This window comes from Enterobacter sp. JMULE2, from assembly GCF_013337145.1.
In the GTDB taxonomy this organism is placed as follows: domain Bacteria; phylum Pseudomonadota; class Gammaproteobacteria; order Enterobacterales; family Enterobacteriaceae; genus Enterobacter; species Enterobacter mori.
On record NZ_SGWD01000013.1, the window covers coordinates 115,343 to 344,960 of the forward strand.

At 55.9% G+C, this 229,618-nt stretch carries 213 protein-coding genes, 2 tRNA genes, 3 rRNA genes, 6 pseudogenes and 1 other annotated feature (2 of these 225 cut by a window edge); of the genes and pseudogenes, 130 read left to right on the plus strand and 94 right to left on the minus strand.

All coding sequences use genetic code 11. The features are described 5' to 3' along the window. A protein-coding gene (gene metB, locus EXW94_RS12775; RefSeq protein ID WP_089599282.1) for a cystathionine gamma-synthase crosses the window boundary here: on the minus strand, positions 1-243 show its beginning. 918 nt of this gene lie to the left of the window's left edge; 243 of the gene's 1,161 nt are visible here — the first part of the coding sequence; the start codon lies at positions 241-243; the stop codon falls past the left edge of the window. A 276-nt stretch (positions 244-519) separates the two neighbouring features. Here metB and metJ point away from each other — a divergent pair, with 276 nt between their 5' ends. After that, complete coding sequence (gene metJ / locus EXW94_RS12780) at positions 520-837, plus strand: met regulon transcriptional regulator MetJ (RefSeq protein ID WP_010436961.1); 318 nt, start codon at positions 520-522, stop codon at positions 835-837. Positions 838-879: 42 nt separating this feature from the next. Here metJ and EXW94_RS12785 read toward each other — a convergent pair whose 3' ends face one another. Together EXW94_RS12785 and rpmE are read right to left on the minus strand one after the other, a co-directional pair. Beyond that, on the minus strand, positions 880-1,560 hold the full coding sequence (locus EXW94_RS12785; RefSeq protein ID WP_126816753.1) for an oligogalacturonate-specific porin KdgM family protein: 681 nt from the start codon (positions 1,558-1,560) through the stop codon (positions 880-882). Positions 1,561-1,875: 315 nt separating this feature from the next. Continuing rightward, on the minus strand, positions 1,876-2,088 hold the full coding sequence (gene rpmE / locus EXW94_RS12790; RefSeq protein ID WP_003862040.1) for a 50S ribosomal protein L31: 213 nt from the start codon (positions 2,086-2,088) through the stop codon (positions 1,876-1,878). Positions 2,089-2,288: 200 nt separating this feature from the next. Here rpmE and priA point away from each other — a divergent pair, with 200 nt between their 5' ends. From priA to rraA, 7 genes are all read left to right on the plus strand, one after another. Then, positions 2,289-4,484 carry a primosomal protein N' gene (priA, locus tag EXW94_RS12795; protein WP_108417939.1) on the plus strand — a complete coding sequence of 732 codons (2,196 nt, stop codon included), beginning with the start codon at positions 2,289-2,291 and terminating at the stop codon, positions 4,482-4,484. A 119-nt stretch (positions 4,485-4,603) separates the two neighbouring features. Continuing rightward, positions 4,604-5,629, plus strand: a complete 1,026-nt coding sequence (cytR, locus tag EXW94_RS12800; RefSeq protein WP_108417940.1) for a DNA-binding transcriptional regulator CytR — start codon at positions 4,604-4,606, stop codon at positions 5,627-5,629. 93 nt (positions 5,630-5,722) lie between these two features. Continuing rightward, positions 5,723-6,712 carry a cell division protein FtsN gene (gene ftsN, locus EXW94_RS12805; RefSeq protein ID WP_089599285.1) on the plus strand — a complete coding sequence of 330 codons (990 nt, stop codon included), beginning with the start codon at positions 5,723-5,725 and terminating at the stop codon, positions 6,710-6,712. 94 nt (positions 6,713-6,806) lie between these two features. Beyond that, on the plus strand, positions 6,807-7,337 hold the full coding sequence (hslV, locus tag EXW94_RS12810; protein ID WP_008501802.1) for an ATP-dependent protease subunit HslV: 531 nt from the start codon (positions 6,807-6,809) through the stop codon (positions 7,335-7,337). A gap of 9 nt (positions 7,338-7,346) precedes the next feature. Beyond that, a complete protein-coding gene (gene hslU / locus EXW94_RS12815) occupies positions 7,347-8,681 on the plus strand; it encodes an HslU--HslV peptidase ATPase subunit (protein WP_010436948.1) in 1,335 nt (444 codons plus the stop codon). A 68-nt stretch (positions 8,682-8,749) separates the two neighbouring features. After that, on the plus strand, positions 8,750-9,670 hold the full coding sequence (gene menA, locus EXW94_RS12820; protein WP_108417941.1) for a 1,4-dihydroxy-2-naphthoate polyprenyltransferase: 921 nt from the start codon (positions 8,750-8,752) through the stop codon (positions 9,668-9,670). Positions 9,671-9,762: 92 nt separating this feature from the next. Continuing rightward, entirely contained in the window at positions 9,763-10,248 is a 486-nt protein-coding gene (gene rraA, locus EXW94_RS12825) for a ribonuclease E activity regulator RraA (RefSeq protein ID WP_010436943.1), read from the plus strand. A gap of 247 nt (positions 10,249-10,495) precedes the next feature. Here rraA and zapB read toward each other — a convergent pair whose 3' ends face one another. After that, a complete protein-coding gene (zapB, locus tag EXW94_RS12830; protein WP_174340266.1) occupies positions 10,496-10,735 on the minus strand; it encodes a septal ring assembly protein ZapB in 240 nt (79 codons plus the stop codon). Positions 10,736-11,134: 399 nt separating this feature from the next. Here zapB and EXW94_RS12835 point away from each other — a divergent pair, with 399 nt between their 5' ends. From EXW94_RS12835 to fpr, 4 genes are all read left to right on the plus strand, one after another. Further along, positions 11,135-11,980 carry an MIP/aquaporin family protein gene (locus tag EXW94_RS12835; RefSeq protein WP_010436934.1) on the plus strand — a complete coding sequence of 282 codons (846 nt, stop codon included), beginning with the start codon at positions 11,135-11,137 and terminating at the stop codon, positions 11,978-11,980. A 21-nt stretch (positions 11,981-12,001) separates the two neighbouring features. Then, positions 12,002-13,510 (plus strand): glycerol kinase GlpK, encoded by a 1,509-nt coding sequence (gene glpK, locus EXW94_RS12840; protein ID WP_063144383.1) that lies wholly within the window; start codon positions 12,002-12,004, stop codon positions 13,508-13,510. A 124-nt stretch (positions 13,511-13,634) separates the two neighbouring features. Then, complete coding sequence (gene glpX, locus EXW94_RS12845) at positions 13,635-14,645, plus strand: class II fructose-bisphosphatase (protein ID WP_174340267.1); 1,011 nt, start codon at positions 13,635-13,637, stop codon at positions 14,643-14,645. A gap of 96 nt (positions 14,646-14,741) precedes the next feature. After that, positions 14,742-15,488 carry a ferredoxin--NADP(+) reductase gene (fpr, locus tag EXW94_RS12850; RefSeq protein WP_089599290.1) on the plus strand — a complete coding sequence of 249 codons (747 nt, stop codon included), beginning with the start codon at positions 14,742-14,744 and terminating at the stop codon, positions 15,486-15,488. Here fpr and EXW94_RS12855 read toward each other — a convergent pair whose 3' ends face one another. Next, positions 15,489-15,908 carry a DUF805 domain-containing protein gene (locus EXW94_RS12855; protein ID WP_010436930.1) on the minus strand — a complete coding sequence of 140 codons (420 nt, stop codon included), beginning with the start codon at positions 15,906-15,908 and terminating at the stop codon, positions 15,489-15,491. It lies immediately after the preceding gene. 151 nt (positions 15,909-16,059) lie between these two features. On the opposite strand from EXW94_RS12855, the gene EXW94_RS12860 reads away from it, so the two are divergent. Then, positions 16,060-16,617 (plus strand): DUF1454 family protein, encoded by a 558-nt coding sequence (locus EXW94_RS12860; RefSeq protein WP_249218293.1) that lies wholly within the window; start codon positions 16,060-16,062, stop codon positions 16,615-16,617. A 111-nt stretch (positions 16,618-16,728) separates the two neighbouring features. Then, positions 16,729-17,496: a triose-phosphate isomerase gene (gene tpiA / locus EXW94_RS12865; protein ID WP_010436926.1), complete on the plus strand. Its 768-nt coding sequence runs from the start codon at positions 16,729-16,731 to the stop codon at positions 17,494-17,496. Between the two features lie 81 nt (positions 17,497-17,577). Here tpiA and EXW94_RS12870 read toward each other — a convergent pair whose 3' ends face one another. The 6 genes from EXW94_RS12870 to cpxP form a co-directional block, all read right to left on the minus strand. After that, the gene (locus tag EXW94_RS12870; protein ID WP_174340268.1) at positions 17,578-18,882 is read right to left on the minus strand and encodes an SLC13 family permease; all 1,305 of its coding nucleotides are present in this window, start codon (positions 18,880-18,882) and stop codon (positions 17,578-17,580) included. Between the two features lie 73 nt (positions 18,883-18,955). Then, positions 18,956-19,699: a CDP-diacylglycerol diphosphatase gene (locus EXW94_RS12875; protein WP_042718180.1), complete on the minus strand. Its 744-nt coding sequence runs from the start codon at positions 19,697-19,699 to the stop codon at positions 18,956-18,958. Between the two features lie 111 nt (positions 19,700-19,810). Further along, the gene (locus tag EXW94_RS12880; protein WP_042718182.1) at positions 19,811-20,800 is read right to left on the minus strand and encodes a sulfate ABC transporter substrate-binding protein; all 990 of its coding nucleotides are present in this window, start codon (positions 20,798-20,800) and stop codon (positions 19,811-19,813) included. A 213-nt stretch (positions 20,801-21,013) separates the two neighbouring features. Continuing rightward, a complete protein-coding gene (gene pfkA / locus EXW94_RS12885; protein ID WP_010436919.1) occupies positions 21,014-21,976 on the minus strand; it encodes a 6-phosphofructokinase in 963 nt (320 codons plus the stop codon). 174 nt (positions 21,977-22,150) lie between these two features. Next, a complete protein-coding gene (fieF, locus tag EXW94_RS12890) occupies positions 22,151-23,044 on the minus strand; it encodes a CDF family cation-efflux transporter FieF (protein WP_010436917.1) in 894 nt (297 codons plus the stop codon). Positions 23,045-23,197: 153 nt separating this feature from the next. After that, positions 23,198-23,704 (minus strand): cell-envelope stress modulator CpxP, encoded by a 507-nt coding sequence (gene cpxP, locus EXW94_RS12895; protein WP_010436915.1) that lies wholly within the window; start codon positions 23,702-23,704, stop codon positions 23,198-23,200. Positions 23,705-23,854: 150 nt separating this feature from the next. Here cpxP and cpxR point away from each other — a divergent pair, with 150 nt between their 5' ends. Beyond that, positions 23,855-24,553: an envelope stress response regulator transcription factor CpxR gene (gene cpxR / locus EXW94_RS12900; protein ID WP_003862004.1), complete on the plus strand. Its 699-nt coding sequence runs from the start codon at positions 23,855-23,857 to the stop codon at positions 24,551-24,553. Next, positions 24,550-25,923, plus strand: a complete 1,374-nt coding sequence (gene cpxA, locus EXW94_RS12905) for an envelope stress sensor histidine kinase CpxA (RefSeq protein ID WP_010436910.1) — start codon at positions 24,550-24,552, stop codon at positions 25,921-25,923. The genes cpxR and cpxA overlap by 4 nt, the downstream gene beginning before the upstream one ends. A gap of 115 nt (positions 25,924-26,038) precedes the next feature. Here cpxA and yiiM read toward each other — a convergent pair whose 3' ends face one another. Together yiiM and sodA are read right to left on the minus strand one after the other, a co-directional pair. Then, positions 26,039-26,713 carry a 6-hydroxyaminopurine reductase gene (gene yiiM / locus EXW94_RS12910; protein WP_174340269.1) on the minus strand — a complete coding sequence of 225 codons (675 nt, stop codon included), beginning with the start codon at positions 26,711-26,713 and terminating at the stop codon, positions 26,039-26,041. 71 nt (positions 26,714-26,784) lie between these two features. After that, on the minus strand, positions 26,785-27,405 hold the full coding sequence (gene sodA, locus EXW94_RS12915; RefSeq protein ID WP_010436906.1) for a superoxide dismutase [Mn]: 621 nt from the start codon (positions 27,403-27,405) through the stop codon (positions 26,785-26,787). 288 nt (positions 27,406-27,693) lie between these two features. Here sodA and rhaT point away from each other — a divergent pair, with 288 nt between their 5' ends. Continuing rightward, positions 27,694-28,728 (plus strand): L-rhamnose/proton symporter RhaT, encoded by a 1,035-nt coding sequence (gene rhaT / locus EXW94_RS12920; protein ID WP_174340270.1) that lies wholly within the window; start codon positions 27,694-27,696, stop codon positions 28,726-28,728. Here the strand turns inward: rhaT and rhaR are convergent, their stop codons facing one another. Together rhaR and rhaS (EXW94_RS12930) are read right to left on the minus strand one after the other, a co-directional pair. After that, positions 28,729-29,577 (minus strand): HTH-type transcriptional activator RhaR, encoded by an 849-nt coding sequence (rhaR, locus tag EXW94_RS12925; RefSeq protein ID WP_174340271.1) that lies wholly within the window; start codon positions 29,575-29,577, stop codon positions 28,729-28,731. A gap of 73 nt (positions 29,578-29,650) precedes the next feature. Beyond that, a complete protein-coding gene (rhaS, locus tag EXW94_RS12930; RefSeq protein WP_126816744.1) occupies positions 29,651-30,487 on the minus strand; it encodes an HTH-type transcriptional activator RhaS in 837 nt (278 codons plus the stop codon). Between the two features lie 301 nt (positions 30,488-30,788). Here rhaS (EXW94_RS12930) and rhaB point away from each other — a divergent pair, with 301 nt between their 5' ends. From rhaB to rhaM, 9 genes are all read left to right on the plus strand, one after another. Continuing rightward, positions 30,789-32,258: a rhamnulokinase gene (gene rhaB, locus EXW94_RS12935; RefSeq protein ID WP_174340272.1), complete on the plus strand. Its 1,470-nt coding sequence runs from the start codon at positions 30,789-30,791 to the stop codon at positions 32,256-32,258. Continuing rightward, complete coding sequence (rhaA, locus tag EXW94_RS12940) at positions 32,255-33,514, plus strand: L-rhamnose isomerase (protein WP_174340273.1); 1,260 nt, start codon at positions 32,255-32,257, stop codon at positions 33,512-33,514. Before rhaB ends, rhaA begins: the two co-directional genes overlap by 4 nt. A gap of 96 nt (positions 33,515-33,610) precedes the next feature. After that, positions 33,611-34,441 carry a rhamnulose-1-phosphate aldolase gene (rhaD, locus tag EXW94_RS12945; protein WP_131635659.1) on the plus strand — a complete coding sequence of 277 codons (831 nt, stop codon included), beginning with the start codon at positions 33,611-33,613 and terminating at the stop codon, positions 34,439-34,441. A gap of 82 nt (positions 34,442-34,523) precedes the next feature. Further along, positions 34,524-35,510, plus strand: a complete 987-nt coding sequence (rhaS, locus tag EXW94_RS12950; RefSeq protein WP_010436889.1) for a rhamnose ABC transporter substrate-binding protein — start codon at positions 34,524-34,526, stop codon at positions 35,508-35,510. 48 nt (positions 35,511-35,558) lie between these two features. After that, positions 35,559-37,061 (plus strand): sugar ABC transporter ATP-binding protein, encoded by a 1,503-nt coding sequence (locus tag EXW94_RS12955; RefSeq protein WP_174340274.1) that lies wholly within the window; start codon positions 35,559-35,561, stop codon positions 37,059-37,061. Continuing rightward, positions 37,061-38,065 (plus strand): ABC transporter permease, encoded by a 1,005-nt coding sequence (locus EXW94_RS12960; protein WP_042716417.1) that lies wholly within the window; start codon positions 37,061-37,063, stop codon positions 38,063-38,065. Before EXW94_RS12955 ends, EXW94_RS12960 begins: the two co-directional genes overlap by 1 nt. After that, a complete protein-coding gene (locus EXW94_RS12965) occupies positions 38,062-39,069 on the plus strand; it encodes an ABC transporter permease (protein WP_174340275.1) in 1,008 nt (335 codons plus the stop codon). The genes EXW94_RS12960 and EXW94_RS12965 overlap by 4 nt, the downstream gene beginning before the upstream one ends. A gap of 97 nt (positions 39,070-39,166) precedes the next feature. Next, entirely contained in the window at positions 39,167-40,315 is a 1,149-nt protein-coding gene (gene fucO / locus EXW94_RS12970; RefSeq protein WP_174340276.1) for a lactaldehyde reductase, read from the plus strand. After that, positions 40,312-40,626 carry an L-rhamnose mutarotase gene (rhaM, locus tag EXW94_RS12975; RefSeq protein ID WP_003861978.1) on the plus strand — a complete coding sequence of 105 codons (315 nt, stop codon included), beginning with the start codon at positions 40,312-40,314 and terminating at the stop codon, positions 40,624-40,626. The genes fucO and rhaM overlap by 4 nt, the downstream gene beginning before the upstream one ends. On the opposite strand, the gene EXW94_RS12980 is transcribed toward rhaM, so the two are convergent. The 4 genes from EXW94_RS12980 to EXW94_RS12995 all read right to left on the minus strand — a co-directional run bounded on the left by EXW94_RS12980 (position 40,614) and on the right by EXW94_RS12995 (position 45,724). Beyond that, the gene (locus EXW94_RS12980; protein WP_042716414.1) at positions 40,614-41,891 is read right to left on the minus strand and encodes an MFS transporter; all 1,278 of its coding nucleotides are present in this window, start codon (positions 41,889-41,891) and stop codon (positions 40,614-40,616) included. The genes rhaM and EXW94_RS12980 overlap by 13 nt on opposite strands. Before the next feature lie 44 nt (positions 41,892-41,935). Then, positions 41,936-44,059 carry an alpha-galactosidase gene (locus tag EXW94_RS12985; RefSeq protein ID WP_174340277.1) on the minus strand — a complete coding sequence of 708 codons (2,124 nt, stop codon included), beginning with the start codon at positions 44,057-44,059 and terminating at the stop codon, positions 41,936-41,938. 103 nt (positions 44,060-44,162) lie between these two features. Continuing rightward, positions 44,163-45,158: a LacI family DNA-binding transcriptional regulator gene (locus EXW94_RS12990; RefSeq protein WP_059311778.1), complete on the minus strand. Its 996-nt coding sequence runs from the start codon at positions 45,156-45,158 to the stop codon at positions 44,163-44,165. Positions 45,159-45,175: 17 nt separating this feature from the next. After that, the gene (locus tag EXW94_RS12995) at positions 45,176-45,724 is read right to left on the minus strand and encodes a helix-turn-helix domain-containing protein (RefSeq protein ID WP_010436871.1); all 549 of its coding nucleotides are present in this window, start codon (positions 45,722-45,724) and stop codon (positions 45,176-45,178) included. A gap of 104 nt (positions 45,725-45,828) precedes the next feature. Between EXW94_RS12995 and EXW94_RS13000 the strand changes: the two genes are divergently transcribed. Continuing rightward, entirely contained in the window at positions 45,829-46,488 is a 660-nt protein-coding gene (locus EXW94_RS13000; RefSeq protein ID WP_174340278.1) for an AzlC family ABC transporter permease, read from the plus strand. After that, entirely contained in the window at positions 46,488-46,811 is a 324-nt protein-coding gene (locus tag EXW94_RS13005) for an AzlD domain-containing protein (protein WP_174340279.1), read from the plus strand. The genes EXW94_RS13000 and EXW94_RS13005 overlap by 1 nt, the downstream gene beginning before the upstream one ends. A gap of 42 nt (positions 46,812-46,853) precedes the next feature. On the opposite strand, the gene EXW94_RS13010 is transcribed toward EXW94_RS13005, so the two are convergent. The 6 genes from EXW94_RS13010 to fdhD all read right to left on the minus strand — a co-directional run bounded on the left by EXW94_RS13010 (position 46,854) and on the right by fdhD (position 52,989). Further along, positions 46,854-47,453, minus strand: coding sequence for a hypothetical protein (locus tag EXW94_RS13010; protein ID WP_174340280.1), 600 nt, complete (start codon positions 47,451-47,453; stop codon positions 46,854-46,856). Next, positions 47,444-49,867 carry a fimbrial biogenesis usher protein gene (locus EXW94_RS13015; protein WP_174340281.1) on the minus strand — a complete coding sequence of 808 codons (2,424 nt, stop codon included), beginning with the start codon at positions 49,865-49,867 and terminating at the stop codon, positions 47,444-47,446. The genes EXW94_RS13010 and EXW94_RS13015 overlap by 10 nt, the downstream gene beginning before the upstream one ends. A gap of 27 nt (positions 49,868-49,894) precedes the next feature. Next, positions 49,895-50,581, minus strand: coding sequence for a fimbria/pilus chaperone family protein (locus EXW94_RS13020; protein WP_108417967.1), 687 nt, complete (start codon positions 50,579-50,581; stop codon positions 49,895-49,897). A gap of 78 nt (positions 50,582-50,659) precedes the next feature. Next, entirely contained in the window at positions 50,660-51,367 is a 708-nt protein-coding gene (locus EXW94_RS13025; protein ID WP_174340282.1) for a DUF1120 domain-containing protein, read from the minus strand. 458 nt (positions 51,368-51,825) lie between these two features. Beyond that, the gene (locus tag EXW94_RS13030) at positions 51,826-52,038 is read right to left on the minus strand and encodes a DUF1471 domain-containing protein (RefSeq protein WP_015569916.1); all 213 of its coding nucleotides are present in this window, start codon (positions 52,036-52,038) and stop codon (positions 51,826-51,828) included. Positions 52,039-52,152: 114 nt separating this feature from the next. Continuing rightward, positions 52,153-52,989, minus strand: a complete 837-nt coding sequence (gene fdhD, locus EXW94_RS13035) for a formate dehydrogenase accessory sulfurtransferase FdhD (protein WP_108417970.1) — start codon at positions 52,987-52,989, stop codon at positions 52,153-52,155. A 373-nt stretch (positions 52,990-53,362) separates the two neighbouring features. Between fdhD and fdnG the strand changes: the two genes are divergently transcribed. From fdnG to fdhE, 4 genes are read left to right on the plus strand one after another with little or no spacing between them, the layout of a single operon-like run. Next, positions 53,363-56,413 carry a formate dehydrogenase-N subunit alpha gene (gene fdnG / locus EXW94_RS13040; RefSeq protein ID WP_174340283.1) on the plus strand — a complete coding sequence of 1,017 codons (3,051 nt, stop codon included), beginning with the start codon at positions 53,363-53,365 and terminating at the stop codon, positions 56,411-56,413. A gap of 12 nt (positions 56,414-56,425) precedes the next feature. Continuing rightward, entirely contained in the window at positions 56,426-57,328 is a 903-nt protein-coding gene (fdxH, locus tag EXW94_RS13045; protein ID WP_010436855.1) for a formate dehydrogenase subunit beta, read from the plus strand. Further along, on the plus strand, positions 57,325-57,960 hold the full coding sequence (fdoI, locus tag EXW94_RS13050) for a formate dehydrogenase cytochrome b556 subunit (protein WP_008501832.1): 636 nt from the start codon (positions 57,325-57,327) through the stop codon (positions 57,958-57,960). The genes fdxH and fdoI overlap by 4 nt, the downstream gene beginning before the upstream one ends. Further along, positions 57,957-58,886 (plus strand): formate dehydrogenase accessory protein FdhE, encoded by a 930-nt coding sequence (gene fdhE, locus EXW94_RS13055; RefSeq protein ID WP_010436850.1) that lies wholly within the window; start codon positions 57,957-57,959, stop codon positions 58,884-58,886. The genes fdoI and fdhE overlap by 4 nt, the downstream gene beginning before the upstream one ends. A 39-nt stretch (positions 58,887-58,925) precedes the next feature. Here the strand turns inward: fdhE and EXW94_RS13060 are convergent, their stop codons facing one another. From EXW94_RS13060 to EXW94_RS13095, 8 genes are all read right to left on the minus strand, one after another. Next, on the minus strand, positions 58,926-59,297 hold the full coding sequence (locus EXW94_RS13060) for a type II toxin-antitoxin system VapC family toxin (protein WP_174340284.1): 372 nt from the start codon (positions 59,295-59,297) through the stop codon (positions 58,926-58,928). A 2-nt stretch (positions 59,298-59,299) separates the two neighbouring features. After that, a complete protein-coding gene (locus tag EXW94_RS13065) occupies positions 59,300-59,542 on the minus strand; it encodes a ribbon-helix-helix protein, CopG family (protein WP_109492491.1) in 243 nt (80 codons plus the stop codon). Between the two features lie 119 nt (positions 59,543-59,661). Beyond that, on the minus strand, positions 59,662-60,603 hold the full coding sequence (fabY, locus tag EXW94_RS13070; RefSeq protein WP_010436842.1) for a fatty acid biosynthesis protein FabY: 942 nt from the start codon (positions 60,601-60,603) through the stop codon (positions 59,662-59,664). Positions 60,604-60,647: 44 nt separating this feature from the next. Continuing rightward, a complete protein-coding gene (dtd, locus tag EXW94_RS13075) occupies positions 60,648-61,085 on the minus strand; it encodes a D-aminoacyl-tRNA deacylase (protein ID WP_174340285.1) in 438 nt (145 codons plus the stop codon). Further along, a complete protein-coding gene (locus tag EXW94_RS13080) occupies positions 61,082-61,963 on the minus strand; it encodes a virulence factor BrkB family protein (RefSeq protein ID WP_010436837.1) in 882 nt (293 codons plus the stop codon). The genes dtd and EXW94_RS13080 overlap by 4 nt, the downstream gene beginning before the upstream one ends. After that, on the minus strand, positions 61,957-62,556 hold the full coding sequence (yihX, locus tag EXW94_RS13085) for a glucose-1-phosphatase (protein ID WP_119938085.1): 600 nt from the start codon (positions 62,554-62,556) through the stop codon (positions 61,957-61,959). Before yihX ends, EXW94_RS13080 begins: the two co-directional genes overlap by 7 nt. A 119-nt stretch (positions 62,557-62,675) precedes the next feature. Continuing rightward, a complete protein-coding gene (locus EXW94_RS13090) occupies positions 62,676-63,476 on the minus strand; it encodes a DeoR/GlpR family DNA-binding transcription regulator (RefSeq protein ID WP_032639926.1) in 801 nt (266 codons plus the stop codon). A gap of 34 nt (positions 63,477-63,510) precedes the next feature. Beyond that, positions 63,511-64,407, minus strand: a complete 897-nt coding sequence (locus tag EXW94_RS13095; RefSeq protein ID WP_108417976.1) for a sugar kinase — start codon at positions 64,405-64,407, stop codon at positions 63,511-63,513. A gap of 155 nt (positions 64,408-64,562) precedes the next feature. Here EXW94_RS13095 and yihU point away from each other — a divergent pair, with 155 nt between their 5' ends. The 7 genes from yihU to ompL all read left to right on the plus strand — a co-directional run bounded on the left by yihU (position 64,563) and on the right by ompL (position 73,300). Beyond that, on the plus strand, positions 64,563-65,453 hold the full coding sequence (gene yihU / locus EXW94_RS13100; RefSeq protein ID WP_108417977.1) for a sulfolactaldehyde 3-reductase: 891 nt from the start codon (positions 64,563-64,565) through the stop codon (positions 65,451-65,453). 17 nt (positions 65,454-65,470) lie between these two features. Then, the gene (gene yihT / locus EXW94_RS13105) at positions 65,471-66,346 is read left to right on the plus strand and encodes a sulfofructosephosphate aldolase (protein ID WP_174340286.1); all 876 of its coding nucleotides are present in this window, start codon (positions 65,471-65,473) and stop codon (positions 66,344-66,346) included. Between the two features lie 14 nt (positions 66,347-66,360). Beyond that, the gene (gene yihS / locus EXW94_RS13110; RefSeq protein ID WP_126816726.1) at positions 66,361-67,602 is read left to right on the plus strand and encodes a sulfoquinovose isomerase; all 1,242 of its coding nucleotides are present in this window, start codon (positions 66,361-66,363) and stop codon (positions 67,600-67,602) included. Positions 67,603-67,618: 16 nt separating this feature from the next. Then, on the plus strand, positions 67,619-69,643 hold the full coding sequence (locus EXW94_RS13115) for an alpha-glucosidase (protein ID WP_174340287.1): 2,025 nt from the start codon (positions 67,619-67,621) through the stop codon (positions 69,641-69,643). 45 nt (positions 69,644-69,688) lie between these two features. Then, on the plus strand, positions 69,689-71,071 hold the full coding sequence (locus EXW94_RS13120) for an MFS transporter (protein WP_108417981.1): 1,383 nt from the start codon (positions 69,689-69,691) through the stop codon (positions 71,069-71,071). A gap of 43 nt (positions 71,072-71,114) precedes the next feature. Continuing rightward, entirely contained in the window at positions 71,115-72,539 is a 1,425-nt protein-coding gene (locus tag EXW94_RS13125) for an MFS transporter (RefSeq protein ID WP_174340288.1), read from the plus strand. A 74-nt stretch (positions 72,540-72,613) separates the two neighbouring features. Beyond that, positions 72,614-73,300, plus strand: coding sequence for a porin OmpL (ompL, locus tag EXW94_RS13130; RefSeq protein ID WP_023333894.1), 687 nt, complete (start codon positions 72,614-72,616; stop codon positions 73,298-73,300). A gap of 63 nt (positions 73,301-73,363) precedes the next feature. Here the strand turns inward: ompL and typA are convergent, their stop codons facing one another. After that, a complete protein-coding gene (gene typA / locus EXW94_RS13135) occupies positions 73,364-75,187 on the minus strand; it encodes a ribosome-dependent GTPase TypA (RefSeq protein ID WP_010436831.1) in 1,824 nt (607 codons plus the stop codon). 387 nt (positions 75,188-75,574) lie between these two features. Between typA and glnA the strand changes: the two genes are divergently transcribed. From glnA to glnG, 3 genes are all read left to right on the plus strand, one after another. Then, the gene (glnA, locus tag EXW94_RS13140) at positions 75,575-76,984 is read left to right on the plus strand and encodes a glutamate--ammonia ligase (protein WP_010436828.1); all 1,410 of its coding nucleotides are present in this window, start codon (positions 75,575-75,577) and stop codon (positions 76,982-76,984) included. 170 nt (positions 76,985-77,154) lie between these two features. Next, positions 77,155-78,204, plus strand: a complete 1,050-nt coding sequence (gene glnL / locus EXW94_RS13145) for a nitrogen regulation protein NR(II) (protein WP_010436825.1) — start codon at positions 77,155-77,157, stop codon at positions 78,202-78,204. An 11-nt stretch (positions 78,205-78,215) separates the two neighbouring features. After that, positions 78,216-79,628 (plus strand): nitrogen regulation protein NR(I), encoded by a 1,413-nt coding sequence (glnG, locus tag EXW94_RS13150; RefSeq protein WP_042716381.1) that lies wholly within the window; start codon positions 78,216-78,218, stop codon positions 79,626-79,628. Positions 79,629-79,721: 93 nt separating this feature from the next. Here the strand turns inward: glnG and hemN are convergent, their stop codons facing one another. Both hemN and yihI read right to left on the minus strand, forming a co-directional pair. Further along, positions 79,722-81,095 (minus strand): oxygen-independent coproporphyrinogen III oxidase, encoded by a 1,374-nt coding sequence (gene hemN, locus EXW94_RS13155; RefSeq protein ID WP_174340289.1) that lies wholly within the window; start codon positions 81,093-81,095, stop codon positions 79,722-79,724. 188 nt (positions 81,096-81,283) lie between these two features. Further along, a complete protein-coding gene (gene yihI, locus EXW94_RS13160; protein ID WP_089600439.1) occupies positions 81,284-81,799 on the minus strand; it encodes a Der GTPase-activating protein YihI in 516 nt (171 codons plus the stop codon). A 579-nt stretch (positions 81,800-82,378) separates the two neighbouring features. Between yihI and yihA the strand changes: the two genes are divergently transcribed. Further along, entirely contained in the window at positions 82,379-83,008 is a 630-nt protein-coding gene (yihA, locus tag EXW94_RS13165) for a ribosome biogenesis GTP-binding protein YihA/YsxC (RefSeq protein ID WP_010436812.1), read from the plus strand. Positions 83,009-83,320: 312 nt separating this feature from the next. On the opposite strand, the gene polA is transcribed toward yihA, so the two are convergent. Further along, entirely contained in the window at positions 83,321-86,113 is a 2,793-nt protein-coding gene (polA, locus tag EXW94_RS13170; protein WP_174340290.1) for a DNA polymerase I, read from the minus strand. Between the two features lie 439 nt (positions 86,114-86,552). Here polA and EXW94_RS13175 point away from each other — a divergent pair, with 439 nt between their 5' ends. After that, positions 86,553-87,461 carry an acyltransferase gene (locus EXW94_RS13175; RefSeq protein WP_174340291.1) on the plus strand — a complete coding sequence of 303 codons (909 nt, stop codon included), beginning with the start codon at positions 86,553-86,555 and terminating at the stop codon, positions 87,459-87,461. 23 nt (positions 87,462-87,484) lie between these two features. Here the strand turns inward: EXW94_RS13175 and dsbA are convergent, their stop codons facing one another. The 3 genes from dsbA to EXW94_RS13190 all read right to left on the minus strand — a co-directional run bounded on the left by dsbA (position 87,485) and on the right by EXW94_RS13190 (position 89,467). Then, complete coding sequence (gene dsbA / locus EXW94_RS13180) at positions 87,485-88,108, minus strand: thiol:disulfide interchange protein DsbA (RefSeq protein WP_010436806.1); 624 nt, start codon at positions 88,106-88,108, stop codon at positions 87,485-87,487. 27 nt (positions 88,109-88,135) lie between these two features. Beyond that, complete coding sequence (locus EXW94_RS13185) at positions 88,136-89,122, minus strand: serine/threonine protein kinase (protein ID WP_174340292.1); 987 nt, start codon at positions 89,120-89,122, stop codon at positions 88,136-88,138. Between the two features lie 75 nt (positions 89,123-89,197). Next, positions 89,198-89,467 carry a YihD family protein gene (locus EXW94_RS13190; protein ID WP_010436801.1) on the minus strand — a complete coding sequence of 90 codons (270 nt, stop codon included), beginning with the start codon at positions 89,465-89,467 and terminating at the stop codon, positions 89,198-89,200. A gap of 68 nt (positions 89,468-89,535) precedes the next feature. Here EXW94_RS13190 and mobA point away from each other — a divergent pair, with 68 nt between their 5' ends. Both mobA and mobB read left to right on the plus strand, forming a co-directional pair. Continuing rightward, entirely contained in the window at positions 89,536-90,120 is a 585-nt protein-coding gene (gene mobA / locus EXW94_RS13195) for a molybdenum cofactor guanylyltransferase MobA (RefSeq protein ID WP_174340293.1), read from the plus strand. Beyond that, positions 90,117-90,620: a molybdopterin-guanine dinucleotide biosynthesis protein MobB gene (gene mobB, locus EXW94_RS13200; RefSeq protein WP_174340294.1), complete on the plus strand. Its 504-nt coding sequence runs from the start codon at positions 90,117-90,119 to the stop codon at positions 90,618-90,620. Before mobA ends, mobB begins: the two co-directional genes overlap by 4 nt. A 99-nt stretch (positions 90,621-90,719) precedes the next feature. On the opposite strand, the gene rrf is transcribed toward mobB, so the two are convergent. From rrf to EXW94_RS13220, 4 genes are all read right to left on the minus strand, one after another. Then, positions 90,720-90,835, minus strand: a 5S ribosomal RNA gene (rrf, locus tag EXW94_RS13205). A gap of 73 nt (positions 90,836-90,908) precedes the next feature. Next, positions 90,909-93,813, minus strand: a 23S ribosomal RNA gene (locus tag EXW94_RS13210). A gap of 192 nt (positions 93,814-94,005) precedes the next feature. Continuing rightward, positions 94,006-94,081, minus strand: a tRNA-Glu gene (locus EXW94_RS13215). An 85-nt stretch (positions 94,082-94,166) separates the two neighbouring features. After that, positions 94,167-95,706, minus strand: a 16S ribosomal RNA gene (locus EXW94_RS13220). Together the 16S, 23S and 5S rRNA genes with 1 tRNA gene alongside form the textbook arrangement of a ribosomal RNA operon. A 454-nt stretch (positions 95,707-96,160) precedes the next feature. Between EXW94_RS13220 and EXW94_RS13225 the strand changes: the two genes are divergently transcribed. Both EXW94_RS13225 and mdtD read left to right on the plus strand, forming a co-directional pair. Continuing rightward, on the plus strand, positions 96,161-96,868 hold the full coding sequence (locus tag EXW94_RS13225) for a FadR/GntR family transcriptional regulator (protein WP_174340295.1): 708 nt from the start codon (positions 96,161-96,163) through the stop codon (positions 96,866-96,868). After that, positions 96,865-98,298: a multidrug transporter subunit MdtD gene (mdtD, locus tag EXW94_RS13230; RefSeq protein ID WP_174340296.1), complete on the plus strand. Its 1,434-nt coding sequence runs from the start codon at positions 96,865-96,867 to the stop codon at positions 98,296-98,298. The genes EXW94_RS13225 and mdtD overlap by 4 nt, the downstream gene beginning before the upstream one ends. Here mdtD and rbsR read toward each other — a convergent pair. The 7 genes from rbsR to kup all read right to left on the minus strand — a co-directional run bounded on the left by rbsR (position 98,264) and on the right by kup (position 106,182). Beyond that, on the minus strand, positions 98,264-99,256 hold the full coding sequence (gene rbsR, locus EXW94_RS13235) for a ribose operon transcriptional repressor RbsR (protein ID WP_108417221.1): 993 nt from the start codon (positions 99,254-99,256) through the stop codon (positions 98,264-98,266). The two genes, mdtD and rbsR, sit on opposite strands and share 35 nt — an antisense overlap. A 3-nt stretch (positions 99,257-99,259) precedes the next feature. Next, on the minus strand, positions 99,260-100,189 hold the full coding sequence (rbsK, locus tag EXW94_RS13240) for a ribokinase (protein WP_089598353.1): 930 nt from the start codon (positions 100,187-100,189) through the stop codon (positions 99,260-99,262). A 106-nt stretch (positions 100,190-100,295) separates the two neighbouring features. After that, on the minus strand, positions 100,296-101,186 hold the full coding sequence (rbsB, locus tag EXW94_RS13245) for a ribose ABC transporter substrate-binding protein RbsB (RefSeq protein WP_023333911.1): 891 nt from the start codon (positions 101,184-101,186) through the stop codon (positions 100,296-100,298). A gap of 27 nt (positions 101,187-101,213) precedes the next feature. Further along, positions 101,214-102,179 (minus strand): ribose ABC transporter permease, encoded by a 966-nt coding sequence (gene rbsC, locus EXW94_RS13250; protein ID WP_006808742.1) that lies wholly within the window; start codon positions 102,177-102,179, stop codon positions 101,214-101,216. A gap of 4 nt (positions 102,180-102,183) precedes the next feature. After that, positions 102,184-103,689, minus strand: coding sequence for a ribose ABC transporter ATP-binding protein RbsA (rbsA, locus tag EXW94_RS13255; protein WP_174340297.1), 1,506 nt, complete (start codon positions 103,687-103,689; stop codon positions 102,184-102,186). Between the two features lie 7 nt (positions 103,690-103,696). Then, positions 103,697-104,116, minus strand: a complete 420-nt coding sequence (rbsD, locus tag EXW94_RS13260; protein WP_003862392.1) for a D-ribose pyranase — start codon at positions 104,114-104,116, stop codon at positions 103,697-103,699. A 197-nt stretch (positions 104,117-104,313) separates the two neighbouring features. Then, complete coding sequence (gene kup, locus EXW94_RS13265) at positions 104,314-106,182, minus strand: low affinity potassium transporter Kup (protein WP_108417223.1); 1,869 nt, start codon at positions 106,180-106,182, stop codon at positions 104,314-104,316. 222 nt (positions 106,183-106,404) lie between these two features. Here kup and ravA point away from each other — a divergent pair, with 222 nt between their 5' ends. Next, positions 106,405-107,901 carry an ATPase RavA gene (gene ravA, locus EXW94_RS13270; protein WP_120159023.1) on the plus strand — a complete coding sequence of 499 codons (1,497 nt, stop codon included), beginning with the start codon at positions 106,405-106,407 and terminating at the stop codon, positions 107,899-107,901. Then, a complete protein-coding gene (viaA, locus tag EXW94_RS13275; RefSeq protein WP_042719057.1) occupies positions 107,895-109,346 on the plus strand; it encodes an ATPase RavA stimulator ViaA in 1,452 nt (483 codons plus the stop codon). The genes ravA and viaA overlap by 7 nt, the downstream gene beginning before the upstream one ends. Here viaA and asnA read toward each other — a convergent pair whose 3' ends face one another. Continuing rightward, a complete protein-coding gene (asnA, locus tag EXW94_RS13280) occupies positions 109,347-110,339 on the minus strand; it encodes an aspartate--ammonia ligase (RefSeq protein ID WP_089598342.1) in 993 nt (330 codons plus the stop codon). Positions 110,340-110,490: 151 nt separating this feature from the next. On the opposite strand from asnA, the gene asnC reads away from it, so the two are divergent. The 24 genes and pseudogenes from asnC to phoU all read left to right on the plus strand — a co-directional run bounded on the left by asnC (position 110,491) and on the right by phoU (position 135,681). Next, complete coding sequence (gene asnC / locus EXW94_RS13285; RefSeq protein WP_008500198.1) at positions 110,491-110,949, plus strand: transcriptional regulator AsnC; 459 nt, start codon at positions 110,491-110,493, stop codon at positions 110,947-110,949. Between the two features lie 90 nt (positions 110,950-111,039). Beyond that, on the plus strand, positions 111,040-111,489 hold the full coding sequence (gene mioC / locus EXW94_RS13290; protein WP_089598341.1) for an FMN-binding protein MioC: 450 nt from the start codon (positions 111,040-111,042) through the stop codon (positions 111,487-111,489). 374 nt (positions 111,490-111,863) lie between these two features. Beyond that, entirely contained in the window at positions 111,864-113,753 is a 1,890-nt protein-coding gene (gene mnmG / locus EXW94_RS13295; RefSeq protein ID WP_010426601.1) for a tRNA uridine-5-carboxymethylaminomethyl(34) synthesis enzyme MnmG, read from the plus strand. Between the two features lie 107 nt (positions 113,754-113,860). Continuing rightward, on the plus strand, positions 113,861-114,484 hold the full coding sequence (gene rsmG / locus EXW94_RS13300) for a 16S rRNA (guanine(527)-N(7))-methyltransferase RsmG (RefSeq protein WP_010426599.1): 624 nt from the start codon (positions 113,861-113,863) through the stop codon (positions 114,482-114,484). A 615-nt stretch (positions 114,485-115,099) separates the two neighbouring features. Beyond that, a complete protein-coding gene (gene atpI / locus EXW94_RS13305; RefSeq protein ID WP_008500194.1) occupies positions 115,100-115,480 on the plus strand; it encodes a F0F1 ATP synthase subunit I in 381 nt (126 codons plus the stop codon). Positions 115,481-115,488: 8 nt separating this feature from the next. Beyond that, the gene (gene atpB / locus EXW94_RS13310) at positions 115,489-116,304 is read left to right on the plus strand and encodes a F0F1 ATP synthase subunit A (RefSeq protein WP_100167517.1); all 816 of its coding nucleotides are present in this window, start codon (positions 115,489-115,491) and stop codon (positions 116,302-116,304) included. A 49-nt stretch (positions 116,305-116,353) separates the two neighbouring features. Beyond that, positions 116,354-116,593, plus strand: coding sequence for a F0F1 ATP synthase subunit C (gene atpE / locus EXW94_RS13315; RefSeq protein WP_000429386.1), 240 nt, complete (start codon positions 116,354-116,356; stop codon positions 116,591-116,593). Positions 116,594-116,641: 48 nt separating this feature from the next. Continuing rightward, the gene (atpF, locus tag EXW94_RS13320; protein WP_003862370.1) at positions 116,642-117,112 is read left to right on the plus strand and encodes a F0F1 ATP synthase subunit B; all 471 of its coding nucleotides are present in this window, start codon (positions 116,642-116,644) and stop codon (positions 117,110-117,112) included. Positions 117,113-117,126: 14 nt separating this feature from the next. Then, a complete protein-coding gene (gene atpH / locus EXW94_RS13325) occupies positions 117,127-117,660 on the plus strand; it encodes a F0F1 ATP synthase subunit delta (protein WP_010426590.1) in 534 nt (177 codons plus the stop codon). Positions 117,661-117,672: 12 nt separating this feature from the next. Continuing rightward, positions 117,673-119,214, plus strand: coding sequence for a F0F1 ATP synthase subunit alpha (gene atpA / locus EXW94_RS13330; RefSeq protein WP_010426588.1), 1,542 nt, complete (start codon positions 117,673-117,675; stop codon positions 119,212-119,214). Between the two features lie 51 nt (positions 119,215-119,265). Continuing rightward, the gene (gene atpG / locus EXW94_RS13335) at positions 119,266-120,129 is read left to right on the plus strand and encodes a F0F1 ATP synthase subunit gamma (RefSeq protein ID WP_010426586.1); all 864 of its coding nucleotides are present in this window, start codon (positions 119,266-119,268) and stop codon (positions 120,127-120,129) included. Positions 120,130-120,155: 26 nt separating this feature from the next. Then, positions 120,156-121,538 carry a F0F1 ATP synthase subunit beta gene (atpD, locus tag EXW94_RS13340; RefSeq protein ID WP_003862362.1) on the plus strand — a complete coding sequence of 461 codons (1,383 nt, stop codon included), beginning with the start codon at positions 120,156-120,158 and terminating at the stop codon, positions 121,536-121,538. Between the two features lie 20 nt (positions 121,539-121,558). Continuing rightward, positions 121,559-121,978, plus strand: a complete 420-nt coding sequence (locus EXW94_RS13345; protein WP_006177560.1) for a F0F1 ATP synthase subunit epsilon — start codon at positions 121,559-121,561, stop codon at positions 121,976-121,978. Between the two features lie 136 nt (positions 121,979-122,114). Then, positions 122,115-123,485, plus strand: a complete 1,371-nt coding sequence (gene glmU / locus EXW94_RS13350) for a bifunctional UDP-N-acetylglucosamine diphosphorylase/glucosamine-1-phosphate N-acetyltransferase GlmU (RefSeq protein WP_148400141.1) — start codon at positions 122,115-122,117, stop codon at positions 123,483-123,485. 239 nt (positions 123,486-123,724) lie between these two features. Continuing rightward, positions 123,725-125,554 (plus strand): glutamine--fructose-6-phosphate transaminase (isomerizing), encoded by a 1,830-nt coding sequence (gene glmS, locus EXW94_RS13355; RefSeq protein ID WP_100167515.1) that lies wholly within the window; start codon positions 123,725-123,727, stop codon positions 125,552-125,554. A 330-nt stretch (positions 125,555-125,884) separates the two neighbouring features. Further along, positions 125,885-126,458 (plus strand): annotated as a pseudogene (locus tag EXW94_RS13360) (chaperone-usher fimbrial major subunit). Positions 126,459-126,542: 84 nt separating this feature from the next. Continuing rightward, a complete protein-coding gene (locus EXW94_RS13365; RefSeq protein WP_108417227.1) occupies positions 126,543-127,229 on the plus strand; it encodes a fimbrial chaperone in 687 nt (228 codons plus the stop codon). A 24-nt stretch (positions 127,230-127,253) separates the two neighbouring features. Then, positions 127,254-129,773 carry a fimbria/pilus outer membrane usher protein gene (locus EXW94_RS13370; protein WP_174340298.1) on the plus strand — a complete coding sequence of 840 codons (2,520 nt, stop codon included), beginning with the start codon at positions 127,254-127,256 and terminating at the stop codon, positions 129,771-129,773. A gap of 72 nt (positions 129,774-129,845) precedes the next feature. After that, positions 129,846-130,844: a fimbrial protein gene (locus tag EXW94_RS13375; RefSeq protein ID WP_174340299.1), complete on the plus strand. Its 999-nt coding sequence runs from the start codon at positions 129,846-129,848 to the stop codon at positions 130,842-130,844. 246 nt (positions 130,845-131,090) lie between these two features. Next, positions 131,091-132,131 (plus strand): phosphate ABC transporter substrate-binding protein PstS, encoded by a 1,041-nt coding sequence (gene pstS / locus EXW94_RS13380; protein ID WP_010426579.1) that lies wholly within the window; start codon positions 131,091-131,093, stop codon positions 132,129-132,131. A 127-nt stretch (positions 132,132-132,258) separates the two neighbouring features. Next, positions 132,259-133,218: a phosphate ABC transporter permease PstC gene (pstC, locus tag EXW94_RS13385; protein WP_023309793.1), complete on the plus strand. Its 960-nt coding sequence runs from the start codon at positions 132,259-132,261 to the stop codon at positions 133,216-133,218. Then, the gene (pstA, locus tag EXW94_RS13390) at positions 133,218-134,108 is read left to right on the plus strand and encodes a phosphate ABC transporter permease PstA (RefSeq protein ID WP_010426576.1); all 891 of its coding nucleotides are present in this window, start codon (positions 133,218-133,220) and stop codon (positions 134,106-134,108) included. The genes pstC and pstA overlap by 1 nt, the downstream gene beginning before the upstream one ends. Before the next feature lie 47 nt (positions 134,109-134,155). After that, on the plus strand, positions 134,156-134,929 hold the full coding sequence (pstB, locus tag EXW94_RS13395; protein WP_010426574.1) for a phosphate ABC transporter ATP-binding protein PstB: 774 nt from the start codon (positions 134,156-134,158) through the stop codon (positions 134,927-134,929). A gap of 26 nt (positions 134,930-134,955) precedes the next feature. Then, positions 134,956-135,681, plus strand: a complete 726-nt coding sequence (phoU, locus tag EXW94_RS13400; RefSeq protein ID WP_008500182.1) for a phosphate signaling complex protein PhoU — start codon at positions 134,956-134,958, stop codon at positions 135,679-135,681. A gap of 85 nt (positions 135,682-135,766) precedes the next feature. Here phoU and yieH read toward each other — a convergent pair whose 3' ends face one another. Further along, on the minus strand, positions 135,767-136,432 hold the full coding sequence (gene yieH, locus EXW94_RS13405) for a 6-phosphogluconate phosphatase (RefSeq protein WP_174340300.1): 666 nt from the start codon (positions 136,430-136,432) through the stop codon (positions 135,767-135,769). A 165-nt stretch (positions 136,433-136,597) separates the two neighbouring features. On the opposite strand from yieH, the gene adeP reads away from it, so the two are divergent. Continuing rightward, the gene (adeP, locus tag EXW94_RS13410; protein ID WP_155019713.1) at positions 136,598-137,935 is read left to right on the plus strand and encodes an adenine permease AdeP; all 1,338 of its coding nucleotides are present in this window, start codon (positions 136,598-136,600) and stop codon (positions 137,933-137,935) included. Positions 137,936-138,026: 91 nt separating this feature from the next. On the opposite strand, the gene EXW94_RS13415 is transcribed toward adeP, so the two are convergent. From EXW94_RS13415 to rpmH, 9 genes are all read right to left on the minus strand, one after another. After that, positions 138,027-138,593: an NADPH-dependent FMN reductase gene (locus tag EXW94_RS13415; protein ID WP_014833835.1), complete on the minus strand. Its 567-nt coding sequence runs from the start codon at positions 138,591-138,593 to the stop codon at positions 138,027-138,029. A 36-nt stretch (positions 138,594-138,629) separates the two neighbouring features. Continuing rightward, positions 138,630-139,376 carry a 4'-phosphopantetheinyl transferase superfamily protein gene (locus EXW94_RS13420; protein WP_174340301.1) on the minus strand — a complete coding sequence of 249 codons (747 nt, stop codon included), beginning with the start codon at positions 139,374-139,376 and terminating at the stop codon, positions 138,630-138,632. A 122-nt stretch (positions 139,377-139,498) separates the two neighbouring features. Then, positions 139,499-140,470 (minus strand): HTH-type transcriptional regulator YidZ, encoded by a 972-nt coding sequence (gene yidZ / locus EXW94_RS13425; protein ID WP_174340302.1) that lies wholly within the window; start codon positions 140,468-140,470, stop codon positions 139,499-139,501. Continuing rightward, entirely contained in the window at positions 140,439-141,614 is a 1,176-nt protein-coding gene (locus EXW94_RS13430; RefSeq protein ID WP_174340303.1) for an MFS transporter, read from the minus strand. Before EXW94_RS13430 ends, yidZ begins: the two co-directional genes overlap by 32 nt. A gap of 111 nt (positions 141,615-141,725) precedes the next feature. Beyond that, complete coding sequence (gene mnmE / locus EXW94_RS13435; protein WP_032662070.1) at positions 141,726-143,090, minus strand: tRNA uridine-5-carboxymethylaminomethyl(34) synthesis GTPase MnmE; 1,365 nt, start codon at positions 143,088-143,090, stop codon at positions 141,726-141,728. Between the two features lie 72 nt (positions 143,091-143,162). Beyond that, entirely contained in the window at positions 143,163-144,803 is a 1,641-nt protein-coding gene (yidC, locus tag EXW94_RS13440) for a membrane protein insertase YidC (protein WP_089598331.1), read from the minus strand. 2 nt (positions 144,804-144,805) lie between these two features. After that, positions 144,806-145,063 carry a membrane protein insertion efficiency factor YidD gene (gene yidD, locus EXW94_RS13445; protein WP_001307474.1) on the minus strand — a complete coding sequence of 86 codons (258 nt, stop codon included), beginning with the start codon at positions 145,061-145,063 and terminating at the stop codon, positions 144,806-144,808. Further along, entirely contained in the window at positions 145,027-145,386 is a 360-nt protein-coding gene (gene rnpA / locus EXW94_RS13450) for a ribonuclease P protein component (protein ID WP_174340304.1), read from the minus strand. Before rnpA ends, yidD begins: the two co-directional genes overlap by 37 nt. A 16-nt stretch (positions 145,387-145,402) precedes the next feature. Beyond that, entirely contained in the window at positions 145,403-145,543 is a 141-nt protein-coding gene (gene rpmH, locus EXW94_RS13455) for a 50S ribosomal protein L34 (RefSeq protein ID WP_000831330.1), read from the minus strand. Between the two features lie 602 nt (positions 145,544-146,145). On the opposite strand from rpmH, the pseudogene dnaA reads away from it, so the two are divergent. The 4 genes and pseudogenes from dnaA (at position 146,146) to gyrB (ending at position 152,158) form a co-directional block, all read left to right on the plus strand. Then, positions 146,146-147,540 (plus strand): annotated as a pseudogene (dnaA, locus tag EXW94_RS13460) (chromosomal replication initiator protein DnaA). A gap of 4 nt (positions 147,541-147,544) precedes the next feature. Continuing rightward, the gene (dnaN, locus tag EXW94_RS13465) at positions 147,545-148,645 is read left to right on the plus strand and encodes a DNA polymerase III subunit beta (protein WP_010426557.1); all 1,101 of its coding nucleotides are present in this window, start codon (positions 147,545-147,547) and stop codon (positions 148,643-148,645) included. Further along, positions 148,645-149,718 (plus strand): DNA replication/repair protein RecF, encoded by a 1,074-nt coding sequence (recF, locus tag EXW94_RS13470; RefSeq protein WP_174340305.1) that lies wholly within the window; start codon positions 148,645-148,647, stop codon positions 149,716-149,718. Before dnaN ends, recF begins: the two co-directional genes overlap by 1 nt. 28 nt (positions 149,719-149,746) lie before the next feature. Next, positions 149,747-152,158 carry a DNA topoisomerase (ATP-hydrolyzing) subunit B gene (gene gyrB / locus EXW94_RS13475; RefSeq protein WP_089598329.1) on the plus strand — a complete coding sequence of 804 codons (2,412 nt, stop codon included), beginning with the start codon at positions 149,747-149,749 and terminating at the stop codon, positions 152,156-152,158. Positions 152,159-152,192: 34 nt separating this feature from the next. Here the strand turns inward: gyrB and EXW94_RS13480 are convergent, their stop codons facing one another. Further along, positions 152,193-153,125, minus strand: a complete 933-nt coding sequence (locus EXW94_RS13480; RefSeq protein ID WP_174340306.1) for a LysR family transcriptional regulator — start codon at positions 153,123-153,125, stop codon at positions 152,193-152,195. Positions 153,126-153,235: 110 nt separating this feature from the next. On the opposite strand from EXW94_RS13480, the gene EXW94_RS13485 reads away from it, so the two are divergent. From EXW94_RS13485 to EXW94_RS13520, 8 genes are all read left to right on the plus strand, one after another. Further along, a complete protein-coding gene (locus EXW94_RS13485; RefSeq protein WP_174340307.1) occupies positions 153,236-154,261 on the plus strand; it encodes an NAD(P)-dependent alcohol dehydrogenase in 1,026 nt (341 codons plus the stop codon). A 115-nt stretch (positions 154,262-154,376) separates the two neighbouring features. After that, the gene (gene yidA / locus EXW94_RS13490) at positions 154,377-155,189 is read left to right on the plus strand and encodes a sugar-phosphatase (RefSeq protein WP_172701413.1); all 813 of its coding nucleotides are present in this window, start codon (positions 154,377-154,379) and stop codon (positions 155,187-155,189) included. A gap of 226 nt (positions 155,190-155,415) precedes the next feature. Next, positions 155,416-156,105 (plus strand): D-galactonate utilization transcriptional regulator DgoR, encoded by a 690-nt coding sequence (dgoR, locus tag EXW94_RS13495; protein WP_003861109.1) that lies wholly within the window; start codon positions 155,416-155,418, stop codon positions 156,103-156,105. After that, positions 156,102-156,980, plus strand: coding sequence for a 2-dehydro-3-deoxygalactonokinase (locus tag EXW94_RS13500; protein WP_174340308.1), 879 nt, complete (start codon positions 156,102-156,104; stop codon positions 156,978-156,980). Before dgoR ends, EXW94_RS13500 begins: the two co-directional genes overlap by 4 nt. Continuing rightward, on the plus strand, positions 156,964-157,581 hold the full coding sequence (locus EXW94_RS13505) for a 2-dehydro-3-deoxy-6-phosphogalactonate aldolase (protein WP_042714333.1): 618 nt from the start codon (positions 156,964-156,966) through the stop codon (positions 157,579-157,581). The genes EXW94_RS13500 and EXW94_RS13505 overlap by 17 nt, the downstream gene beginning before the upstream one ends. After that, positions 157,578-158,726 (plus strand): galactonate dehydratase, encoded by a 1,149-nt coding sequence (gene dgoD, locus EXW94_RS13510; protein WP_174340309.1) that lies wholly within the window; start codon positions 157,578-157,580, stop codon positions 158,724-158,726. Before EXW94_RS13505 ends, dgoD begins: the two co-directional genes overlap by 4 nt. A gap of 114 nt (positions 158,727-158,840) precedes the next feature. After that, a complete protein-coding gene (locus EXW94_RS13515) occupies positions 158,841-160,178 on the plus strand; it encodes an MFS transporter (protein ID WP_108417245.1) in 1,338 nt (445 codons plus the stop codon). A 51-nt stretch (positions 160,179-160,229) separates the two neighbouring features. Beyond that, complete coding sequence (locus EXW94_RS13520; RefSeq protein ID WP_174340310.1) at positions 160,230-161,459, plus strand: DUF3748 domain-containing protein; 1,230 nt, start codon at positions 160,230-160,232, stop codon at positions 161,457-161,459. Here EXW94_RS13520 and EXW94_RS13525 read toward each other — a convergent pair. Beyond that, positions 161,456-161,788 (minus strand): YceK/YidQ family lipoprotein, encoded by a 333-nt coding sequence (locus EXW94_RS13525; protein WP_010426547.1) that lies wholly within the window; start codon positions 161,786-161,788, stop codon positions 161,456-161,458. The two genes, EXW94_RS13520 and EXW94_RS13525, sit on opposite strands and share 4 nt — an antisense overlap. Positions 161,789-162,036: 248 nt before the next feature. After that, positions 162,037-162,108, plus strand: a sequence feature (ROSE (Repression Of Heat Shock gene Expression) occurs in the 5'-region of heat shock genes and acts as an RNA thermometer to modulate expression.). Here EXW94_RS13525 and ibpA point away from each other — a divergent pair. The 3 genes from ibpA (at position 162,102) to EXW94_RS13540 (ending at position 164,954) form a co-directional block, all read left to right on the plus strand. Next, complete coding sequence (gene ibpA / locus EXW94_RS13530; RefSeq protein ID WP_010426546.1) at positions 162,102-162,512, plus strand: small heat shock chaperone IbpA; 411 nt, start codon at positions 162,102-162,104, stop codon at positions 162,510-162,512. (Overlaps the previous feature by 7 nt.) A 136-nt stretch (positions 162,513-162,648) precedes the next feature. Continuing rightward, a complete protein-coding gene (gene ibpB, locus EXW94_RS13535; RefSeq protein ID WP_010426545.1) occupies positions 162,649-163,077 on the plus strand; it encodes a small heat shock chaperone IbpB in 429 nt (142 codons plus the stop codon). Positions 163,078-163,292: 215 nt separating this feature from the next. Beyond that, positions 163,293-164,954: a putative transporter gene (locus tag EXW94_RS13540; protein WP_042714338.1), complete on the plus strand. Its 1,662-nt coding sequence runs from the start codon at positions 163,293-163,295 to the stop codon at positions 164,952-164,954. On the opposite strand, the gene EXW94_RS13545 is transcribed toward EXW94_RS13540, so the two are convergent. Next, positions 164,922-165,668, minus strand: a complete 747-nt coding sequence (locus tag EXW94_RS13545) for a GntR family transcriptional regulator (protein ID WP_024907387.1) — start codon at positions 165,666-165,668, stop codon at positions 164,922-164,924. The genes EXW94_RS13540 and EXW94_RS13545 overlap by 33 nt on opposite strands. A 221-nt stretch (positions 165,669-165,889) precedes the next feature. Here EXW94_RS13545 and EXW94_RS13550 point away from each other — a divergent pair. The 4 genes and pseudogenes from EXW94_RS13550 to EXW94_RS13565 all read left to right on the plus strand — a co-directional run bounded on the left by EXW94_RS13550 (position 165,890) and on the right by EXW94_RS13565 (position 169,609). Next, positions 165,890-167,513: pseudogene (locus EXW94_RS13550) on the plus strand (alpha-glucoside-specific PTS transporter subunit IIBC). After that, entirely contained in the window at positions 167,510-168,832 is a 1,323-nt protein-coding gene (locus EXW94_RS13555; RefSeq protein ID WP_148400153.1) for a 6-phospho-alpha-glucosidase, read from the plus strand. The pseudogene EXW94_RS13550 and the gene EXW94_RS13555 overlap by 4 nt, the downstream one beginning before the upstream one ends. A 92-nt stretch (positions 168,833-168,924) precedes the next feature. Then, complete coding sequence (locus EXW94_RS13560; protein WP_023309821.1) at positions 168,925-169,272, plus strand: YidH family protein; 348 nt, start codon at positions 168,925-168,927, stop codon at positions 169,270-169,272. Beyond that, the gene (locus tag EXW94_RS13565; protein WP_120159003.1) at positions 169,262-169,609 is read left to right on the plus strand and encodes a DUF202 domain-containing protein; all 348 of its coding nucleotides are present in this window, start codon (positions 169,262-169,264) and stop codon (positions 169,607-169,609) included. Before EXW94_RS13560 ends, EXW94_RS13565 begins: the two co-directional genes overlap by 11 nt. A 32-nt stretch (positions 169,610-169,641) precedes the next feature. Here EXW94_RS13565 and dsdA read toward each other — a convergent pair whose 3' ends face one another. The 3 genes and pseudogenes from dsdA to EXW94_RS13580 all read right to left on the minus strand — a co-directional run. Beyond that, on the minus strand, positions 169,642-170,928 hold the full coding sequence (dsdA, locus tag EXW94_RS13570) for a D-serine ammonia-lyase (protein ID WP_174340311.1): 1,287 nt from the start codon (positions 170,926-170,928) through the stop codon (positions 169,642-169,644). Between the two features lie 17 nt (positions 170,929-170,945). Continuing rightward, a pseudogene (locus tag EXW94_RS13575) lies at positions 170,946-171,173 on the minus strand (DsdX permease); the annotation flags it as partial. A gap of 56 nt (positions 171,174-171,229) precedes the next feature. Beyond that, a pseudogene (locus EXW94_RS13580) lies at positions 171,230-171,367 on the minus strand (Tn3 family transposase); the annotation flags it as partial. A gap of 174 nt (positions 171,368-171,541) precedes the next feature. Here EXW94_RS13580 and EXW94_RS13585 point away from each other — a divergent pair. The 5 genes and pseudogenes from EXW94_RS13585 to EXW94_RS13605 all read left to right on the plus strand — a co-directional run bounded on the left by EXW94_RS13585 (position 171,542) and on the right by EXW94_RS13605 (position 175,555). After that, positions 171,542-172,024 (plus strand): PAAR domain-containing protein, encoded by a 483-nt coding sequence (locus EXW94_RS13585; RefSeq protein WP_174340313.1) that lies wholly within the window; start codon positions 171,542-171,544, stop codon positions 172,022-172,024. Positions 172,025-172,135: 111 nt separating this feature from the next. Next, entirely contained in the window at positions 172,136-173,260 is a 1,125-nt protein-coding gene (locus EXW94_RS13590; protein ID WP_254797838.1) for a DUF3289 family protein, read from the plus strand. After that, complete coding sequence (locus tag EXW94_RS13595; protein WP_174340314.1) at positions 173,257-173,682, plus strand: DUF943 family protein; 426 nt, start codon at positions 173,257-173,259, stop codon at positions 173,680-173,682. The genes EXW94_RS13590 and EXW94_RS13595 overlap by 4 nt, the downstream gene beginning before the upstream one ends. A 346-nt stretch (positions 173,683-174,028) precedes the next feature. Then, a pseudogene (locus EXW94_RS13600) lies at positions 174,029-174,382 on the plus strand (LysR substrate-binding domain-containing protein); the annotation flags it as partial. Positions 174,383-174,466: 84 nt separating this feature from the next. After that, positions 174,467-175,555 (plus strand): glycoside hydrolase family 5 protein, encoded by a 1,089-nt coding sequence (locus EXW94_RS13605; protein ID WP_174340315.1) that lies wholly within the window; start codon positions 174,467-174,469, stop codon positions 175,553-175,555. Here the strand turns inward: EXW94_RS13605 and emrD are convergent. The 4 genes from emrD to tisB form a co-directional block, all read right to left on the minus strand. Further along, on the minus strand, positions 175,458-176,642 hold the full coding sequence (gene emrD / locus EXW94_RS13610; protein WP_174340316.1) for a multidrug efflux MFS transporter EmrD: 1,185 nt from the start codon (positions 176,640-176,642) through the stop codon (positions 175,458-175,460). The genes EXW94_RS13605 and emrD overlap by 98 nt on opposite strands. 175 nt (positions 176,643-176,817) lie before the next feature. Beyond that, the gene (locus tag EXW94_RS13615) at positions 176,818-177,651 is read right to left on the minus strand and encodes an EamA family transporter (protein WP_174340317.1); all 834 of its coding nucleotides are present in this window, start codon (positions 177,649-177,651) and stop codon (positions 176,818-176,820) included. Between the two features lie 62 nt (positions 177,652-177,713). Then, complete coding sequence (locus tag EXW94_RS13620) at positions 177,714-178,160, minus strand: GNAT family N-acetyltransferase (RefSeq protein ID WP_174340318.1); 447 nt, start codon at positions 178,158-178,160, stop codon at positions 177,714-177,716. Positions 178,161-178,224: 64 nt separating this feature from the next. Continuing rightward, the gene (gene tisB / locus EXW94_RS13625; protein WP_023309830.1) at positions 178,225-178,314 is read right to left on the minus strand and encodes a type I toxin-antitoxin system toxin TisB; all 90 of its coding nucleotides are present in this window, start codon (positions 178,312-178,314) and stop codon (positions 178,225-178,227) included. Positions 178,315-178,904: 590 nt separating this feature from the next. Here tisB and EXW94_RS13630 point away from each other — a divergent pair. The 9 genes from EXW94_RS13630 to EXW94_RS13670 all read left to right on the plus strand — a co-directional run bounded on the left by EXW94_RS13630 (position 178,905) and on the right by EXW94_RS13670 (position 187,843). Next, a complete protein-coding gene (locus EXW94_RS13630; RefSeq protein ID WP_152537873.1) occupies positions 178,905-179,324 on the plus strand; it encodes a type II toxin-antitoxin system HigA family antitoxin in 420 nt (139 codons plus the stop codon). 147 nt (positions 179,325-179,471) lie between these two features. After that, positions 179,472-179,570, plus strand: coding sequence for an ilvB operon leader peptide IvbL (gene ivbL / locus EXW94_RS13635; RefSeq protein WP_057979964.1), 99 nt, complete (start codon positions 179,472-179,474; stop codon positions 179,568-179,570). Between the two features lie 106 nt (positions 179,571-179,676). Then, positions 179,677-181,365, plus strand: a complete 1,689-nt coding sequence (gene ilvB, locus EXW94_RS13640) for an acetolactate synthase large subunit (RefSeq protein WP_174340319.1) — start codon at positions 179,677-179,679, stop codon at positions 181,363-181,365. Positions 181,366-181,368: 3 nt separating this feature from the next. Next, positions 181,369-181,656, plus strand: coding sequence for an acetolactate synthase small subunit (gene ilvN / locus EXW94_RS13645; RefSeq protein WP_174340320.1), 288 nt, complete (start codon positions 181,369-181,371; stop codon positions 181,654-181,656). Between the two features lie 82 nt (positions 181,657-181,738). Then, the gene (gene uhpA, locus EXW94_RS13650) at positions 181,739-182,332 is read left to right on the plus strand and encodes a transcriptional regulator UhpA (RefSeq protein ID WP_108417255.1); all 594 of its coding nucleotides are present in this window, start codon (positions 181,739-181,741) and stop codon (positions 182,330-182,332) included. Continuing rightward, the gene (uhpB, locus tag EXW94_RS13655; protein WP_174340321.1) at positions 182,329-183,834 is read left to right on the plus strand and encodes a signal transduction histidine-protein kinase/phosphatase UhpB; all 1,506 of its coding nucleotides are present in this window, start codon (positions 182,329-182,331) and stop codon (positions 183,832-183,834) included. Before uhpA ends, uhpB begins: the two co-directional genes overlap by 4 nt. Next, on the plus strand, positions 183,827-185,146 hold the full coding sequence (locus tag EXW94_RS13660; RefSeq protein WP_174340322.1) for an MFS transporter: 1,320 nt from the start codon (positions 183,827-183,829) through the stop codon (positions 185,144-185,146). The genes uhpB and EXW94_RS13660 overlap by 8 nt, the downstream gene beginning before the upstream one ends. A gap of 132 nt (positions 185,147-185,278) precedes the next feature. Further along, a complete protein-coding gene (gene uhpT, locus EXW94_RS13665; protein WP_174340323.1) occupies positions 185,279-186,676 on the plus strand; it encodes a hexose-6-phosphate:phosphate antiporter in 1,398 nt (465 codons plus the stop codon). A 162-nt stretch (positions 186,677-186,838) separates the two neighbouring features. After that, complete coding sequence (locus EXW94_RS13670; protein WP_174340324.1) at positions 186,839-187,843, plus strand: alpha/beta fold hydrolase; 1,005 nt, start codon at positions 186,839-186,841, stop codon at positions 187,841-187,843. Here EXW94_RS13670 and EXW94_RS13675 read toward each other — a convergent pair. Then, on the minus strand, positions 187,831-188,733 hold the full coding sequence (locus EXW94_RS13675) for a LysR family transcriptional regulator (RefSeq protein ID WP_120158993.1): 903 nt from the start codon (positions 188,731-188,733) through the stop codon (positions 187,831-187,833). The genes EXW94_RS13670 and EXW94_RS13675 overlap by 13 nt on opposite strands. A gap of 99 nt (positions 188,734-188,832) precedes the next feature. Here EXW94_RS13675 and EXW94_RS13680 point away from each other — a divergent pair, with 99 nt between their 5' ends. The 5 genes from EXW94_RS13680 to EXW94_RS13700 all read left to right on the plus strand — a co-directional run bounded on the left by EXW94_RS13680 (position 188,833) and on the right by EXW94_RS13700 (position 191,832). After that, a complete protein-coding gene (locus EXW94_RS13680) occupies positions 188,833-189,285 on the plus strand; it encodes a DUF1198 domain-containing protein (RefSeq protein ID WP_045343915.1) in 453 nt (150 codons plus the stop codon). A gap of 98 nt (positions 189,286-189,383) precedes the next feature. Next, positions 189,384-189,902, plus strand: a complete 519-nt coding sequence (locus EXW94_RS13685; RefSeq protein WP_120158992.1) for an SRPBCC domain-containing protein — start codon at positions 189,384-189,386, stop codon at positions 189,900-189,902. Between the two features lie 169 nt (positions 189,903-190,071). Beyond that, a complete protein-coding gene (nepI, locus tag EXW94_RS13690) occupies positions 190,072-191,262 on the plus strand; it encodes a purine ribonucleoside efflux pump NepI (RefSeq protein ID WP_174340325.1) in 1,191 nt (396 codons plus the stop codon). Between the two features lie 56 nt (positions 191,263-191,318). Beyond that, positions 191,319-191,591: a type II toxin-antitoxin system Phd/YefM family antitoxin gene (locus EXW94_RS13695; RefSeq protein ID WP_104949785.1), complete on the plus strand. Its 273-nt coding sequence runs from the start codon at positions 191,319-191,321 to the stop codon at positions 191,589-191,591. After that, positions 191,566-191,832 carry a Txe/YoeB family addiction module toxin gene (locus tag EXW94_RS13700; protein ID WP_174340326.1) on the plus strand — a complete coding sequence of 89 codons (267 nt, stop codon included), beginning with the start codon at positions 191,566-191,568 and terminating at the stop codon, positions 191,830-191,832. The genes EXW94_RS13695 and EXW94_RS13700 overlap by 26 nt, the downstream gene beginning before the upstream one ends. A 1-nt stretch (position 191,833) precedes the next feature. On the opposite strand, the gene EXW94_RS13705 is transcribed toward EXW94_RS13700, so the two are convergent. The 6 genes from EXW94_RS13705 to EXW94_RS13730 all read right to left on the minus strand — a co-directional run bounded on the left by EXW94_RS13705 (position 191,834) and on the right by EXW94_RS13730 (position 197,744). Beyond that, positions 191,834-192,739, minus strand: coding sequence for a DMT family transporter (locus EXW94_RS13705; RefSeq protein ID WP_029741863.1), 906 nt, complete (start codon positions 192,737-192,739; stop codon positions 191,834-191,836). A gap of 134 nt (positions 192,740-192,873) precedes the next feature. Beyond that, positions 192,874-194,253, minus strand: coding sequence for a carbohydrate porin (locus tag EXW94_RS13710; RefSeq protein ID WP_033144328.1), 1,380 nt, complete (start codon positions 194,251-194,253; stop codon positions 192,874-192,876). Positions 194,254-194,390: 137 nt separating this feature from the next. Then, positions 194,391-194,693: a PTS lactose/cellobiose transporter subunit IIA gene (locus EXW94_RS13715; RefSeq protein ID WP_029741865.1), complete on the minus strand. Its 303-nt coding sequence runs from the start codon at positions 194,691-194,693 to the stop codon at positions 194,391-194,393. A gap of 5 nt (positions 194,694-194,698) precedes the next feature. After that, positions 194,699-196,075 (minus strand): glycoside hydrolase family 1 protein, encoded by a 1,377-nt coding sequence (locus EXW94_RS13720; RefSeq protein WP_174340327.1) that lies wholly within the window; start codon positions 196,073-196,075, stop codon positions 194,699-194,701. Positions 196,076-196,092: 17 nt separating this feature from the next. After that, on the minus strand, positions 196,093-197,418 hold the full coding sequence (locus tag EXW94_RS13725; RefSeq protein WP_108417263.1) for a PTS sugar transporter subunit IIC: 1,326 nt from the start codon (positions 197,416-197,418) through the stop codon (positions 196,093-196,095). Between the two features lie 11 nt (positions 197,419-197,429). Beyond that, a complete protein-coding gene (locus tag EXW94_RS13730; protein WP_010426508.1) occupies positions 197,430-197,744 on the minus strand; it encodes a PTS sugar transporter subunit IIB in 315 nt (104 codons plus the stop codon). Positions 197,745-198,037: 293 nt separating this feature from the next. On the opposite strand from EXW94_RS13730, the gene EXW94_RS13735 reads away from it, so the two are divergent. Continuing rightward, the gene (locus EXW94_RS13735) at positions 198,038-198,988 is read left to right on the plus strand and encodes a LacI family DNA-binding transcriptional regulator (RefSeq protein WP_174340328.1); all 951 of its coding nucleotides are present in this window, start codon (positions 198,038-198,040) and stop codon (positions 198,986-198,988) included. Positions 198,989-199,036: 48 nt separating this feature from the next. Here the strand turns inward: EXW94_RS13735 and EXW94_RS13740 are convergent, their stop codons facing one another. The 5 genes from EXW94_RS13740 to EXW94_RS13760 form a co-directional block, all read right to left on the minus strand. Next, positions 199,037-199,333, minus strand: a complete 297-nt coding sequence (locus EXW94_RS13740; protein ID WP_010426504.1) for a YicS family protein — start codon at positions 199,331-199,333, stop codon at positions 199,037-199,039. A gap of 120 nt (positions 199,334-199,453) precedes the next feature. After that, complete coding sequence (locus EXW94_RS13745; protein WP_174340329.1) at positions 199,454-200,818, minus strand: efflux transporter outer membrane subunit; 1,365 nt, start codon at positions 200,816-200,818, stop codon at positions 199,454-199,456. Beyond that, positions 200,818-203,928: an efflux RND transporter permease subunit gene (locus EXW94_RS13750; RefSeq protein ID WP_174340330.1), complete on the minus strand. Its 3,111-nt coding sequence runs from the start codon at positions 203,926-203,928 to the stop codon at positions 200,818-200,820. Before EXW94_RS13750 ends, EXW94_RS13745 begins: the two co-directional genes overlap by 1 nt. Continuing rightward, on the minus strand, positions 203,928-205,049 hold the full coding sequence (locus EXW94_RS13755) for an efflux RND transporter periplasmic adaptor subunit (protein WP_029484915.1): 1,122 nt from the start codon (positions 205,047-205,049) through the stop codon (positions 203,928-203,930). The genes EXW94_RS13750 and EXW94_RS13755 overlap by 1 nt, the downstream gene beginning before the upstream one ends. Before the next feature lie 148 nt (positions 205,050-205,197). Continuing rightward, the gene (locus EXW94_RS13760; RefSeq protein ID WP_108417267.1) at positions 205,198-205,767 is read right to left on the minus strand and encodes a TetR/AcrR family transcriptional regulator; all 570 of its coding nucleotides are present in this window, start codon (positions 205,765-205,767) and stop codon (positions 205,198-205,200) included. Between the two features lie 186 nt (positions 205,768-205,953). Between EXW94_RS13760 and EXW94_RS13765 the strand changes: the two genes are divergently transcribed. Beyond that, on the plus strand, positions 205,954-206,373 hold the full coding sequence (locus tag EXW94_RS13765) for a GNAT family N-acetyltransferase (protein ID WP_108417268.1): 420 nt from the start codon (positions 205,954-205,956) through the stop codon (positions 206,371-206,373). Here the strand turns inward: EXW94_RS13765 and EXW94_RS13770 are convergent. Continuing rightward, the gene (locus EXW94_RS13770; RefSeq protein WP_108417269.1) at positions 206,370-207,017 is read right to left on the minus strand and encodes a TetR/AcrR family transcriptional regulator; all 648 of its coding nucleotides are present in this window, start codon (positions 207,015-207,017) and stop codon (positions 206,370-206,372) included. The genes EXW94_RS13765 and EXW94_RS13770 overlap by 4 nt on opposite strands. 93 nt (positions 207,018-207,110) lie before the next feature. Here EXW94_RS13770 and EXW94_RS13775 point away from each other — a divergent pair, with 93 nt between their 5' ends. The 8 genes from EXW94_RS13775 (at position 207,111) to EXW94_RS13810 (ending at position 213,233) form a co-directional block, all read left to right on the plus strand. After that, positions 207,111-208,595 carry an MDR family MFS transporter gene (locus EXW94_RS13775; RefSeq protein WP_174340331.1) on the plus strand — a complete coding sequence of 495 codons (1,485 nt, stop codon included), beginning with the start codon at positions 207,111-207,113 and terminating at the stop codon, positions 208,593-208,595. A gap of 117 nt (positions 208,596-208,712) precedes the next feature. Continuing rightward, positions 208,713-208,973, plus strand: a complete 261-nt coding sequence (locus tag EXW94_RS13780; RefSeq protein WP_174340332.1) for an antitoxin — start codon at positions 208,713-208,715, stop codon at positions 208,971-208,973. A 3-nt stretch (positions 208,974-208,976) separates the two neighbouring features. Next, positions 208,977-209,375: a type II toxin-antitoxin system VapC family toxin gene (locus EXW94_RS13785; protein WP_174340333.1), complete on the plus strand. Its 399-nt coding sequence runs from the start codon at positions 208,977-208,979 to the stop codon at positions 209,373-209,375. Positions 209,376-209,563: 188 nt separating this feature from the next. Beyond that, the gene (gene nlpA / locus EXW94_RS13790) at positions 209,564-210,364 is read left to right on the plus strand and encodes a lipoprotein NlpA (RefSeq protein ID WP_174340334.1); all 801 of its coding nucleotides are present in this window, start codon (positions 209,564-209,566) and stop codon (positions 210,362-210,364) included. Positions 210,365-210,459: 95 nt separating this feature from the next. Continuing rightward, positions 210,460-211,239 (plus strand): MBL fold metallo-hydrolase, encoded by a 780-nt coding sequence (locus EXW94_RS13795; protein WP_174340335.1) that lies wholly within the window; start codon positions 210,460-210,462, stop codon positions 211,237-211,239. 25 nt (positions 211,240-211,264) lie between these two features. Then, positions 211,265-212,218: a GlxA family transcriptional regulator gene (locus EXW94_RS13800; RefSeq protein ID WP_174340336.1), complete on the plus strand. Its 954-nt coding sequence runs from the start codon at positions 211,265-211,267 to the stop codon at positions 212,216-212,218. A gap of 111 nt (positions 212,219-212,329) precedes the next feature. Next, positions 212,330-212,578 carry a hypothetical protein gene (locus EXW94_RS13805; RefSeq protein WP_120158972.1) on the plus strand — a complete coding sequence of 83 codons (249 nt, stop codon included), beginning with the start codon at positions 212,330-212,332 and terminating at the stop codon, positions 212,576-212,578. Between the two features lie 199 nt (positions 212,579-212,777). Further along, a complete protein-coding gene (locus tag EXW94_RS13810) occupies positions 212,778-213,233 on the plus strand; it encodes a hypothetical protein (protein ID WP_120158971.1) in 456 nt (151 codons plus the stop codon). A gap of 38 nt (positions 213,234-213,271) precedes the next feature. Here EXW94_RS13810 and EXW94_RS13815 read toward each other — a convergent pair whose 3' ends face one another. The 4 genes from EXW94_RS13815 to EXW94_RS13830 form a co-directional block, all read right to left on the minus strand. Beyond that, on the minus strand, positions 213,272-214,360 hold the full coding sequence (locus EXW94_RS13815; protein ID WP_172701442.1) for an AAA family ATPase: 1,089 nt from the start codon (positions 214,358-214,360) through the stop codon (positions 213,272-213,274). 146 nt (positions 214,361-214,506) lie between these two features. Beyond that, entirely contained in the window at positions 214,507-215,466 is a 960-nt protein-coding gene (locus tag EXW94_RS13820) for a DUF523 and DUF1722 domain-containing protein (protein ID WP_174340337.1), read from the minus strand. 102 nt (positions 215,467-215,568) lie between these two features. Then, on the minus strand, positions 215,569-215,979 hold the full coding sequence (gene uraH, locus EXW94_RS13825) for a hydroxyisourate hydrolase (protein ID WP_174340338.1): 411 nt from the start codon (positions 215,977-215,979) through the stop codon (positions 215,569-215,571). Between the two features lie 99 nt (positions 215,980-216,078). Continuing rightward, positions 216,079-216,804 carry a MerR family transcriptional regulator gene (locus EXW94_RS13830; protein WP_126815731.1) on the minus strand — a complete coding sequence of 242 codons (726 nt, stop codon included), beginning with the start codon at positions 216,802-216,804 and terminating at the stop codon, positions 216,079-216,081. A gap of 117 nt (positions 216,805-216,921) precedes the next feature. Between EXW94_RS13830 and EXW94_RS13835 the strand changes: the two genes are divergently transcribed. The 3 genes from EXW94_RS13835 to EXW94_RS13845 all read left to right on the plus strand — a co-directional run bounded on the left by EXW94_RS13835 (position 216,922) and on the right by EXW94_RS13845 (position 219,092). Then, positions 216,922-217,446 (plus strand): lipocalin family protein, encoded by a 525-nt coding sequence (locus EXW94_RS13835; protein ID WP_044069391.1) that lies wholly within the window; start codon positions 216,922-216,924, stop codon positions 217,444-217,446. Positions 217,447-217,524: 78 nt separating this feature from the next. Next, a complete protein-coding gene (locus EXW94_RS13840) occupies positions 217,525-218,571 on the plus strand; it encodes a class I SAM-dependent methyltransferase (protein ID WP_174340339.1) in 1,047 nt (348 codons plus the stop codon). 65 nt (positions 218,572-218,636) lie between these two features. After that, positions 218,637-219,092 (plus strand): GNAT family N-acetyltransferase, encoded by a 456-nt coding sequence (locus EXW94_RS13845; protein WP_174340340.1) that lies wholly within the window; start codon positions 218,637-218,639, stop codon positions 219,090-219,092. Here the strand turns inward: EXW94_RS13845 and EXW94_RS13850 are convergent. After that, positions 219,082-220,110 (minus strand): virulence RhuM family protein, encoded by a 1,029-nt coding sequence (locus EXW94_RS13850; RefSeq protein WP_159077889.1) that lies wholly within the window; start codon positions 220,108-220,110, stop codon positions 219,082-219,084. The two genes, EXW94_RS13845 and EXW94_RS13850, sit on opposite strands and share 11 nt — an antisense overlap. Before the next feature lie 58 nt (positions 220,111-220,168). Then, entirely contained in the window at positions 220,169-220,510 is a 342-nt protein-coding gene (locus EXW94_RS13855) for a SymE family type I addiction module toxin (RefSeq protein ID WP_023334004.1), read from the minus strand. Between the two features lie 128 nt (positions 220,511-220,638). Between EXW94_RS13855 and EXW94_RS13860 the strand changes: the two genes are divergently transcribed. After that, positions 220,639-220,800, plus strand: coding sequence for a YlcI/YnfO family protein (locus EXW94_RS13860; RefSeq protein ID WP_065189817.1), 162 nt, complete (start codon positions 220,639-220,641; stop codon positions 220,798-220,800). A 246-nt stretch (positions 220,801-221,046) separates the two neighbouring features. Then, entirely contained in the window at positions 221,047-222,552 is a 1,506-nt protein-coding gene (locus EXW94_RS13865; RefSeq protein ID WP_023334005.1) for a reverse transcriptase domain-containing protein, read from the plus strand. Positions 222,553-222,557: 5 nt separating this feature from the next. On the opposite strand, the gene EXW94_RS13870 is transcribed toward EXW94_RS13865, so the two are convergent. Further along, positions 222,558-222,652, minus strand: a tRNA-Sec gene (locus EXW94_RS13870). A gap of 286 nt (positions 222,653-222,938) precedes the next feature. Between EXW94_RS13870 and EXW94_RS13875 the strand changes: the two genes are divergently transcribed. Next, the gene (locus tag EXW94_RS13875; RefSeq protein WP_174340341.1) at positions 222,939-224,330 is read left to right on the plus strand and encodes a glycoside-pentoside-hexuronide family transporter; all 1,392 of its coding nucleotides are present in this window, start codon (positions 222,939-222,941) and stop codon (positions 224,328-224,330) included. Positions 224,331-224,342: 12 nt separating this feature from the next. Next, a complete protein-coding gene (gene yicI, locus EXW94_RS13880; RefSeq protein WP_174340342.1) occupies positions 224,343-226,661 on the plus strand; it encodes an alpha-xylosidase in 2,319 nt (772 codons plus the stop codon). Between the two features lie 142 nt (positions 226,662-226,803). Here the strand turns inward: yicI and EXW94_RS13885 are convergent, their stop codons facing one another. Then, on the minus strand, positions 226,804-228,492 hold the full coding sequence (locus EXW94_RS13885; RefSeq protein WP_174340343.1) for an AsmA family protein: 1,689 nt from the start codon (positions 228,490-228,492) through the stop codon (positions 226,804-226,806). A gap of 119 nt (positions 228,493-228,611) precedes the next feature. Further along, positions 228,612-229,618, minus strand: the 3' portion of a protein-coding gene (locus tag EXW94_RS13890; RefSeq protein ID WP_042714436.1) for an NCS2 family protein. 385 nt of this gene lie beyond the right edge of the window; 1,007 of the gene's 1,392 nt are visible here — the last part of the coding sequence; its start codon lies off the right edge, out of view — the gene reads right to left on this strand; its stop codon occupies positions 228,612-228,614.

Sequence of the window (229,618 nt, forward strand, 5' to 3'; positions counted from 1 at the left end):
GTGGATTGCGGACATACCTGTATTGGTTAATACCGCACCTGCCCCCCCTTCCAGCTCTGCCAGGGCACGCTGGGTAACGTCACGCGTAGGGTTGCCACGACGGGAATAGTCATGCGCGCGGGGTTCATTAAATCCGGTGAAATTATAGGTACTGGAAAGATGAATCGGCGGGACAACGCAGCCGTACTGCTCGTCATCATTCAATCCGCTACGCACTGCGATGGTGGCCTGTTTACGCGTCATGGTGAGGGCTTCCTGGCTTAATAGGTGAAAAGTCAGGCACCAGAGTAAACATTGAAAGTATGGACGTCAATACATCTGGACATCTAAACTTCTTTGCGTATAGATTGAGCAATGCGCAAATAGCCGTTAAAATTATATGCTTTAGTGCACGCTGCAGCGGCAATATCCGTGCCACGGTATCGTCTCTACGGTAAACTAGGCAAGATTACGGTTCAAAACCGGCGGTTATCGGTTCTGCACCTTTAGATTAATGACTGAGAGGATTAAAGGTATCTCATGGCTGAATGGAGCGGCGAATATATCAGCCCATACGCTGAGCACGGTAAGAAGAGTGAGCAAGTAAAGAAAATTACGGTTTCCATTCCTCTGAAGGTGTTGAAGATCCTCACCGATGAACGCACGCGTCGTCAGGTGAACAACCTGCGCCACGCGACCAACAGCGAACTGCTGTGCGAAGCGTTCCTGCATGCGTTTACCGGCCAACCGTTGCCGAACGATGACGATTTGCGCAAAGAGCGCAGTGATGAGATCCCGGAAGAGGCGAAAATCATCATGCGTGAACTGGGCATTGACCCGGATACGTGGGAATACTAACTGCGGTGCGATCCCGCTGAGGTGACTCAGCGGGATGGTTTTTTAGAAGTTGTAGCCTAACCCCACGCGCAGACGCGTCTGGCGGTCGTCGCTGGTGGCGGTGTTATAGCCGGAAGAGACGTTGCCCACTTCCACAAACGGGATCCACGAGTCGATGTTATACGCCACGCGGAAGTTATATTCGTAATCTTCTTTTTTGTTGTTATACAGATCTTCGTTATCGGCGAACTTATAAATCCCGTTCAGTTCGAACATCCAGTTATCAATATTATAACCCAGCCACATTTCTGGGCGATAAACCATACGGTCATCTTTTCCGTCCGCGTTGCGGCGAGTGTATTCGGTACGATAGCGGAACGCTGTCCACCAGCTGTCATCAATATTATATTGCACCCGCAGATACGGCTTATAAATAGCCATATCATCGCCCATTTCAACGGCGACGCCCGGCTGCCAGATAAAACCCTGCCAGGTAAATTGATAGCTTGCCGTATATTCGTTGCTGTTACTTTCCATATTATTAAGCGCGTCGTTGGACTGCTTATTATCGGAGCGCGATACCGCCTCCACGGCCACGCCAAAGCCGGTGCCAAAGCGGTGCGACATGTACACGCGGTCGTAGTTACGCCCATCGTCGTAATACTCGTGACGATAATCAACATATCCCGCCTGTGCCGCACAGGACAATAATGGCAGGACGAATAACAGATGTTTAATTTTCAAAATCCTTCCCTCGAAGTAAACACGCTCTGAAAGCCATCGCAGTTAAAATGACAAATAAGAATGTATGACGAGCGAAGTGTAATTTTACGAAATGAGGGAAACCTTTTATTTTTTGACACACAAAGAAAAACAGTGGCAAAGAATTCAAGAAAACGAAGATACAGTTCACTATCCGTTAAAGAATACATCAGACAAATATATTAAAAACGGCTGCGCGTTATTAATTATTTAAGCGTTAAATATAATACAAGGATTTATTCAGGAGGGAAATTACAGGCACAAAAAAACCGCCCGGAGGCGGTTTCTTCTGGATGCTTATTTAGCGCCCGGGATGCTGAAACGCTTGTTGAAGCGGTCAACACGGCCACCGGTTGCAACATCACGCTGCTTACCAGTGTAGAACGGGTGGCATTTGCCGCACACGTCCAGGTTCAGATCGTGACCCACGGTGGAGCGGATCTGGATAGAGTTACCGCAAGAGCAGTTTGCAGTAATCATTTCGTATTTCGGGTGAATATCTTTTTTCATGGGAGAACCTCAGTTAAGGCCGCGTCGCTCTTCCAGCCCTAACGCCAGACACCACGCGATGTTGAATGTAATTTCTCTGGCGTAATATACACCAAAGGCGGCGAATCATACAGAATTTGACCAGCGTATGCAAACTGATCCGCACGCCGCTTTCACTAATGTGTATACTAACGCGCCACTTTTCAAGTCAGGAAGATTCGATGCCCGTCGCTCACGTTGCCCTGCCCGTTCCGCTTCCCCGCACCTTTGACTACCTGCTGCCCGACAGCATGAGCGCCAAAGCGGGCTGTCGCGTGACCGTGCCGTTTGGCAAACAGCAGCGCGTGGGGATCGTGGTTTCCGTGAGTGAAAAAAGCGAGCTGCCGCTTAATGAACTGAAATCGGTTGTTGAGGTACTGGACAGCGAGCCGGTTTACTCCACCAGCACCTGGCGACTGCTGCTGTGGGCGGCGGATTACTATCACCATCCGATTGGCGATGTCCTGTTCCACGCGCTGCCCATCATGCTGCGCCAGGGCAAAAGCGCCAGCCATGCGCCGATGTGGTACTGGTTTGCTACCGAGCAGGGTCAGGCCGTGGACATCAACAGCCTGAAGCGTTCGCAGAAACAGCAGCAGGCGCTGGCGGCACTGCGTCAGGGAAAAATCTGGCGGCATCAGGTCGACGAGCTTGAGGTCAGCGAAACCGCGCTCCAGGCATTAAGAAAGAAAGGGCTGAGCGAACTGGCAAGCGAAGCGCCCGCCCTTCACGACTGGCGCGACGGCTTTTCCGTCTCTGGCGATCGCCTGCGTCTGAACACCGAGCAGGCTACCGCCGTGGGGGCGATTCACAGCGCCTCGGACCATTTCTCTGCCTGGCTACTGGCGGGCGTGACGGGGTCCGGCAAGACCGAAGTTTATTTGAGCGTGCTGGAAAACGTGCTCGCACAGGGCAAACAGGCGCTGGTGATGGTGCCGGAAATCGGCCTGACGCCGCAGACCATCGCCCGCTTTCGCGAGCGCTTTAACGCGCCGGTTGAGGTGCTGCACTCAGGGCTTAACGACAGCGAGCGCCTCAGCGCCTGGCTGAAAGCCAAAAACGGCGAAGCGGCGATTGTGATCGGCACCCGCTCGTCGCTGTTTACACCGTTTAAAAATCTCGGCGTTATCGTAATAGATGAAGAGCACGACAGCTCCTATAAACAGCAGGAAGGCTGGCGCTATCACGCCCGTGACTTAGCGGTATACCGCGCGCACAGCGAGCAAATTCCCATTATTCTTGGCTCCGCCACGCCTGCGCTCGAAACACTGCACAACGTGCGCCAGCGTAAATACCATATGCTGCGCCTGACGCGTCGCGCGGGTAATGCCCGTCCGGCGATTCAGCACGTGCTGGATCTGAAAGGTCAGCAGGTTCAGGCCGGGCTCGCGCCTGCATTGATTACCCGAATGCGACAGCACTTGCAGGCGGGCAACCAGGTGATCCTTTTCCTTAATCGACGCGGCTTCGCGCCCGCCCTGCTGTGCCACGACTGCGGCTGGATTGCCGAGTGCCCGCGCTGCGACCACTACTACACCTTCCATCAGGCCCAGCGTCATTTACGCTGCCACCACTGCGACAGCCAGCGCCCGGTGCCGCGCCAGTGTCCGTCGTGTGGCTCAACGCATATTGTGCCGGTCGGTCTGGGCACGGAGCAGCTGGAACAGGCCCTTGGCCCCTTCTTCCCGGACGTGCCGATTTCGCGTATCGATCGGGACACCACCAGCCGCAAAGGCGCGCTGGAACAACAGCTGGCGGAAGTACATCGCGGTGGGGCACGCATATTGATTGGCACCCAGATGCTGGCAAAAGGGCATCACTTCCCGGACGTCACGCTGGTCGCCCTGCTGGACGTTGACGGCGCGCTGTTCTCGGCAGATTTCCGCTCCGCCGAGCGCTTCGCCCAGCTTTATACCCAGGTGGCGGGGCGTGCCGGACGCGCAGGAAAACAAGGCGAAGTGGTGCTGCAAACGCACCACCCTGAGCACCCGCTGCTGCAAACGTTGCTGCATAAAGGCTATGACGCCTTTGCCGAACAGGCGCTGGCCGAACGCCAGACCATGCAGCTGCCGCCGTGGACCAGCCACGTCATCATCCGCGCGGAAGACCATAACAACCAGCAGGCACCGCTTTTCCTGCAACAGCTGAGAAACCTCCTGCAGGCCAGCCCGCTGGTGGATAGTCAGCTGTGGATTTTGGGTCCGGTTCCAGCGCTGGCCCCGAAACGTGGCGGACGTTTCCGCTGGCAAATCTTACTTCAGCACCCGTCACGTATCCGCCTGCAGCATATCGTCAGCGGCACGCTGGCGCTGATCAACACCCTGCCGGAAGCGCGCAAAGTGAAGTGGGTTCTGGACGTCGATCCCATCGAAGGCTGAAGACGGATCGAAAAATTTAACGCGCCTCACACTTTTTATGAAAATTCTGTAACCGATTCCATTAACTATCTGTAAAAATGGTGATGTCCGCAGTTCGGTGTTCAGGCGAGGAGAAGACGTTGAAGTCCAGGAAAGAGGTCACTACGGCGACCATGAAAGACGTTGCCGAGAAAGCACAAGTCTCTACGGCAACCGTGTCCCGCGCATTAATGAACCCGGATAAAGTCTCCCAGGCGACCCGTAACAAGGTTGAACAGGCGGCGCTGGAAGTGGGCTATTTCCCGCAGGCGATGGGGCGCAACGTAAAGCGCAACGAATCGCGGACTATTCTGGTGATTGTGCCGGACATCTGCGACCCCTTCTTTAGCGAGATCATTCGCGGTATCGAAGTGACGGCGGCTGAACAAGGCTATCTGGTGCTGATTGGCGACTGTGCCCACCAGAATCAGCAGGAAAAAACCTTTATCGATCTCATTATCACCAAGCAGATTGACGGCATGTTGCTGCTTGGCTCCCGCCTGCCGTTTGATGCCAGCATTGAAGAACAACGCAATTTACCGCCGATGGTAATGGCCAACGAGTTCGCGCCAGAGCTGGAACTGCCGACGGTGCATATTGATAACCTGACGGCCTCGTTCAATGCGGTGAACTATCTTCAGGAGCTGGGGCATAAGCGTATTGGCTGTATTGCCGGGCCGGAAGAGATGCCGCTTTGCCACTACCGCCTGCAGGGCTATGTTCAGGCGCTGCGCCGTACCGGAGCCATCGTTGATCCGCACTATATTGCGCGCGGTGATTTTACCTTTGAAGCGGGCGGACAAGCGCTGGAGAAACTGCTGGCGCTGCCGCAGCCGCCAACGGCGGTGTTCTGCCACAGCGACGTGATGGCGCTGGGCGCGCTGTCACACGCCAAACGTCGTGGGTTACGCGTGCCAAAAGACCTGTCGATTATCGGCTTCGATAATATTTCGCTTTCAGAGTTTTGCGATCCGCCGCTCTCTACCGTTTCACAACCGCGCTATCAGATTGGCCGCGAAGCGATGCTGCTTTTGCTGGATCAGCTGCAGGGTCAAACGGTTAGCAGCGGCTCGCGGTTACTCGACTGCGAGCTGATTGTTCGCGGCTCTACCCAGGCATTGACTTAAAGTAAATGCCTTTCGGACACCCTTATCTGGTCAAAGCCCCGCCGCTTAAGTAACATGGCGGGCTGACGAACGAATAAATACAGCGAAACGATAGTGGCACAACGAGATTATGTACGTCGCGGCCAGCCGGCACCTTCGCGACGCAAAAAGAGTAGTTCAAAAAGCAAGCAGCGGAACCTGCCTGCCGTCTCGCCAGCAATGGTCGCTATTGCTGCGGCTGTACTGGTGGCCTTTATTGGCGGCCTGTACTTCATTACGCACCATAAAAAAGAAGAATCTGAAGCGCTTCAGGGCAACAAAGTGGCCGGTAATGGCCTTCCTCCGAAGCCTGAGGAGCGCTGGCGCTATATTAAAGAGCTGGAAAGCCGCCAGCCTGGCGTGCGTGCGCCTACCGAACCGTCTGCAGGTGGCGAAGTGAAAAATGCCGATCAGCTGACGAACGAACAGCGCCAGCTGCTGGCACAGATGCAGGCCGATATGCGCCAGCAGCCTACGCAGCTGAATGAAGTGCCGTGGAACGAACAAACGCCTGCGCAGCGTCAGCAAACGTTGCAGATGCAGCGTCAGCGCCAGGCACAAATTCAGCAGCAACAACAGCAGCAGTGGACGCAAACCCAGCCGGTACAACAGCCGAAGGCCCAGCCATACCAGCAGCCACAGCAGCAGACGCGTACGGTACAATCGCAGCCTGTTCAGCAACAGCCAAAAGCGCAGCCGCAAAAGCAGGCGGCGCAGCCGTATCAGGATCTGCTCCAGACGCCAGCGCATACCACGGCGCAGCAGCCGAAAACGCAGCAGGCCGCGCCGGTGACCAAAGAGACCGAAGCGCCGAAGCAAACGGCTGAGAAAAAAGACGAACGCCGCTGGATGGTGCAGTGCGGCTCGTTTAAAGGCGCCGAGCAGGCCGAAACCGTGCGTGCTCAGCTCGCGTTCGAAGGATTTGACTCACGCATTACCACCAACAACGGCTGGAACCGCGTGGTGATTGGCCCGGTCAAAGGCAAAGAAAATGCCGATGGCACTATCTCTCGTTTGAAAGTAGCCGGTCACACAAACTGCATTCGACTCGCCTCCGGGGGTTGAAACCCCCAAAATCCCCCCCATCTATCATTTAATTCAGCCCTGAGCACTGGCTCAGGGCTTCTGTTTCCCGAATCTGTAACCAGGGGGTCTGCTCGTGACAACAATAGTAAGTGTACGCCGTAACGGCCATGTGGTAATCGCCGGTGATGGCCAGGCCACGCTGGGTAATACCGTCATGAAAGGCAACGTGAAGAAAGTGCGTCGTCTCTACAACGACAAAGTGATCGCCGGTTTTGCAGGCGGCACGGCGGATGCCTTCACGCTGTTTGAACTGTTTGAACGCAAACTGGAAATGCACCAGGGTCATCTGGTGAAAGCCGCCGTTGAACTGGCGAAAGACTGGCGTACCGACCGCATGCTGCGCAAGCTCGAAGCGCTGCTGGCCGTGGCCGATGAAACCGCCTCGCTAATCATCACCGGTAACGGTGACGTGATTCAGCCGGAAAATGACCTGATTGCCATCGGCTCCGGCGGCCCGTACGCCCAGGCTGCAGCCCGCGCCCTGTTGGAAAACACCGACATGAACGCGCGCGATATCGCGGTGAAAGCGTTGGATATTGCAGGTGATATCTGCATTTATACCAACCACAACCACACCATCGAAGAATTGACCTCCAAAGCGTAAGGATCTCCCATGTCTGAAATGACCCCACGCGAAATTGTCAGCGAACTGAACAAACACATTATCGGCCAGGATAACGCCAAGCGTTCCGTGGCTATCGCCCTGCGTAACCGCTGGCGTCGTATGCAGCTTGATGAAGAGCTGCGCCACGAAGTGACCCCGAAAAACATTCTGATGATCGGGCCGACCGGCGTTGGTAAAACCGAAATCGCTCGTCGCCTGGCGAAACTCGCTAACGCGCCGTTCATCAAAGTGGAAGCCACTAAGTTCACCGAAGTGGGCTACGTGGGTAAAGAAGTCGACTCCATCATCCGCGATCTGACCGACTCGGCGATCAAGATGGTGCGCGTCCAGGCTATCGAGAAAAACCGCTACCGCGCGGAAGAGATGGCCGAAGAGCGCATTCTCGACGTGCTGATCCCACCAGCTAAAAACAACTGGGGCCAGGCAGAGCAGCAGGCGGAACCGTCCGCAGCGCGCCAGGCATTCCGCAAGAAACTGCGTGAAGGCCAGTTGGACGACAAAGAGATTGAGATCGATCTCGCTGCCGCGCCGATGGGTGTGGAAATCATGGCGCCTCCGGGCATGGAAGAGATGACCAGCCAGCTGCAGTCCATGTTCCAGAACCTGGGCGGCCAGAAGCAGAAAGCTCGTAAGCTGAAAATTAAAGACGCGATGAAGCTGCTGATTGAAGAGGAAGCGGCGAAGCTGGTGAACCCGGAAGAGCTGAAGCAGGACGCTATCGACGCGGTTGAGCAGCACGGCATCGTGTTTATCGACGAAATCGACAAAATTTGTAAGCGCGGCGGCAACAGCTCCGGCCCGGATGTGTCCCGCGAAGGCGTTCAGCGCGACCTGCTGCCGCTGGTTGAAGGCTGCACCGTCTCCACCAAGCACGGCATGGTGAAAACGGACCACATCCTGTTTATCGCTTCCGGTGCGTTCCAGGTTGCCAGCCCGTCGGATCTGATCCCGGAACTGCAGGGCCGTCTGCCCATCCGCGTTGAGCTGCAGGCGCTGACTACCGAAGATTTCGAACGTATCCTGACCGAGCCAAACGCCTCTGCCACCGTGCAGTACAAAGCGCTGATGGCAACCGAAGGTGTGAACCTCGAGTTCACCGAAGACGGTATCAAACGTATCGCCCAGGCCGCATGGCAGGTGAACGAAACCACCGAGAACATCGGTGCGCGTCGTCTGCACACCGTACTGGAACGCCTGGTGGAAGATATCTCTTATGATGCGAGCGACCTTAACGGTCAAACCATCACCATTGACGCAGAATATGTGAGTAAACATCTGGATGCGTTAGTGGCAGATGAAGATCTGAGCCGTTTTATCCTATAATCGCGGTTACTGCATTCTCATCACGTTTAATGGGGGCTAATGCCCCCATTTTTATTGGCTAAATACTTATGACTGACATCAGCCGTACTCAGGCGTGGCTCGAAAGTTTGCGCCCTAAAACGCTTCCTCTGGCCTTTGCCGCGATTATCGTCGGTACTGCGCTTGCCTGGTGGCAAGGTTATTTTGATCCGCTGGTCGCCGCGCTGGCATTGATTACCGCCGGCCTGCTGCAAATTCTCTCCAATCTCGCCAACGACTATGGCGATGCGGTGAAAGGCAGCGACAAGCCCGATCGCATCGGGCCGCTGCGCGGGATGCAGAAAGGGGTCATTACCCAGGCACAGATGAAACGCGCGCTGATTATCACCGTGGTGCTGATTTGCTTGTCCGGCCTGGCGCTGGTGACGGTCGCGTCTAAGACCACCAGCGATTTCATCGGTTTCCTGGTGCTGGGTTTGCTCGCGATTATCGCAGCCATTACCTACACCGTTGGCACGCGCCCTTACGGTTATATTGGGCTGGGTGATATCTCCGTGCTGGTGTTCTTCGGCTGGCTGAGCGTGATGGGGAGCTGGTATCTGCAGGCGCATACGGTCATCCCTGCCCTGTTCCTGCCCGCTACAGCCTGCGGCCTGCTGGCGACGGCGGTGCTCAACATCAACAACCTGCGCGATATCGACAGCGATCGCGAGAACGGCAAAAACACCCTGGCCGTGCGTCTGGGGCCGGTGAATGCGCGCCGCTATCATGCCTGTCTGCTCATTGGCGCGCTGGTTTGCCTGGCGCTGTTTAACCTGATTTCCTTGCAGAGCTTGTGGGGCTGGCTGTTTGTGCTTGCCGCGCCGTTGCTGGTTAAGCAGGCCCGCTTTGTGATGCGTGAGCTCAGCCCGTCCGCTATGCCGCCAATGCTGGAACGTACGGTAAAAGGCGCGCTGTTGACTAACCTGTTGTTCGTCATCGGGATTGTGCTAAGCCAGACGCTCAGTTAGCTGACAAATATCAATTAACAATTGATGATTTTGCCAACAACGCATTTCGCACGATATACTGAACACATTCGCAGCAACTGAGCGTTAAACCTATGAAATACGATACCTCCGAGCTTTGTGACATCTACCAGGAAGATGTCAACGTCGTTGAACCGCTGTTCTCCAACTTTGGTGGGCGGTCGTCGTTTGGCGGGCAAATCATCACGGTGAAATGTTTCGAGGATAACGGGTTGCTGTACGATCTGCTCGAACAGAATGGTCGTGGCCGCGTTCTGGTGGTCGACGGCGGCGGTTCCGTGCGCCGAGCATTGATTGATGCTGAACTGGCGGGAATTGCCGTCCAGAACGAGTGGGAAGGCATTGTAGTGTACGGTTCCGTGCGTCAGGTGGACGATCTCGAAGACCTGGATATCGGAATTCAGGCCATCGCGGCCATACCGGTAGGCGCAGCGGGCGACGGCATCGGCGAAAGCGACGTGCGCGTTAACTTCGGCGGCGTGACCTTCTTCTCCGGGGACCATCTTTACGCTGATAACACCGGTATTATCCTGTCCGAAGATCCACTGGATATCGAGTAGTAGAACAGTCAGCGTGAACCATAAAAAAACCGCCAACAGCAATGTGGCGGTTTTTTTGTCCCTCGGGATTCGCGGTCCGTTGGGAAGTCTTACAGACTAACACCAAGGAATTTCATCATACTCTCGTCTACACCTTGGGCAACCCCTCAAAACCTTTATAAAATCCTAATTGTGTTAGCGATAAATATAAAAAAAGCCGGGTGGCGGCTTCGCCTTACCCGGCCTACTGAGTTCATCCCAATGGGAATTAAACCTCTTCCATACGTCCCAGCAGCGCCTGCAGGCGATCCTGCCAGCCGTTCTGCTGTTCGCGCAGCTGGTTGTTTTCGCGCTCCAGTTCCTCGCGGCCGTGCTGAGCGTTCTGAACTTCCTGCGCCAGGTTGTTGTTCTTCTCTTTCAGCTCTTCAATTTCCATCTGCAGCAGGGTGATGGTGTCAATCGCCTGCTGTACTTTCGATTCCAGTTTCTCAAACACTTCTAAAGACATGATGCTACCTCTCCTGAATTGCAAGGCGACGCTTTAACGTAAACGCGCACGACATATACCGTCGATTGTATGGAGCGCGGCGCTCTGTGTCCAGCGACACACCGCGCAGATCGCGGTTTGCAACACTTTTAGGTCTGGTCCTGGTGCGTTCGCGTCATATACCCCTAAATTGTTAACTCATTCGTTAATGAAATGATTCAGCTCACATTCTGAGGCTGATGCAAAAATGTGCTTTATGGCGCGAAAACGCTCATTTTATTGACGCAGACCACACATTTTGATTTCGATATTTCTCGTTTTTGCTCGTTAACGATAAATTAACACTATGTCTACAGGACATCGTGGCTGTCACGGGCGGCCATGCTAACAATAAACATTCATCTCTTCAGGATTCCGATTATGAGTCAGACATCAACCTTAAAAGGCCAGTGCATTGCCGAGTTCCTTGGTACCGGGTTGTTGATATTCTTCGGAGTGGGCTGTGTCGCTGCACTGAAAGTGGCGGGTGCCAGTTTTGGTCAGTGGGAAATCAGTATCATCTGGGGTCTGGGCGTGGCGATGGCCATCTACCTGACTGCAGGGGTTTCCGGTGCACATCTTAACCCGGCGGTGACCATCGCGCTGTGGCTGTTCGCGTGCTTCGATGGACGCAAAGTTGTTCCTTTCATCATTTCTCAGTTTGCCGGCGCCTTTTGCGCAGCGGCGTTAGTTTACGGGCTTTATTACAATCTTTTCATCGACTTCGAACAGACGCATCATATGGTGCGCGGCAGTGTCGAAAGTCTGGATCTGGCTGGCATCTTCTCAACCTATCCGAACCCGCATATCAATTTTGTGCAGGCGTTCGCAGTTGAAATGGTGATTACCGCTATTCTGATGGGCGTCATTATGGCGCTGGGCGATGACGGCAACGGCATTCCGCGCGGCCCGCTGGCCCCGCTGCTGATTGGCCTGCTGATTGCGGTTATCGGCGCATCAATGGGTCCACTGACCGGCTTCGCGATGAACCCGGCGCGTGACCTGGGGCCAAAAACCTTCGCCTTCTTCGCTGGATGGGGCGACGTCGCCTTCACCGGTGGCAAAGACATTCCTTACTTCCTGGTTCCGCTGTTCGGGCCAATCGTAGGGGCGGCGCTGGGTGCATTCGGCTATCGAAAATTAATTGGTCGCCACTTACCGTGCGACACCTGTGTGGAAGAAGAGAAAGAAACAACGTCTACCGCACAACAAAAAGCTTCGCTGTAATCTGACTACGGGACACCTAACATGACCGAAAAAAAATATATTGTTGCGCTCGACCAGGGCACTACCAGCTCCCGCGCTGTCGTAATGGATCATGACGCGAACATCGTCAGCGTGTCACAGCGCGAATTCGAGCAAATTTATCCTCGTCCAGGCTGGGTAGAACACGACCCGATGGAGATTTGGGCGTCACAAAGCTCCACGCTGGTCGAAGTGCTGGCAAAAGCCGACATCAGCTCCGACGAAATTGCCGCCATCGGTATCACCAACCAGCGTGAAACCACCGTGGTCTGGGAGCGCGAAACCGGTAAGCCAATTTACAACGCCATCGTCTGGCAGTGCCGTCGTACCGCAGAAATTTGCGAAAAACTGAAGCGCGAGGGCATGGAAGATTACATCCGTAGCGCAACAGGCCTGGTGATTGACCCGTATTTCTCCGGCACCAAAGTGAAATGGATCCTCGACCACGTGGAAGGCTCACGCGAGCGTGCTAAACGCGGCGAGCTGCTGTTCGGTACCGTTGATACCTGGCTTATCTGGAAAATGACCCAGGGACGCGTTCACGTCACCGACTATACCAACGCCTCGCGTACCATGCTGTTCAACATCAACACCCTGGAGTGGGATGACAAGATGCTGGACGCGCTGGACATCCCGCGCGCGATGCTGCCTGAAGTGCGTAAGTCTTCAGAAGTGTACGGCCAGACCAACATCGGCGGTAAAGGCGGCACCCGTATTCCTATCGCCGGTATCGCCGGTGACCAGCAGGCGGCCCTGTTCGGCCAGCTGTGCGTCAAGGAAGGGATGGCGAAGAACACCTACGGCACCGGCTGCTTTATGCTGATGAACACCGGCGAGAAAGCGGTGAAATCAGAAAACGGCCTGCTGACCACCATCGCCTGCGGCCCGCGCGGCGAAGTGAACTATGCGCTGGAAGGTGCGGTGTTTATGGCTGGTGCGTCCATTCAGTGGCTGCGCGACGAGATGAAGCTGATCAGCGATGCGTTCGACTCCGAGTACTTCGCGACCAAAGTGAAAGACACCAACGGCGTGTACGTGGTGCCTGCGTTCACCGGTCTGGGCGCGCCGTACTGGGATCCGTATGCACGCGGCGCGATTTTCGGCCTGACGCGCGGTGTGAACTCTAACCACATTATTCGCGCCACCCTGGAATCCATCGCCTACCAGACGCGCGACGTGCTGGAAGCGATGCAGGCTGACTCCGGCATTCGTCTGCACGCCCTGCGCGTGGACGGCGGTGCGGTAGCGAATAACTTCCTGATGCAGTTCCAGTCCGACATTCTGGGCACCCGCGTTGAGCGCCCTGAAGTGCGCGAAGTGACGGCGCTGGGTGCGGCGTACCTTGCCGGTCTGGCGGTAGGCTTCTGGCAGAACCTGGACGAGCTGCAGGAAAAAGCGGTTATCGAACGCGAATTCCGCCCGGGCATCGAAACCACCGAGCGTAACTTCCGCTACAGCGGCTGGAAAAAAGCGGTAAAACGCGCTCTGGCGTGGGAAGAGCACGAAGAGTAATAATCCTTAATCCCCTCTCCCCTGGGGAGAGGGTTAGGGTGAGGGGCTCAGACCGCACCACCCCTCCCCCGTTCCCACTCTGTGATAAACTTCGTGCAATTCCTTTTGATTGCACGAGTACCTCATGAAACGTGAACTTGCTATCGAGTTTTCCCGCGTCACCGAAGCGGCCGCCCTTGCAGGCTATAAATGGCTGGGTCGTGGCGACAAAAATACCGCCGACGGCGCCGCCGTCCATGCCATGCGTATTGTACTTAACCAGGTCAACATCGACGGCACCATCGTGATCGGCGAAGGCGAGATCGACGAAGCGCCGATGCTCTATATCGGTGAAAAAGTCGGTACCGGCAAAGGCGATGCCGTGGATATCGCCGTCGACCCAATCGAAGGCACCCGTATGACGGCGATGGGCCAGGCCAACGCGCTGGCAGTGCTGGCCGTCGGCGATAAGGGCTGCTTCCTCAACGCGCCGGATATGTACATGGAAAAGCTGATTGTCGGTCCTGGCGCGAAGGGCGCAATCGACCTCAGCCTGCCGCTGGAAGAGAACCTGCGCAATATCGCCAAAGCCCTGGGCAAACCGCTCAGCGAGCTGACCGTGACGATTCTGGCGAAACCGCGCCACGACGCCACCATCGCGCAGATGCAAAAGCTCGGCGTGCGCGTGTTTGCTATCCCTGACGGTGATGTTGCCGCCTCGATCCTGACCTGCATGCCGGACAGCGAAGTAGACGTGCTGTACGGTATCGGCGGCGCGCCGGAAGGCGTGGTCTCTGCGGCGGTAATCCGCGCGCTGGACGGCGATATGCAGGCGCGTCTGCTGCCACGTCATGAGGTGAAAGACGACAGCGACGAGAACCGCCGTATCGGGGAAAACGAACTGGCACGCTGCGAAGCGATGGGAATAGAGGCCAATAAAGTGCTGGCTCTGGACGAGATGGCGCGCAGCGACAACGTTGTCTTCTCTGCGACCGGCATCACCAAAGGCGATCTGCTGGACGGCATCACCCGCAAGGGCAACATGGCGACCACCGAAACGCTGCTGATCCGCGGTAAATCGCGCACCATTCGCCGCATTCAGTCTATCCACTATCTCGACCGCAAAGACCCGGACGTGCAGACGCACATTCTGTAAAACCGTTTGATCGATTGAGCTTTCCGGCCCAAATGGGCTGGAAATCTCCCCGCTAAGTACGGAAGATAGAACAGAGAAACAGCACAGGAGAAGATCATGGCGGACTGGGTAACAGGTAAAGTCACAAAGGTACAGTTCTGGACCGATGCGCTATTTAGTCTCACCCTGCATGCTCCCGTCCACCCGTTCACAGCCGGGCAATTTGCGAAGCTGGGGCTGGATGTCGACGGCGAACGCGTGCAGCGCGCCTACTCTTACGTTAACGCGCCTGATAACCCGGACCTCGAGTTCTATCTGGTCACCGTCCCGGACGGCAAACTCAGCCCACGCCTCGCGGCGCTGAAGCCTGGCGATGATGTGCAGATTGTGGCAGAAGCGGCCGGTTTCTTCGTGCTCGACGAAATTCCAGACTGTGACACCCTGTGGATGCTGGCAACCGGCACCGCTATCGGCCCTTATCTCTCTATTTTGCAGTACGGCAAAGATCTGGAACGTTTCAAAAACATCGTGCTGGTTCACGCCGCGCGCTACGCCGCAGACCTGAGTTACCTGCCGCAAATGCAGGCGCTGGAACAGCAGTACGGCGGGAAGCTGAAAATTCAAACCGTGGTCAGCCGTGAAACGGCGTCAGGCTCACTGACCGGACGTGTTCCGGCGTTGATTGAGAGCGGTGCGCTGGAGGAGGCGGTTGGCTTGCCAATGAATATCGAAACCAGCCATGTGATGCTGTGCGGTAACCCGCAGATGGTTCGTGACACGCAGCAGCTTCTGAAGGATACCCGGCAGATGACGAAACACCTTCGTCGCCGACCGGGCCATATGACGGCTGAACACTACTGGTGATCAGCGGTACTTCACCTCAAGGGTGTCTTTACCGTATTTGTTTTCGCTCTGGGTGCCGATAAACGCGCCCAGATCGACAACCATCATCACGAAGATAATGCTCGGCACCATCCTGCCCACGACCCACGGCAGGATAGACGGCAGCACTGACCAGTTTCCTGCCACCAGCATCCACGCCAGAATAATCAGAAATGCCCATGCGCCGGAACGGCCGCGATCGTGCAGACGTTTCACCACCACGGCGGCCGTTGGCCACAGCAGGCAGACCAGCGCAAACGCCGCCGTTTGCGTGCTCAGCCATGCGTTATAGGCAACAAAAAACAGAAGCAGCATGGCGACAACCCACGTCACCATCCAAACCCAGAAATCACGGCGTCCAATACGCCCTTTGAATGAAAACAGCCACTGCTGTATGGTCATGTAAGGTTCCTTATTATCGTATAGCGCGCATTTTACCCTGGAGTTGTGACCTTTTGACAAGCCGACCAGATATCGTTTTAATCATGAGCACTTACGGCCAGGGGCAATATTGATGAAATTAACGGCACACTCTCTATTCCTGTGTTTAGCGATGCTGAGCGCAGGCAGCGCTCTGCATGCCGCTGAAACCACCGCTCCCACTACAGCGCCGTATCTCCTGGCGGGCGCGCCCTCCTTCGACCAATCCATCAGCCAGTTTCGTGAAGCCTTTAACCAGGCCAACCCAAAGCTGCCTCTGGACGAGTTTCGCGCCATTGATAGCGCCCGAGATACTCCAACCCTGACCCGTGCAGCGAGCAAAATTAACGAGAATTTATACGCATCGACAGCGCTGGAACGCGGCACGCTAAAAATTAAAAGCATGCAGATCACCTGGCTGCCAATCCAGGGGCCGGAACAGAAAGCGGCCAGGGCGAAAGCGCTGGAGTATATGAGCGCCATTTTGCATGCCTTCACCCCGGCGCTAACGAAAACGCAAAGCCAGCAAAAGCTGCAAAAATTGCTGACGGCAGGTAAAAACAAGCGTTACTACGCCGAGACGGAAGGCGCCATTCGCTATGTGGTGGCGGATAACGGTGAAAAAGGCCTGACCTTCGCTGTTGAACCGATTAAGCTGGCGCTATCAGACTCACTCGGAGGGGCGAATTAATGACAAAAAGCAAAGCCTTTCAGGGGAAAATCTCTATACTGATTCACAGACCATGCTGCCCATAAGGGCGGCCATATTCCTTAATTCGCTTATTTAGCGTGGAGAATTGAAATGCGACATCCTTTAGTGATGGGTAACTGGAAACTGAACGGCAGCCGCCACATGGTAAACGAGCTGGTTGCGAACCTGCGTAAAGAGCTGGCTGGCGTAACGGGCTGCGCGGTTGCTATCGCTCCGCCGGATATGTATCTGGACCTGGCTAAACACGCCGCTGACGGCAGCCACATCGTGCTGGGTGCGCAGAACGTTGACGTTAACCTGTCTGGCGCATTCACCGGTGAAACCTCTGCTGAAATGCTGAAAGATATCGGCGCGAAATACATCATCATCGGCCACTCTGAGCGTCGCACCTACCACAAAGAATCCGATGAGTTCATCGCGAAGAAATTCGCCGTGCTGAAAGAGCAGGGCCTGATCCCGGTTCTGTGCATCGGTGAAACCGAAGCGGAAAACGAAGCGGGCAAAACTGAAGAAGTGTGCGCACGCCAGATCGACGCCGTGCTGAAAACCCAGGGCGCAGCAGCGTTCGAAGGTGCGGTCATCGCTTATGAGCCAGTCTGGGCGATCGGTACCGGCAAATCTGCAACCCCTGCACAGGCTCAGGCGGTTCACAAATTCATCCGTGACCACATTGCTAAAGCCGACGCGAAAGTGGCTGAGCAAGTGATCATCCAGTACGGTGGTTCCGTAAACGCAGCCAACGCTGCTGAGCTGTTCACCCAGCCAGACATCGATGGCGCGCTGGTTGGCGGTGCATCCCTGAAAGCCGACGCTTTCGCGGTGATCGTTAAAGCAGCAGAAGCGGCTAAACAGGCGTAATTGCCTTTGTGGCGGGTGGCGCTTCGCTAACCCGCCCTACAGTTCTGTAGGCCCGGTAAGCGTCAGCGCCACCGGGCTTTTTTACAGCTGTCCCAGTAGGTTAAACCACAGATAATCCAGCGGCAGTAGCACAAGATACGTTGCAATGGCCAGCGCCAGACAGAGCACCATCCCCGCCCTTGCAGGCACCTTTCCTAAGCCCATCGCCACCACAATCGGCGACGCCTGATACGGCAGCAGCGGCGTGGAGTAGCCCAGCACCTGAATCATGATCACCGACAGCAGCGGGAAACCGGTCGCGTCCGAGAAGCTTTGCGCCAGCGTGGTATAGAGTGCAGGAACGCCGTTGGCGGTCATAATGAAGTTGAGCGCCGTGGTGATCCCGGTCAACGCGAGGAAACTGGTGAACGGCCTGTCTGCATCCAGCGGCATGATGCGAAGCAATGCCTCGCCCACAGCCGTTCCAATGCCGGTTTGCGTCACCACGATTGCCAGACCGAGAATACCCGCGACGTAAATACAGGTTCGCATATTCACCCCCGCAGAAAACTCCTCTCCGGTGATAAAACCGATGCGCGGCAGCATAACGATGACCGCTGCCGCCAGTCCTGTCCACGCAGGCCCCACGCCGTGCCAGCTCTCCGTGACCCACATCCCCAGCACCACCGCCAGCAGCCAGGCGAGACGCTTTTCGTCCCGCCCCATAGGCTCTGAGGGCGTCAGATCCTTCGGCGGTTTTGGGCTGCCGGGAAATAGCCAGCAGATCAGGCCAATCAGGATCAGGCCTTTGAGGATACCGAGCACCGGCGTGTGCAGCAGCAGATACGGGACATAGTTCAGGTGAATACCGTACGAGCCCTCCGCCGCACCGCTCATCACCAGATTGGGGACGTTAGCAGGCAGGATAGTGGCTGAAAGCTGGAATGTGCCGAACCCGACGGCCAGCGCCAGACCGAACCAGGCGCGGGAGCCGTCGGCGATACCGGCGCGTTTTGCCATCGCCGCGACAATCGGCATCAGCAGCGCAATACGTCCCATGTTCGACGGCATCACAAACGCCAGCGCATAGCTCAGCAGCACCACGCTTGCCACCATCAGCGGCCAGGAGTCGGTAAGCTTTGCGGAGAGCGCCCGGGCGGCCCTGTCCGCCAGGCCGGTTTTACGGATCGCCACGCCGAGGACAAAACCGCTAAATACCAGCCAGAAAGCCGACGAAGCAAAACCGCCAAAAATCACTTCCGGCGGGGCAATTTTGGCGACCATCGCCGCCGTGAAAAACAGCAGCGCGGTGAGAAATTCCGGCAGCAGCGACGTCGCCCACAGCACGATGGTGACGCCAACGATCAGCGAGGGCAGCAGCAGAGGATGCGTTAACCAGAGCGACATACCTGTCTCCTGTAGAATTTTTCAGCAAGTCTACGGCGACAGGCAGGACGAGTAAACGCCATTTATAGTGGGGTCACTTCAGGATATCGCATTGATGATCCTGAAGTTCCTCCGCCGACGCGCGGTTAAGCATCAGCAGATTACGCTCGGTCGCCAGCAAAACAAACGAACCGTCCGACTGCTGCGCCATCGCCAGCGCAAAGCGCCCCATATGGTCGCGCGCTTCCGGCAGCTCTTCTGCCAGCATCATAAACGGGCTGCGCTGGACCAGCTCATTCTCCGTCACCCGACGGGCAAGATATTCATGCCCTTCCAGCCCGCCCGGGAACGGTAGCCACTGGGTGCTAATTTGCCCCTGAGCGGCATTGAGCTTCTCGCGCACGTCCGGGCGCAGGCAGGAGATATGAATATGAAAATGGTTTTGCGTGCGGCCAGTTGGGGAGTTGATCGTCAGCGAAATGGCGCTGTCAGGCACCTCTGAGCCGCGCTTCAGCGTCATAAAGCTGCGGGACTGCCACGCCAGCCAGAAAAAGTTCGGCGTGTGAGGCTCGGTCAAAAGGGGACTTTCGGTGCCGTTGATGCGGTACGTGGGCATCAGCAGATACTGCAGCGGGCCGTTGCGGTCTTTAAACACCGCATAGCCTGCATCCGTTTTCACCTGCGCGCACGGCGCGGGGTTGCGGTGTTGGATCTGATTCGGCACACACTGGTCGAGAACGATATGCCGCAACGCGTTCGGATTACCCGCCTTCATCCAGTACGCGCCGCCAGCGGCCAGGGCGATGACAATCAGGATCAATACGATAATTTTTTTCACAACGCGTTCCCTGTTTTCGATAGAGGCGAAAGAGTAACGCAAAATGATGACCAAATAAAAAACCCGGCGGATTTCTCACACCGGGTCACCGTGTCGTTCGTTGTGTAGCGCTTAGCGTTTGCTGATCTGGTCGAAGGTTCCGCCGTTAGAGAAATGCTCTTTCTGCGCTTTGGTCCAGCCGCCGAAAACATCGTCAATGGTGAAGAGCTTCAGTTTCGGGAATTCGCTGTCGTATTTCTTCGCCACTGCCGGGTCACGCGGGCGATAGAAGTTCTTCGCCGCGATTTCTTGACCTTCCGGTGAGTAGAGATACTTCAGGTAGGCTTCCGCCACCGCTTTGGTGTCTTTCTTCTCAACGACTTTGTCGACCACGGAGACGGTCGGCTCGGCGAGGATAGATTCGCTTGGGGTGACGATCTCGAACTTGTCTTTACCCAGCTCGTTGGTCGCCAGCAGGGCTTCGTTTTCCCACGCAATCAGCACGTCGCCGATGCCGCGCTCAACGAAGGTGTTGGTTGCGCCGCGCGCGCCGGAATCCAGCACTTCGACGTTTTTAAACAGCGCTTTCACGAATTCCTGCGCTTTAGCCTGGTCACCGTTGTTGTGGTGCAGGGCGTAGCCCCAGGCCGCCAGGTAGTTCCAGCGCGCGCCGCCGGAGCTTTTCGGGTTCGGGGTAATCACGGAAACGCCCGGTTTGATCAGGTCGTTCCAGTCCTTAATTTGTTTCGGGTTGCCTTTACGCACCAGGAAAACGATGGTCGAGGTGTATGGCGCGGAGTTATCCGGCAGACGTTTGATCCAGTTTTTATCAATACGCCCACGTTCCGCGATTGCGTCCACGTCGTAGGCCAGCGCCAGGGTCACCACGTCGGCTTCAATGCCGTTAATCACAGACGTTGCCTGTTTGCCCGAACCGCCGTGAGACTGGCGAATCACCACGTTATCGCCGGTTTCCTGCTTGTAGTGCGCCGCGAAGGCTTTGTTGTATTGATCGTACAGCTCACGCGTCGGGTCGTACGACACGTTCAGTAACTGGATGTCCTTTGCCAGAACGCTGGTCGATGCCAGCAATAATGTTAAACCCACGCCCCATTTATTCATCGCCCAGCTCTCTTGTGTAGTGTTTTGATGAATGCAGCGTGCCAGAAAGCGAATCGATGATTAAAGAATAAAAAAAGATTGGCTATAACGTAGTGGAATAAAAAAGCGTGCACGCATAAAAAAGCCGGGTGGCGGCTACGCCTTACCCGGCCTACGAGTCGTGCTTTTGTAGGCCCGGTAAGCGCAGCGCCACCGGGCAACAGAGTCAATCAATCAATACAGTTTTTTCGCGCAGTCCAGCCAGTCACCCTTGAACGGACGCTTCATGTTTTCAATCGCGTCGATGATGTCATGGTGTACCAGCTGTTCGTTCTGAATACCGACGCAACGACCGCCATGCCCCTGCAGCAGCAGTTCGATAGCATACGCACCCATACGGGAGGCCAGAATACGGTCGTACGGGCCAGGGGAACCGCCACGCTGGATGTGACCCAGAACGGTCGCACGGGTTTCGCGTTTGGTTTCGGTTTCAATGTACTTCGCCAGCTCGTCAACGTCGCAGATGTGCTCGGTGATGGCGACGATGGCATGTTTTTTACCTTTCGCGATACCGGCTTTGATTTCGTTCACCAGATCTTCACGGCTGAATTCCACTTCCGGTACCACCACGAACTCACAACCACCGGCGATAGCGGCCGCCAGCGTCAGGTCGCCGCAGTAGCGGCCCATCACTTCAACGATGGAGATACGCTGGTGAGAAGAAGAGGTGTCACGCAGGCGGTCAATCGCTTCAACAACGGTACCCAGCGCAGTGAAGTAACCGATGGTGTAGTCAGTGCCTTTGATGTCGTTATCGATAGTGCCAGGCAGACCGATGCACGGGAAGCCCATTTCGGTCAGACGTTTTGCACCCATATAAGAGCCGTCACCACCGATAACAACCAGCGCGTCCAGGCCACGTTTCTTCATGTTTTCGATAGCCACTTCGCGAACGTGTTCATCACGGAATTCCGGGAAGCGTGCAGAACCGAGGAAAGTACCGCCACGGTTGATCATGTCAGACACGCTGTAGCGGTCCAGTTGAACCATGCGGTCTTCGTACAGACCCAGGTAACCGTCATAAACGCCAAACACTTCCAGACCTTCCGTCAGTGCTGCACGGACAACACCACGAATTGCCGCGTTCATGCCCGGCGCATCACCGCCGCTTGTCAACACACCGATTTTCTTAATCATGACTACCTCTGAACTTAGGAATGCAAAATTGAAATCTGTTGCCGGAAGAAACTGTTCGACCAACGAATACTGCAAATAGTATATCAATCGCTTCCAGCTGAATTGATTCAGGTCAGACCAAATGGCGGTAATTTATACACAAAATGCTGGCCTGGCTCACTTTTTTACAACGAATTACGAAAGCTCAACATGTCCGGGTACAACCGAGCAGGGATCCTGGTGAATGATGACGTCCGAACCAGGAAAACGCTGCAAAATCGCCTGCTCGACCTGCTCAGCTATAACGTGAGCCTGAACCAACGGCAGGTTGTCTTCCATTTCAATGTGGATCTGTATAAAGCGGGTCGGCCCTGACTGCCGCGTACGAAGATCGTGGGCACCGCTGACGCCGGGCCAGTGGGTCACGATGGCAAAAATTTCATCACGTTCTGCATCAGGCAGCGCACGGTCAAGAAGCGATTGCACCGCTTCATATCCCATCCGTAAGGCGCTATATAAGATATAGACCCCTATCCCTAACGCAAACAATGCATCGGCCCGATGCCAGCCATACCAGGCCAGACCGAGCGCAATAAGAATAGCCCCATTCATCATAACATCAGACTGATAATGAAGCATATCCGCCCGTACAGCCTGGCTTTGAGTTTTACGCACGACCCAGCGCTGGAACGTTACCAGAACAAGTGTGCTAATAAGTGCAATGACCGTGACGATCACGCCGACACCGGGATCGTTCATCGGTGAGGGTGAAATGAGATGCTGAATACCGGTCAAAAACAGGAACAGCGCGGAGCCAGAAATAAACATGCTTTGCGCCAGCGCCGCGAGCGATTCTGCTTTTCCGTGCCCAAATGTGTGCTCTTCATCCGCCGGTTGCAGCGAATAGCGCACCACCAGCAGGTTGGTCAGCGAGGCGGCAATATCCACTAAAGAATCCACCAGCGCCGCCAGAATACTGACCGAGCCGGTGTACCACCATGCGAAAATTTTGATAACCAGCAAACACGACGCCATTATCGTCGCGGCGATTGCGGCCCGGCTTACCAGCCGTCCATAGGATTGATTCATAAACACTCCTGTCATGCCATGGCGCTAGTATAACGGATGGTTGCGGAGTCAAAGGATGAATAAACGGTTAACAAAAGAGAATGACGGGCAAAAAAAACCCCCACATCATGTGGGGGAAGACAGGGATGGTGTCTATGGCAAGGAAAACAGGGTTTACTGGTTACTACGGGTACTGCTATTGCTACTGAAAAGCGTCGTTTCTGAGCTTCGCTGCATCCGTGCAACCTTACGCAACTGGTCCATCCGTTGCTGATGTTTATCGTTCAAAACCGCTTGCTGCTCGGGCGATAGCAGATGGAACATCTGGTTGCGGACCTTCGCCATCTCTACCTGGCGGGCAACCTGCTCCTGTGCCATTTTTTCTGCCTGAGCGCGTACAGCGCTTTCGTCAAAATTTTCTGCGGTGACAAGGCGATGCATTGTCTCCATTTCGCTAACATTAACAGGGGGCTGGTCGTGTCTTGCCCTCTGCATCAGATCTCGCATCTGTTGACGCTGATGTTCGGTTAAACTTATGCCGTCAAACATATGGCTTTGGCCGCTGTGCTGCGTTGCACCCTCTTGCGAGGAACTGTTATCGCCGATGATAGCTACAGCAGCCTGGCTAAACGCACTGAACGCCAGCGTTGAGGCCATGACGGCAGCGGTAACTTTGCGCATCACTTGCTCCCAAAATCTTTCGTGTCGCGATTCAACGAGAGACAGTCTACGATTCAGGCTGCAAACATGCGTCAGGGGGTGTAAAACAACGTAAAGTCATGGATTAGATAGCCTTGATGTCGTAATTTCTGCCTCGGAGGTATTTAAACAATGAATAAAATCCTGTTAGTTGATGATGACCGAGAGCTCACATCTCTTTTAAAGGAGTTGCTCGACATGGAAGGTTTCAACGTCCTGGTTGCCCACGATGGCGAGCAGGCGCTGAGTCTCCTTGACGACAGCATCGATTTACTTTTGCTCGACGTGATGATGCCGAAGAAAAACGGCATTGATACGTTGAAAGAGCTTCGCCAGACACACCAGACCCCCGTTATCATGCTGACCGCGCGTGGCAGCGAACTTGACCGCGTACTCGGCCTTGAGCTGGGCGCGGATGACTATTTACCGAAGCCGTTCAACGACCGTGAACTGGTGGCCCGTATTCGCGCGATCCTGCGTCGTTCCCACTGGAGCGAGCAGCAGCAGAATACCGACAACAGCTCACCAACGCTGGAAGTGGACTCCCTGAGCCTGAACCCGGGCCGTCAGGAAGCGAGCTTCGACGGTGAAACGCTGGAACTGACCGGCACCGAGTTCACCCTGCTTTACCTGCTGGCGCAGCATCTCGGCCAGGTGGTATCGCGTGAACATTTAAGTCAGGAAGTGCTGGGCAAACGCCTTACCCCGTTTGACCGCGCCATCGACATGCACATCTCTAACCTGCGCCGCAAGCTGCCGGAGCGTAAAGATGGTCACCCATGGTTTAAAACCCTGCGTGGTCGCGGTTATCTGATGGTTTCCGCTTCATGATAGGCAGCTTAACCGCCCGCATCTTCGCCATCTTCTGGCTGACGCTGGCACTGGTTTTAATGCTCGTTTTGATGTTGCCAAAACTCGACTCACGCCAGATGACGGAGCTTCTCGACAGCGAGCAACGTCAGGGCGTGATGATCGAGCAGCACGTGGAAGCTGAGCTGGCAAACGATCCGCCGAACGATTTAATGTGGTGGCGCAGATTATTTCGCGCTATCGACAAGTGGGCGCCGCCCGGACAACGCCTGCTGCTGGTCACCAGCGAAGGCCGCGTCATTGGGGCCGATCGCAATGAAATGCAGATTATCCGTAACTTCATTGGCCAGGCGGATAACGCCGATCACCCACAGAAGAAGAAATATGGTCGGGTAGAGATGGTTGGCCCTTTCTCGGTACGGGATGGGGAAGATAACTATCAGCTCTACCTGATTCGCCCTGCGAGCAACTCCCAGTCCGATTTCATCAACCTGCTGTTTGACCGCCCTCTGCTACTGCTGATTGTCACCATGCTGGTCAGCTCGCCGCTGCTGTTATGGCTGGCGTGGAGCCTGGCAAAACCGGCGCGTAAGCTGAAAAATGCGGCGGATGAAGTGGCTCAGGGTAACCTGCGACAACACCCTGAACTGGAAGCAGGGCCGCAGGAGTTCCTTGCCGCCGGAACCAGTTTTAACCAGATGGTGAGCGCGCTGGATCGCATGATGACCGCCCAGCAGCGTCTACTGTCGGATATCTCGCACGAGCTGCGCACCCCGCTCACGCGCTTACAGCTGGGTACCGCCCTGCTGCGACGCCGCAGCGGTGAGAGCAAAGAGCTGGAGCGTATTGAGACGGAAGCGCATCGTCTGGACAGCATGATCAACGATCTGCTGGTGATGTCGCGCAATCAGCAGAAAAACGCGCTGGTGAGCGAAACGGTCAAAGCCAATCACCTGTGGCACGAGGTGCTGGATAACGCGGCGTTTGAAGCGGAACAGATGGGTAAATCGTTCACCGTCAACTTCCCGCCGGGCCCGTGGCCGCTGTACGGTAACCCCAACACGCTGGAAAGCGCGCTGGAGAATATTGTGCGTAACGCCCTGCGCTATTCGCACACGAAGATTGAGGTGGCGTTCTCGGTGGATAAAGACGGGATCACCATCATCGTGGACGATGACGGCCCTGGCGTCAGCCCGGAAGATCGCGAACAGATTTTCCGTCCGTTCTACCGTACCGACGAAGCGCGCGACCGCGAATCAGGCGGCACGGGGCTGGGACTGGCGATTGTTGAAACCGCGATGCAGCAGCACCGTGGCTGGGTGAAAGCCGACGACAGCCCGTTGGGCGGGTTGCGGTTAACGCTGTGGCTACCGTTGTATAAGCGTTCGTAGTTCTCTGGCACCGTATTGTAGGCCCGGTAAGCGCAGCGCCACCGGGCAATAACAGCGCAGAGGCAAAAATGCCGGGTGGCGGCTTCGCCTTACCCGGCCTACATTCTTCCGTGGGCTATTTCCCCCACAATCTCCGAGAATTATCCTCGATCTTGCTGCTTAAACGCCGCTTCTGCATCGTTCTCGTCCAACTGGTCGATAACCCCGCTGCCGACAGCAGGCGGTGATACTGCTCGTCGTCAAACGGCATATGCCACGCAATAGCGCAGGCGTCATACACCGAAACATCGCTCAGCCGCGACGCCAGCTCCAGCGGCGCATCCGCAGAAACCTGCCCGGCCAGCACCACGCGGTACAGCCAGCCGGTTTTACCCGCATTTTGCAGCTGCTCGGACATATCGCTGATGCCGAAATGGTAGTTGAGCTTGAAGCACGGCGAGCGCGGCTGCGTCACCTGAATCAGGGCGTCGCCCCAGCGGTAAATATCACCGATAAAGACGTTTTTCTCGGTCAGCCCTTCGGTCGAGAGGTTCTCACCAAACGCGGGGGCAACAAACAGATCCGCCTGTTCGGGGAATTCGGCTTTCCAGTGATGATAGTGCTCGCGCGGATAGTGGCACAGCGCGCGCTCGGGCCCGCCGTGGATTTTCTTTTCGGCCTGCTCGTCACCCGCCAATCCGAGGTCGGTTAACGTCAGCTCGCCGTCGACCTGAATTTTAGCGATGGCGCTCGGGCGGCTGCCGTCATACTCCCTGACCTTGCCTGTAAACACATTCACCGGGTAATGCATTGCTGCCTCCATTACGCAGATACAAAAAAAGCGAGTCATAAGACTCGCTTCTCACAGGCGTCAATGCAACCTTATTTTTTAGCGGCGAAACGCGCTGCTGCTTCGTCCCAGTTCACCACGTCCCAGAAGGCTTTGATGTAGTCCGGGCGACGGTTCTGGAATTTCAGGTAGTAAGCGTGTTCCCACACGTCCAGGCCCACGATTGGGAAGCCGGATGCGCCAGAAATTGCTTCACCCATCAGCGGGGAGTCCTGGTTAGCGGTAGAAACAACCGCCAGCTTGTCGCCTTTCAGAACCAGCCACGCCCAGCCAGAGCCGAAACGGGTTGCGGCGGCTTTTTCGAATTCCGCTTTGAAGTTGTCTACGGAGCCGAAGTCGCGCTCGATAGCCGCTTTCAGGTCGCCCTGCAGGGTGGTACCGGTTTTCAGGCCTTTCCAGAACAGGCTGTGGTTAGCGTGACCGCCCGCATTGTTACGCAGTACGGTTTTCTTGTCCGCTGGCAGTTGGTCCAGCTTGGTGATCAGCTCTTCAGCAGACAGGTTTGCGAACTCAGGCAGGCTTTCCAGCGCGGCGTTCGCGTTGTTCACATAGGTCTGGTGGTGTTTAGTGTGATGGATTTCCATCGTCTGCTTGTCGAAATGCGGTTCCAGTGCGTCGTAGGCATACGGCAGGGATGGCAGTGTATAACTCATAATCCTCTCCATTATTGTCGGGCGGCACAGCTGTTAATGCCGCGTAAGCAGTTGGTTCATTATAGTTAATTAAATGATATTGAAAATGATTATCAATGCCGTACTTTTTATAAGGTTATTCAGTTTTCGATTAATGGCGGAAATGTGAGTCTGCTCACGCGGTTAACGTGCTGATTGCCATCCAGAACAAAAGTGCGGCAACCTTCTGAAGGTTCCCAAACCGCCTAATTTTTACACTCATCAAGTCGGCGGGAAGCCACCGACTATAAAAACGATGAGGATGTAAAAATGAATCATGCGATTACGATGGGTATCTTCTGGCATTTGATAGGCGCGGCCAGTGCTGCCTGTTTCTATGCCCCGTTTAAAAAAGTGAAAGGCTGGTCATGGGAAACCATGTGGTCCGTTGGCGGTACCGTGTCATGGCTGATTTTGCCGTGGACCATTAGCGCCATGCTGCTCCCGGATTTCTGGGGCTACTTCTCCTCCTTCAGCGCCTCTACCCTGCTGCCGGTGTTTCTGTTCGGCGCGATGTGGGGCATCGGCAACATCAACTACGGCCTCACCATGCGCTATCTTGGCATGTCGATGGGCATCGGCATCGCGATTGGCATTACGCTTATCGTCGGCACCCTGATGACGCCGATCCTCAACGGCAACTTCGACGTGCTGATTAACACCCAGGGCGGACGAATGACGCTGCTGGGCGTGCTGGTCGCGGTGATCGGCGTGGGTATCGTCACCCGCGCGGGCCAGCTGAAAGAGCGCAAGATGGGCATCAGGGCCGAAGACTTCAACCTGAAGAAAGGGCTGCTGCTGGCGGTGATGTGCGGCATCTTCTCGGCGGGCATGTCGTTCGCCATGAACGCCGCCAAACCGATGCACGAAGCGGCCGCGGCGCTGGGCGTTGACCCGCTGTACGCTGCCCTGCCAAGCTACGTGGTGATCATGGGCGGCGGCGCGCTGGTGAACCTCGGCTTCTGCTTCATTCGTCTGGCAAAAGTGAAGAACCTGTCGGTAAAAGCCGACTTCTCGCTGGCAAAACCGCTCATCATCACCAACGTGCTGCTCTCCGCTCTCGGCGGCCTGATGTGGTACCTGCAGTTCTTCTTCTACGCCTGGGGCCACGCCCGCATTCCGGCGCAGTACGACTACATGAGCTGGATGCTGCACATGAGCTTCTACGTGCTGTGCGGCGGGCTGGTTGGGCTGGTGCTGAAGGAGTGGAACAACGCCGGGCGTCGTCCGGTGGGCGTGCTGAGCCTGGGTTGCGTGGTGATTATCATTGCCGCCAACATCGTTGGCCTCGGCATGGCGAGCTGACTACGCCGCCTTTCGACTGCGATGACGCCACTGAACCGGCGTCATCCCCACCTCGCGGTTAAACACCACCGAAAAGTAGTTGCTGTCCTCAAAGCCGCAGCGCATCGCCACTTCACTCACCATCAGCTCCGTATGCTGCAGCAGATATTGGGCGTGGCAGATGCGCAGCTGGCGCAGGTAGTGGTTCACCGTCATCCCCGTCTGGGTGCGGAACTGCTGGCGCAGCGCGCGCTCGCTGCACTGCTCCTGCTCGCAGAATTTCTCCAGCACGAAGCTTTTGTTCAGGCTGCCCGCAAGCGTGGTGATGAGCTTATCCAGCAGCGCTTCCTGCGTCGTGGCGGAGGGGTTGTCGGTGGCGTAACGGTGGCGTTTCAGCGTCATCACCAGCTGGGCGAAAAGCAGCTCCGCCATCTGGTTGGCGACCGGGTCGCTCTTCTGGCTCTCCTGCTCCAGCTGAGAGATAACCTGCCGAACCTGGGTCATGCCGCCGCTGCTTAAGCGCCAGTGCGGTTCTCCTCGGGCATCAAGAAAACCGGGGATGTTGGCCGCCCAGTCGACGTTAAGCCTGAGCCTGTCCGGGCAGTAGATGACGTTTTGCAGCACCAGGTCGTTAACCGAGGCGTAGGAGTGTTTATCTTCGGCGCGGATGTAGAACAGATCCCCGCGCGTGATGCGGTAGGGTCGGTCGTTGAGGACGTGCAGGCCGTTGCCGCGCCACACCAGCACCAGCTCGCAAAACTCGTGGGTATGCTCGGCAAAGACGTTTTGCGGGTAGCGATCGGCCACCGCGACGGCCTGACTCGCGGAGGCAAAAAAATCATCTTTGCGAAGGATTAACTGAGCAGCCACACCACGACCTCTGTGCCGAAAAACCTGACATTATTAGCTTTATTGCGGCAATAAAACGGTGACTGCCCTCGCGTTACTGAAGCAATGCGTCTTTTCCCTGACGAATATCGCGCGGCGACCAGCTAAACTCCCGACGGAAAAGCGTCGAAAAGTGGTTACTGTCGCCGAAACCGCAGCGATAGGCGATATCCGTGACGCTTTCGTCAGTATGGCGTAAAAGATGACGCGCTTTGATTAACCGCAGGCGGTTAAGGTAGCGCTGGGGCGTCAGCCCGGTGTGCTGCTTCAGCTGGCGATGCAGGGTGCGCAGCGACAGCGAAAAATCATCCGCCAGCGTTTCCCAGCAGACATCTTCGGCGAAATGGTCTTCCAGCCAGGCCATCAGATGGTTCAGCCGGGCGTCGTTGTTTTCCAGCCCCTCCACCAGACTACTGCGGCGCAGCAGCACCAGCAGCTGCATAAACAGCAGCTCGCGGGTGGCAATGACGTGCGTCTCCGGCCCGTCCTCGCTCTGCTCCATCTGGCTCACCAGCTGACGCACCTGCTGCAACGTGGACTGATTCACCCGCCAGTGCGACGGATAGTGTCCGTCCTGCTCCTGCGGCAGCAGCTGATTCAGCCCGGAGAGAAACTGGAACGCGTCCGGGGAACGATAGAGCACGTTGGTCAGGCACAGGTTGTCGGTATGTTCATACAGGTGCCTGTCGTGGTCCCGCACGAAGCACACGGTGCCGCCGCTGATGGTGTACGGCTGGCCGTTAAACACGTGAATGCCCGTCCCGTGCTCAACAATCACAATCTCATGAAAATCATGATGATGCTCCGGGAACGCGGCCTGAGGGAGCCGCGGCTCAATCGCGACGGGCGACCCTCCTGCAGGGAAAAAATCCACGCTGTGTAGTACGGTCATAACGGCCCCCACCAATGAGAAATGTTCTCAAAATAGTAATTAAGGCCTTGCGCCCTCACCTTAAATTTTCGGCAGCAAACCTCGCAAAAGCTGTCCGTTTTTCAAGAAACCGGCGGAAAGATCGGGAAATGCGGTAAGCGTCACACTGCCTGAAAACCCCGCTATTACTGGAAACTGTGAACTCCCTCACGTTCATCTTTGCTTTCTTGCCAGCGCCGGATTTGGCCTGTCAGTGGCGAGAAGGTGCCTTTTTCTTCCCTTTCTTACACTCACCGCTAATGAATTAAGAAAGGATCCGACCATGACTTTTCGCCATTGTGTCGCTGTTGATTTAGGCGCTTCCAGCGGCCGCGTAATGCTCGCCACCTGGGACTGTAGCCAGCGCACACTTTCGCTTCGCGAAATGCACCGTTTCGCCAACTGCCTGAAAAAGCAGGACGGTGTTGAGACCTGGGATATCGATGCCCTGGAGGCGGAGATCCGCACCGGGCTGAACAACGTCTGCAACGACGGCATTCGTATCGACAGCATCGGTATTGATACCTGGGGCGTGGACTATGTGCTGCTGGACGGTAACGGCGAGCGCGTCGGCCTGCCCGTCTCCTACCGCGACAGCCGTACCGACGGCCTGATGGCGCACGCCATCGCCCAGCTTGGCAAGGACAACATCTACGGGCGCAGCGGCATTCAGTTTCTGCCGTTTAACACGCTGTACCAGCTGCGCGCTCTCGTCGAGCAGCAGCCGGAGCTGGTCACGAACGTGGCCCACGCGCTGCTGATCCCGGATTACCTGAGCTACCGCCTGACCGGCAATATGAACTGGGAATACACCAACGCCACCACCACCCAACTGGTGAACATCAACACCGATAACTGGGACGAAAACCTGCTGGCGTGGACGGGCGCATCGCCATCCTGGTTCGGCACGCCAACGCACCCCGGAAATGTGATCGGTCAGTGGATTTGCCCCCAGGGGAATGAAATCCCCGTCGTTGCCGTCGCCAGCCACGATACCGCCAGCGCGGTCATTGCCTCGCCGCTCGCCAGCAAAGACGCGGCATACCTTTCTTCCGGCACCTGGTCGCTGATGGGCTTTGAGAGCAAAACGCCGTACACCAGCGATGCTGCGATGGCGGCGAACATCACTAACGAAGGTGGTGCGGAAGGGCGCTATCGCGTGCTGAAAAATATCATGGGCCTGTGGCTGCTCCAGCGCGTGCTGAAAGAGCAAAACGTTACCGACCTGCCTGCGCTTATCGCGGAGACCGAAACGCTGAAGGCCTGCACCTTCCTGATCAACCCGAACGATAACCGCTTTATCAACCCGGCGCACATGAGCGCCGAAATCCAGACCGCCTGTTTCGCCGCCGGGCAGCCGGTGCCGTCCAGCCCGGCAGAGCTCGCGCGCTGCATTTTTGACAGCCTCGCCCTGCTGTATGCCGACATCCTCAGCGAGCTAGCCGATCTGCGCGGCAAGCCGTTCAGCCAGCTGCACATCGTGGGCGGCGGCTGTCAGAACCAGCTGCTGAACCAGCTTTGCGCGGATGCCTGCGGCATCACCGTGGTGGCGGGCCCTGTAGAGGCTTCCACGCTCGGCAATATCGGCATTCAGCTGATGACGCTGGACGAACTCTCCAACGTTGACGACTTCCGTTCGGTGGTGGCGGCGAACGCCAGCCTGACCACCTTCACCCCCAATCCCTGCCATGAGATTGCCCGCTACCGGGCGCAGTTTCAGCAAAAACGACTGACTAAGGAGCTTTGCGCATGACCACTCAATTAGAACAAGCCTGGGACCTGGCTAAACAGCGTTTCGCCGCCGTCGGCGTGGATGTCGAAGAGGCCCTGCGCCAGCTCGACCGTCTTCCCGTCTCTATGCACTGCTGGCAGGGCGATGACGTCGCCGGTTTCGAGAACCCGGGCGGTTCCCTGACGGGTGGTATTCAGGCCACGGGTAATTATCCGGGCAAAGCGCGTAACGCGACCGAGCTGCGCGCCGACCTGGAGCTGGCCCTGAGCCTGATCCCGGGGCCAAAGCGCCTGAACCTGCACGCGATTTACCTCGAATCCGACGAGCCGGTGGCGCGCAACGAAATCAAACCGGAACACTTTAGGAACTGGGTGGAGTGGGCAAAAGCCAATAAGCTGGGCCTGGATTTCAACCCGTCCTGCTTCTCGCATCCGCTGAGCGCGGACGGTTTTACCCTCGCCCACGCGGACGATGAAATCCGTCAGTTCTGGATCGAACACGTGAAGGCCAGCCGCCGCGTGTCTGCGTACTTTGGCGAGCAGCTCGGCACACCTTCGGTGATGAACATCTGGATCCCGGACGGCATGAAGGACATCACCGTCGACCGTCTGGCTCCGCGCCAGCGCCTGCTGGCCGCGCTGGATGAGGCCATCAGCGAGAAGCTGGACCCGGCGCACCACATCGACGCCGTGGAGAGCAAGCTGTTCGGCATTGGCGCCGAGAGCTACACCGTCGGCTCGAACGAGTTCTACATGGGGTACGCCACCAGCCGCCAGACCGCGCTGTGCCTGGATGCCGGTCACTTCCATCCGACCGAGGTGATCTCCGACAAAATCTCCGCTGCCATGCTCTACGTGCCGCGCCTGCTGCTGCACGTCAGCCGCCCGGTACGCTGGGACAGCGACCACGTGGTGCTGCTGGATGATGAAACCCAGGCGATTGCGAGCGAAATCATCCGCCACGACCTCTTTGACCGCGTCCACATCGGCCTCGACTTCTTCGATGCCTCCATCAACCGCATCGCAGCGTGGGTTATCGGCACCCGTAACATGAAGAAAGCCCTGCTGCGCGCGCTGCTGGAGCCTGTCGCCGCGCTGAAACAGCTGGAGGTTAACGGCGATTACACCGCGCGTCTGGCGCTGCTGGAAGAGCAGAAATCCCTGCCGTGGCAGGCGGTGTGGGAAATGTACTGCCAGCGTAACGACGCGCCTGCGGGCAGCCAGTGGCTGGACAACGTGCGGGCGTATGAGAAAGACGTTCTCGCCGCTCGTCAGTAAAAAACATTGCCCGGCGGCGCGTTGCTTGCCGGGCCTACAGGTAAGAGTAGGCCGGGTAAGCGTAGCGCCACCCGGCATTTTCAAAGGAAACACAGAATGCAGACCATCACCACTTCCTGGTTCGTCCAGGGCATGATCAAAGCCACCTCTGACGCCTGGCTGAAGGGTTGGGACGAGCGCAACGGCGGCAACCTGACGCTGCGCCTGGACGACGCGGATATCGAACCCTTCGCGGCCGATTTCCACCAAAAGCCGCGCTATATCGCGCTGAGCCAGCCGATGCCGCTGCTCGCCAACACACCGTTTATCGTCACCGGTTCCGGGAAGTTTTTCCGTAACGTCCAGCTCGACCCGCAGGCCAACCTCGGCGTGGTGAAGGTGGACAGCGACGGCGCGGGCTACCACATTCTGTGGGGGCTGACGGACGAAGCAGTGCCAACCTCTGAACTGCCGGCGCACTTCCTCTCCCACTGCGAGCGCATCAAGGCGACCAATGGCAAGGACCGCGTGATCATGCACTGCCACGCCACCAACCTGATCGCCCTGACCTACGTGCTGGAAAACAATTCTGATTTCTTCACCCGCAAACTGTGGGAAGGCAGCACCGAGTGTCTGGTGGTGTTCCCGGACGGCGTCGGCATTCTGCCGTGGATGGTGCCAGGTACCGACGAAATTGGTCAGGCAACCGCCGTGGATATGCAAAAACATTCACTGGTGCTGTGGCCGTTCCACGGCGTCTTCGGCAGCGGCCCTACGCTTGATGAAACCTTTGGCCTGATCGACACCGCCGAGAAATCCGCGGAGGTGCTGGTGAAGGTCTATTCCATGGGCGGCATGAAGCAGACCATCACCCGGGAAGAGCTGATCGCCCTGGGCAAACGCTTTGGCGTCACCCCGATGCAGTCCGCGTTAGATCTGTACCCATAACAACATCGCGCCCCGCTCACCGAGACGGGGCGAAAACCACCTGCAATCCCTACAACTAACTCAAGTCAGTGGAGTAAAAGCAATGAAAATAAAGACAAGCTTGATCCTCACCGTTGCCGCTCTGGCGTTGTCCGGTTCCGCTTTAGCAGAAGTGAAAATCGCCCTGGTGGCGAAGTCCTTAGGGAATGGATTCTTCGAAGCAGCGAACGTCGGCGCGCAGGAGGCGGCCAAAGAGTTAGGCGATGTAAAAGTGATTTATACCGGCCCGACCACCACCACGGCAGAAGCGCAGATCGAGGTGCTGAACGGACTGATCGCCCAGGGCGTGGATGCGATCGCGATTTCCGCGAACGATCCGGACGCCTTAGTCCCAGTACTGAAAAAAGCGATGCAGCGCGGCATCAAGGTGGTGTCGTGGGATTCTGGCGTAGCGAAAGCCGGGCGTCAGATCCACCTGAACCCGTCCAATAACGCCCTGATTGGTGAAACCAACGTCAAGCTCGCCGCCGACGCGCTGAAGGCGCTGAACGTCGAGAAAGGCGACGTTGCGGTGCTGAGCGCCACGCCAACATCAACAAACCAGAACACCTGGATTGCGGAGATGAAAAAGGTGCTGCCGAAGTACCCGTCCGTCAATCTGGTGACCGTGGCCTACGGCGACGATCTCTCTGATAAAAGCTACCGCGAGGCAGTCGGCCTTCTGAAAACCTACCCTGATTTGAAAGTGATCGTTTCACCGTCGTCCGTGGGCATTGTCGCTGCGGCGCAGGCGGTGAAAGACCAGGGCAAGATCGGCAAAGTGTACGTCACCGGGTTAGGCCTGCCGTCTGAAATGGCGGGCGCGGTGAAATCCGGGGCGAGCAAAAGCTTTGCCATCTGGAACCCGATTGACCTGGGCTATGCGGCAACCTATTTAGCAGACGATCTGGTGAAAGGCACCGCCACGAAGGGCGAGGCCAGCATGGGCAAGCTGGGCAAAGTGAAGCTGGATGCCGACGGTAACGGGGCGATGGCCGAGCCGTTCGTCTACGATGCCAGCAATATTGATAAGTTCTCAAAGATCTTTTGATCCTTTCCCCCTCTCCCGAGGGGAGAGGGAATACTACGGAGAACTATCATGACCCCATTACTACAGCTTTCTGGCATCACCAAGGTGTTCCCCGGCGTGCGTGCCCTTGAGAACGTGCAGCTTGCGCTCTGGCCCGGCAAAGTGACGGCGCTTATCGGCGAAAACGGCGCGGGCAAGTCGACGCTGGTTAAAGTGATGACCGGCATTTACCAGCCGGACGAGGGCGAAATCCTCTACAAGGCGATCCCCGTTCACCTCCCGACGCCGGACTCGGCGCATAAGATCGGCATTACCGCTATTCATCAGGAAACCGTCCTGTTCGATGAACTCTCGGTCACCGAAAATATCTTTGTCGGGCAGTACCTCTACAAAGGCTTTCTGAAAACGCTCGACTGGCCGGAGATGCACCGCCGGGCGCAGGCGATCCTCACCCGCCTTGAGGTGCAAATCGACCCGCGCGCGACGCTAAAAACCCTGAGCATCGCCCAGCGCCACATGGTCGCCATCGCCCGCGCGCTGTCGTTTGATGCGCAGGTGGTTATTCTTGATGAGCCTACAGCGGCGCTGTCACAGCACGAAATCCTCGAGTTTTACCAAATCGTTGAGCGCCTGAAGCAGGAGGGCAAGGCCATCCTGTTTATCTCCCACAAGTTCGACGAGATTTTTGAGCTTGCCGATCACTACACCATTTTGCGCGACGGCGTGTTCGTCGGAGAAGGCGCGATGAGTGGGATAACCGAGGAGCGGATGGTATCGATGATGGTCGGGCGCGCCATCACCCAGACCTTCCCGAAGGTGGCGTGCGAAAAAGGCGAGACGGTGCTGGAGGTAAAAAATCTCTGCCACCCGACCGAGTTCGCCAATATCTCCTTCTCCCTGCGTAAAGGGGAAATCCTCGGCTTCTACGGGCTGGTGGGCGCCGGGCGTACCGAGCTGATGCAGGCGCTTTCCGGCGTCACGCGGCCATCGTCAGGCGAAATTATTCTTAACGGTCAGGCCCGGCGCTTCCGCCAGCCTGCGGATGCGATCAAAGCCGGTATCGTCTGCGTGCCGGAAGAGCGGCAGAAGCAGGGCGCGATTATCGAACTGTCCATTGCCCAAAACATCAGCCTGCCGCAGCTTGGCAAGCTCAACCCGAACGGCGTGCTGCACGACGACCGCGAATGGCGGCTGGCGGATGAATACACCAAACGCCTGCAGGTGAAAGCCTTTAGCTGGAAACAGGCGGTGGATACCCTCTCCGGCGGCAACCAGCAAAAGGTGGTTATCGGTAAGTGGCTGGCAACGCATCCTGACGTGATCATCCTCGATGAGCCGACAAAAGGCATTGATATCGGCTCAAAGGCAGCCGTTCATCAATTTATGTCAGAGCTGGTCGGCCAGGGGCTGGCGGTGATTATGGTCTCCTCCGAACTGCCGGAAGTGATGGGCATGGCGGACCGCATCATCGTGATGCACGAAGGGCTGATGGTGGCCGAATACCGGGCGGGTGACGCGACGGCGGAAACCATCGTCAGCGCCGCCAGCGGTGCAAAACAGGAGGCGGCATAATGCTTAACTCGCTGTTAAAACACCGCGAAGCCCTGCTGGGCGCGGTGATTGTGCTGATGGTCATCGCCATCGGCAGCCGCGTGCCGTCGTTTATCACACCGGGTAACCTGGTTGAGATGTTTAACGACACTTCCATTCTGATCGTCCTCGCGCTCGGGCAGATGATGGTGCTGCTCACCAAAGGTATCGACCTGTCGATGGCGGCCAATCTGGCGCTGACCGGGATGATTGTCGCTCTGATTAACGTCCATTACCCGGACGTGCCGGTCTGGGCACTGCTGATCCTCGCCAGCGCGCTCGGGCTGCTGATGGGCGCGATTAACGGCCTGCTGGTGTGGAAGCTGGGCATTCCGGCGATTGTGGTAACGCTCGGCACCATGAGCATCTACCGCGGGATTATCTTTTTGCTCTCCGGCGGCGGCTGGGTGAACGCCAACCAGATGGGCGCGGACTTTCTCGGCCTGCCGCGCGCCTCCGTGCTGGGCCTGCCGGTCCTGAGCTGGTGCGCCGTCGCCGCGCTGCTGCTGGTGGGCTACTTCCTGCGCTACAGCCGTACAGGACGGGCGCTGTATACCGCGGGCGGCAACGCTACGGCGGCGTACTACACCGGGATCAACGCCGGGAAAATGCAGTTTGTCAGCTTCTGCCTCTCCGGGCTGTTGGCCGGGTTCTGCGGGTATCTGTGGATTTCCCGTTTCGCCGTGGCCTATGTCGACGTGGCGAATGGCTTTGAGCTGCAGGTCGTCGCCGCCTGCGTGATTGGCGGCATCAGCACCATGGGCGGGACCGGGCGCGTACTCGGCTGCCTGTTCGGCGCGCTGTTCCTCGGCGTGATAAACAACGCCCTGCCGGTGATCGGCGTCTCCCCGTTCTGGCAAATGGCAATTTCCGGCACGGTGATCGTCATTGCGGTGCTGCTGAACGAACGCAGCAACAGGCGTAAAGGACGGCTGATTCTGCGCGACGCGGCTCTGGCACGTCAGAAACTGGCGGTGAAATCATGAGCAAAATGATGGCCTCTGAAGAGATCAAAAACGTGCCTGCTGTGCCGGGCATTTTCCAGCGCCTGCTGTGCTGGGAAGGCTTCCTGCTGGCGGTGACGCTGGCGGTATTCGTGGTGAATGCACTGGCCTCGCCCTACTTCCTCAACGTCTGGAATCTCTCCGACGCGACGTTCAACTTCACCGAAAAAGCGATCATCGTGTTGCCGATGGCGATGCTGATTATCGCCCGGGAAATTGACCTGTCGGTGGCATCCACCATTGCGCTTAGCTCCACGATGATGGGCTTCTGCGCGGCGGCGGGCGTGGATACGCCGCTGCTGGTCTGCGTCGGACTGGGCGTGGGGCTGCTGTGCGGACTGTTCAACGGCATTCTGGTGACGCGCTTCAACCTGTCGTCCATCGTTATCACCATCGGCACCATGAGCCTGTACCGCGGGATCACCTACATCCTGCTCGGCGATAAGGCGCTGAACAGCTACCCGGAAAGCTTCGCCTGGTTCGGCCAGGGCTACGTCTGGGGCGCGCTATCGTTTGAGTTCGCGCTGTTTATCGTGCTGGCCGCGGTGTTTGCCTTTGTGCTGCACCGCACCAACTTTGGCCGCCGCACCTACGCCATCGGCAATAACCCGACCGGCGCGTGGTATTCCGGCATCAACGTTAAGCGCCACAACCTGATCCTGTTCGCACTGGTGGGGCTGATGTCCGGCCTGGCGTCAGTGCTGCTCACCTCGCGCCTGGGCAGCACCCGCCCGACGATTGCGATGGGCTGGGAGCTGGCGGTGGTGACGATGGCGGTGCTCGGCGGCGTCAATATTCTCGGCGGGTCCGGCAGCATGGTGGGCGTGATTATCGCCGCCTTCCTGATGGGACTGGTGACCTTTGGCCTGAGCCTGCTCAACGTGCCCGGCATCGTGATGTCGGTGATTATCGGCGCGATGCTGATCGTGGTGATTTCGCTGCCGATTATTACCCGCCGGGTAATGCAGCGAAGACGGATCTCATAGCCGGGTGGCACTGCGTTTACCCGGCCTACTTAACCGTAGGCCCGCGCAAGCGCAGCGCCGCCGGGCATAAAAATCACAGTAATTAAGGAGAATTATCATGAGCTTTATGTTGGCACTGCCAAAAATCAGCCTGCACGGCGCGGGCGCAATCGGCGATATGGTCAACCTGGTGGCGAGCAAGCAGTGGGGAAAGGCGCTGGTTGTCACCGACGGTCAGCTGGTAAAACTCGGCCTGCTCGACAGCCTGTTTAACGCGCTGGATGCCCATCAGATGTCGTATCACCTGTTCGATGAGGTCTTCCCGAACCCAACGGAAGCGCTGGTGCAGAAAGGCTATGCGGCATATCAGGACGCGGAGTGTGATTACGTGATTGCCTTCGGCGGCGGCAGCCCGATTGATACCGCCAAGGCGATCAAAATCCTCACCGCTAATCCCGGTCCGTCAACCGATTACTCCGGCGTCGGCAAAGTAAAAAACGCGGGCGTGCCGCTGGTGGCGATCAACACCACCGCAGGCACGGCGGCGGAGATGACCAGCAACGCGGTGATCATCGACTCCGCGCGGCAGGTGAAAGAGGTGATTATCGATCCGAACATCATTCCTGATATCGCCGTGGACGATGCCAGCGTGATGCTCGATATTCCCGCCTCCGTGACCGCCGCAACCGGCATGGATGCGTTGACTCATGCGATTGAAGCCTACGTGTCCGTCGGCGCGCACCCGCTCACTGATGCCAACGCGCTGGAAGCGATTCGCCTGATCAACCTGTGGCTGCCGAAAGCAGTCGAAGACGGTCATCACCTTGAAGCGCGTGAGCAGATGGCGTTTGGTCAGTATCTGGCAGGCATGGCGTTTAACAGTGCGGGCCTTGGCCTCGTTCACGCCCTGGCGCACCAGCCGGGCGCGACGCACAACCTGCCGCACGGCGTGTGCAACGCCATCCTGCTGCCGATCATCGAAAACTTTAACCGTCCGCACGCGGTCGCACGTTTTGCCCGCGTGGCGCAGGCGATGGGCGTCGATACGCAGGGGATGAGCGACGAAGCCGCCAGCATGTCGGCCATTCAGGCGATTCGCGACCTGAGCGCTCGCGTCGGCATTCCGTCCGGCTTCAGCAAGCTCGGCGTGACCAAAGCGGACATCGAAAGCTGGCTGGATAAAGCCCTCGCCGACCCGTGCGCGCCGTGTAACCCGCGCACCGCCAGCCGCGATGAGGTCCGCGAGCTGTACCTGGAGGCACTATGATCCGCAAAGCCTTTGTGATGCAGGTAAACCCGGACGCGCACGAGGAGTACGCGCGCCGCCACAACCCTATCTGGCCCGAGCTGGAAGCGGTGCTGAAAGCCCACGGCGCGCACCACTACGCCATCTATCTCGACAAAGCCCGCAACCTGCTGTTTGCCACCGTGGAGATTGAATCGGAGGAGCGCTGGAACGCGGTAGCGAATACCGACGTCTGCCAGCGCTGGTGGAAGCATATGGGTGACGTTATGCCGTCGAACCCGGATAACAGCCCGGTGAGTGCGGAGCTGGAAGAGGTGTTTTACCTGGACTGATGTGTTAACGCTGCTGCCCCCGAGGCGGCAGCAATCTCCCGCCTGCCACTCAGCGTAAACGCCGACACCACCGTTATCGCCAGCACGAAGCAGCCCAGCATCAGGTACGTCTCCTGGAAGCCGATCCGGTCATACATATTCCCGGCAAAGGCGGAGAGAAAAATCGCCGCCGACTGTTTGGCAAACTGGAAGCCAATCAGGTAAATGGTGGCCGAAAGCCGCGTATCAAACACGCCCGTAATGTACTTGAATGCGCCCACCAGCAGGAACGGGACCTCCAGCGCGTGCAGCATCTTGAGGGCAATCACCTCCACGGCGGTGGTAGCGAACGACGAGCCGATAATGCGCGTCGCCATAATCACCCCGGCGATCAGCAGCGTGTTTTTCGCGCCGATGCGGTTAATGATCCACGGCGAGCAGAACATGATGATGGCGTTGCAGATTTCCCCCGCCGTGGTGGCAAAGCCAAAGGCGCGGGTACCTTCCTGCGGCGTGGCGAAGAAGGTTTTAAAGAAGGTGGCAAACTGCTGGTCGAAAACGTCATACACGCAGGCCACGCCAATCACGTACAGAATGAACATCCACATTCTGCGCTGGCGGAACAGGTTGAACACGGTTTTGGCAGTGATCTGCGGCTGGTTTGCGCCCAGGGCGTTCATGACCTGCGCCGTCTGGTTGGGCTTCGGCTTCGCAACGACCAGCAGCAGCATCAGCAACAGCGCTGCTCCCGAGCCCATCCAGAAAACGTACGACGGATCGATGCCAAAAAGGATGCCGCCCGTTGAGGCGCATAGCCCCCAGCCGAGACAGCCGAACATGCGCGCCTTGCCGTATTCGAAGAAGCTGTTGCGGCTCACGCGCTCAATGTAGGCCTCAATTGCCCCCGATCCCGCCGAGAAGACAAAGCCGATATACAGCCCGCCGCTCAGCGCGCCCAGCCAGATATTGGTTTTCAGCAGCGGCGCGAAGACGTACAGGAAGAACGGCGCGAACAGGAACAGCAGCACCGCGATGATCCACAGCAGGTGTTTTTTCAGCCCAAGCTTGTCCGAAATCACCCCCAGCACCGGCTGGAAGGCGATGGCCGACAGCGAGATGCAGGAGAAGACAATCCCGGTATGGGTTTTATTCAGGCCGATGATGTCCGACAGCCAGATCGGCAGAAACGGAAAGCAGGTGGCCATGATGAAGAAGTAGAGAAAGAAGAACAGCCCGAAGATCCAGAAGTTAGGGTTGTCTTTGTGGGTACAGGTTGTTGTGTTCATTATTTTTATCCTCAACGGAGGGCCGGCTGCCCGGCCCTTCAACCTTACACGCGTTCCACACCAATCAAAATGGCGGTCTCCGGGTCCAGAATCGGCAGCGCAATACCCGCCTGCATCAGCCACTCGCCGCTCACCGTTTGCGGCGCTTCCATCCACGAAGGCAGCTTGCGCATGGTGTGTCCACCCTCGCCCGTAATCTGGATGTTCGGGTGATCGAGCAGCGTGATGCGGTACTGCGCGCTGGCGTCTAACCCCGGCATGCGCAGCGGCATCAACAGGGTGTAATCCGGCATCGCAAGCTGGCTGACCATAAACAGCCCCTGCGCTTTGTCTTTGCTCACAATACCCTGTGCCAGGGTGGTAGCGTCCGGCATATCCATACGCCACTGGGTACCATGGTGGATCACCTCGCGCCACTGCTTGTGCAGCGCGGCGTAGTGCCGATAGCCTTCGCGTTCATCTTCATCGACGGTAAGCGGATCCAGCTCCAGCCCCATATGGCCAAACAGGGCCGTCAGCCCGCGAAACTGGATGCTATGCTGGCGGAAGGTGGCGTGGCATTTATGATGACCGATATGCGCGCCCATCACCTCCGGCGGGAAGAAGTAGCTCATGCCGCGCTGGATGGTGTTCCGCTCCAGCGCGTCGTTGTTGTCGGACGCCCAGAAGCGGTGGCTGCGGGTCAGCACTTCGTAATCAATACGCCCGCCACCCGACGAGCAGGATTCAAACTCAATGTGCGGGAAGCGCTCACCCAGCACGTCCAGCAGGCGGTAAAACTGGCGGGTCTGCGCGTCGGCGGCGGCTTTACCCTTGTGTCCCGGCTGCACCAGCTCGCGGTTCATGTCCCATTTCACGTAGTCGACCGCGTGTTCGCCCAGCAGCCAGCTCATGCGCTCCACGAGGTAGTCAAAGGCTTCGGGTATGTTCAGGTTGAGCACCAGCTGATGACGCCCGGTCGCCCGGGCGTAGCCCGGCAGCGCCAACACCCAGTCAGGGTGCGCGCGGTACAGATCGGAATCCGGGTTGATCATCTCCGGCTCAACCCAGATGCCAAACTCCATGCCGAGCCGTTTGACGTGGTCAATCACCGGCGTCAGGCCGTTCGGGTATTTTTTTTCGTCCAGATACCAGTCGCCCAGCGCGGCATGATCGTCGTTGCGGCCTTTGAACCAGCCGTCGTCGATAATAAAGCGTTCCACCCCAAGCGCCGCGGCCTCGTCGGCCATGCGCATGATGTAGTCCGGGTCGTGGTTGAAGTAGATCCCTTCCCAGGTATTGAGGTGCACCGGGCGCGGTTTGTTTTCCGGGAAGCGGATAACGTTATCGCGCAGATAGCGATGGAACGACTGGCTCATGCCGTTCAGGCCCCGCGTGGAGTAGCTGGCATACAGGCGCGGCGTCCAGAGCGTGTCGCCCTCCTCAACCGCCATTTCCCCCGGCAGGTAGAGCGCTTCGGCCTGCAGGTAGCGACGACCATCGGTTTTCGCTTCCGCGCGCAGGCGATGGTTGCCGCTCCAGCCCAGATGCACGCCCCAGACGTCGCCCTGCATTTCGCTAAACGACGACGTACCGGCAATCAGCGCCGGGAAGTGCTCGTGGGAGGTTTTACCCCGGCGGTTTTCAATCAGGAAACTGTCGTGTTCAAGCCTGACGCGGTGCGGCTGAAATTCTCTGATCCAGCGTCCGTGGAAGGCCATCACCTCCTGCGCGCGCTCGGCCACCGGCAGCGTGACGGCGAAACGGTCCACCTGCCACGGCAGCGCTTTCAGATTGGTCAGGCCGTGACGCACCACCAGCACGCCGCTGGCGTCCAGCGCCAGCTCGCTGGTCAGGCGCAGACCCGCATGTTCATCTTCAGCGGTAATCGTCAGGGTGTTTAACGCCTGCTGCACCTGCGTAGTTTTGAACACCGGGGAGCCGTCCAGCCCCTGTCGATGCCCCTCAATGCCCGGCGAGCCAAACAGACCGTGCCCCAGCTCCGCCATCAGCGTGACCGGGGAGTCGACATCCAACCTGCCGTTCGCCACCGGGCGCGCAATGCTCAGCACATCGTGTGGCGAAAAGTGCTGAAGGTGCGGCCCCCAGTAGAGAATTTCGGCGAACGGGTGGGTTTTAACCACCACGTCTACCGTATTGCTTTCGAGTCGAAAAATGGAATCTTGCATCAGACATCTCCTGTCGTCGGGATGTCCTGAGTGTGATCCGAAACGTTTCGGATACAAACCAAAACGTTTCGGTTCTGTGATCGGGTTTGGAATTTTAGTGGGTTTAGGCCGTCTGGCCCGGAGAAAATTCAGGCTGCCAGAGCACCTGAAGCTGCTCGATATCGTCGCCGTTAATCAGCTGGCGCACCATATCGGCAATCTGTTTTCCGACGCCCTGACGGGTGGACTGAATGACTGACGCTACGTCGATATCGACAATGCTGTCCTGCGGCAGGCCGTCGTAGACCACCAGCGAGACGGCGTTATCGCCGGATAAGCGCCCCATCTGCGCCAGCGCCATCGCCGCGCCGTCGCCGTGGGTGTTGCAGTCGGTAATGATGGCCGTGGGCGGCTGCGGCAGAGCGAGAAGCTCTTTGGTGGTGGCATACCCCACGCGGCGCGACGGCGGCATGGCGCGCAGCCATTCGCTGGAAAGCCCGGCTTCTCGCAGGGCATCGAGAAAGCCCTGACGACGCTGGGTAATAAACGCCTGATTGTTGCTTTCACCGAGCAACGCGATGCGCTGATGGCCTTTCTCGATCAGCCAGCGGGTAGCCTGATGCGTACCGGCGTAGTTGTCGAAGTCAAACCACGCGTACGGCTGCGGGAGGTGGCTGCGCCCGAGCGCCAGGAATGGAAAACCGGCGGCCTGAAGCTGCTCAAGACGCGGATCGTGGTCCAGCGTGTGCGCTACGATCAGCGCATCCACGCGGCGGCTCTGCACCATGCGCATGTAGCTGTGCTTATCGGCCAAATCATCATCGGCAATCAGCAGTAAATCGATTTCATGTCGTGCCAGTTCGTGGCTAATTTCGCCGACCATGTCCATAAAAACGCTATTATTGAGCGGAACGGGATGCACGGGGAACACCAGCCCGACGGCGTCGATTTTGCCCATCTTGAGGCGGCGGGCGAAGGTGTTAGGTCGGTAGCCACGGCGCTGAGCCTCTGCTTCCACGCGGGCGCGCGTCTCGGCGGAGACGTCGTCATATCCGTTGAGTGCGCGGCTGACGGTGGTGACTGACAGCCCCAGTTCTTTGGCAATGGCTTTAAGCGACATGAGTTTCCGTATCTCTGTTAGTTCTGTTCCGCCACCAGCAGCGCGTGCGTATCCGGCTCCAGCGCCTTAAAGATATGCGGCAGATCGGCGGGATAACAGATGTAATCCCCCGGGCCGAGCTCTTCCGCTGCGTCGATCAGGCCGACCAGCGCGCGCCCCTGCGTCACAATAATATGTTCAACGGACCCCGGCGGATGCGGCTGGGATATACGGTCTGCGCCCGGCTGGGTGAGCAGCAGATAGATGTCGCGCCGCGCGCCCGGCGGACACGCCGCCAGCAAAATAGCTTCGTAGTTAGCCTGCCCGGCAACGACCTTCGTTCCCTCTCCACGGCGGATGACCTGTGTTGTCGTCTGCTGTGGTTCCAGCAGGCGGGCGAAAGGGATATCCAGCGCCACGCAAAGCGACCACAGCGTCTCCAGGCTCGGGTTACCGTTACCGGACTCCAGTTGGGAAAGCGTGGATTTGGCGATCCCGGCACGACGGGCAATTTCCGCCAGTGAAAGCCCGGTTCGCAGGCGTTCTCGCACCAGGCTTTTGGCGATCACGCTGATTGGCTGCGTCATAAAACGGCCCTTTTTGTTCTATAAATCGAACGAATCGTTCGTCTTGAAAAATGTCTCTGTTGCGTTCATTATAATGGATACACGTTCGATATGGCTAAAATTGTATGAAGCATCATCTCTCCTGCCTGAAAGGCGACACGATCAAAGCAATCATCCTGGTTTGCCTCGCGGTGGGCGTGGTCGGGATGTCCTACGGCTCGCTGGCGATGGCCTACGGTTTCCCGCTGTGGGTGCCGTTTGTGCTCTCCCTTACCGTGCTGGCGGGTGCATCGGAATTTATGTTTATCGGCATCGTGGCGAGCGGTGGGAACCCGCTGGCCGCAGCGGCAGCCGGATTACTGGTGAACGCCCGCCACGTGCCGTTTGGCGTGACGGTGCGGGAACTGGTGGGCAAGCGCGGCCTGAGCTATTTGGGCTGCCACATCATGAACGATGAAAGCGTAGTGTTCGGCCTGTCGCAGAAAACCCCAGAACAGCGTAAAGCGGCCTACTGGCTGTGCGGTTTGGGCGTGGCAATCATCTGGCCGCTGGGCGCGCTGCTGGGTGCCATGGTCGGCAAACTGTTGCCAGACCCGGAAACCATTGGGCTGGATGCGGTATTTCCCGCCATTTTGCTGGCATTAGTGGTGCCTGCGTTTAAAAACCGCACCACGCTAATCCGCGCCTGCAGCGGTGCCGTATTGTCGCTGGCCGCCGTGCCGTTTGCCCCGGTGGGCCTGCCGGTGCTGCTCTCTTTACTCGGCCTTGCCGCGAGGAAAAAATAATGGGAAACATGACGGTCTTTATTCTCGGCATCGCCGTTCTTTCTCTGGGAACGTATTTGATGCGCCTCGGCGGGGCAAAACTGGGCAACCGGCTGGCGCTTTCCGAGCGATCACAGGCCCTGCTTTCCGATGCGGCAACGGTGTTGCTGTTTTCGGTGGCGCTGGCGACCACGTTTTATGAAGGGGAACATTTCGCCGGGATGGCGCGGGTGCTGGGCGTGGCGTTTGCGGTGTTTCTGGCCTGGCGGAAGATGCCTTTAATTGTGGTGATCGTAGCGGCAGCGGTGGTAACGGCGCTGCTGCGTCTGGCGGGACTCCACTAAGAAGAATGCCCGACAGAACAGGTCTGTCGGGCATCATAGAGGTTATCGCGCAGGAAGCGTATCGAGGTTAAGAGTAAGCATCTCGTTAAAATCCGTGGTGTTGGTAACACCAAATGCTTCGTCAGAAAGATAGGTCGTAATCATCATGGTGGCGGTGAACTGCTCGCCCACCACTTCCGTGCCGTTAACCGCAGCCAGGGCTTTTTCAGGCTTCAGCGTAACCTGTGATGCGCCACCCTGAACGGCAACCGCACCAATATCGACCGCAGCCAGTTGCACCGGACTCCCGTCAACGCGCCCATCCCTGAATTCGATTTTCATTGCGCCGCTGTCCGTAAAGCGATACGCCATGTTCTGTCGGGCAGCACCGTCAACGGAAATGCGCATTTTGCGCGCATCGGGGCACAGGACGGAAACCTGAAACTCGCGCGTGACCGAGGCATAACCGTTATAGACCTTACCCACATGCTCAGTGGAGGCCTTCCGCATATCCTCCTTACGGTAGCGCCCGTAATCGACTTTCTTCACAGCCGACATCATGTCACAGTCTTCCTCAGCGGCCTTCACCATCCCCGGAAGGCCCGATGCGCCGCAGAGCAACACAAGCATCAGCGCGTATTGACGAACGTTGTTCAGAGACATTTCCCTGTCACCTCTTCATAGAATTTATTTGGTTCCGCCTCTGGCAGGGTATACGTCAGCTTGCAACGCCCTTCATCCGGCTTCGCATACAGCTGCTGGCTGGCGGAGATATCGTTCAGGAAGATCACGCCATCTTCGGGTGCGCTCGTCACATACTCCCCTGCGGCGTCTACAATCGAGACCCCTTCCGGCAGCGGCGTGCCGTCCGCACGTTGAATATTGAGCAGCACGCGGCGCTGGCTTAACGTCGCAAACTCCCACTTCGCCACGGCGCCGTGAGACGCTTTGATCGCCGTTCGGCCATTTCTCACGTCCAGATTGCCTGGCAGACTTTCCGTGTTGATCTCAATCGAGCTTTCACGGAACGGCGTCAGCGCAGGAATAATTGCCCGGCCCCATTTGTCCGTCCATACCGCGCCGCGCGTGGTGTCAATCTCGATACCGGCCACCGGTTTATCCAGTCTGGCAATGGCATAGGTATCGCTAACGCGGTAAGGCGAGAAGGTCACCCCGTCGCTGTGGGCGACAATGCCACCGCTTAACGATGCAGAGTAGTTGGTATTGTTGTCGTTATCTCCCCCTGCGGCCAACGCCAGGTTGGTGTAATGCAGATTACTGTTCAGCGAACTATCCCAGCTGGTGGTGTTTTCATCCTGGTCCTGAGTGACCCCAACCATGTACTGGTTCTCAGCGTTGAGCGAGCCCATCGCCCGCGTGCCGTAGGAGCTCTTACCTTCACTCTCGCGATACCAGGAGCTGGTCGTCACCCCGGACCGCCCCAGCGGGATCGACACGTTGACGTAAAACTGGTCGTTGTCGCTACTGTCATTTCGGCTGACATCCGACTCCCAGTTCACGCTCACGTTGAAGTATTTAAAGGTTTGCGACCACGACGAGATAAACCGGCGGCTGTCGTATTCGCTGTTCCAGCTCTCATTGCGGTAATAGCTTAGCGAGAAGCGGCCGAGCGTCGCGTTTGACCAGTTGATGCCGACGGTAGAGTCGTATTTGGTTTGCGACATATCGTCATCGTCACCGTAGAGTTCCGTCATCTCGCGATAATCCGGGGTGCCGTAGCTGCCGCCCAGCGAAAGTCCAATGCCCCATGGCAGGGCATATCCCAAATCCAGCGTCGTTTTGTTGCCGTCGGTTTGCGTCTGGTTGTCGATTGACGCCAGAAAACCCAGCGAGGCATACAGATTCTGCATGGGCACGGTATCCAGGTTGCCGGAGAAGCCGTAATAGTGGTTATCCGCCATGACCATACCGGCGAGGAAATTCATCCGCTTGTTGAGAGACCAGCCGTTGTTGGCTGAAACTACCCACGGGTTTTCGAACCGCGAATCCATATCTTCCACACGACCCGCAGCCAGCGTAAACCCTGGTGCACGCCCCACATGATTACTGCGGAACGTACTTGCCGAGACGGTGAACCGGTTTTCGCTGCCGTCAGTCTCAGTGACGGTTACGTTCAGGTCGGTATTAAGATTAGCCAGCGGCACATCATCTAAGTTAAACGGCCCGGCGGGAACCAACGTGGAGTAGATGAGCTGTCCGCCCTGGCGGATATCGACGCGCGCCTGCGGATTACGGGCAATACCGCTGACTTCGACACCTGTACCCGCCTGGGAAGCGAGTGCGGTATCCGGCATCATCTGGACCCCGTAAATACTCGGGATACTGAAGCGGCTGTTGGCGACGTTAATCTGGCCGCCCTGCACCATGACGCCGTAATCGGTAAAGGTACGTTGGGCATAGGTGTAGAGAGACTCAACCTCAAAACCCTGATCGCTGCCGTCGCTAATAAACTGCGTGCTGCGTACAATCCAGTCGCCGGCGTTAAAGCCCATTTCAAAGGTCGACTGGAAACGGTCGGCGTTGTCACCATCATATTGATTATGGGTGCCGAACATGGAGTAATTCAGCATGGCTGCACGTCCGCCGCTTACCTCTGCGAACTGGCGGCCATAATCAGGATCTACCGCTTCCGGCGGAACGACCACCGATATTTCTTCAATATCTGGTGATGTCTGAATCGTTGATCCTGACCAGTATTGATGAATCTTCGGGCAGGCCCCTCTTTTAATCTGTTTAATCAGACCCGCGTTTTCCAGAAAATCTTTATCAATACAGGGCGTTCCTTCTTCATCAAATTTCACCGGCATAATATTGCGCGGCTTACCGTTAATATTAACCGTCACATTATGGTAGCCAGGGGTAAAACGGGGAGCAAGGGAATAGTAATCCGCAATGGCCGGATCAAGCCCGTTATTTTTTAACGCATCACCATCAAATATGGCTCGCGCCAGCTCCATTGATTCATTTGCCGTAGAGGAGATTTCAGCCCGAATATTAAATGCCAACGCGCTAAGGCAAAACACGAGCATTCCCTTTTTACAGGAACCGTTTAACATAACTACTCCATGTACCGTTAAGTGATTTTATTGCTTAAGGTCGGCAATATAACTACTAGCCTTATAGCCATAGCGCGTCGCCGGATAGATTTCGATTTGTTTTTCGGATGCTGATATTTTGGCTGACGCGCTGGCCGTCATTTTTTCGCCAGGAAGAATATAAGTCTTATTCAATTTCGCGACCGTACCCGACGCCATTAATTTTACCTTTTGCTCCATGCGGACCACATAAGGCGTAGTGTTCTCCACCGTCACGTTGCCATTGTTAATCTGCCAGGTGAGGGCCTTCCAGGGCTCAATATTTACCGCCAGACCTGCCGGGTGAATAATGACGGGAAGATTCTGGCTAAACACCACTTTAACTTTGTTTTTTTCACGCTGCGGGATGGCGGTAAAAATAACGCGCTTGAAATGTTCCACCTTCAGTGGCTCAGCGCTGCTTTTCAGGACAAAGCGTACGCGCTGGGTTTTACCCGCCTCTACGCGCACAACCGGCTGCGTGGCAATCAGGCCAGGTTTTGGGTCATCCGGGAGATCTATAATTTTGGTGTACAGCAGCTGTGCTTCAGCATCGGTGTTTTTGACATCCATGCTGGCTCCCTGCTTGTCTTCATTGACAATAAGCAGCGAGGTATCCGGCACCATCCCGGCAGCCATACCGTTGAATGAGGCCAGCAGGCAGGCACAGATCAGCGTTCTCTTGAAAAGCAGCATAATATTAGTCCATTAATATCGATAAATGACACCCCACCGGAGTGAGGTGTCAGGTATTTCAAAATGCGTGAGGAGTGATTACAGGTAAACCAACTCAACGTTGGTTAAGCCGTCAAGCGTGGCTTCATCCGTGATATTTAAATCGTTAGTTTGGTTAATCATCGCGGCGACACCTACGTTAAAGTTAACGTTGGTTTGTGCGACAGGCGTGCCGCCCAAGGTGTCACTGAAGGAATATAATTCGCTTTTGTCTGTGCTAACTTTTAAATAGCGCTCTCCGCCTGTGGTTGCCCACGTTGTTCCGTTATCGCGCGATGCGGTAGGATACAGTTCATCGCCAGCGTCGTTCGTGACAGCGCCTTTCGTCATCTGAATCCCTAATGAATAGGCACCAATTTTCTTACCATTGTACATACCCAGCCCTGCGGTTTGGTACGCCTCTCTGCCAAATTCCGTATCAATAAAATTGGTCGGCAAAACTTGAGTTTGTCCTGAGTCTGCATGGGCATCATTAAACGTCACTGCAACACGGGTAGCCTCTTCGCAGGTAATGGAAATAGGAATAATTTTAACATCCGCCAATGGTGTAGCCGACGTGGAATTCAGTGAAGACACACTTATCGTGCCATAATCGGCAATACCACCACCGCTAATAAATGCAGGCGTACAGGAAGAGGGAACGATTTTACCGGTCACCTGAATATCAACACTTGAAGCGGCCATAGCAGAGGACGCCACGACAGCCAGCGCGGACGCCAGCATTCCTTTTTTGAACATCGCGTTCATTTAATTTCCTTATAAAAGTGAAATACAAAATATGCCAAATAATTAATATTTGGCCTGAGGGAGTGCTACAAAGCATTATTTTGGAAAATAGCATTACAGATAGCCCAGATCAATAGCCCCAAAATTTTTTAGGATTAGCGCCTGAGGAATTCCTTAAATCTCAAGATCAATAATAATTATTATATATGTAAACCTTCAAAATAAAGATTGCAGCCACCAAAATCATTCACTAAAGGAATATATGAAATCAACTGGCCAGACCATTCATTTGACTTATTTATAAGATTATTGTTTTTTAAACAAAAGTTACATCAGAAACAGGATTCTTACTTTTATTTATTTTGTTAATCAGGATTATCCAGGAGGAAATGACTGTTTTGGCAGGGAGGAGAAAGCAGAAGGGAGCAGAAGAACAACCTGTCCCTGCTCCGAAGAGCAAGGGACAGTGGCTACAAGACCTATTTATTCAGTTCAGCGGTCATGTGTACGCGGTTACCGGTGAATGCCTGGGTAATTTTGTACGATGATGCACCTGCTTCCTGAGCCTGTGCAGCAATTTTTGCTTCTGCACCGTCCAGCGTAGAGGCGGAAGCGGTTACTGTCTGCGCAGCGAAAGAACCGAAAGAAGCAGCCAGAGCGATTACAGCGACAAAAGTTTTGATGCTTTTCATGAGATAAACCCTTTCATTAAGTTGTTTAGGTAAGGCACCGTGCCTTGATGAGATAAATACTAGACCTCATCCCGATCAACTAAAAGCGGAAGGATTTGCTATTCTCTTTCAAAATTACTGATCAACAATTAGTCGCTGTGAGTGCGTGTAAATCGTCGCCCTTCCAGGCTTGCAGAACCCCACCAGCGTCAGGTTACAGCGTTCTGCCACTTCCACCGCCAGCGTCGTTGCCGCTGAGACCGCAAACAGAATTTCCACGCCGCACATGGCGGCTTTCTGCACCATCTCGTAGCTGGCGCGGCTGGAAACGAGCGCAGCCCCCTGCTGCCAGACGTCACTTTCACGCGCGCGGCGACCGAGCAACTTATCCAGCGCCACGTGGCGGCCCACGTCTTCGTGACCACCGATAATGTCGCCCGATGGCAGAACCCACGCCGCCGCGTGCGTACAGCCGCTCAGCTGACCGATGGGCTGTACATCGTTGAGGTGTTCCAGCGCTTTGTCGAGGTTGGCGAGGTTAAACGTCTGGGTAAACGGCAGTGGCGTAACGGGCTTGCCGATATCGTTGAGCTGTTCAACACCACACACGCCGCAGCCGGTGCGTCCGGCCAGCGCGCGTCGACGCTCTTTTAACCCCATAAAGCGGCGGCTGGAAAGCTCGATTTGCACTTCAAGGCCGTTACACGCCTTCACCACGTCCATGCCGTAGATCTCCTGCGGATGGTCGATGATGCCTTCCGAGAGCGAAAAACCGATGGCGAACAGCTCAAGATCTTTCGGCGAAGCCATCATCACCACGTGCGAGATACCGTTGTAAACGAGCGCAACGGGCACCTCTTCCGCCAGAAAATCGGGCGTGGCATGGGTAATGTGGGGCGGTCTGTGTACCGACAGTTCCACAACGCCCGCAGGCAGGGGTAACGAGTGGGTAGCACGGTTTTGTTTAGACACAACGGTATTCCTGAACAACCACGGAGGTGAGCCTGCTATTGCATCACAAACAACAGGGCTTACGCATAGTATGGATCAACTTTTCAGCATCAAGTTTACCTACTCACTTGTGAGAGGTACAACAAAACGCATGCTACACCCCTTTAACATGCAGGGTTAATAATGTGATTGGTATCACATTTTATAGTCAACAGGGTGATAATACGTTCACTTTGTTTTAACGCCATTGGAACAGGCGTACCGACATTGTGGTATTCTGGTGATATCCCTCGGAGAAATGAGGGATTAACGCAAATTTTTCTCCTTTGCGGTCAATTCTCAACCGCGAAGTTAAAACACCATATGTAAGCAATGTCGAAACAAGGAGTGACCCATGCAGGTCAGCAGAAGGCAGTTCTTTAAGATCTGCGCTGGCGGTATGGCAGGCACAACGGCAGCGGCACTGGGCTTCGCGCCCGGCGTAGCGCTGGCGGAAACGCGGCAGTATAAACTGCTGCGCACCCGTGAAACCCGTAACACCTGTACGTACTGCTCCGTCGGCTGTGGGCTGTTGATGTATAGCCTCGGCGACGGTGCAAAAAATGCCAAAGCGTCTATCTTCCACATCGAAGGCGACCCGGACCATCCGGTCAACCGTGGAGCGTTGTGCCCGAAAGGGGCTGGTCTGGTGGACTTTATCCACTCCGAAAGCCGCCTGAAATTCCCGGAATACCGCGCGCCAGGCTCAGACAAGTGGCAGCAAATCAGCTGGGAAGAGGCGTTCGACCGCATCGCAAAACATATTAAAGAAGACCGCGATGCCAACTTTGTTGAGAAGAACGCCGACGGCGTCACGGTCAACCGCTGGCTCTCCACCGGGATGCTGTGTGCCTCTGCTTCCAGCAACGAAACCGGTTATTTAACCCAGAAATTTACGCGCGCACTCGGTATGCTCGCGGTCGACAACCAGGCGCGTGTCTGACACGGACCAACGGTAGCAAGTCTTGCTCCAACATTTGGTCGCGGTGCGATGACCAACCACTGGGTCGACATCAAGAACGCCAACCTCATTGTGGTGATGGGCGGTAACGCCGCTGAAGCGCACCCTGTCGGGTTCCGCTGGGCGATGGAAGCCAAAATCCACAACGGTGCGAAACTGATTGTGATCGATCCCCGCTTTACGCGTACTGCGTCAGTGGCGGATTTCTACACCCCTATTCGTTCAGGTACTGACATCACTTTCCTGTCAGGCGTATTGCTGTACCTGATGACCAACGAAAAATATAACCGCGAATACACCGAAGCCTATACCAACGCCAGCCTGATCGTGCGTGAGGATTACCACTTCGAAGATGGCCTGTTCAGCGGTTATGACGCCGAGAAACGCAAATACGACAAAACCAGCTGGAACTACGAGCTGGACGAGAAAGGCTTTGCGAAGCGCGACACCACTCTGCAACACCCCCGCTGCGTGTGGAACCTGCTGAAAGAGCACGTTTCCCGCTACACGCCGGAGGTTGTCGAAAACATCTGCGGTACGCCGAAGGCGGACTTCCTGAAGGTGTGCGAGCTAATCGCCGAAACCAGCGCGAAAGACAAAACCGCGTCGTTCCTGTATGCACTTGGCTGGACGCAGCACTCCATCGGCGCGCAGAACATCCGTACCATGGCAATGGTTCAGCTGCTGCTCGGCAACATGGGGATGGCAGGCGGCGGCGTGAACGCCCTGCGCGGTCACTCCAACATTCAGGGTCTGACCGACCTCGGCCTGCTGTCTCAGAGCCTGCCGGGTTACATGAACCTGCCAAGCGAGAAACAGACCGACCTGCAAACCTACCTGACGGCCAGCACGCCTAAACCGCTGCTCGAAGGCCAGGTAAACTACTGGGGCAACTATCCGAAGTTCTTCGTCTCAATGATGAAAGCCTTCTTCGGCGACAAAGCGACGGCTGAAAACAGCTGGGGCTTTGACTGGCTGCCGAAGTGGGACAAAGGCTACGACGTTCTGCAGTATTTCGAGATGATGCACCAGGGCAAAGTGAACGGCTATCTGTGCCAGGGCTTTAACCCGGTTGCCTCGTTCCCGAACAAGAACAAGGTTGTTGAGTCCCTGTCGAAGCTGAAGTTCCTGGTGACGATTGACCCGCTCAATACCGAGACCTCGACCTTCTGGCAGAACCACGGTGAATCGAACGACGTCGATCCATCGAAGATTCAGACCGAAGTGTTCCGTCTGCCGTCGACCTGCTTCGCGGAAGAGAACGGTTCTATCGTCAACTCCGGACGCTGGCTGCAGTGGCACTGGAAAGGCGCGGACGCCCCGGGCATCGCCATGAACGACGGCGAGATCCTGGCCGGTATCTTCTTACGCCTGCGTAAGATGTATGCGGCAGAAGGCGGCGCAAACCCGGAACCAGTGCTGAACATGAGCTGGAATTACTCGACGCCGGAAAACCCTGCGCCAGAAGAAGTGGCGATGGAGAGCAACGGTAAGGCGCTGGCGGACGTTATCGACCCGGCCACCGGTGCGGTGCTGGCGAAGAAAGGCGATCAGCTCAGCACCTTCGCGCACCTGCGCGATGACGGTACGACCTCCAGCGGCTGCTGGATCTTTGCCGGTAGCTGGACGCCGAAAGGCAACCAGATGGCCAACCGCGATAACGCCGACCCGTCGGGCCTCGGCAATACGCTGGGCTGGGCATGGGCGTGGCCGCTCAACCGCCGCATCCTCTATAACCGCGCATCCGCTGACCCGCAGGGCAACCCGTGGGATCCGAAGCGTCAGCTTCTGAAGTGGGACGGCGCGAAGTGGGGCGGCGTGGATATTCCGGACTACAGCACTGCCGCACCAGGCAGCGACGTTGGGCCGTTTATCATGCAGCCAGAAGGGATGGGACGCCTGTTTGCTATCGATAAGATGGCGGAAGGTCCGTTCCCCGAACACTACGAGCCGTTTGAGACGCCGCTGGGCACCAACCCGCTGCACCCGAACGTGGTCTCTAACCCGGCAGCCCGTATCTTCAAGGGCGATTTTGAAGCGCTGGGTAAAAAGGACAAGTTCCCGTACGTGGGCACCACCTACCGTCTGACCGAGCACTTCCACTACTGGACCAAGCACGCGCTGCTTAACGCCATCGCGCAGCCGGAACAGTTTGTGGAGATCGGCGAGAAGCTGGCGGGCAAGCTCGGCATCGCCCATGGCGATACCGTGAAGGTCTCCTCTAACCGCGGCTATATCAAAGCCAAGGCGGTGGTGACCAAGCGTATCCGCACGCTGAACGTTCACGGTCAGCAGGTGGATACCATCGGCATCCCAATTCACTGGGGTTACGAGGGCGTGGCGAAGAAAGGGTTCATTGCGAACACCCTGACGCCGTTCGTCGGCGATGCGAACACGCAGACGCCGGAGTTTAAGGCCTTCCTCGTGAACGTGGAAAAGGTGTAACGGAGACGACTTATGGCTTATCAATCTCAAGACATTATCCGTCGTTCCGCGACAAACAGTTTCACGCCCGCGCCTCAGGCGCGGGACCATCAGCAGGAAGTGGCGAAGCTCATCGACGTGACCACCTGTATCGGCTGTAAAGCCTGTCAGGTGGCCTGTTCAGAGTGGAACGATCTGCGTGACGAAGTGGGTCACAACGTCGGGGTGTACGACAACCCGGCGGACCTGACCGCCAAGTCCTGGACGGTGATGCGTTTCTCGGAAGTGGAGCAGAACGACAAGCTGGAATGGCTTATCCGCAAAGACGGCTGTATGCACTGTGCGGATCCGGGCTGCCTGAAGGCGTGTCCGTCAGAAGGGGCTATTATTCAGTATGCCAACGGCATCGTCGACTTCCAGTCCGAACAGTGCATCGGCTGCGGCTACTGCATCGCGGGCTGTCCGTTCGACGTACCGCGCCTGAACCCGGAAGACAACCGCGTCTACAAATGCACGCTGTGCGTTGACCGCGTCACCGTGGGCCAGGAGCCCGCGTGCGTGAAGACCTGCCCAACCGGCGCTATCCACTTTGGCTCCAAAGAGGATATGAAAACGCTGGCGGCAGAGCGCGTGGGCGAGCTGAAAACCCGTGGTTACGACAACGCGGGCCTGTACGATCCGGCCGGAGTTGGCGGTACGCACGTGATGTACGTGCTGCACCACGCCGACAAGCCGAACCTGTATCACGGCCTGCCGGAGAACCCGGAAATCAGCGCCACCGTGAAGTTCTGGAAAGGCATCTGGAAACCGCTGGCAGCGGTAGGTTTTGCTGCCACCTTCGCAGCGAGCATCTTCCACTACGTCGGCGTTGGTCCGAACCGTGCGGAAGAGGAAGACGACAACCTGCATGAAGAGAAAGACGAGGTGCGCAAATGAGAAAACGTGACACCATCGTGCGCTACACCGCGCCGGAACGCATCAACCACTGGGTCACCGCCTTCTGCTTCATGCTGGCGGCGATAAGCGGGCTGGGGTTCTTCTTCCCATCCTTCAACTGGCTGATGCAGATCATGGGGACACCACAGCTGGCGCGTATACTGCACCCGTTTGTGGGCGTCATCATGTTCGCGTCGTTCATCATCATGTTTTTCCGCTACTGGCACCATAACCTAATCAATCGGGATGATATCTTTTGGGCGAAGAATATTCGTAAGATCGTCGTCAACGAGGAAGTAGGTGATACCGGGCGTTATAACTTCGGCCAGAAATGCGTATTCTGGGCGGCGATTATCTTCCTGGTCCTGTTGCTGGTGAGCGGCGTGATCATCTGGCGTCCGTACTTTGCGCCTGCTTTCTCAATCCCGGTGATCCGATTCGCGCTGATGCTGCATTCATTTGCCGCAGTGGCGTTAATTGTGGTTATCATGGTGCATATCTACGCCGCCCTTTGGGTGAAAGGCACCATTACCGCGATGGTGGAAGGATGGGTAACCAGTACGTGGGCGAAGAAACATCACCCGCGCTGGTACCGTGAAGTCCGCCAGAAACAGGAAAAGTCATCTGAATGAGTATTCGCATAATCCCGCAAGATGAGCTGGGGTCGAGCGAGAAACGCACGGCGGATTATATTCCGCCGTTGTTATTCCCCAGACTCAAGAACCTCTACAACCGCCGCGCAGAGCGTCTGCGCGAGCTGGCAGAGAACAACCCGCTGGGTGATTTTCTGCGCTTTGCCGCGCTGGTTGCCCACGCGCAGGAAGTGGTGCTGTACGACCACCCGCTGCAAATGGATCTGACCGCGCGCATCAAAGAAGCCAACGCGCAGGGCAAGCCGCCGCTGGACATTCACGTCCTGCCGCGCGACAAGCACTGGCAAAAGCTGCTGCATTCGCTGATTGCCGAGCTGAAGCCGGAGATGAGCGGTACCGCGCTGGCGGTTATCGAGAATCTGGAAAAAGCTTCTGACCTGGAGCTGGAAGAGATGGCGAGCGCGCTGTTCGCGTCCGACTTCTCTCTGGTGAGCAGCGATAAAGCGCCGTTCATCTGGGCCGCGCTGTCGCTCTACTGGGCGCAAATGGCAAGCCTGATCCCGGGCAAAGCCCGCGCTGAATACGGCGAAGCGCGTCAGTTCTGCCCGGTCTGCGGCTCCATGCCGGTCTCCAGCATGGTGCAAATCGGCACCACGCAGGGGCTGCGCTACCTGCACTGCAACCTGTGTGAAACCGAGTGGCACGTGGTGCGCATCAAGTGCAGTAACTGCGAGCAGACCCGCGATCTGAACTACTGGTCGCTGGAAAATGAAGAAGCGGCGGTGAAAGCGGAAAGCTGCGGCGACTGCGGAACCTACCTGAAGATTCTGTATCAGGAAAAAGACCCGAAAGTCGAAGCGGTGGCCGACGATCTCGCCTCGCTGATTCTGGACGCTAAGATGGAGCAGGAGGGCTTTGCCCGCAGCTCGATCAACCCGTTCCTGTTCCCGGGTGAAGGGGAGTAATCTCCTGTGAGAGTGCCGGGCGGCGCAAGCTTGCCCGGCCTACAGCTGGTAAGGTGAAACGACCCCGGTGATGCCCGAAAAGTCTTTCGTATTGCGTGAGATTAACGGGCAGCTTCTGCTCTGAGCGGTAGCCAGAATGATGGCATCGGGCAGCTTCATGCCGTGCTTCTCGCGGAGTAATACGCTTCTTTCAGCAATCTCCCGCGTGATATCAATAATTTCAAAAGCCCCCATCACAGCCGCCGTTTTTGCTTCATGTCCGTGCTTGCGCGCGCCCACCATGACTTCCATCCATGTGATCAGGCTAATGGCTCTATGCGACGCCGTGCGATCAATGGCATCCGCCGCCTCAACGCGATTATTAAAAAGATCGATGAGAATATTGGTATCAAACACTGCCATGTGCTCCATGATTACCACTCCTCACGCAGCTTGCGTTCATACTCAAGCCCATCTTCCTGCTGGTTTCCCCACAGGCCAAGCGCATCGCGGATAACCGATGAACTCTGCTGGTCGAGATATTGCTCAATGGCTTCCCGTAGCAATTCGGCGCGGGGCCGGTTACGCAGCTGCTTCAGGTTATCCAGTCGCTGAATCACGTCATCAGACAAATCGATCAGTATTCTGCCCATATCAAGGTCCGCCAAAAGAGTCATATATCACCTTAGTATATCATCTGCGGTTAATTTTCAGGCAAAATACTCCTTGTCAATTTAGGGTTAAAGGATATTTCGAAAATGGCGGCCGATTTTGCGAGCCGCTTTCCAGATGACCGTTACTCCTCCTCGTTCCCACCCTCTTCATACGCGCCGTAGGGCTTCGCCGGGAGGACGATATACGTTCCTTCAAACACCGCGCCCGCCGTTTCATCGCCAAACAGCTCAACCTGCATCTGTACGCGCGCTTTGCGGCCTCGCGCCAGACGGTCAAGATCGCCACCCAGTGCACCGAGATCGGCCACCGCGCTCGGCTTGCCGCTGATGGGGGCGCTGTAGCGAATATGTGCATCAGCAAGAATAATGGTGCCGCCCAGATGACGCTCGCGCAGCATTAGCCAGATGAGCCCCCAGCCGGTAAGGGTCGCCAGCGAGAAGAGACTACCTGCAAAAAGGGTGTGGTGCGGGTTTTGGTTGCCGATCTCCGGCATGGTGGTAATGAATTTCTGCCCTGTGTACTGCTGAATACGCACACCCATTTTTTCACTGAGCGGAATGTGCTCATACCACGCCTGCTGCAGCTGACCGCACCAGTCCGCACGATGCAGAATGTCATCCAGCGTGGCGATGGGTTTGATCATCAAAAAGTGGCGAATCGGCGTGGTCTGCGGGGCGGTAATTTCGCCCTGATTAACAAAACCGAGCTTGGCAAAGAACTCGACGGCGTCTTCACGGGCGCTACAGGTGACGCGCTTAACGCCTTCCTGACGGGCGACGGACTCCAGCGTCATCGCCATCAGGGTACCGAGCCCTTTATCCTGCACGGACGGGTGAACCGCCATAAAGCGAATAGAGGCTTCATTGTCGGCATTGATATACAGTCGCCCAACGGCGACGAGGTTACCCTCTTCATCCACCACCATTTGATGGTGCGCCATCGCATCCCAGGCGTCGCGTTCAGACCCTTTAGGTTGATGTAAGGGTTTGCGCAGCATTTCCCAGCGGAAATGGTAGTAGACCTCTAACTCTTCTTCCGTTTGCGGTACTCGAAGGTGATACATAGCTGTACTCTCTCTGGTTACCCGCGGCCACGCCGCCAGTTGGCTCATACCTGGAGCCAGAATGTGACGGGGCCATCGTTCACCAGCGATACCTGCATATCTGCAGCGAATCGTCCGGTTTGCGTATTCATTTCCTGCTGACGGCAGCGCTCAACAAAGTACTCGTAAAGGGCTTCTGCGCGTTCTGGCGCAGCACCTTTAGAAAAACCAGGCCGCATGCCACGTTCGGTATCTGCGGCCAACGTAAACTGGGAAACCACCAGCACGCTTCCACCCGCCTGCTGGACGTTGAGGTTCATCTTGCCTTCCACATCGCTAAAGATGCGGTAGCCCAGCACGCGCTCGCACAGGCGGTTGGCTTTTTGTTCGTCATCATCCTTTTCGACACCTAACAACACTAAAAGTCCTGGGCCGATTTCACCCGTCACCTCATCCTCCACGGTGACGCTGGCACGGGTTACGCGCTGTATCAATGCAATCATGGTTGGTCTGCTTCTTGTTGTTTTTCAGCTTCTGCTGCTTTTTTAAGTTCGCGGTATATTCCGAGAGTGACAGTTATTTCGGCACCAAGCAAGACGATACACCAGGTCCAATAGACCCAGACAAACAAAATGGGGATCACCGCCAGCACGCCGTAAATCAGCTGATAAGACGGGAACATGGTGATGTAAAGCGCGAAACCTTTCTTGCCCAGTTCGAAGAGCACGGCTGCGACCAGCGCCCCAACGATGGCATCACGGTTAGGTACGCGCGTCGTCGGTACCACGCTGTAAAGCAGCCAGAACGAGAGCCACGATAAAATGAGCGGGAAGATGCGCAGAACGTTATCAATCACGCTGTTTAAGTCACTCGCCCAGCGCAGAGAAAGAAGATAGGAACTGATCGCCAGGCTCGCCCCCGCCAGCAGCGGACCGAGGGTCAAAATCATCCAGTACACGGCAAAGGAGTAAACCTTAGGACGGATTTTTTTGCTTCGCCAGATGGTGTTGAGGGCACTGTCGATGGAATACATCAAAAGCAGCGCCGTGACGATAAGGCCGCAGGCGCCCACCGCCGTCATCTTGCTGGAGTTGGCGACAAACTGCTCAATATAGTTCTGTATGACATCGCCGGTGGCCGGAATGAAGTTTGCAAAAACAAAATGGCGAAGCTGCAGGCTGACATCTGCAAACATCGGAAACGCGGAAAACAGGGCAAAGATGACCGCCACCAGCGGCACTAATGAGAGCAACGATACATAGGCGAGATTCCCCGCCAGCGTCGTCATGTTGTCCTCATCAATGCGGTGCCAGAGCAGCTTCAGCCATGCCCGAAGCGGCCGGGTATGGTGCGTGGCTTTTTGATGAACGGTTTTTAGCATAACTGCTTCGCAAAATAGTTCGGTATCGTCTCTTTTCCGGTCACCAGAATTGACGTGATACCTAACTGGTTAGCTCCCTCTATATTATCGGCGTTGTCGTCGAAAAAGACCGCATCAGCCGCGGAGAATCCTTCTTCCTGCAGAACCGCCTGATAAATACGCGCTTCAGGCTTGCGCATGCCCATCTCCTGGGAGAGATAAATTTTATCTGCTGCCGCGTGGATCTCCGGGTATTCATCCGGCCAAAACGTGGTATGCAGGCGGTTGGTATTTGACAGCACCACCACGCGATGCCCCTGCTCGCGCAGTTTATGCATGATGTCGGTGACTTCCGGGCGGATCGCGACAAAGACTGCCTGCCAGCCATGAGAAAACTGCTCATAGCTTAACGGCAGATCCATTTCATGGCAGAAGCGCTCTGCGAATTCTTCATCGCTGATTTCACCGCGTTCGTGCTGGTGGAAGGTTTCTCCCATCTTAAAATTCTGCTTTAACGTCGCCAGCGGTACACGGCTAAAATCGCTCCATGCGCCCAGCACCCGATTAAAATCGATATCGACGATTACATTTCCTAAGTCAAAGATATAAAGCATGTTTATCTCCTTTCGCCGTGGAAAAGTAACTGTAGCGGGAAAGATAAGGTTTGGCTATGCGTGAGATTCAGCTTAAAGAAATGAATGGCCCGAACGTGAATGTCGGGCCAGGAGAAGCGTTAGCCTGCCTGCTGTTCGTCGGTTGAAATCACTTCAACAATTTCAACTTTGCTGGATTTGAGATGATTTTGCAGCGCCGAACCGGGCAGTTCGTCGGTGAAGAGCGCCGTCGCCTGCGCAACGTTGCCAATTTCCACCGCCGCAGACGCCTGATATTTCGTATGATCGGCCGCTAACAGAATGTGGCGAGAGTGGGCCATCATGGTTTTCACCACGCTGGCTTCATTGACGTCAAATTCCATCATCGCGCCGTCGTGCTCAATGGCCCCGACGCTGGTGACCAGGTAATCCGCACGGAATCCCGATACGAACGCCGTGGCCGCCGGGCCGATAATGCCGCCGTTATGCGGACGCAGCGTGCCACCCGGCACCATGACTTCAAAGCGCGGATTCTTATACAGAATATGCGCCACCCGCAGGCTGTTGGTGATGATGCGCAGATGATTATGGTTAAGCAACGCCCGGGCAACATGCTCCACGGTCGTCCCGATGGTGATAAAGATAGTTGAGCCATCGGGAATATAGTCCGCAATCGCCTCAGCAATGGCCCGCTTCTCTTCGGTGAGCGAGACCTCACGCTGCTCGAATGCCGTGTTCACCACGCTGGATGCCCTGCCCGCGCCGCCGTGATGACGCGTGATCAGCCCCTGCTCGCTGAGCTTGCGGATATCCCGGCGCACCGTTTGCGTGGAGACATCCAGCAGCTGTGCCAGTTCATCAATGTTCATATAGCCGCGATCGGCAATCAGCGTCAGCAGCTGATCGTGACGCGGGTTGCCGGTCAGTTCGGTAAGGCTCATGGGCTGTCCTCTGAAAACCATCACGCCCCGCATTTTATACAAAAAGTGACAAAAAAGAGCGGGTTTGATCACAGTCGGGTATACCCGCGCGCCCGCCGGGCTTTGTACATTTCAGTGCTGCGACGGCGCTGGCAAAACGCACGGCGTCGGCTGAGGACGTTTGCTGTCCCAGGCTGAACGCCAGCGCGCCATGGAAAACGTCGCCCGCCCCGGTGGTATCAATGACGTTGACCTCAAAGCCGGGCTGATGGCACAGCGTGTCATTTTCCAGCCAGAAGCAGCCGTCACGCCCCTGCGTGACGTAAACATGTCCGTTTGTGAGCGTTTGTGCTTTTTTCAGCGCGTCTTCGGTTTCCTCCCGCTGCGTTAAGCGCCGGAGTCCCGGTGCGGAGAAGGCCGCATGATCGCTTAAGGCAACCAGATCCGCGATGTCCTGCGGGGTGACATCCGCATCAAGAAGGGTCGGCACACCCTGCTGACGGGCAAGGGTAAACGCCTGCTTTGCGCCGTCATGCCAGCGCACGTCTGCTAACACGATATCCCATTGCGAGAAGTCGATTTCACGCAGCCAGTCTGCCGCGGCAGGGAGATCGGGGCTGGGATAGTTCGCAATCACGCGCTCCCCGCTGCCGTCAACCAGCACCGCAGACTGTGACGAACGCGCATCTTTAAACACGCGCGTGTAGCGGGTGTTCACCCCCAGGGACTCCAGCTCCGCCAGCAGCCTTCTACCGGTATCGTCGTCCCCCACCCGACCAATAAAATCCACTTCCGCGCCCAGCTTTGCCGCCGCCACGGCCGCCGTTGCCGCCGGACCGCCGCCCACTTCCGTATAGTCTTTTGCGACATATTTCCCACCTTCTTTAGGTAAATCATCGAGATACCAGATGCGATCCAGCACGGTTATGCCGACACAAACGATGCGAGTCATGGTGATTCCTTCTGCGATTTCTGATGCCTTCATTTTAATTTCACCAAATGTTTAAAAAGTGACCCGTGTCAATTTTTTGACTATAAATTACAAATACGATCAAAAACAGACACCACAAACGCGCAAAAATTGACACGATGTGACAGGAGAAAGGCATGTCAGCAATCGCATTTATCGGATTAGGGCAGATGGGCGCGCCCATGGCGAAGAATCTGTTGAAACAGGGCCACCAGCTTAACGTTTTTGATGTGAACCCGCAGGCGGTTCAGGCGCTGGTGGAAAACGGCGCACGGGCGGCGGCTACGCCCGCACAGGCAGCAACGGATGCCGAATTCGTGATTACCATGCTGCCAAACGGCGACCTGGTGCGCAGCGTGCTGTTCGGCGAGCACGGCGTGTGCGAAGGGTTATCCCGCGACGCGCTGGTCATTGATATGTCCACCATTCACCCGCTGCAAACCGACACGCTGATCCGCGACATGGCTGAGCAAGGCTTCAGCCTGATGGACGTGCCCGTCGGACGCACCTCTGACCATGCCATCGCCGGTACGCTGCTTCTGCTGGCGGGCGGTACGGCGCAGCAGGTTGAGCGCGCCACCCCCGTCTTAATGGCGATGGGCAATGAGCTGATTAACGCCGGCGGGCCAGGCATGGGTATTCGCGTGAAGCTTATCAATAACTACATGAGCATCGCCCTCAACGCCCTGTCGGCAGAGGCGGCCGTGCTGTGCGAAGCGCTCGGCCTCTCCTTTGACGTGGCGCTCAAGGTGATGAGCGGCACGCCGGCGGGCAAAGGCCACTTCACTACATCCTGGCCGAACAAGGTGCTGAAAGGGGATCTTTCACCCGCCTTCATGATCGACCTTGCGCATAAAGATCTGGGGATCGCCCTGGACGTGGCCAACCAACTCCACGTTCCGATGCCGCTGGGCGCGGCCTCCCGCGAAGTTTACAACCAGGCACGCGCCGCCGGTCGCGGGCGCGAAGACTGGACGGCCATTCTTGAACAGGTTCGCGCATCTGCCGGGCTGAAAAAATCACACTGATACGAAAGGACTGAGGAATGACGATGTACACCCTGAAAGATATCACCCGACCTTCCGGCGGTTTTGCGATGCTGGCCGTGGACCAGCGCGAAGCGATGCGCCTGATGTTTGCTGCGGCAGGCGCGCCGGTGCCGGTAACCGACCAGCACCTCACGGATTTTAAGGTTAACGCGGCGAAGATTCTGTCGCCGTACGCCTCTGCCATTCTCGTCGACCAGCAGTTCTGCTATCGCCAGATTGTCGAGCAGCAGGCCGTCGCCAAAAGCTGCGCGATGATTGTGGCGGCCGACGAGTTTATTCCGGGGAACGGGATCCCGGTCGACAGTGTGGTGATCGACAAAAATATTGACGCGCAGGCGGTGAAACGCGATGGCGGCAAGGCGCTGAAGCTGCTGGTACTGTGGCGCAGTGATGAAGATCCGCAGCAGCGTCTTGAGATGGTGAAGGCGTTCAACACGCTGTGCCACGACAACGGGCTGCTGAGCATTATCGAGCCGGTTGTGCGTCCACCGCGTCGCGGTGCCGCGTTTGACCGTGAACAGGCGATTATCGACGCGGCCAAAGAGCTGGGTGACAGCGGTGCCGACCTCTACAAAGTGGAGATGCCGCTGTTCGGTAAAGGCTCGCAGCAGGCGCTGCTGTCAGCCTCGCAAAAGCTGAACGAGAACATAGCTATGCCGTGGGTGATCCTCTCCTCCGGCGTGGACGATAAGCTATTCCCGCGCGCCGTCAGCGTCGCCATGCAGGCAGGGGCATCGGGCTTCTTAGCCGGTCGCGCCGTCTGGTCATCGGTGATTGGCCTGCCGGATACGGAGCTGATGCTCCGCGATATTTCCGTACCAAAACTGCAGCGTCTGGGCGAGATCGTCGACGAAATGATGGCTCGCCGTTAAGAAAGGACCCGAACATGAAATGGTTTAACACCCTGAGCCATAACCGCTGGCTCGAACAAGAGACCGACCGCATTCTCGATTTCGGTAAAAACGCCGCCGTACCAACCGGCTTTGGCTGGCTGGGCAATAACGGGCAGGTGCGCAGCGATATGGGCACCCATCTTTGGATCACCGCCCGCATGCTGCACGTGTACGCGGTGGCAGCGAACATGGGCCGTCCCGGCGCGTACGCCCTGGTTGAGCACGGTATCAATGCCCTGAACGGCCCGCTACGCGACAAACAGCACGGCGGCTGGTACGCCTGCGTTAACGATGAGGGCGTCATAGATGCCTCCAAGCAGGGCTATCAGCATTTCTTCGTGCTGCTGGGCGCGGCGAGCGCCGTCACCACCGGCCACCCCGAGGCGCGCAGGCTGCTGGACGACGCCATCGAGGTGATTGAGCGCTACTTCTGGAGCGAACAGGAGCAGATGTGCCTGGAGTCCTGGGACGAAGCCTTCAGCAAAACGGAAGATTACCGTGGTGGTAACGCCAACATGCACGCCGTGGAAGCTTTCCTCATCGTCTATGACGTGACCCACGATCGTAAGTGGCTCGACCGCGCCCTGCGTATCGCCTCGGTGATTATTCACGACGTGGCGCGCAAAGGGGAGTACCGCGTTAATGAGCATTTTGATACGAACTGGAACCCGATCCGCGATTACAACATCGATAACCCCGCCCACCGCTTCCGCGCCTACGGCGGTACGCCGGGGCACTGGATTGAGTGGGGCCGCCTGATGCTGCACCTGCGCGCCGCGCTGGAAGCCCGCTTTGAAACCCCGCCGGAGTGGCTGCTGGAAGATGCGAAAGGCCTGTTTCACGCCACCCTCCGTGACGCCTGGGCACCCGACGGGGCCGACGGCTTTGTCTACTCCGTGGGCTGGGACGGCAAGCCTATCGTGCGCGAACGCGTGCGCTGGCCAATCGTCGAGGCGATGGGCACGGCCTATGCCCTCTACACCGTCACCGGCGAGGCGCAGTACGAAGCCTGGTACCAGAAGTGGTGGGATTACTGCATCAAGTACCTGATGGATTACGAAAACGGTTCATGGTGGCAGGAGCTGGACACTAATAACGAAGTGACCACCAAAGTCTGGGACGGCAAGCAGGATATTTACCACCTGCTGCACTGCCTGGTGATCCCCCGCCTGCCGCTGGCACCGGGCTTAGCCCCTGCCGTAGCCGCCGGATTACTGGATAGCCTGGCCAAATAATAAAGACGGAGTTTTTATGCGTACCCTACACAATATTGACCTGAAAAATAACGAAAGTGGTTTCACCCTGCGCTGGCAGGACCGTCTGATTTTATCCCACACCGCGGATGCCCCTTGCCTGTGGATCGGCGCAGGCGAGGCGGATATCGAGATGTTTCGCGGCAACTTCAGCATCAAAGACAAGCTCAACGAAAAGATTGCCCTGACGGACGCGACCGTCACGCAGCAAAGCGTGGGCTGGGCGATCCGCTTTACCCGCGGCGATGCGGTGAGCGCAACGCTGCTGGTGGGCGTCGATGCGGAAGGCCGTCTTGAGCTGAAGCTTAAAAACGATGCTCTCGGCCATAACCGCATCTGGCTGCGGCTGGCGGCCCAGCCAGAAGATCATATCTACGGCTGCGGCGAGCAGTTCTCGTACTTCGATCTGCGCGGCAAGCCGTTCCCGCTGTGGACCAGCGAGCAGGGCGTGGGCCGCAATAAGCAAACCTACGTGACCTGGCAGGCCGACTGCAAAGAGAACGCGGGCGGCGACTACTACTGGACCTTCTTCCCGCAGCCCACCTTCGTGAGCACCCAGAAGTACTACTGCCACGTGGACAACAGCTGCTATATGAACTTCGACTTCAGCGCGCCGGACTTCCACGAGCTGGCGTTCTGGGAAGATAACGCCACATTGCGCTTCGAATGTGCGGAAACCTACGTCGATCTGCTGGAAAAAATGACCGGCCTGCTGGGGCGTCAGCCTGAACTGCCGGACTGGGTTTACGACGGCGTGACGCTGGGTATTCAGGGCGGCACCGACGTGTGTCAGCAAAAGCTCGACGTTATGCGCCAGGGCGGCGTGAAGGTGAACGGCATCTGGGCTCAGGACTGGTCCGGCATCCGCATGACCTCCTTCGGTAAGCGCGTAATGTGGAACTGGAAGTGGAACAGCGAGTTGTATCCGCAGCTTGACGAGCGGATTGCGCAGTGGAAAGAGGAAGGCGTGCAGTTCCTCTCCTATATCAACCCGTACGTCGCCAGCGATAAAGATCTCTGCGAAGAGGCATCGAAGCGCGGCTATCTGACCAAAGATGCCGACGGCAAGGATTACCACGTTGAGTTCGGCGAGTTCTACGCGGGCGTTATCGACCTGACCAACCCGGAAGCCTACAGCTGGTACAAAGAGGTGATTAAAAAGAACCTGATTGAACTGGGCTGCGGCGGCTGGATGGCCGATTTCGGGGAATATCTGCCGACCGATACCTTCCTGCACAACGGCGTGAGCGCGGAGATCATGCATAACGCCTGGCCTGCTCTGTGGGCGAAATGTAATTACGAGGCGCTGGAGGAGACCGGCAAACTCGGGGAAATCCTGTTCTTCATGCGCGCGGGCTACACCGGCAGCCAGAAGCACTCGGTGATGATGTGGGCCGGGGATCAGAACGTTGACTGGAGCCTGGACGATGGTCTGGCGTCCGTCGTACCGGCGGCGCTGTCGCTGGCGATGACCGGGCACGGGCTGCACCACAGCGACATTGGCGGCTATACGACCCTCTTCGAGATGAAGCGCAGCAAAGAGCTGCTGCTGCGCTGGTGCGACTTCAGCGCCTTTACGCCGATGATGCGTACCCACGAGGGCAATCGCCCTGGCGATAACTGGCAGTTCGACGGCGATGCGGAAACCATCGCGCACTTCGCGCGCATGACCACCGTCTTCACCACCCTGAAGCCGTACATCAAAGCTGCGGTTGCGCAGAACGCGAAAAGCGGCCTGCCGGTGATGCGCCCGCTGTTCCTGCACTACGAGGACGACGCGCGCGCCTACACGCTGAAATACCAGTATCTGTTTGGCCGTGACCTGCTGGTGGCACCGGTTCATGAAGAGGGCCGCCGCGACTGGTCTCTCTATCTGCCGCAGGACAGCTGGGTCAATGCGTGGACCGGGGAAACCTGCCTGGGCGGTGACGTCACCGTTGATGCTCCGCTCGGCAAGCCGCCGGTGTTCTATCGCCAGCACAGCGAATGGGCAGATCTGTTTAGCACCTTACGTCATATCTGATAAGGCTCGCCCGCAGGGAAATCTGCGGGCAGACGGAGAATAATAATGAGTCAACTTACTTCCGATCCGGCAACCCTACGACTGCCGTTTAAAGAAAAACTCGCCTACGGGATGGGCGACCTCGGCTCTAACATCCTGCTGGATATCGGCACGCTCTATTTGCTGAAGTTTTACACCGACGTGCTGGGGCTCCCGGGCACCTACGGCGGGATTATCTTCCTGATTGCGAAGTTCTTTACCGCTTTCACCGACATGGGCACCGGGATCATGCTCGACTCCCGGCGCAAGATTGGCCCGAAAGGGAAGTTCCGCCCGTTCGTACTGTATGCGGCCTTCCCGGTGACGCTGCTGGCGATTGCCAACTTCGTCGGCACGCCGTTTGAAATGACCGGTAAAACGGTGATGGCGACGGTGCTGTTTATGCTGTACGGCCTGTTCTTCAGCATGATGAACTGCTCCTACGGCGCGATGGTGCCCGCCATTACCAAAAACCCGGACGAGCGCGCGTCGCTGGCCGCCTGGCGTCAGGGCGGCGCCACGCTGGGCCTGCTGCTCTGTACCGTGGGCTTTGTGCCAGTGATGAACCTGATTGAAGGTAACGACCAGCTTGGGTATATCTTCGCTGCAACCCTCTTCTCGCTGTTCGGGCTGTTCTTCATGTGGTGGTGCTATAAGGGCGTGACGGAGCGTTACGTCGAGACACAGCCTGCAAACCCGGCGCAAAAACCGGGCCTGCTGCAGTCGTTTCGCGCCATCGCCGGGAACCGTCCGCTGTTTATCCTGTGCATCGCCAACCTGTGCACGCTGGGCGCCTTTAACGTCAAACTCGCCATTCAGGTCTACTACACGCAGTACGTGCTGAACGACCCGATCCTGCTGTCGTATATGGGCTTCTTCAGCATGGGCTGTATTTTTATCGGCGTCTTTATGATGCCCGGTGCGGTGCGGCGTTTTGGCAAGAAAAAGGTCTACATCAGCGGGCTGATGATTTGGGTGGCGGGCGATCTGCTCAACTACTTCTTCGGCGGCGGCTCGGTGAGCTTCGTGGCGTTCTCCTGCCTGGCGTTCTTTGGTTCCGCGTTCGTGAACAGCCTGAACTGGGCGCTGGTGTCCGATACCGTGGAATACGGCGAGTGGCGCACCGGCGTGCGCTCCGAGGGGACGGTCTATACCGGCTTTACCTTCTTCCGAAAGGTATCGCAGGCGCTGGCGGGCTTTTTCCCGGGGATCATGCTCACCCAGATCGGCTATGTACCCAACGTGGTGCAATCCGCCGGAACGGTTGAAGGGCTGCGGCAGCTGATATTTATCTATCCGAGCCTGCTGGCGGTCATCACCATCGTGGCGATGGGCTGCTTCTACAACCTCAACGAGAAGATGTATGTGCGCATCGTGGAAGAGATTGAACTGCGCAAACGTACGGCATAAATGACGTGAGAAAGCGCCCTGCGGGGCGCTCTGAGGATCGACCATGACACATAACAGTGATCCGTTAACCCTGAAGTTGAGCCTGCGAGAGAAGTGCGCCTACGGGATGGGCGATTTTGGCTCGAACCTGATGCTCTGTATCGGGACGTTGTATTTGCTGAAGTTTTATACTGACGAACTGGGCATGCCTGCGTTCTATGGCGGCATCATTTTCCTGGTGGCGAAGTTTTTTACCGCGTTGACCGACATGCTGACCGGCGTGCTGCTCGACTCCCGGCGCAACATCGGACCGAGGGGGAAGTTCCGGCCATTCATTCTTTACGCTTCCGTCCCGGTGGCGCTGGTCGCGACGGCGCAGTTTATGGCCAACGACTTTAGCCTGACGGTGAAAACGGCTCTCGCCACCGTGCTCTTCATGATGTTTGGCCTCTGTTATAGCCTGATGAACTGCGCCTACGGCGCGATGGTCCCGGCCATCACCAAAAACCCGAACGAGCGCGCTCAGCTTGCGGCGTGGCGTCAGGGTGGCGCAACGGTGGGACTGTTGCTCTGCACCGTCGGCTTTATGCCCATTCAGGCGCTGTTCGTCAGCCAGCCCTCACTCGGCTATCTGGCGGCCGCGCTGGTGTTCGTCACCGGCGGCCTGTTCTGCATGTGGTGGTGCTATAGCGGCGTGAAAGAGCGCTACGTGGAGCTCACGCCCGATCATCATAAGCCCGGCATGCTGAAATCGTTCTGCGCCATCTTTCGTAACCCGCCGCTGCTGGTGCTGTGTATCGCCAACCTGTGTACCCTCGCCGCATTTAACATCAAGCTGGCGATTCAGGTCTATTACACCCAGTACGTGCTGAACGATCTGCACCTGCTGTCGTGGATGGGCTTCTTCAGCATGGGCTGCATTCTGATTGGCGTGTTTCTGGTGCCGGGCGCGGTGAAGCGATTTGGCAAGAAGCCGGTCTATCTGGGCGGGCTGACGCTATGGGCAGTGGGCGACGTGCTGAACTTCTTCTGGGGAACCAGCTCCCTGCTGTTCGTACTGTTTTCCTGCATGGCCTTTTTCGGCACGGCGTTTGTGAACAGCCTCAACTGGGCGCTGGTGCCGGATACGGTTGATTATGGCGAGTGGAAAACCGGCATTCGTGCCGAAGGGTCGGTGTATACCGGCTACACCTTCTCGCGCAAAATCTCCGCCGCGCTCGCCGGTTTCCTGCCCGGGATTATGCTGACCCAGATTGGCTACATTCCCCATGCCGTGCAGAGCGCGGGCACGCTGCTGGGGTTGCGTCAGCTTATCTTTCTCTGGCCTTGCGGTCTGGCGATTATCGCCGCCATCACTATGGGACTTTTTTATAAACTCAACGAAGCACGCTTCGCTTCCATCATTGAGGAGATTGGAAAACGGAAAAAACAATCAGCGAATACCCCTGAGATAACCACCAACAATAAAGCGTCAGCAGTCACTTTATAACAATAAATCCGGCCACTATGTCCTTCCTGTTTATCAGGAGGGAGGCCTTTCTGTACCTGATACATGGACAAATTATGAAAAGAATCATTACTGTATTGATCGTGTCGTCTGTGTCCTGCCCGGTATTTGCCGGAGCCTATGTCGAAACGCGTGAAGCCTACAATACGGCCTCTGAGCTGCACGAGGTGATCCTGCGCGCGGGATATAACTTCGATATGGGCGCGGGGCTGATGTTCACCAACGCCTATAACGTGGGGAAATGGGATGAACTCAAGCACAGCTATAACGAAATAGAGGGGTGGTATCCGCTCTTCAAACCGACCGACAAACTCACCTTCCAGCCCGGCGGGTTGATTAACGACAGCAGCGCAGGGTCCGGTGGTGCGGTTTATTTAGATACCAACTACAAATTTACGGACGGGTTCAACCTGACGTTCCGCTATCGCTATAACCATAACAATTACGATACGCCGGACTATAACGGGCAGATGGATAAAAACGACACGCACGAGTTTGCCAACTACTGGAATTTCAAAGTGACGGATGCGTTTTTCTACACCTTTGAACCGCATTTTTTCCAGCGAGTGAATGATTACCACAGCAAAAATGGCAAAGACCATCACTGGGAGATTACCAATAAGTTCAGCTATAAAATCGACAGAAACTGGCTGCCGTATCTTGAACTGCAGTGGCTGGACCGATGGAATGATTACAACCGCGAGCAGTACCGGATTCGCCTGGGATTACGGTATTCGTTCTAATAAAAAAGCCGCTGATCGCTCAGCGGCTTTTTACATACAGGACAGCGTAAACGCTAACCTGTATTACTCTTCTTTCGCACCGCGCATTGCACGTTTACGATCGTTCTCGGTCAGGTGACGTTTACGGATACGAATTGACTGTGGAGTCACTTCTACCAGTTCGTCGTCATCGATGAATTCCAGAGCTTGCTCCAGGGTCATCTTGATCGGTGGAACCAGAACCGTTGCTTCGTCAGTACCTGACGCACGCATGTTGGTCAGTTTCTTACCGGTCAGACAGTTTACAGTCAGGTCGTTAGAACGACTGTGAATACCGATGATCTGGCCTTCGTAAACTTCTGCACCGTGACCCAGGAACAGCTTACCGCGGTCCTGCAGGCTGAACAGTGCGAACGCAACCGCTTTACCCTGACCGTTGGAGATCAGAACGCCGTTGTTACGCTGGCCGACTTCGCCCGGACGAACATCGTCATAGTGGCTGAAGGTGGAGTACAGCAGACCCGTACCAGACGTCATGGTCATGAACTCTGAACGGAAGCCGATCAGGCCACGGCTTGGGATCACGTAGTCGAGACGTACGCGGCCTTTGCCATCTGGATTCATGTTTTTCAGGTCGCCTTTACGCTCACCCAGAGCCTGCATCACAGAACCCTGATGCTGCTCTTCAACGTCCAGCGTGACGTTTTCGAACGGCTCTTGTTTACGGCCGTCGATTTCGCGGAAGATAACTTTCGGACGGGAAACCGCCATCTCGAAACCTTCACGACGCATGTTTTCGATCAGAACTGACAGGTGCAGCTCACCACGACCGGAAACGCGGAATGCATCAGCGTCTGGCGTTTCTTCAACGCGCAGCGCAACGTTGTGCACCAGCTCTTTGTTCAGGCGGTCAAGGATCTGACGAGAGGTAACGAACTTACCTTCTTTACCACAGAACGGAGAGGTGTTGACGTTGAAGAACATGGATACGGTTGGTTCATCAACGGACAGGGCTGGCAGCGCTTCGACTTTCTGCGGATCGCAGATGGTGTCGGAGATGTTCAGTTCACCCAGACCGGTGATGGCGATGATGTCGCCCGCTTCAGCGATGTCGCTCTCGATACGCTCAAGACCCAGGTGAGTCAGTACTTTACCCACTTTACCGTTACGGGTTTTGCCTTCGCTATCGATGATAGTGACCTGCTGGTTAGGCTTAACTTTACCGCGCTTGATACGACCAATGCCGATTACGCCAACGTAGTTGTTGTAGTCGAGCTGAGAGATCTGCATCTGCAGGGTGCCGTCGAGATCAACGTTTGGTGCAGGAACACGGTCAACAATCGCCTGGTACAGCGGGGTCATGTCCTCGGCCATGTCTTCGTGGTCCAGACCTGCAATACCGTTCAGCGCAGAAGCGTAAACGATAGGGAAGTCCAGCTGCTCGTCGGTCGCGTCGAGGTTAACGAACAGGTCGAAGACCTGATCAACAACCCAGTCAGGACGCGCGCCAGGACGGTCAACTTTGTTGATAACAACAATTGGCTTCAGACCATGAGCAAACGCTTTTTTGGTCACGAAGCGCGTCTGGGGCATTGGGCCATCCATTGCGTCAACGACCAGCAGAACGGAGTCTACCATGGACATTACACGTTCAACTTCACCACCGAAGTCGGCGTGCCCTGGGGTATCAACGATGTTGATACGGTAGTCATTCCATTTGATAGCGGTGTTTTTGGCGAGGATGGTAATCCCACGCTCTTTCTCCAAATCGTTGGAGTCCATCACGCGTTCTTGAGTTTCGGCACGAGCATCAAATGTACCGGACTGCTGCAGCAGCTTATCAACCAGGGTAGTTTTACCATGGTCGACGTGCGCGATGATGGCGATGTTACGCAATTTTTCGATCACAACTTTGCCTCAGGCATTTAGAAATAGCGCGTTATTGTACACGGATTAATCGCACTACAAAACAGGATCACAAACATCCCCCGCAAACAAGTATTGCAGAGATGCTTTGTGATCGCTTTCACGGAGCGGTAAAAGGGCACTTTAACGTAAATTGCACCAATATGGTGCTCAATGTTCACATTGAAGCACTATACTGGTGCAACAAATCCATTGTGGTGCAGCCCTTTTGCACTATGGTGCGCATGATAACGCCTTTTTGGGGTGTTTTAAAAGTTGGCACAGATTTCGCTTTATAAAAATACGGCAAAAAGATGGCATCACAGCCACCTTGATAGAAGTTGAAGACCTCGTTACCACGACGACAATGACCAATCTGGAGAGTTAAGTATGTCCGCTGAACACGTTTTGACGATGCTGAACGAACATGAAGTGAAGTTTGTTGATCTGCGCTTCACCGATACCAAAGGTAAAGAACAGCACGTCACAATCCCTGCTCATCAGGTGAACGCCGAATTCTTTGAAGAAGGCAAAATGTTTGACGGCTCCTCCATTGGTGGCTGGAAAGGCATTAACGAATCCGACATGGTTCTGATGCCAGACGCAACCACTGCGCTCATTGACCCGTTCTTCGAAGAGCCAACCCTTATCATCCGTTGCGATATCCTCGAGCCAGGCACGCTGCAGGGCTACGATCGTGACCCACGCTCCATCGCGAAACGCGCTGAAGAGTACCTGCGTTCTACCGGCATCGCGGACACCGTTCTGTTCGGGCCAGAGCCAGAGTTCTTCCTGTTTGACGACATCCGCTTCGGCGCGTCAATTTCAGGTTCCCACGTGGCTATCGATGACATCGAAGGCGCATGGAACTCTTCCACCAAATACGAAGGTGGTAACAAAGGTCACCGTCCTGGCGTGAAAGGCGGTTACTTCCCGGTTCCTCCGGTCGATTCTTCACAGGACATCCGTTCTACCATGTGTCTGATCATGGAAGAGATGGGCCTGGTTGTGGAAGCGCATCACCACGAAGTGGCGACCGCTGGCCAGAACGAAATCGCTACCCGCTTCAACACCATGACCAAAAAAGCGGATGAGATTCAGATCTACAAATACGTTGTGCACAACGTTGCGCACCGTTTCGGTAAAACCGCGACCTTCATGCCAAAACCAATGTTTGGCGACAACGGTTCCGGTATGCACTGCCACATGTCCCTGTCCAAGAACGGTACCAACCTGTTCTCTGGCGACAAATATGCCGGTCTGTCCGAGCAGGCGCTGCACTACATCGGTGGTGTTATCAAACATGCTAAAGCGATCAACGCCCTGGCGAACCCAACCACTAACTCCTACAAGCGTCTGGTCCCAGGCTACGAAGCACCGGTGATGCTGGCCTACTCTGCCCGTAACCGTTCTGCTTCTATCCGTATCCCGGTTGTTGCTTCTCCGAAAGCGCGTCGTATCGAAGTTCGCTTCCCGGACCCAGCGGCTAACCCATACCTGTGCTTCGCAGCACTGCTGATGGCCGGTCTGGACGGTATTAAGAACAAGATCCACCCTGGCGAAGCCATGGACAAAAACCTGTATGACCTGCCGCCAGAAGAAGCGAAAGAGATCCCACAGGTTGCAGGCTCTCTGGAAGAAGCACTGAACGCGCTGGACGCAGACCGTGAGTTCCTGACGGCTGGCGGCGTGTTCACCGATGAAGCTATCGACGCTTACATCGCGCTGCGTATCGAAGAGAACGACCGCGTGCGTATGACTCCGCATCCGGTTGAGTTCGAACTGTACTACAGCGTTTAATCGAGTTGTTTTACCCGGCGTGATAAACGTCGGGAGTAGTTGCCGTGGAAACTTTTAGCCCATCTCCGGATGGGCTTTTTTCTCCACCAACAACCTGATCTGACGCGCTTTTTACGCCGAAAAAGCTATACTGCACTAAATTAGTGCAACCAACTCCAGGAGACTGCTGAATGGCAACTGGCACGCTGCCCGATGCTGGGCAGATCCTCAATTCCTTAATTAACAGTATATTGCTGGTCGATGACGAGCTGGCGGTGCATTACGCCAACCCGGCGGCGCAGCAATTGCTCGCCCAGAGCTCACGCAAGCTGTTTGGCACCCCGCTTCCTGAACTGTTGAGCTATTTTTCGCTGAATATTGGCCTGATGCAGGAGAGTTTGCAGGCCGGACAGGGGTTCACCGATAACGAAGTGACACTGGTGATCGACGGGCGTTCACATATTCTCTCTCTTACCGCGCAACGTCTTCCCGAAGGACTGATCCTGCTGGAAATGGCGCCGATGGATAATCAGCGTCGGCTCAGCCAGGAGCAGCTTCAGCATGCGCAGCAAATTGCCGCTCGTGACCTGGTGCGTGGCCTGGCGCATGAGATAAAAAACCCGCTGGGTGGCTTACGCGGTGCAGCACAGCTGCTGACCAAGGCGCTGCCCGACCCCGCGCTGGCGGAGTACACCAACGTCATCATTGAGCAGGCCGACCGTCTGCGGAATCTGGTAGACCGTCTTCTTGGGCCGCAGCAGCCGGGCATGCACGTCTCTGAAAGCATTCATAAAGTGGCGGAGCGGGTGGTGAAGCTCGTCTCGATGGAACTGCCAGAGAACGTCACGCTGGTGCGCGATTACGACCCAAGCCTGCCGGAACTGGCGCATGACCCGGACCAGATTGAACAGGTTCTGCTGAATATTGTACGTAACGCGCTACAGGCGCTGGGACCGGAAGGGGGCGAGATTATTTTACGTACCCGCACCGCCTTCCAGCTCACGCTGCACGGCGTGCGCTATCGTCTGGCGGCACGCATCGACGTTGAAGATAACGGTCCGGGTATCCCGCCGCATCTGCAGGACACGCTGTTTTACCCGATGGTCAGCGGCCGCGAAGGCGGCACCGGGCTGGGGTTATCCATTGCCCGCAGTTTGATCGACCAACACTCTGGCAAAATTGAATTTACCAGTTGGCCGGGACATACCGAGTTTTCGGTTTTCCTGCCGATTAAAAAATAAAGGTGACGTTTATGCAACGAGGGATAGTCTGGGTAGTCGATGACGATAGCTCCATCCGTTGGGTGCTGGAACGCGCGCTCACTGGGGCGGGGTTAAGCTGCACGACGTTTGAGAGCGGCAGCGAGGTGCTCGACGCACTCACCACCAAAACGCCAGATGTTCTGCTTTCGGATATTCGCATGCCGGGAATGGACGGGCTGGCGCTTTTAAAGCAGATCAAACAACGCCACCCAATGCTTCCGGTCATCATAATGACGGCGCACTCCGACCTGGATGCCGCAGTGAGCGCCTACCAGCAAGGGGCGTTTGATTACCTGCCAAAGCCGTTTGATATCGACGAGGCGGTGGCGTTGGTTGAACGCGCCATCAGCCACTACCAGGAACAACAGCAGCCTCGTAATGCGCCCGATTTTGGCCCCACTACGGACATCATCGGTGAAGCGCCTGCGATGCAAGATGTGTTTCGCATCATCGGGCGTCTGTCGCGTTCGTCCATCAGCGTATTGATTAACGGCGAATCGGGTACCGGTAAAGAGCTGGTTGCCCATGCACTGCATCGCCATAGCCCGCGGGCTAAAGCGCCCTTCATCGCCCTGAATATGGCGGCCATTCCGAAGGATTTGATTGAGTCCGAGCTGTTCGGCCACGAAAAAGGGGCGTTTACCGGGGCGAATACTATTCGTCAGGGGCGCTTTGAGCAGGCTGACGGCGGGACGCTTTTCCTGGATGAAATCGGTGATATGCCGTTGGACGTTCAGACCCGCCTGCTGCGCGTGCTGGCCGACGGGCAGTTTTACCGCGTGGGCGGCTATGCGCCGGTGAAGGTGGACGTGCGCATTATCGCTGCGACGCACCAGAACCTGGAGCTGCGCGTGCAGGAGGGAAAATTCCGTGAGGATTTATTCCACCGCCTGAACGTTATCCGCGTTCACCTGCCGCCGCTGCGCGAGCGCCGGGAAGATATTCCCCGCCTGGCGCGTCATTTCCTGCAGGTGGCAGCCCGCGAGCTTGGCGTGGAGGCCAAGCAGCTTCACCCGGAAACCGATGCCGCCCTCACCCGACTTGCGTGGCCGGGCAACGTGCGCCAGCTGGAAAACACCTGTCGCTGGTTAACCGTGATGGCCGCCGGACAGGAAGTGCTGATTCAGGATTTACCCGCTGAGCTGTTTGAAGCCACTGCACCTGAAAGCAGCACCGGTCACGCGCTGCCGGACAGTTGGGCAACGCTGCTGGCGCAGTGGGCTGACCGCGCACTGCGTTCCGGTCATCAAAACCTGCTGTCTGAAGCTCAGCCTGAGATGGAGCGTACGCTGTTAACCACCGCGCTTCGTCACACGCAGGGCCATAAGCAGGAGGCTGCTCGCCTGTTGGGATGGGGACGTAATACCCTGACGCGCAAGCTTAAAGAGCTGGGAATGGAGTGATTTTGGCAGTGCCGGGTGGCGCTTCGCTTACCCGGCCTACGAAAGTGCGCATTGTAGGCCGGGTAAGGCGAAGCCGCCACCCGGCAAAACGGTCTAAATAACCCGCGAGAACTGCTGCAGGCGCGCTTTCTGACGCAGATAGGCGTCAAAGCACATGCAGATATTACGGATCAACAGACGCCCTTTCGGCGTGACCTCAATGGCACCCTCAGTAACATCCACCAGCCCATCTTTGGCCAGCGGGGCAATCAGCTTCAGATCTTCTGCAAAATAATCGCTGAAGGTCAGATTCCACTGTGCTTCCACGTCACTGAAATCGAGACGGAAATTGCAGATAAGCGCCTTAATCACATCGCGTCTGATGCAGTCGTCGCGGGTTAGCGCGATGCCGCGCCACAGCGCGTTGCCCGTTTCATCAACCTGCTGATAATACTGTTTTAACTCTTTCTGGTTCTGCGCGTAGCAGTCGCCAATCATGCTGATGGCCGAGACGCCCATCCCCAGCAAGTCGGTATCGCCCTGCGTCGTGTAGCCCTGGAAGTTGCGGTGCAGAACGCCTTCGCGCTGGGCAATCGCCAGCTCGTCATCCGGACGGGCAAAGTGATCCATCCCGATAAACTGATAACCGGTTTCGGTCAGCGAGGTGATAGTTTCCTGCAAAATATCCAGTTTCTGCTGAGCAGAAGGGAGATCGGCATCTTTGATTTTGCGCTGAGCAGCAAACAGCGTCGGCAGGTGCGCATAGTTAAAGACACTCAGACGGTCCGGGTTAAGTTCAGCCACGCGCTTCAGCGTGAAGGCGAAGCTCTCCGGCGTTTGCTTTGGCAGGCCGTAAATCAGGTCGATATTGGTCGACGTAAAGCCGATATCACGCGCGTGGTTGAGTAAGGCAAAGATAAATTCTTCGTCCTGCTCGCGGTTGACCAGACGCTGCACCTCTTTGTTGAAGTCCTGTACGCCCATGCTCAGGCGGTTGAAACCTTCGGCGCGTAAGTGATCCAGTACATCCAGCTCGATTTCGCGCGGATCGACCTCGATCGAGATTTCAGCGTCGTCGTTAAAATTAAAGTTGCCGCGCAGCAGCGCCATCAAACGGCTGATCTGCGCTTTATTCAGGTACGTTGGCGTGCCGCCGCCCCAGTGAATCTGGCTGACGTGACGACCGGCAAACAGCGGCGCGCGGTGCAGGATTTCCTGCTCAAGCGCATCAAGATACTGATCGGCTTTGTGCTGCTGGCGGGTAACGATTTTATTGCATCCGCAGAAGTAGCAGAGCTTGTGGCAAAACGGAATATGGACATAGAGCGACAGCGGACGCTCGGGATAGCGCGCGACGGCCTGCTGAAAATCCGCCTCGCCGAAAGCATCGGAGAACTCCAGCGCGGTGGGGTATGAAGTATAACGCGGCCCGGAATAGTTATATTTCTGGATTAGGGCCAAATCCCAGTCGATAGTTGGTGCTGACATGCTCACTCCTTCCGTTGGTGTCGCGTTCGTTTACGGCGGCCCGGTCTGGCCCCATTGCGAGCCATCATTCGGGTGCGCAGCCACTGATGTCGCCGCGACAACCGCCGTAGTTTAACGAATAACCACACCAGATAACATATAACCGGAAGGGTTATAAGCAGGACTATTGAGCCTGCCGGGTGCAAATGTTAGTTTCCACCCTTCAGAAGACGCATCATATCTTCCTGCTTCTCGTCTTCTTCTTCATCTTCGTCATCGTCGTATGACAGGCCCAGCTTCTGCATCAGCTCATCAATGCGGTCCAGTTTGGCATCAACCCATGACTGTTCTTCTGCGGTCAGGGTTTCACCTTCTTCAAGACGTTCCAGCAGCGCATCCAGGCGCTCATCGTTCTCCAGCAAATCCAGCTCAGCCTGCGGTGAAAGCATAGGTTTCTCGCTCTTTGGTTTGTGCTGCTTAGTGACCGGGGTGTCTGTCACGCCCAGTGGAATGGGAGTTTTACTGCCGATACGGGGATCTTTCTGCGCCTTACCTTTTGCAGAAGCACCCGTTGCACCGCTACCGCTTGCACGGCTACCCGCAGCATGGCCACGATGCTTTTTATCGCGTTTGCGATCGCGCGCTTCCTGGTTCAGTTCTTCGCGCGTTTTGCGGCGTGCTTTTGCTGGGCGTTTCGCGCCCGCTGCGGTGGTCGGTTTTTTCATGATGTTTTATCTTTAAGCCGTTTTATTCAGTATAGAATTGCGGCGAAATCTAGCAGAAAGCAAGCAAAGAAAAAAGGCGACAGAGCAATCTGTCGCCTTTTTTCCTGACTCACAACCCTTAGCGGGCCAGACATTCCATGTTTACCAACAACAAACCCTGTTTATCCCTTGGCAAATACCGTCCGTGATACGGTTCCGTTTCCTGTAAAAACGCCTCCAGGCGCCCGTCATCCTGACAATCCTGAGTCTTCGCCTCCTGGCGCTCCTGACCCTTATCCTTAAGTCGTAATCCTGTTGGCATCCTCGCCTTGACGCACACTTTACCTTTTTCCCTTAAACTAACAAGCAACGAAAGGGTACAAAAACGGATTTTCGGATTATTACTCACTATCAAGTCTATGATATTTAATAGTTTGCATTTTTAAACACCTGCGATTTCTCTTAAATGTCCCATAGCGTTTGTAGCCGATCTCTTACACATTAGAGGGTTTTCGCTTACAGGCCTGGTACGATGGGAAAAGCCTTTTGCCCGCATTCAGGTATAATCCCCCGCAGATTACGATTTTTGGAGACGACCACGTGACTACCTGGAACTACCAACAGACGCATTTTGTCACCAGTGCGCCTGATATTCGCCACCTGCCTTCCGATACGGGTATTGAAGTGGCATTCGCTGGCCGCTCCAATGCGGGAAAATCCAGCGCCCTGAATACGCTGACCAATCAGAAGAGCCTGGCGCGCACCTCAAAAACACCTGGCCGTACTCAGCTGATCAACCTGTTTGAAGTTGCAGAAGGCAAACGCCTGGTCGACTTACCGGGCTACGGCTATGCGCAAGTACCTGAAGAGATGAAGATCAAATGGCAGCGTGCGCTGGGTGAGTACCTGGAAAAACGCCAGTGCCTGAAAGGTCTGGTGGTGCTGATGGATATCCGCCATCCGCTGAAAGATCTCGATCAGCAGATGATCGACTGGGCTGTAGAGAGCGATATCGCCGTGCTGGTTCTGCTGACCAAAGCCGATAAGCTGGCTAGCGGTGCGCGAAAAGCACAGGTGAATATGGTTCGCGAAGCGGTGCTGGCATTTAACGGTGATGTGCAGGTTGAGCCATTCTCCTCGCTGAAAAAACAGGGCGTGGATAAACTGCGTCAGAAGCTCGACAGTTGGTTTAACGAGCTGGAACCCGCGACAGAAGCGGAAGAAGAGTAAATATGAGCGCGGCAATGTCCGCGCTTTTTTTTGCCTGACATTTTCTTTGCCGCAATAAAAAACGCCCCAGTCATTACTGACTGGGGCGGCTAAAATATTCAGCCAAATCCGATTACGTGAAGTAAAAGGTCTGAAAGATAGAACATCTTACCTCTGTACCCTACGTCGTTAACTCTACCCCTTTTTTATCTGTAGAAAAAGCACTTTTTGTAGTTTTTTTTCATTCTTTACATAGGGAATTCTAATGATTGTCACAAAACGCACGTCGTTATGTTGCTAACTTACATAAAACGCGCGTTATTCCATGAACCCTTAGTGAGCCTGATCCCAGTTTTCGCCACTCCCCACTTCCACCAGCAACGGAACGTCCAGCTTCATGCTGCTTTCCATCAGTTCGTGGATCTTCTGAGACACTTTTTCAAGATCGTCTTTGTGCACTTCGAACACCAGTTCATCGTGTACCTGCATGATCATTTTCACGCGCGGTTTATCTTTTTCCAGCCAGGCATCCACGGCGATCATCGCACGCTTGATGATGTCAGCAGCGGTTCCCTGCATTGGGGCGTTGATAGCCGCACGCTCTGCGCCTGCACGGCGCGCCGCGTTGCTGGATTTGATGTCCGGCAGATACAGACGACGACCATCCAGCGTTTCAACGTAGCCTTTCTCTTTCGCCTGCGCACGGGTGCGTTCCATATACTCCAGTACGCCCGGGTAGCGCTCGAAGTACAGATCCATATACTTCTGCGACTCTTTACGCGGAATGTTGAGCTGGCGTGACAGGCCAAAGGCGCTCATCCCGTAAATCAGACCGAAGTTAATCGCTTTCGCGCTGCGACGCTGTTCGTTTGTCACGCTCTCCAGCGGCAGGCCAAAGACTTCAGCGGCCGTAGCCCGGTGAATATCCTTCCCTTCGGCAAACGCGGTCAGCAAGCCCTTATCACGCGACAGGTGCGCCATAATGCGCAGCTCAATTTGTGAGTAGTCCGCAGAGACAATCAGATAATCGTCTGGCGCAATAAAGGCCTGACGAATACGACGACCTTCTTCATTGCGCACAGGAATGTTCTGCAGGTTGGGATCGGTCGACGAGAGACGCCCGGTTGCAGCAACCGCCTGATGATATGAGGTATGCACACGCCCCGTTTTCGGGTTAATCATCAACGGCAGCTTATCGGTATAGGTCGATTTCAGCTTCGCCAGACCGCGATACTCGAGGATAACTTTTGGCAGTGGATAATCCAGCGCCAGCTCTTCCAGCACCTCTTCAGAGGTTGATGGCGCGCCGCCAGGGGTTTTCTTCAGCGGCTTGATGCCCTGCTTTTCAAACAGAATGGTTTGCAGCTGCTTCGGTGAAGAGAGGTTAAACGGCTCTCCGGCAAGCTCATGGGCTTTTTGCTCAAGCTCGGTCAGACGCTGCGCCAGTTCACCCGAGTGGTTATGCAGCACCGTTGGATCGATTTTTACGCCGTTGCGTTCGATGCGGGACAGCACCGGCACCAGTGGCATTTCGATATGCTGGAATACGTTCATCGGGCCTTCCTGCTTTTGCAGCTTTGGCCACATCTTCAGGTGCAGCTGCAGCGTCACATCGGCGTCTTCCGCCGCGTAACGACCCGCCTCTTCCAGCGCAATCTGGTTAAAGGTGAGCTGATTTTTACCTTTTCCGGCAATCTCTTCAAACGTAATGGTTTTGTGCTTGAGCCAGCGGTCAGATAAGGAATCCATATCATGACGGCCTGCCACGCTGTCCAGAATGTAGGATTCCAGCATGGTGTCGAAGGCGATGCCGCGCAGCTCAATACCGTAGTTTTGCAGAATGCCGCGGTCATATTTCAGGTTCTGCCCAACTTTGAGCGCCTTGTCATCTTCGAGAATCGGCTTCAACAGCTCAAGGACGCGGTCGCGGGAGATCTGATCCGGCGCATCCAGGTAATCATGTGCAACAGGGACATAGGCCGCAACGCCCGGTTCGGTGGCAAATGACAGGCCCACCATGTTGGCCGAGATGCTATCGAGGCTGTCAGTTTCGGTGTCAAAGGCAAAGACCGGCGCTTTTTTCAGCTTCTCGATCCAGGCGACCAGCTGTGACTCTTCAAGAAGGGTTTCGTAGTTGTCGAAGGAGAGCGCGACGACCTCTTCCTCTGCCTGCTCTTCAGCATCCACAACAATCGTCTCTTTCGGCTTCACGGCAGGTTTCGCACCTTTTGCCTGCAGCCATTTACCGGCTTCCACGTCAGTGATCCAGCGCTTAAATTCGTATTTCTTAAACAGGCTCAGCAGATCGTCAGCGGAAGGCTGTTGCACTTCCAGCTGCTCACAGCCCAGTTCCAGCTCGACATCGGTTTTGATTGTGGCCAGCTTATAAGAGAGATAAGCCACCTCTTTGTTATCTTCCAGCTTCGCCGCCATGGTTTTCGCACCACGGAAGGTGAGCCCGGCGATTTTATCCGATTCCGCGTAGAGCGTATCCAGCCCACCCAGCCCCTGAAGCAGCGCCTGCGCGGTTTTTTCACCGACGCCCGGCACACCAGGGATGTTATCTGAGGAGTCGCCCATCAACGCGAGGAAATCAATAATCAGCTCAGGCGGCACGCCATACTTAGTGACCACCTCTTCAGGCCCCAGAATAGTGTTGGTCATGGTGTTAATCAGGGTGATACCTGGCGTCACAAGCTGCGCCATGTCTTTATCACCGGTGCTGATCAGTACAGGACGGCCCATTTTTTCGGCTTCACGCGCCAGCGTGCCGATAACGTCGTCGGCCTCAACGCCAGAAACGGCCAGCAACGGCAGCCCCATCGCTTTCACCATGGTGTGCAGCGGCTCGATCTGTGCTCGCAGATCGTCAGGCATCGGCGGACGATGGGATTTGTAATGCTCAAACAACTCGTCGCGGAAGGTTTTACCTTTTGCATCAAAGACCACTGCCGCATGGGTTGGCTGATACTGAAGGATCAGGCTACGCAGCATGTTCAGCACGCCGTACATTGCGCCGGTGGGTTCCCCTGCGCTATTGGTCAGAGGAGGAAACGCATGGTATGCCCGATACAGGTAAGAAGAGCCGTCGACGAGAATAAGAGGGTTTTCTGGGATCTGAACCATAATGTCCGTGCCTTTAATCAATTTATGGGTAAAGGATGCCACAGAAGGATGAAAACATCAGTTATTAGCGCCTGATACAGGAAAAGATTTTGCGATCGAGAGGATCGCTCGCAAAAATCAAACTGTGGATAAGTTTGTGCATACTTTCACTACATATGAATAACAGCCGTAAAAATCCTATCCCATTATATAATTTATTGTTTATTATCATCACATTAAGTTAGTACTCATTATCCATATCACGAATTGATGACAATTTAGTCTATGTGGATATAAGCCTCGTTTATTCCGTCATCGCAGACATATCTGCTGTAGCAGGTAAAAGCCGCTCCCCCGCTGTGTGAAAGCACCATTTTTTAGTCTGTTTTCTGATAAACTCAGCGCCCTGCGCCGCATATGCGGCGGCTTAATTTAAGCTAACCACCTGAAAATACTGATTATGTCGAGATTTCTCGCTGCAATAACACTACTGTTAAGCATCATTTTAACCATTCTGGTGACTATCGCCTGTTCAGTGCCGATCATTATTGCCGGAATGATTAAGCTGCTGCTGCCTGTGCACTCGGTGTGGCGAGCCGTTTCTGCGTTTTGTAATTTTATGATGTATTGCTGGTGCGAAGGGCTGGCGATTCTGCTGCGCCTTAACCCGCACCTGAAGTGGGATGTTCAGGGTCTGGAAAGACTCAACAAAAAGAACTGGTATCTGCTGATCTGCAATCATCACAGCTGGGCTGACATCGTGGTGTTATGTGTGCTGTTTCGCAAACATATCCCGATGAATAAATATTTCCTGAAACAACAACTGGCCTGGGTGCCTTTCATTGGCCTGGCCTGCTGGGCGCTGGATATGCCGTTTATGAAACGCTATTCACGCAGCTATTTACTTCGTCACCCGGAACGCCGCGGTAAAGATGTGGAAACCACACGCCGCTCCTGCGAAAAATTTCGTGCGCATCCAACGACGATTGTTAACTTTGTAGAAGGCTCTCGTTTTACCGAAGAGAAGCGCAGTCAGACTCGCTCCCCTTATCAGCACTTACTGCCGCCTAAAGCTGCGGGCATTGCGATGGCATTGAACGTGTTGGGCGAGCAGTTCGATAAATTATTGAACGTTACGCTTTGCTACCCGGAGAACGATAAGACGCCATTTTATGACATGCTCAGCGGCAAACTGACGCGTATTGTGGTTCACGTTGATCTGGTTCCTGTTGAGACGGAACTGCACGGTGATTACGTTAACGATAAGAATTTTAAACGTCGTTTCCAGCTTTGGCTTAATACGCTCTGGATAGAGAAAGACGAGCAGATAGACAACATTAAAGCTTCTTACAAAAACGCCGGTCATTGACCGGCGTTTTTACATCAACAATCTTACTTCTTCTCAACCAGATATTTCACGGTATCAGCATACTGTTGTACGAAGATATCCATGCTGCTGGTGTCCATGCCCTGCATGTTCAGCTGATATTTGCCGTTAACAAACATCGCTGGAACGCCCTGAAGCTGGAGGTCAGCAGCCGCTTTTTCCTGCTGGGCAACCAGTGATTTCACCACGAAACTGTTCCATGCGGCATCGTACTCTTCACCTTTCACACCGGCATCCACGAATACTTTACGGATATCCGCAGTGGTCTGAACGGTCTGGGTTTTCTGTACGGCTTCAAACATTGGGGCGGTGATCTTATCTTCCACGCCCAGTGCGATAGCTACCGCCCACGCCTGAGTCAGGTCTTTGCCCAGCGGGCCCAGGAACTCAACATGGTATTTCGTCATTTTGGTGCCTTCCGGCAGCTTTTTCTTCACGTTGTCAGAGACATGCAGCACCTGCTCGAACTGATAGCAGTGTGGGCAATAAAACGAGAAGAACTCCAGAACCTGTGGCTCTCCGGCAACTGGCTTGTCCAGCGTAATGTACTGCTTACCATCGGTAAACTGTGCAGCAGAAGCGCTAAATGCCAGAATCATACCTGCCAGCGCCAGCCAAATTTTTTTCATGATCAACTCTCTCCTGGGTGTGTCCAATTAATACATCGGCGTTAATTGCAGAGGGGGTTCTTGTAGAACCTTAACCTGCTCAGTAAATGCGGATATCTGGCTGCGCCAGTAATCCTCTCCGGTAAGCCACGGGAAATTTCGGGGAAATGCGGGATCATCCCAACGCCTGATTAACCATGCGAGATAATAAACAAAACGCATCGCACGTAAAGGCTCTATCAAGGCAATTTCGTCTGAATTAAAGGGGCTAAATTCTTCATACGCTTCAATAATGGTTTCAAGCTGCATTCTCTGCTCGGCTTTATCACCATTGAGCAGCATCCACAAATCCTGAACCGCTGGCCCCATGCGAGCATCATCGAGATCGACAAACAGTGGGCCATCGCGCCAGAGAACATTGCCAGCATGGCAGTCTCCATGCAAACGCAGCGTGGAGATGTCATCACGCCAACAGGCTTTCACCGCCTCAATAAGTTTGTCGGTCGCGCTAAGGAATTTATCCTTTAATCCACCAGGAATAAGTGTCGAGGTTTCGAATACCTGCCGTGGCTCGATAAGGTATTCCTGAATACCGATGGTCGGGCGGGCAATAAACGGCTTTTTGCGTCCCGTCTGATGAATGCGCCCCAGGTAGCGGGCAACCCATTCCATCTGGTCGATATTATCAGCTTCAAACTGACGCCCGCCCAGGCTTGGGAATACGGCGTAATAAAAACCTTCGTGGGTAAGCAGCGTTTGGTTGTTAAATTTCAAGGGCGCAGCAACGGGAACATCGTCATCCAGCAGATCGTGGGCAAACTGATGCTCTTCCTGAATTTGTTCTGCAGACCAACGTTTAGGACGATAGAACTTTACAACGAAGCGCTGGCGCTCCTCATCCTGAAACTGATAGACGCGATTTTCGTAGCTATTTAACGGGGTTAACCCAGAATCCACCCGAATACCCTGCTCGAACAGGGCGTCCATAATGGTATCCGGGTGTAATGTCTGGAAAGTAAAAGCCTGGTCGTTCATCCGATCATCCGGAAATTATACGAATGATTCAGGATATCATCTTGTGGCGATTTCGGTGGCTCCGCTTACAAGCTTTTACTCTTTAATTACCCCACGCGCACGCAGCAATGCGGTTTTAAAATCTTCCTCATAATCTTTCTGAATACCAGGAATAACAGCATCTTTGGCTGAATCACGCATTTTAAGGTGGTAGATCAGGATGTCGTCAGAAAGGTCTGTCAGCTCGCCGTCAAAACCTGACTCTTTCGCCAGTTTCTGTAAAAATTGCATCAGATTCAGCTCTGGCTCTTTTTGCCAGGCTGGCTGGAGGAGTTCAATAACTTCATTCAGACGTTTACATTTCATGGTGGTGCTCCTTTCATTTAGAGAGACACGTTAGCAGGGTCAATCCCACAATAAAAGAGGCGATATTAGTGAATGAATGCCAGAAAATCATCGGTGTCGTTCTGGCCGGTGGCAGAGCGACCCGAATGGGCGGAGAAGATAAGGGGCTACAGCTGCTGAATGGAAAGCCCTTATGGCAGCATGTCGCTGACAGGCTTGCAGATCAGGTGTCGACAATCACGCTCAGTGCTAATCGTCACATCGCTATTTACCAACGCAGCGGATTCCCCGTTTATCAGGATAACCTGGCAGATTATCCTGGGCCTCTTGCTGGGATGCTCTCGGTCATGCAGCAGGCTAAGGGGGGGTGGTTTCTCTTTTGCTCCTGCGATACACCCTTTATTCCGGCTTGCCTGGTAGAACGCATGGTACAACAGCGCGGTGACTCGCCCGTGGTTTGGGCACATGACGGTGAGCGCGATCATCCGACGATCGCCCTGATTCATATATCGTTAGTTTCTGACCTGCAGGCTTACCTGGCTGCTGGAGAAAGAAGGGTGATGGTGTTTATGCGGCAGGCAGGCGGACATCCGGTTGATTTTAGCGATGTGAAGCCAGCATTTGTGAACGTGAATACGACAGAAGATTTGCAGGCACTGCAGGAGAAGAAATGACACCTGTTTTAGCAATTTCCGCCTGGAGTGGTACCGGGAAAACCACGTTACTCAAAAAGCTGATACCTGCACTGTGCGCCAGAGGTATTCGTCCAGGTTTGATTAAGCACACGCATCATAATATGGATGTCGATACGCCCGGTAAAGACAGCTTTGAGCTGCGTAAAGCGGGTGCGGCACAAACGATGGTGGCAAGCACTCAGCGCTGGGCATTGATGACAGAAACCCCGGATGAGGCGCCGTTGGATCTCGCGTATCTGGTCAGCCGGATGGATCACTCCACGCTGGATCTGGTGCTGGTTGAGGGGTTTAAGCACGAGGCTGTGGCGAAGATCCTGCTATTCAGGAGCGATGCCGGGCATGATGTTAGTGAGTTAACGCTGGATGAGCATGTAATTGCGGTGGCCAGTGATGTTGTATTGCCGCTTGAGGTTCCGGTGCTGGATTTAAATGACGTGGATGGAATTGCGGAATTTATTGTGGCGTGGAGTGCGGTCTGACTTGCGGGGTGGCGGCTTTGCCTTACCCGGCCTACAACATTCGGTGCTCCAGAAACGCAAAAAGGCCATCCTTGCGGATGGCCTCTCTACTTATTTGATGCCTGGCAGTTCCCTACTCTCACATGGGGAGACCCCACACTACCATCGGCGCTACGGCGTTTCACTTCTGAGTTCGGCATGGGGTCAGGTGGGACCACCGCGCTAAAGCCGCCAGGCAAATTCTGTTAAATCTGTATCAAAGCTGAAAATATCGTGTCTGTCTCTTCGCCAAAACACCTTCGGCGTTGTAAGGTTAAGCCTCACGGTTCATTAGTATCGGTTAGCTCAACGCATCGCTGCGCTTACACACCCGACCTATCAACGTCGTAGTCTTCAACGTTCCTTCAGGACCCTTAAAGGGTCAGGGAGAACTCATCTCGGGGCAAGTTTCGTGCTTAGATGCTTTCAGCACTTATCTCTTCCGCATTTAGCTACCGGGCAATGCCATTGGCATGACAACCCGAACACCAGTGATGCGTCCACTCCGGTCCTCTCGTACTAGGAGCAGCCCCCCTCAATTCTCCAGCGCCCACGGCAGATAGGGACCGAACTGTCTCACGACGTTCTAAACCCAGCTCGCGTACCACTTTAAATGGCGAACAGCCATACCCTTGGGACCTACTTCAGCCCCAGGATGTGATGAGCCGACATCGAGGTGCCAAACACCGCCGTCGATATGAACTCTTGGGCGGTATCAGCCTGTTATCCCCGGAGTACCTTTTATCCGTTGAGCGATGGCCCTTCCATTCAGAACCACCGGATCACTATGACCTGCTTTCGCACCTGCTCGAGCCGTCACTCTCGCAGTCAAGCTAGCTTATGCCATTGCACTAACCTCCTGATGTCCGACCAGGATTAGCTAACCTTCGTGCTCCTCCGTTACTCTTTGGGAGGAGACCGCCCCAGTCAAACTACCCACCAGACACTGTCCGCAACCCGGATTACGGGTCTACGTTAGAACACCAGCCATTAAAGGGTGGTATTTCAAGGGCGGCTCCACGCAGACTGGCGTCCACGCTTCAAAGCCTCCCACCTATCCTACACATCAAGGACCAGTGTTCAGTGTCAAGCTATAGTAAAGGTTCACGGGGTCTTTCCGTCTTGCCGCGGGTACACTGCATCTTCACAGCGAGTTCAATTTCACTGAGTCTCGGGTGGAGACAGCCTGGCCATCATTACGCCATTCGTGCAGGTCGGAACTTACCCGACAAGGAATTTCGCTACCTTAGGACCGTTATAGTTACGGCCGCCGTTTACCGGGGCTTCGATCAAGAGCTTCGCGTTGCCGCTAACCCCATCAATTAACCTTCCGGCACCGGGCAGGCGTCACACCGTATACGTCCACTTTCGTGTTTGCACAGTGCTGTGTTTTTAATAAACAGTTGCAGCCAGCTGGTATCTTCGACTGATTTCAGCTCCACCCGCAGGGGCTTCACCTACATATCAGCGTGCCTTCTCCCGAAGTTACGGCACCATTTTGCCTAGTTCCTTCACCCGAGTTCTCTCAAGCGCCTTGGTATTCTCTACCTGACCACCTGTGTCGGTTTGGGGTACGATTTGATGTTACCTGATGCTTAGAGGCTTTTCCTGGAAGCAGGGCATTTGTTACTTCAGCACCGTAGTGCCTCGTCATCACACCTCAGCGTTAATAAGGTACCGGATTTACCTGGAACCTCCGCCTACATGCTTAAACCGGGACAACCGTCGCCCGGCTAACATAGCCTTCTCCGTCCCCCCTTCGCAGTAACACCAAGTACAGGAATATTAACCTGTTTCCCATCGACTACGCCTTTCGGCCTCGCCTTAGGGGTCGACTCACCCTGCCCCGATTAACGTTGGACAGGAACCCTTGGTCTTCCGGCGTGCGGGCTTTTCACCCGCATTATCGTTACTTATGTCAGCATTCGCACTTCTGATACCTCCAGCAACCCTCACAGGCCACCTTCAACGGCTTACAGAACGCTCCCCTACCCAACAACACATAGTGTCGCTGCCGCAGCTTCGGTGCATGGTTTAGCCCCGTTACATCTTCCGCGCAGGCCGACTCGACCAGTGAGCTATTACGCTTTCTTTAAATGATGGCTGCTTCTAAGCCAACATCCTGGCTGTCTGTGCCTTCCCACATCGTTTCCCACTTAACCATGACTTTGGGACCTTAGCTGGCGGTCTGGGTTGTTTCCCTCTTCACGACGGACGTTAGCACCCGCCGTGTGTCTCCCGTGATAACATTCTTCGGTATTCGTAGTTTGCATCGGGTTGGTAAGCCGGGATGGCCCCCTAGCCGAAACAGTGCTCTACCCCCGAAGATGAGTTCACGAGGCGCTACCTAAATAGCTTTCGGGGAGAACCAGCTATCTCCCGGTTTGATTGGCCTTTCACCCCCAGCCACAAGTCATCCGCTAATTTTTCAACATTAGTCGGTTCGGTCCTCCAGTTAGTGTTACCCAACCTTCAACCTGCCCATGGCTAGATCACCGGGTTTCGGGTCTATACCCTGCAACTTAACGCCCAGTTAAGACTCGGTTTCCCTTCGGCTCCCCTATACGGTTAACCTTGCTACAGAATATAAGTCGCTGACCCATTATACAAAAGGTACGCAGTCACCTAACAAGTAGGCTCCCACTGCTTGTACGTACACGGTTTCAGGTTCTTTTTCACTCCCCTCGCCGGGGTTCTTTTCGCCTTTCCCTCACGGTACTGGTTCACTATCGGTCAGTCAGGAGTATTTAGCCTTGGAGGATGGTCCCCCCATATTCAGACAGGATACCACGTGTCCCGCCCTACTCTTCGAGTTCACAGCAAGTGTGCTTTCGTGTACGGGACTATCACCCTGTACCGTGCGACTTTCCAGACGCTTCCACTAACACACAAGCTGATTCAGACTCTGGGCTGCTCCCCGTTCGCTCGCCGCTACTGGGGGAATCTCGGTTGATTTCTTTTCCTCGGGGTACTTAGATGTTTCAGTTCCCCCGGTTCGCCTCGTTAACCTATGTATTCAGTTAACGATAGTGTGTCGGAACACACTGGGTTTCCCCATTCGGACATCGCCGGGTCAAAGGTTCATATCACCTCGCCGGCGCTTTTCGCAGATTAGCACGTCCTTCATCGCCTCTGACTGCCAGGGCATCCACCGTGTACGCTTAGTCGCTTAACCTCACAACCCGAAGATGTTTCTTTCGATTCATCATCAAATTGCGAAAATTTGAGAGACTCGAACACACATAACATGTGTGTCGTTTCAATTTTCAGCTTGATCCAGATTTTTAAAGAGCAAATATCTCAAACGTCACCCGAAGATGAGTTTTGAGATATTAAGGCAGGTGACTTTCACTCACGAACCAGCAAGTGGCGTCCCCTAGGGGATTCGAACCCCTGTTACCGCCGTGAAAGGGCGGTGTCCTGGGCCTCTAGACGAAGGGGACACTGAAGTCTCAATCGCAAGACGCCTTGCTATTTACTTTTCATCAGACAATCTGTGTGGACACTACAAAGGCAGGTTCTTTAAGGTAAGGAGGTGATCCAACCGCAGGTTCCCCTACGGTTACCTTGTTACGACTTCACCCCAGTCATGAATCACAAAGTGGTAAGCGCCCTCCCGAAGGTTAAGCTACCTACTTCTTTTGCAACCCACTCCCATGGTGTGACGGGCGGTGTGTACAAGGCCCGGGAACGTATTCACCGTAGCATTCTGATCTACGATTACTAGCGATTCCGACTTCATGGAGTCGAGTTGCAGACTCCAATCCGGACTACGACGCACTTTATGAGGTCCGCTTGCTCTCGCGAGGTCGCTTCTCTTTGTATGCGCCATTGTAGCACGTGTGTAGCCCTACTCGTAAGGGCCATGATGACTTGACGTCATCCCCACCTTCCTCCAGTTTATCACTGGCAGTCTCCTTTGAGTTCCCGGCCTAACCGCTGGCAACAAAGGATAAGGGTTGCGCTCGTTGCGGGACTTAACCCAACATTTCACAACACGAGCTGACGACAGCCATGCAGCACCTGTCTCAGAGTTCCCGAAGGCACCAAAGCATCTCTGCTAAGTTCTCTGGATGTCAAGAGTAGGTAAGGTTCTTCGCGTTGCATCGAATTAAACCACATGCTCCACCGCTTGTGCGGGCCCCCGTCAATTCATTTGAGTTTTAACCTTGCGGCCGTACTCCCCAGGCGGTCGACTTAACGCGTTAGCTCCGGAAGCCACGCCTCAAGGGCACAACCTCCAAGTCGACATCGTTTACGGCGTGGACTACCAGGGTATCTAATCCTGTTTGCTCCCCACGCTTTCGCACCTGAGCGTCAGTCTTTGTCCAGGGGGCCGCCTTCGCCACCGGTATTCCTCCAGATCTCTACGCATTTCACCGCTACACCTGGAATTCTACCCCCCTCTACAAGACTCTAGCCTGCCAGTTTCGAATGCAGTTCCCAGGTTGAGCCCGGGGATTTCACATCCGACTTGACAGACCGCCTGCGTGCGCTTTACGCCCAGTAATTCCGATTAACGCTTGCACCCTCCGTATTACCGCGGCTGCTGGCACGGAGTTAGCCGGTGCTTCTTCTGCGGGTAACGTCAATTGCTGAGGTTATTAACCTCAACACCTTCCTCCCCGCTGAAAGTACTTTACAACCCGAAGGCCTTCTTCATACACGCGGCATGGCTGCATCAGGCTTGCGCCCATTGTGCAATATTCCCCACTGCTGCCTCCCGTAGGAGTCTGGACCGTGTCTCAGTTCCAGTGTGGCTGGTCATCCTCTCAGACCAGCTAGGGATCGTCGCCTAGGTGAGCCGTTACCCCACCTACTAGCTAATCCCATCTGGGCACATCTGATGGCAAGAGGCCCGAAGGTCCCCCTCTTTGGTCTTGCGACATTATGCGGTATTAGCTACCGTTTCCAGTAGTTATCCCCCTCCATCAGGCAGTTCCCCAGACATTACTCACCCGTCCGCCGCTCGTCACCCAGGAGCAAGCTCCCTGTGTTACCGCTCGACTTGCATGTGTTAGGCCTGCCGCCAGCGTTCAATCTGAGCCATGATCAAACTCTTCAATTTAAGTTTGATGCTCGTGAATTAAACTTCGTAATGAATTACGTATGTTCACTCAGAGACTTGGTATTCATTTATTGTCCGGAGACATTAAGAATCCATGTCACTTTGAGCGCCCACACAGATTGTCTGATAAATTGTTAAAGAGCAGTGCCGCTTCGCTTTTCGCAGCGGCGCGGGGTGTGCATATTACGCTTTCCCGCTTCAGAGTCAAGCATTTATTTTCGCTTTTCTCTGCTGACCCGGCGGCGTGTGTGCCGTTGTTCCGTGTCAGTGGAGGCGCATTATAGGGAGTTATTCTGAGGTGACAAGAGGAAATTTAAAAAAAGTTTCTGTCCGTGTTTTTTTTCACCAATACCGGTGAAATCAAGCTACAAATTGTTCTATTTGATGTATCTGCAACCACAATCACACCCGAGGTGGCATACTTATCAGCATGAATCATTAAGGAATAAAAGCGATGCCCTTAAGCGCACAACAGCTGGCAGCCCAAAAAAACCTGTCATATGTACTGGCAGAGAAGCTGGCTCAGCTGATTTTAGCGGGTAAATATGCCCCGGGTAGCATCCTGCCGGGCGAAATTGAACTGGGAGAACAATTTGGGGTTAGCCGCACAGCCGTTCGCGAAGCTGTGAAAACGTTAACGGCAAAAGGCATGGTGCTTCCGCGTCCGCGCATTGGCACGCGAGTGATGCCTCAGGCAAACTGGAACTTCCTCGATCAGGAACTACTCTCCTGGTGGATGACTGAAGATAATTTCCATCAGGTCGTCGATCATTTTCTGGTAATGCGCAGCAGCCTCGAACCTCAGGCGTGTCTGCTCGCCGCCACGCTCGGAACTGCCGAACAAAAAGCCCAGCTTAATACCTTAATGGCAGAGATGGCCTACCTGAAAAAACACTTTAACCGCGAACGCTGGGTTGAAGTTGACATGGCCTGGCATGAACATATTTATACGATGAGCGCCAACCCGTTCCTGACCTCCTTTGCTTCATTATTCCATTCGGTGTACCACACTTACTTTACCTCTATTACCCATGATGAAGTGGTGAAGCTGGAGCTGCACCAGGCAATTGTAGACGCCATTCAGGAGAGCGACGGGCAGCGGGCCCTGAGCGCGTGTCAGACATTGCTGGCCGCGCCCACCCACCAGCAGGTGACTAAATGACAAAGAAAAAAGCGCGCAGCATGGCCGGATTGCCGTGGATTGCAGCCATGGCGTTTTTTATGCAGGCACTGGATGCCACTATCCTTAACACCGCACTTCCCGCGATAGCCCAAAGCCTCAACCGTTCCCCACTGGCGATGCAGTCCGCTATCATCAGTTACACCCTGACGGTCGCGATGCTGATCCCCGTGAGCGGGTGGCTGGCTGACCGTTTCGGCACCCGTAAGATATTCATGCTGGCCGTAACGCTTTTCACGCTCGGCTCTCTGGCCTGCGCGCTCTCAACCTCCCTCACGGAGCTGGTTATCTTCCGCGTGCTTCAGGGGATCGGCGGCGCGATGATGATGCCCGTCGCGCGTCTGGCGTTATTGCGAGCCTATCCGCGCAGCGAATTACTCCCGGTGCTGAATTTCGTCACTATGCCAGGTCTTGTTGGCCCGATACTGGGTCCGGTACTCGGCGGGGTGTTTGTCACCTGGGCAAGCTGGCACTGGATCTTCCTGATTAATATTCCGATTGGTGTGGCGGGCCTGTTTTATGCCCGCAAGTATATGCCGGACTTCACCACGCCAAGACGCAGCTTCGACATGGGCGGCTTTTTCCTGTTTGGCCTGAGCCTGGTGCTGTTCTCCAGCGGGATGGAGTTGTTTGGCGAGAAGATCGTCGCGACGTGGATGGCACTCTCCGTTATCCTCGGCGGTATTCTGTTATTCCTTCTTTATATACGTCACGCGCGCCGTCACCCGGCACCGTTAATCTCCCTGGGGCTCTTTAACACCCGAACGTTTTCCGTAGGGATAGCAGGCAACATTGCATCACGTCTGGGGACGGGTTGCGTACCGTTCCTGATGCCATTGATGCTGCAGGTCGGTTTCGGCTACCCGGCCCTGATTGCTGGTTGCATGATGGCCCCCACGGCGATGGGTTCGATCCTGGCAAAATCAACCGTCACGCAGGTGCTGCGCTGGTTTGGCTATCGTAAGACGCTGGTTGGGGTGACGGTGTTTATCGGGCTGATGATTGCGCAGTTCTCATTACAGTCCGCCGCGTTGCCGGTCTGGATGCTGATCCTGCCGCTGTTTGTGCTGGGCATGGCGATGTCGACGCAGTTCACGTCGATGAACACCATCACCCTCGCCGACCTGACTGACGAGAACGCCAGCAGCGGCAACAGCGTGCTGGCCGTCACACAGCAATTATCGATAAGTCTGGGCGTTGCCGTGAGTGCGGCGGTGCTGCGGTTTTATGAAGGCTTCGACAGCGCGAATACCGTTGAGCAGTTCCACTATACCTTTATTACCATGGGCGCACTCACCGTGGTGTCGGCGCTGGTCTTTATGCTGTTAAAACCGAAAGACGGCCGAAACCTGATTAAAGAACGCCACAAAGAGAAAGCTAAACCGAACCGCGTTCCATCAGAACAGGAGTAAGCTGCAGACGTTGCTGCTGCAGCGAGGGCTGCGCCATACGGTGGATCAACACGTCGATGGCCAGCTCGCCCAGTTCATCTTTTGGCTGATGGATCGTGGTCAGCGGCGGCGTCATGTAGCTGGCCAGTTCGATATCGTCGTAGCCAATCACCGCCATATCGTCCGGCACGCGTAGCCCCGCCTGATACAACGCCTGGTAGGCACCAAACGCCATCGCGTCGTTACCAATAAACACCGCCTGCGGGCGCGGCTTTTGCGCCAGCAGTTTCTGCATCGCCTCGAAACCGCCGTTGAACTCAAAGTCGCCGGTGATCCGATAGCCATCAGGAATGGCAAGCCCCGCCCGTTCCATGGCAGAGAGATACCCTTCCAGACGCAAACGCGCCGGAGTTTTATCTAGCGGCCCCGTAATACAGGCAATGCGAGTATGGCCTTTATCAATCAGGTGCTGAGTCGCCATATCGCCGCCCAGCAGGGAGTTATCCTGAATCAGATCGCTGGTGCCGTCGAACGGTGCCCAGTCCATCATCACCGTTGGGATAGAAGGATAACGCTGGATAATCTCTTTCGAGGGCTGGTGCGTTTCGGTACAGAGCAGCAGTAGCCCGTCGACGCGTTTTTGCATCAGCGTTTCCAGGTTGCGGTTCATGCGCTGCTCATCGCCTTCGGTATTGCACAGCACCAGGCTGTAGCCACGCTCGAAGCAGCTGCGCTCCACGCCGCGCACAAGTTCAGAATAAAAAGGGTTGGTACTGGCGGTGATCAGCATACCGATGGTGCGCGTCTGGTTAAGCTTGAGGCTGCGCGCCAGCGCCGACGGCGCATAGTTGAGTTCTTTTATCGCCGCGTCGACTTTTTCCCGGATCGCCTCGCTGACGAAGCGATCGTTATTGATGACGTGAGAGACCGTCGAGGTAGAAACTCCCGCCATGCGGGCGACATCTTTCATTGTGGCCAAGCGTTACCCCTGCTGACTTAAGAATTCATCGATCTCTTTACGCCACGGAACGGAAGGCTGGGCACCCTTACGCGTCACCGCAATCGCGGCGGCAGCATGTGCGAAGCGGATGGCCTCATCCATTGCTCTTCCTTCCAGCAGCGCCGTCACCAGCGCACCGTTAAAGGTATCTCCCGCCGCAATGGTATCGATGGCTTTAACCTTAAAGCCCGGCACGCGGCGGCCTTCGCCATTGGCACTTACCCACACCCCGCGGCTACCAAGGGTGATAATCACGGTGCCGATGCCTTTATCATGCAGTGCACCCGCGGCTCGCGCAGCATCGTCATCATTTTCTACGCGGATGCCCGTCAGCTTTTCCGCTTCGGTTTCGTTCGGCGTAATGATGTCCACCAGCGCCAGCAGCTCGTCTGATAATACACGGGCTGGAGCCGGGTTAAGTACGACAGTGGTATGATTTTCATGTGCAATTTTGGCGGCAGCCAACACGCTTTCAACCGGTGACTCCAGTTGCATCAGCAGGGCGTCGGCTCCGCTAATGATTGCACGTTGCGCTTCTACACGCTCCGTTGTCAGCGCAGCGTTAGCGCCAGCATGAATACCGATGACATTCTCACCTTCCGCGTTGACGAAAATCAGCGCCACGCCAGTAGATTCCCCTTCGACTACGCTCACTGGCGAAACATCAATGTTGTCGCTCGCCAGCTGTTTGCGTACGCGCTCACCGGTATCGTCATCGCCGGTACAGGCGATAAACGCGATATTCGCCCCGCTGCGTCCGGCGGCGACGGCCTGGTTTGCGCCTTTACCGCCGAAGGCCACCTGGTACTGGTTACCCGTGACGGTTTCACCCGGTGTCGGGAAGGTTTCAAGGTTAAGAATGTGATCGGCATTGATACTGCCAAGGACGACGAGGTTGCCTGCGGTTTTCATGGTTGGGTTGTCCATCTGAGAGCGCCACCGGTGTTACCCGGTGGCGTATGCCACACTTTTCTTTATTGGTGTCCCTCAGGCAGCCAGCGACTGCCTGATTCGCCTTTTACTGCTTGATGACCAGCTTCAGGTCAACCGGGTATTTGGCCTGAACTTTTTCGCCCTTCAGCACTTTGTCGGCAGTTTCAACGCCAGTCGCGCCAATCTGCTCAGGCAGCTGAGCGATGGTCGCAGCCAGTTTGCCATCATTTACTGCTTTTTCACCATCCGGCGTGCCGTCAAATCCGACAACCATCACATCAGATTTACCTGCGGTCTGCAGGGCACGCAGCGCGCCCAACGCCATTTCGTCGTTCTGCGCGAATACAGCCTGCACGTCAGGATGCGCAGTCAGCAGGTTCTGCATAACGTTCAGACCTTTAGTACGGTCGAAGTCTGCCGGCTGGCTCGCCAGCACGTTGAATTTGTGTGCCGCCACAGCCTGCTGGAAGCCTTCACCACGCTCACGGGCTGCGGACGTACCGGCAATGCCCTGCAGTTCGATAACTTTCGCGCCTTCGCCGGCTTTCTTCGCGATGTAATCACCGGCGATTTTGCCGCCCAGCACGTTATCAGACGCAATGTGGCTGACCACCTCACCTTTAGACGCCTGACGGTCCAGAGTGATCACCGGAATTTTCGCCTGGTTTGCCATCTTCACGGCGTTACCTACGGCATCAGAATCGGTTGGGTTGATCAGCAGAATTTTGGTGCCACGAACGGTTAAGTCCTGAACGTTGGCCAGCTCTTTCGCTGGGTTGTTCTGAGAATCCAGCACCACCAGGTTGTAGCCCAGTTTGTCCGCTTCTTTCTGCGCGCCGTCCTTCAGGGAGACGAAGAACGGGTTGTTCAGGGTAGAGACAACCAGCGCGATGGTATCTTTCGCCATGGCGTTAGCACTTACGGTTGCGCTCAGCGCGACAGCAGAAACCAGGGTAGCCAGTTTTTTCATGTTCATATCTAAGATGTCCTGTAGTGTCGTCAGTTACTGTTTTTTGTTGTCTACCAGTACCGCCAGCAAAATCACCACTGCCTTAACGATCATCTGGTAATAGGAGGAAACACCTAACAAATTCAAACCATTATTCAGGAAACCAAGAATCAGTGCGCCGATCAATGTCCCAACAATGCGACCTTTACCGCCCGCAAGACTCGTACCGCCCAGAACCACTGCCGCAATGGCATCCAGCTCATACCCCGTACCCGCCGTCGGCTGCGCAGAAGAAAGGCGCGCCACTTCGATGATGCCCGCCAGTGACGCCAGCAGACCGCACAGGGAGTAAACGATAATTTTAACTTTATTCACGCTGATACCGGACAGGCGCGTTGCCGCTTCGTTACCGCCCAGCGCATAGATATAACGGCCCAGACGGGTGTGATGCAGCATGTACCACGCCGCCAGGAAGACGATAGCCATGATCCAGACCGGGGTAGGAACACCCAGCGGGCGACCGATACCGAACCAGCCGAACAGATCCGCATTATCGGTAAAGCCGGTATTCACCGGGCTGCCGTTGGTGTACACCATGGTCACACCGCGCAGCAGCAGCATCATTACCAGCGTGGCGATGAACGCCTGAACGCGGCCCTTTGCCACAATCACGCCGGTTACGGCACCAATCGCCGCGCCTGCCGCCAGGGCAGCGGCCACGGCCACCAGCGCGTTGACCTCTATCCCGACAATTGAAGCGGCGATCGCACCGGTGAGCGCCAGCAGGGAACCGACGGACAGATCGATACCCGAGGTCAAAATCACCAGCGTCATGCCGACCGCCATAATGGCGTTCACCGACGTCTGCTGCAGAATATTGAACAGGTTATTAACGGTGAAGAAATTCGGGCTCATGGTCGACACAATCGCGATCAGCACCAGCAGGGCAATCAGCGATTTTTGTTCCATCAGCCATGCCTTCGTGAAATAGCGGCGACCAGAAACAGCCTGGGTAGTCATCTTCTTACTCCTGATTCACGCGATTAAGCTTGCCCACAGCGGCAGCCATCAGAACTTCCTGGGTGGCCTGCTCGCGAGTGAATTCACCGCCGAGATGCCCTTCATGCATGACGATTATGCGATCGCTCATGCCTAATACTTCTGGCATCTCGGAAGAGACCAGAATGATGCTCAGACCGTCGGCCTTAAACTGGTTAATCAGCTGATAGATCTCTTTCTTCGCGCCCACGTCCACGCCGCGGGTCGGCTCGTCGAGGATCAACACTTTCGGGCGCGTCATCAGCCCGCGCGCAATCGCCACTTTTTGCTGATTCCCGCCGGATAAGAGGCCAATCGCCTGCTCCATCGATGGGGTTTTGACGTTAAAGAGGCGGATAAAATCACTCACCGCCTGCTGCTCATCTTTATGCTTCAGGCTCCCCCCGCTACGGCTGAAATAGCGCAGCGCGGTCAGGGACATGTTCTCTTTTACCGACATCCCCAGCACCAGGCCGTCGCGTTTGCGGTCTTCGGAGATATAGACGATGCCGTTCGCCAGACCATCCTGCGGAGAGCGGGTGACCACTTCATGACCGTCGAGGGTGACATACCCGCTGGTACGCGGCAGTGCGCCGTACAACACTTTCATCAGCTCGGTACGTCCGGCCCCCATCAGGCCCGCCACGCCCAGGATCTCGCCCTGGCGCAGGGTAAAGGTCACGTCGTTCACGCCCGGACCACAGAGGTTATCCACCTTCAGGCGGATCTCACCCGGCGCTTTATCCAGATGCGGATACTGATCTTCCAGCTTACGTCCCACCATCATTTCGATAAGCGAATCTTCGGTCAGCGTCGCCACTTCGCGCTCGGCAATAAACTGCCCGTCGCGGAAGACGGTGACGTCATCGCAGATGTCGAAGATCTCTTTCATACGGTGAGAGATATAGACAATCCCGTGCCCCTGCGACTTCAGCTCGCGGATCACGCGGAACAGGGATTCAGTTTCGGTATCGGTCAGGGCGTCGGTCGGTTCATCCATAATGATGACCTTCGACTCAAAGCTCAGTACCTTCGCGATTTCCACCATCTGCTGATCGCCAATCGAGAGATCGCCCACCAGACGGTCGCTCTTAAAGCGCAGGTTCAGCTTCGCCAGCAGCTTGTCCGCTTCGGCATACATGGTTTTCCAGTCGATTTTGCCGAACCGGTTAACAAACTCGCGGCCGAGAAAGATGTTTTCCGCAATGGTGAGCTGAGGGATGAGGTTCAGCTCCTGGTGAATAATGCCGATGCCCGCTTCCTGAGAGGATTTCGGGCCATTGAAGGTGGTCTCTTTCCCCAGCCAGACGAGTGAACCGGCATCGCGTTGATAGATACCTGTCAGCACTTTCATCATGGTGGATTTGCCGGCACCGTTCTCGCCCACCAGCGCCATGACGCGCCCGGCGTAGACGTTCAGCGCCGCACCGGAGAGGGCTTTTACGCCCGGGAACGACTTATCGATCCCTTTGAGTTGCAGTAATGCGTCCATGACGGCCTCAGAAGGTGACGCCAGCACAGAGAATGATATTCGCATACGGGGAACACTCCCCGCTGCGAATCACCGCCTGACTGTCTGCGGTTTGTTGTTTGAACTGCTCGTGCGTTGTGTAACGAATTTCTATGGTGTTTCCCTGGTGTTGTTGCAGTTGCTCAATGTGGCTGAGCAACGTTTCGTGGAGTTGCGGATTATGTTGTTTGATTTCCGCCGCGAGAATGGCTGCCTCAACCTGCATCTCCGCCGTCACGACTTCCAGTACCTGCATAAACGAAGGAACACCCTGCGTTAACGCCATATCGATACGGGTTGTGCTGCGCGGAACCGGTAAGCCTGCATCGCAAACCACCAGCGTATCGGTATGCCCAAGACGGGAAATAACCGATGAGATTTCTGAGTTGAGAACCGTGCCTTTCTTCATTTTCTTGCTCCACTAGCGAAACGTTTCGCTAAAAGTAGTGTAGACGCAAGAGTGTTCAGAAAACCATCATGACGTAACAGATTTGTGATCGACGTCGAAACGTTTCGCTAAGTGAAATATAGAGACATTTATTGTGGGTTGGCGAGGGGTTTGGTAGGCCGGGTAAGCGAAGCGCCACCCGGCATTTTCAGGAGGGATTAGATCTCGACCTGCGTTCCCAGCTCAATCACGCGGTTAGGCGGGATCTCAAACTGGTCAGGCGCGCGCAGGGCGTTACGCTGCAGGATGAGGTACAGCTTGCCGCGCAGGCGCAGATACCACGGGCGCTTGCCGATGATTAGCGACTCGTGCGACATAAAGAACGACGTCTCCATCATCCGGCAGCTCAGCCCTTCCAGACCGCAGCGGTGGAACACCTCTTCCACGTTCGGCGTTTCGCGCCAGCCGTAGCTTGCCACAACGCGCCAGAAAGTCGGCGACAGCTGCTCAATCTGCACGCGGCGCACGTTGTGGACATACGGCGCATCTTCGGTGCGCAGCGTCAGCAGGATCACCCGCTCGTGCAGCACTTTGTTGTGCTTGAGGTTATGCATCAGCGCGAACGGAATCACGTTCAATGCTCGAGACATATATACCGCGGTACCCGGCACGCGGACCGGCGGGGATTTCTCCAGAGAAGCGATCATCGCCTCCAGAGAATTCCCGTGCTCATGCATGCGGCGCAGCAGGCGGAAACGCTCGCTTTTCCAGGTGGTCATGACAATGAACATCACCAGACCCAGCGTCAGCGGCAGCCAGCCACCGGACACTATCTTGTCGAGGTTCGCAGAGAACAGCGGCACGTCGATGCACAGGAAGCCCACAAGAATCATCGCCACGAGGAATTTATTCCAGTGCCAGTTACGGTACGCCACCGTGGTGGAGAGAATCGAGGTCAGCACCATCGTACCGGTCACGGCAATACCGTACGCCGCCGCCAGGTTACTGGAGTGCTCGAAGCTAACGATGACGATCACCACCGCAAAATAGAGCAGCCAGTTAATGAAAGGAATGTAGATCTGGCCGGACTCCATCTCCGAGGTATGGATGATGCGCATCGGTGAGAGATAACCCAGACGCACGGCCTGGCGCGTAAGAGAAAACACGCCAGAAATCACCGCCTGAGAGGCAATGACGGTCGCCAGCGTCGCCAGGATCAGCATCGGCACCAGCGCCCAGTCCGGCGCCAGCAGGAAGAACGGGTTCTTAATCGCCTCTGGGTTTGTAAGCAGCAGCGCGCCCTGGCCGAAGTAGTTCAGCACCAGCGACGGCAGCACCACAATAAACCATGCCACGCGGATAGGCAGTTTCCCGAAGTGCCCCATGTCAGCATACAGCGCTTCCACACCGGTAATGGAGAGCACGACGGCACCCAGCGCCACGAAGGAAACCACTTTATATTCGAGGAAGAAATGCACCGCCCAGTAAGGGTTCAGCGCATGCAGCACTTCCGGGTTCGCGATAATGCTGCGCAATCCAAGCGCAGCCAGGACCAGGAACCAGGCCAGCATAATCGGCGCAAACAGTTTCCCCACCAGCCCGGTACCGTGCTTTTGGATCACAAACAGCAGCGTCAGAACGATAATGGCCAGCGGAACCACCCATGTCTCGAGCTGTGGCGCGATAATTTCAAGCCCCTCTATCGCCGAGAGCACCGAAATAGCGGGCGTTATCACCACTTCCCCGTAGAAGAAACTGCCGCCAATCAGCCCGATGATCACGAGCACCGACGTCATTCTGGCAGAGGTATTGCGTCCGGCAAGGGACATCAGCGTCAGGATACCGCCTTCGCCTGCGTTATCTGCACGCATGACGAAAGAGAGATATTTAACGGAAACGACCAGAATCAGCAGCCAGAAGATGAGTGACAGGAAACCAAAAACGGCATCGCGTTCAACACCAAACCCAAACTGGCCGGACAAACATTCACGTAGCGTATACAGCGGGCTGGTGCCGATATCACCATAGACAACCCCGATCGCCGCAAGCGTAATTGCGGGTAATGATTGCTTATTATCAGTGCTCATAGACTAGTCTTTTCGTTTAAATAACAAATGTGTGCCTAGTCCCTTGGCCCACAAAAAGCGCACAGTATGCACGATTCACTGCAAAATCGTACCCCTAAATGCAACCGCGTTAATGTAGCGCAAAGTAAATTGCGCCGCACTTCAGTCTATTACCAGCCCTGACCGAAACGTCTATACTCGCTTCAATTGGCCGCCACGACGGCGAAAGGATGCAAAACTATTATGGCTCACTCACATTTATTAGCAGAAAGAATTTCCCGCCTTAGCAGCGCGCTGGAGAAAGGCCTTTACGAGCGTAGCCACGCCATTCGCCTCTGTCTACTGGCGGCATTGAGCGGTGAAAGCGTGTTTTTGCTGGGTCCACCGGGCATTGCCAAAAGCCTGATTGCCCGCAGGCTCAAATTTGCTTTTCAGAACGCCCGCGCCTTCGAATATCTCATGACGCGCTTTTCCACCCCCGAAGAAGTGTTTGGCCCGCTTTCCATTCAGGCGCTGAAAGATGAAGGGCGCTATGAGCGTTTGACGGCGGGGTATCTGCCAGAGGCTGAAATTGTCTTTCTTGATGAGATCTGGAAAGCCGGCCCGGCGATTCTGAATACCCTGCTGACGGCGATTAACGAACGTCGGTTCCGCAACGGTGCCAGCGAAGAGAAAATCCCGATGCGCCTGCTGGTGGCGGCCTCCAATGAACTGCCTGAAGCCGACAGCAGCCTGGAAGCGCTGTATGACCGCATGTTGATCCGCCTGTGGCTGGACAAAGTGCAGGATAAATCAAATTTCCGCTCCCTGCTGATAAGCCAGCAGGATGAGAACGAGAATCCGGTGTCTGCTTCGCTGCAGGTCACCGATGAGGAGTATCACCAGTGGCAACAGGACATCGGCAAAATCACCCTGCCCGACGCGGTCTTTGAGCTGATCTTCATGCTGCGCCAACAGCTTGATTTGCTGCCTGCTGCACCTTACGTCTCTGACCGTCGCTGGAAAAAAGCGATCCGTCTGTTGCAGGCCAGCGCCTTGTTCAGCGGTCGTGATGCCGTTGCGCCAATCGATCTCATCCTGCTAAAAGACTGCCTGTGGCACGATGCCGAAGGGATGAATTTGATGCAGCAGCAGCTTGAAATATTGATGACCGGACACGCCTGGGGGCAGCAGGCGATGCTCAACCAGCTGGGGGCGATTGCCCAACGGCGCATCCAGCTTCAGCAGCAGCAAAGTGATAAAACCGCGCTGAAAGTGAATCGCCTTGGTGGCATGTTCGCCCGCAAACCGCACTATGAGCTTCCTGCCGATCTGACTGGTACGACGCTCACGCTGCTGCTCCAGCAGCCGCTCAAACTGCACGATATGCAGGTGGTCCACATTACGATTGAGCGCGAAACGCTGGCGCAGTGGCTCGATAAGGGCGGTGAGATCCGCGGCAAGCTCAACGGTATTGGTTTTGCCCAGCCGCTGACGATGGAAGTGGATAGCAGCCAGCATCTGGTGATCCGCGATGTCAGCCTGCAAGGATCGCGTCTGGCGCTGCCGGGCACTGCTTCGGATAGCGTGCCGGAAGAGATCACGCAGCAGCTGGAAGCGCTGGATACGGAATGGCACCAGCAGCACACGCGCTTCAGCGAGCAGCAAAAATGCCTCTTTATTCATAGCGACTGGTTAGGTCGTATCGAAGCCAGCCTGCAGGACGTCAGCGCGCAGATCAAACAGGCGCGTCAATGCTAACGCTGGACACGCTTAACGTGATGCTGGCAGTCAGCGAGGAAGGGTTGATTGAAGAGGTGGTCATTACCCTTCTGGCCTCTCCGCAGCTGGCGGCTTTCTTTGAAAAATTCCCCAGGCTCAAAAAGGCGATGACCGACGATCTCCCACGCTGGCGCGATAACCTTCGCCAGCGGTTTAAGGAGACGGAAGTTCCGCCTGAATTGACGGAGGAGGTCGCCAGCTATCAGCAGTGCCAACGGCTGTCGACACCGCAGTTTATCGTCCAGCTACCGCAAACCCTTACGCTGCTTGATAAAGTCCACTCTCCGTTTGCCAGCCAGGCGCGGGCGCTGGTTACGGATAACGCCACCTTTACCCCCGCGCTGCATACCCTGTTTTTACAGCGCTGGCGGCTGAGCCTGGTGGTTCAGGCCACAACGCTGAACCAGCAGCTGCTGGATGAAGAGCGTGAACAGCTGCTCAGCGAAGTTCAGGAGCGTATGACGCTGAGCGGCCAGCTTGAAGAGGTGCTGGTAGAAAATGAAAACGCTGCCGGACGCCTCTGGGACATGAGCGCCGGGCAGCTGAAGCGCGGGGACTACCAGCTGATCGTGAAGTACGGCGACTTTCTCACGCAGCAGCCCGAGCTGATGAAGCTTGCGGAGCAGCTTGGCCGCTCGCGGGAGGCAAAATCGGTCCCAAAGAAAGACGCGCCGATGGAAACCTTCCGCACGTTGGTCCGCGAACCGGCCACCGTGCCGGAGCAGGTGGATGGATTGCAGCAAAGCGACGACATCTTACGCCTGCTGCCGACCGAGCTAAGCACGCTGGGGATGACCGAGCTGGAATATGAGTTCTATCGTCGGCTGGTGGAAAAGCAGCTCCTCACCTATCGACTGCATGGGGAATCCTGGCGCGAGAAGGTAAGCCAGCGTCCAGTGGTTCATCAGGACTTTGATGAGCAGCCCCGCGGGCCTTTTATTGTCTGCGTGGATACGTCCGGCTCGATGGGCGGCTTTAACGAGCAGTGCGCGAAGGCGTTCTGCCTGGCGCTGATGCGCGTCGCGCTCGCCGATCGGCGCCGCTGCTTCATCATGCTGTTCTCCAGCGAGGTGGTGGGCTATGAATTGACGAACCAGCAGGGGATCGAACAGGCGATCCGCTTTTTGAGCCAGCGTTTTCGCGGCGGTACCGATCTGGCCAGCTGTTTTCGCAGCATTGTGGAGCGTATGCAGGGTGGTGACTGGTACGACGCCGACGCGGTGGTGATTTCCGATTTCATCGCCCAGCGGCTGCCTGATGACGTGGTGAATAAAGTGAAGGAGTTACAGAGGGTGCACCAGCACCGGTTCCATGCCGTCGCGATGTCCGCGCATGGAAAACCCGGCATCATGCGCATCTTCGATCATATCTGGCGCTTTGATACCGGGCTGCGTAGCCGTCTGCTCAGACGCTGGCGGCGTTAATTAAAGAAGAGAACCGACGCTTTCACGTACCTGCTGCGGCCATACGCCACACTGCACCTGACCGATATGTGGCAGTTGAAGCAGCAGCATGGTCAGACGGGACTGTCCGATACCGCCGCCGATGGTCTGCGGCATTTCACCGCGCAGCAGCGCCTGGTGCCACTCTAATTTGAGGCGATCTTCATCACCAGTAACCGCCAGCTGACGCTTCAGTGCCTCCGCATCCACGCGGATCCCCATAGAAGAGAGCTCAAAGGCATCTTCCAGAACCGGGTTCCAGACCAGAATATCACCGTTCAGACCGGCAAATTCAGATTCACCTGCAGTGCTCCAGTCGTCGTAGTCCGGCGCACGGACGTCGTGACGTTTGCCGTCAGACAATTTTCCGCCGATCCCGATCAGGAACACGGCACCTAACTCTTTAGCAATCGCACGTTCACGACCTTTGGCATCCAGACCCGGGAAGCGGCTCAGCAGTTCCTGACTGTGAACAAAGTGGATCGTTTCCGGCAGGAACGGCGCCAGACCAAACTCTTTGCTCACTGCCGCTTCGGTGGCTTTGATTCCGGCGTAGATCGCTTCAACGGTAGATTTCAGCGTGCCGACGTGGCGCTCGCCGTCACCCATCACGCGCTCCCAGTCCCACTGGTCAACGTAGACGGAGTGAATTGGGGTGAGGCGATCTTCGTCGGGACGAAGGGCTTTCATGTGCGTGTAAAGCCCTTCGCCCGCGCTGAAGTCGTGTTGCCCCAGAGTTTGACGCTTCCATTTCGCCAGGGAATGAACCACTTCGAACTGGGCGTCTGGCAGTGTTTTCACTTTCACCTGTACCGCTTTTTCGCATCCAGACAAGTTATCCTGCGTCCCGTCACCCACGCGGCTGAGAATTGGCGCCTGAACTTCAATCAGGCCAAGCTTCTCTTCCAGCTGGCGGGAAAAATGGGATTTAACGAAACTGATCTGGCGTTGTTTTGCAATGTAAGCGGTTTTCATTATTTATACTCCTGCGTCCTGTTGGTACTGATTAAGCAACAGAATCGGCACTTAATTCAATAACCCATCAACAAAAAGCCGACTTCACTTTTGATTCGTTAAAGTAAGACGCTAGAATAGAGTGATTCATTAATCTTCATAAGAAAAAGCTATGGAAAATTATCAGATCGACAATCTGGACCGCGGCATCCTCGAGGCCTTAATGGCCAATGCACGCACCGCCTACGCCGAACTGGCGAAACAATTTGGCGTCAGCCCTGGGACGATTCACGTTCGTGTAGAGAAGATGAAACAGGCGGGGATCATTACCGGCGCGCGCATTGACGTCAGCCCAAAGCAGCTGGGTTATGACGTCTGCTGCTTTATCGGCATCATTCTTAAAAGCGCAAAAGACTATCCTTCCGCGCTGGCGAAGCTGAACGCGCTGGATGAAGTCACCGAGGCGTACTACACCACCGGACATTACAGCATCTTTATAAAGGTAATGTGCCGATCCATCGATGCCCTCCAGCAGGTACTTATCAACAAGATCCAAACAATCGATGAAATTCAGTCCACCGAGACGCTGATCTCCCTGCAAAACCCGATCATGCGTACCATCCGCCCCTGATCGGGCAAACTCATACCCACATTTTCCACAGGTAGATCCCAGCTCGCTCACAGCGTACAATGATCGCCTCTTTATCTGAGCGAGCGATCAATGGCGGACATTACCCTTATCAGTGGCAGCACCCTTGGCGGTGCGGAATACGTGGCGGAACATCTGGCTGAAAAGCTGGAAGATGCAGGCTTTTCGACAGAAACCTTGCACGGGCCGTTACTTGAAGATCTCCCGGCTGACGGGGTCTGGCTGCTGATTACCTCCACGCACGGCGCGGGCGATCTCCCGGATAATCTGCAACCTTTATATGACGAACTGCTGGAACAACAGCCTGACCTGTCAAACGTCCGTTTTGGCGCGGTGGGGATCGGCAGTCGTGAATATGACACCTTCTGCGGTGCCATAGAGAAAGTTGAAGCCGCTGTCACCGCGTGTGGAGCAAAACAGCTGGGTGAAACGCTCAAGATCAACATCCTCGATCACGACATTCCGGAAGATCCGGCCGAGATCTGGCTAGCAGATTGGAAAAATTTACTCAAAAACGATTAAAGATCGCGCGAACAGATGTGGATAACTCTGGTTAAAAGCTCGTATTAACCCGTAGTTATCCAAAGAACAACTCTGGGGATGTTTTTGGCCTGTGTATAAAGTCGCGATCTGATCCCAGCTTATACGTTTCAGGATCACCGATCATTCACAGCAAACGATCCTTCCTAACCTGATGATCTTATTTGCCGGATCGGACTTATCCACAGCAGACCGCGATCCTAATAAGAGATCACAATAGAACAGATCTCTAAATAAAAAGATCTTCTTTTTAATAGCCCAGGATCCCAATGCTTTCTCGAAAGACTAAAGTTGAGTAGAATCCACGGCCCGGGCTTCAATCCATTTTCATACCGCTTTACGCGAGGCAGACCACCATGTTTTATCAGGATCCTTTTGACGTCATCATCATTGGCGGGGGTCATGCAGGCACTGAGGCCGCAATGGCCGCAGCGCGAATGGGTCAGCAGACCCTGCTTTTGACACACAATATCGACACGCTGGGACAAATGTCCTGTAATCCGGCGATTGGCGGCATTGGGAAAGGACACCTGGTAAAAGAAGTGGATGCACTTGGCGGCCTGATGGCGAAAGCGATCGATCATGCAGGCATCCAGTTTAGGATACTAAACGCGAGTAAAGGGCCTGCTGTTCGTGCGACCCGTGCACAGGCAGACCGCGTGCTTTACCGCCAGGCTGTGCGCACTGCGCTGGAGAACCAGCCGAACCTGATGATCTTCCAGCAGGCTGTTGAAGATCTTATCGTCGAGAACGATCGCGTCGTGGGTGCCGTGACCCAGATGGGTCTCAAGTTCCGCGCAAAAGCGGTTGTGCTGACCGTCGGGACATTCCTGGACGGAAAAATTCATATCGGCCTGGATAACTACAGCGGTGGCCGTGCTGGCGATCCGCCGTCTATCCCGCTGTCACGTCGTCTGCGCGAACTGCCGCTGCGCGTCAGCCGCCTGAAAACCGGTACACCGCCGCGTATTGACGCGCGGACCATTGATTTCAGCGTGCTGGCGCAACAGCACGGTGATAATCCGATGCCGGTGTTCTCGTTCATGGGCAATGCGGCTCAGCATCCGCAGCAGGTACCGTGCTACATCACGCACACCAACGAGAAAACCCATGACGTGATCCGCAATAACCTCGATCGTAGCCCAATGTATGCTGGCGTGATCGAAGGGATCGGCCCGCGCTACTGCCCGTCGATCGAAGACAAGGTGATGCGCTTTGCCGATCGTAACCAGCACCAGATCTTCCTGGAGCCGGAAGGGCTGACCTCAAATGAAATTTACCCGAACGGCATCTCCACCAGCCTGCCGTTCGATGTACAGATGCAAATTGTTCGCTCAATGCAGGGCATGGAGAACGCAAAAATTGTTCGCCCTGGCTACGCTATTGAGTACGATTTCTTCGATCCGCGTGACCTGAAGCCAACCCTGGAAAGCAAATTCATCCAGGGTCTGTTCTTCGCGGGCCAGATTAACGGCACGACCGGCTACGAAGAAGCCGCAGCGCAGGGTCTGCTTGCTGGTCTGAACGCCGCCCGCTTCTCTGCCGAGAAAGAGGGCTGGGCACCGGGGCGCTCCCAGGCTTATCTGGGCGTGCTGGTTGACGATCTCTGCACGCTGGGTACCAAAGAACCGTACCGTATGTTTACCTCTCGCGCGGAATATCGCCTGATGCTGCGCGAAGACAACGCCGACCTCCGTCTGACCGAAATGGGCCGCGAGCTGGGTCTGGTGGATGACGAACGCTGGGCGCGTTTTAACGAGAAGCTGGAACGCATTGAGCAGGAACGTCAGCGTCTGAAAACCACCTGGGTGAATCCACAGGCGGAAACTGCTGCCGAAGTGAATGCTCACTTAACAGCGCCGCTGTCACGTGAAGCCAGCGGCGAAGATCTGCTGCGTCGCCCTGAAGTGACCTACGAGAACCTGGTCAAACTGACCGCATTCGCGCCGGGTCTGGAAGACGCTGAAGCGGCCGAGCAGGTCGAAATCCAGGTGAAATACGAAGGTTATATCGCGCGTCAGCAGGATGAGATCGAAAAACAGCAGCGCAACGAAAATACGCTGCTGCCGGAAATGCTGGACTACCGCCAGGTAACGGGCCTTTCCAACGAAGTGATCGCTAAGCTGAACGATCACAAACCTGTGTCGATCGGCCAGGCTTCCCGTATCTCCGGCGTCACACCTGCCGCGATTTCGATTCTGCTGGTGTGGCTGAAAAAGCAAGGCATGCTGCGCCGCAGCGCATAGTTGACATTGTTTTTGGCGGGTGTCGCTTCGCTGACCCGCCCTACTTATTCGTAGGCCCGGTAAGCGGCAGCGCCACCGGGCGAAAAATCTCTAAACAGGTACTCACCGTGCTCAATAAACTCTCTCGTCTGCTGGATGAAGCAGGTATTTCGCTCACCGATCACCAGAAAAACCAGCTGGTGGCCTATGTCGATATGCTGAACAAATGGAACAAAGCGTACAACCTGACGTCAGTGCGCGATCCCAACGAGATGCTGATACGCCATATTCTCGATAGCATCGTGGTGGCGCCGTATCTGAAGGGGGAGCGCTTTATCGACGTGGGTACGGGACCTGGTTTACCGGGCGTTCCGCTGTCGATTGTTCGTCCTGAGAGCCATTTCACACTGCTGGACAGCCTCGGAAAACGTATTCGCTTCTTGCGCCAGGTTCAGCACGAGCTGAAGCTTGAAAACATCACTCCCGTCCAGAGCAGGGTAGAAGCGTTCCCGGCAGAGCCACCGTTTGATGGGGTGATTAGCCGTGCATTTGCCTCGCTCAACGATATGGTGAGCTGGTGCAAGCATCTGCCTGCGAAGGAAGGGCGTTTTTATGCCCTGAAAGGACTCGTCCCTGAGGACGAAATTGAGCAGCTCCCGGAAGGTTTTGCCGTGGAATCAATTGAAAAATTACAGGTCCCACACCTTGAAGGTGAGCGTCATCTGGTGATTCTTAAGCCAAACAATTTTTAAAAATTAAATAAAAAATGGGGAATTTGTGCTGTTCTTGTTGTGTTAAAAAGCAGCGCATTTCCGGGGATTATTCTGAGCTAAATTTAACCTTGTTGTTACCATGGATTTTCTTGTAGTTAACGTTGTGGTTATTGTTCACCGTTAAGATAATCAACTGCGAAAATATCAGCCTGCTAAAAGTGAAAAGTGGCAACAAGAAAACAATGTTAAATTTTTATTAAGAATGTCAATAAAAGGTTTTGTTGTATACAGGGTTGTTTTGAAAATAGTTGCGATATTTTGTCTTTAATTTCATAAGGATGAAATAATCAGATTTACGTCTTTGATAAATACAACCTTATCGTAAATGTGCATTTTGTGATCTCGTGCACGCTTTCTCGCCAACGTTTTCGCGCTGTTTGCAGTTTTGCCTGAAGGTCAACGCGGACGTCAAAAGTTGAAAAACAGCGGCGTGGAAAAATATTTAAACATTTATTCACCTTTTCGCTACTTAATGTTTGAAATCACGGGTGCGCACCGTATAATTTGACCGCTTTTTGATGCTTGACTCTGAGCCTTAAAGGACGTTTTATACGACACGCGGCATACCTCGAAGGGAGCAGGAGTAAAAACGTGATGTCTGTGTCGCTCTTGAGTAGAAACGTTGCTCGTAAGCTTCTGTTCATTCAGTTTCTGGCTGTGATAGCAAGTGGACTGCTGTTTAGCCTCAAAGACCCCTTCTGGGGCATCTCCGCCGTGTGTGGGGGTTTGGCGGTGGTTCTGCCAAACGTGTTGTTTATGATTTTTGCCTGGCGTCATCAGGCGCATACACCCGCCAAAGGCCGCGTGGCCTGGTCCTTTGCCCTCGGCGAAGTGTGTAAGGTGTTGCTGACCTTTGCTCTACTGGTGATGGCGCTGGCGGTTTTGAAAGTGGTATTCATGCCGCTGATAGCAACGTGGGTTTTGGTGCTGGTGGTACAAGTTCTGGCTCCAGCTGTAATCAATAACAAAGGGTAAAAGGCATCATGGCTTCAGAAAATATGACGCCGCAGGATTACATAGGTCACCATCTGAATAACCTTCAGCTGGACCTGCGTACATTCTCGCTGGTGGATCCACATAACCCCCCGGCCACCTTCTGGACGATCAACATCGACTCCATGTTCTTCTCGGTGGTTTTGGGTCTTCTGTTCCTGGCCATGTTCCGCGGTGTTGCTAAACGAGCGACCAGCGGTGTACCAGGGAAATTCCAGACCTTCGTCGAAATGATCATCGGCTTCGTCCATGGCAGCGTGAAAGACATGTACCATGGCAAGAGCAAGCTGATTGCTCCGCTGGCCCTGACCGTGTTCGTTTGGGTCTTCCTGATGAACCTGATGGACCTGCTGCCAATTGACCTGCTGCCGTTCATCGGCGAGCACATCTTCGGCCTGCCTGCGCTGCGTGTTGTACCGTCTGCGGACGTGAACATCACCCTGTCGATGGCTCTGGGCGTGTTTATCCTGATTCTTTTCTACAGCATCAAAATGAAAGGCGTAAGCGGCTTTGTGAAAGAGCTTACCTTGCAGCCGTTCAACCACTGGGCGTTTATTCCGGTCAACCTGATCCTGGAAGGCGTTAGCCTGCTGTCCAAACCTGTTTCACTGGGTCTGCGACTGTTCGGCAACATGTATGCGGGTGAGCTGATTTTCATTCTGATCGCGGGTCTTCTGCCGTGGTGGTCACAGTGGATTCTGAATGTGCCATGGGCCATTTTCCACATCCTGATCATTACGCTGCAAGCCTTTATCTTCATGGTTCTGACGATCGTCTATCTGTCGATGGCGTCTGAAGAGCACTGATTTTTTACCAACACTACTACGTTTTAATTGAAACAAACTGGAGACTGTCATGGAAAACCTGAATATGGATCTGCTGTACATGGCTGCCGCTGTGATGATGGGTCTGGCGGCTATCGGTGCTGCGATCGGTATCGGCATCCTCGGGGGCAAATTCCTGGAAGGCGCAGCGCGTCAACCTGATCTGATTCCTCTGCTGCGTACTCAGTTCTTTATCGTTATGGGTCTGGTGGATGCAATCCCAATGATCGCTGTAGGTCTGGGTCTGTACGTGATGTTTGCTGTCGCGTAGTAGTAGTTTTAAAACCCCAAGCCACAGAAATTAAAGAGGTATTGTGCTGTGAACATGAACGCAACAATCCTCGGCCAGGCCATCGCGTTTATTCTCTTTGTCTGGTTCTGCATGAAGTATGTATGGCCGCCTTTAATGGCTGCCATCGAAAAACGTCAGAAAGAAATTGCTGACGGTCTGGCTTCCGCAGAACGCGCTAAGAAAGATTTGGACCTTGCACAGGCCAACGCGACAGACCAGCTGAAAAAAGCGAAAGCTGAAGCTCAGGTAATCATTGAACAGGCTAACAAACGCCGTTCTCAGATCCTGGACGAAGCCAAAGCTGAAGCAGAACAGGAACGTACTAAGATCGTGACACAGGCTCAGGCTGAAATTGAAGCTGAGCGTAAACGTGCTCGTGAAGAACTGCGTAAGCAGGTTGCGATTCTGGCTGTTGCTGGCGCCGAGAAGATCATCGAACGTTCCGTGGATGAAGCTGCTAACAGCGACATCGTGGACAAACTTGTCGCTGAACTGTAAGGAGGGAGGGGCTGATGTCTGAATTTGTTACGGTAGCTCGCCCCTACGCCAAAGCAGCTTTTGACTTTGCTGTCGAACACCAAAATGTCGATCGCTGGCAGGATATGCTGGCGTTTGCCGCTGAGGTGACGAAAAACGAACAAATGGCCGAGTTGCTGTCTGGTGCATTAGCGCCTGATACCCTCGCCGCGTCGTTTATCGCCGTGTGCGGAGAGCAACTGGATGCCAATGGCCAGAACCTGATTAAGGTTATGGCTGAAAATGGTCGTCTCCGTGTGCTCCCGGATGTTCTCGAGCAGTTTGAGCACTTACGTGCGCTGAGTGAAGCGACTGCCGAAGTCGAAGTGACTTCTGCGACTGAACTCAGTACCGAACAGCTTGCGAAAATCACCGCCGCGATGGAAAAACGTCTGTCACGCAAAGTTAAGCTGAATTGCAAAATCGATAAGTCTGTAATGGCAGGCGTAATCATCCGCTCGGGTGATATGGTCATTGATGGCAGCGTACGCGGCCGTCTTGAACGCCTTGCAGACGTCTTGCAGTCTTAAGGGGACTGGAGCATGCAACTGAATTCCACCGAAATCAGCGAACTGATCAAGCAGCGCATTGCTCAGTTCAATGTTGTGAGTGAAGCTCATAACGAAGGTACTATTGTTTCTGTAAGTGACGGTGTTATCCGCATCCACGGCCTGGCCGATTGTATGCAGGGTGAGATGATTTCCCTGCCGGGTAACCGTTACGCTATCGCACTGAACCTGGAGCGCGACTCCGTAGGTGCAGTTGTGATGGGTCCATACGCTGACCTCGCCGAAGGCATGAAGGTTAAGTGTACTGGCCGTATTCTGGAAGTGCCGGTTGGCCGTGGCCTGCTGGGTCGCGTAGTTAACACCCTGGGTGCGCCAATCGACGGTAAAGGTCCGGTTGAGCACGATGGCTTCTCCCCAATCGAAGTTATCGCACCGGGCGTTATCGATCGTCAGTCCGTTGATCAGCCAGTGCAGACTGGTTATAAGTCCGTTGATGCCATGATCCCAATCGGTCGTGGTCAGCGTGAACTGATCATCGGTGACCGTCAGACCGGTAAAACCGCGATGGCAATCGACGCCATCATCAACCAGCGTGACTCCGGCATCAAATGTGTGTACGTGGCTATCGGCCAGAAAGCGTCCACCATTTCCAACGTGGTTCGTAAACTGGAAGAGCACGGCGCGCTGGCTAACACCATCGTTGTTGTGGCGACCGCTTCTGAATCTGCTGCACTGCAATACCTGGCGCCATACGCCGGTTGCGCAATGGGCGAATACTTCCGTGACCGCGGTGAAGATGCGCTGATCGTATACGATGACCTGTCTAAACAGGCTGTTGCTTATCGTCAGGTTTCCCTGCTGCTCCGTCGTCCACCTGGACGTGAAGCATTCCCGGGCGACGTATTCTACCTCCACTCTCGTCTGCTGGAGCGTGCTTCCCGCGTTAACGCGGAATACGTCGAGAACTTCACCAAAGGTGAAGTGAAGGGTCAAACGGGCTCTCTGACGGCTCTGCCGATCATTGAAACCCAGGCGGGTGACGTTTCTGCGTTCGTTCCGACCAACGTAATCTCCATTACCGATGGTCAGATCTTCCTGGAAACCAACCTGTTTAACTCCGGTATTCGTCCGGCGGTTAACCCGGGTATCTCCGTATCCCGTGTTGGTGGTGCTGCTCAGACCAAGATCATCAAGAAACTGTCCGGTGGTATCCGTACCGCTCTGGCACAGTATCGTGAACTGGCTGCGTTCTCTCAGTTCGCATCCGATCTGGACGAAGCAACCCGTAAACAGCTGAGCCACGGTCAGAAAGTGACCGAGCTGCTGAAGCAGAAACAGTACGCGCCAATGTCTGTTGCTCAGCAGGGCCTGGTGCTGTTCGCGGCTGAACGCGGTTACCTCGAAGATGTGGAACTGGCGAAAATCGGTAGCTTCGAAGCCGCACTGCTGGCTTACGTCGACCGTGATCACGCTCCGCTGATGCAAGAGATCAACCAGACCGGTGGCTATAACGACGAAATCGAAGGCAAGCTGAAAGCTATCCTCGATTCCTTCAAAGCAACCCAGTCCTGGTAATCGTCCGGCGGCTTGTCTCACGACAAGCCGCCTGGCATTGAGGAGAAGCTCATGGCCGGCGCAAAAGAGATACGTAGTAAGATCGCAAGCGTCCAGAACACGCAAAAGATCACTAAAGCGATGGAGATGGTCGCCGCTTCCAAAATGCGTAAATCGCAGGATCGCATGGCGGCCAGCCGTCCTTATGCAGATACCATGCGCAAAGTGATTGGTCACCTTGCGAACGGTAATCTGGAATATAAGCACCCTTACCTGGAAGAACGCGACGTTAAGCGCGTGGGCTACCTGGTGGTGTCGACCGACCGTGGTCTGTGCGGCGGCTTGAACATTAACCTGTTCAAAAAACTGCTGGCGGATATGAAAGCATGGTCCGAGAAAGGCGTTCAGTGCGATATCGCAATGATCGGCTCTAAGGGCGTTTCTTTCTTTAACTCCGTGGGTGGCAACATTGTCGCTCAGGTGACCGGTATGGGTGATAACCCGTCCCTGTCCGAACTGATCGGTCCGGTTAAAGTGATGTTGCAGGCCTACGATGAAGGTCGTCTGGACAGACTGTATGTTGTCAGCAACAAATTTATTAACACGATGTCTCAGGTTCCAACGCTCACTCAAATGTTGCCTTTACCGGCATCAGAAGATGACGAGTTGAAGCAAAAAGCCTGGGATTACCTGTATGAACCTGATCCGAAACCGCTGCTGGATACCCTGCTGCGTCGTTACGTTGAATCACAGGTTTATCAGGGTGTTGTAGAAAACCTGGCCAGCGAGCAGGCCGCACGTATGGTGGCGATGAAAGCCGCGACCGACAATGGCGGCAGCCTGATTAAAGAGCTGCAGTTGGTATACAACAAAGCTCGTCAGGCCAGCATTACTCAGGAACTCACCGAGATCGTCGGTGGTGCATCCGCGGTATAACCAGGTTAATTCGTAGAGGATTCAAGATGGCTACTGGAAAAATTGTCCAGGTAATCGGCGCCGTGGTTGACGTCGAGTTCCCTCAGGATGCCGTACCGCGCGTGTACGATGCTCTTGAGGTACAGAATGGTAACGAGAGCCTGGTGCTGGAAGTTCAGCAGCAGCTCGGTGGTGGTATCGTGCGTACCATCGCAATGGGTTCTTCCGACGGTCTGCGTCGTGGTCTGGAAGTCAAAGACCTTGAGCACCCGATCGAAGTCCCGGTAGGTAAAGCAACACTGGGTCGTATCATGAACGTATTGGGTCAACCAATCGACATGAAAGGCGACATCGGTGAAGAAGAGCGTTGGGCTATCCACCGCGCAGCACCTTCCTACGAAGAGCTGTCAAGCTCTCAGGAACTGCTGGAAACCGGTATCAAAGTTATCGACCTGATGTGTCCGTTCGCGAAGGGCGGTAAAGTCGGTCTGTTCGGTGGTGCGGGTGTAGGTAAAACTGTAAACATGATGGAGCTGATCCGTAACATCGCGATCGAGCACTCCGGTTACTCTGTGTTTGCGGGCGTGGGTGAGCGTACTCGTGAGGGTAACGACTTTTACCACGAAATGACCGACTCCAACGTTCTGGACAAAGTTTCCCTGGTTTACGGCCAGATGAACGAGCCACCAGGAAACCGTCTGCGCGTTGCGCTGACCGGTCTGACTATGGCTGAGAAGTTCCGTGACGAAGGCCGTGACGTTCTGCTGTTCGTTGATAACATCTACCGTTACACCCTGGCCGGTACTGAAGTATCTGCACTGCTGGGTCGTATGCCTTCAGCGGTAGGTTATCAGCCAACGCTGGCGGAAGAGATGGGTGTTCTTCAGGAACGTATCACCTCTACCAAAACCGGTTCTATCACCTCCGTTCAGGCGGTATACGTACCTGCGGATGACTTGACTGACCCATCTCCAGCAACCACCTTTGCGCACTTAGATGCAACCGTGGTACTGAGCCGTCAGATCGCGTCTCTGGGTATCTACCCAGCCGTTGACCCGCTGGACTCCACCAGCCGTCAGCTGGATCCACTGGTTGTTGGTCAGGAACACTACGACACCGCGCGTGGCGTACAGTCCCTGCTGCAGCGTTACCAGGAACTGAAAGACATCATCGCCATCCTGGGTATGGATGAACTGTCTGAAGAAGACAAACTGGTGGTAGCACGTGCTCGTAAGATCCAGCGCTTCCTGTCCCAGCCGTTCTTCGTTGCGGAAGTATTCACCGGTTCTCCGGGTAAATACGTTTCCCTGAAAGACACCATCCGTGGCTTTAAAGGCATCATGGAAGGCGAATACGATCACCTGCCAGAGCAGGCGTTCTACATGGTTGGTTCCATCGAAGAAGCCGTGGAAAAAGCCAAAAAACTTTAACGCCTTAATCGGAGGGTGATATGGCAATGACTTACCACCTGGACGTCGTCAGCGCAGAGCAACAAATGTTCTCTGGTCTGGTCGAGAAAATCCAGGTAACGGGTAGTGAAGGTGAACTGGGTATTTTCCCGGGTCACGCACCGCTGCTCACCGCCATTAAGCCTGGTATGATCCGCATCGTTAAACAGTTCGGTCATGAAGAGTTTATCTATCTGTCCGGCGGCATTCTTGAAGTGCAGCCTGGCAGTGTGACCGTTCTGGCCGATACCGCTATTCGTGGCCAGGATCTCGACGAAGCGCGAGCCCTGGAATCGAAGCGTAAGGCTGAAGAGCACATTAGCAGCTCTCATGGTGACGTGGATTACGCTCAGGCGTCTGCGGAGCTGGCCAAAGCGATCGCGAAACTGCGCGTTATCGAGTTGACCAAAAAAGCGATGTAACACCGGCTTGAAAAGCTCAAAAGCCAGTCTGGATACCAGGCTGGCTTTTTTTTTGCCTTAATTCATGATGAAAAAGATGTAGAATTTTAAGCATCAAACGTTTTTACTTCTCACTCAAACTACCGTCAGGATGCGTATGTCAAACAGTGCGATGAGCGTGGTGATCCTTGCCGCTGGCAAAGGTACCCGCATGTATTCCGATCTGCCTAAAGTGCTTCACACGTTGGCAGGAAAGCCAATGGTGCAGCATGTCATTGATGCAGCAAATGAATTGGGCGCTCGTCAGGTAAACCTGGTCTACGGCCACGGTGGCGATTTACTGAAAAAGACGCTGTGTGACGACAAGCTCAACTGGGTGCTTCAGGCTGAACAGCTGGGAACTGGCCATGCGATGCAGCAGGCGGCCCCGTTCTTTGCCGATGACGAAGACATTCTGATGCTGTACGGCGATGTCCCGCTGATCTCCGTTGAAACCCTGACCCGCCTGCGTGAAGCTAAACCCCAGGGCGGTATTGGCCTTCTCACCGTCGTACTGGACGACCCGAGCGGCTATGGCCGCATCACCCGCGAAAACGGCAAGGTGACCGGCATCGTAGAACACAAAGATGCCAGCGAAGAACAGCGCCAGATCCCGGAAATTAACACCGGTATCCTGATTGCCAACGGCGCGGATATGAAACGCTGGCTGTCTCAGCTCAACAACAATAATGCGCAGGGTGAATACTACATCACCGATATCATTGCGATGGCGTATCACGAAGGGCGTGAAATTGCTGCCGTTCATCCGGCGCGTATCAGCGAAACGGACGGCGTGAACAACCGTCTCCAGCTTTCCCGTCTTGAGCGTATTTATCAGTCCGAGCAGGCCGAAAAGCTGCTTCTTGCGGGTGTGATGCTTCGCGATCCGGCACGTTTCGATCTGCGCGGTACCCTGTCGCACGGGCGTGACGTTGAGATTGATACTAACGTTATCGTTGAAGGCAACGTCACGCTGGGCAACCGCGTCAAAATTGGCACCGGCTGCGTGATTAAAAACAGCGTTATCGGTGACGACTGCGAAATTAGCCCGTATAGCGTAGTGGAAGATGCCCGTCTGGATGTGGCTTGTACTATCGGCCCGTTTGCACGCCTGCGCCCTGGTGCTGAGCTGCTGGAAGGCTCACATGTTGGCAACTTCGTGGAAATGAAAAAAGCGCGTCTGGGTAAAGGCTCGAAAGCCGGTCATCTGACCTATCTGGGCGATGCGGAAATTGGCGACAACGTGAACATCGGCGCGGGAACCATTACCTGCAACTATGACGGTGCCAACAAGTTTAAAACCATCATCGGTGATGACGTGTTCGTTGGCTCCGATACGCAGCTGGTGGCGCCTGTTACCGTGGGTAACGGCGTGACCATTGCCGCCGGAACGACCGTTACGCGCGATGTGGCCGCGAACGAGCTGGTGTTAAGCCGCGTTCCGCAGGTCAACAAGCAGGGCTGGAAACGCCCGGTGAAGAAGAAGTAACAAATTTACCCCCTCACCCTAACCCTCTCCCCACAGGGGAGAGGGGATCGTTCGGTGCGGTGTTTTTCTCCCTCGCCCCTTTGGGGAGAGGGCCGGGGTGAGGGGATAATATAATCCTCCCCCCACAAGCAGTACCCATAAAAATAACCCCACTCTCTACAAGGCTCGGGGCGCCCGGAAAGGGTAAATACAGGTCAGCGACAACGCAGGCATCATGCCTAAATTCGGAATCTAAAACTATGTGTGGAATTGTTGGCGCAGTTGCGCAGCGTGATATTGCTGAAATCCTTCTCGAAGGTTTACGTCGTCTGGAATACCGTGGCTACGACTCTGCCGGTTTGGCTGTTGTTGATGCAGAAGGTCATATGACCCGTCTGCGCCGTCTCGGTAAAGTGCAGATGCTGGCCCAGGCCGCGGAAGAACACCCGCTGCACGGTGGTACCGGTATTGCGCATACCCGCTGGGCGACGCACGGCGAACCGTCTGAAGGTAACGCGCACCCGCATGTGTCTGAACACATCGTGGTCGTGCACAACGGCATTATCGAAAACCACGAACCGCTGCGCGAAGAACTGAAAGCGCGCGGCTACACCTTCGTCTCTGAAACTGACACCGAAGTGATTGCTCACCTGGTGCACTGGGAGCTGGAGCAGGGCGGCACGCTGCGTGAAGCGGTACTGCGTGCCATTCCTCAGCTGCGCGGTGCCTACGGTACGGTGATCATGGATTCCCGCGACCCGTCTACGCTGCTGGCTGCGCGTTCCGGTAGTCCGATGGTTATCGGTCTGGGCATGGGTGAAAACTTCATCGCTTCTGACCAGCTGGCGCTCCTGCCGGTTACCCGTCGCTTTATCTTCCTGGAAGAGGGGGATATCGCGGAAGTGACCCGTCGCAGCGTGACCGTATTCGATACCAAAGGCGAGCAGGTAAAACGCCAGGAGATCGAATCTAACCTGCAGTACGACGCGGGCGACAAAGGCGCGTACCGTCACTACATGCAGAAAGAGATTTACGAGCAGCCAAACGCCATCAAAAACACCCTGACCGGGCGCATTAGCCACGGTGAGGTTGACCTGAGCGAGCTGGGCGCAAACGCCAACGAACTGCTCGGTAAAGTTGAGCATATTCAGATCGTGGCCTGCGGCACCTCCTACAACTCCGGTATGGTCTCTCGCTACTGGTTTGAATCCCTGGCGGGCGTGCCGTGCGACGTGGAAATCGCGTCTGAATTCCGCTATCGCAAATCCGCGGTGCGCCGTAACAGCCTGATGATCACCCTTTCACAGTCCGGCGAAACGGCAGACACGCTGGCAGCGCTGCGTCTGTCTAAAGAGCTCGGTTACCTGGGTTCGCTGGCCATCTGTAACGTCCCAGGCTCATCGCTGGTGCGTGAGTCCGATCTGGCGCTGATGACCAAAGCGGGTACCGAAATCGGCGTGGCCTCCACCAAAGCCTTTACCACTCAGCTGACCGTTCTGCTGATGCTGGTGGCGAAACTGGCGCGTCTGAAAGGCGAAGATGCTTCCGTTGAGCACGACATCGTTCACGGCCTACAGGCGCTGCCGAGCCGTATTGAGCAGATGCTGTCTCAGGACAAACGCATTGAAGCGCTGGCTGAAGACTTCTCTGACAAACATCACGCCCTGTTCCTGGGTCGTGGCGATCAGTATCCGATTGCGCTGGAAGGCGCGCTGAAGCTGAAAGAGATCTCTTACATCCACGCTGAAGCCTATGCGGCAGGCGAGCTGAAACACGGCCCGCTGGCGCTGATCGATGCAGATATGCCGGTCATCGTTGTGGCACCTAACAACGAACTGCTGGAAAAACTGAAATCCAACATCGAAGAAGTGCGCGCCCGCGGCGGTGTCCTGTACGTCTTCGCTGATAAAGATGCCGGTTTCGCCAGCAGTGACAACATGCACATCATCGAGATGCCGCACGTTGAAGAGGTGATTGCACCGATCTTCTACACCGTTCCGCTGCAGCTTCTGGCCTATCACGTGGCGCTGATCAAAGGCACCGACGTTGACCAGCCGCGTAACCTGGCGAAATCCGTCACCGTAGAATAATCATTCGACACATAATGGAAAAAGCCTCGCATGAAAATGTGAGGCTTTTTTATTACGACCTAAATTTATTCCTAAAAAGTATTAACTGTTATTTGTGTCTGTTTCTGAATATGTCTCTTGGACTAATATAAGGAATGTTAACCCCTTTCAACTCTTTAATTAATCAGCATTTATTTTATCAAGTTATTTTATTTATCTTTTCATTTAATTTTTTCTTACCTGCCACCGATTTTGTTTGTGAATCTTAATAAAATATAATCTCATTCAGGCGGAGATTCTTTCGCTGATATTTTTTTATGAATGAATTAATCATGATTTAACGGAGTGGTAATGAAACGTAATTGGATTACAGGTTCTTTTGTTCTGTGCTCACTGTTTATGGCAAACCAGGCGCTCGCGTCTGATGGCGTGGTGCATTTTACCGGTGAGGTTATCGACAGCACCTGTGAAGTCACCACGGATACTATTGGCCAGACCGTCGCCCTGGGTAAGGTGAACCGATCGGCTTTTGGCTCGATAGTAGGCTCCACTGCGGCCCCCAACCGAATTTAGCATTAAGCTGGAAAAATGTCCGGCCACGTACACTCAGGCGGCAGCGCGTTTTGACGGCACCGAAGCCTCTGACGGCAATGGCGATTTAGCCATTGGCACCCCGATAACTGCATCGACTCCAGGCGACTATACCGGTGAGGGAACAGAGACCGCGGCGACGGGCGTGGCAATTCGTATCTATAACCGCGCTGATAATTCACAGGTTAAGCTGTACAAAGATTCCTCTTATACAACCATTGATTCAGGAAATGCTGAGCTGAAATTTATCGCGCGTTATATCGCGACTTCTGCCGATGTTACGCCAGGCACAGCTAACGCTGATTCACAGTTCACCATCGAATACATGAAGTAATCGATTTTCGCCCGGGCCTGCTGACGTTAAAAGCGAGAGTACTGGCGAATTTTCCTTTAGCAGGCTCATTTCACGGATGAAATTATGTTGTGCAACTTTATTAAGTCGCTGTTCGTTGTTATTTGTCTTTTGAATATGTCTCTATCCTACGCTGGGGTTATTATCGGCGGCACCCGCGTGATTTTTAATAGCGATCGCGCTGATGAAACGTTTTCTATCTTCAATAAAGAGACAAACGTCCCCTACCTGATCCAGGTTTGGGTTGAGCCATTTGATAAAAAAGAGACTACCCCACCTCCCTTCACGGCTATTCCACCGGTTTCACGTCTGGAGCCGCAGCAGGAAAAAATCCTGCGCATTATTAAAACCAAGGGAGCGCTTCCCGAAGATCGGGAATCGGTTTTCTGGCTGAATATCAAAAATATTCCGCCATCCGGGAGCAGTGCGGATAGCAACACGATGGAAATTGCCATTAAAACCCGAATCAAACTGTTCTGGCGCCCGGTGGCGCTCAATATGACGCCCGAAAAAGCGTATATGAAGGTGAAATGGCAGCGCGTAGGAAACCATCTGCAAATAGAAAATCCTGCTCCAATTCATATCAACGTGATGGACGTGTTCGTCGACGGCAAAGAAATTCCGCTCAATATGCTTAAACCCTTCGAGAAGCTAGCGCTGCCTTTACCCGCAGGCGCAGCTGGTAAAGCGCTTCGTTGGCGTTTTATCAATGATTACGGTGCGATTAGCGAGCCTCTGAATCTCTCCCTTTAAGTGCAAAACAAGGAATGATGCGAGATGGCCGGTTCACCTGTTCACGTTCTCTTTGCCTCCGGGGCGCTGCTCCTGCTGGCTTGCCAGCTACAGGCGAAAGAAGCCTTCTTTAACCCCGCCTTGCTGGAGATTGACCATCCGGCGGGTATTGATATTCATCAGTTCGATCGTGCAAACACGCTACCACCCGGCACGTACAAAGTGGATATCCTTATTAACGGGAAAAAACGTGAGCGCCGCGAGGTCACATTTATAGCGGATAAGCAGGAAGGGGAGATCCAGCCCTGCTTCACCCACCTGTCCAGCCAGCTAAAAGCGTTCGGTGTAAAAGCGGATGCCATCAAAGCGCTTACAAACATTGATGACGATGCCTGCGTCGCGCCGGGGCCGCTTGTTGAAGGTTCCGTATGGCAGTTCGATACGGACAAACTGACGCTCAATATTGTGATACCGCAGATTTGGCTGGACAACTATGCCATGGGCTATATCAGCCCCGAACGCTGGGACCAGGGGATCAATGCGCTTTCGGTTAATTATGACTTTTCAGGCTCCCATACCGTACGCTCTGATTACGACGACACGGCGGATAGCTATTACCTCAACCTGCAAAATGGTCTGAATCTCGGCGCCTGGCGGGTACGTAACTACAGTACGTTGAGCGCTGAAGGCGGCAATGCTGAATATCACTCCGTCAGCTCGTGGCTACAGCGTGATATTCCCGGGCTGCGCAGCCAGTTCATGGTGGGCGATACCTGGTCGGCAAGCGATGTTTTTGATGGTGCCAGACTGCGCGGGGTGCGGCTTTACACCGATGATGACATGCTGCCCGCCAGCATGAACGGCTTCGCACCTGTGGTGCGCGGCGTAGCGAAAAGCAACGCCATGGTGACGATTAAGCAAAACGGTTACGTCATCTATCAGTCTGCCGTACCGCAAGGAGCGTTTGCCCTTACCGATCTCAATACCACCAGCTCGGGTGGGGATTTGGACATGACCATCAAAGAAGAGGACGGCAGCGAGCAACATTTTATCCAGCCTTATGCTTCGCTGGCCATTCTGAAACGTGAAGGTCAAACCGACTTCGACGTCAGCATTGGCGAAATGCGGGAAGACAATCGCTTTACCCCAAACGTTATGCAGGCGCAAATCATGCGCGGGCTGCCAGCCGGCATCACGCTTTATGGCGGCGTGCAATTGGCGGACGAGTACCGCGCGGCGGCGCTGGGTGTGGGTAAAGATCTGGGCGCGTTTGGCGCGCTTTCTATGGACGTGACGCAGGCGAAAGCCCGGTTTGATGACGGCGATGAATCCCAGGGGCAATCCTATCGTTTCTTATACTCCAAGCGTATTGATGCCACCGACACGAATTTCAGGCTGGTGGGCTACCGCTATTCTACTCAGGGTTTTTATACCCTCAACGAGTGGTCATCGCGTCAGGGGGATGAAAGTAATTTTTGGGAAACGGGCAACCGCCGTAGCCGTCTGGAGGGAACATGGACTCAGTCTTTTGGACGCGGCTGGGGGAACGTTTATCTGACGCTGAGCCGTCAACAGTACTGGCAAACGGAGGCGGTAGAACGCTTGATCCAGACTGGCTACAGCAACAATCTCGGCATGGTTTCCTGGAACGTGTCGTGGAGCTACACCGATAGCGCGACGCACCACGACAGTGCCAGCGAAGATGAGGATAACAACGGGGGCGAAAACATCTTTATGTTTTCTCTTTCGGTTCCGCTGTCCGGCTGGGTGAAAAACAGTTACCTCAACTATGCCATGACGCAAAACGACAGCGCGCAGGCATCCCATCAGGTGGGGTTAAGTGGAACGCTGCTGGAGCGGGATAATCTCTCGTATAACCTGCAACAATCCTGGACAGGCGATAGCGCAGCGGATGCCAGCAACCTTGCGATGACCTATAACGGCACTTACGGCACGCTGGACGGCAGCTACGCCTACAGTGCAAATGCCGAACACCTTAATTTCGGCGCGCGCGGGGGCGTTATTGTGCACGGTGAAGGCGTCACGTTCTCGCAGCAGCTTGGAGAGACGGTTGCGCTGATCAAAACGCCCGGTGCGTCGGGGCTAGCCGTTGAAAACACCTCTGGCGTGGCCACCGACTGGCGCGGTTATGCGGTGAAAACCCAGCTTAATCCTTATGACGAAAACCGGGTGGCCATCGACAACGACTATTTCTCCCGAGCCAACGTGGAGCTTGAAAACAGCGTGATCGATCTTGTGCCGACCCGCGGTGCGATTGTCAAAGCAGAGTTTCTGACCCACCTGGGTTATCGGGTGCTATTCAACGTCATACTGGCAAACGGCAAGCCTGCACCGTTTGGTGCCGTCGCGAACGGCGAAAGTAAAGGTGAGCTGCTGACGGGCATCGTGGGAGAAAACGGGCAGCTTTACCTGTCTGGCGTTCCGGAAGAGGGATCTTTTGCGCTGCGGTGGGGGGCGGGTAACGTCGTGGAATGCCGGGCACCGTTCCATATTTCTCCCCAGACCGGAGCGTCGCTGGTCCAACAAACCGTCGTATGTAACTAAAAAGGATTTTAGATGAAGAGCTTATTTATCGCTGGCCTGCTGATACTTGCCAGCCCGACGGCGTTCGCTGAGATGGCAGGAACCTGCACGACCATTTCAGGCACACATGTGCTTAACCTGAATTTTCCGCAAACGAGTATTAGCGCGAAAGATAACGTTCCGGGAAAAACGATGGTGGATATCGCCGAAGCGACGGCCAGCGACAGCTATCAGGTCAACTGTTCCTGCGATTCAAAGCACCGGCTTAATAAGGGATTTTCGGCAATCTACTACACAGCGGATCCAACTGGCGGTCTCGTATTTGATAAAAAGATTGGTGAGGTCTCTTATTACAATCTTAATGAATATCTCGATGTCGGCGTAAAGATCTTCATCAAAAACGTGGGTTACACTGCAATTCCTTTTGAGCACGTTTCGAACCGCAGTACAGCCTCTCACACCTGTGGCTCGTCAAACGATATTACGCTTGATACCGGAACGTCTTCGATGCTCTCGTTTTATATTCGAAAATCGATCACCGGATTGGTCACAATTCCTCTGACCGATGTCGCCCTCGTCTACGGCGGAATATCTAATGATTTGCCCAGGGGAGAGGCGATCGCAAAAGTCAGGATCAAAGGCTCAATCATTGCGTCCCAGCAGTGTGAAATTAACGACGGGCAGGTGATTAATATCGATTTTGGTCAGATCCCCGCCTCTGAATTTTCCGCCACGCCCGGCACATCGATAACCAGTAAAAAAATTGAGAAAACCGTTACGGTGAGTTGTTCCGGCCTGGACCGCTCGCAAAAGGTGAACGCTGATTTTAACGCTACGGCAGCCAGCGCCGACAACATGATGGTTTCTACGTCAAACAACAACGTGGGGATCAAAATCTACGATACAAACGGCGACCCGGTGATGGTGAACGGCGGCGCGCTCAAAACGGAGATGGGTTCTACAAGCATTATTGGCGGAAAAAGTAACGGTACTATTACGTTCTCTGCCGCCCCGGCCAGCGCTACCGGAGCCAGACCGACGCCCGGCACGTTTAACGCAGATGCCACCATAACCCTGGAATTTTCAAACTGAACTCATGACGGCTGTTGATGACAGCCGTTGTCATATTTCGCCGGATAGACCACACTTACTGCAACTAATGTGACAAAAATATTACCGCCTATTGAATAAAAGAATAAATTATTCAAAGGGTTATGGTAATGATTTGCACTGTCATAAAAATGTCATAATTCGTACATTTATCTGTCACCTGTTTGTCCTATTTTGCTCATCGTAGCCACTTAAACAATGATTTACGAAATCCTTGCAGGAGACATTATGAAAGTTATGCGTACCACTGTCGCAACTGTTGTCGCCGCGACCTTATCGATGAGCGCTTTCTCTGCATTCGCAGCAGCAAGCCTGACTGGCGCTGGTGCAACCTTCCCTGCGCCGGTGTATGCCAAATGGGCAGATACCTACCAGAAAGAAACCGGTAACAAGGTTAACTATCAGGGTATCGGCTCCTCCGGTGGCGTAAAACAAATTACCGCTAATACCGTAGATTTCGGTGCGTCAGATGCCCCTCTGTCTGATGAAAAACTGAATCAGGAAGGCCTGTTCCAGTTCCCGACAGTGATCGGCGGCGTTGTGCTGGCCGTTAACATCCCTGGCCTGAAGTCAGGCGAGCTGGTGCTGGACGGCAAAACCCTGGGTGACATCTACCTGGGTAAAATCAAAAAATGGGATGACGAAGCCATCACCAAACTGAACCCGGGCGTTAAGCTGCCTTCGCAGAATATCGCTGTGGTTCGTCGTGCTGACGGTTCCGGTACCTCCTTCGTCTTCACCAGCTATCTGGCGAAAGTGAACGAAGAGTGGAAATCTAAAGTCGGCTCCGGCTCTACCGTTAACTGGCCTACCGGTCTGGGCGGTAAAGGTAACGACGGTATTGCCGCGTTCGTACAGCGTCTGCCAGGCTCCATCGGTTACGTAGAATACGCTTACGCCAAGCAGAACAACCTGGCTTACACCAAACTGGTTTCAGCTGACGGTAAACCGGTTAGCCCGACCGAAGAGAACTTTGCTAACGCTGCAAAAGGCGCTGACTGGAGCAAATCCTTCGCGCAGGACCTGACTAACCAGAAAGGCGACGACGCGTGGCCAATCACCTCTACGACGTTCATTCTGATTCACAAAGATCAGAAGAAACCCGAGCAGGGTACTGAAGTGCTGAAGTTCTTCGACTGGGCATACAAAAATGGCGGCAAACAGGCTAACGACCTGGATTACGCCAGCCTGCCAGACAGCGTGGTTGAGCAGATTCGTGCTGCATGGAAAACCAACGTGAAAGACAGCAGCGGTAAAGCGCTGTACTAACAGGATATATTTAACGAAGATGGCGGGTGGCGCTGCGCTTACCCGCCCTACGGTTTATCCTGTAGGCCCGGTAAGCGCCAGCGCTACCGGGCATATTCGTAAGACGTCTCATAAAGAAGAGTGATTTATGGCTGCAACCAAGCCTGCATTTAACCCTCCGGGTAAAAAAGGTGACATGATTTTCAGCGCGCTGGTCAAACTGGCTGCGCTGATTGTGCTATTGCTGCTGGGCGGCATTATCGTGTCTCTGATTTTCTCCTCCTGGCCGAGCATCCAGAAATTTGGTTTCTCCTTCCTGTGGACCAAAGAGTGGGACGCGCCGAACGATATCTACGGAGCCCTGGTGCCCATTTACGGCACGCTGGTGACCTCGTTCATCGCCCTGCTGATTGCGGTTCCGGTGAGCTTTGGTATTGCCCTGTTCCTGACGGAGCTGGCGCCAGGCTGGCTGCGACGCCCGCTCGGTATTGCTATCGAACTGCTGGCGGCCATTCCAAGTATCGTTTACGGCATGTGGGGTCTGTTCATCTTTGCTCCGCTGTTCGCAACGTACTTCCAGGAGCCGGTCGGTAACGTGCTTTCCGCCATTCCGTTTGTGGGGGCCCTGTTCTCAGGCCCGGCATTCGGTATCGGTATTCTGGCTGCGGGTGTGATCCTCGCCATCATGATTATTCCTTACATTGCGGCGGTTATGCGCGATGTCTTCGAACAGACCCCGGTGATGATGAAAGAGTCAGCCTACGGTATCGGCTGCACTACCTGGGAAGTTATCTGGCGCATTGTTCTTCCGTTCACCAAAAATGGGGTGATCGGGGGCGTGATGCTGGGCTTAGGTCGTGCGCTGGGTGAAACCATGGCGGTCACCTTTATCATCGGTAACACCTACCAGCTCGACAGCGCGTCGCTCTACATGCCGGGCAACAGTATTACCTCTGCACTGGCAAACGAATTTGCGGAAGCGGAATCCGGCCTGCACGTTGCGGCACTGATGGAGCTGGGGCTGATTCTGTTTGTTATCACCTTCATTGTTCTGGCGATTTCCAAGCTGATGATTATGCGTCTCGCTAAAAATGAGGGAGCACGCTAATGGCAACTCTCGAAATGCAAGCTACCGCTGAACTGGCGGAATCCCGCCGCAAAATGCAGGCCAAACGCCGCATAAAAAACCGGATTGCGTTAACGCTCTCTATGGCGACGATGGCATTCGGCCTGTTCTGGCTGGTCTGGATCCTGTTCTCGACGATCGTTCGTGGAATTGACGGTATGTCGCTGGCGCTGTTCACCGAGATGACGCCTCCGCCAAACACGGCGGGTGGTGGTCTGGCGAACGCCCTGGCGGGTAGCGGCCTGCTGATCCTGTGGGCGACGGTCTTCGGTACGCCGCTGGGCATTATGGCGGGCATCTACCTGGCAGAATATGGGCGTAAATCCTGGCTGGCGGAAGTGATTCGCTTCATCAACGACATTTTGCTGTCCGCGCCGTCTATCGTGGTGGGTCTGTTCGTCTACACCGTCGTGGTGGCACAGATGGAACACTTCTCCGGCTGGGCGGGTGTGATTGCGCTGGCGCTGCTGCAGGTGCCTATCGTCATTCGTACCACCGAGAACATGCTGAAACTGGTGCCGGACAGCCTGCGTGAAGCGGCTTACGCGCTGGGTACGCCGAAATGGAAGATGATCTCCGCGATTACGCTGAAAGCGTCTATCTCCGGGATCATGACCGGTATCCTGCTGGCGATTGCGCGTATTGCAGGTGAAACGGCGCCACTGCTGTTTACATCCCTCTCCAACCAGTTCTGGAGTACGGACATGATGCAGCCGATCGCCAACCTGCCGGTGACGATCTTTAAATTTGCGATGAGCCCATTCGCGGAGTGGCAGCAGCTGGCCTGGGCCGGGGTGCTGATCATTACCCTTTGCGTACTGTTGCTGAACATTCTGGCGCGCGTCATTTTCGCGAAGAAGAAACACGGTTAAATTTTTACGGCGCGGCAGCTCGCGGCGCCGAATGAGGAAATGAGTCAATGAGTATGGTTGATACTGCCCCGGGTAAGATTCAGGTTCGTGATTTGAACTTCTACTACGGCAAATTCCATGCCCTGAAGAACATCAACCTGGATATCGCGAAGAACCAGGTCACGGCATTTATCGGTCCCTCCGGCTGTGGAAAATCCACGCTGCTGCGAACCTTTAACAAAATGTATTCGCTCTATCCGGAGCAGCGCGCCGAAGGTGAAATCATCCTGGACGGTGAAAACATTCTGACCCAGGCCCAGGATATCGCCCTGCTGCGTGCCAAAGTAGGTATGGTGTTCCAGAAACCCACGCCGTTCCCGATGTCGATTTATGACAACATCGCCTTTGGCGTGCGCCTGTTTGAAAAGCTCTCCCGCGCCGATATGGACGAGCGCGTACAGTGGGCGTTGACCAAGGCCGCATTATGGAACGAAACCAAAGATAAATTGCACCAGAGCGGTTACTCTCTCTCCGGTGGTCAGCAGCAGCGTCTGTGCATTGCGCGCGGTATCGCCATTCGCCCGGAAGTGTTGCTGCTTGATGAGCCGTGTTCAGCGCTGGACCCGATCTCAACCGGCCGTATTGAAGAGCTCATCACCGAGCTGAAGCAGGATTACACCGTGGTTATCGTGACCCACAACATGCAACAGGCTGCGCGTTGTTCCGATCATACGGCGTTTATGTATCTGGGCGAGTTGATTGAGTTCAGCGATACGGATGCGCTGTTCACCAGGCCCGCGAAGAAACAAACCGAAGATTATATTACTGGCCGCTACGGTTGATTTGCCTTAGTGCATGTGGAGAAACCATGGACAACCTCAATCTTAATAAACACATTTCCGGCCAGTTCAACGCAGAGCTGGAAAGCATTCGCACCCAGGTGATGACCATGGGCGGCATGGTCGAGCAGCAGCTTTCTGATGCAATTACGGCGATGCACAACCAGGACAGCGAGCTGGCGAAGCGCGTCATTGAAGGCGACAAAAACGTCAACATGATGGAAGTGGCTATCGACGAAGCTTGCGTGCGCATTATCGCGAAACGCCAGCCGACGGCGAGCGATCTGCGTCTGGTGATGGCGATCATCAAGACCATCGCCGAGCTGGAGCGTATTGGTGACGTTGCGGATAAAATCTGCCGTACCGCGCTGGAGAAGTTCTCTCAGCAGCACCAGCCACTGCTTGTGAGCCTGGAGTCGCTGGGCCGCCACACCGTGCAGATGCTGCACGACGTGCTGGATGCCTTTGCGCGTATGGATCTGGACGAAGCGGTGCGTATTTACCGTGAAGACAAGAAAGTCGACCAGGAGTATGAAGGCATCGTGCGTCAGCTGATGACCTACATGATGGAAGATTCACGTACCATCCCAAGCGTACTGACTGCCCTGTTCTGCGCGCGCTCCATCGAGCGTATCGGGGACCGCTGCCAGAACATTTGCGAATACATCTTCTACTTCGTGAAAGGTCAGGACTTCCGTCACGTGGGCGGCGATGAGCTGGACAAGCTGCTGGCGGGTAAAGATCCGAAAGAGTGATGTTTGTGGCGGGTGGCGCTATCGCTTACCCGCCCTACGAGCCTTGTAGGCCGGATAAGCGTTAGCGCCATCCGGCTTTGTTTTTTCAGCGAGTAATATCCCACCCGCGCGCCTTCCACAGTTCCGGCAGCTGCGCCAGATCGGTAAAGGTTGTCACGTTTGGATGCTCGATCGGCTTGTTGTGCGGATCGGCGCAGAAGTAAAACACCTCCATGCCCGCATCAATTCCCGACTGTGCACCCGCAGACGAATCATCCACCAGAATGCAGTTCTCGACGTTGACGTTCATCGCTTTTGCTGCATGGAACATCAGCGCCGGATCGGGCTTCCACCGCTGGATATCGTAGCCGCTGAACAGTTTTTCCGGGAAATGGTGCAACATCTCAAGCTTGCCCAGCGAGTGCTGCATTTTGCTGACCGGGCCGTTAGAGACCACGCAGATTGGCACCGTCATCGCATCCAGCAACGCGTTAGCCCCGGCGATAACTTCCAGCTCGGAGTCGAACAGGCGTGCGACCTCGGCGCGGTACACCGGTTCCAGATCGGCTTTCGCCAGATCCACACCGTGTTCCTGGTTAATGATGTCGATGATCTCGTACAGCTTCACGCCCTTAAAGCGTTTGAACACCTCTTCGAGATCGAGCGTAATGCCAAATTCCTGGAACATGGTCACATATGCGCGGGAACAAATGACCTCACTGTCGACCAGCGTTCCGTCGCAGTCGAAAAATACCGCTTCAATTCCGGACATGCCTTTCCCTTTTAACAAGTTTAACGTTTACGTACGGCAGTTTAACGAGACGCAATCGTTGCCGTATAAGCAAAATCAATGAAAAAAGTATCTCATAACCGCCACTATTGTCGCATTTTGGTATAGGATAGCGACGAATTTTCCCTCCTTGTTCGGAAATTGATGATGAGTCAACAACACACAACCCAGACATCTGGTCAGGGTCTGCTTGAGCGCGTGTTCAAACTGCGCGAGCACGGCACAACGGCACGCACCGAAGTGATCGCCGGTTTCACCACCTTCCTGACGATGGTGTATATCGTTTTTGTTAACCCGCAAATTCTGGGCGTTGCTGGCATGGATACCAGCGCCGTCTTCGTGACCACCTGTCTGATTGCTGCCCTTGGCAGCATCCTGATGGGTGTGTTCGCTAACCTGCCGGTTGCGCTGGCACCGGCAATGGGTCTGAATGCGTTCTTCGCGTTCGTGGTCGTTCAGGCGATGGGCCTGCCGTGGCAGGTTGGCATGGGCGCTATCTTCTGGGGCGCCGTCGGCCTGCTGCTGCTGACCATTTTCCGCGTGCGCTACTGGATGATTGCCAATATCCCGGTGAGCCTGCGCGTGGGTATCACCAGCGGTATCGGCCTGTTCATCGGCATGATGGGTCTGAAAAACGCCGGTGTGATCGTGGCGAACCCGGAAACGCTGGTGAGCATCGGCAACCTGACCTCTCACAGCGTGCTGCTGGGCGTGCTGGGCTTCTTTATCATCGCGATCCTGGCTTCCCGCAATATTCACGCGGCGGTGCTGGTGTCCATCGTGGTCACCACGCTGCTGGGCTGGATGCTGGGCGATGTCCAGTATCACGGGATCGTCTCCGCGCCACCGAGCGTCTCTACCGTTATTGGTCACGTTGACCTGGCGGGCTCCCTGAACCTCGGTCTGGCGGGCGTGATTTTCTCCTTCATGCTGGTTAACCTGTTTGACTCCTCCGGCACGCTGATCGGCGTGACCGACAAAGCGGGTCTGGCGGATGAGAAAGGCAAATTCCCGCGCATGAAGCAGGCGCTGTTTGTGGATAGCGTCTCCTCCGTGGCGGGTTCTTTCATCGGGACATCCTCTGTGACCGCTTACATTGAGTCCTCTTCCGGCGTGTCCGTGGGCGGCCGTACGGGTTTGACGGCGGTGGTGGTCGGCATTCTGTTCCTGCTGGTGATCTTCCTTTCTCCGCTGGCGGGGATGGTTCCACCGTATGCGGCTGCAGGCGCGCTGATCTACGTTGGCGTGCTGATGACATCGAGCCTGGCGCGCGTGAAATGGGAAGATTTAACCGAAGCGGTACCGGCGTTTATCACCGCCGTGATGATGCCGTTCAGCTTCTCGATCACTGAAGGTATCGCGCTGGGCTTTATCTCTTACTGCGTGATGAAGGTCGGTACGGGTCGCTTCCGCGAACTGAGTCCGTGTGTGATCGTTGTGGCGCTGCTGTTTGTGCTGAAGATTGTGTTTATCGACGCGCACTAAGGTGCGGTTTGTGGTGTCAGGTGGCGCTTCGCTTACCTGACCTACTGACGAGTGTAGGCCCGGTAAGCGCTAGCGCCACCGGGCTTTTTTATCAGGCTTTAACCCGCTTAATATAATCCCCAAACGCCGTCAGCTGACCAGAAAGATGGTCACGCGTGCTCTGATCCACCACTTCACCCGTCTGCGGGTCGACCTTATTCTGAATCACACCGCCCATAAACTCCGGCTTGTTCATCACCATCGCATCCAGGAACACCAGGATCTGGCGCAGGTGATACTGGCAGCGCGCGCCGCCAATCGCGCCCATCGAGCTGGTCTGGATCAGCACCGGTTTGCCTGACAGCGGCTGTTCAGGTAAACGGGACAGCCAGTCAATGGCATTCTTCAGGCCACCCGGCACCGAGTAGTTATACTCTGGCGTCACGATGACCACCCCGTCAGCCTGGCGAATTTGCTCCGCCAGCGCCTCAACGCTCTGCGGGAATCCCTCTTCCTGCTGAACGTCAGCATCATAAAGCGGAATATCGCCAATGGACGGCAGGGCGCTAATTTCCATCCCCGCAGGTGCCAGCTGTGGCAGGGTGCGGGCGACCATCCCGTTAAATGAACCTTTGCGCAGGCTTCCCAGTAACGTAACAACTTTCAACGTATCAGACATGATTACTCCTGTTTCATCATGATGACCCTGAATGGATCAGCTAAGAGTGATTGCTTTTTCTGCCGGTAAACTGGTTAAACGCATCAGGCGCGCGGCGGGCTCATTGGCGCGCTCGGGCACATCAGGAAGGCTACGCCATCCCTGTTGACTGTCAAATTCCCAGATTTTCATACGTTCGATGGCCGGGGTGACGGCAATGGACCAGATCAACACGTCCTCGGCATCGCTGAGCGCTTCAACCAGCGTGGCTCTCGTGGCACGCAGGCGTCCCGATCCTGGCAGGAGTTGCAACAGGCTGGCATCGTCAGACGCACACCCACAGAGCTTACGAATGCTCTGACGCAGGGTGATGAGTTGGGCTCTGGCTTCAACAGGATCGTTTTGATTGCGTACCCAAAGTTTTTCATTACTGGAGAGCGGGTAGTCGTTATGCGCATTAGCACCGTGGAAGCTGCGCGTCGCGCGCTGAAGTTCCATATCCAGTCCACAGTCACCCTCGGTAGTGAGCGCGACACCAATAATGTTGCCAGTATAGGCGATGGAAAACCGGGGGAGTTCCGGGTCAGCGAAGACCGGACGGCCTTCTGGCTGGATAATAATGTCCGGCAGCTCGCTGGTGCCGTAGAGCATGAACATAAGCTCTGCGAGAAGAGCTCTGGAGGCTAAAAACCGCGTCCTGCGGTGCTCCGGGAGCGTGAGCGCTTCAGTGTGACAGGCTGAAGAAATTCTGGCCGATACGAGATGTCCGTCTGTAAGTATCCCTCTTGCAAAGTGCGTTGCCATTTTTCGCTCCCTGATAATGGTCGTAATCGGTTAAACGGTTACATGATTATCGCTTAACTTGACTCCTGTTTTAATCAGTAAATGGGAGTAAGAGAAGCCTTAGGACCGAACTTTACATTTTCTTAGGCAAAAACAGGAGCTGGAGCGGCGTACAGCGCTTTGATTGTCTCACGCAACCAAAGGATTTTGGGGTTATGGCTGTTCCGTTTATGCCAGATCATGGTGAAAGGCACGGTCAGCTTTTCAGCCTGCGCTTCGTCAATGGGAATAGGAAGCGCGATCAGTTTTCGCTGGTGGAGCTGATTGTAGTGATGGCAGTAGTAAGGTGCGGTGGCAATATAATTATGGTCGGGCTGTGCGGCCATAAACATCGACTGCTCGAAGCCGGGCAGGCTCATGGCGATATTACGCTCGCGCCCCATCTCTCTTAGCACCTCGTCGAGCGCCCAGGTGTCGCTGCGTTCCCAGAAAATGCTGATATGCGGGTAGCGCAGAAAGGTCTCCAGGTTCCACTCCTCCTGTAGCGCCGGATGATCCTCACGCAGATACACGCACGGACGGTCGCTAAACAGGATCTCGTAGTCGATAAACCACGGTAACAGCTTCAGCAATTCACGCGATCGCGGGTGCGTTTCGCGCCCGGTGAATCCCAGATCCACCTCTCCACGCGTAATGGCATCCAGCGAATCGTAATCCCAGTGGCGCATCTTCACCGTAGCCTGCGGATAGCGCTGGTTCACCTGCTCCAGCAGGGCGTTAAAGCGGATCAGCATCAACGGCGTTTCGGCAGCTAGCACGAACGTCAGCCCGCCCGGGGAGTCATGGTGAAATTTATCGAGGATCTGATTGCCAATCTGCATCCAGTCGGCCAGATCCTGCTCCAGGCTTACCGTCAGCGGAGTGGGCAGCAGCCCTAACGGCGTTTTCACAAACAGTGGGTCTTCGAACCAGTCGCGCAGCTTGGCCAGTGATTTACTCACCGCCGACGGTGTCACGTTCATCCGCTTTGCGGCTTTGGTGACGCTGCGCTCCTGCAGCAAAAGCTGTAGGCAAAGCAGGAGATTAAGATCGAGACTGCTGATGGGCTTCTTCATAATGCGCCGCGGGCTGGATGACCATAAGTAAGGTAATGCAGACAATGCTACAGCCAATCAGAATCCCGATCAGCATATTCAGCGCGTTAAGACCAAGAACGGCTGCCAGCCAAATCCACAGCGATGAACCGCAGACCTGCGCAATGCCCAATACCGAACTTGCCACACCCGCGCGCAGCGAGAACGGCCCGAGCGCCTGGCTCATCGCCACGCCAAAGCCGACGGAAAAACCGGCGCAGATGAGCGTGATGCCCACCAGCATCACCGCGTGCGAACTCGCGGTCGCCAGAATCACGCCTGCGGCAAGGAACAATGCCTGTGAGGCCAGCATTAGTGTGCGCTGGCGAAAAATGTTCAGCGCAAACGGGGTAGAAAATGAGACAGCCATACTGACCATCGCGGTCAGTGCCATCACCGTTGAATACTGACCGCGATCGAAGCCCATGGTTTCCATCAGCAAGACAGGGGAAACGTTTACATAGGTCAGGATCACCGCCACGCTTAACGTGGTCACGGCCAGTCGGCTGAGGAAAAAGCGGTTGAGCAGCTTTTCAACTGGGTGAAGGGTTGCGGTGTGGCCCGTATTCTGCGAGCCGGGATGGGTCTCTTTCAGTACGGTGATAGACAGAATAAAGACCAGCGCACCCATCGCCGCCATGGTCCAGAACAGGCTCTGCCACGGGAATTTCAGCATGATCAGGTAGCCCACTACGGGTGCCAGCACCGGGATGATGCAGGTAATACCGTTCAGCATCGACAGCACTTTGGCACGGCGCTGGGCGCTTAAGGTGTCGCGCAAAATAGCAAAAGCGACGACGTAACAGCCACCGGCGCCAATGCCCTGAATGAAGCGGCCCGACAGGAACACGGTGCTGTTTTGCGCCTGTGAGCAGAGAATGGACGCCAGGGCAAAAATGATGGCACCCGTTATCGCGACAGGCTGACGGCCTGCTTTATCCGCAATCTTCCCGGCAAACACCATCGACGACGCCATCCCCGCGAGGTAGGCTGAAAACGCGATGTGCAGCTGCGCTTCGCTGGCACCCAGATCGCGGGCGATGTGGGGGAGTCCCACCAGATACATATCAATGCCCGACGGATAAAGCAGAACCAACGCGAAACTACAAAACAGAAAACGAGCCATAAACCCCCCATAGATGCAGGCATGCAGCATAGGGGGTGAAAAGAGATAAGGCGAGTTGCCATTTGGACAATGGTGATTTCCCTGGAGGAAATCACCATTACTGAGCGGGGATTACTTACCGATACAGAAGCTTGAGAAGATCCTTCCCAGCAGATCGTCCGACGTAAACTCCCCGGTGATCTCGCTCAGATTCTGCTGCGCCAGACGCAGCTCTTCCGCCAGCAGTTCGCCCGCCCACGCGCCGATCAGCTGCGCTTTACCCTGAACAAGGTGGTTCGCCGCCTCTTCCAGCGCCTGCAGGTGACGGCGACGCGCCAGGAAGCCGCCTTCCATGCTGGTGTCAAAGCCCATGCTCTGCTTGAGATGGTTACGCAGGTCGTCAACGCCTTCACCGGTACGCGCCGACAGGCGAATCAGTGAGTGACCGTTCACATCGCTGATGCCCAGCGTTTCGCCGGTGACATCCGCTTTGTTACGCACCACGGTGATCGGCAGCTTGGCCGGAAGACGGGCGATAAAGTCTGGCCAGATGTCAGCCGGGTCGACGGCGTCGGTCGTGGTGCCGTCCACCATAAACAGCACGCGGTCGGCCTGCTCGATCTCCTGCCAGGCGCGTTCGATACCGATGCGTTCGACCTCGTCGCTGGCATCGCGCAGACCGGCGGTGTCGATGATATGCAGCGGCATCCCGTCGATGTGGATATGCTCGCGCAGCACGTCGCGAGTGGTTCCGGCAATGTCGGTGACGATTGCCGCTTCACGGCCCGCCAGGGCGTTCAGCAGGCTTGATTTCCCGGCGTTAGGGCGACCGGCAATCACTACCTTCATCCCTTCACGCAGCAGGCTGCCCTGACGTGCTTCGGCACGCACGGCGTCGAGATCGTTCATCACCTGGTTGAGCTGGGCTTCGATTTTACCGTCAGAGAGGAAGTCGATCTCCTCATCCGGGAAGTCGATAGCCGCTTCGACGTAGATGCGCAGGTGAGTAAGTGCTTCCACAAGGTGATTTACGCGCGCGGAGAATGCCCCCTGCAGCGAGTTCAGGGCGGAGCGGGCCGCCTGTTCGGAACTGGCGTCGATCAGGTCTGCAATCGCTTCTGCCTGCGCCAGGTCGAGCTTGTCGTTGAGGAAAGCACGCTCGGAGAACTCGCCCGGCTTCGCAATGCGCAGGCCAGGCAGGGTCAGAATACGTTTTAACAGCAGGTCGAGGATAACCGGGCCGCCGTGGCCCTGCAGCTCCAGCACGTCTTCGCCGGTAAAGGAGTTCGGGCCGGGGAACCACAGCGCAATGCCCTGGTCCAGCGGCGTGCCGTCGGTATCTTTAAACGGCAGGTAATCAGCGTAGCGCGGCTTTGGCAGTTTACCCAGCACCGCTTCGGCCACCTCGCGCGCCTTCAGGCCGGAGATGCGCAGAATGCCTACACCACCGCGTCCCGGTGGGGTTGCCTGGGCGACGATAGTGTCGTTATGGCTCATGGTTGGTCTCGTTCAATACAAATAAAAAAGGCGGTCAATCGACCGCCCTTATTTTAGCGTTAACTTACCGAATCAGGACTTTTTCTTTTCGCGGCTATGCAGGCCACGTTTTTCCAGACCACGGTAAATCAGCTGCTGCTGGATGATTGTCACCAGGTTGCTGACGATATAGTACAGCACCAGACCTGACGGGAACCACAGGAAGAACACGGTGAAGATGACCGGCATAAAGGTCATGATCTTCTGCTGCATCGGGTCGGTCACGGTGGTCGGCGACATCTTCTGGATGAAGAACATCGTCACGCCCATCAGGATCGGCAGGATGTAGTACGGGTCCTGTGCAGACAGGTCATGGATCCACAGTGCAAACGGCGCGTGGCGCAGCTCAACGGAGCCCATCAGCATGTAGTACAGCGCAAGGAAGATTGGCATCTGAATCAGCAGCGGGAAGCAACCACCCAGTGGGTTTACTTTCTCTGCTTTATACAGGGCCATCATCTCCTGACTCTGACGCTGTTTGTCATCGCCCAGACGCTCACGCATAGCCTGAATCTTCGGCTGCAGCATACGCATCTTCGCCATGGAGGTGTACTGCGCTTTAGTCAGCGGGTACATGATGCCACGAACGATGAAGGTGATAACGATGATGGAGAAGCCCCAGTTACCCAGGAAGCTGTGGATGAACTTCAGCAGCTTAAACAGCGGCTGAGAGATGAACCACAACCAGCCGTAATCGACGGTCAGATCCAGGTGCGGCGCAACAGCAGCCATTTTGTCCTGGATTTCCGGGCCGACCCACAGGGTGCTTGCCAGCTTACCGGTTTGACCCGGCTGAACCAGAACCGGCTGAGACTTGTAGCCGATGGCGGCAATACCGTTGCCCAGGTTCGCGGTGTAGAAGTTATTCGTACCGTCGTTATTCGGGATCCACGCGGTCGCGAAATACTGCTGCAGCATGGCCACCCAACCGCCTTTGGAGCTGACGTTCAGGTTTTCGTTATCGGCAATGGTGTCGAATTTGTATTTCTCGTACTTCGCATCAGGCGTGGAGTACGCCGCGCCGCGGAAGGTATGCAGCGCAAAGTTGCTGCTTCCGGTGTCACGGTGGGACGGCAGATTGATGGACTGCTTCAGCTGACCAAAGGTCGAGATTTCCAGCGGTTTCTCACCGGCGTTCTGTACGCTGTAACCCACGTTCACCGCATATTCACCGCGTTTCAGGGTGAAGGTTTTGGTGAAGGTGTTGCCCGCGGCGTCGGTATAGGTCATCGGGATAGCGAGTTCGTTCTGACCATCGGCCAGCACAAAGGTATCACTCTCGACGGTATACAGCGGACGCGCGCCGTTAGCCGGGTTATCCGGGCCATCACGACCGGTCAGGCCGCTCTGAGCCTGATACAGGAACTCAGGTGTGGTTTCCAGTAACTGGAACGGTTCGGTAGACTTCAGCTCTTTCGGGTAGGTCAACAGCAGCGCCTGCTCAACATCACCACCACGGGTGTTGATAGTCAGCTCAAGCACATCGGTCTTAACCGTAATCTGTTTCCCCTGGCCACTGGCCGGTACGCCCTGGTCGGCGGCACTCCCCTGGCTGCTCGTCGTCTGCGTGGTCTGCTGCTGGGGTTGAGGATTTTTATCCTGTTCCCATGCTTGCCAGATCATGAAAGAGACGAACAACAAAGCGATGATAAGAAGATTGCGTTGCGAATCCATCGTTAGTGTTCTCTGGTATCAAAGGGTCCTGGAGGGACGGGGTCGTCTCCACCTGGGTGTAAAGGGTGGCATTTTAATACGCGTTTCACCGTCAACCAACTGCCTTTTATCACTCCAAACCTGCGCAATGCCTCAATTCCGTAGCTTGAGCATGTTGGCGTGAAACGGCAATGTGGCCCGAGTAGCGGACTAATCAGGCGCTGATAGACCCGAATGAGGGCTATCAGGACCCGTGAGCCAGGCGACAGTGGCGGCGCCATAATTTTTCCAACGCTTCCGAGAGAGCATGGTTATCGAGGTCGGCAACCCCCCTTTTCGCCACCACCACGAAATCCATAGAAGGCAGTTCGTGTTGACGTAAACGGAAGCTTTCACGCGTCAGACGTTTAATCCGATTGCGTTCATGCGCACGCTTAACATTTTTCTTGGCGACTGTGAGACCGATGCGGGGATGCCCCAGCGAATTTTGGCGGCCGAGGATGGTGATTTGCGGCGTGCCAGCCCGTTGTGGCTGCTGGAAGACGAAAGTGAAATGAGTGGGAGTTAACAAACGTAACTCCCTGGGAAATGCTAGCTTAACCACTCAGGGGTTAGCTTTATTACTTGGAAACGGTCAGACGAGCGCGGCCTTTAGCACGACGACGTGCCAGAACCTGACGACCATTTTTAGTAGCCATACGAGCACGGAAGCCGTGAGAACGGTTGCGCTTCAGTACAGACGGTTGAAAAGTGCGTTTCATGGCGATTTCTACCTAAACTTGAATAAATTCACTGACTTTTGCGTATACCCGAACGAGTTTCGAACGACTAACGCCTCAGCGTGGGTGATTAAAGAGGCCGGATTGTAATAATTGTACACTCCGGAGTCAATTCCTCTTTCCTTATTTCCCGCGTATTTCCGCACGTTTTCGCGTGGAAAATGAGCAACGGACGACGCAGGAAGATGAGCATCACGCGCCGGGTCGAGGATTATACGGGCTCCCGAACAAAGCGCAAGGATCGTCCCGGATCTTCGTTAGATCATTTAAGCAATAAATTGTCTGTGCTCATTAATTTTTCCAATATGCGGGCTAAATCGTGGGGCACTCGCGTCAGGATCGTTTACACTTACCCGGTTTCGGATCTTCCTGTGGATAAATCGGGAAGAATCTGTGAGAAACAGAAGATCTCTGGCTCAGTTTAGGCTATGATCCGCGGTCCCGATCGGGATCCCAGGATCCTGGTCAGGATTAAATTGCAGATAGCAATTCGCACATCCCCCTTTTGCACAGGGTCATGTCGATGTGCGCCAACAATCATGAATATTCAATAGTTTTCTTTTATTGTTCGAGTGGAGTCCGCCGTGTCACTTTCGCTTTGGCAGCAGTGTCTTGCCCGATTGCAGGATGAGTTACCAGCCACAGAATTCAGTATGTGGATCCGCCCGTTGCAGGCGGAACTGAGCGATAACACGCTGGCTTTGTATGCGCCAAACCGTTTTGTGCTCGATTGGGTAAGGGACAAGTACCTTAATAATATCAATGGACTGCTGAACGATTTCTGCGGGTCAGATGCCCCACAGCTGCGCTTTGAAGTGGGCACAAAGCCGGTCACCCAAACCGTACGTGAAACCGTGAACGTAGCCGCGCCAGCTCAGGCCGCTCCTGCTCCGGCCCCTCGCGTCGCACCTGCTCGTCAGGGCTGGGATAACGTCCCTGCGCCCGCTGAGCCAACCTATCGCTCTAACGTTAACGTTAAGCACACCTTCGATAACTTCGTTGAAGGTAAGTCGAACCAGCTGGCGCGCGCGGCGGCCCCGTCAGGTTGCTGATAACCCCGGTGGTGCTTATAACCCGCTGTTCCTTTATGGCGGCACGGGTCTGGGTAAAACGCACCTGCTGCATGCAGTGGGTAACGGCATTATGGCGCGCAAGCCTAATGCGAAAGTGGTGTATATGCACTCCGAGCGCTTCGTTCAGGACATGGTAAAAGCCCTGCAAAACAATGCGATCGAAGAGTTTAAACGCTACTATCGTTCCGTTGACGCCCTGCTGATCGATGACATCCAGTTCTTTGCCAATAAAGAACGATCGCAGGAAGAATTTTTCCATACCTTCAACGCCCTGCTGGAAGGCAATCAGCAGATCATTTTGACCTCGGATCGTTATCCAAAAGAGATCAACGGCGTTGAAGATCGTCTGAAATCCCGCTTCGGCTGGGGCCTGACCGTGGCGATCGAGCCACCGGAGCTGGAAACCCGCGTCGCGATCCTGATGAAGAAAGCCGATGAAAACGACATTCGCCTGCCGGGTGAAGTGGCGTTCTTTATTGCCAAGCGTCTGCGCTCCAACGTGCGTGAGCTGGAAGGCGCGCTGAACCGTGTGATTGCCAACGCCAACTTCACCGGTCGTGCGATCACCATCGATTTTGTGCGTGAAGCGCTGCGCGATTTGCTGGCATTGCAGGAAAAACTGGTCACTATCGACAATATTCAAAAGACGGTGGCTGAGTACTACAAGATCAAAGTGGCAGATTTACTGTCTAAACGTCGTTCCCGCTCGGTGGCGCGTCCGCGTCAGATGGCGATGGCGCTGGCAAAGGAGTTAACCAACCACAGTCTGCCGGAAATCGGCGATGCGTTTGGTGGCCGTGACCATACGACCGTGCTGCACGCTTGTCGTAAGATTGAGCAGTTACGCGAAGAAAGCCACGACATAAAGAAGATTTTTCCAATTTAATCAGAACATTATCATCGTGACGCTATGAAATTTACCGTTGAACGTGAACATTTATTAAAACCGCTGCAACAGGTGAGTGGCCCATTAGGTGGCCGCCCAACGCTGCCTATTCTCGGAAACCTGCTGCTTCAGGTCGCGGACGGTACGCTGTCGCTGACCGGCACGGATCTGGAAATGGAAATGATCGCGCGCGTTACGCTGACTCAGCCGCACGACGCGGGCGCGACCACGGTTCCGGCACGTAAATTCTTTGATATCTGCCGTGGGCTGCCGGAAGGCGCTGAAATCGCCGTGCAGCTGGAAGGCGACCGTATGCTGGTGCGTTCTGGCCGCAGCCGTTTCTCGCTCTCCACGCTGCCTGCTGCAGACTTCCCGAATCTGGACGACTGGCAGAGCGAAGTTGAATTCACCCTGCCACAGGCGACGATGAAGCGTCTGATTGAAGCCACGCAGTTCTCCATGGCGCATCAGGACGTTCGTTACTACTTAAACGGCATGCTGTTCGAAACCGAAGGTGAAGAGCTGCGTACCGTAGCCACCGACGGCCACCGTCTGGCGGTCTGTTCTATGCCGATTGGCGATTCACTGCCAAACCATTCGGTGATCGTGCCGCGTAAAGGGGTGATTGAGCTGATGCGTATGCTCGACGGTGGCGACACGCCGCTGCGCGTGCAGATCGGCAGCAACAACATCCGCGCACACGTGGGTGATTTTGTCTTCACGTCTAAGCTGGTTGACGGTCGTTTCCCGGATTATCGCCGCGTATTGCCGAAGAACCCGGACAAAACGCTGGAAGCAGGCTGCGACAGCCTCAAGCAGGCTTTTGCTCGTGCGGCCATTCTCTCTAACGAGAAATTCCGCGGCGTGCGCCTGTACGTGAGCGAAAACCAGATCAAAATCACCGCTAACAACCCGGAGCAGGAAGAGGCAGAAGAAATTCTGGACGTCACCTACGCCGGAACCGAGATGGAAATCGGCTTTAACGTCAGCTACGTGCTGGATGTGCTCAATGCGCTGAAGTGCGAAAACGTGCGCATCCTGCTGACCGACTCCGTTTCAAGCGTACAGATTGAAGATGCGGCCAGCCAAAGCGCGGCTTATGTTGTCATGCCAATGAGACTGTAATGTCGCTCACCCGTCTGTTGATCCGCGACTTTCGCAATATCGAAAGCGCGGATCTCGCTTTATCCCCTGGCTTTAACTTCCTGGTTGGCGCAAACGGCAGCGGCAAAACCAGCGTGCTGGAAGCCATCTATACGCTCGGCCACGGTCGGGCGTTTCGCAGTTTGCAGATTGGTCGCGTCATTCGCCATGAGCAGGAATCCTTTGTTCTGCACGGGCGTTTGCAGGGCGCAGAGCGGGAAACCGCCATCGGCCTGACCAAAGACAAGCAGGGCGACAGCAAGGTGCGCATCGACGGCACCGACGGCCATAAAGTGGCGGAGCTGGCGCTGCTGATGCCAATGCAGCTGATCACGCCGGAGGGGTTTACTTTACTCAACGGCGGCCCCAAATACAGAAGAGCGTTCCTCGACTGGGGATGCTTTCACAACGAAGCCGGTTTCTTTAACGCCTGGAGCAACCTGAAGCGCCTGCTCAAGCAGCGTAACGCTGCGCTGCGCCAGGTGACACGTTACGCCCAGCTGCGTCCGTGGGATATGGAACTCATTCCCCTTGCGGAACAAATCAGCAACTGGCGTGCCGAATACAGCGCAGGTATCGCCGAAGACATGGCCGATACCTGCAAACAGTTTTTACCCGAATTCACTCTCACCTTCTCCTTCCAGCGCGGCTGGGAGAAAGAGACGGATTATGCCGAGGTGTTAGAGAGAAACTTCGAGCGCGATCGCATGTTGACCTACACCGCGCACGGCCCGCACAAGGCGGATTTCCGCATTCGTGCCGACGGTGCGCCGGTGGAAGATACGCTGTCGCGCGGGCAGCTCAAGCTCCTGATGTGCGCGCTGCGCCTGGCACAGGGAGAGTTTCTCACCCGCGAAAGCGGAAGGCGCTGCCTGTACCTGATAGATGATTTTGCCTCGGAACTCGACGACGCGCGGCGCGGGCTGCTTGCCAGCCGCTTAAAAGCCACGCAGTCGCAGGTTTTCGTCAGCGCCATTAGTGCTGAACACGTTATAGACATGTCGGACGAAAATTCGAAGATGTTTACCGTGGAAAAGGGTAAAATAACGGATTAACCCAAGTTGAAATGAGCGAGAAACGTTGATGTCGAATTCTTATGACTCCTCCAGTATCAAAGTCCTGAAAGGGCTGGATGCGGTGCGTAAGCGCCCGGGTATGTATATCGGCGACACGGATGACGGCACCGGTCTGCACCACATGGTATTCGAGGTGGTAGATAACGCTATCGACGAAGCGCTCGCGGGTCACTGTAAAGACATCGTGGTCACCATCCATGCGGACAACTCCGTCTCCGTCACTGATGATGGTCGTGGCATCCCAACCGGTATTCACCCGGAAGAGGGTGTATCTGCTGCGGAAGTGATCATGACCGTCCTGCACGCAGGCGGTAAATTCGACGATAACTCCTATAAAGTTTCCGGCGGCCTGCACGGCGTAGGCGTCTCCGTGGTTAACGCCCTGTCGCAGAAGCTGGAGCTGGTTATTCAGCGCGAAGGCAAAATTCACCGTCAGCTGTATACTCACGGCGTGCCGCAGGCCCCGCTGGCCGTCACCGGCGATACCGACAAAACCGGTACCCTGGTACGTTTCTGGCCGAGCCATGAAACCTTCACCAACGTCACCGAATTCGAGTACGACATCCTGGCGAAACGCCTGCGCGAACTGTCGTTCCTGAACTCCGGCGTGTCTATTCGCCTGAAAGATAAGCGTGACGGCAAAGAAGACCACTTCCATTACGAAGGTGGTATCAAAGCGTTTGTTGAGTATCTGAATAAGAACAAAACGCCAATTCACCCGAATATCTTCTATTTCTCTACCGAAAAAGACGGTATCGGCGTGGAAGTGGCGCTGCAGTGGAACGACGGTTTCCAGGAAAACATCTACTGCTTCACCAACAACATTCCACAGCGTGACGGCGGTACGCACCTTGCGGGCTTCCGTGCGGCGATGACCCGTACCCTGAACGCCTACATGGACAAAGAAGGCTACAGCAAGAAAGCGAAAGTCAGCGCCACCGGTGACGACGCCCGTGAAGGCCTGATTGCCGTGGTCTCCGTGAAGGTGCCGGATCCGAAGTTCTCCTCACAGACCAAAGACAAGCTTGTCTCTTCTGAGGTGAAATCGGCGGTTGAACAGCAGATGAACGAACTGCTGAGCGAATACCTGCTGGAAAACCCGTCCGACGCGAAAATCGTGGTGGGCAAAATTATCGATGCGGCACGTGCCCGTGAAGCGGCGCGTAAAGCCCGTGAAATGACCCGTCGTAAAGGCGCGCTGGACTTAGCAGGCCTGCCGGGCAAACTGGCTGACTGCCAGGAACGTGACCCGGCGCTGTCTGAACTCTACCTTGTGGAAGGGGACTCCGCGGGCGGTTCTGCGAAGCAGGGCCGTAACCGTAAGAACCAGGCGATCCTGCCGCTGAAGGGTAAAATCCTCAACGTTGAGAAAGCCCGTTTCGACAAGATGCTCTCTTCTCAGGAAGTGGCGACCCTCATCACCGCGCTGGGCTGCGGCATCGGCCGTGACGAGTACAACCCGGACAAACTGCGCTACCACAGCATCATCATCATGACCGATGCGGACGTCGACGGCTCGCACATCCGTACGCTGCTGTTGACCTTCTTCTATCGTCAGATGCCTGAGATCGTTGAGCGTGGCCACGTCTACATTGCACAGCCGCCGCTGTACAAAGTGAAGAAAGGCAAGCAGGAACAGTACATTAAAGACGACGAAGCGATGGATCAGTACCAAATCGCGATCGCGCTTGATGGTGCGACCCTGCACGCGAACTCTCACGCCCCTGCACTGGCCGGTGAGCCGCTGGAGCGTCTGGTGTCCGAGTTCAACGCCACGCAGAAAATGATCACGCGTATGGAACGCCGTTATCCGAAAACGCTGCTGAAGGAGCTGGTTTATCAGCCAACTCTGACCGAAGCCGATCTGAGCGACGAGCAGACCGTGACCCGCTGGGTGAACGCTCTGGTGACCGATCTGAACGAGAAAGAGCAGCACGGCAGCATGTGGAAATGCGATATCCAGCAGAACGCCGATAAGCAGTTCGAGCCTATTATTCGCGTGCGTACCCACGGCGTTGATACCGACTACCCGCTGGAACACGAGTTTGTGACCGGTCCGGAATACCGCCGTATCTGCTCGCTCGGCGAGACGCTGCGCGGGCTGATCGAAGACGATGCGTTCATCGAACGTGGCGAACGTCGTCAGCCGGTAGCCAGCTTCGAGCAGGCGCTGGACTGGCTGGTGAAAGAGTCCCGTCGTGGCCTCGCGATCCAGCGCTATAAAGGTCTGGGCGAAATGAACCCGGACCAGCTGTGGGAAACCACCATGGATCCGGAAAGCCGCCGCATGCTGCGCGTCACCGTTAAGGACGCGATTGCTGCGGACCAGCTGTTCACGACCCTGATGGGCGATGCGGTTGAGCCACGTCGTGCCTTCATCGAAGAGAACGCCCTGAAAGCGGCAAATATCGATATTTAACCGTCGTTATACCGCACGAAAACTGGCCGCGCTTTTAGCGCGGCTTTTTTGTGGGCGCAGGCATATCCAGCGACATCACGGACGGTAAACGGCTCGCCAGCGTATCTATCGCCATTCTTACCCTCAGCGGCAGATGCGGCGTCTGCTGCCACACCGCATGAACGTTGAAATGCACATCCGGCGCCTGCTTCAGGAGCGGGACGAGCTTACCCTGATGAATATCTTTGACGACCATCCAGCAGGGCAACCATGCAATGCCGTGTCCGGCCAGCGCAGCGTCGCAGATCGCCTGCAAATCATCCATATTGAGCGACGATCGGGGCGTAAAGGTGTGCGATGTTCCTTCGCTATCCATCAGCTGCCAGGACAACACTCTGCCTGCGCGCAGATAGTTAATGGCCGTATGCAGGGGTAAATCATTAACGCTTTGTGGCTGGCCTTTCTTCAGCAGATACTCCGGCGCGGCGCACAGCACCATGCGGTGTTCCCCCAGCTTTCTGGCGACCAGCACGCTGCTGTCCTGAAGCGTGCCGTTCCGCACCGCCATATCAAACCCTTCCTCCACAAGATCCACCACGCGGTCGCTGAATGACATTTCAAGCTCAAGCCCGGGGTGTTCCTGCGCCAGCGCGATCAGCAGCGGGGCGACGCACTGGCGACCAAACAGCACCGGCATGGCAACGCGCAGGCGACCGCTGACCTGCTGTTTCCCGGTTTCAAGCAGCGATTCCGCACCCCGAATCTCCTCCAGCGCGCGCAGGCAGCGTTCATAAAAAAGGGCGCCGTTATCGGTAAGACTCTGGCTGCGGGTGGTGCGTTGAAACAGGCGTACACCAAGCCGCTCCTCGAGGCGAGCGATGCTTTTTCCTACCGCCGAGCGTGACAAATGCAGACGAATGGCGGCCTGCGAGAAACTTCCCGCCTCAACGGTGGCCAAAACAGGAATATCCTTCAGCGTATCGGTCATGGATTGTATCTATTCTGGCGTCAATAAAGAGAAAACTTATCGCCACTGGCGACACTTGGTCAACGGTAGACTATCAGGACTAAAGCTCATCTGATGGCAGGAGAAATAAAATGACAGAGACAATGCAACGCTGGTCCATGGATGCCCTCGGGCGCGAGAACCTCAAGCTGACTCAGGCACCCGTTCCACAGCCCGGCCCGGGTGAGATCCGCGTGCGGGTGAATGCCGTTGCGCTTAACTATCGCGATAAAATGGTTGTTGAAGGCACAATGCCGATCCCGCTTTCCTTCCCGTTTACCCCGGCGTCTGACATGGCGGGCGTGGTGGACAGCATTGGTGACGGCGTTGCGCGCTTCAAACCCGGCGCGCGGGTCATCTCAACCTTCTTCCCTGAGTGGATCAACGGTAAGCCGCAGGCGGACGCGCGCAATCTGCCCTATAAAACGTCCGGCGGATACTTCCAGGGCATGCTGGCCGAGTATGTGATTGTGAAGGAAGACGCGCTGGTGGCCTCTCCGGAGACCCTGGATGACGCCGAGGCCAGCACGCTGCCCTGCGCAGGGCTTACCGCCTGGTTTGCGCTGGTGGAACGCGGCCAGCTGCGCGCCGGGCAATCGGTGCTGGTGCAGGGCACGGGCGGCGTGGCGCTCTTTGCTTTGCAAATCGCAAAAGCGCACGGCGCAGAGGTGTTTGTCACCTCGGGAAGCGATGAAAAACTGGCGCAGGCCAAAAAACTGGGGGCTAATCAGGGCATCAACCGTCTGAAGGGTGACTGGGCTGAAAATACGCTGGCGCTCACGCAGGATCGCGGTATCGACCATATTATCGAAACCGTAGGGGGAGAGAACCTGAAGCATTCCCTGCGCGCCGTTGCCGTTCACGGGCGTATCTCCGTGATTGGCGTGCTGGCCGGGACGGAGATTACGCTCTCAGCTGGCGAACTGCTGCTGAAATCCCCCGTCATTCAGGGGATTGGCGTGGGCCACCGCCGGGCGCTGGAAGATTTCGTCCGCGCCGTGGACGTGACCGGACTGAAACCTGTGATCGAACATCGCTACCGTTTTAACGAGCTTGAACAGGCGTTTGAACACCTGGATCGCGGCGCGTTTGGCAAAATCGTCCTTACCCGCGAGTAAGTCAGCGCTCCCCGGGATTTGCGTAAAAGGGGTATTTCTGTTGCGCAATGTAGCTCTATTTTTGTGGGCTTAATCGCGTTAGCATGAGGCAGCACTCATTTATCCCGGGGATCTCATGGCTATCAAACTCATTGCAATCGACATGGACGGCACGCTGCTGCTGCCAGACCACACCATCTCTCCAGCCGTTAAAAACGCGATCGCCGCCGCCCGCGCGAAGGGCGTGAATGTGGTCCTGACCACGGGCCGTCCGTATGCGGGCGTACACAGCTACCTGAAAGAGCTGCACATGAATCAGCCGGGCGACTACTGCATCACCTACAACGGTGCGCTGGTGCAGAAAGCCGCAGACGGCAGCACGGTGGCGCAAACCGCGCTGAACTATGATGACTACCTGTTCCTGGAAAAACTGTCCCGTGAAGTGGGGTCGCACTTCCACGCGCTCGATCGCAACACGCTGTACACCGCTAACCGCGACATCAGCTACTACACGGTGCATGAATCCTTTGTCGCGACGATCCCGCTGGTGTTCTGTGAAGCCGAGAAGATGGACCCAGCGACCCAGTTCCTGAAAGTGATGATGATCGACGAGCCTGAAATCCTGGATAAAGCCATCGCACGCATTCCGGCGGAGGTAAAAGAGAAGTACACCGTGCTCAAAAGCGCGCCATACTTCCTCGAAATCCTCGATAAACGCGTCAATAAAGGCACTGGCGTAAAATCGCTTGCTGATGCGCTGGGTATCAAACCGGAAGAGATCATGGCGCTGGGTGACCAGGAAAACGACATCGCGATGATTGAGTTCGCGGGCATGGGCGTGGCGATGGATAACGCCATTCCATCCGTGAAAGAAGTGGCCAACTTCGTAACCAAATCCAACCTGGAAGACGGCGTTGCCCACGCGATCGAGAAATTTGTGCTGCAGTAACGCTTATTTTTAATTATCAGCCTCGGTTATCAACCGGGGCTTTTTTTTGCGCTGAATTTATTGAATTGTTCTTTTTGTGATCTTGATTGTAGTACAACATTAAGTGATTGTACTACATTACCACCACAGCAAAGACGAACTCCCTCACGTTTGTACTGCAAAAGTGAGGTGAAATTCAGCGGTCGCGGTAAAGTAGTGATGGACATACAGAGCACAAGGACTCTCCATGACTCTCAATAAAACCGATCGCATCGTCATCACGCTGGGCACCCAGATTGTGGGGGGCAAATACGTTCCCGGTTCACCGCTGCCAGCAGAGGCCGAACTGTGCGAAGAGTTTGAAACCTCGCGCAACATCATCCGGGAAGTATTCCGCTCGCTGATGGCGAAGCGGTTGATTGAAATGAAGCGCTATCGCGGTGCGTTTGTTGCCCCGCGCAACCAGTGGAACTACCTCGATACCGACGTTCTGCAGTGGGTGCTGGAAAACGACTACGACCCAAGGCTTATCGGTGCGATGAGCGAGGTACGAAACCTGGTGGAACCGGCCATCGCCCGCTGGGCGGCGGAGCGCGCAACGTCCGGCGATTTGGCGCAGATTGAGTCGGCCCTGAACGACATGATCGCCAATAACCAGAACCGGGAAGCGTTTAACGAGGCGGATATTCGCTACCACGAAGCGGTGCTGCAGTCGGTGCATAACCCGGTATTACAGCAGCTTAGCGTGGCGATCAGCTCGCTACAGCGAGCAGTATTTGAACGTACCTGGATGGGCGATGAGGCCAACATGCCGAAAACGCTCCAGGAACATAAAGCGCTGTTCGATGCGATACGGCATCAGGATGGCGATGCGGCAGAGCAGGCGGCACTTACCATGATCGCCAGCTCGACACGAAGGTTGAAGGAAATCACATGACATCTCGCTACATCGCAATTGACTGGGGATCGACCAATCTGCGCGCCTGGCTTTATCAGGGCGAGCAGTGCCTGGAGAGCAGGCAATCAGAAGCAGGCGTGACGCGCCTGAACGGTAAATCCCCCGAGGCGGTGTTAGCAGAGGTCACACAAAACTGGCGCGATAGCGCCACGCCGGTGGTCATGGCGGGTATGGTCGGCAGTAACGTAGGCTGGAAAGTCGCGCCTTATCTGCCGGTTCCCGCCCACTTCTCCGCTATTGGCGAGCAGTTAACGTCCGTTGGCGACAATATCTGGATTATTCCCGGCTTGTGCGTCTCTCGCGACGATAACCACAACGTGATGCGCGGCGAAGAGACGCAGCTGCTTGGCGCGCGCACGCTTTCTCCTTCTTCTGTCTACATCATGCCTGGAACGCACTGCAAGTGGGTCCAGGCTGATGCTGAGCAAATCCACGATTTTCGCACCGTGATGACCGGCGAGCTGCACCATTTGCTGCTCAACCACTCGCTGGTGGGAGCCGGTTTGCCGGAACAGGAAGCCTCGTCACAGGCGTTTGCTGCCGGGCTTGACCGTGGGATCGCTTCTCCTGATGTTTTGCCGCAGCTTTTTGAGGTTCGCGCCTCGCACGTGCTGGGAAATCTCCCGCGCGAGCAGGTCAGCGAATTTCTCTCCGGCCTGCTGATTGGCGCAGAAGTCGCCAGCATGCGTGATTTCATCGCGCACGAGCAGGCCGTCACCCTTGTCGCCGGCGCATCGCTGACGTCGCGCTACGAGCAGGCGTTCCGCGCCGTTGGGTGTGATGTTGCAACGGTATCCGGCGACACGGCATTTCAGGCAGGAATAAGGAGCATCGCTCATGCAGTGGCAAACTGATCTTCCCCTTATCGCGATTTTGCGCGGCATCACGCCCGATGAGGCGTTAGCCCACGTCGGTGCGGTTATCGACGCCGGATTCGACGCGGTTGAAATCCCGCTCAACTCGCCGGAGTGGGAAAAAAGCATTCCGGCCGTGGTGGAGGCGTTCGGTGAGAAGGCGCTGATTGGCGCAGGCACCGTGCTGCACCCGGAGCAGGTGGATGAACTGGCGAAAATGGGCTGCAAGCTTATCGTCACGCCCAACATTCAGCCTGAGGTGATCCGCCGCGCGGTGGGTTACGGCATGACCGTCTGCCCGGGATGCGCCACCGCCACGGAAGCCTTTACTGCCCTCGATGCGGGCGCGCAGTCGCTCAAAATTTTCCCGTCGTCGGCCTTTGGCCCTGACTACATCAAAGCCCTGAAAGCGGTCTTACCCGCCAGCGTGCCGGTCTTTGCCGTGGGCGGCGTAACGCCAGAAAACCTGGGCCAGTGGATGAGCGCGGGCTGTGTGGGCGCGGGGCTGGGCAGCGATCTGTATCGCGCCGGGCAGTCCGTGGAACGTACCGCACAGCAGGCAGCAGCATTTGTGAAAGCGTATCGAGAGGCAGTGAAATGAAAATAACCAAACTCACCACGTACCGTTTACCCCCGCGCTGGATGTTCCTGAAAATCGAAACCGATGAAGGCGTTGTAGGTTGGGGCGAACCGGTAATTGAAGGACGCGCGCGCACCGTTGAAGCGGCGGTTCACGAGCTGGGTGAATACCTGATTGGTCAGGATCCGGCGCGCATCAACGACCTGTGGCAGGTGATGTACCGCGCGGGCTTCTACCGCGGGGGACCGATTCTGATGAGCGCCATCGCCGGTATCGACCAGGCGCTGTGGGATATCAAAGGCAAAGTGCTGGACGCGCCGGTCTGGCAGCTGATGGGCGGCCTGGTGCGGGACAAAATTAAAGCCTACAGCTGGGTCGGCGGCGACCGTCCTGCGGAAGTGATCGACGGCATCACGCAGCTGCGCAACATTGGCTTTGATACCTTCAAGCTCAACGGCTGCGAAGAGATGGGCATTATCGACAACTCGCGTGCGGTGGATCGCGCGGTGAATACCGTGGCGCAAATCCGTGAAGCCTTCGGCAACGAGATCGAGTTTGGTCTGGACTTCCACGGCCGCGTCAGCGCGCCGATGGCCAAAGTGCTGATTAAAGAGCTGGAGCCGTATCGCCCGCTGTTTATCGAAGAGCCGGTTCTGGCAGAGCAGGCGGAATACTATCCGAAACTGGCTGAACAGACGCACATTCCCATCGCGGCGGGGGAACGCATGTTCTCGCGCTTCGAGTTCAAGCGCGTGCTCGAAGCGGGCGGCATTGCGATCCTGCAGCCGGACCTCTCCCACGCGGGCGGCATCACCGAATGCTACAAAATTGCCGGGATGGCCGAAGCCTACGATGTGGCGCTGGCGCCGCACTGTCCGCTCGGGCCGATCGCGCTGGCAGCCTGTCTGCATGTGGACTTTGTCTCCCGCAACGCCGTGTTCCAGGAACAGAGCATGGGGATTCACTATAACAAGGGCGCGGAGCTGCTCGATTTTGTGAAAAACAAAGAAGACTTCAGCATGGAAGGCGGTTTCTTTAAACCGTTAACGAAGCCGGGCCTTGGCGTAGAAATTGACGAAGCCAAAGTCATTGAGCTCAGTAAAAACGCGCCAGACTGGCGTAACCCGCTGTGGCGTCATGAAGATGGTTCCGTAGCCGAATGGTAAAGCCGGATGGCGCTACGCTTATCCGGCCTACTCTCCCGTAGGCCCGGTAAGCGCAGCGCCACCGGGCAATAAAAACGTACATACAAAAATATAACCCTCTGTAAATTACAGGGCATGGTGAGCGGCTTCGCTATGCCCAAAATCTGGAGACAGATTGCGATGGATATTCCAGTTACTGCTGCAAAAACCGGGCGTCGCCGCTACCTGACGCTAATCATGATCTTTATTACCGTGGTCATTTGCTATGTCGACCGCGCCAACCTTGCCGTGGCATCGGCCCATATTCAGGAAGAGTTTGGCATCACCAAAGCGGAAATGGGCTACGTCTTCTCGGCGTTTGCCTGGCTGTATACGCTCTGCCAGATCCCCGGCGGCTGGTTCCTTGACCGCGTGGGTTCACGTCTGACCTACTTTATCGCCATTTTCGGCTGGTCCGTGGCGACCCTGTTCCAGGGCTTTGCGACCGGGCTGATGTCGCTGATTGGCCTGCGCGCGATCACTGGGGTTTTCGAAGCGCCCGCGTTTCCCACCAATAACCGCATGGTGACCAGCTGGTTCCCGGAACATGAACGCGCCTCCGCCGTCGGCTTTTACACCTCCGGGCAGTTTGTCGGCCTGGCGTTCCTGACGCCGCTGCTGATCTGGATCCAGGAGCTGCTGAGCTGGCACTGGGTGTTCATCGTCACCGGTGGGATTGGCATTATCTGGTCGCTGATCTGGTTCAAGGTTTACCAGCCGCCGCGTCTGACCAAAAGCATCACCAAAGCCGAGCTGGACTACATCCGCGACGGCGGTGGCCTGGTGGATGGCGATGCGCCGGTGAAAAAAGAGGCGCGCCAGCCGCTGACCAAAGCGGACTGGAAGCTGGTCTTCCACCGTAAGCTGGTAGGCGTTTATCTGGGCCAGTTCGCGGTGACCTCCACGCTGTGGTTCTTCCTGACCTGGTTCCCGAACTATCTGACCCAGGAGAAGGGCATCACGGCACTGAAAGCGGGCTTTATGACCACCGTGCCGTTCCTCGCGGCGTTTTTCGGCGTGCTGCTCTCCGGCTGGCTGGCCGATAAGCTGGTGAAAAAAGGCTACTCGCTGGGCGTGGCGCGTAAAACGCCGATTATCTGCGGGCTGCTGATCTCAACCTGCATCATGGGTGCCAACTACACCAACGATCCGGTGTGGATTATGACCCTGATGGCGGTGGCGTTCTTCGGTAACGGTTTCGCCTCTATCACCTGGTCGCTGGTGTCGTCCCTCGCGCCGATGCGGCTGATTGGCCTGACCGGCGGCGTGTTCAACTTTGTCGGCGGGCTGGGCGGGATCACCGTACCGCTGGTCATCGGCTATCTGGCGCAAGACTACGGCTTCGGCCCGGCGCTGGTCTATATCTCTGCCGTGGCGCTGATCGGGGCACTCTCCTACATCCTGCTGGTGGGCGATGTGAAACGAGTAGGCTAATCCCTGCGGATGTTTTACCCTGATGCACTCACCGTGCATCAGGGTATCCTCATGAAACAAATCACCTTCGCTCCCCGTAACCATCAGCTCACCAATATTAATACCTGGACGCCGGACAGCCAGTGGCTGGTCTACGACGTACGCCCGTCTGGTGCGTCATTTACCGGCGAAACCATTGAGCGGGTCAATGTCGCTACGGGTGAGGTGGAGGTGATCTATCGCGCCACTGACGGCGCGCATGTTGGCGTGGTGACCGTTCATCCCGCACAGGAAAAATACGTCTTTATCCACGGCCCGAAAAAACCGGATGCAGACTGGCACTATGATTTTCATCATCGTCAGGGAGTCATTGCCTGTAACGGTCAGGTGAGCAATCTTGACGCGATGGATATCACTGCGCCCTACACCGCAGGCGCGCTGCGCGGCGGCAGCCATGTGCACGTCTTTAGCCCGAACGGGCAGCTCGTCAGCTTCACCTATAACGACCACGTGCTGCACGAGCGCGATCCGAAGCTCGATTTACGCAACGTCGGCGTGGCCGCGCCTTTCGGCCCGGTGAACCCGCAGGGGAATCATCCGCGTGAGTATCCGGGAACCTTCTGGAGCGTGCTGGTCAGCCGCACCACGCCCAACCCACAGCCGGGCAGCGATGAAATCAACCGCGCCTATGAAGAGGGCTGGGTAGGCAACGACAGGCTGGCGTTTATCGGCGACACGCTGTCTGAAAAGGGCGTAAAAGTACCCGAGTTGTTTATTGTCGCGTTACCGCAGGACGAGCAGGGCTGGAAACGAGCGGGTGATGCGCCTCTGCAGGGAACGCCAGAGACGCTGCCAGCGCCACCTGCCGGGGTGATGCAGCGTCGATTGACCTTCACTCACCAGAACCGTTATCCGGGGCTGGTGAACGTGCCGCGCCACTGGGTTCGCAGTAATCCGCAGGGAACGCAGATCGCGTTTCTGATGCGGGATGATAACGGCACTGTGCAGCTGTGGTTGATCTCTCCTGAGGGCGGCGAGCCGCGCCAGTTAACCCATACGGAGAGCGGGATCCAGTCTGCGTTTAACTGGCACCCTTCCGGGAACATGCTGGGATGTGTGCTTGAAAACCGGATCGCCTGCTGCGACGCGCAGACCGGAGAGGTGACGTTTTTGACGTCCGATCGCGGTAATCCACCGTCTGCGGATGCGGTCGTGTTCTCGCCTGACGGGCTTTCTATCGCCTGGATGGAAGAGACGGACGGTTTCCGCCAGCTGTGGCTAACGGAAACCGCTGAGGACTAACGCGGGGGCATTGCAGCGGGCGGGATGACGGCGTTGGTCGCCAGATTTTCCTGCTCGCTTTTCTCAACGCGTGAGCGCACGGAACTGTCCGTGCGGAACATGTCCCACGGAAGCAGCAGCGTATCGGCGACTGCCGTGAAAGGCATATCCAGGATAACCAGAGATTTGGTTCCCCAGTTTGTGTCGTCATCGGAAATCATGGCCGCACTGGCGCGCGTCCCCGGATATGTTCCTTCTTTACCGCCGGTGTGAGACATCACGCTCGAGCACCCGCAAAGTAATACCACCCCGCTGAACGCTGTCAGCTTTATCAGAACATTTTTCATCATCACTCAGTCATCGTTAATAACACTGCATCGACCTGCAACTCAGGGTTATAGCGAGCCTTACCCTAAATGAATAGCCCGAAAACCCCGCACTGTGGCAGCCATCGCAATTTAACTCTTTGTGCTGTTGTCCCAGTCTAAGCGACAACCCGCAAAGTGCAAAAAAATCTCACATCAATACGCTTGAAAAGCCCGTATCCAGACCCATTTTAAGAATGTGGCCCGATAACGAACTCGCCTGATGGGTGTTCGGGGGCACAAAGGCCTGTCCATGGTGGAAGGCTACATTTTCTCGCTGATTTCAGGAGTTTTATTTATGCGTAACTTCGATCTTTCTCCGCTATACCGTTCTGCAATTGGTTTTGACCGCCTGTTTAACCATTTAGAAAATAACCAAAGCCAGAGCAACGGCTACCCTCCATACAATGTTGAGCTGGTTGACGAAAACCACTACCGCATCGCTATTGCCGTCGCCGGTTTTGCAGAAAACGAACTGGAGATCACCGCGCAGGACAACCTGCTGGTGGTGAAAGGTTCCCATGCGGCCGAGCAGAAAGAACGTACCTACCTTTATCAGGGCATCGCCGAGCGCAACTTTGAACGCAAGTTCCAGTTAGCCGAGAACATTCACGTTAAAGGCGCGAACCTGGTTAACGGCCTGCTGTTTATCGAACTGGAACGTGTGATTCCGGAAGAGAAAAAACCGCGCCGTATCGAAATTAACTAATTACGCGGGTCGCGTGAGCGGCCCACCCTGAATTGCTTGCCGTAACGGGAGCATATGCGAATCCGCAAGGGTTTGCAGGAACAACTGCGCACAAAATTAAACTGTGCCGAACTCGCTTCTCAGAAGGAGATTTAGTATGCGTAACTACGATTTATCCCCCCTGCTGCGTCAGTGGATTGGTTTTGACAAACTGGCTAACGCCCTGCAAAGCACCACCGAGCAACAGACGTTTCCGCCGTACAATATCGAAAAAAGCGACGATAACCACTATCGCATCACCCTTGCGCTGGCCGGTTTCCGCCAGGACGATCTGGATATTCAGCTTGAAGGCACGCGTCTGACCGTTAAGGGGACGCCGGAAAAACAAGAGACCGAGACCAAATGGCTGCATCAGGGGCTGGTTAATCAGCCGTTTAGCCTGAGCTTTACCCTGGCAGACCATATGGAAGTGTCCGGCGCGACGTTTACCAACGGGCTGCTGCATATCGACCTGCTCCGCAACGTGCCGGAAGCCATCGCGCCGCAGCGTATCGCCATTAGCGAGCGTCCGGCGTTGAATAGTTAATAGACTTTTTTGCCGGGTGGCGGCTATGCCTTACCCGGCCTACAAATCCTGCCGCTCCTGTAGGTCGGGTAAGGCGCAGCCGCCACCCGACAATACTCACAGACTGCACGAAGCCCTGCCACGGCAGGGCTTTTTTGTGCGCCATCGCCCATACAATCCCATCCGGCTCTGAGAGAATCCTTAACATAACTAAGGTTATGCACAGGAAGTGGATCATGAGTGATATCGCGTTAACCGTCAGCGTGTTGGCCCTGGTTGCTGTTGTTGGCCTGTGGATAGGGAATATTAAAATCCGTGGCGTCGGGTTTGGGATTGGCGGGGTGCTGTTTGGCGGCATTTTTGTCGGGCACTTTGCCGACCAGCTCGGGCTGGTCCTCAGCGCCGAAATGCTCCACTTTACTCAAGAGTTCGGCCTGATCCTCTTCGTTTATACCATCGGTATTCAGGTCGGGCCGGGCTTTTTTGCTTCACTTCGGGTCTCCGGATTGCGACTCAATCTGTTTGCCCTCGGCATTGTGGTGATGGGCGGGCTGGTCACCGCAATTCTGCACAAAATCTTCGATATCCCGCTGCCCGTGGTGTTGGGCATTTTCTCCGGGGCGGTCACCAACACGCCAGCGCTCGGCGCGGGCCAGCAAATCCTGCGCGATTTGGGTATCGAACCCGGCATCGTCGACCAGATGGGGATGAGCTACGCCATGGCCTATCCGTTTGGGATTTGCGGCATTCTGCTTTCCATGTGGCTGGTACGCGTCCTGTTTCGCGTCAACGTTGAAAAAGAGGCGATGGATCATGAAACCACGCTCACCAACGGTCATATGCCGATCAAAACCATCAATATTCGCGTCGATAACCCCAACCTGAACAATATGGCGATTCAGGACGTGCCGATCCTCAACAGCGCTAACATCATCTGCTCCCGCCTTAAGCGTGACGATATGCTGATGGTGCCCGCGCCCGGCACCGTCATTCAGCAGGGCGATCTGCTGCACCTGGTCGGTCAGCCCGGCGATTTAAACAACGCCCGTCTGGTGATTGGGCAGGAAGTGGATACCTCGCTCTCAACCCGCGGCACCGATATGCGCGTCGAGCGCGTTGTCGTGACCAATGAAAAGGTGTTGGGCAAGAAAATACGCGATCTGCAGGTGAAAGAGCGCTATGACGTGGTGATCTCCCGCCTTAACCGTGCGGGTGTCGAACTGGTTGCCAGCCAGGACGCCAGCCTGCAGTTCGGGGATATCCTCAACCTGGTCGGTCGCCCGTCGTCCATCGACGCCGTGGCGGATATGGTGGGTAACGCCCAGCAAAAACTGCAGCAGGTGCAGATGCTACCGGTGTTTATCGGTATCGGGCTCGGCGTGCTGCTTGGCTCTATTCCTGTGTACGTGCCGGGCTTCCCGGTGGCGCTCAAGCTGGGTCTGGCGGGCGGGCCGCTGATTATGGCGCTGATCCTCGGGCGTATCGGCTGTATCGGGAAGCTCTACTGGTTTATGCCGCCGAGCGCCAACCTGGCGCTGCGCGAACTGGGCATCGTGCTGTTCCTGGCGGTTGTCGGACTGAAATCCGGCGGAGATTTTGTCGATACCCTGGTCAAGGGTGAAGGGATGAGCTGGGTCGGCTACGGCATATTCATCACGGCGATCCCGCTGCTGACGGTGGGCATACTGGCGCGGATGTTCGCCAAAATGAACTACCTGACGCTGTGCGGCATGCTGGCGGGCTCCATGACCGATCCGCCCGCGCTGGCCTTTGCTAACAACCTGCACGCCACCAGCGGTGCGGCCGCGCTCTCCTATGCCACCGTCTATCCGCTGGTGATGTTCCTGCGCATCATCACCCCGCAGCTACTGGCGGTGCTGTTCTGGGGGATGGGCTAGCAGGTCGTCCGGGTGGATGCGCCGCAGATGGTAGTCCACCTGGTAATCACTGGTATTACGGAACATCACGGAATAATTGAGGAACTCGCCGCTGTCGCTGTAGGAGAGTGAGGTAATGCGCAGCAGTGGCGTCTGTTCCGGCAGGTTCATATAACCGGCCAGCGTTTTATCTGCCAGCACCGGCGTCAGGCTCTCATAGTTGCCGCTGATGGTGATCCCACACTCCTTCTCGATGTAATCAAACTTAGACCCCTCAAGATGCGCCAGCGAGAGGTTGCGGAAAAGCTTCACCGGCATAAAGCTGTCCTCCAGCATCAGCGGCTTCCCGTCCACGTAGCGCACCCGCCGGGAAAAATAGATCCGCTCATCCACCTGAATCCGCAGTTGGCTGGCGATGGCGGGCGGGGCGGGCATCACTTCGAACTGCAGCACCTTACTCTGCACCTCTTTTCCCTGCTGACGCAGCACCTCCACCAGCCCGGTCAGGTTGGTGGTTTCGTGGTGGACGTCTTTGCGCGACACAAAGGTTCCGCTGCCGTGCCGCCGCTCAACCAACCCCCAACTCACCAGCAGATCCAGCGCCTTGCGGATGGTCATTCGCGCCACGCCAAACTCCTGCGCCAGCGCTTTTTCGCCGGGCAGCGGACTGCCGATGTTGTAGTCCGATGAATTCAGCCGCAGCCGCAATCTGTCGGCGATAGATTTGTAGATCACCAGTAGACCTCTCTGCCCATATTAACGCGTGGATTGTGTCCTGACATGTCCATATTTACCGCAAAAAGTAGACCTGATTGGTCAAAATAAAACCATGAATGCGATCACGAATCGCAGCGGCACCCCATGTTCGCGCATCAGTAAGTTCTTATGCTCACCTCAGGCCAGCAAAAAACCATAAAGGCCTCTACCCCTACAGGTTGTTTCATGAGGATTTAAAAATGCTCAGTCAAATACAACGTTTTGGCGGTGCCATGTTTACCCCGGTGTTGCTGTTTCCGTTCGCCGGGATCGTGGTGGGAATCGCCATCATGCTTCGCAACCCGCTGTTTGTCGGCGAAGCCTTAACCGCCCCCGATCATCTTTTTGCGCAGATCGTTCACATCATTGAAGAGGGCGGCTGGGCGGTGTTTCGCAATATGCCGCTGATTTTTGCCGTCGGCCTGCCGATTGGCCTGGCGAAGCAGGCGCAGGGCCGCGCCTGTCTGGCGGTGCTGATTAGCTTTCTGACCTGGAACTACTTCATTAACGCGATGGGAATGACCTGGGGCCACTTCTTTGGCGTCGACTTCTCCGCCGAACCGACGGCGGGTAGCGGGTTGGCGATGATTGCCGGGATCAAAACGCTCGATACCAGCATCATCGGCGCCATTGTGATTTCAGGCATCGTCACCGCCATCCACAACCGCTACTTCGACAAGCCGCTGCCGGTCTTTCTGGGGATTTTCCAGGGTAGCTCCTTCGTCGTTATCCTCGCGTTCTTCGTCATGATCCCCTGCGCCTGGCTGACGCTGCTGGGCTGGCCGAAAGTGCAGATGGGCATCGAGTCCCTGCAGGCGTTCCTGCGCTCTGCCGGTGCGCTGGGCGTGTGGGTGTATACCTTCCTGGAACGCATTCTGATCCCAACCGGATTGCACCACTTCGTCTACGGTCCGTTTATCTTCGGCCCGGCGGCGGTAGAAGGCGGCATTCAGGTCTACTGGGCGCAGCACCTTCAGGAATTCAGCCAAAGCACCCTGCCGCTGAAAATCCTCTTCCCGGAAGGCGGGTTCGCGCTGCACGGCAACTCAAAAGTGTTTGGCTCGGTGGGGATTGCATTCGCTATCTGGTACACCGCGTCGCCGGAAAACCGCGTCAAGGTGGCGGGGCCTGCTGGTCCCGGCTACGCTCACCGCCGTGCTGGTGGGCATCACTGAACCCCTCGAATTCACCTTCCTGTTTATTTCGCCGCTGCTGTTTGCCGTGCACGCCGTGCTGGCAGCCACCATGGCAACGGTGATGTACGCCTTCGGCGTGGTCGGGAACATGGGCGGCGGCCTGCTGGACCAGTTCCTGCCGCAAAACTGGATCCCGATGTTCCATAACCACGCCTCGACGGTATTCACCCAGATCGGCATCGGCATCTGCTTCACCGGGATCTACTTCGTGGTCTTCAAAACGCTGATCGAACGTCTCAACCTGAAAACGCCGGGCCGGGAAGAGAGCGAAATCAAACTCTACAGCAAGGCCGACTATAAGGCGGCGCGCGGGCAAACCACCGCCCCGGCAGCGGCCAGCCAGCAGGTCGGGCAGGCTGCCGGGTTCCTTCAGGCGCTCGGCGGCGCGGCCAACATCGAAAGCATTAACAACTGCGCCACCCGCTTGCGTATCGCCCTGGTCGATATGGCGAAAACCCAAAGCGATGACGTCTTCAAAGCCCTCGGCGCCCACGGTGTGGTGCGACGCGGCAACGGCATTCAGGTGATTGTCGGCCTGCACGTTCCTCAGGTGCGCGACCAGCTGGAATCGCTGATGAAAACTCCTTTAACAAATGAACAAACCACCCTGACAGAGGCTATATCATGAAAAAATTCTCAGTTGTCATTGCAGGCGGCGGCAGCACCTTTACGCCTGGTATCGTCCTGATGCTGTTAGCCAACCGTGACCGTTTCCCGCTGCGCGCCCTGAAATTTTATGACAACGACGGCGCACGTCAGGAAACCATCGCCGAAGCGTGCAAAATCATCCTCAGGGAGCAGGCGCCGGAGATTGAGTTCAGCTACACCACCGATCCTAAAGCGGCGTTTAGCGATGTGGATTTCGTGATGGCGCATATCCGCGTGGGCAAATACCCGATGCGTGAAAAAGATGAAAAAATTCCGCTGCGCCACGGCGTGCTGGGCCAGGAAACCTGCGGACCTGGCGGGATTTCCTACGGCATGCGCTCTATCGGCGGCGTGCTGGAGCTGGTGGACTATATGGAGCAGTACTCCCCGAACGCGTGGATGCTGAACTACTCCAACCCGGCGGCGATTGTCGCGGAAGCCACGCGCCGCCTGCGTCCGAACGCTAAAATCCTCAACATTTGCGATATGCCGATCGGCATTGAAGGGCGTATGGCGCAGATTGTCGGCCTGAAGGACCGCAAAGAGATGCGCGTGCGCTACTATGGCCTGAACCACTTTGGCTGGTGGACGTCGATTGAAGATCTCAACGGCAACGATCTTATGCCGAAACTGCGCGAATACGTGGCGAAAAACGGCTATGTTCCGCCTTCGGAAGATGCGCATACCGAAGCGAGCTGGAACGATACCTTTGCCAAAGCAAAAGACGTGCAGGCGCTGGATCCGGAGACCATGCCGAACACCTACCTGAAGTACTACCTGTTCCCGGACTACGTGGTCGCGCATTCCAACCCGGAACGCACCCGCGCCAATGAGGTCATGGATCACCGTGAGAAGCACGTGTTCAGTTCCTGCCGGGCGATTATCGAGGCGGGAAAATCCTCCGCCGGCGAGCTGGAAATCGACGAACACGCGTCGTACATCGTCGATCTGGCAACCGCGATTGCCTTTAACACCCAGGAGCGGATGCTGCTGATTGTGCCAAACAACGGGGCCATCCATAACTTCGATGCCGACGCGATGGTGGAGATCCCGTGCCTGGTAGGCCATAACGGACCGGAACCGCTCACGGTGGGCGATATTCCACACTTTCAGAAAGGGCTGATGAGCCAGCAGGTGGCGGTGGAAAAACTGGTGGTGGATGCCTGGGAGCAGCGCTCGTACCAGAAACTCTGGCAGGCGATCACCCTGTCGAAAACCGTGCCGAGCGCGTCCGTCGCGAAAGCGATTCTGGATGATCTGATCGAGGCCAACAAAGCGTACTGGCCAGAGCTGCATTAATCGTCCTGACCGGCATCGCCCGATGCCGGTCTCCTTGTCCTTGTCGATTTACGCTATGCTGAAGCCTGCCCGTAGCACGACAAGGAACCTTCATGAAAATTTCCCGCCTCGGTGAAGCGCCGGACTACCGCTTCTCTCTGGCTAATGAACGCACTTTTTTAGCGTGGATCCGCACCGCGCTGGGCTTTCTTGCCGCAGGGGTGGGCCTCGATCAGCTCGCGCCGGATTTCGCCACGCCGCTGATCCGTGAAGTGCTGGCGCTGCTGCTGTGCCTGTTCGCGGGCGTGCTGGCGATTTATGGCTACCTGCGCTGGCTGCGCAATGAGAAGGCGATGCGTCTGAAGCAGGATCTGCCCTATACGCGCGGGCTGTTGATTATCAGCACGATTCTGCTGACGGTGGCGGGCGTGGTAATGGTGCTGGTGTTCTATGGCGGATAGCCGCAAAGCGCGACGCGAAGCGGACCCCGGCCTGCAGCCAGAGCGGACGTCGCTCGCGTGGCTGCGAACGCTGCTGGGGTATGGCGCGCTGATTGCCCTGGCGATTAAGCACAACTGGCACCGGACGGGGGTGCCATTCTGGATCTCAGTGGTTGTGCTGGCGCTGGTGGCTATCATTTTATGGCGCTATACCCGCAGCCGTAACCTGATGGACGTGGCGCAGAATGACTTTGTACAGCCGAAGGCGGTGCGGGATAAGTTCCTCATCGCCCTGGCCGTGCTATCGCTGTCACTGCTGTTTGCGGTAACCCACATTCAACAAATTTTGCAGCTGTAAGCCGGGTAAGGCGCAGCCGCCACCCGGCATAATTACTTCCCTTTAGCCAGATACTTCGCCATCTCGTCTTCCGGCACCATCCCGCCGCCGGTCGCCCACACCAGGTGGGTAACGTTGGTATGCGAATGAACGCGCACCGGCCCGGCCATGCCTGCCAGCGCCGACGGTTCCAGACGGATCCCTTCCTCCTGCGCCAGCCAGCCGAGCATGTCGTACATGCTCTGGTCGGAAAGCGTATAGAACCCGTCGAGCAGGCGCTCCATCGCGCGGCCCACGAAGCCGGAGGCGCGTCCTACCGCCAGACCGTCCGCCGCCGTCACGTTATCAATGCCCAGATCCTGCACGGCAATCTCATCGTGCAGGCCGGTGTAGACGCCCAGCAGCATGCACGGTGAGTGCGTTGGCTCCGCGAAGAAACAGTGAACGTTATCGCCAAAGGCCAGCTTCAGGCCAAACGCCACGCCGCCAGGGCCGCCGCCGACGCCGCACGGCAGGTAGACGTACAGCGGATGCTCCGCATCCACTACCCGGCCCTGTTCGGCAAACTGCGCCTTCAGGCGCTCGCCTGCAACGGCGTAGCCCAGGAATAAGGTGCGCGAGTTTTCATCATCGATGAAAAAGCAGTTGGGATCGCTTTCTGCCGCTTTTCGTCCCTGCTCTACCGCCACGCCGTAATCCTGCTCATATTCCACGACGATGACGCCGTGGCTGCGCAGTTTGGCTTTCTTCCACTCGCGGGCGTCGGCAGACATATGCACCGTCACCTTAAAGCCGATGCGGGCGCTCATAATCCCGATGGACATCCCGAGGTTGCCGGTTGAGCCCACCGCGATGCTGTACTGGCTAAAGAACGCCTTAAAGCGGGGTTCCAGCAGAATGCTGTAGTCGTCTTCAATACTCAGCAACCCGGCGTCCAGCGCCAGTTTTTCCGCATGGGTCAGCACCTCATAGATGCCACCGCGCGCTTTAATCGAGCCGGAAATCGGCAGATGGCTGTCTTTTTTCAGCAGCAGGGTGCCGGGAATGGCCTTGCCGGACGCTTTCTCCAGCCGCTTTTGCATCGCCGGAATGGCGACCAGTTCGGATTCGATAATCCCGCCCGTTGCCGCCGTTTCCGGGAAGGCTTTCGCCAGATACGGCGCGAAGCGGTTGAGGCGCGCGTGCGCGTCGTCCACGTCGGCTTTGGTCAGCCCGACATAGGGCAACCCTTCTGCAAGCGTCGTGGTGCGCGGGTTAAGCCAGGTGGTTTCTTTCAGGGCAACCAGATCCTCAACCAGAGGAAACTGTGCGGTTAAAGTAGTGATAGTTGCGTTTTCCATAGTACGTCTCTTCGCGCTCAGATAATGAAAGAAAGCAGGAATGTGCCGCCAAGTGCAAGCACCGAGGCGATAAAGGTCGCCGTCGTATAGTATTTGAAGGTCTCATTCAGGGTCGCGCCGCAGTATTGCTTCACCAGCCAGAAGAGGGAATCGGTGACGATCGTGCAGCCAATAGCGCCGGAACCGATGGCAATGGTGATGATCTCCGGGCTGACGTTCGGGTAGAGCGGAAGCATCGGCGCGAGGAACGGGTGAAACTTCAGTTTTACGATGGTTAAAACAATCAACTCTATGCTTCCTACATATAAAGCGTGTTCCACAATACCACTGCGTTATTGACCAAGCCCAGCGCACCCAGTTGATCTTTCTGCCCTTCACGATAGCGCTTTCTGATCTCAGCGCGTTGCTCGTAACAGATCGCCCGCGCCACAGCATGGCGGAACGGGGCCACGGCGATAGCTCGGCCGCTCGGCATTGTCCGTTCCACGATGTATAAAATTCTTGAGAAAGGGAAGTCCGCTTAGAACACCAGAAAGTCGCCATTTAATTTTGGTTAAAAGCTACCGTCTGGTTACTATAAGCACATAAACCATAGTAAAAAGAGGGATTTTATATGTCACAACAATACACCAATGAACTGACCCCGGAATTAGCCGCCTCAATGGCGCGTCCGCCATTTTCAGCTGAGAAGAAGGCTGCGATGTCTGAGGGGGCCCATCAGGCTGTTGAAGAGCAGGAGGTATTCATGCGTGAACATCCGGTGGTGGCGATTTACCGGATCGCGGTTGACGGGGCGCTGACCCGGCGAGGCGGGGTGGTTCGGGCTGTGTGGAATGGAGCTGAAATCGAGCTTGATGGCGGGCAGAAAGTTAATATTGCGCTGGTTGGTGATGAGGTGGTTTACCCGGACGGGACCACTGCCCGGATTGTTACCGGCAGTGGTTCGAAATTTCGGAAAGGTGAGCAGAGTATTGCACTGGTCGGCAGCAGGCTGAGTAACGGCGATGTGATTATCAGTACACCACAGGCGAGATGTATGCTGAATGAGTTGAAAGGGCTGCCGGTGGATGACGATTTTTTACCGGCAGAGGGCTGAATTATGTCCATCATGAGAGGGTGTAGCGTTCACGGCAAGAATGTCGGATTACACGGAGATAAAACCACCTCTGGGGCACAATGTATCGCGGCCCGGCCCGGTATGTCGGTCATGGGGTTGCTAAAACTCTATATTGGCGACAAGACCACCCCCTGCCCGAAATGTGGGAAAGTGGGGATCATTGTGGATGGCGATCACCGGTGCTCAAACAGTGTCGCTGTTGCGGTGGACGGCGCGGAGATCCGTTGCGGGTGCCCGCAGGGGACCAATTTTCTGATTGCACCGGGTACGATCCCGCAGCTGTCAGCGGCAAGCGCCAGGATGGCACCAGTTGCAGCCCCGGAGCCGGAACAGCACGCACAGGCGGCGAAAAAGCCCCGCCCTGAACCTCTTCCGTTGCCGGCGCGGATTTACCAGACAGTGCGGCAGATGGATGATTACCGGGCTAAAGACATGCGCTATGGCGATCTGGATACGCTGGCACTGCGTAATCAGTTTTATATCGACGTGGACAATGTGTCCGCGAAGGTGAACCCCAGAACGCTGAAACTGCAGCCGACAGCGAGCACCGCCACCCAGTATTCCCCTTATGCGATGCAGAGCCTTGAGCAGCAGATGCCGTCTATCAGCAAGGGCGAGGCGACTCGGCTGATGTTTGATGAGTTTCGTGAGCTGGCGAGGCTGTACTCCTTCCACGGTCCGTACAAGAGCATCATCACCGAGATGATTACGCATATGCAGGAGAACTACGGCACGCCGTACAGCAGCCCGTTGTTGGATCAGGCACTGAAAGAGCAGATCCTGAATGACCATTCAGATAAAAGCTCGTTGTTGAAAATAAAAAAAGCCATGAAGTCTGCCATTGATTATGAATATGGATTTATCCCTTTATCTAAGGAGAACGTTTTTTATAGAGAAATCAGTGAGGCAATACTTCCTAAGTTTGATCGTAAGATAGATAACACCAATGGGCTGGTTATCACTGTCCATGATACCTGGTCGACACATATCACGCTGGTATCACTGCAGGTGAGCGGTAACAGTTACAGGGCAATGGTTCATTACCGGGTTCAGGATCACTTTGGCCTTGATGACGATGATGTTCTTAACCCTGTGTACCGTGAGTTCCGAATTTTCCGTCTGTGGTTCGCACTCCAGCGCTGGGATCAATACGGGTATAAGCCATTTATCACTGAGATGAATGCCACCGTGGAGATAACGGGAGATGTGGAGTGAATAAGCGACAGATCGGCGGTGCGATTGTAGTGGCTGTCTGCGGCTATGTACTGTGGCAGTTTCTTACGCCGGTTGAAATATCTGCTGTTCATGGGGAGAACGTGTGCAGCAAAATGTATGACTGCCATGGAGATATTTTGCTGGTCAAACATTTTCCATATCTGAAAAGCCGTCAGATCGCTTGGTGGGAAGCTAATAAGACCATGATTCAGGGAAAGTACGGTATTCCGCATAAAAATGATGATGGTTATTACAATGTAACCATTATGGACTTTGGCGATGGGTATCGGATCGACCACGGTACAGATCAAGACTCTGACCTGCTTTGTTTTTATGAAATGTCTGTAGATGCGCGGTGTATTGAGAAAAAACCTCTTATGTCGGTAGGAAGTGCTCCCAATGCTGCACTGTATTACGATTAGGTATTAAACAATCAAAAGGATCTTCTTGAGATCCTTTTTTCGCGCGTAATCTCTTGTCCTGTAAACGAAAAAACCACATGGGGGAGGTGATTCGATCGAAGGTTAAGTCAGTTGGGGAATTGCTTAACCGGGTGACTGGGTATACGAGACCGCAGATACCAAAATACTGTTCTTTCAATGTAGTCGCACCCTGGTACCTACTTAAAGACCCCTTAATATGTGGATCATTTTTGACAATCTTATTACCAAAAGCTCTTAACGTGAGTTTTCGACTCACTCAAAGATACACAACTAAAATAATTATAAACAATGAATTATCTTCTTAGTGCACGTTTCGTTCTATTGGCCCTCAAACCCCATCCACTGCGCATTACTCCACGACCGTCAGGCCTGGAGCAATGATTCCGGTACGGATGAGTGGCTGAGCTGGGCACAGCACTTTGCGGTGAATATGCCGCCATCGTCGGGCATTGGCTTTGATCGTTCCGATTTAGCGATTATTGCGGCCATCAATCACGTCGGCGTCGCGATGGGCAGAAAACGGCTGGTGCAGAAACGGCTCGAACGGGGCGAGCTTATCGCCCCGTTTGGTGAAAAGACCCTCAAGTGTCATCAGCATTACTATATCTCGACGCTTTCTGGCCGGCAGTGGCCGAAAATAGATGCCTTTATCGGCTGGCTGAGAGAGCTGGCAGGTTGACGAATTATTACGCTTTCGCTCTACACCAAATGTGAAAAAGCGTGCTAAATACAGGTAATGCTTTCGATTTATCCAGGGTAAACCGTGTTAAAGCCTTTTATTGCCACTGCGTTGTTGATCTCTTCCGGCTGGGCGATTGCCGCTGAGCCGCCGCTGACGGCTGCCCATTATGCGCAGCAGCTTGGCGTCGGGATGGATGTGGACTGGGCGCGTACCGAGCGCGGCATACGCGAATTCGACCCGCTGGTGGTACGGGATTTTCGTGCAAAAGGCATTACCCACGTGCGCATCCGCGTGGCCGATGAGCCGACGGAAGCGCGGCTGATCCACCTGCGCAAGCTGGTAGAAGCCTGCGAGCAGTATGGCGTGATCCCGATAGTCGCTTATCAGGCTGATGAATATAAAAACGACCCGAAAGCCGATAACGAGAAAGAGACGATCAACTGGTGGATTGCCGTGGCGCACTATTTCGGTCAGAGCTACCCGCTGCTGGGTTTTGATCTCATTTATGAGCCCGCCGACAAGCTTAATCACAACCTCACGTCGCTAAACCGCGTCTATGAAAAAACCATTAAAGCGATCCACGACATTGATCCGCAGCGCATGATCTTTATTGCGCCACGCCTGCGTGCCGCGCCGGAGGATTTATCCAGCCTGAAGCTGCCTGCGCACAGTCAAAACTACCTGCTGGCGGAGTGGCATATTTTCCCGTGGGGGCCGCTGAAAAATAGCGGTAAATACCCGTGGACGTCCGGCACGGCGGCGGAGAAAGCGGCTATCAATAACCGCATCAATACCGCGCTGCGCTGGCAGCAAAAAACCGGGCACGTTAGCTGGGTCGGGGGCTGGGGCGTGGGGGAGTCAAACCACCTCACGCCAACCGCTTCGCAGCTGGCCTTCGCCACCTTTATGGCCTGCGAGCTGCAAAAGGCGAAAATCCCGTATGCGTTGAACGCGGACTTCCAGTTTTACGACGGGGAAGAGGGCGCCTGGCGGCCTGCGCCAGAGCCGTTACTACAGGCGATGATTGCGCCCGTCTGTGAAAAGCCCGGCGAGAAGCCGGGCCATCGTGCGGTTAAACCGGCTGCTCGTGATGCGGGACACGCGACGCCAGCGGCAGCCAGCACAGTAAAATCAGCAGCCCCATCAGCGTCATCAACAAACCCAAACTAGCCTGCCCGGTCTGCGGCATCATGGCGGAGAGCCAGGCCAGCGCGCCGGAACCGATGTTCTGCAAACCGCCCACCAGCGCACCTGCCGTGCCAGCAAGGAACGGGAACGGCTCCATCGCGCCGCTGGTCGCCAGCGGGAACAGCATGCCCGCGCCAAAGAAGAACAGCGCCGCCGGGATGAGTAGCGTCCAGACCGTCATCACGCCAAACAGCCCCGGGATCCACATCATCAGACCCGCCAGCAGGCAGCTGATCACCGACTGCCACATCAGGGTGGAGAAGCGTTTGTTCGGACGTCCGGCAAACCACGCGCCGAAGAACGCCGCCGGGATCGGCAGAATAAACAGAATACTTACGACCATGCTGCTCAGACCCAGCCCCGCGCCCAGCAGCACGCCGGAGCAGGCTTCGAACACCGCGATACCCGCCAGGCCGCCGATCAGCATCAGCAGGTAGCAGGTGAACGCGCCGTTACCGAACAGCGTTTTGTAGCTGGTGATGAGCTTCGTGCGCGGCGCGTCCTGCGGGCGCGTTTCCGGCATCCAGCGCGCCATGCTGAAGGTGACAATGATGCACAGCACCAGCAGGAAGGCGTAGCAGGCGCGCCAGGACCACATCGTGTCCAGCAGGCCGCCAATCAGCGGGGCGAGAAGCGGGCTGACCAGAATACCCATGTTCAACAGGCTGTTGGCATGACGGAGCTGGGTGCCCTGATACATATCGCGCGGTAAGGTTCGCGCCATCACCCCGCCGACACCGGTTCCGACACCCTGTAAGGCGCTGGCGGCAATCAATACGGTCAGGTTATGGGTCATCATCGCAATCACGGTTGCCACCATGAAAATGCTCATACCCACCAGGATCACCGGACGACGCCCGATGCGGTCGGACAGCGGGCCGTAAAAGAGTTGCGAAACGCCATAGGTCAGCAGGTACGCTGCCATCACGCTCTGCACTGCGCCCTCGCGGACGTTAAGTTCCTTTGCCATGTCGGCAATCGCCGGAATGTAGATGGTTTGCGCCATCTGACCGACGGCCACCAGTAACACCAGCATCAACAATAAGTTAACGTTCCTTTGTTTTTTCATGTCGCTGAATACTTTTGCCAAAAGAGAAAAATGAAGAATAAGTGACTACGCATTCCCATAAATGCGCGAGGAATCTACCACAGTGAGATGACAATTTAAGCATTGTCGTGGTGAATGAAAAAACCGGGAAAGGCAGGATTTGTAAACAAGAACGGCAACTAATGTTGCCAGTGATTTACGCCAGGCGCAGCAGAATGGCGCCGCCGGCAATACCCAGTGCCGCCGCGATGCGCAGACCCGCAACCTTCTCTTTTAAAAGGACAAACGCGATCAGTGCCCCAAAGAGTATGGAGGTTTCACGCAGCGCCGCGACCACCGCTAGCGGGGCCTGCGTCATTGCCCAAAGCGCCAGACCGTAAGATCCCATGGTGCCAACGCCGCCGAGTAATCCCTTTTTCCAGTGCAGGCGCAGGTAGCTGGACGCCTCGCGCCGACGCGCGACCATCGCCCAGCTTAGCAGGCAGAATCCGTTCATAAAGAAGGTCCACAGCGTATAGCCCAGCGCGGTGTCCGATAGCCGCACGCCCGTGCCGTCCACCAGCGTGTAGCCTGCAATAAAACAGGCGTTCAGCAGCGCCAGCCAGATCCCTTTGCGTGACTGCATGCGGCCATGCATCGCCATAATGAGAATTGAAAGGCAGATCACGCCAATGCCGGACCAGGCGAGCCAGGAGAGACGATCGCCGAGCGCCAGCACGCTGATCAACGCCACCAGCAGCGGGGCGGTGCCGCGCATCAGCGGATAGGTCTGGCTCATGTCAGAGACCTGGTAGGTCTTCGCGACCAGCACGGTGTACACAACCTGTAAGGCACAGGAGACAATCAAAAACGGCCAGCTGGCAGCAGATGGCTGTGGAGAAAACGGCAGTAAGACCAGAGCGATGACCGTGGCGGAGCCGCTGACGCTTATTGCGGAATAGAGTTTGTCCGTTCCGGCCTTAACGATGGCGTTCCAGCTGGCATGCAGCAGCGCGGCGAAGAGTAAAATGCAGAAAACGGTGATGGTCATGGCGTGTCGGGTGGTGAGTTGTCACTTAACTGTAACATTCGCAATCCGATGCCGCCAGCCGCTCAAATTGCGCAAAACAGACGGTGCGTCACCCGCGGTTCGTCAGACACCAGCGTAAAACCCGCCTGACGATAGAAACCGTACGCGGCGTCCGGCGCATGGGTATTGAGGAAATCAAACCAGATACTGGCATCGGCCATCACCACGGTCAAAAGTTGTTTGCCAATGCCCAACCCGCGGCACTTCTCGCTGACGTAGAGATGGCGAATACGTCCGGCGCGCGGCTGCTGGCTGAACGGATCGCGGTTAAGACCGCACACGCCGACCAGCTTGCCGTTAAGAAACGCACCCAGCAGCTTTTCACCCGGCGCGTTAAAGCGGTTCTCACCGCGCTGCCAGTTCTCTTCTAGTCTGCGCAGCATGTTGAAATTCAATGCGATACTTTCCGCCTTCAGGGCAATATACCCCGGCTCATCCGGTGTGACAGGCTCAATTAACAGACGCGACATAGCATTCCCTCGTTATTAAAGAGGGGCGGTTGCCCGCCCCTCTCAGGTGCGACTTGAACCTGAATTACCGAAGGAATTTCAGGACAGCATCAAGCAGTTGCAGTACTGCAACAATGAGTTTGAGGATAAGTATCACCATATCCACTACGCTCATACGCGTCTCCTTTTGGTTAAAAGGAGCACGATGCTGGCGTACCTTTCCGCCGCCTGTTGCCAGCACCTGGATTGACGTAACACAGTGTGCTCACTTCAGGGGGTTAAGGCACTGACGGCACCACCCGTTTCAGCCAGGACTTCGTTGCGCCGGTAGAACTGCGGCCCCCTCGCTCACTGCGAACACCCTCAGTATAGATAAATACTGTATGCATGAACAGTATTTTATGGACAAAATTTGGAAGGCGATCCATACTCAAAAACGTCAAAATCCGTGCCGGAATTGCGCGTTCGTCTTCGATCGCGTATACTTTTTGCGTTGACGTAACACAGTGTGTTCTGCGGCGACCAACCGCAAAACCCTGATAAAAACCTCGCTTAGGCGGGGTTTTTTGTTTTCTGGTCTGCCCACAAGTAATGCTGGTTGACTTATTGGCAATGGATGTCATCATTGCCATAATGGCAACGGACGCGGCAGGCATGCAGTATGCATTTAATCTCTATGAAAGCTATTTTGGATGCGGTAACCCAGTTTCCCCAGCATAAGGAATATGACCGTTTTACGGAGAAACATCGCACTAAGGGGAAGAAATGATGATCGTCGCTGATGCAATGAAAGCTACGCATGCCCTTGTTGCGGCCGTTCCTTTACTGGGTGAACAGCCGAGCGAGAAAGATTATAAGGATGCGCTAGAGCTGGTTGAGTATCTTCTTATGAACGAGCCCGATAGCCCCTTGCTGGATATTGTGTGTGCCAGGATTAGCCGTTACGAAGCCAGTCGGCCGGAGATAGTCGCATTACGCAAGGAGATGGAGTCCGTTCCCGTCGGTATTGCGGTTTTAAGAACCTTGATGGATCAGTACAACCTGACGATATCGGATTTTCAAGATGAAATTGGCAGTAAATCGATGGTTTCACGGGTTCTGAATGGCCAGAGACAGCTTACTCTGAACCATATTAAAAAGCTGGCGGCCAGATTTGGGGTATCACCTGCTCTGTTTATTGAGTGAGTAAAAACCGACTTTTTGAGTGTCATCACTCAACAAACGAAACGTGATCCCTGACGCATTTTTGCGCAGATGAAAATATTTCCATTGTCACATCCGAAAACCTGTGTTTGTATAAATTCAATCAATGATTCCAAACACAGGTCCCCAATGACTTCATCCATCTTCACTTCGACCCTACTAAAAACTGCGCAACCAGCCGCAGTGGTCGTCGTGCGTGTGGTGGTGGTCGTCGGCAATGCGCCGTAGGGACTGGATCAACACACGAATCCAAAACCCCGCCGGCGCAAACCGGGCGGGGTTTTTCGTTTAAGAGCCTCCCCGGAAAGTCGGCCCAGAAGAAAAGGACTGGAGCATGGCAATTTCGGGCACAACATCCACGAAGACGCGTTTCACCGGCGCGCAGCTGATCGTTCATTTGCTGGAACGACAGGGCATCACTACCGTTGCGGGTATCCCGGGCGGCACGGTGCTGCCGCTGTACGATGCGTTGAGCCAAAGCACGCAGATCCGGCACGTGCTGGCGCGCCACGAGCAGGGGGCAGGCTTTATCGCTCAGGGCATGGCGCGTACCCAGGGCAAACCGGCGGTCTGCATGGCCTGCAGCGGCCCGGGCGCAACCAACCTGGTCACCGCCATTGCCGACGCGCGTCTCGACTCCATTCCGCTGATCTGCATTACCGGCCAGGTACCGTCCTCGATGATCGGTACCGATGCGTTCCAGGAAGTGGATACCTACGGCATCTCTATCCCCATCACCAAACATAACTATTTAGTTCGCGATATCAGCGAGCTGCCTCAGGTTATCAGCGATGCGTTCCGCATTGCGCAGTCTGGCCGCCCGGGCCCGGTGTGGATAGACATTCCTAAGGATGTCCAGACCGCAGAGATCGAGATCGACGTTCTGCCGGAGCCGGGCGACCGTGCTCCTGCGCCGGAATTCAGCGCTGAGAGCGTGCGCGATGCCGCCGCCATGATTAACGCCGCCAAGCGTCCGGTGCTCTATCTGGGCGGCGGGGCTATCAACGCCGCGGATGAAATCCGCCAGTTTGCAGAGAAAGCCAACCTGCCGACCACCATGACCCTGATGGCGCTGGGCATGCTGCCTAAAGCGCACCCGCTCTCTCTCGGCATGCTGGGCATGCACGGCGCGCGCAGCACCAACTACATCCTGCAAGAGGCTGATTTGCTGATTGTTATGGGCGCCCGTTTTGATGACCGGGCGATTGGCAAAACCGAGCAGTTCTGCCCGAACGCCAAAATCATTCACGTGGATATCGACCGCGCCGAATTGGGTAAAATCAAGCAGCCGCACGTGGCGATTCAGGGCGACGTGGCCGAAGTGCTGGCGCAGCTGATCCCGCAGACGGACGCAACCGACCGCGCCGACTGGCGTCAGCTGGTGGCCGATCTCCAGCGCGAGTTCCCGGGCGCCATCCCAACCGAAGGCGACCCGCTGAGCCACTATGGTCTTATCAACGCCGTGGCCGCCTGCGTGGACGACAGCGCGATTATCACCACCGACGTGGGCCAGCACCAGATGTGGACCGCTCAGGCCTACCCGCTGAACCGTCCGCGCCAGTGGCTGACCTCCGGCGGTCTGGGCACCATGGGCTTTGGCCTGCCCGCAGCCGTGGGCGCGGCGCTCGCCAATCCGGACCGCAAGGTCATCTGCTTCTCCGGCGACGGCAGCCTGATGATGAACATTCAGGAGATGGCGACCGCGGCCGAAAACCAGTTAGACGTGAAAATCATCTTGATGAACAACGAGGCGCTGGGGCTGGTGCACCAGCAGCAGAGCCTGTTCTACAAGCAGGGCGTGTTTGCGGCGACCTATCCGGGGATGATTAACTTTATGCAGATTGCCGCCGGTTTTGGTCTGCATACCTGCGATCTGAACGCCGAAGAGGATGTCCACGCGGCGCTGCAGGCGGCGATTTCTCGCCCCGGCCCGGCGCTGATCCACGTGCGTATCGACCCTGAACAAAAAGTGTATCCGATGGTGCCGCCGGGAGCGGCAAATACTGAGATGGTGGGAGAATAAGCCATGCAGAAACAACATGATAACGTCATTCTGGAACTCACCGTCCGCAACCACCCTGGCGTCATGACGCACGTTTGTGGGCTGTTTGCCCGTCGGGCGTTTAACGTGGAAGGCATTCTTTGTCTGCCGATTCAGGGCAGCGAGTACAGCCGCATCTGGCTACTGGTCAATGACGATCAGCGTCTGGAGCAGATGATGGCGCAGATCGACAAGCTGGAAGATGTCACCAAAGTGGCGCGCAATCAGTCCGATCCCACCATGTTTAACAAAATTGCGGTGTTTTTCGAGTAAATCGCTTAAGGTAAGCGCCTTTCGCTCTTGTAGGCCGGATAAGCGCAGCGCTATCCGGCATTTTCAGACCGCAGGAACACACATGACCACCATCGCTCTTATCGACGACCACCTTATCGTCCGCTCCGGCTTTGCCCAGCTTCTGAACCTCGAACCGGATTTTCAGGTCGTGGCCGAGTTTGGCTCCGGTCGCGAGGCGCTGGCGGGCCTGCCGGGGCGCGGGGTGCAGGTCTGTATCTGCGACATCTCGATGCCGGATCTCTCCGGGCTGGAGTTGCTAAGCCAGCTGCCGAAAGGAATGTCGACGATTATGCTGTCAGTCCACGACAGCCCGGCGCTGGTCGAGCAGGCGCTCAACGCGGGCGCGCGCGGCTTCCTCTCTAAACGCTGTAGCCCGGACGAGCTGATCGCCGCCGTCCGCACTGTTTCCACCGGCGGCTGCTATTTAACGCCGGATATCGCCATCAAGCTGGCGGCCGGAAGGCAGGACCCGCTCACCAAACGCGAGCGCCAGGTTGCGGAAAAACTCGCGCAGGGAATGTCGGTAAAAGAGATTGCCGCCGAGCTGGAACTGTCCCCGAAAACCGTGCACGTTCACCGCGCCAACCTGATGGAAAAACTCAACGTCAGCAACGACGTCGAGCTGGCGCGCCGCATGTTCGACAGCTGGCAATGAGTTCCGCTTTTTCACGGCTGATCGCCGTTGTCGCCAGCTTTTTTATCTTCTCCGCCGCCTGGTTCTGCCTGTGGAGCATCAGCCTGCACCTGGTGGAACGCCCCGAGCTGGCGGTGCTGTTGTTTCCCTTCGGCCTGCGTCTGGGCTTAATGCTCCAGTGCCCGCGCGCCTACTGGCCGGTTTTGCTCGGCGCAGAGTGGCTGATGCTGGTCTGGCTGGCGCAGGAAGTGGCCCTGGCGCACTTGCCCTTATTGATGACCGGAAGCCTGCTTACGCTTCTCCCGGTTGCCCTCATTTCCCGCTATCGCCACCAGCGCGATTGGCGCACGCTGCTGCGGCAGGGGGCGGCGCTGATTGCCGCCGCGCTGCTGCAGTCGCTTCCGTGGGTCGGCGAGAAGGAGATGCTCAACGCCCTGCTGCTGACCCTCACAGGCGGTTTGACGCTGGCCCCGACCTGCCTCGTGATCTGGCACTACCTCACCAGCACCGTCTGGCAGCCGCTCGGCCCGGCGCTGGTTTCCCAACCGGTGAACTGGCGCGCCCGGCACCTCATCTGGTATCTGCTGCTGTTTGTGGTGAGCCTGTGGCTACAGCTTGGCCTGCCCGCAGAGCTTTCACGCTTCACGCCGTTTTGTCTGGCGCTGCCGATTATCGCTCTGGCCTGGCACTACGGCTGGCAGGGGGCGCTGATCGCCACGCTGATGAACGCCATCGCGCTGATCGCCAGCCAGACCTGGCACGATCATCCTGTGGATTTACTGCTGTCCCTGCTGGCCCAGAGCCTGACCGGGCTCCTTCTCGGCGCGGGCATTCAGCGCCTGCGCGAGCTGAACCAGTCCCTGCAAACCGAGCTGGCGCGCAACCGGCGTCTGGCGGAGCGCCTGCTGGAGACCGAAGAGAGCGTGCGGCAGGAGGTCGCCCGTGAGCTGCACGACGATATCGGCCAGACCATCACCGCCATCCGCACCCAGGCAGGCATCGTCCAGCGTCTGGCGGCGGAAAACGCCGGCGTGAAGCAGGGCGGGGCGCATATCGAACAGCTTTCGCTGGGGGTCTATGACTCCGTTCGCCGCCTGCTGGGACGGCTGCGTCCGCGCCAGCTTGATGACCTGTCGCTGGAGCAGGCAGTGCGTTCCCTGATGCGCGAGATGGAGCTGGAAAGCCGCGGGATTGTCAGCCATCTCGACTGGCGCATCAACGAAGCCACCCTGAGCGAAGGCCAGCGCGTGACGCTGTTCCGCGTCTGTCAGGAGGGGCTGAACAATATCGTCAAACACGCCAGTGCCAGCGCGGTCACCATCCAGGGCTGGCAGCAGGATGACAGCCTCAAGCTGGTGATTGAAGACGACGGCTGCGGCCTGCCGCCGGGCTCCGGCCAGCAGGGCTTTGGCCTGGCGGGCATGCGCGAGCGCGTGAAGGCGTTGGGCGGCACGCTGACAATCTCCTGCACCCACGGGACGCGCGTCAGCGTCAGCCTGCCGTTACGGAGCCACCATGTTTAAAACCCCTGCCAGCGCCGCGCCGATTGGCGACAAAGCGGAAATCGACGCCCGCTACCGCTACTGGCGTCGCCATATCCTGATTACCATCTGGCTCGGCTACGCGCTGTTCTACTTCACCCGCAAAAGCTTCAACGCCGCCGCGCCGGAAATCCTCGCCAGCGGCGTGATGACGCGCACCGATATCGGCCTGCTGGCGACGCTGTTTTACATCACCTACGGCCTGTCGAAGTTCGTCTCCGGCATCGTCAGCGACCGCTCCAACGCGCGCTATTTTATGGGGGTCGGGCTGATCGCCACCGGTGTGGTGAACATCCTGTTTGGCTTCTCGACGTCGCTTTGGGCCTTTGCCCTGCTGTGGGCACTGAACGCCTTTTTCCAGGGCTGGGGCGCGCCGGTCTGCGCCCGCCTGCTCACCGCCTGGTACTCGCGCAACGAGCGCGGCGGCTGGTGGGCAATCTGGAACACCGCGCATAACGTCGGCGGGGCGCTGATCCCGATGGTCGTGGGAGCTGCAGCGCTGCACTACGGCTGGCGCGCGGGGATGATGATTGCCGGTGGCCTCGCGATTGTCGCCGGGCTGTTCCTCTGCTGGCGCCTGCGCGACAGGCCGCAAACCGTCGGCCTGCCGCCGGTGGGCGACTGGCGGCACGACGAGATGGAGATTGCCCAGCAGCAGGAAGGCGCGGGGCTGACCCGCAGGGAGATCCTCACTAAGTACGTGCTGAAGAACCCGTACATCTGGCTGCTGTCGCTCTGCTACGTGCTGGTCTACGTGGTGCGCGCGGCGATCAACGACTGGGGCAACCTGTACATGTCCGAGACGCTGGGCGTGGACCTGGTGACCGCCAACTCGGCGGTGACGATGTTTGAGCTGGGCGGGTTTATCGGCGCGCTGGTGGCGGGTTGGGGGTCGGATAAGTTGTTCAACGGCAACCGTGGCCCAATGAACCTGATTTTCGCCGCCGGGATTTTGCTTTCCGTCGGCTCGCTGTGGCTGATGCCGTTCGCCAGCTACGTGATGCAGGCGGCGTGCTTCTTCACCATCGGCTTCTTCGTGTTTGGCCCGCAGATGCTGATCGGCATGGCGGCGGCGGAGTGTTCCCACAAAGAGGCGGCTGGCGCGGCGACGGGCTTTGTCGGGCTGTTTGCCTACCTTGGCGCGTCGCTCTCCGGCTGGCCGCTGGCGCGGGTGATCGACGTCTGGCACTGGAGCGGGTTCTTCGCGGTGATCGCCATCGCGGCGGGGATTTCCGCCCTGCTGCTGCTGCCGTTTTTGAACGCGCAGGCCCCACGCGAGGTGAACGAAGCGTGATGCGTCTCACCTTTTCACCCCGAATAGCGCAAAACTAGGAAATTTTCTCGGTTTCACCTGGACGCTGTCTCAGGCATCTCCCCCGGCTGGTTTTTACAATGCTGCAAAAATCAGCTCAGGAGTAACTCAGTCATGCTGGCCTTCTTAAATCAGGTGCGCAAGCCGACCCTGGATCTGCCGCTCGACGTGCGGCGCAAGATGTGGTTCAAACCGTTCATGCAGTCCTATCTGGTGGTCTTCATCGGCTACCTGACCATGTACCTGATCCGCAAAAACTTTAACATCGCGCAGAACGACATGATCTCCACCTACGGGCTGAGCATGACGCAGCTGGGGATGATTGGCCTGGGCTTCTCCATCACCTACGGCGTGGGGAAAACGCTGGTTTCCTACTACGCGGACGGCAAAAACACCAAGCAGTTCCTGCCGTTTATGCTGATCCTCTCCGCCATCTGTATGCTCGGCTTCAGCGCCAGCATGGGCGCGGGTTCCGTCAGCCTGTTCATGATGATCGCCTTCTACGCCCTGAGCGGTTTCTTCCAGAGCACCGGCGGGTCGTGCAGTTACTCCACCATCACCAAATGGACCCCGCGCCGCAAGCGTGGTTCCTACCTCGGCATGTGGAACATCTCCCACAACCTCGGCGGTGCCGGTGCGGCAGGCGTGGCGCTGTTCGGCGCGAACTACCTGTTCGACGGCCACGTGATCGGCATGTTTATCTTCCCGTCGATTATCGCCCTGATTGTTGGCTTTATCGGCCTGCGCTACGGCAGCGACTCCCCGGAATCCTATGGCCTCGGCAAAGCCGAAGAGCTGTTCGGGGAGGAGATCAGCGAAGAGGACAAAGAGACCGAAGAAAACGAGATGTCCAAATGGCAGATCTTTGTTGAGTACGTGCTGAAAAACAAAGTGATCTGGCTGCTGTGCTTCTCAAACATCTTCCTCTACGTGGTGCGTATCGGCATCGACCAGTGGTCGACCGTGTATGCCTTCCAGGAGCTGAAGCTTTCTAAAGAAGTGGCGATTCAGGGCTTCACCCTGTTCGAAGTGGGCGCGCTGGTCGGCACGCTGCTGTGGGGCTGGCTCTCTGACCTCGCCAACGGTCGTCGCGCGCTGGTGGCCTGCGTCGCGCTGGCGCTGATTATCGCCACCCTCGGCATCTACCAGCACGCCAGCAACCAGTACGTTTATCTGGCGTCACTGTTCGCGCTCGGCTTCCTGGTGTTTGGTCCGCAATTACTGATCGGCGTGGCGGCAGTGGGCTTCGTCCCGAAAAAAGCGATCGGCGCCGCCGATGGGATTAAAGGCACCTTCGCCTACCTGATCGGCGACAGCTTCGCCAAGCTCGGCTTAGGTATGATCGCCGACGGCACACCGATTTTCGGCCTCACCGGCTGGGCGGGCACCTTCGCGGCGCTGGATGCGGCAGCGATTGGCTGTATCGTCCTGATGGCGATGGTCGCGGTGCTGGAAGAACGTAAAATTCGCCGCGAGAATCGTGCGCAGAAGCAGAAATTGAAAGCAGCCTGAGTGTGCAGGTGACTTCTTTGCCCGGCTGACCGCCGGGCTTTTTTATTTCCCTCACGCTTACCTTTACCCCGCTTTACACACCCGCTCCTCCGTATGCTCTACAGTGTTTTTTGCTGCCGCCTTTCGTGCAGCCTTAGCCCCTTTTGCTAACGGAGAGCTTGCATGTTGACCCGACGATTGTCCTGCCTCGCGCTGCTGATGGCGCTGGCCTCCCCCGCGATGGCCGCGGATGCCCCCACCTACGGCGAGAAGCTGGAAGGTTTTGACTACGGCTGGCCGGTAAAACACTTTACCTTTACCTCGCAAAATCAATCTCTGGATATGGCTTACCTGGACGTGAAGCCGGAAAAGCCCAACGGCCGCACCGTGGTGTTGATGCACGGCAAAAACTTCTGCGCCGGCACGTGGGACGCCACGATCCGCGCGCTTTCGGCGAGCGGATATCGGGTGATAGCCCCTGACCAGATTGGCTTCTGCAAATCCACCAAGCCGGAGCGGTATCAGTACACCTTCCAGCAGCTGGCGGATAACACCCACGCGCTGCTCAAATCGCGCGGCGTCGATCGCGTGACGGTCATCGGCCACTCGACCGGCGGCATGCTGGCGACCCGCTACGCGCTGATGTGGCCGCAGCAGGTTGAACAGCTGGTGATGGTCAATCCGATTGGTCTGGAGGACTGGAAAGCGCGCGGCGTGCCGCACATTACGGTTGACCAGTGGTACCAGCGCGAGCTGAACGTCAGCGCCGACGGCATTCGACAGTACGAGAAAAATACCTACTACGCCGGGGAGTGGAAGCCGGAATACGAGCGCTGGGTGACTATGCTCGCCGGGCTTAACAACGGGCCGGGTAAGACGCGCGTGGCCTGGAACTCGGCGCTGCTCTACGACATGATTTACACCCAGCCGGTTATCTATGAATTTAGTGAGTTAAAGATGCCGGTATTATTGATGATCGGTACGAAGGACAACACTGCCATCGGGAAAGACCTCGCCCCGCCGGAAATCCGCAAGACGCTGGGAAACTATGCGGTATTGGGGAAAGAGACGGCAAAACGTATTCCACACGCGACGCTGGTGGAATTTAGCGACATGGGCCACGCGCCGCAGATGCAGGATCCTGCCCGCTTCCACGAGGCGCTGCTGAAGGGGCTTCAGGCTCGCTGACTGGTCTCCAGCAACAGCCCGCGCAGCCACGCCTGCGCGGGATTGCGGTGCGTTCTGCCGTGCCAGGCCATGCTTTTGGTAAAGCCAGGCACGGGAACTGGCGTCTCGCAGACAAACATCCCCGCCTGGTTTTCCGCTATGCGTGATGGCACAACGGCAATCATATCGCTGAGGGCCAGCATGTCCGGCAGGACTAAAAAGTTACTCACCGATAATCCTACGTGCCGCGTTCGGCCAGTCTTCTCCAGCGCGCCATCCGTTACGCCGCGAAAACCGTCGCCCTCGTAAGAGACCAGCATATGCTCCAGGGCGCAAAACCGGTCTAGCGTCATGGGCTTTCCGGCATCCGGGTGGTCGGCGCGCATCATGCAAACGTACCGTTCATCATAAAGTGCCCGGCTGTGAAGCTCATCTGGCGTGGTATGCGGGGTGATCAGCGCCACGTCAACGCTGCCCCGTTCAAGCTGGCTGACCAGGCGACCCGATTCCACGGGCACCACGCGCACGCGAATGCCAGGCGCCTGCACCTTAAGGGCGGCGATAAACGGCACCACCACCGCGCGCAGGGCGTAATCGGTCGCGGCGAGGGTGAAGGTGAGCGTTGCGGTGATCGGGTCAAAAGCCACGGGCTGCAGCAGCACGTCGATATCAGCGAGAATGCGCTTCACCGGAGCGGCTAACGCTTCGGCGCGCGTGGTTGGCACCATCCCATGCGGGGCGCGGATGAAGAGCGGATCGTCGAAGTAATCCCGCAGGCGATTGAGCATGCCGCTTACGGCGGGCTGAGTCAGGGCAAGACGCGCCGCCGCGCGGGTGACGCTGCGTTCGTCCAGCAGGGTATCCAGCGTTTTCAGCAGGTTAAGATCCAGCGTGCGCAGATCCGCTTTCATGACGTTTTTCCACCTCTTTTCCGTTTACTATTATGGCGCTGCCCGCTGTCGACGCGCTGCGTTTCCCGCTATGATGAGCGGCTAGTCTAAGGAGAACGCATGGTCTGGATAATGCTGGCAACGCTTGCCGTGGTGTTTGTGGTGGGATTTCGTGTCCTGACCTCAGACTCCCGCCGCGCCATCAAACGTTTAAGCGAGCGGCTGGGGATCACCCCAATGCCGGTCGAGTCGATGATTGACCAGTTCGGTAAAACGCCGGGCAATGAGTTTATCCGCTATCTTGAACGCCCCGACGAGGCGCATCTGCAAAATGCCGCCCAGGTGCTGCTGATCTGGCAGGTCTGCATCGTCGACGCCAGCGAAGAGAATCTGCATACCTGGCACCGCATGCTGCGTAAAGCCCGTCTGGCCGCGCCGATCACCGATGCGCAAATTCGTCTGGCGCTTGGCTTTATGCGCGAGATAGAGCCGGACCCGCAGGAGCTTAACGCCTTTCAACTGCGTTATAACCAGCTCTTCTTGCCGGAAGAGGGCGTGTTTTACCTGCACTGATATCACGAACCGTGATGAAGAGTATAAAGTATCGTCATTAGATTTATACCACTCACGGGCGCACCATCACCTCATCCACTAAAACGATGAGGTAAACCATGAAACAATCCGCCATTATCTGGCCGAATGACTACCTGCCAGGCACCACCGATAACTTTGCATCTAACGAAATCATCGTCGCCGGGCTGAGTGCGAAAGAGATTTGGGCGCAGCTCACTGACACCACCCTGTGGCCGGGCTATTACAGCAACGCCGAGGATATCCGTTTCCATGACGGCAGCGGCCCTGAACTGAGCGCTAACGCCCGCTTCCGCTTCACCACCTTTGGCTTTCCGGTTGAGGCCGAGGTGACGGAGTATGTGCCTCCCGTTGACGGTGAAGCGGCACGTATTGCGTGGCACGGCTGGGTGGAAGGGGACGCAAATTCGCGTCTCGACGTGATCCACGGCTGGCTGTTTGAAGACTTACCGGGCAACCGCGTACGCATTCTGACTCAGGAGTCGCAGAAAGGCGTTCCGGCGCAGGAATTAGCGTGCACCGTGCCGAACCCGATGATTAACGGGCACCAGGAATGGATCGTCGGGCTGGCAAATGCTGCCCTTAAGGCTCGCGGGTAATTTTGCCCGGTGGCGCTGTGTATGACCGGGCCTACAAGCCCCGTAGGCCGGTGCAAGCTCAGCGCCGCCCGGCAAAAAAAGCTGCAAAGTTGTCAAATCGTTAAATTCGTCACACTTTTGATGATAAACTGCGCGACTTTTCCGCACGTTTTTATCTTCAGGTGACGCCATGACAGAACATATCCAGCCCACGACCAGACCGCAGACCAAAGAGGTTTCTCGCCCCAACTGGTCGGCCGTTTTCGCCGTGGCGTTCTGCGTCGCCTGCCTGATTACCGTTGAGTTTCTGCCGGTGAGCCTGCTGACGCCAATGGCGCAGGACCTGGGCATTTCCGAAGGCGTGGCGGGGCAGTCCGTTACCGTCACCGCCTTCGTGGCGATGTTCGCCAGCCTGTTTATTACCCAGGTGATTGGCACTATCGACCGCCGCAAGGTGGTCATCCTGTTCAGCGTGCTGCTGACGCTCTCCTGCCTGCTGGTCTCCTTTGCTGAAAGCTTCACCCTGCTGCTGCTCGGTCGCGCCTGTCTTGGTCTGGGGCTAGGCGGCTTCTGGGCGATGTCCGCTTCGCTGACCATGCGACTGGTGCCCGCGCGCACGGTGCCAAAAGCGCTTTCCGTTATCTTCGGTGCGGTCTCCATCGCACTAGTGATTGCTGCGCCGCTCGGCAGCTTCCTCGGCGGGATTATCGGCTGGCGTAACGTCTTTAACGCCGCGGCGGTGATGGGCCTGCTCTGCATCATTTGGGTGTGGAAAGCGCTGCCGTCCCTGCCGGGTGAAGCGGCGCATCATAAGCAGAACATGTTCGCGCTGCTGAAGCGCCCCGGCGTGATGGCGGGGATGACTGCTATCTTCATGGCCTTTGCCGGGCAGTTTGCCTTCTTTACCTATATCCGCCCGGTGTTTATGACCATGGCGGGCTTTGACGTGGACGGCCTGACTCTGGTGCTGCTGAGCTTCGGTATCGCGAGTTTTGTCGGCACGTCGCTGTCGTCCCAGTTCCTGAAACGCTCCCTGAAGGTGGCGCTGGCGGGTGCGCCGCTGGTGCTGGCGCTGAGCGCGGCGGTGCTGGTGCTGTGGGGCAGCGATAAGTGGGTGGCCTCTGCGATTGCGATTATCTGGGGCTTTGCCTTTGCGCTGGTGCCGGTGGGCTGGTCGACGTGGATCACCCGCTCGCTGGCCGATCAGGCGGAAAAGGCCGGGTCGATTCAGGTGGCGGTGATCCAGCTGGCGAACACCTGCGGCGCGGCCATTGGCGGCGTAGCGCTCGACCATCTGGGGCTGACGTCACCGCTGGTGATTTCCGGAACCCTGATGCTGCTGACGGCGCTGCTGGTGGCGGGGAAGGTTAAGGCACGTTGATTGATTAGTAGTCACTTCATCGATATACTTGTACCGTAACTTGTACAGGAGGAAGTATGCAGGTTGTGACTTTTACCGAAGCACGAAGCCGACTCAAAGATGTGTTAGACGACGTGAATGACAACGTGGAGACAACCATCATCAGCCGCCGCAACGGGGGTGATGCGGTGGTGATGTCTCTTCAGCACTACAACTCAATGATGGAAACCATCCATCTGATGAGTTCGCCTGCTAACGCCAGTCGACTGATGGAGTCAATCGCACAGGCAAACACCGGAAAAACCATCCAGAGGGATCTGATAGATGACCAGGCTACTGATTTGGACTAATAACGGCTGGGATGATTACCTGTGGTGGCAGGAGCAGGATAAGAGAACGCTTCGCAGAATCAATAAATTGATTGAAGATGCGAAGCGTCAACCCTTCGATGGCCTGGGTAAGCCGGAACCGCTTAAAGGTAATCTTTCCGGGTACTGGTCCCGCCGAATCAATGATACCGATCGTCTGGTTTACGGGGTGTCGGATAGCGCTCTCACTATTTTAATGTGCCGCTATCACTATTATTCGTAGATCACGCCGATGTCTGAACCCGTCTTCTCGAATCCATCGAAATCAGCACCACCGACGACACAATCAGCAGCGTCCCCAGCCAGTCCGGCAGGGTGAACGCCACGCCCAGCAAAATCACCGACAGCAGCGCGCTGCTCAAGGGTTCGGCGCAGCTCAGAATGCTCGCCTTCGGCCCGCCGATCATCTGCGCACCTTTCAGGTACAGGCTAAACGTCAGCGCGGTGCCGATCACCACCAGGTAGAAAAACGCCAGCAGCAGGCTGCCGTCAATCACGAACGTGGTCCCGCGCCCGGCGTAGAACGGCGTCAGCATTAACCCGGCAATCAACATGCTCCAGCCGACTATCGGCAGCGTGCCGTAGCGGGCGATCAGCGTCGACGGGTAAGTGGTATAAAACGCGGCGGCAAACGCCGAGGCGATGCCGAAGAACAGTGCGGCAGGCGAGATGGAGAGCGACGTCGGATCGCCGTGGGTGACCAGCAGGAAGGTGCCGACAAGGGACGTCATGATGGCCGACAGCACAAACACGCCGGGACGCTTTTTCCGCGCCAGGGCAAACCACGCCACGATGATGGTCGGGGACAGAAACTGCAGCACGGTGGCGGTCGCAGCGTTGGATTTTTCAATCGTCAGCAGAAAGGTGAGCTGCACGGTGAGCGCGCCGACGAGCGAGAAAATAAGCAGGCTGAGGGCGTCTTTGCGATGCTTGATGACCGAGAAAATTTTGTCGCCGTGAACGAAGGAGAGCGTCAGCAGGATCACGCCGGTAAACAGCAGGCGAACCATGGTCAGGTAAGGCGAAGAAATGTGGCTTTTCTCCATGATGTACTGCGCGCAAACCCCCGAGCTGCCCCATAAAACGGCGGCAATCAGGACGTTCAGCATCCCTTTACGTGTGGAACCCATTTTCTCCCCTGCTATGTTGATTTTTTTCTAGCATAACATGGGATCTCGCCGGGTGGTGCTGCGCTTACCCGGCCTACAAGGTTTTGTAGGCCCGCGCAAGCGCAGCGCCGCCGGGCGAAACAAACGTCGCTGTACTAGAACCACGCCTCCCACATCGCGCCGACGTTGAAGTCGTCGAGGGTTTCGTCTTTGGTGTTGTTCACGCGTGCGGTGCGCTCGTTATCCACTTTGCCGCCGGTCACGTAGAAGCGCAGCATCGGACGGAACTCCGGCCCCATGGCGATGGACATGTTCTGCGACAGGGTCAGCTTCCAGCCCTTGTTGTCGCCGCCGTTGTCATAATCAACGTGCTGCCAGCCCGCTTCCAGCCAGGTGGAGTGAACGTCGTTCCACCAGTGCATTGGGCGCACGATGGCATTGTAGTTCTTGCGGTTGTCGGTCTTATCGCGGCTGTTGTCGTAGTCGTGGAAGGCAAGGATGTACTCTACCTGCGTCGCCTGGGTGAATTTGTACAGCCCTTCGAAGCTGGCGTAGACCGTGGTCAGGTCCTCGGTTTTGTTGAACACGCTGTTGTCCGCGTTATCTGAGTAGCGGGCGATCACCTTGTTCACGCCGCTGTCGTTGGTGTGGCTCAGCACCACACCGCCCTGCCAGGCGTTCAGGCGCTCGTCGCTCTCCACCGCCTTGGAGTCAAAGCCGTAGTTGGCGTACAGCTCCATGTCGATCGGGCCGAGCTTCATGCCGTGGATTTTTGAGGTCGCGGCGTAGTTACCTTTGTCACCCGTGCCGGAACCGCCGGTACAGGTGATGCGCGACGGGTTCGCTTCGTCTTCCATCACTTCCGGGCTACAGGATTCCACCGCCGCCACGGCGGCCACGTCGAACTGCACGCCGCCGATGTCGAAGTTCTTCACCCCGGCACCCTGGCCGTCGTGGTTCATCCAGAAGTAATCGTTGATGCCCTGCTGCGGACGCTGGTGGAAGTCACGACCGGCCCAGAAATAGGCGTTCGGGTTGGAGGCCATAATGTTGGTCACGCCCGCGTAGGCTTTTTTCAGGTTAACTTCGTCGCCCCAGTGGTCGATCATCACGTTAACGTCCCAGATGGCGCCGTTTTCACCCTTGAAGGCCTTGGAGAGCTGGAATTCCCCGCCGTTGCCTTCGTTGCCCAGACGACCAATGGCGGACGCGCCGTTGTAGGAGCCGTCCACCGCCACGTATTTCTGATCGGCGGCCTGGAAGTGCGCGCCGTAGCGGGCGTAGCCGGTAAATTTAATGCCGAACGGAATCGCCATATCCGGGGACTGCGCCGCGCTTTGCGGCTCGGTCACCACGTCCGCTTTTTTCGCGACCGCGGCATCCATTTTGGCCTGACGTTCGGCCAGGGCTTTATCCACCGCTTTTGCCACAATGGCGTCGATTTGCTCCTGCGTGAATTCTTGTGCGAGCACGGAAATTGGGCAAAGCGCGGCGATAACCGCCATGGTTAATGGAAGTTTTTTAATCGTATTCATGGTTATCTCAATATAGTTTAATTTTATTCAGACAATAACCATCCCGCTCCGATCTGACAGAGTATGTCGCTATCATCAGAACAAGTGGAATTCTATTTAAGGTACAGAGGTATTACAGTAATTTATTTGGCCATAGGCTATCTCTGATATAAATGAATAATTTCTTCGGATAATTCACGCGCTAATAAGGAATTCATTAAATGATCCTGCGCGTGCACCATGATTAACGTCATCGGCTGGCGGCCTTCGCCCGCATCCTGCTCGATCAGTTTGGTCTGCATCTTGTGCGCCTGGCGCGCGTAGCCGTCGGCTTCGCGCAGCAGGCTTTTGGCCTCGTCAATGTTGCCCTGACGCGCCGCGTGCAGTGCTTCAAAGCACAGGCTGCGGGACTGCCCGGCGTTGACGATAATTTCCATTACGGCTTCTTCTAGTGCGATCATCATTATTACTCTTTATCAAAGCTATTATTTAAGGCGGTGGCGGCAAACCACTCTCCGCTTTTCTTGATGGTGCGTTCCTGCGTTTCTAAATCGAGCTGGATAAATCCGTAGCGATTTTTATACGCGTTACACCACGACCAGTTATCAATAAACGTCCACATATGGTAACCAAGACAATTGCACCCTTCGCTAATACCCTTATGCAGCCAGGCTAAATGTTCGGAAATAAACTCGATGCGGTATTGATCGTTAATCTGGCCATTTTCAATAAAGCGCTGCTCATTTTCGACGCCCATGCCGTTTTCAGAAATAAAGCAGCGTGGGTTGCCGTAATTGTCGCGCAGGTTAACCAGAATATCGTAAATACCCGGCTCGTAGATTTCCCAGCCGCGGTACGGGTTCATCTTGCGGCCCGGCATCTCGTAGCTATCAAAGAACCACTCCGGCATAAACGGCGCCTGCGGGTTCACCGCGCTGTCGCGACACTTCACGCGACGCGGCTGATAGTAGTTCACGCCGAGCAGGTCGATTTTCCCTTCTGCAATAAGGAAACCGTCTTCCGGTTTACAGGCGGGTAATTGATCGTAGGATTTCAGCAGCGCCACCAGGTCTGCCGGGTATTCACCGCGCAGAACCGGGTCAAGGAAGCTGCGGTTAAACATCAGGTCTGCGATGTGCGCCGCCTTCACGTCTGCCGGATTCTGCGAACGCGGGTATGACGGCGTCAGGTTCAGCACGATGCCAATCTCCCCCGCATAATGCCCGGCGCGGTAGACCTGCACCGCCTTCGCATGGGCCAGCACGGTGTGATACGCCACGGTGGCCGCCCGACGAAAATCCACCACGTTCGGATAGTGGAAGTCGTACAGGTAACCGCCTTCTACCGGCACGATCGGCTCGTTGAAGGTAAACCAGTGCAGCACGCGGTCGCCGAACAGCTCGAAGCAGATCTGCGCATAGCGGGCGTAAGCGTCCACCACGTCGCGGTTTTCCCAGCCACCGATTTCCTGCATCGCCATCGGCATGTCGAAGTGGAACAGGGTGATAAACGGCGTGATGCCCTGTTCATTCAGCTCATCAATGACCTGATTGTAAAAATCGACCGCTTCCGGGTTCACTTCACCGATACCGTCGGGGATCAGGCGCGCCCAGCTAATCGAGGTGCGAAAGCTGTTGTGGTTCAGCTGCTTTAACAGCTGAATATCCGTTTTCCAGTGCTGATAAAACGTGGAGGTCTGCTGCGGCCCCACGCCGTTGTGAAAACGGTTCGGCTCGCGGGCAAACCAGTAATCCCATGTGGTTTCGCCCTCTCTTGCCCCTTCGGTCTGGAGAGCTGAGCTTGCGCTGCCCCACCAGAAGTTATCGGGAAATGCGTATTTCATGACTCTTCCTCTTTGACTTAATTGCTGGCGGCTTCAGCGTTACCGACGGTCGCCTGAGCTTTCTGCTCTTCGTTTTTGATGAGCGTACGCTCATAGGCGCGCAGGAACGGCAGGTACATCAGCGCGGACATCACCATACAGACCAGGCACATCACCACCGGGCTGAGCGCCCAGTTCGCCGCCCATGACGCACCAATCGGTGCAGGGGTGGTCCACGGGGTTAACGAGACGACCTGTGCCAGCCAGCCGAGCTTGGTTGCGCCGTACGCCAGGCAGGCGTTGACCAGCGGAACGAACACGAACGGGATAAACAGCATCGGGTTCATGATGATCGGTGCGCCAAACAGAATCGGTTCGTTGATGTTAAAGAAGCTTGGCACCACGCCCATTTTGCCGATGGTGCGCAGATGGGTCACGCGGCTGCGCAGCAGCAGGAACGCCAGCGGCAGCGTGGAGCCTACGCCGCCAATCAGCAGGTAGTGATCCCAGAAGCCCTGCAGGTAAACGTGCGGCAGCGCCGCGCCGGCCGCCAGCGCCGCCTGGTTTGCCGATAGGTTAGCCATCCAGAACGGGTTCATGATGCCGGTGACAATCAGCGAGCCGTGGATACCCGCAAACCAAAAGATCTGGCACAGCAGCACGGAGAGCAGAATGGCGGGCAGGGAGTCAGAGGCGGACACCAGCGGTTCCAGCAGGTGCATGATCGCCTGGGGAATGATCATTCCGGTCTGCGCTTCAATGAACAGGTTCAGCGGGTGCAGCGTGCCGATCACCACCATCACCGGGATCAGGATCTCAAACGAACGCGCCACGCCGGTCGGCACTTCTTTCGGCAGGCGAATGGTCACGTTGTTCTGCTTCAGCCACGCATAGACGCGGGTGGAGTAGATGGCGGTGATTAGCGCGGTGAAGATGCCCTGGCCGGAGAGATACTGGGTCGAGATTTTGCCTTCGGCATAGGGTGCGGCGACCAGCAGGAAGGCCATAAAGGCCAGCAGGCCGGACATCACCGGGTCGAGGTTGAACTGACGCCCCAGGCTTGCCCCAATCCCCACCGAGATGAAGAAGGTCATGACGCCCATGCTGAGGTTAAACGGCAGCATCAGCTGCTCGCGGTAGGTCTGGGAGAAATCCAGCCAGCCGCGGGCAAAGCTGTTGGTGGTATCCGCCGAGAACGGGGGGAAGATGAACACCAGCATAAACGAGCCGATGATCATAAACGGCAGCGCGGCGGTAAATCCGTCGCGGATTGCAATCACATACTTTTGCTGACCCAGCTTTGCGGCCAGCGGGGTAATTGACTGCTCAATCACCGCGACCATGGATTGATATAACGAACTCATGTGAACACCTTTTAGTGTGCCGCTTCGATGAGCGACAGAGCATAGTCCAGTACTTTATCGCCACGCTGCATGCCGTAGTCCATCATGTCGATGGGCTGTACCGGAATGCCTTGCGTCGCCGCCTTGTCTGAGAGTGTCTTTAACATGTATTTCACTTGCGGTCCGAGAAGGACAACCTGGTATTGCGGAAACTGCGTATCAAATTCGGAAACACCGTACGCATCAATCTTCACCGGCAAACCACGTTCTTTCGCGACATCGACCATTTTGCTGACCAACAGGCTGGTGGACATCCCGGCAGAGCAGCACAGCATAATCTTGAACATCGACAACCATCCTCTAAATGTAAAAAGTTATTGCGGAGATGATTGGACATCATACGGAAACCGGTTTCCATTTATAAAAGACAGAAGTGTGACAACCATCAAGAAGCTGTGCTTATGGGGCTTATTACCACGATCTGCATCACGGAATTTGGCTGTTATGACGTCATTTTGAGTGGAAACGGAAAATCGGTTTCCATGAAAAACGGAAACGGATATACTCCGTTCTGGCTATAATGTGAGCCGTAGCGGTAATGGAATTTGCAGGCGTGAAGTTGGCCTTCCAGGGGAGAGAGATGTCTACAATCAACGATGTATCACGTCTGGCCGGGGTGTCCAAAGCCACGGTATCACGGGTGTTGAGCGGGTCACGTGGCGTGAAGGAAGCCAGCCGTCAGGCCGTTCTGAAAGCGGTGGATGAGCTGAACTATCGTCCTAACGTGATTGCACAATCACTGCTCAGCCAGTCGACGGGCTGTATTGGCGTGATTTGCGCGCAGGAAAACATTAACCAGACCACCGGTTATCTGTACGCGCTGGAAAAACAGCTCAGCCAGCATCAAAAACATCTGCTGCTGCGCTTCGCGCATAGCAAAGCGGAAGTGATGCACGCCCTTGAAGAACTCTCCTGCGGGCTCTGTGATGATATCCTGGTGATTGGCGCCCGTTTCCCGCTGGACGTGGATATGGAAAACGTCATTCTGGTCGACTGTATGGAGTCTGATAACGCCAACAGCATCCAGTTCGATCACGCGTTTGCCGCCGAAACCGCCTGTAACTACCTCACCAGCCAGGGGCGTCGCCAGATTGCGCTGATCCACCCGCACGGCAGCGGTTTTGCCGACCAGGTGCTGCTCGGCTACAAGCACGCGCTGGAGAAAAATTTCCTGCCCTTTAATCGCAACCTCGTTTTTATGGACGCCACCTCCTCGTCCGTTGCGCTGCAGGAGCTGCTTAACAACGCAACCACGCTGAACTTCAACGCGCTGCTGGTGGCCGACGAGCAGGAAGCCCAGCGGGTGATCCCGCAGCTGCAGGCGTTTAACAAATCGGTGCCGGACGACATCATGGTCTTCAGCCTGGGCGGATCGCTGCATCTGCCGGGTATTCCGGTGATCCCGGCGATTGAATATTCCATGGATGCCATGGCGGCGCGGATTGTGAGCTGGCTGACGGAGAAAACGCAGATGCTGGGGTCGTACGTGCTGCGCGGGGATTTAATTATTCCGGATATGCGGAAGCGTTAAACGTGTGATGTAGGCCGGGTAAGCGCAGCGCCACCCGGCGAGCAGCATTCAATAGTCTTCCATACAATCCACCTGACTGACGGCATCCCAGTAGGCGTCCAGATTGTCGCGCTTCACGGCGGTGATGGCGTTTTTGATCAGCAGCTGGTTGGCCTCCGACGACAAAATCATTGCCTGCCAGGCCTTATCGCTCTGCTTTTTCTGTGGCGTGCAGGTTTTCTTCACATCTTTCAGAACCTGCTGTTTTATCTGGGCATCTTTCGCCGGATCGTCCTTCTCCTGTGCGTGGACAAACGCGGCGAATAACAGGCAAACGAGCAGGCAAACCAGGTGTGCAGCTTTCATCGAAACCTCCAGTTAACGTCACATGCTTCCCATGAAATATATCGTTACATTCAGTGTAGCGATTCCAGCCGAAAGTATGATTTTCTCTTTTCTGCGCATGAGAATCGCCCACCGATGAGGTTACTGAATCCCGCCGCCCAGCGACTGCCACAGCATGATGCGGTTTTCGAGGTCGGTTTGCTGCAGCGCAATCAGCGATTCCTGCGCCGACCACAGCGACCGCTGCGCGGTAAGCACCGTCAGATAATCCCCCGCGCCTGCCTTATAGCTGCGCGTTGCCACATCCAGCGTTTTTTGCTCCGCCGCCACGTATTCGCGCTGGGCATCCAGCTGCTCGCTTAGGGTTTCACGTCGTGCCAGCGCGTCGGCCACGTCCTTGAACGCGCTCTGGATGGCTTTCTCGTAGGTGGCGATCAGTCCCTTCTTCTCCGCTTCCGCGTAGCGCAGCTGTGCCAGGTTGTTCCCGCCGCTAAACAGCGGCAGGGTGATGGACGGTGCAAACGACCAGACCTTCATCCCGTGGCTGAACAGGGAGGAGAGCGAATCGCTGCCGACGCCCGCGCTGGCGGTGAGCGAGATAGTCGGAAAGAAATTGGCGCGCGCCGCGCCGATGTTGGCGTTGGCGCTCAGCAGGTTATGCTCGGCCTCCTGAATATCCGGGCGACGCAGCAGCGCGCTGGAGCTGACGCCCGCCGGGATCAGCGTGATGGCGTTATCGCTCAGGCTCTCGAGCGTGCCGGGCAGCAGGTTCTCCGGCACCGTATCGCCCGCCAGCAGATTGAGGGCATTTTTGTCCTGCATCACCAGCGTCTGGTAGCTCGCCACGCTGGCGCGCGCCTGCTGGTACACCGCCATTGCCGAGCTGACGTCCGTGGCGGCCGCCACGCCCACGTCCTGCTGGCGCTTCACAATCTTCAGCGAATTCGCCGCGCTTTCCATCGTCGATTTCGCCAGCGCCAGGTTGCTGTTATCCGCCGCCAGCGTCACCCAGGCCGTGGTCAGCTCGCTAACCATCGTCAGGCGCGTATTCTGCGCGGTGAATTCGCTGGCAAGCCAGGTTTCACGCGCGGCGCGGGAGAGGCTCTGGTTGCGGCCAAACAGATCCAGCTCGAAGCTGGAGACCGCGCCGTTGGCTTCGTCGCTGGTGGTCACTCCGCTTGCCAGCGTGCGGCTGCGGGTGTGGCTCAGCCCGGCGTCCACCGTCGGAAACAGGGATGAGCGCGTTTCGCCGTACTGGGCGCGGGCGGCGTCGATATCCGCAATCGCTTTTTGCACGTCGCGGTTGCTGTTCAGCGCCATCGTCACCACGCTTTTCAGCCGCGCGTCGTTCATCACCTGCTGCCACTGGCTCACCGCGGCGGCGGCTTCGCCGTGTGCGCCGGGCAAGGTTGCCGGGACGGGAGCGTCCGGGCGTTGATACGTCGGGTCTAACGACACGCAGCCTGCGCTCAGCAGGGCTAACGCTAATACAGTGACACGAAACATTATGACCTCCGGTTCGCGTGTTTACCGGAGAACAGACGTTTCACCAGTACAAAGAAGAAAGGGACGAAGAAGATCGCCAGCAGCGTCGCGGCCAGCGTCCCGCCGATAATGCCGGTACCAATCGCCACGCGGCTGTTGGCACCTGCCCCGGTTGCCACGGCCAGCGGCGTAACCCCTGCGATAAACGCCAGCGAGGTCATGATGATCGGACGCAGACGCGTCTGAGCGGCACGCAGCGCGGCGCGGGTCAGGGAGTACCCTTCCGCGACTTTGGCTTCGGCAAATTCCACAATCAGGATGGCGTTCTTCGACGACAGGCCGATGGTGGTCAGCAGCGCCACCTGGAAGTAGACATCGTTGTTCAGGCCGCGCAGGGAGGCGGCCACGGCCGCGCCCAGCACGCCAAGGGGGATCACCAGAATGACCGAAATGGGTACGGACCAGCTCTCATACAGCGCCGCCAGGCACAGGAACACGACCAGGATGGAGAGGGCATACAGGCTCATCGCCTGACCGCTCGCCAGTTTTTCCTGCAACGACAAACCGCTCCACGCCCAGGTGCTGCCGGACGGCAGGCTGTTTGCCAGCTGCTCCATTTTGCTCATCGCCGTGCCGGAGCTGGCGCCGCTGGCGTTTTCGCCCTGAATCTCATACGCCGCCGAGCCGTTGTAGCGCACCAGGCTTTCCGGGCCGTACTCCCAGCGGGTGGTGGCGAAGGCGGAGAACGGGGTCATGGTGCTGTCGCTGCCGCGCACATACCATTTGTTGAGATCCGACGGCACGGCGCGATAGTCGCTGTCGCCCTGGATGTAGACCTTTTTCACGCGGCCGCGATCGATAAAGTCGTTCACGTAGGTCCCACCCCAGGCGCTGGAGAGGGTGTCGGTGACGTCGCTCAGGGACAGCCCCAGCGACACGGCCTTGTTGTTGTCGATATCAACCTGAAGCTGCGGCATTTGCGGCAGATCGTTGGCGCGCACGGCGTGCAGCGAACTGTCCTGATTGGCTTCGCCAATCAGCTGGTTACGCAGTTTCAACAGCGCGTCGCGGTCGGTGCCGCCGCTGGCCATCAGCTCAAAGGTAAAGCCGTTGCTCTGGCCCAGACCGTCCACCGCAGGCGGCGTCATGGCAAAGATGGTCGCATCGCGGATGGTGCTCAGCTCCTGCGTGGCGCGCAGGGCGATGGCCTGCGCGGTATTCTCATCGCCTTTACGCTCTGACCAGTTTTTCAGGGAGACAAACGCCATCCCGGCGTTCTGGCCGCTGCCGCTGAAGCTGAAGCCTTCAATGGTGAAGATCACGTTGGTGTTGGCTTTCTCTTTGGTGAGGAACCACTCGCGCACCTGGCGGCTGACTTCGGCGGTACGCACCGTCGTCGCGCCGGCGGGCAGGGTGTACTGCACCATGATTTCGCCCTGGTCTTCCGTTGGCAGGAAGCTGCCCGGCAGCTTAAGCATGGCGAAGCCCATCGCGCCACAGAGCAGGGCGTAGATGACCAGCATGCCGCCGGAGCGGCGCAGGGCCCGCAGCACCTTGTTCTGATAGCCATGCTCGGTCCTGCTGTAGAAGCGGTTAAACGCGCCGAAGAAACCTTTCTTGTGCGGAGCCGTGTGGCTCAGAATTGAGCCGCAGAGCGCGGGCGTCAGGGTCAACGCCACCACCACGGAGAGGAACATCGCCGAAATGATGGTGACCGAGAACTGACGGTAAATCACCCCGGTGGAGCCGCCGAAGAAGGCCATCGGCAGGAATACCGCAGAGAGCACCAGCGCAATGGCGATCAGCGCGCCGGAGATTTCGCCCATCGATTTTTCGGTGGCTTCGCGGGCGGGCAGGCCTTCGTCGCGCATAATACGCTCGACGTTTTCCACCACCACGATGGCGTCATCCACCAAAAGCCCAATCGCCAGCACCATCGCAAACAGCGTCAGGGTGTTAATGGAATAGCCGAACAGCGCCAGCACGCCGAAGGTGCCCAGCAGAACGACAGGTACCGCCAGCGCCGGGATCAGCGTGGCGCGAATGTTTTGCAGGAACAGGTACATCACCACCACCACGAGGATAATGGCTTCGAACAGGGTCTGAATCACGTCCTCAACGGAGATCTTGATGAACTCGGTGCTGTCTTTCGGGTAGGCCACGTCATAGCCTTCCGGCATCGACTTTTTGAACTCGGCAATCTTGTCTTTCACCGCAGTGGCAGTGTTGAGCGCGTTCGCACCCGGTGAAAGCATGACCGCCATACCCGCCGCCGGGTGGCCGTTGAGCTTCGCGGTGGCGGTGTAATCTTCGCTGCCCATCTCCACGCGGGCGACGTCGCTGATGCGCACCACCGCACCGTTGGACTGGCTCTTCACGATGATATTTTTAAACTGATCCACCGTCTGCAGGCGCGACTGGGCGCGGACGGTGGCGGTCAGCTGCTGGGCGTTTGACGAGGGCAGTGCGCCGATTTTACCGGCGGAAACCTGCACGTTCTGGGCTTCAATCGCGCTCTGCACGTCGGACGGCATTAGCGAGTAGGACGCCAGCTTCGCCGGGTCGAGCCAGATGCGCATCGCGTATTCCGCACCGAACACCTGCAGGCTGCCAACGCCCTCCACGCGCGCCAGCGGGTCCTGCATATTGCTCACCAGCCAGTCGGCGATATCCGAGCTGCTGGCGGCGTCGGTTTTATCGTACACGCCCATGATCAGCAGGAAGTTGCTCTGCGATTTCTCGACGGTAATGCCGGACTGCTGTACCTCGGTCGGCAGGCGAGATTCCGCCTGCTGAACCTTGTTTTGCACCTGCACCTGCGCGGTGTCCGGATCGGTTCCCTGTTCGAAGGTGACGTTGATGCTTACCGACCCGTCCGAGCTGCTGGTGGAGGTGAAGTAGAGCAGGTTATCCAGCCCGGTGAGCTGCTGCTCGATCACCTGCGTCACGCTGTTTTCCAGCGTCTGCGCGGAGGCACCGGTGTAGGTGGCGGAGATCTTGATCGACGGCGGGGCGACGTCCGGGTACTGCGCGACCGGCAGCGAGCGGATCGCCAGCATCCCGGCGAGCATGATAAGAATGGCGATAACCCAGGCAAAGACCGGGCGACGCACGAAGAAACGGGAAAACATCAGGCGTTTCCTCCACTGGCTTTCATCTCTTCGGCTTTCACTTCCTGCCCGGCGGTCACCTTGTCGGTGCCTTCCACAATCAGCTTATCGCCCGCCTTCAGGCCGCTCAGCACCAGCCATTTGTCGCCGTAGGTGTCGCCCGTTTCCAGCTGACGCTGCTCGACCTTGTTGCTGGCATTGACCACCAGCGCGGTAGCGGTGCCTTTGGCGTCGCGGGTGATGCCCTGCTGCGGTGCCAGGATCGCGTCGTTCATGATGCCTTCATCCACTCTGGCGCGGACAAACATCCCCGGCAGGAGCTGATGCTGCGGGTTCGGGAAGACGGCGCGCAGCGTGACGGAGCCGGTTGATTCATCCACCGCCACTTCGGTTAACGCCAGGCGGCCTTTTTCACCGTAGGTGCTGCCGTCTTCGAGGATTAACGACACGCTTAGGGTATCGCTATTGGTGGCAAGGGTTTGCTTGCGTAAACGCAGCAGATCGGCGCTGGAACGTGTGAGATCGACGTACATGCTGTCCAGTCCGCGAATGGTGGCGAGGGCGGTATCCTGCTGGGCGGTCACCAGCGCGCCGGGGGTGACGGAGGAGATGCCGATACGTCCGGCAATCGGTGCGGTCACGGTGGTCCAGTTGAGGTTAATGCGCGCGCTTTCCTGCGCGGCCTTCTTTGACTCGACGCTGGCCTTGTCCTGTGCGCAGGTGGACTTCGCGTCCTCTGCATCCTGACGCGACACGCCGTCATCTTTCACCAGCTGCGCATAGCGCTGGGCCTTCTGGCAGTCGGCCTGCACCAGCGCCTGCGCCTGCTTTAGCGCCGCGGCGGCTTCATCGTAGGCGGCGCGGTAGCTGGAAGGGTCAATTTGATACAGCGCCTGTCCGGCCTTGACCGTATCGCCTTCGGTGAACAGCCGCTTCTGGATAATGCCGCCTACCTGCGGGCGCACTTCGGCGCTCATGGCGGCAGTGGTGCGGCCCGTCAGCTCGCTGACGACGGAAACAGGCTGGCTCATGAGCGTGACAATCCCCACATCCGGAAGAGGACGCTGGGGAGCAGATGTTTGCGCATTATCGCACCCTGTCAGGAGGAGTAATGCCGCGATGGAGGTTGTTATGGTTTTCATAATCTTTTTCCAGGGTGAACGATGCCTGCCCTGTTAATCGCTTAACAGGGAGGAGGGCTATTTAAAGGCACAGCGATACCGCATCTCTGGCTGAGCCAGAAATGTAAAAATGGGGAATTACTTATTCCCGCTAATTATTCATATGCGATTACTTCGCAGAGAAAAGCATATTTAAAATATCCTGATAAAGGGGTTCTAATTGTTCTGACGGGACTTTTAAGGGGGTTAATCGACGATAAATCGTCCCCTCAATCATCACGGCGGTAATCTCCACGCAGCAGCGAATATGCTCGTCGCTCAGGTGGGGAAACTGCTTTTTCAGGTGCTCACAGGCGTTGGCGAACATGCGCGATTCGGCTTCGATCAGCATCGCCGCGACCTGCGGATTGCGCGTGGCCTCAGCGGACATTTCCAGCATCAGCGCATCGTCATCTTCGTTGAGGGTCTGTCGCCAGGCGAGCGCCTGCGGCATCCCTTCCACCAGGGTTTTACCCTGCATCTCCTCGATGCGCGAGTCGATGATGCGGCGGATCATCTCCTCGATAATCGCGTCTTTGTTGCTGAAATAACGGTAAATTTGTCCGACGCTGAGCTTCGCCTCGCTGGCAATCTGCGACATGCTGGCGGCGTGAAACCCGCTGGCGCGAAAGCAGCGGCGCGCGGCGGTGATGATCTCGTCCTGGCGCAATTTTTGTCGTTCTTCCAGCTTTGTGCTCATCGTCGGCTACCGTGTAAAAGTGAGAATGATCGTTCTCATTATACGTTTTAGGTGCGTATTGGAAAGGCTTTTTTTATTTACATATTGAATGAATATTTCCTGGATTAAACAATGGAGGAAATAAGGAGTTTTTATGAAGGTTAAGCTGTGAGATATTCAGATTGCGCTGAAAATAAGGAGAACAATATGCAGTTGAGCATTACTAAAAAAGTCACACCCGAAGAGAAAGAAGAGTTATTTGTAGGGTTAAGAGCTTATAACGGGCAGTTTTTAGATATGTCGAACTTTAGTGGCGACATTGGCGTTTACGTACGTGACGATAATGGCGCCATGCTGGGCGGATTAATCGGCGTGCGCAAAGGTGACTGGCTGAATATTGACTATCTCTGGGTCAGCGAATCCCTGCGCGGCTCCGGCGTGGGCAGCAAGCTCATCAAAACGGCAGAAGATGAAGCCCGACGTCAGGGCTGCAAGCACGCGCTGGTCGATACCGCCAGCTTCCAGGCACGCCCGTTCTATGAAAAGCAGGGCTATCAGCTACAGATGTCGCTGCAGGATTACCCCCATGCGGGCATGCAGCGCCACTATCTGGCAAAGGCGCTTTAACCGCCGATCCCGGTGCCGATTACGGCAAGCGCATGACGGACAATAATCTCCGGCGAGAGGGATTTTAGCCTCTCGTCATTGCGCATGCGTGAAAACGGCACCAGCACCAGGCCCAGCAAGGTGGTAAACAGCAGCTCCGGTGCCAGCGCCTGATTCAGCTTCCCTTCCTGCTGCCAGCCTTTGAGGGTGGCAAGCGTCGCCTGATACTTCTCGTCACCAAACCGCGCCTGAAGATGGGTGCGCAGTACCGGCATTTCGCCAATCACCTCCTGCATCCACAGCGGTGCAAACCAGGGATACTGTTCCGCCAGTTCGGCCAGCACTTTAACCATTTCCGTCAGGGCGTTCACCGGCGAATCCCGGTTATCGGCGAAAATCGTCCCGATCCGCTCGCGTAACGGCAGGAAACGCTCCTCAATCATCGCATCCAGCAGTTGCTCTCGGGAGTTGAAGTAATAGTGCAGCATCGCGGGCGTGACGCCCGCCTCTTTGGCAATGGCGTTGAGTGAGGTATTGGCGATCCCCTGACGGGAAAAGAGGTTCAGGGCGATATCCAGCAGCTGTTCGCGGCTGGCGGTGACGCGTGTACCCCCGCGAGGGCGGCCGGGGCGGCGCGGTTCAGAATTGTCTTTTAATGCTGGCATGACCACGGTGCCTCTTGATCTTATTCATCACTTCCACAAATATTAATTATGCGATTAATTAATTTCAAGCGATCTCTTATGGAATCCGACGTTATGAACCCACCCGCGCAAAGAGCGCCGTCGATTAAGCTGCTGTTCAGCGCGCTGTTGCTGGTGATGCTGCTTTCTGCGCTTGATCAAACCATCGTCTCTACGGCGCTGCCTACCATTGTCGGTGAGCTGGGCGGCCTGGATAAGCTCTCCTGGGTAGTGACGGCCTATATCCTCAGCTCCACCATCGTGGTGCCGCTGTACGGTAAATTCGGCGATCTGTTTGGTCGCAAAATTGTCCTGCAAATCGCCATTGTGCTGTTCCTCGTGGGCTCCGCGCTGTGCGGGCTGGCGCAGAACATGACCCAGCTGGTGCTGATGCGCGCCCTGCAGGGGCTGGGCGGCGGCGGCCTGATGGTGATCAGCATGGCCGCCGTCGCGGACGTGATCCCGCCAGCCGATCGCGGGCGCTATCAGGGGCTGTTTGGCGGCGTGTTTGGCCTGGCGACGGTCATCGGGCCGCTGATCGGCGGGTTTATCGTCCAGCACGCCTCCTGGCGCTGGATTTTCTACATCAACCTGCCGCTGGGGCTGTTTGCGCTGCTGGTAATAGGCGCGGTATTTCACGGCAGCGCGCGGCGCAGCAAGCATGAGATTGACTATCTGGGGGCGATTTACCTCAGCATGGCGCTGCTGTGCATCATCCTGTTTACCACCGAAGGCGGCACCGTTCGCCCGTGGAGCGACCCGCAGCTGTGGTGCATTCTGGCTTTTGGCCTGACGGGCATTGCCGGGTTTATCTATGAGGAGCGGCTGGCGTGGGAGCCGATTATTCCGCTGTCGCTGTTCCGCGACCGCAGCTTCCTGCTCTGCAGCCTGATTGGCTTTATCATCGGCATGTCGCTGTTTGGCTCAGTGACCTTCCTGCCGCTGTACCTGCAGGTGGTGAAAGACGCCACGCCAACGCAGGCCGGTTTGCAGCTCATTCCGCTAATGGGCGGGCTGCTGCTGACCTCGATTATCAGCGGGCGGATCATCAGCCGTACCGGGAAATATCGCCTGTTCCCGATCCTTGGCACGCTGCTCGGCGTGGTGGGGATGTTTTTACTGACGCGCATTTCAATCACGTCGCCAACCTGGCAGCTTTATCTGTTCACCAGCGTGCTGGGCATGGGGCTGGGACTGGTGATGCAGGTGCTGGTGCTGGCGGTGCAAAACAGCGTGTCGGCGGATCAATACGGCGTAGCCACCTCGGGCGTCACGCTGTTCCGCTCCATCGGTGGGGCGATCGGCGTCGCGCTGTTTGGCGCGGTATTCACGAATATTCTGCAATCGGGGCTGATGGACAGCCTTCCGGAAGGCGCAGAACTGCCGCGCGAGCTGAACCCGACCGCCATCCACCATCTGCCTGACGCTCTGAGGCTGGACTACCTTGATGCGTTCGGCTCGGCCATTCATGCGGTATTCCTGCTGGCAGCAGGGATTATGGTGCTGGCGTTTGCGCTATCGTGGTTTTTACGGGAAGCGCCGCTGCGTCGGCAGGCGTGAAGTTAGCGGTTCGGTTATTTTTTGCGAGTCGCTTTCTGAAATTGAAGCGTCGAAGTTGTCATGCCTTCTCGTCGTGGCGCATGCTCTGGCCAGTCCAATAAACCAGCAGAGGTTACAATGGAGCGCACAGCAAAACTGATCAAAAAAGGGCGAAAGCAGGCTGTTGTTCTGCCTGCTGAGTTTGCGTTTGATACGGAGAGCGTTTACATCCGGCGGGATGACGAGGGGAATATTGTTTTGACGGCAAGATCGGAAAAAGAGCGACACAGGGACAACTTTTTGCGTTTGCTCAAACAAACGCATGTGCCGGATTCGTTTCTGAGCAAAGAGGAGCGTAATCAGAGCTATTCGACACGAAATCCTCTGGAAGGGCTGTAGAACATGCTGCATATGCTGGACACAAACATCGTAAGCCATCTTGTGAGGCAACACCCCGAGGTTCTAAATCAATATTCGCGTATTGCGCCTGAAAAAATGTGTATTTCAAGCGTAACGGAGGCTGAATTACTTTACGGCGTAGCCAAAAAGCAAAACAACCAACTGCACAAAACCATAGTGGAATTTCTAAAAACCATCACCATTTGCGACTGGGACAGTGAAGCCGCAGCCGCCTACGGCGAGCTTCGTGCAGTGATGGAAAAGAAAGGGAAGGTGATGGGCGATCTCGACCAGTTGATTGCTGCGCATGCCATCAGCCGGGGTACGACGATTGTCACCAACGATCGCGCATTTGGGATGGTGCAAGACCTTAGGGTAGAGGACTGGACTACCGCAGCCTGATGCCCATCTCTCGGTGGCGCTTTGCTAACCGGGCCTACAACACCCCCGCGCGTAGGCCGGGTAAGCGCAGCGCCACCCGGCAATAGGCCGCATATAACTTATCCTTCTTATTGATTCCTTTTCGTTTTTTAGCGCGCCGTCGCGTTGTCGATATAGTCTTCAAAACGTCTAACAAAAGGAACTGTCTCGTGAAACTTCGACTGGGTGCGCTTCTCCTGACTGGCCTGCTGCTCGCGGGCTGTGACCAAAGCAGCAATGATGGCAAACACATTAAGGTCGGCGTGATTAACGGTGCCGAGCAGGACGTGGCGGAGGTCGCTAAAAAGGTGGCAAAAGAGAAATACGGTCTGGACGTGGAGCTGGTGGGCTTTAGCGGATCGCTGCTGCCCAACGATGCCACTAACCAGGGGGAGCTGGATGCCAACGTCTTCCAGCACCGCCCGTTCCTCGCAGAAGATAACAAGGCGCACGGCTACAAGCTGGTTGCCGTTGCAAACACCTTCGTCTTCCCGATGGCTGGCTATTCCCGCAAGATTAAATCGGTGAATGAACTGAAAGACGGCGCAACGATTGCCATTCCTAACGACCCAACCAACCTCGGTCGCGCGTTGCTGCTGCTGCAAAAAGAGAAGCTGATTGCCCTGAAGCCGGACACCGGGCTGCTGCCGACGGCGCTGGATATCACCGCAAACCCTAAAAATCTGAAGATTATGGAGCTGGAAGGCGCGCAGCTGCCGCGCGTGCTGGACGATCCGAAGGTGGATGTTGCCATTATTAGTACCACCTACCTCCAGCAAACCGGCCTGTCGCCGGTTCATGACAGCGTATTCATTGAAGATAAAAATTCGCCGTATGTGAACATTGTCGTGACGCGTGAAGACAATAAAAATGCGGAAAACGTGAAGGAATTCATACAGTCGTATCAGTCGCCTGAGGTGGCAAAAGCGGCCGAAACGATCTTCAACGGCGGCGCGGTGCCAGGCTGGTAAGTTTGGCCCAATTCCATCGATCATCGCCCTTAAGCCCACATCGCAACGCGTGGTCACGGGCTATTCTCCTTATCACACCCACCGGAGGATAGCCTATGAACATTACTCAGATTCGCAATGCCACTCAGCTGATTACCTACGCGGGAAAACGTTTTTTAGTTGACCCCATGCTCGCGCCGAAAGGGGCTTACCCGGGTTTCCCGGGTACGGCGCATGCAGATATTCGTAACCCGACCGTTGACCTACCTGTTGAGGTTACTACGCTGCTCGATGCCGACGCGGTGATTGTCACCCACACGCACGACGATCACTGGGATCAAACCGCCATTGCACTGATCGCCAAAGACAAACCGATTTATGTACAAAACGACAGCGACGCCGCGCTGCTGCGCAGTCAGGGATTTACCCACCTGACGGTGATGACCCAAGAGACCGCATTTGATGGCGTAAGCATCGTGAAAACCAATGGCGGCCAGCACGGAACCGATCGCGCTTATGCCGTGCCGGACCTGGCGGAGCGCCTGGGCGAGGCCTGCGGCGTCGTCTTCCGTCATCCTGACGAAAAGACGCTTTATATCGCCGGGGATACCATCTGGCGTGAAGAGGTGGCGACCGACATGCAAAAACACCAGCCGGATGTCGTGGTACTGAACGCCGGTTACGCGCATGTGATTGGCTTTGGCCCCATTATCATGGGCGAGCAGGATGTGCTGAACGTGCATTTTCTGTTGCCTGAGGCGCAGATTGTGGCGACCCATATGGAGGCCATCAACCACTGTCTACTGACCCGCCGCGCGCTGCGTGAATACGCCGAAGCCAACCAGTTTAGCGATGCGTTGAGCATTCCCCAGGATGGTGAAAGCGTTATATTCTGAGCACCACAGAGGGAAGGAGAGAGTGATGTCACTATTACATGTTGCCATTGTCGCGGTGGACGGGTTTAGCCCGTTCCACTACTCCGTTCCCTGCATTTTGTTTGGCGATACGGTATCGGGCGAAAAGCGCTTTAATGTCACGATTTGCGCTGAAAAACCAGGGTTTCTGACATCAAAAGACGGTTTTTCACTCAATGCTACGCAGGATTACTCCGCCATTGAGCAGGCTGATATTGTTGTCGTGCCCTACTGGCAGCACGTCCTGGAACGCCCGCCCCAGACGTTGATCGACAGCCTGGTACAGGCGAGAGACAATGGCGCTGAAATCGTCGGGCTGTGTCTGGGGTCGTTTGTGCTGGGCTATGCGGGCATTCTCGACGGCAAGCGCGCTGCCACCCACTGGGAGTTCGAACATCAGTTCCAGTCGCTCTTTCCGCACGTCCAGTTGGATATCAATGCCCTCTACGTGGATGACGGCAATATCATCACCTCTGCCGGAACCGCGGCGGCGCTGGACTGCTGCCTGTATATCATTCGTCAGCGCTTTGGCAGCGTGGTCGCCAACCAGATTGCCCGGCGGATGATTGTGCCGCCGCACCGCGAGGGCGGTCAGGCGCAATTTATTGCTCAGCCTGTTCCGAATGACACCCGCGATGCACGTATCAATTGCCTGATCGACTATCTACAGCAGCACATCACCGAACCGCATAGCCTTGACTCGCTGGCGGACGTGGTCTCAATGAGCCGCCGCACCCTGACGCGTCATTTTATTAAAGCCACGGGGATGAGCGTTGCCGACTGGCTTACCGCCGAGCGCCTGCGGCGCAGCCAGATCCTGCTTGAAGCCGGAAATATGCCGATTGAGCGCGTGGCTGAACTGGTGGGATTTAATTCCGCCATCACCTGGCGACAGCAGTTTAAGGCGCGTTTTGGGGTCAGTCCGGCGGAGTGGCGGAAGACGTTCCGTCTGCAGAACTAGCGTGCAAGTTCTGTCATAACGACAGGTTAAGAAATTTGAGCATTCAGGAACCTACAGAAGCTAGTGGTTACAGTCCTTCACCGGTTTGCCGCCTTCAGACAGAGGAAAATAATGATTACTACAAGGGTAAAATTATTCTTATTACTGGTCGCTGTTTGGATAGCAGGAATATTTGCCACGCTTTTATTTGGACGTTTGTTGATTGCCCTGGTCAGCTTCTTTTTCATAGGGCAATTTGATTTTCCAATCAGCGATCTTGTTGAAGCTATTACCCTTGCCATTAGCGGTGGGATCCTCATTGGAGGAATACAGTGCATTATGGCGAAGGAAAAGAACCGATCCGAAGACCCACCCAGGTAAGTTGAGTATGAAGAGATTGAGCTACCTCAGCCGATACTAAGTAGGGTGAGGAGCCTGATACAGGAGCGCACATAGCGGAAGAAGAAAAGGTGTGGTGTACTAAGTCTCAACCAAACAAACCTGATGCCGATAAGATACTTTCTTACCTGTCGAAGAACAGATAGGTGTATTGAATGAGGCGGCAAAAAGGACTCACGAAATGATTTACGTATTATTAGGAATTGCACTCTTCGCTTTTGTAGTTGGAACGGCCGTGTTTTTTCGCTTTAGTAAAGTGACAGGAAGAAGCGTCCATTCACCTTTTACCTCTATGTTTTTCTTTGATGCGCTCTTTTTTGGGCTGGGCAGTAAGCGAGAGATGAATATCGCAGCATGTTCATTTATCGTCTTTTTACTAAGCGTATGGGGATTAACTTATTTAAAATTAAGCGCACATTTTTGGGGGAGTCGAGAAAGCTATTTTGGTCTCGTGATCGCCGGGATTTTCTTTCTAATTATGCACTGTCGCTATTGCGCAAAAAATGTCGTTATCAAAAATGATGGGCTTGCACCCATGAGAGAATTGATTAATATCCGGCGGTCCGGCCTCATCAGCCCCTTTTTATGGTTAAGCAGGGCCGGGTATCTGGGGTTCTTTATTGGCATGATTCGCTGAAGCGAGATGCGAAAAAATAGTCTCCATACTCTGGGAGACTACCCCAGCCTCTCCACCTTCGTTTCCCCTTCCACCATCGACAGTTGATAAAGCGAAAACGATCGCTGTTTCTCAATTAAATTCGCCAGTTCCGGCGAGTGGCTGGTCAGCCAAATTTGCGAGTAGCGGCTGGCCTCGGCGATTAAGCTCGCCAGCGCGGGCAGCATTTGCGGATGCAGGCTGTTTTCCGGTTCGTTGAGCGCGATAAACGCCGGTGGGCGCGGGCTGAGCAGCGCCACCGCCAGGCACAGAAAACGCAGAGTGCCGTCGGAGAATTCCGCCGGCTCCAGCGGTCTGCTTAGCCCTTCACGCTGCATCATCATCCGGAAGCGTCCGCCGGTGTTGTCGCTGTAAAACACGCAGCCGGGGAAGGCCTGGTCGAGGATGCGCATCAGCAGCAGCTCGTCGCCAATTTCCACGATGGTCTGAAACGCCGCCGCCAGGTTTGCGCCGTCGCTGGCCAGCACCGGTGAGCGGAAACCGACCTGAGGCGCGCGCATGGCCGAGCCGGATGAGACGGAAAACTCGTGATAAAATCGCCAGTTACGCAGCGACTCGCGCATCTGCGACACTTCCGGGTAAAGATGCGGCTCGCCAAGCTGGCCGAACACCGATTCGTTCTCATACAGCGTGCCGCTGTGGGTGACTTTCTCGTGATGCACGTTGTTCAGAAACACGGCCTGATTTTTACGCTTCATCAGCTGTGACGACGGGCGGCGGTATTGACCACTCAGCCAGATGGACTCTTCTTTGATCACCGGATCGAGTTGAAACTGTGAGGGGTAAGGCAGTTTTTCGACAAAGCCTACCTGCAGCTCGTATTCGTAGGTTTCTGTTTCAACGGCCAAATTCATCCGCCGCAGCTGGTCGCTGCGGGTTTTGCCTGCCCAGAACACTTTTAAAATCCCACCCTCGTTCGCCAGTGCCTGCGAAAACTGCCCCTGTGCAGCGCTGTGCATCAGGTGGATCGCTTTGTAGATATTGGATTTTCCGGTGCCGTTTGGACCAAAGACGATGTTGAGCTGTTCCAGCTCCAGCGACATTTCGCGAATCGAGCGGTAGTTTTGAATGTGCAGGGTGGTGATCACAGGCAGTCCCTTTTTTGCGTTACGGACCTGTATATAATTACAGTCTTTTGTGTGGAATGCAAAAAAGAGACGACAGTGAGGGTGTCGTCTAAACGGGGTACTGCTTTGGGCCTCTGTGGGTCAAACGGGCCTTCGCATTTTTATCGTCAGGTTACTGCCAGACGCAGACCCAAATCATCAGGATAGGGATCAAAGTAGTTTTGCGTCATCAGATACCGGTCAGGGTATTCGGCCATGTAGTGTTTCAGCAGCGTCAACGGCGCGAGGATGGGTAGCAGCCCGTCGCGATAGTGCAGGATCACATCGCGCAGCTCGACGCGCTGGCGGCTGTTCAGCTGGTTACGGAAATAGCCCTGGATATGCATTAGCACGTTGGTATGGTTTTTCCGCGAAGCGGGCTTTTTCAGGATCGTCATCAGCTTTTCGCGGTACGCCACGAAGAACGCGTCCAGATCTTCCCATTCATGCAGCGACGCAACGAACGGGCCGATCTCGCGGTAGCCCGCCTGATGATGCGCCAGCAGCTGCAATTTATAGCGGCTGTGGAAATCCAGCAGCGCGCGGCGCGTCAGGCCTTTAGCGCGCAGCGTGTTCAGCTCGTGCAGGGCAAATACCCGCTCGATAAAGTTTTCCCGCAGCACCGGGTCGTGCAGCCGACCGTCTTCCTCCACGGGCAGCCACGGGTAGGTTTCAAGCAGGGCGGCGGTGAACAGCCCGACACCCTCCTTGCGGCCCCGGTTGCCGTTTTCATCATACAACCGCACGCGTTCCATGCCGCAGCTTGGCGATTTCGCGCAGACGATAAATCCCGACAGATCGCCGATTTTTGGCAGATAGTCCGCCGTAAAGTCGGCCATTTTCTGCGTAATATCATCATGGGGCGGCTTGCTGAAGCGGAGCTGCGTTTCGCCGCTGTCCGTCAGCGTCAGGCGTATGGCCGGGCGTGGCGTCGGCAGGCCAATCGCCATTTCCGGGCAGACGGGCCTGAAACTCACCCACTGGGCCAGTTCATCCATGACAAAGCCCATACGCTTGTGTCCGCCGTCGAAGCGAACGGCAGACCCGGTCAAACATCCGCTAATACCGAGCACAGGTTTTGTTGACATGGTGTGGTCCTCCCGTTCTTCTCTTTAAAACTTACACAACATGACTAATTTGTCCAAGTATTAGCGGAATTATTTTTTATTTCCCTTTAAAATCAATGTTGATTAACTGCCCTTGTAAGTTGAATAACCGTACTGGCTCAGCAGGAGAGGGATGTGCAGCTTTTCGTTGGTGCGGGTTACGGTGAACAGCACCGGGATTTCCGGGAAGAAGGTGTCCAGCTTCTTCCCGTGGAAGTAATCTGCGGTTTTAAAGGTCACTTTATAGACGCCGGGCTGCATATCCTGATCCTGCGGATAAAGCGATTTGATGCGGCCGTCATGGTCAGTTTTGCCGCTGGCAATTGGGGTCCATTTGTCCTGCTGCTGTTTTTCCAGCGTGACGGTAACGTCCGATGGCGGCATCCCGGTTTGCTGGTCAAGAATGTGTACGCTCAGCGTGCCGGCAGGAGCACTAAAGGCGGCAGGGGCAAAGGCCAGGGTGGTCAGCATCAGCAGAGAGGCAGTTTTTTTCATTGTGTTTTCCTGTGGGGTTGTCGGTCACAGGAAAACGTTAGCATTTGTGGCGCGGGAAAATATTCAACTTTTCGTGAAGATTCCCGCAGGAGAAAATGATTAGAGGATAATCACTTCAAGCGATACCTGCTGCTGCCACTGCTCGATCTGCTTTTTGCGCGCGGCGGTGAGTTTACCGCGCGTGACCAGAAGCCAGTGGCGGTCCGGGAAAATCTCCGGGGCCAGCGTGGCGGGCGGCGCGGGTAAAATATCGATACGGTGGCCTTGCCCGGTGCGGGTTAAGGCTTCGAGCCAGACTTCGCACGGGTCATTCAGGTACCACCCGCTGAGCAGGATGTTGTCGCCTGGCGCTTTTTTATCGCCTTCCAGGCAAAACGAGGTGTAGGCGATGATGATGCCGTCGAGGATCTCCCGCAGGGTCATGGCGGCGGCGACGTTTGCCGACACCTGACTGCGCAGCGGACGCAGCACGTTCGCGACCAGTTCTGGTCTTGGGTACTCGCGTCCTGCGTCGTAAATCATCTGGCGCAGGGACTCGATTTTGCCGTCCTGCAGGCGCTGTAACATGGTCTGCTGCAGCGTGAGCCAGTTGTTGGTCAGGCGCGACGTAGGGCGCTCCAGCAGCGGTTTGACCTGGCCAATCGGGACGCCTTTTTTTACCCAGTCGAGGATTTTTAGCGCCTGCTGGACGTCCTCATCGCTGTACTGGCGGTGGCCGCCCTCCGTGCGCTGAGGCTTGAGTAAGCCGTAGCGCCGCTGCCAGGCCCGCAGCGTGGTGGCGGTGATCCCGCTGAGTCTGGCGAATTCGCCGATGGAGTAAGCCATGTCCGTGTCCAGAGTTGAGGAATACTCTCAATATACTACGAATTTTCGCGGACGGGATGAAGCGCCGCCGCGGTGCACTACACTTAATTTCCAACCGTGCAAATGAAAGGAATTCTCATGAAGCTATGGCCTGTTGTGACCGGTGTTGCCATTGCCCTGACGCTGGTAGCCTGTAAATCCCCCACCCCACCGAAGGGCGTGCAGCCCATTTCCGGTTTTGACGCCAGCCGCTATCTTGGCAAATGGTACGAAGTCGCTCGCCTGGAAAACCGCTTTGAACGCGGTCTGGAGCAGGTGACCGCCACCTACGGCAAGCGCAGCGACGGCGGCATCAGCGTGCTTAACCGCGGCTACGACCCGGTGAAGAACAAGTGGAATGAGAGCGAGGGTAAAGCCTACTTTACCGGCGAACCGACCACGGCCGCGCTGAAGGTGTCCTTCTTCGGCCCGTTCTACGGCGGGTATAACGTGATCAAACTGGACGATAAGTACCAGTACGCGCTGGTCAGCGGCCCGAACCGCGACTACCTGTGGATCCTGTCGCGCACGCCAACCATCCCGGATGCGGTGAAACAGGATTACCTGAACACCGCGCGCGGTCTGGGATTCCAGGTTGACCAGCTGGTGTGGGTGAAGCAGTGAAGATCGTGCTTTCTTCGTAGGGTATTACTGGCTCGCCTGGATAGACTTCCGTTAAAAGCCTAACGGAGGAAAGACGACATGAACTGGCAGCCTTTTCGCGGCGATGCACCGGAAAATATGACGATTTTCAGTGCGTCCTTTCCCGACGTCAGCGATCGGTGGCCGATGAAAGGCGATACCGTCCGGGAGATAAATGCCATCGATCGGGGACTGAAAGCCGATCCGGCGCTCCGCGCTCCTTTTGTTGAATGGGAAGAGGGCGGCCAGGCGGTGCTTGTCCCGCAGAACCGCTATTCCGAACAAGCCTTTCGCAACCGTCCGGCGCTCACCGCGTGGCGAACCCGGCTGGTTCCCTCCGCGCTGGCGCTTTTTGTGGTGCAAAACCCGCTGGAAGAGCGTCTTCCCGAAGGGACGAAAATGGACAGCGACAGTCGCCAGTGGTTTATCCACGCCAATGATGCCATCGGCGTGCGCTCCCGTGCCCACGTGCTGGCCGCGCTGGTGGAGAAATACATTCACAACGACAGTGAAAATAACTGGGTCAGCCTGGCGAGCGGGGCCGCCATCCCGGTGCTGGAAGCGCTCCGCAATGCCAAACTTGATGGTCAGCAGGTGTATCTCACGCTGGTCGATAAAGATGCCGTCGCCCTGAGCTGGGCCGAAACCATGGCGGCGCAGGAAGGGATTGTGGTGGGCGAACAGCTGACGCTGCTCAGGCGCAACCTGCTCCATACGCTGGTGCGTAACGAGGACCTGCTGCTGGAGCTGGGCGAGCACCAGGCCGAACTGGTCGACGCGCTGGGGATTTTCGAATACTTCAACGATACCGATGCGGTGATTTTTCTCCAGCGCGCGCTGCGGCTGGTCAAGCCCGGCGGTGCGGTGATTGTGTCGAACATGCTCACCAGCAGCCCGCAAATTGACTTTGTGCTGCGGGGGATCGGCTGGGAGGATATTCACCCGAGGTCGTTACAGCAGCTTCAGGATATCCACCTCGCGGCGGGCGTGCCGGTGGAAAACGTCACCGTGGTAGTGCCGAAGGACGGGGTGTACGCGGTGATGGAGATTAGGGTGGGGGATGAAAAACCGCACGGCCAGTTCCCTCTCCCTTTGGGAGAGGGTTAGGGTGAGGGGGAAAAGACCGTAAAGAGTGGCTTGAAATATTTCGGTTTTCCAATCATGATCCCCCCATGAAAATTGAAACCGCACTCCCCCCACACTTCGAACGTCTGGTCGCGATCTGGGAATCCTCCGTCCGCGCCACCCATCACTTTTTACAGGAAAGCGATATTGCGGCGCTGCGCCCGCTATTGCTCAACGCCTATCTTCCTAATCTCAAGGTCGTGATTGCTCGCGATGACGCAGGCGTTATTCACGGCTTTTTAGGCGTGGATGAAAACCGCATTGAAATGCTGTTTGTTGATGATTTGAGCCGGGGAAAGGGCGTCGGGAAATTGCTGCTGCAATACGCTATTGCAGAGTTTGGCGCGAACGAAGTGGACGTGAATGAGCAGAACCCGCAGGGCGTCGCGTTTTATCGCCATATGGGGTTTGAGCAGGTCGGGCGCTCGGAACTGGACGGGCAGGGGAATCCGTTTCCGTTGCTGCATATGAAGCTGAGCAGGGATACTGGGATTAGCGCTTAGCCTGCTTATCCCATTTTAATAAGCCGACGATATCTTTCTCACCTTCGGCTTCTTTCAGCAGGCGCTGCTTTTTTTCAAACTCAATGTATTCTGAGCACGCCTTTTCATCAGCCGCTTTCTTGCTGATTTTGCCTGACCCTTCTAAAACGTCCCGGTCGTTAAATTGCAGGAACTGATCGAGTTTGGTTTGCCAGTCTCGTAAAAATACCTGCTTGCGGCGTTTGGCCTGATCTTCGGCAAAATCGAGCCACATATTAACAACGCGATTAAGTTCGCTCACCTCATCCTGAGACAGATAATTTTTTGCAGTGGTGACATCGCTTTTACGTACTTCTTCGCCTTTGTAGCTGGTCAGCCCCATATGCGGTTGAGTGGCGTCCGCACGTTGGTGAATCAACTCAGCAGCGGTGTGGCCCGTGCAGGCAAAATGCAGTTTATTCTGGATGGTCTGGAAGAATTGCGTGGTTTCTTTGAGCGACGGCTGATAGTCGGCGGCTAATGCAAAAATCTCCCTCACACGGAGATATACCCGGCGTTCGCTGGCCCGTATATCGCGAATGCGTTCCAGCATTTCATCGAAATAGTCAGGTACGGCGGATGGTCCGACAGGCGGATTTTTCAGGCGCTCGTCGTCCATAACGAAGCCTTTTACCAGATATTCCTGCAGCGTTTGGGTGGCCCACTGACGGAACTGTGTGCCTCGTGTTGAGCGGACGCGATAGCCGATGGCGAGAATGACGGGCAGGCTAAAGTATTGAACGTTATATACTTTACCATCACTGGCAGTTGTTCGGTAAAACCGAACAACTGAATTTTCGACCAGCTCATCCTCATCAAAAATGTTCTTGATATGCCCGCTGATCGTTGCTTTGGCTTTGCCGTATAACTCACAGATCGTAGCTTGTGAGAGCCACAACGTATCGCTTTCGAAGCGGCATTCAATGCGAACTTTTCCATCTTTGCTGGCAAACATGACGAACTCACCGGCTGGTGAATTGATTAATTCTTCATATGTCATGCTGCCTCCGCGTCATAAGGTTGATGCCTGCAAGCTCGTAGTATGCCAGAAATAGGTGCTAAGCCAGGTGGTTTGTATTTGATTTTGCGAGGCGCTTTCCAGGACGCGGAGTTTGGATCGCTGCAAGCGCATCCTCTATCTCAATAAGCTTTGCTTTCGTCCGTTTATAATCATCCTGCAACCGCTGCTCCTGCTCATTATACGCCACCAGAACGATACATCCTTTCATGACCTTTACCGTGACCTGCTGTCCGGTATCAAAACCTGCTGCGCGTAGCCACTTGCCGGAAAGAATGATTTTCGGCGTGGATTTGTCGAAAACATTCGGGCGGTATCCCACAATCAACGAACGCTCGGTTCCGGATTGGTCGGTGTCTGGGGTAGAATGCGAATCAGCCATAATCAACTCCTTGATAGTTGGTGAGGTTAGACGCCCTTTAGTGCTCCAACACTGCTGGGCGTTGTCAGAATTCCAAATCCATGTGGTAGGTACCACATGCAGATAAACTAACCGAAGTGGTACCTACCATGCAAGAGAAAAAGAAACCAAATTTTGACCGTACCAAGAGCACGATGAAGAATATTCGGTTTGAGGATGAGCTTTTGGAGCAGATTGAGAAGGCTGCCGGGAAAGGGAATTTTAGTAAGTGGGTGAAAGAGGCTTGTAGAATGCGACTTAGTTCGCAGTAGTTGCATTTTTTCAGTTAAATCTCATATCAAAGTTGTTTTTAACTGATAATTGATGCATTCTTTTCTCCAGCGCCTAATAGGTGTAGTGGTCTTGCCTTCTGCCTCGAAAGAGGTCTCCGATCCACTTTGTGGATCGATGGGGGAGTGGGGTCGAACCTTTTCCAACCAAGTGATAACTTACTTTTACTTGGGCTTGCACCGCGGAATAACCCGAGCTACGTCTCGGGTTTTTTTATGGAGGATAAAATGAGTCTCGAAGAATCTTTAAGTGAAATTATTAAAGAAGAAGCCAAAAAACTTATTAAACGCTACCACGCATATCATAATAGATTGCATCTTGAGCATATCAGAAACATTAAACGTTTCGGCCATTCATATACTAAGGCTAAAGAAATTCATACTCCTGATTATTGGGAGAAAGATAAAAGATTTAATCCATTCCACGTATTACGAAAACATAAATCAATCGCGCACTCTATAGCCAAGAAAATTGAAAATAGAACATATAAACCAAGTGAGGTTCATTTAAAACAGATTCCAAAAAAAGGTGGTGGTGAAAGAACTGTATCAATATATCAAATACCTGATGCTGCGGTTTCAAAGTTTTTCTTTAATCGCCTTTTAGAAAAAAACAAGCATCGATTTAGCTCTTTTTCATATGCATACAGAAACGACAGAAATGTTCATTTTGCAATACAGGATATATTCGTCGACCTATCGCTTAGTGAAAGGATGTTTATTGCAGAATTCGATTTTTCAGATTTTTTCGGGACTATTGAACATAGGTTCCTTTTTGAACAGTTTAATCTCAATGGTTTTTATATTAGTCAAGAAGAGAAATATATAATTAAGGCGTTTCTTGCTGAGCGAAGTGTAGGCATCCCTCAAGGTACATCAATTAGCCTATTTTTGGCTAATTTGTGCTGCTGGAATTTTGATCAAGCACTTGAAAGAGAAGGTGTAAAGTTCTCTCGATATGCGGATGATACAATTGTTTGGACCAGAGAGTATTCAAAAATTTGTAATGCCTTTAATTTGATTACTGAATTTTCGAAGAGTGCTGGTGTAAAAATTAATGTAAAGAAATCAGACGGAATATCCTTATTAACAAAGGATGGATTAAAGTCTGAGATAGTATCAAAGAAAAGCCTCGATTTTCTGGGTTACTCTTTAGCTGTAGATAAGGTGTCTATTAAACACTCATCAGTTCTTAAAATAAAAAAACAAATATCTTATCTTTTATACAGAAATCTTATTCAGCCGTTAAAAAAGGGGAATCTTGCTGGTCAGTCAATTCCTGCCAATGATAAAGATGTAAATTTTTTAAGAGCAATGGTTCAGATTAGAAGGTATATGTACGGTGGTCTTCAGGATACTACCATTAAAAACTTTCTTTCTGGAAGGTCAAAAAGAATTTTCTTTAAAGGTGTAATGAGCTTTTACCCACTCGTCACGAATGAGAGGCAGTTAAGAGAACTGGATGGATGGTTAGTTTCTACTATTTATAGAGCTTTATTGTTAAGATCAAAACTTCTTGCTCAGCATGGATATAACAGAAATCATAGTTTCCCATTCAATCAGTCTAAAGTTAACTTACTTACTAATTGTTCAAAAGTTAAAATTAATGGAAAAAAATTATTGGAGATTCCTAGTTTCCTTTTGATCAGCAAAGCATTAAGGAAAGGGTTAATAGAAAATGGCATTGAAAGAGTAATGAATCCCAATTCACAAAATTACAACTACCGATGGTAGGGGACTGGCGGAAGATCACAGGAGTCGAACCTGCCCGGGAACGCTGGCGTCCCCAACTGGATTTGAAGTCCAGCCACCTCACCGGAGATGACGATCTTCCGCGCCTCGATTGCTACATGGAGGCGGGGCGCATTATAGCTACTTTCAGACATTTACCACATACCCCACACCACTTTTTTCACCTCTCTTTTGACCTGTACACCCCTGTTTCAGTTAATTCCTAAGAAAATCCTCATGTTAGCCCCTCGTTCTCTCAACATTTACCGCGATCACAAAAAACAAGAAACGTAATCTGCTAACCAGAAAACGCAATACCCGCTCCTGAAACGATGGTTTAAAACGTTGTAACCGGTCTCAGCGCCCCCTACAGCGTGAAGGATAAAAAAATGAGCGAAGTATTGTCAGTTAAAGAGAAGATTGGCTACGGCATGGGAGACGCCGCCAGCCATATCATTTTTGATAACGTCATGTTGTACATGATGTTTTTCTACACCGATATTTTCGGCATTCCCGCCGGGTTTGTCGGCACCATGTTCCTGCTGGCGCGCGCGCTGGATGCGATCTCCGACCCGTGCATGGGGCTGATTGCCGACCGCACCCGCAGCCGCTGGGGCAAGTTTCGTCCGTGGATTTTGTTTGGTGCCATCCCGTTCGGGATCGTCTGCGTGCTGGCCTACACCACGCCGGACCTCAGCCTCAACGGTAAAATGGTTTATGCTGCCGTTACCTACACCCTACTGACCCTGCTCTATACCGTGGTCAACATCCCGTACTGCGCGCTGGGCGGCGTGATCACCAACGACCCGACGCAGCGTATCTCCCTTCAGTCCTGGCGCTTTGTGCTGGCGACCGCGGGCGGCATGCTCTCCACGGTGCTGATGATGCCGCTGGTGAACCTCATTGGCGGCGACGATAAGGCGTTCGGCTTCCAGGGCGGCATCGCCGTGCTGTCGGTGGTCGCGTTCCTGATGCTGGCGTTCTGCTTCTTTACCACCAAAGAGCGCATCCAGGTGCCGCCGAGCACCACGTCCATGCGGGAAGACCTGCGCGACATTTGGCACAACGACCAGTGGCGCATCGTCGGCGTGCTGACCATCCTCAACATCCTCGCCGTCTGCGTGCGCGGCGGCGCGATGATGTACTACTGCACCTGGATCATGGGCTCGCCGGAGGTGTTCGTCGCTTTCCTCACCACCTACTGCGTCGGCAACCTGATCGGCTCCGCGCTGGCGAAACCCCTCACCGACTGGAAGTGCAAGGTCAGCATCTTCTGGTGGACCAACGCCGCGCTGGCGGTGGTCAGCGTGGCGATGTTCTTCGTCCCGATGCACGCCACCGTGCTGATGTTCGCCTTTATCTTCGTCATCGGCGTGCTGCACCAGCTGGTGACGCCGATCCAGTGGGTGATGATGTCCGATACCGTCGACTACGGCGAATGGACTAACGGCAAGCGCCTGACCGGCATCAGCTTTGCGGGCACGCTGTTCGTGCTGAAGCTCGGCCTGGCCCTGGGCGGGGCGATGATCGGCTGGATGCTGGCAGGCGGCGGCTACGACGCGGCAGCCAAGACCCAGAACAGCGCGACCATCAGCATCATTATCGGCCTGTTTACCTTGGTCCCGGCGGTCTGCTACGTGCTGAGCGCCATCATCGCCAAACGCTACTACACGCTGAAAACCCCTTTTCTGACCAAAATCATGGGCGAGCTGGCGCAGGGCGCGCGTCGCAATCAGCAGGAGTTTGAAAACCTGCCGGTCAGCAAAGAATTACAGAACTAAGAGGACGAAAGTATGAAAATCAGTGATGGAAACTGGCTTATTCAACCGGGGCTGAACGTGACGTATCCGGTTCAGGTGTTCGACGTGGAGCTACAGGGTAACGACCTGGTGGTGTACGTGGCGCCACGCGACGTGCGCGAGCGCACCTGGCAGCTCGACACGTTGATGTTCACGGTTCGCCTGTTTGCCCCGCAGGAAGGGATCGTCGGGGTGCGCATCGAGCACTTCCAGGGCGCGTTGAATAACGGCCCGCACTACCCGCTCAACGTATTGAAAGATGCGAAGGTTGAGATTGAAAACAACGCCGATTTTGCCGAGTTGAAAAGCGGCAGCGTCAGCGTGCGCGTCACCAAAGGCGAGTTTTGGGCGCTGGATTTCCTGCGCAACGGCCAGCGCATTACCGGCAGCCAGCTGAAAAACAACGGCTACGTGCAGGACAGCAATACCGATCGCAATTACGTGTTCGAACGTCTGGATCTGGGCGTGGGGGAAACGGTCTACGGTCTGGGCGAGCGCTTTACCGCCCTGGTACGCAACGGCCAGACGGTTGAAACCTGGAACCGCGACGGCGGCACCAGCACCGAACAGTCCTACAAAAACATCCCGTTCTACCTGACCAACCGTGGCTACGGCGTGTTGGTGAATCACCCGGAAAACGTCTCGTTTGAAGTCGGCTCCGAGAAGGTCTCCAAAGTGCAGTTCAGCGTGGAAGGGGAATATCTCGAGTACTTCGTGATCGACGGCCCGACGCCGAAAGAGGTGCTGAACCGCTATACGCAGTTCACCGGGCGTCCGGCGCTGCCGCCTGCGTGGTCGTTCGGCCTGTGGCTGACCACCTCGTTCACCACCAACTACGACGAAGCCACGGTAAACAGCTTTATCGACGGCATGGCCGAGCGCGACCTGCCGCTGCACGTCTTCCACTTCGACTGCTTCTGGATGAAGGCCTTCCAGTGGTGCGATTTCGAGTGGGACCCGGTGACCTTCCCGGACCCGGAAGGGATGATTCGCCGCCTGAAAGAGAAAGGGCTAAAGGTCTGCGTGTGGATTAACCCGTACATCGGCCAGAAGTCGCCGATCTTCCGGGAGCTGAAAGAGAAGGGCTACCTGCTCAAGCGCCCGGACGGCTCCCTGTGGCAGTGGGACAAATGGCAGCCGGGGCTGGCGATTTACGACTTCACCAACCCGGACGCGTGCCGGTGGTATGCCGACAAGCTGAAAGGCCTGGTGGACATTGGCGTCGACTGCTTCAAGACCGACTTCGGCGAGCGTATCCCGACGGACGTGCAGTGGTTCGACGGGTCCGATCCGCAGAAGATGCACAACCACTACGCCTACATCTATAACGAGCTGGTGTGGAACGTGCTGAAAGAGACGGTGGGGGAAGAAGAGGCGGTACTGTTTGCCCGCTCCGCGTCCGTGGGGGCGCAGCAGTTCCCGGTACACTGGGGCGGCGACTGCTACGCCAACTACGAATCGATGGCTGAAAGCCTGCGTGGGGGGCTGTCGATTGGCCTGTCCGGCTTCGGGTTCTGGAGCCACGATATCGGCGGGTTCGAAAACACCGCCCCGGCGCACGTCTACAAACGCTGGTGCGCGTTCGGGCTGTTCTCCAGCCACAGCCGCTTACACGGCAGCAAATCCTACCGCGTGCCGTGGGCGTACGATGACGAGTCCTGCGACGTGGTGCGCCATTTCACGCAGCTGAAGTGTCAGCTGATGCCGTACCTGTATCGTCAGGCGGCGCTGGCGCGCGAGTTCGGCACGCCGATGCTGCGGGCGATGATGCTGGAGTTCCCGGACGATCCGGCGTGCGATTATCTCGACCGCCAGTACATGCTGGGGGATTCGGTGATGGTTGCGCCGGTATTCTCCGAGGCGGGCGACGTGCAGTTCTACCTGCCGGAAGGCCGATGGACGCACCTGTGGCACAACGACGAAATTCAGGGCAGCCGCTGGCATAAGCAGCAGTACGATTTCATGAGCCTGCCGGTCTATGTGCGCGATAACACGCTGCTGGCGCTGGGTAACAATAACCAGAAGCCGGACTACGCGTGGAATGAGGGGACGGCCTTCCAGCTGTTTAACCTGGACGACGGCGCAACGGCGGTGAGCGAAGTGCCCGCGGCGGACGGCTCCGTGGTGTTTACGCTGAAGGCGTCACGTCAGGGCGGCATCGTGACCTTTACCGGCGTGGGAGACGCGAAAAACTGGTCGGTGTGCTTGTGCAACGTGCAGAAGGTAGGCGGCGTGAAGGGCGGCTCACACGCGGGCAGCGAGCGGGGCGTGGTGGTGAAAGCGGAGGGGAATGAGGTGGTGGTTCACTTCTGAGCCGCAAAAATGCCCGGTGGCGCTTCGCTTACCGGGCCTACGATAATAATGCGGTCTGATGCCCTCACCCTGGCCCTCTCCCACAGGGAGAGGGAACCAAAACCTCGTAGGCCGGGTAAGGCGTAGCCGCCACCCGGCTTGTTTATTGCACCGGTGTTGAAACAACACCGCCCGCCATCGTCTGCTGCACCTGCTGTTTATCCATATTTACCGCGCTCAGCTTTGCATTCACCGTCGGCTTCAGCGGGGCATTCGCCTGCACGCTGCCGCTGGCGGTGAGCTGAATATTGCCGTCGCCCGTGATCGGCAAAGCAGGCCAGCCCCACTGCTGCAGCACGTTGAGTGGCACGCCGCGCCCGTTCAGGCTCACCGTGGTCTGCCGCTGTGGAAGCTGTGAAACCGTTGCCGTGGCTTCAAGAATACCTTTCTCGGTAAAGGCGCTCAGGTCGGTAATGTTCACCGTGGCGGCGTTCGCATTCAGCGCGAGCGACGGACGGCGCACGTCCACGCGGTTAAAGGTCGCGGCCGCACCGTTCAATGTTGCGCTGCCGCCCCAGACGCCCCACTGGCGATCTTTCGCCAGCTGCAGGTTTGCGCCATAGCCGTCCAGAGAGGTGATCTGCCACGGGAAGGCGGGATCGATGTCGATCACCAGGTTGCGGCTCAGGCCGAATTTTTTTAGCGTCACGCTGTTCAGCCATTCCGGCAGTGGATCCATCCACAGCGTTTTCCAGTTTTCAGGCAGGGTGTATTCCAGCCCGGCGATGGCGGCATCATCCAGCACCAGCGCTTTGCCGTCGCGCAGCCAGTTGCCGGAGGTGCGTACCATCCCGCCTTCCCAGCGAGAGGTGAACTGGCGCAGCGCGATACCCTGCGGGGAGAATTCAGCGTTCAGGATCGGGTCGAACAGATGCAGCGAGCCGTAGATAAACTCGCTTGCGTTCATAGACAAACGCCCTTCCTGGCTCTGCCAGTCGCCTTTGCTGAGCGTCAGGTTGCGCAGGCTTAAATCGAGATCGGTCACCGCCCAGTCCGGCCCCTGCAGGCGTGCGTCGGTCACTTCCAGCCGACCAATCTGCAGGGAAGGGAGCGTGGTGATGGGAGCAAAGAAATCCATCAGCGATTTATCGCTTTGCAGGCGGATCTCATTCAGACGCATGCTGTCGATAATCCAGCTGCCGTCAGCGTTACGCAGGGCGGAGCCGGTGAGCGAGCCGCGCGCCATATCCGCGCCAATGGTGCTCAGCACCACCTCTTTACCGTTGAGCTGTCCCTGAATCAGGACGTTGCTGGCCGGGACGCCGTTCAGGGTGAGCGAGCCTGCGCTCATCTGGATCTGCGCATTTTTGCCCAGCACGTTGCCCGCCTCTGGCTGCCACGGACTGACGCCGCCTGTGACTTTCTGCGCGCTCAGGTCCCATTCGGTATTCGGGCTGTTAAAGGCCATGTTATTTAGCTGCAAGCGGTCCGCCTGGAAAGGCAGCGGCGCGGTTTGCGGAGAGAGGTTCAGCGTGCCATCGAACAGGGTAATGGTGTCCATATGCAGCGGATCGGTTACCTGACGGCTGCTTAAACCGATATCAACTTTTTTGGCCACCAGGGTGGCGGGTTTGCCGTCACGACCAAAGGTGACATTTTCCAGAATGAGGTGAGAAGGGGATGAAAAGCGGTGATCCATCAGGTCAAAGTTGAGTTCGTAATCGGTGTTTACCGTAACCCAATTGCTGACCTGCGACGCGCCCCAGCGGGTCTGGAGCAAAATATAGAATGCCAGCACTACCACAAGCAGGGCTAACAGAAGATAGATGATCAGCTTTCCAATAAATTTCATGGTCTTCCATCCCGCAAAACGTACATACAGGAGTTATGCACGATTTATGCGCAATGCTCAAGGCGGGAATGGTGTAAAGAGATGTCACGGCAGGCCTTGACAGCCTGCCGTGAGAGAAATCAATTTTTCTCAGGCGGGAAAACGAGGTTCAGAACGATAGCGGTGATACCGCCTGCGGCAATGCCGGAAGAGAGCAGGTTTTTCACCCAGTCAGGCGCAAACTGCAGGATCAGCGGCTGCTGAGAAACGCCCAGACCGACCGCCAGCGACAGGGCGATAATCATGATCGCGCGGCGGTTCAGCGGCTCGCGGGAGACGATACGCACGCCGGAGGCCGCGATAGTGCCGAACATCACCAGCGTCGCGCCGCCCAGCACCGGCTCGGGGATGTGCTGCACAAAGCCGCTTACCGCCGGGAACAGGCCGAGGACGATCAGCATCAGCGCCACCACAAACCCGACGTAGCGGCTGGCCACGCCGGTCAGCTGGATCACGCCGTTGTTCTGACCGAAGCAGGAGTTCGGGAAGGTGTTGAATACCGCAGAGACAAACGAGTTCAGGCCGTTCGCCAGCACGCCGCCTTTCAGACGCTTCATGTACAGCGGACCGGACACCGGCTGCTCAGAGACGTCCGAGGTAGCGGTGATGTCGCCGATGGTCTCCAGAGAGGTGATCATAAAGACCAGCATCAGCGGCAGCAGCAGGCCCCAGTCAATGCCCAGCCCGTAATAGAGCGGCGTTGGGATAGTGATCAGCGCGGCATTGGTCGGTGCGGTATTTTGCGGCAGCATATCCAGCGCCCAGGCCATCAGGTAACCGGCCGCCATCGCGATAACCAGCGAGGCCACGCGCAGGTAAGGGTTACGCTGACGGTTAAGCAGAATGATGATTGCCAACACCACGCCTGCCAGCAGCAGGTTTTTCGGTGCGCCGAAGGTGTGGTCGCTCATTGCCGCATAGCCGCCGCCGATGGACGTCAAGCCCACCTGAATCAGCGACAGACCGATAATCATTACGACCACGCCGGAAACCAGCGGGGTAATGACGCGGCGAGCCAGATGCAGAACGCGGGAGATGACCATCTCCGTGCAGCTGGCCAGCATCAGCGTGCCGAACAGCGCCGCCA

Excerpts from the sequence above, each read along its gene's own strand:
- EXW94_RS13685 (WP_120158992.1), top strand. The coding sequence starts at position 189,384 with ATGAAACAATCCGCCATTATCTGGCCGAATGACTACCTGCCAGGCACC.
- fieF (WP_010436917.1), bottom strand. The coding sequence starts at position 23,044 with ATGAATCAATCCTATGGACGGCTGGTAAGCCGGGCCGCAATCGCCGCG.
- dgoD (WP_174340309.1), top strand. The coding sequence starts at position 157,578 with ATGAAAATAACCAAACTCACCACGTACCGTTTACCCCCGCGCTGGATG.
- EXW94_RS13860 (WP_065189817.1), top strand. The coding sequence starts at position 220,639 with ATGCAAGAGAAAAAGAAACCAAATTTTGACCGTACCAAGAGCACGATG.
- ibpB (WP_010426545.1), top strand. The coding sequence starts at position 162,649 with ATGCGTAACTACGATTTATCCCCCCTGCTGCGTCAGTGGATTGGTTTT.
- EXW94_RS13525 (WP_010426547.1), bottom strand. The coding sequence starts at position 161,788 with ATGATGAAAAATGTTCTGATAAAGCTGACAGCGTTCAGCGGGGTGGTA.
- cpxP (WP_010436915.1), bottom strand. The coding sequence starts at position 23,704 with ATGCGCAAAGTTACCGCTGCCGTCATGGCCTCAACGCTGGCGTTCAGT.
- dtd (WP_174340285.1), bottom strand. The coding sequence starts at position 61,085 with ATGATTGCATTGATACAGCGCGTAACCCGTGCCAGCGTCACCGTGGAG.
- EXW94_RS13755 (WP_029484915.1), bottom strand. The coding sequence starts at position 205,049 with ATGAAAACCATAACAACCTCCATCGCGGCATTACTCCTCCTGACAGGG.
- recF (WP_174340305.1), top strand. The coding sequence starts at position 148,645 with ATGTCGCTCACCCGTCTGTTGATCCGCGACTTTCGCAATATCGAAAGC.
- emrD (WP_174340316.1), bottom strand. The coding sequence starts at position 176,642 with ATGAAAAAACAAAGGAACGTTAACTTATTGTTGATGCTGGTGTTACTG.
- EXW94_RS13770 (WP_108417269.1), bottom strand. The coding sequence starts at position 207,017 with ATGCCAGCATTAAAAGACAATTCTGAACCGCGCCGCCCCGGCCGCCCT.
- EXW94_RS13540 (WP_042714338.1), top strand. The coding sequence starts at position 163,293 with ATGAGTGATATCGCGTTAACCGTCAGCGTGTTGGCCCTGGTTGCTGTT.
- metJ (WP_010436961.1), top strand. The coding sequence starts at position 520 with ATGGCTGAATGGAGCGGCGAATATATCAGCCCATACGCTGAGCACGGT.
- EXW94_RS13720 (WP_174340327.1), bottom strand. The coding sequence starts at position 196,075 with ATGAAATACGCATTTCCCGATAACTTCTGGTGGGGCAGCGCAAGCTCA.
- mdtD (WP_174340296.1), top strand. The coding sequence starts at position 96,865 with ATGACAAAGAAAAAAGCGCGCAGCATGGCCGGATTGCCGTGGATTGCA.
- EXW94_RS13885 (WP_174340343.1), bottom strand. The coding sequence starts at position 228,492 with ATGAAATTTATTGGAAAGCTGATCATCTATCTTCTGTTAGCCCTGCTT.
- EXW94_RS13780 (WP_174340332.1), top strand. The coding sequence starts at position 208,713 with ATGGAGCGCACAGCAAAACTGATCAAAAAAGGGCGAAAGCAGGCTGTT.
- atpA (WP_010426588.1), top strand. The coding sequence starts at position 117,673 with ATGCAACTGAATTCCACCGAAATCAGCGAACTGATCAAGCAGCGCATT.
- uhpT (WP_174340323.1), top strand. The coding sequence starts at position 185,279 with ATGCTGGCCTTCTTAAATCAGGTGCGCAAGCCGACCCTGGATCTGCCG.
- EXW94_RS13430 (WP_174340303.1), bottom strand. The coding sequence starts at position 141,614 with ATGGCTCGTTTTCTGTTTTGTAGTTTCGCGTTGGTTCTGCTTTATCCG.
- yidA (WP_172701413.1), top strand. The coding sequence starts at position 154,377 with ATGGCTATCAAACTCATTGCAATCGACATGGACGGCACGCTGCTGCTG.
- atpD (WP_003862362.1), top strand. The coding sequence starts at position 120,156 with ATGGCTACTGGAAAAATTGTCCAGGTAATCGGCGCCGTGGTTGACGTC.
- rhaD (WP_131635659.1), top strand. The coding sequence starts at position 33,611 with ATGCAGACCATCACCACTTCCTGGTTCGTCCAGGGCATGATCAAAGCC.
- priA (WP_108417939.1), top strand. The coding sequence starts at position 2,289 with ATGCCCGTCGCTCACGTTGCCCTGCCCGTTCCGCTTCCCCGCACCTTT.
- EXW94_RS13185 (WP_174340292.1), bottom strand. The coding sequence starts at position 89,122 with ATGAACGACCAGGCTTTTACTTTCCAGACATTACACCCGGATACCATT.
- fucO (WP_174340276.1), top strand. The coding sequence starts at position 39,167 with ATGAGCTTTATGTTGGCACTGCCAAAAATCAGCCTGCACGGCGCGGGC.
- EXW94_RS13520 (WP_174340310.1), top strand. The coding sequence starts at position 160,230 with ATGAAACAAATCACCTTCGCTCCCCGTAACCATCAGCTCACCAATATT.
- fdxH (WP_010436855.1), top strand. The coding sequence starts at position 56,426 with ATGGCTTATCAATCTCAAGACATTATCCGTCGTTCCGCGACAAACAGT.
- EXW94_RS13670 (WP_174340324.1), top strand. The coding sequence starts at position 186,839 with ATGTTGACCCGACGATTGTCCTGCCTCGCGCTGCTGATGGCGCTGGCC.
- glmU (WP_148400141.1), top strand. The coding sequence starts at position 122,115 with ATGTCAAACAGTGCGATGAGCGTGGTGATCCTTGCCGCTGGCAAAGGT.
- EXW94_RS13175 (WP_174340291.1), top strand. The coding sequence starts at position 86,553 with ATGTCGAGATTTCTCGCTGCAATAACACTACTGTTAAGCATCATTTTA.
- EXW94_RS13060 (WP_174340284.1), bottom strand. The coding sequence starts at position 59,297 with ATGGAGCACATGGCAGTGTTTGATACCAATATTCTCATCGATCTTTTT.
- EXW94_RS13800 (WP_174340336.1), top strand. The coding sequence starts at position 211,265 with ATGTCACTATTACATGTTGCCATTGTCGCGGTGGACGGGTTTAGCCCG.
- EXW94_RS13005 (WP_174340279.1), top strand. The coding sequence starts at position 46,488 with ATGGGAAACATGACGGTCTTTATTCTCGGCATCGCCGTTCTTTCTCTG.
- EXW94_RS13365 (WP_108417227.1), top strand. The coding sequence starts at position 126,543 with ATGTTGTGCAACTTTATTAAGTCGCTGTTCGTTGTTATTTGTCTTTTG.
- fabY (WP_010436842.1), bottom strand. The coding sequence starts at position 60,603 with ATGTATCACCTTCGAGTACCGCAAACGGAAGAAGAGTTAGAGGTCTAC.
- EXW94_RS13795 (WP_174340335.1), top strand. The coding sequence starts at position 210,460 with ATGAACATTACTCAGATTCGCAATGCCACTCAGCTGATTACCTACGCG.
- nepI (WP_174340325.1), top strand. The coding sequence starts at position 190,072 with ATGACAGAACATATCCAGCCCACGACCAGACCGCAGACCAAAGAGGTT.
- uhpA (WP_108417255.1), top strand. The coding sequence starts at position 181,739 with ATGACCACCATCGCTCTTATCGACGACCACCTTATCGTCCGCTCCGGC.
- kup (WP_108417223.1), bottom strand. The coding sequence starts at position 106,182 with ATGAGCACTGATAATAAGCAATCATTACCCGCAATTACGCTTGCGGCG.
- atpG (WP_010426586.1), top strand. The coding sequence starts at position 119,266 with ATGGCCGGCGCAAAAGAGATACGTAGTAAGATCGCAAGCGTCCAGAAC.
- EXW94_RS13375 (WP_174340299.1), top strand. The coding sequence starts at position 129,846 with ATGGCAGGAACCTGCACGACCATTTCAGGCACACATGTGCTTAACCTG.
- mioC (WP_089598341.1), top strand. The coding sequence starts at position 111,040 with ATGGCGGACATTACCCTTATCAGTGGCAGCACCCTTGGCGGTGCGGAA.
- EXW94_RS12860 (WP_249218293.1), top strand. The coding sequence starts at position 16,060 with ATGCTGAGCGCAGGCAGCGCTCTGCATGCCGCTGAAACCACCGCTCCC.
- fdhE (WP_010436850.1), top strand. The coding sequence starts at position 57,957 with ATGAGTATTCGCATAATCCCGCAAGATGAGCTGGGGTCGAGCGAGAAA.
- EXW94_RS13745 (WP_174340329.1), bottom strand. The coding sequence starts at position 200,818 with ATGTTTCGTGTCACTGTATTAGCGTTAGCCCTGCTGAGCGCAGGCTGC.
- EXW94_RS13015 (WP_174340281.1), bottom strand. The coding sequence starts at position 49,867 with ATGTTAAACGGTTCCTGTAAAAAGGGAATGCTCGTGTTTTGCCTTAGC.
- EXW94_RS12995 (WP_010436871.1), bottom strand. The coding sequence starts at position 45,724 with ATGACGCAGCCAATCAGCGTGATCGCCAAAAGCCTGGTGCGAGAACGC.
- EXW94_RS13120 (WP_108417981.1), top strand. The coding sequence starts at position 69,689 with ATGAGTCAACTTACTTCCGATCCGGCAACCCTACGACTGCCGTTTAAA.
- EXW94_RS13065 (WP_109492491.1), bottom strand. The coding sequence starts at position 59,542 with ATGACTCTTTTGGCGGACCTTGATATGGGCAGAATACTGATCGATTTG.
- EXW94_RS12980 (WP_042716414.1), bottom strand. The coding sequence starts at position 41,891 with ATGAACACAACAACCTGTACCCACAAAGACAACCCTAACTTCTGGATC.
- phoU (WP_008500182.1), top strand. The coding sequence starts at position 134,956 with ATGGACAACCTCAATCTTAATAAACACATTTCCGGCCAGTTCAACGCA.
- EXW94_RS13505 (WP_042714333.1), top strand. The coding sequence starts at position 156,964 with ATGCAGTGGCAAACTGATCTTCCCCTTATCGCGATTTTGCGCGGCATC.
- EXW94_RS13585 (WP_174340313.1), top strand. The coding sequence starts at position 171,542 with ATGTCACAACAATACACCAATGAACTGACCCCGGAATTAGCCGCCTCA.
- rhaB (WP_174340272.1), top strand. The coding sequence starts at position 30,789 with ATGACTTTTCGCCATTGTGTCGCTGTTGATTTAGGCGCTTCCAGCGGC.
- EXW94_RS13865 (WP_023334005.1), top strand. The coding sequence starts at position 221,047 with ATGAGTCTCGAAGAATCTTTAAGTGAAATTATTAAAGAAGAAGCCAAA.
- EXW94_RS13840 (WP_174340339.1), top strand. The coding sequence starts at position 217,525 with ATGAACTGGCAGCCTTTTCGCGGCGATGCACCGGAAAATATGACGATT.
- atpH (WP_010426590.1), top strand. The coding sequence starts at position 117,127 with ATGTCTGAATTTGTTACGGTAGCTCGCCCCTACGCCAAAGCAGCTTTT.
- pstB (WP_010426574.1), top strand. The coding sequence starts at position 134,156 with ATGAGTATGGTTGATACTGCCCCGGGTAAGATTCAGGTTCGTGATTTG.
- yidZ (WP_174340302.1), bottom strand. The coding sequence starts at position 140,470 with ATGAAGAAGCCCATCAGCAGTCTCGATCTTAATCTCCTGCTTTGCCTA.
- EXW94_RS13090 (WP_032639926.1), bottom strand. The coding sequence starts at position 63,476 with ATGAGCCTTACCGAACTGACCGGCAACCCGCGTCACGATCAGCTGCTG.
- EXW94_RS13125 (WP_174340288.1), top strand. The coding sequence starts at position 71,115 with ATGACACATAACAGTGATCCGTTAACCCTGAAGTTGAGCCTGCGAGAG.
- yihX (WP_119938085.1), bottom strand. The coding sequence starts at position 62,556 with ATGCTTTATATCTTTGACTTAGGAAATGTAATCGTCGATATCGATTTT.
- EXW94_RS13620 (WP_174340318.1), bottom strand. The coding sequence starts at position 178,160 with ATGTCGCGTCTGTTAATTGAGCCTGTCACACCGGATGAGCCGGGGTAT.
- yihI (WP_089600439.1), bottom strand. The coding sequence starts at position 81,799 with ATGAAAAAACCGACCACCGCAGCGGGCGCGAAACGCCCAGCAAAAGCA.
- gyrB (WP_089598329.1), top strand. The coding sequence starts at position 149,747 with ATGTCGAATTCTTATGACTCCTCCAGTATCAAAGTCCTGAAAGGGCTG.
- EXW94_RS13820 (WP_174340337.1), bottom strand. The coding sequence starts at position 215,466 with ATGTCAACAAAACCTGTGCTCGGTATTAGCGGATGTTTGACCGGGTCT.
- EXW94_RS13660 (WP_174340322.1), top strand. The coding sequence starts at position 183,827 with ATGTTTAAAACCCCTGCCAGCGCCGCGCCGATTGGCGACAAAGCGGAA.
- EXW94_RS13565 (WP_120159003.1), top strand. The coding sequence starts at position 169,262 with ATGGCGGATAGCCGCAAAGCGCGACGCGAAGCGGACCCCGGCCTGCAG.
- viaA (WP_042719057.1), top strand. The coding sequence starts at position 107,895 with ATGCTAACGCTGGACACGCTTAACGTGATGCTGGCAGTCAGCGAGGAA.
- EXW94_RS13415 (WP_014833835.1), bottom strand. The coding sequence starts at position 138,593 with ATGTCTGATACGTTGAAAGTTGTTACGTTACTGGGAAGCCTGCGCAAA.
- rraA (WP_010436943.1), top strand. The coding sequence starts at position 9,763 with ATGAAATACGATACCTCCGAGCTTTGTGACATCTACCAGGAAGATGTC.
- uraH (WP_174340338.1), bottom strand. The coding sequence starts at position 215,979 with ATGAAAAAAACTGCCTCTCTGCTGATGCTGACCACCCTGGCCTTTGCC.
- hslU (WP_010436948.1), top strand. The coding sequence starts at position 7,347 with ATGTCTGAAATGACCCCACGCGAAATTGTCAGCGAACTGAACAAACAC.
- EXW94_RS12990 (WP_059311778.1), bottom strand. The coding sequence starts at position 45,158 with ATGTCGCTTAAAGCCATTGCCAAAGAACTGGGGCTGTCAGTCACCACC.
- EXW94_RS13115 (WP_174340287.1), top strand. The coding sequence starts at position 67,619 with ATGCGTACCCTACACAATATTGACCTGAAAAATAACGAAAGTGGTTTC.
- EXW94_RS13630 (WP_152537873.1), top strand. The coding sequence starts at position 178,905 with ATGATGATCGTCGCTGATGCAATGAAAGCTACGCATGCCCTTGTTGCG.
- rhaT (WP_174340270.1), top strand. The coding sequence starts at position 27,694 with ATGAATCATGCGATTACGATGGGTATCTTCTGGCATTTGATAGGCGCG.
- polA (WP_174340290.1), bottom strand. The coding sequence starts at position 86,113 with ATGGTTCAGATCCCAGAAAACCCTCTTATTCTCGTCGACGGCTCTTCT.
- ilvN (WP_174340320.1), top strand. The coding sequence starts at position 181,369 with ATGCAGAAACAACATGATAACGTCATTCTGGAACTCACCGTCCGCAAC.
- EXW94_RS13420 (WP_174340301.1), bottom strand. The coding sequence starts at position 139,376 with ATGGCAACGCACTTTGCAAGAGGGATACTTACAGACGGACATCTCGTA.
- EXW94_RS13730 (WP_010426508.1), bottom strand. The coding sequence starts at position 197,744 with ATGTTCAAGATTATGCTGTGCTGCTCTGCCGGGATGTCCACCAGCCTG.
- EXW94_RS13590 (WP_254797838.1), top strand. The coding sequence starts at position 172,136 with ATGGGGTTGCTAAAACTCTATATTGGCGACAAGACCACCCCCTGCCCG.
- EXW94_RS13850 (WP_159077889.1), bottom strand. The coding sequence starts at position 220,110 with ATGACATATGAAGAATTAATCAATTCACCAGCCGGTGAGTTCGTCATG.
- rhaS (WP_126816744.1), bottom strand. The coding sequence starts at position 30,487 with ATGACCGTACTACACAGCGTGGATTTTTTCCCTGCAGGAGGGTCGCCC.
- atpB (WP_100167517.1), top strand. The coding sequence starts at position 115,489 with ATGGCTTCAGAAAATATGACGCCGCAGGATTACATAGGTCACCATCTG.
- asnC (WP_008500198.1), top strand. The coding sequence starts at position 110,491 with ATGGAAAATTATCAGATCGACAATCTGGACCGCGGCATCCTCGAGGCC.
- tisB (WP_023309830.1), bottom strand. The coding sequence starts at position 178,314 with ATGAGCGTAGTGGATATGGTGATACTTATCCTCAAACTCATTGTTGCA.
- ompL (WP_023333894.1), top strand. The coding sequence starts at position 72,614 with ATGAAAAGAATCATTACTGTATTGATCGTGTCGTCTGTGTCCTGCCCG.
- yihS (WP_126816726.1), top strand. The coding sequence starts at position 66,361 with ATGAAATGGTTTAACACCCTGAGCCATAACCGCTGGCTCGAACAAGAG.
- dsbA (WP_010436806.1), bottom strand. The coding sequence starts at position 88,108 with ATGAAAAAAATTTGGCTGGCGCTGGCAGGTATGATTCTGGCATTTAGC.
- EXW94_RS13775 (WP_174340331.1), top strand. The coding sequence starts at position 207,111 with ATGAACCCACCCGCGCAAAGAGCGCCGTCGATTAAGCTGCTGTTCAGC.
- yihT (WP_174340286.1), top strand. The coding sequence starts at position 65,471 with ATGACGATGTACACCCTGAAAGATATCACCCGACCTTCCGGCGGTTTT.
- EXW94_RS12955 (WP_174340274.1), top strand. The coding sequence starts at position 35,559 with ATGACCCCATTACTACAGCTTTCTGGCATCACCAAGGTGTTCCCCGGC.
- ravA (WP_120159023.1), top strand. The coding sequence starts at position 106,405 with ATGGCTCACTCACATTTATTAGCAGAAAGAATTTCCCGCCTTAGCAGC.
- EXW94_RS13020 (WP_108417967.1), bottom strand. The coding sequence starts at position 50,581 with ATGCTGCTTTTCAAGAGAACGCTGATCTGTGCCTGCCTGCTGGCCTCA.
- glnG (WP_042716381.1), top strand. The coding sequence starts at position 78,216 with ATGCAACGAGGGATAGTCTGGGTAGTCGATGACGATAGCTCCATCCGT.
- rbsK (WP_089598353.1), bottom strand. The coding sequence starts at position 100,189 with ATGAAAACCGCAGGCAACCTCGTCGTCCTTGGCAGTATCAATGCCGAT.
- ilvB (WP_174340319.1), top strand. The coding sequence starts at position 179,677 with ATGGCAATTTCGGGCACAACATCCACGAAGACGCGTTTCACCGGCGCG.
- zapB (WP_174340266.1), bottom strand. The coding sequence starts at position 10,735 with ATGTCTTTAGAAGTGTTTGAGAAACTGGAATCGAAAGTACAGCAGGCG.
- EXW94_RS13710 (WP_033144328.1), bottom strand. The coding sequence starts at position 194,253 with ATGAATACGATTAAAAAACTTCCATTAACCATGGCGGTTATCGCCGCG.
- dsdA (WP_174340311.1), bottom strand. The coding sequence starts at position 170,928 with ATGGAAAACGCAACTATCACTACTTTAACCGCACAGTTTCCTCTGGTT.
- mnmE (WP_032662070.1), bottom strand. The coding sequence starts at position 143,090 with ATGAGCCATAACGACACTATCGTCGCCCAGGCAACCCCACCGGGACGC.
- EXW94_RS13830 (WP_126815731.1), bottom strand. The coding sequence starts at position 216,804 with ATGGCTTACTCCATCGGCGAATTCGCCAGACTCAGCGGGATCACCGCC.
- hemN (WP_174340289.1), bottom strand. The coding sequence starts at position 81,095 with ATGTCAGCACCAACTATCGACTGGGATTTGGCCCTAATCCAGAAATAT.
- EXW94_RS13785 (WP_174340333.1), top strand. The coding sequence starts at position 208,977 with ATGCTGCATATGCTGGACACAAACATCGTAAGCCATCTTGTGAGGCAA.
- EXW94_RS13845 (WP_174340340.1), top strand. The coding sequence starts at position 218,637 with ATGAAAATTGAAACCGCACTCCCCCCACACTTCGAACGTCTGGTCGCG.
- sodA (WP_010436906.1), bottom strand. The coding sequence starts at position 27,405 with ATGAGTTATACACTGCCATCCCTGCCGTATGCCTACGACGCACTGGAA.
- EXW94_RS13835 (WP_044069391.1), top strand. The coding sequence starts at position 216,922 with ATGAAGCTATGGCCTGTTGTGACCGGTGTTGCCATTGCCCTGACGCTG.
- rpmH (WP_000831330.1), bottom strand. The coding sequence starts at position 145,543 with ATGAAACGCACTTTTCAACCGTCTGTACTGAAGCGCAACCGTTCTCAC.
- EXW94_RS13515 (WP_108417245.1), top strand. The coding sequence starts at position 158,841 with ATGGTGAGCGGCTTCGCTATGCCCAAAATCTGGAGACAGATTGCGATG.
- atpE (WP_000429386.1), top strand. The coding sequence starts at position 116,354 with ATGGAAAACCTGAATATGGATCTGCTGTACATGGCTGCCGCTGTGATG.
- EXW94_RS13225 (WP_174340295.1), top strand. The coding sequence starts at position 96,161 with ATGCCCTTAAGCGCACAACAGCTGGCAGCCCAAAAAAACCTGTCATAT.
- fpr (WP_089599290.1), top strand. The coding sequence starts at position 14,742 with ATGGCGGACTGGGTAACAGGTAAAGTCACAAAGGTACAGTTCTGGACC.
- EXW94_RS13875 (WP_174340341.1), top strand. The coding sequence starts at position 222,939 with ATGAGCGAAGTATTGTCAGTTAAAGAGAAGATTGGCTACGGCATGGGA.
- atpI (WP_008500194.1), top strand. The coding sequence starts at position 115,100 with ATGTCTGTGTCGCTCTTGAGTAGAAACGTTGCTCGTAAGCTTCTGTTC.
- fdoI (WP_008501832.1), top strand. The coding sequence starts at position 57,325 with ATGAGAAAACGTGACACCATCGTGCGCTACACCGCGCCGGAACGCATC.
- rbsC (WP_006808742.1), bottom strand. The coding sequence starts at position 102,179 with ATGACTACCCAGGCTGTTTCTGGTCGCCGCTATTTCACGAAGGCATGG.
- EXW94_RS13675 (WP_120158993.1), bottom strand. The coding sequence starts at position 188,733 with ATGAAAGCGGATCTGCGCACGCTGGATCTTAACCTGCTGAAAACGCTG.
- yicI (WP_174340342.1), top strand. The coding sequence starts at position 224,343 with ATGAAAATCAGTGATGGAAACTGGCTTATTCAACCGGGGCTGAACGTG.
- dgoR (WP_003861109.1), top strand. The coding sequence starts at position 155,416 with ATGACTCTCAATAAAACCGATCGCATCGTCATCACGCTGGGCACCCAG.
- rhaM (WP_003861978.1), top strand. The coding sequence starts at position 40,312 with ATGATCCGCAAAGCCTTTGTGATGCAGGTAAACCCGGACGCGCACGAG.
- rpmE (WP_003862040.1), bottom strand. The coding sequence starts at position 2,088 with ATGAAAAAAGATATTCACCCGAAATACGAAATGATTACTGCAAACTGC.
- EXW94_RS13000 (WP_174340278.1), top strand. The coding sequence starts at position 45,829 with ATGAAGCATCATCTCTCCTGCCTGAAAGGCGACACGATCAAAGCAATC.
- EXW94_RS13560 (WP_023309821.1), top strand. The coding sequence starts at position 168,925 with ATGAAAATTTCCCGCCTCGGTGAAGCGCCGGACTACCGCTTCTCTCTG.
- EXW94_RS12880 (WP_042718182.1), bottom strand. The coding sequence starts at position 20,800 with ATGAATAAATGGGGCGTGGGTTTAACATTATTGCTGGCATCGACCAGC.
- yidD (WP_001307474.1), bottom strand. The coding sequence starts at position 145,063 with ATGGCGCCGCCACTGTCGCCTGGCTCACGGGTCCTGATAGCCCTCATT.
- EXW94_RS13095 (WP_108417976.1), bottom strand. The coding sequence starts at position 64,407 with ATGACTCGCATCGTTTGTGTCGGCATAACCGTGCTGGATCGCATCTGG.
- EXW94_RS13615 (WP_174340317.1), bottom strand. The coding sequence starts at position 177,651 with ATGACCATCACCGTTTTCTGCATTTTACTCTTCGCCGCGCTGCTGCAT.
- yihU (WP_108417977.1), top strand. The coding sequence starts at position 64,563 with ATGTCAGCAATCGCATTTATCGGATTAGGGCAGATGGGCGCGCCCATG.
- EXW94_RS13555 (WP_148400153.1), top strand. The coding sequence starts at position 167,510 with ATGAAAAAATTCTCAGTTGTCATTGCAGGCGGCGGCAGCACCTTTACG.
- EXW94_RS13080 (WP_010436837.1), bottom strand. The coding sequence starts at position 61,963 with ATGCTAAAAACCGTTCATCAAAAAGCCACGCACCATACCCGGCCGCTT.
- EXW94_RS12965 (WP_174340275.1), top strand. The coding sequence starts at position 38,062 with ATGAGCAAAATGATGGCCTCTGAAGAGATCAAAAACGTGCCTGCTGTG.
- ibpA (WP_010426546.1), top strand. The coding sequence starts at position 162,102 with ATGCGTAACTTCGATCTTTCTCCGCTATACCGTTCTGCAATTGGTTTT.
- EXW94_RS13760 (WP_108417267.1), bottom strand. The coding sequence starts at position 205,767 with ATGAGCACAAAGCTGGAAGAACGACAAAAATTGCGCCAGGACGAGATC.
- EXW94_RS13345 (WP_006177560.1), top strand. The coding sequence starts at position 121,559 with ATGGCAATGACTTACCACCTGGACGTCGTCAGCGCAGAGCAACAAATG.
- EXW94_RS13740 (WP_010426504.1), bottom strand. The coding sequence starts at position 199,333 with ATGAAAGCTGCACACCTGGTTTGCCTGCTCGTTTGCCTGTTATTCGCC.
- EXW94_RS12960 (WP_042716417.1), top strand. The coding sequence starts at position 37,061 with ATGCTTAACTCGCTGTTAAAACACCGCGAAGCCCTGCTGGGCGCGGTG.
- glpX (WP_174340267.1), top strand. The coding sequence starts at position 13,635 with ATGAAACGTGAACTTGCTATCGAGTTTTCCCGCGTCACCGAAGCGGCC.
- EXW94_RS13025 (WP_174340282.1), bottom strand. The coding sequence starts at position 51,367 with ATGAACGCGATGTTCAAAAAAGGAATGCTGGCGTCCGCGCTGGCTGTC.
- EXW94_RS13700 (WP_174340326.1), top strand. The coding sequence starts at position 191,566 with ATGACCAGGCTACTGATTTGGACTAATAACGGCTGGGATGATTACCTG.
- EXW94_RS13500 (WP_174340308.1), top strand. The coding sequence starts at position 156,102 with ATGACATCTCGCTACATCGCAATTGACTGGGGATCGACCAATCTGCGC.
- EXW94_RS13190 (WP_010436801.1), bottom strand. The coding sequence starts at position 89,467 with ATGAAATGTAAACGTCTGAATGAAGTTATTGAACTCCTCCAGCCAGCC.
- yieH (WP_174340300.1), bottom strand. The coding sequence starts at position 136,432 with ATGTCCGGAATTGAAGCGGTATTTTTCGACTGCGACGGAACGCTGGTC.
- asnA (WP_089598342.1), bottom strand. The coding sequence starts at position 110,339 with ATGAAAACCGCTTACATTGCAAAACAACGCCAGATCAGTTTCGTTAAA.
- rbsA (WP_174340297.1), bottom strand. The coding sequence starts at position 103,689 with ATGGACGCATTACTGCAACTCAAAGGGATCGATAAGTCGTTCCCGGGC.
- pstA (WP_010426576.1), top strand. The coding sequence starts at position 133,218 with ATGGCAACTCTCGAAATGCAAGCTACCGCTGAACTGGCGGAATCCCGC.
- EXW94_RS13750 (WP_174340330.1), bottom strand. The coding sequence starts at position 203,928 with ATGTTTTCCCGTTTCTTCGTGCGTCGCCCGGTCTTTGCCTGGGTTATC.
- rbsB (WP_023333911.1), bottom strand. The coding sequence starts at position 101,186 with ATGAACATGAAAAAACTGGCTACCCTGGTTTCTGCTGTCGCGCTGAGC.
- glpK (WP_063144383.1), top strand. The coding sequence starts at position 12,002 with ATGACCGAAAAAAAATATATTGTTGCGCTCGACCAGGGCACTACCAGC.
- EXW94_RS13010 (WP_174340280.1), bottom strand. The coding sequence starts at position 47,453 with ATGTCTCTGAACAACGTTCGTCAATACGCGCTGATGCTTGTGTTGCTC.
- EXW94_RS12870 (WP_174340268.1), bottom strand. The coding sequence starts at position 18,882 with ATGTCGCTCTGGTTAACGCATCCTCTGCTGCTGCCCTCGCTGATCGTT.
- mobB (WP_174340294.1), top strand. The coding sequence starts at position 90,117 with ATGACACCTGTTTTAGCAATTTCCGCCTGGAGTGGTACCGGGAAAACC.
- EXW94_RS12855 (WP_010436930.1), bottom strand. The coding sequence starts at position 15,908 with ATGACCATACAGCAGTGGCTGTTTTCATTCAAAGGGCGTATTGGACGC.
- glnA (WP_010436828.1), top strand. The coding sequence starts at position 75,575 with ATGTCCGCTGAACACGTTTTGACGATGCTGAACGAACATGAAGTGAAG.
- EXW94_RS13370 (WP_174340298.1), top strand. The coding sequence starts at position 127,254 with ATGGCCGGTTCACCTGTTCACGTTCTCTTTGCCTCCGGGGCGCTGCTC.
- uhpB (WP_174340321.1), top strand. The coding sequence starts at position 182,329 with ATGAGTTCCGCTTTTTCACGGCTGATCGCCGTTGTCGCCAGCTTTTTT.
- EXW94_RS12835 (WP_010436934.1), top strand. The coding sequence starts at position 11,135 with ATGAGTCAGACATCAACCTTAAAAGGCCAGTGCATTGCCGAGTTCCTT.
- EXW94_RS13810 (WP_120158971.1), top strand. The coding sequence starts at position 212,778 with ATGATTTACGTATTATTAGGAATTGCACTCTTCGCTTTTGTAGTTGGA.
- yiiM (WP_174340269.1), bottom strand. The coding sequence starts at position 26,713 with ATGCATTACCCGGTGAATGTGTTTACAGGCAAGGTCAGGGAGTATGAC.
- EXW94_RS13765 (WP_108417268.1), top strand. The coding sequence starts at position 205,954 with ATGCAGTTGAGCATTACTAAAAAAGTCACACCCGAAGAGAAAGAAGAG.
- EXW94_RS13805 (WP_120158972.1), top strand. The coding sequence starts at position 212,330 with ATGATTACTACAAGGGTAAAATTATTCTTATTACTGGTCGCTGTTTGG.
- rhaA (WP_174340273.1), top strand. The coding sequence starts at position 32,255 with ATGACCACTCAATTAGAACAAGCCTGGGACCTGGCTAAACAGCGTTTC.
- EXW94_RS13715 (WP_029741865.1), bottom strand. The coding sequence starts at position 194,693 with ATGATCGCACTAGAAGAAGCCGTAATGGAAATTATCGTCAACGCCGGG.
- EXW94_RS13680 (WP_045343915.1), top strand. The coding sequence starts at position 188,833 with ATGGTCTGGATAATGCTGGCAACGCTTGCCGTGGTGTTTGTGGTGGGA.
- EXW94_RS13735 (WP_174340328.1), top strand. The coding sequence starts at position 198,038 with ATGTCTACAATCAACGATGTATCACGTCTGGCCGGGGTGTCCAAAGCC.
- mnmG (WP_010426601.1), top strand. The coding sequence starts at position 111,864 with ATGTTTTATCAGGATCCTTTTGACGTCATCATCATTGGCGGGGGTCAT.
- dnaN (WP_010426557.1), top strand. The coding sequence starts at position 147,545 with ATGAAATTTACCGTTGAACGTGAACATTTATTAAAACCGCTGCAACAG.
- EXW94_RS13855 (WP_023334004.1), bottom strand. The coding sequence starts at position 220,510 with ATGGCTGATTCGCATTCTACCCCAGACACCGACCAATCCGGAACCGAG.
- pstC (WP_023309793.1), top strand. The coding sequence starts at position 132,259 with ATGGCTGCAACCAAGCCTGCATTTAACCCTCCGGGTAAAAAAGGTGAC.
- EXW94_RS13695 (WP_104949785.1), top strand. The coding sequence starts at position 191,319 with ATGCAGGTTGTGACTTTTACCGAAGCACGAAGCCGACTCAAAGATGTG.
- pfkA (WP_010436919.1), bottom strand. The coding sequence starts at position 21,976 with ATGATTAAGAAAATCGGTGTGTTGACAAGCGGCGGTGATGCGCCGGGC.
- rbsD (WP_003862392.1), bottom strand. The coding sequence starts at position 104,116 with ATGAAGAAAGGCACGGTTCTCAACTCAGAAATCTCATCGGTTATTTCC.
- EXW94_RS13725 (WP_108417263.1), bottom strand. The coding sequence starts at position 197,418 with ATGAGTTCGTTATATCAATCCATGGTCGCGGTGATTGAGCAGTCAATT.
- EXW94_RS12985 (WP_174340277.1), bottom strand. The coding sequence starts at position 44,059 with ATGCAAGATTCCATTTTTCGACTCGAAAGCAATACGGTAGACGTGGTG.
- adeP (WP_155019713.1), top strand. The coding sequence starts at position 136,598 with ATGAGTCAACAACACACAACCCAGACATCTGGTCAGGGTCTGCTTGAG.
- EXW94_RS13485 (WP_174340307.1), top strand. The coding sequence starts at position 153,236 with ATGACAGAGACAATGCAACGCTGGTCCATGGATGCCCTCGGGCGCGAG.
- glmS (WP_100167515.1), top strand. The coding sequence starts at position 123,725 with ATGTGTGGAATTGTTGGCGCAGTTGCGCAGCGTGATATTGCTGAAATC.
- rhaS (WP_010436889.1), top strand. The coding sequence starts at position 34,524 with ATGAAAATAAAGACAAGCTTGATCCTCACCGTTGCCGCTCTGGCGTTG.
- EXW94_RS13030 (WP_015569916.1), bottom strand. The coding sequence starts at position 52,038 with ATGAAAAGCATCAAAACTTTTGTCGCTGTAATCGCTCTGGCTGCTTCT.
- ivbL (WP_057979964.1), top strand. The coding sequence starts at position 179,472 with ATGACTTCATCCATCTTCACTTCGACCCTACTAAAAACTGCGCAACCA.
- cpxR (WP_003862004.1), top strand. The coding sequence starts at position 23,855 with ATGAATAAAATCCTGTTAGTTGATGATGACCGAGAGCTCACATCTCTT.
- EXW94_RS13705 (WP_029741863.1), bottom strand. The coding sequence starts at position 192,739 with ATGGGTTCCACACGTAAAGGGATGCTGAACGTCCTGATTGCCGCCGTT.
- tpiA (WP_010436926.1), top strand. The coding sequence starts at position 16,729 with ATGCGACATCCTTTAGTGATGGGTAACTGGAAACTGAACGGCAGCCGC.
- EXW94_RS13480 (WP_174340306.1), bottom strand. The coding sequence starts at position 153,125 with ATGACCGATACGCTGAAGGATATTCCTGTTTTGGCCACCGTTGAGGCG.
- pstS (WP_010426579.1), top strand. The coding sequence starts at position 131,091 with ATGAAAGTTATGCGTACCACTGTCGCAACTGTTGTCGCCGCGACCTTA.
- glnL (WP_010436825.1), top strand. The coding sequence starts at position 77,155 with ATGGCAACTGGCACGCTGCCCGATGCTGGGCAGATCCTCAATTCCTTA.
- cpxA (WP_010436910.1), top strand. The coding sequence starts at position 24,550 with ATGATAGGCAGCTTAACCGCCCGCATCTTCGCCATCTTCTGGCTGACG.
- yidC (WP_089598331.1), bottom strand. The coding sequence starts at position 144,803 with ATGGATTCGCAACGCAATCTTCTTATCATCGCTTTGTTGTTCGTCTCT.
- menA (WP_108417941.1), top strand. The coding sequence starts at position 8,750 with ATGACTGACATCAGCCGTACTCAGGCGTGGCTCGAAAGTTTGCGCCCT.